This is a genomic window from Allobosea sp. GW822-FHT05A11 (assembly GCF_058800455.1).
In genome coordinates this window covers 1-221,379 of record NZ_JBXAMI010000004.1, presented here as the reverse complement: position 1 = coordinate 221,379, position 221,379 = coordinate 1, and the positions used below count along the sequence as shown (strand labels likewise).

Sequence of the window (221,379 nt, the reverse complement as noted above, 5' to 3'; positions counted from 1 at the left end):
CCGAGACCTTCGCCTCGGTCAGCGGCTTCTTCTCCAGTTGCAGGTTGAGGATCGCGCGCGAGAGCGCCGGCAGCATCGAGTTGGTGATGATGTTGTCGATCATGCGCCCGCCCGAATCCGGATCGTTGCACTGCCCGACGATGTGCTCGACCACCGCATCGTCATAGACGAAGGCCGCCTTGTGGTTCTCGCTGAGCCGCTTGCCGATGCGCCCGAGCTGGAGCCGCACGATCCCGGCCAGCATATCCGAGGACAGCGGATAATAGGGGATGGTGACGAGCCGCCCGATCAGTGCCGGTGGAAAGACCTTGAGCAGCGCCGGACGCAGGCTCACCGCCATCGCCTCCGGATCGGGCTTGGCCGCGCCGTTCGCCGACATGCTCATGATCTCGTCGGTGCCGACATTCGAGGTCAGGATGATCAGCGTGTTCTTGAAGTCGATGCGCCGGCCGGTGCCGTCCTCCATCTGGCCCTTGTCGAAGACCTGGAAGAACAGCTCGTGCACATCGGGATGCGCCTTCTCGACCTCGTCGAGCAGCACCACCGAATAGGGCTTGCGCCGCACGGCTTCCGTGAGGCGCCCGCCCTCGCCATAGCCGACATAGCCGGGAGGCGCCCCCTTGAGCGTCGAGACGGTATGCGCCTCCTGGAACTCGCTCATGTTGATGGTGATGACGTTCTGTTCGCCGCCATAGAGCGATTCCGCCAGAGCCAGCGCCGTCTCGGTCTTGCCGACGCCGGAGGGGCCACAGAGCATGAACACGCCGATCGGCTTGTTGGGATTGTCGAGCCTGGCGCGGTTGGTCTCGATGCGCTTGGCGATCATGCCGATGCCGTGGCCCTGCCCGACGACGCGCTTGTTCAGCGTCTCCGCGAGGTTGAGCACGGTCTCGATCTCGTCCTTGACCATCCGGCCGACCGGGATGCCGGTCCAGTCCGAGACGACCGAGGCCACCGACTGCTCGTCGACATGGGCATAGATCATCCGGTTGGCCGGATCGACCTCGCTCAACGCCGAGAATTTGGCATTGAGCGCGGCGCGCGATTCCGCCGGATCGACGGCTGGCTCGGGTGCGGGAGCTTCGGCTTCGGCCGGCGCAGGCGCGACATTCTCGTTCGCCTCCGGCTGGGCGGCATCGGTCGTCTGCGGCGCCGCCTTCTCGCGGAGCTTGGTCCATAGCGCCTTGATCTCCTTGACGATGGCGAGTTCGCCCGTCCAGGCCCCTTCCAGCCCCGTCAGCTTCTCCCCCTTCTCCGCCATCTCGGCCTCGATCTCACTGAGCCGCTTGGTGGCATCGGTGCCGAGATCGGCGTCTGCCGTCAGCGCCGCCTTCTCCTGCTCCAGCGAGGAGATCGCGACGCGCGCATCCTCGATCGCGGCCGGCGTTGCGTTCTGGCTGATGGCGACGCGGGCGCAGGCGGTATCGAGCAGGCTCACCGCCTTGTCGGGGAGCTGACGGGCCGGGATGTAGCGCGAGGAGAGCGAGACCGCCGCAACGATGGCCGCGTCCGAGATGCGGACCTTGTGGTGCTTTTCCATCGGGCCGATCAGCCCGCGCAGCATGGTGCAGCAGCGCGCCACATCGGGCTCGTCGACCTGCACCGGCTGGAAACGCCGGGTCAGCGCCGGATCCTTCTCGAAATACTGGCGATATTCCGACCATGTCGTCGCGGCGATCGTGCGCAGCGTGCCGCGCGCCAGCGCCGGCTTCAGCAGGTTCGCAGCATCGCCCGTGCCGGCCTGCCCACCGGCGCCGATCAGCGTATGCGCCTCGTCGATGAACAGGATCACCGGCGTCGGCGAGGACTGCACCTCGTCGATCACCGAGCGCAGGCGTTGCTCGAACTCGCCCTTCATCGAGGCGCCGGCCTGCATCAGGCCAATATCGAGCGCGCAGACGCGCACGCCCTTGAGCGGCGGCGGCACGTCGCCAGCCGCGACGCGCTGGGCGAAACCCTCGGCGATGGCGGTCTTGCCGACACCGGCCTCCCCGGTGAGGATCGGGTTGTTCTGGCGCCGGCGCATCAGCACGTCGATGACCTGCCGGATCTCGTCGTCGCGGCCGAGGATCGGGTCCATCGTGCCGGAGCGGGCCTTGACGGTGAGATCCTGCGAGAAGCGGTCGAGCGCGGTCGTGCCCTTCGCGCCCTCGGCCTGTTCGGCGCCAGGCGTTCCCGCCGCGCGCAGACCCGAGCCGTCCATCGGGCGGAGATTTTCTTCTTCGGAGCTTTCCCAGATCTTGCCGTAGCCTGCGGCCAGTTCCTCGACTGGAATCTTGGAGAATTCCTTGGAGAGCCCCGTCAGCACGCGGCGCAGCTCAGTCGATTTCAGCGCCGCGACCAAGAGATGGCCGGTCCTGATCTGCGTCTCCCCGAAGAACAGGGTGGCGTAATGCCAGCCACGGTCGAGGATATCGACGATGTGGTTGGCGATGCCCGGCATCTCCGTCTCGTTGCGGCGGAAGTCCTCGACCACACCGCCAAGCTCCATCAGAATCTTGGCACGGTCGAGCTTGTAATGGTCGGCGGTCAGCGTCAGGTCGTTCGACGTGCCCTGCAAGATCTGCAGCAGCCAATGCGCCAGTTCGACATTGCGGTTGCCCGCCCCCTTCGCCTGCCGGAGCGCCTGCAGGAAGGTATCGTAGCCGACCCGGTTGAGCTTGCCTGTGACGGCTTCGAGGCTGATATCGGCCATGATCGTCCCCTTCAATGTCCGGTGGCGGCAGTGCGGCTTCGTTTCAGGCGCAGGCTTTCGGCGGGATGGAAGCGGGCGTCGCGGCGCAAGGCGCCCTCCTCGACATCCCAGTTCGGTGCCATCCAGCTCGTCCAGCCGAGATGGCCGGACTGACCGAGCCGGACCGGCTTGACCTCGCCGACCGGCAAGGCGAGCTCGACATCCCATTCGAACTGCTCGCCAAGATGGAAGAACACCGCATCCGCCAGGGGCTCGCAGCGGTCGCCGTTCGGCAGGAAGCGCTCGAACTGTTGGAGATCGCGCGCGATGATCTTGACCCGGAACTTGTCCTCAACGCTGTAGACACTGCCGCCCAGCAGCGCGTCGCTGCCGAGTGAGCAATGCGAGCCGCCGAGCCGCGTCCGGTCGGCCGGGTCGAAGACCAGCCACATGCCCGTAAACTGCTCTATCTCGACTTGCGTCTTGAACAAGCCGGCCAGAAAGCGCCGCAGCCGCGAGGCTGATTTCGCCTGCGCGCCGATCAGCCCGGCATGGGCGAGCTTTTCGGCATCGGGCACGCTGTCGCGCTTGAGATAGGGCTTCGAGCCCATCCCGATCATACTGCCGATATAGGCGGCGAAGCGATCGAGATCGGGCCGGTCATGCTGGGCTATCGGGCGTGAATCGGCCCAGGCGCGGTAGAAGAGCTGCAGGAAGCGGTGGTTGAAGATGTCGAGGAAGCGCGGGAAGGCATCGTCGCGCACCAGCGTCCAGTGATAGCTTTCCTCGGTCGTCGCCAGCGGCAACGGCCCTTGCGGTCCGAGCAGGCCGAGGAACTTGACGAAGAGCCGCAGCCGCCCCTGCCCGTCGCGACCGGCCTCGGCCAGGCTCGATGCCGGGAAATCGAGATAGGGCTGCTCGCCCAGCGCGACATATTCGTCGCGCCGCGAGGCGACGTCGCCCACGCGCGGCCGGTCGGGAAAGCTGCGCTCCAGCCGGCGCATCACCGCGTAGAAATCGAAGCGCCAGGGTTCGGCCTCGAGCTGCGCCTGGTAGTTCGGCGCCTTTTCCAGCGGCGTGGCGGCGTCCTTGCTCACAGGATGCGCCTCGCACCGGCACGCGGCGGAAAGCGCATCACCTCGCCACGCTCGACGGTGCGGATCACCGTCTGGGTGAAATGGTTCATCGCCGCGTATTCCGCGAAGAAGCGGTCGAGCACCGCCCCGAGCAGGAAGACGCCGGAGCCCTCGAACGCCTTCTCGTCGAGCAGCACCGTGATCTCGAGCCCGCGTGCCGCACCGGTCCCCGCCCGCTGCGGGAAACGGCGCACGACGGCGCGGCTGTCGACGCTCTTGATGCCCCGGATGCGCCGCTCGGTGGCGCTGTCGGCGAGATCCGCGAAGAGCGAGAGCAGTTCGCGCAGCGCCTCGCCGTTCTCCCCGGCTCCGCGCTGGACGAGGCCGAGATGGTTCAGGCTGATCAGGTTGACCAGCCGCCAGGTCACGACCCCGGTGCTCGCGGTCTCCGAGCGCAGCTTGAGCTGGGAGACAACCGGTTCGCGCGGCGGCGTCGGCCCGGCGAGGCAGGCGATGTCGAGTGAGACATTGTCGATCAGGCGGAAATCGGCGCCACCCTGACCGGTCGGCAAATGCTCGGTCAGGTGCCGGTTGGAGCAGAGGGCCCGCACGCTGAGCTCGGCGACCGACGCCGTGTCGGACATGCCCGCCGGCTCGACCAGCGAGATGAACATCTCCGTGCCCGTATAGTCGGAGGCCTTGCCCTGCCGACGCTCGGCCGAGGAACGGCGCCGCGGCAGGCGGCGCTGCGTATAATGCAGCCCCTGCGTCGGCGAGACGCCCTCCGGCGAGGAATAGAGCGGGTGGACCGGCTGCTTCTCGCGCCCGCCGACATAATGGGCGTGGACAGAGAGGATGCTGTGCGGCTCGTAGTCGAGCGCGCGACTGCGGTCCGGCACGACATGGAACTCGTGCTGGTTCGTCCTGACCGGGATGCGATCCGTGGTCTTCTCGAACAGGTTGATCGCCGGTGCCGCATAGAGCGCGAACATCTCCTTGCGGACGGCACCCGGCAGCCGCGTATTGACCTCGTCGAAGACGAAGATCACGTCGACCGCCTTGGCCTGGAGCTTCGGCATGATGCGGCTGAGCCCCTCCAGCCGGAAGCCGAGGAACTTGCGCGGGAACCAGAACAATTCGCGCAGCAGGTCGAAGCCGCGGAAAATCCGGGTATCGGGCGGCAGCAGCGCCTCGTCCTCGTCGAAACCGATCTGTTCGAGCGGGCAGCCGTCGCCCGGCGTCACCACCGGATCACCGAACGCGTCGAGATGGCGGAAATGGATGCCGATGCAGTTCGAGAACAACTGCTCGTAAAGCGCGACGGCGTCACCCTCGGCCCCGAGCAGATGGAACGGCAGATCGCGGGTGCGGCAACCGGCGAACCAGCTCGCCGGATTCTTCAGCGCCTGCGCCGCAGAAGGCTCCTGCTCGGGGTCAGCCATGACCCGATGGTTCAGGGAGATGCGCAGGCCCGATAGCGCCCGCGGCCCGGTGCGCAGGCCCAGCGCCTGCAGCGGCCCCGGCGCCGGAATGTATTCGGCCCCCGTGATCTCGAAAGGCCAGAGCGTGACGTCACCACCCAGCCGGTAGCGGCAGGCGACCCTGCGCTCGCGCTCCAGATAGGTTGCGTCGATATAGGAGCCGCGCGCGATCCGCACGCCCTCGCGCAGGGCCGGATCGGAATAGGTCGGCACCACGCCGGCCAGCAGCGCCGAGGGCGTCGGCGCGAGATAGTTCGGCAGAAGCTGCTCGATCAGGTTGTTGGTGAACTCGGGAAACTCGTGCCGGAGCTTGAGCTGGACGCGGGCGGCGAGAAAGGCCGCGCCCTCCAGCAGGCCGCCGACCATCGGGTCCATGCGCTCGCCGGCGAGCCCGCCAAGTCGCTCGGCGATGCCCGGATACTCCTCCGCGAACTCCTTGCTGTGCTCCATGAAGAGCCGGAGTTCCTGGTTGTAGAGGTCGAGAAACTCCTGGTTCATCGTCATCGGCCCTTGATGGCGATCTTGCCGGTGTCGAGCTCGAGATCGGCGACGAACTGGACCGGAATATTGAGCGGTTCGCAATTCAGGTCGGCGCGCACGAGGAAGCGGATCTTGAGCTCGGCCGGGTCGAGGCTTTCGTCGCGCTCGACGGCGACCGACTTGCGGATCAGGCGCGGCTCGTAACTGACCAGCACATTGGCCAGATCTTCCCGGATGGCATCGACGCGATGCTCGTCGATCGACAGCCGCGTCATGTCCGGGAAGCCGTGGTTGAGCACCGAGCGGCGCACATGATCCAGCTCGGAGAGATCGAGGGACGAGCCCAGATTGATGGTGTTGACCAGCGCGTCGAGATCCAGCGCGATCTCGCGACGCAGCTTCTGTTCGGTGATCGCGGCTCGCGACGCGGCGCGGCGCGGGGCGATCACGCGTTCGCCGCCCTCGTCCCGAAGGTCGAGCGCGGTCCTTGCATCCTTTTCAAGATGCGCCTCCCGGAATGCGAACATCAAAGGCGGCCGCAGCCGCTTCTTCGAGATCGGATCTACCATGGCCTATCGCACCGTGGGCTCGGCCGGGCACCGGCTCCGGCATCGACCGAAGCCGGTGCCCTTCGGCTCACTTGGAGTGGGTCTTGATGTCCCAGGTCATGGTGCTCGGCGCCTCGAGCGAACCATCGGCCTTCTGCGCCTTGTACTCGTATTTGATCTTGGCGTAGTTCAGCGAGAACTGGTCGGTCGGGATGCTCGACCCGCCGGCGGCATCGCCGGACTGGTAGCTCGATACGATCAGATCCTCCAGCGTCAGCACATAGTAATCCTGCTGCGTCTCGCCCTGCTTGCGGACGAAGAGCACCGCCTTCTTGATGTGCTTGCCGCTGGCGCAGGACAGAGCCAGGTTCGTCGAGGCCTTGCCGACCGAGCAGGTGAAGTGGATGTCCTGGAAGCTCGCCTTGCCGGCGCCGCCGCCGGCGTTGGACGCATGCGAGCCCGCATTGCTGACGCCCCAGGAGAAGGAATCGACCTCGATCGTATCCTTGTGCTTGTTGTCCTTGCTTTCGCCCTTGATGCCGTCGATCTCGAGCAGGAAGTCGCTAGCCATTTTTACCTCCAGAGTAGGATTGCTGTGGGCTCGCGGATGCGGGCCCGCTGTGGACGCACTTCTCCTGTCGCGCCGCCCTCAAGCGGCCGGCGCGTCGAAGATTCTCGTTGTCGCCGTCACCTGGTATTCAGGTGACGGTCACTGCTTGGGAGCTGGCAGTCGCGAGACCAGGCTCAGACCGATATCCATGCCTTCGAGCTGGAAGTGCGGCCGCAGATAGAACTTGGCCGAGTAGTAGCCGGGGTTCTCCTCGTCCTCGAAAACGTCGATGCGCGCATCGGAGAGCGGGCGCCGCGCCTTCGTTTCTTCGCTGGAATTGACCGGATCGCCATCGACATAGTCGGTGATCCACTCCTGCAGCCAGCGGCGCAGCGGCTCCTTTTCCTTGTAGGAGCCGATCTTGTCGCGAACCATGCACTTCAGGTAGTGCGCGAAGCGCGAGACTGCGAACATGTAGGGCAGCCGCGACGACAGGTTGTCCGACGCGGTGGCCGCGACGCCGTCCGGCCCCGAATAGGCCTTCGGCTTGTAGAGCGACTGGGCGCCGATGAAGGCGGCCTTGTCGGTGTTCTTGCGATGGATCAGCGGGATCAGGCCGGATTTCGCCAGCTCCGCTTCGCGCCGGTCGCTGATCGCGATCTCGGTCGGGCATTTCAGGTCGATGCCGCCGTCATCCGTCGGGAAGGTATGGGTCGGCAGGTTCAGGACCTCGCCGCCCGACTGAACGCCGCGGATGCGCGTGCACCAGCCATATTCCTTGAACGCGCGGTTGACGTTGACCGCCATCGCATAGGCCGCGTTCATCCAGGCGTAGTTCTCGCCCTTGTGCCCGTCGGTATCCTCCTCGAAGGCGAACTCTTCGACCGGCTCGGACTTGGCGCCATACGGCACCCGGGACAGCACCCGCGGCAGGCACAGGCCCACATAACGGGAATCGGCCGCGTCGCGCAGGCCCTTCCAGGCCGCGTAGTCCGGCGTGTCGAAGACCTTGCTGAGATCACGCGGATTGGACAGCTCGGTCCAGGCATCCATGCCCATCAGGGTCGGCTCGGCCCCTGCGAAGAAGGGCGCATGCGCCGCCGCCGCCACTTTCGACAGATCGCGCAGGAGCTGGACGTCGGTCGGGACATGGCTGAAATGATAGTCGCCGACGAGGCACCCGAAGGGTTGGCCGCCGAGCTGGCCGAATTCCTGCTCGTAGACCTGCTTGAACAGCGGGCTCTGGTCCCAGCGCGCGCCGGGATAGGTCTTGAGATTGCGGTAGAGCTCGCCCTTCGAGACGTTCATCACCTTGATCTTCAACTGCGCGTCCGTCTCGGAGTTGAAGACGAGGTAGTTGAGGCCGCGCCAGGCGCTTTCGATCTTCTGGAACTCCGGTGCGTGCAGCACCGCGTTCATCTGCTCGGTCAGCTTGGCGTCGAGCCGGGCGATCATCTCCTCGATCGTGTCGATGACGTCGCCCTTGATCAGGGTCTGGTCCGCCAGCGCCTGGTTGACCAGGGTCGCGACCGCATTCTCGACTTCGGTCGCCGCACGCTCGGTCTTGGGCTTGAAACTCTGTTTCAGGATCACCGAGAAATCGTCGATCTCGCGCGTTTCGACTGCTGCCCCGCCGGGCTGTTGGGTTTGTGCTTCCGCTGCCATTGCCGCCTCGCTCGCTTAACCGCCTGCAGGCCCCCGATCCCACCTGATGCGGACGGGATCGCTTCACACCATCCGGAGCATCGCTCCTGTGAAAGAGCGGCTCCCGCTCCTTCGCGCAGCTCTCCGGGGGCTGAGCCCGCGCCCTGCCCTCAGTTCGCCGTCTTGTCTTCCGAAGGTTCGCCCTTGCCGAGCTGGTCCTTCAGCGCCGCCATCAGCTGGGGATCGGCCAGCAGCGCCTTGATCTGGTCGCTGGCGGCCATCTTGCCGTCCATGTAGCGCAGCAGGTTGGCGAGCTGCTCGCGCGCCTCCAGGAGCTTCGCCGTCGCCGGGATCTGCCGGGCGATGGCGGCCGGGCTGAAATCCTCGAACTTCGAGAACTTCAACGCCACCGAAAGCTTCTCGCTGCTGTCCTCCCCGAGCTTGTTGGACACGTTGAAGGACACGGCCGGCTCGATCGCGGCCATGCGCTGATCGAAATTATCCATGTCGAAGTCGAGGAACTTGCGCTGCGAGATCTCCGGCTTCTCGATCGCCGAGGCGTTGCCCGACAGATCGGCCATCACGCCCATGACGAAGGGCAGCTCGACCTTCTGCTCCGCATTGTAGGGGTCCTCGTAGGTGATATGCACCCGAGGCGGCCTGTTGCGGCGGATGAACTTCTGTCCAGAATCTCCGGCCATGTGACGTGCCCCTCTGCATTCGTGCCACGCCGACGTAACGTGACATCCTATCCGTTTTCGCCCGTCATCGATATAGTCTCGCGACTGTGACGGGAGGTTCAAGGCAATGACGAAAAACTTCCCTAGCTGTCAGCCTCCGGAACCGGCACGACATCTGGCAGGATGCTACCGAGAAGCGACATGAAATCATGCTGCGCCAGAGCACAGGCCTTGTCCATCAGGAGCGGCGTCGGGTGCGAGGGCTCGACCTGGCGGTAGAAGGCGGCGACCGCCTTCATCGCGCCGACCGCGTCCGCGCGGCTGCCGATCACGATCGCGGATGGCACCGGGTTCGGCGCGGCAACGGCCTCGGCCGCCTCCGTCACGCTCTCCCCGTCGCCACCTGCCTCGGAAACATCCTCACCGGCTTCGGCATCGCTGTCGTAGCCGTCCCCCGCTTCGTATTCGCTCTCCGTTTCGGTGCCGTCCGGCACCGGCAGGCGCTCCAGCGGCAACCGGAACCGGCGCTGGTCGCCGATCTCGAAGACCGCCTTGTCGACCTGGTCGGGGAACATGATCTGGATGACCTCGATCAACGACTTTCCGATCAGCTGCTGCGCCTGCCCGATCAGCAGGACGGCCGGGCTCGAAGGCTCGGTTCTGCGAAAGTAGCCGAGGCAGGCTCCCAGCGTATCCTCCACATGAAGGATGCTCGAAACGCTGCCAGGACCGAAGGTTGCGGTGTTTGCTGCCGACCCTTGCGGGCCGGCCGCCACGGGCTCCGGCCCCGACGCCTGATGGCCCGGGACACGCCGTACGACCGCGGCGTCGAGAAAGGCGGCGATCTGGTCCAGCAGCGTCGCCAGGCGCGGAAAGCCGAGGGGATGATCGACACCGACCTTCTCCAGCCAGATCGTCCGCAGGCGCGTGAGCGCGTCGCGCCCGGCATTCACCTGGCCGAGAATCGCGACGAGTTCGTCCGCTTCGACCTCGCCCAGCACCGCCTGGATCGTTCCGGCATCGGGATGCTGCTCGCCGTCGACGAGCTTCGTCTCGCCGCTCGCAACGAGCTGGCTGCGGAACATGAACGGTCCGATCCGCCGGCTGACGAAGAGCGGCGCGTGCTGCAGCGGCAGGACCACCGTCGCCAGCTCGTCGAGCCCCTGCAGGGCGACCTCGCGCATCACGAAATCGCCGTCCATCGCCCTGGGATGCACCTCTTCCCAGTAGCTGCCGAGGAGATCGGCCATGGCTGACAGGCTGGCGGTAAACCCCGGCACGTCGCGGTTGAGGATCGTGAGCTTGGCCGCGAGCACGAGGATCCTGAGGTCGCGCGAACGCTCCAGCAGCTTGCCGAGCTCGGCAAAGGCCGGCGGAAACTCGATGTTCGTCCGATCGAAGGCGACCTGCCGCCCGTCGTCGTCACGGCGGAAATACGAGACCGGCAGCGCGACCTCGAGCCGCGCCATGGCGTTCATGAAATCGGGATCGTCCTCGAGATCCGGCCCGCAGGGCTCGTCGGCCGAAACCGGTTTCGTCAGGTCGGCGAAATTCAGGCCCGCCATCGCTTTCCCCGCTCACAGGAGCGGCGGCCCCGTCACGGCCGGGATCGCCGCGGCCGTTCCGTATCGTGTTTTATTCGCCGCGCAGGCGGGTCTCGACCCGGCGGTTGTCGCCGGACAGGGGATCGGCCGCGATCGGCTTGCTCTGCCCGTAACCCTTGGCCACCAGCTTGGCGGCATTCACCCCGTGCCCGCCGAGATAACGGACGACGGCCTGCGCCCGGCGCTGCGACAGGTTGAGATTGTAGGAGGCACTGCCGGCGGCGTCGGTATGGCCCTCGACCATGAAGGTCCGCTGCGAGAGCTGCGGCGTCTTCAGCGCCTTGGCGAACTCGTCGAGATTGAGCTTGGCCTCGGGCTCCAGCTCGTCGGAATTGTATTTGAACTTCACGACGAGATCGAAGGCGCTGACCGGCTTGGCCGGCTCGACCACCTGCCCGGCCCTGGCGCATTCGGCTTCCGTGCCGACGCACAGCCCCCGCGAGATGCCGGGCTTGGGCGCGATGCCCGGCCCGAAATGCTTGACGATGTCATCGGCCTTGTAGGTCTGCGCCCCGGCCCCGTTCGCCATGGACAGAACCATAGCGCCGGTCAGAGCGACAAAGGCAGTGAAGCCGGGCTGCTTGCGCATGGGAACACTCCCGCTGAGTTTCGCCGTCTGGCAGATAAGGACTTAGGGATGGAAGGATGACTCCAGAAATCACCTACGTCAAGATAAAAATAAAAGCGCGAATCGAAAGGTTCAGTTGATGTCTTCTGCTCTTGGGCAAGATCAAAGAACTGCGTCTTTCTCAACGCCGACGGGAAAAGACGAATTTACACTTATCAAGTTCGAAGCCAGCGAGGCTTTGAGCGAATTGTTCACTTATAATATCGAAACAGTCAGCAAGACCGACAACGCTGACCTGCAAAGCATCATGAGCGAGAAATGCTCGATCAAATTCACGCTCAAGAACAAGAGCGAGCGTGTGCTGAACGGCACGCTGGTCGATGCGCAATGGCTCGGCAAGCAGGATGATCTCTACATCTACCGCTTCACGCTCAAGCCGTGGCTCTGGCTGCTCTCGCAGCGGGCGGATTGCCGGATCTTCAAGAACAAGACCGCCCTCGACATCATCAAGGAGATTTTCAAGAAGGAAGGCTCGGCGAGCTTCGACGACCGCACCAGCGAGACGCTCCAGCCGATCGACTACTGCGTCCAGTATCGCGAGACCGACCTCGATTTCGTGCTGCGGCTGATGGAGCAGTACGGCATCTACTACTATTTCAAGCACAGCGACGGCGACCACAAGCTGGTCCTCTGCGATTCCCGCTCCGCCCATGACCAGGTCCAGGCGGCGGCCGAGCCGAGCTTCCAGGGCGATGCTTCCGGCTACGCCTTCGTTCCGCAGGGCAGCCGCTTCCCGCGCAGCGCCGTCGAGCATCTGACGAGCTGGTCGACGATCCGCCGCCTGCGCACCGGCAAGTTCGAGCTCAAGGATTATGATTTCGAGAAATCCGAGTCCGATCTCACCGCCCGCGCCGAGGAAGGCTTCCCCAAGGCCAAGTCCTACGAGGCCTATGACTATCCGGCGGCCTACACCAAGCGTGACCAGGGCGAGCATTTCGCCCGCGTGATGGCGCAGGCCGAGCAGGCGCAGGACGAACGCCGCTATGCCGGCGGCGACGCTGCGAGCCTCTATCCCGGCGCGCTGATGAAGCTCTCCGACCATCCCACCGGCGCCGAGAACAGCGAATATGTCGTCGTCCGCGCGACCCATGCCTTCGGCATCCAGAGCTATCGCTCGTCGGGGGGCCGGGACGAGGCGCTCTATCACGGCTCCTACGAGCTCCAGAAAAGCGACAAGCGCTTCCGTGCGCCGATCGTGACGCCCCGCCCCACCGTCTACGGGCCGCACACCGCCAAGGTCGTCGGCGAGAAGAACAAGGGCGAGGAAGGCGATATCGACGTCGACGAATACGGCCGCATCTGGCTGCGCTTCCATTGGGACCGCGAGGATAGCTCGACCTCCTGCCGCACCCGCGTCGCGCAGATGTGGGCCGGCAAGGGCTGGGGCGGGCAGATCATCCCGCGCATCGGCCAGGAGGTGATCGTCGAATATATCGAGGGCAATCCGGACCTGCCGCTGGTCGTCGGTGCCGTCGTCAACGACCAGCACAAGCCGCCCTATGAACTGCCGGCAAACAAGACGCAGTCCGGCCTCAAGTCAGAATCGACCGATGGCGCCGGCTTTTCCGACACCTATAACGAGATCAAGTTCGAGGACCGCAAGGACAACGAGGTGCTCGAGATCAGGACCGAGAAGGACCACAAGATCACGGTCAACAACATCGAGACCCGCGATATCGGCGAGCGCTACGACGGCGGCGGCTATTCGCGCGAGACCACGCTCAAGAAGGGCGACGACAAGCTCGACGTCCAGAACGGCAAGCTCGACATCGAAGCGCTGACGGAGATCAATCTGAAGGTCGGCGGAAGCACGATCAAGATGACGCCCGGCAGCATCGAGATCAAATCGCCGACCATCACGATCCATAGCCAGGCGCTGACCGAGGTGAAGAGCGACGGCATGCTCGTCGTCAAGGCGCCGATGGTGAACATCAACTGATCGGAATACCGATAACGACAGAACGGCCGGAGCTTCCATGTCACGCCTGCGCTTCAGCACCGCCCGCGAAGTGTTCGAGACCTACCCGTCCGCCCACCAGGCCGTGACGATGGCACCGACCACCGAGCCACCGCTGGCTTTCCTCGGCCGCCTCGTCAGGGGGCCGGCGCCGATGGAGGCGGCCGGCTTCTGCGCCTTCCTGCTGCCGCGGCGCGAGACGGTGTGGTGGGCCGTGCAGGCCGTCCGTTCCATGCAGCCGCCCGGCACGCAGGACCCCGGCCTCGCGGCGGCCGAGGCCTGGGTGCGCGAGCCCGGCGACAAGACACGTTTCGAGGCATTGCGGCAGGCGCAAGCCGGCGACAGCGCAAGGCCGGGCACCTTCGCCGCCTGGGCGGCCGGCTATTCCGGCGGCAGCATGTCGGAAAGCCACCCTATCCCGACGCCGCCCGACCTGACGGCCAAGATGGCGCGGATCGCGGTGCTCAACGCGATCAACCGCCTGCCGGCGCGCGAGCGCGACGGTGCATTGCGCGCTTGCGTCGAAGCATGCATTCGTTTGGCTGAAGACGATGCCGGCAAGCGCTGATCTGCGGACGAGAGCATTTTCAAGCGAAGTGGACACCGGTTCGCGTGAAGAAAATGCGACAAACCAAAGACTTAGATCATCGGGCTGAGTATGATATTCGGCTCGATGATCTGAGGCCGTAACGGGACGTCCGCGATGGCGCTGACACTGACGATCGAGAACGAGACCTCGCTGCCCGATGGCGGCCCGCTCAGCGTGACCACGAGCGGCGGGCGCGGCCTCGATATCGGCCGCGACCAGCATCTCGACTGGGCCCTGCCCGATCCCTCGCGCGCCGTCTCCGGCCGCCATTGCGAGATCCGCTTCCGGGACGGCGGCTGGTGGCTGCGCGACATCTCGACCAACGGCACCTTCGTCAATGGCGGCGAGCATCGCGTCCAGTCGCCCTACCGGCTCCAGAACGGCGACCGGCTCGAGATCGGCCATTACCTGATCGCCGTCGTCATCGACGAGGAGGCCGGACAGGCCTCAGAGACGGCTGCCCCACCGCCACCTTATGCCGCGCAGCCGGACTCGCTCTGGGCACCGAGCGAGGAAGCCGCCCCGCCGATTCCGCGCCGCGACCTGATGCCGCCGAGCCATGCCAGGCCGGTCCATGCCGGTTTCATCGACTGGGCAACCGACATCCCGGCCCCGAGCGCCGAACGGTCAGCGCCGCCTCCGCAGGATTGGGCGCCGCCCGCCGCGCGGACCGACGATTTCGCCTGGGCGCCGCTCCAGCCGCCACCCGCACCGGCGCAGGAGCCCGTGGTGGCGATGCCGACCCCGCGCCGGCCTCCGGCAAGCAGCGCTGCGGACGCCAACCCCTGGGACGAGCCTACCGAGGATCCGGTTCCGCCCGAGACCCCGGCCGAGCCGCCTCCGGTGCCCGCCGTCACGCCTCCCCCCGCCCCGGCCTTCCCGGCCGAGCCCCCGACGCAGCCGGGCGCAGCTGCTCCGATCTCGATGGGCGAGTTCATGCAGCGCTTCGCGAAGGGTGCCGGCGTCTCGCCGCAGGCGCTGGCGACGCAGGACCCCGGCGCCTTCGCCGAGCAGCTCGGCGGCCTGATGCGTCTGATCGCCGAGGAGCTGAAGGGCCTGCTCGCCGCCCGTGCCGAGACCAAGCGCATCGCCCGCAGCACCAGCCAGACGATGATCCAGGCACAGGACAACAACCCGCTGAAATTCTCGCCGACGGTCGACGACGCCCTGCAACTGATCTTCGGCCAGCCGCGCAGCGGCTATCTCGATGCCAAGCGCGCCTTCGACGAGAGCTTTCGCGATCTCAAGGCCCACCAGATCAAGACCTATTCGGCCATGCAGCACGCGCTCAAGATGCTGGTCGAGGATCTCGATCCGCAGGCCATCAACGAGGCGACGGCGCAGGATGGCGGCCTTGGCGGCCTGATCGGTTCGCGCAAGGCGAAGATGTGGGAGGCCTATGTCGCCCGCTGGGACGCCAAGACCGCCCCTTACGAGAACGGCCTCGTCGACGCCTTCATGATCTATTTCGCCGAGTGCTACGACCGCGGCGGGAAGTGACGGGTCATAGGGCCGTCATGCTCGCCCTTGTGGCGAGCATCCACGTCTTGAACACGGCATTCGACCAGCGAAGACGTGGATGGTCGGGACAAGCCCGACCATGACGCAACCGGAGCGAGTTACCCCTTCGCCGCGACCGCGGTGATCTCGATGGCGTAGCCGGGCGAGGCCAGCTTCGCCTCGACGGTCGCGCGCGCCGGGGAATGCCCCTTCGCCACCCACTTGTCCCAGACCGCGTTCATCTCGCCGATCTTGCTGATATCGGTGAGGAAGATCTGGACGCTGAGAATGCGCTCCTTGCTGCTGCCGGCCTGCGCCAGCGTATCCTCCAGCAGAGCGAGAACCTCCTCGGTCTGCTCGGTCAGCGAAGCGCCCTCGGTCTTCTCGGCGACATGGCCGGCGAGGAAGACGATGCCGTTGAAGATGGCGGCGTCGCAGTAGCGGGCAGCCAGTCCGATGCGTTCGATGGTCATGGGCTTTGCATCCTGTCGCGGGAGAAATGGAGAAGCCCGCTTGGCCCGCCAGCCCTGCCCGGTCAAGCCGGCGGCAGCGCCAGGATCTCCCGAATGGCGCGCGGCTGGAGCTGGCGCGGCGCATCTTCCATCGCGACCTTGTAATAGCCGAGGATGCTGAGCTGCTCATAGGTCGCCCAGATCGAATCGTCCTCGAAGGCAGCCATCCGCTCCTCGAAATTCAGGATCATGCCGTATTCCATGCCGACACCGCGCTCGATCGGGGGCGGGGTCGGCTTGCTGCGCTTCTGCGCTTCGGCCGCAGCGAAGGCGGCGAGCGCGCCCGGCCGCCAGACCTGCTCATAGGCCGCGACGATATCGGCCACGGCCTCGCCCTTGCTCGTCAGCACCCGCCGGCAGGCATCGGCAAAGGCATCGGTCAGCCCGTTCGCCTCGGCAGCGGAATCGGCCTTGTTGTAGTCGGCCCGCAACGGCTCGACATAGCCGAACAGGTTCTCGAGCTGCCGCGCCGCCGGCCCTGCCAGGAACAGCCAGGGAAAGGCGCCGTCGATCGAGATCTGGCCGGGCAGGAGATGCGCCGCCTGCTCGCCATCATCGGCCCGGAAGAACTGGCGCACCGCCGCCGTGCAGCTCACGTTGGGCACCGGCAGGATCGGGCGCTTGCGCCGGGCGGGATCGCGGATCAGTGCCATGAAGCAAAGAGTTTCAGCGACGCGCCCGTTGCGGGCGAGCCCATGGTTCTTCGCCCGCCTCTGGTCGGAGGACAGACGCTGTACCATCTTGTGGCGAAAGCGCTCGTACCTGGCTTCCGCGCGATCTGGAACCGTCCGCCTGTTCTTCGCCATCGCACCCCGCAGCGAGAAAACGATTCCGCTTCAACGGCTTGCGCCGCCGCCTTGAATCAATCTGTTATCAGCCGCCGATGATCACCGTCGGCAGGCCCATCATGATCTTGTTGGGCGGCCCCAGCGCCTCGATGATCGTGTCGCCCAGCCGGCAGGCCGGCAGGTTGTTGATCAGCACGGTCTGCGAGCCGTCGATGACGACGCCGGGCCCATGCGTCGGCACCGGCAACGGACCGAGCGGCGTCAGGCAGATATGGATATCGGCGCCGCCTGCCGCGCCTGTGATCATCGAGCCCATGCTGGCGGCGGCCGTGTTCTTGGCGGTTTCCTCGGCGGCGATGGCGGCCGGCGCTCCCGGCGTGCCGGCGGCGGCGACGGTGGCGGCCTGAGCTGCCTGCAGCGCCGCATCGGAGGTCGCCTTGGCCCCCTGGATCGCGGCTGCGGCGGCGGCCGGAACGCCGCGCCAGGCCAGCATGCCGCCGATGATCACATTCGTGCTGCCCGGGCCGGGCTGGAGCATGCCCGGCAGCGGGTGCAGCACCGGATCCATGACGCGTGCGGCCGGTCCCTTGGGCATGCGGGCCTCCCCTGCTCGAACGGATTCGTACTTCCGAGCACTGCCGTGAAAATCGCTCCGCCGCATCCTTCAAGTCAATGACGGCGACACGCGCGCGACGCGCTAGCATTCGTTTGGTGACGCTTGGGTAGGACCCGTAGTAAGCTCGCCCAGCCTGCCTTCGAGTGAGCGAGACCGGAATGTCGTGGTACAGCAAGGTCGTCTGGTCGGAAGGACTGTTTCTCAGGCCGCACCACTTCCAGCAGAGCGACCGCTATCTCGAAAACCTGCTGGAAAGCCGCGTCAGAAACGTCACGCCCTATCCATGGGGCTTCTCGGTGCTGGAGATCGACCGCGACCTCGCCCAGCAGAGCCGCATCGGCCTGCGCCGCGCCGTCGGCGTGATGCCGGACGGCACGCCCTTCGCCCTGCCCGATAACAGCCCGCTGCCAGCCGCGATCGAGGTGCCGGAGAATGCCGCCGGCCAGATCGTCTGGCTCTCGCTGCCACTCGCCGCCGCCAATACGCGGGAGGTCGAGGACACGCTGAACGGCTCGGCCAGCCGCTATGTCCCCGCCAACGAGATGCTGATCGATTCGACCGCCTCGCTGCGGACGGAAGAAGAGATCGACGTCGCCCATCCGCGCCTGACGCTGGAGCTGCGCAAGACCTCGAAGGCCGGCTATGTCGGCCTCGCGCTCGGCCGCATCCTCGAAGTGCGCGACCGTGCCATCCTGTTCGACGAGAAATTCGCCCCGCCCGTGCTGGTCTGCTCGGCCTATCCGGTGATCGAGGGCTGGCTCGACCGCGTCATAGGCTGGATCGACAACAAGCTGGAGGAACTCGCCCGCTACGCCGCCGATCCCACGGCGGGCGGCGGCCTGCAGAGCGCCGATTACTTCGTGCTCCAGCTCCTCAACCGCAACATCCCCGTGCTCAAGCACATGCGCCGCTCGCGCTTCGTCCATCCCGAGCGGCTGTTCTCGACCTTCCTCGCGCTCGCCGGTGAGCTCGCCACCTTCACCACGGCCGAACGCCGCGCCCGCGACTACCCGGCTTACGACCATGACGACCTGGAGAACTGCTTCGCCCCCGTGGTGCGCGATATCCAGGACTTCCTCTCGGCCAATCTGGGCCGCCGGGCGATCCGGCTGGAGATCGTCGAGCGCGCGCAGAACGCCTTCATGTCGACGATCCGCGACCGCAGCCTCGTGCGCAACGCCACGCTGGTGCTGGAAGTGGCGGCGCGCCGCCCGCTGACCGAGATCCAGGCGCAGTTCCCGCAGCTCTTCAAGATCGGCCCCAATACCAAGATGAACGAGATCGTCCATGCCCATCTGCCGGGCATCAATCTCGTCCACTTGCCGACTCCGCCACCGCAGATCCGCGCGCTGACGGATCATGTCTATTTCTATCTCGACCGCACCTCGCCGCTCTGGCCGGAATTCTCGACGGCGAGTTCGATCGGCATGCATTTTTCCGGTGACTGGCCCGATCTCGAACTCGAGCTCTGGGCCGTTCTGGAGGGCAGGCGATGAGCGATCCGGGTTCGCCCTCAGATCCGTTCGGGCGCTCCGAGCGCACGATCATCAGGCCGAACCCCGGCGGGCGCCGCGCGTCCCTGCCATCCGCTCCCGCCGCACCGGCACCAGTCGCTCCGCAGGCGCCCCAGCCCTATCAGCCGCCGCAAGTGCCCTCGCCCGGCGTGCCCGGCACCGGCGACGAATGGATGTCGCAGCCGGCGCCGATCCCGCAGCGGCAGGCGCCTCCGCCTCCGGCCGGCGGCGGCCAGTCCCTGCCGCGCCGCGACCAGCTCCTGACGCCGAACGCCAATCCGCTGCTGCGTGCTGCCGGCCCGCTCCTGCTCCTGCTCGGGCGAATGCGCGCCAATCTCTCCAACGCGCCCTTCGCCCAGCTTCTCGGGCAGGTCGGCGAGTCCATCGAAGCCTTCGAGCACGAGGTCCGCGCCGCCGGCGTCTCGGCCGATACGGCGCAGACGGCGAAATACGTCATCGCCGCCACCGCCGACGACATCGTCCAGAACATCCCCGGCGACGACCGCCATGTCTGGACCCAGTACAGCATGCTCTCGCGCTTCTTCGGCGAGCGCATCGGCGGCGTCCGCTTTTTCGAGATGCTCGACAAGGCGAAGGCCGATCCGTCGGTCAATTACGACCTGCTGGAGCTGATGCATGCCTGTCTGGCGCTGGGCTTCCAGGGCATCCACCGTACCTCGTCCGGTGGCGCCAACAATCTCCAGACGATCCAGCGCAACCTGTTCGAGACCTTGCGCCGGGTTAAGCAACCCGATCCCGAGCTCTCGCCACGCTGGCGCGGACAGGCGATCGCGCAGGCGGTCGCAGGCTTCAAGGTGCCGATCTGGTCGGTGGCGGCGATTGCGGCAGTCGCCTTGCTCGGCGTCTATTTTGTCTTCCGCGCCCTGCTCGCCGGCAATGCCGAGGCGGCCTCGACCGCCCTGCTCTCGGTCCATCCCAAGGGCGAGATCGGCATCATGCGCAAGGTCTTCTCGGCCCCGCCGCCGCCCCCGCCGCCGGCGCAGCCGCCCAAGGTCTGCGCTGCCGTGCAGCCGCCGATCGTCTGTCTGGTGACGCCGAATGTCGTCATCGTCCGCCTCGTCGGCATTACCCTGTTCGAGCCTGGCCAGGCGGCCGTGCGCACGGAATTTCAGCCCCTGATCGAACGCATCGCGGCCGTGCTGGAGCAAGAGGGCGGTGCCATCAAGGTCGTCGGCCATAGCGACAACGTGCCGATCCGCACCGCCCGCTTCCCGTCGAACCTCGTCTTGTCGCAGGCTCGCGCCAAGGCGGTGGGCGACGTGCTCAAGACCAAACTCAGCAAGCCGGACCGGATCACCACCGAGGGCAAGGGCGCCGATGCCCCCATCGCACCCAACAACACCGCCGATGGACGCGCCCAGAACCGGCGCGTCGAGATCCTGATCCAGCGTCAGAACTAGGAGGGCGATCTTATGAACCTCGCCACCTGGCTCCGTATCGTCGCGATCCTCATCGGCGCGCTCGCGCTCGCCGCGCTTATCTGGTTCGGCGGCCCCTTCGTCGCTTTCGGCGAGGTCCGCCCGTTCGAGTCGATCTGGGTCCGCTTGCCCATCGCCGTGCTGCTCCTGCTCGGCGCGCTCGTCTGGATCGCCATCATCGTCATCCGCCGTCGCAAGGCGACCGCAGCGCTGACCGAGGCGCTGGAAAAGGAGGAGACGACCGGCGACGGCGCCGCCCTCTCCAATGCGATGAAGGATGCGCTGGCGACGCTGAAGAGCGCGCGCGGCAAGGGCGGCGACTATCTCTACGACCTGCCCTGGTACGTCATCATCGGCCCGCCCGGCGCCGGCAAGACCACGGCACTGGTCAATTCCGGCCTGAAGTTCCCGCTGGCGCGCGGCGCGACGCCGGCCGCCGTCGCCGGCTCCGGCGGCACCCGCTATTGCGACTGGTGGTTCGCCGAGGACGCGGTGCTGATCGACACCGCCGGCCGCTACACCACGCAGGACACCGACGCCAAGGCCGAGAAGTCGAGCTGGTTTTCCTTCCTCGACCTGCTCAAGACCAATCGCCCGCGCCAGCCGATCAACGGCGTTCTGGTCGCGATCAGCGTCGAGGACCTCCTGACCTCAAGCCCTGAGGAGATCGCCGCCCATGCCGATGCGATCCGCGCCCGCCTGCTCGAACTGCACGAGCGCCTGAAGGTCGATTTCCCGGTCTATGCCGTCTTCACCAAGGCCGACCTGATCGCCGGCTTCAACGAGTTCTTCGGCCAGTTGACCGAACCGCAGCGGCGCATGGTCTGGGGCCATACCTTCCAGACCGCCGACAAGACCCGCAACATGATCGGCGACGTGCCGCCGGAATATGACGCGCTGATCGAGCGCCTGAACGAGCGCCTGCCGGACCGGCTCCAGGACGAGCACAACCCGACCGCTCGCGCCCAGATCTTCGGCTTCCCGAGCCAGATGGCGACGCTGAAGCGCGGAATCGCCGATTTCCTGACCCGCGTCTTCGAACCGACGCGCTACCACGCCAATGCGACCTTGCGCGGCTTCTATTTCACCTCGGGCACGCAGGAAGGCACGCCGATCGACCAGTTGATCGGCGCGCTCTCGCGCAATTTCGGCTCGGACCATGCCGGCGCGGCCTCCTTCTCCGGCAAGGGCAAGAGCTATTTCCTGACCGAGCTCGTGCAAAAGGTCGTGATCGGCGAATCCGGCTGGGTCTCGACCGATCTCGGCGCTGCCCGCCGCACCACGGTCTTGCGCATCGCCGGCTTCGCCACAGTCGCACTCCTGTCGCTCGCCGCGCTCGGCCTGTGGTGGACGAGTTTTTCGCGCAACAGCGACCTGATCACCGCGACCAATTACGGCCTCTCGGACTATCGCAGCGCCGCCGCGCCGGTGTTGCAGGAGACCACGATCTCCGACCGCAATTTCAGCCGCGTCCTGCCGCTGCTGCACAAGCTGCGGAACATGCCGGCCGGCTATGCGACGAAGGCCGAACCGACGCCGACGCTGGCGACCTTCGGCTTAAGCCAGCGCGATCGCCTGCAGAACGCGACCGAGATCACCTATCAGCAGGCGCTGGAGCGCATGCTACGCTCGCGCATCATCTTCCGGCTGGAGGAGCAGCTCGAGGCCAACGCCAACAACCCCGGCTTCGTCTACGAGGCGCTGAAGGTCTACATGATGGTCGGCGGTCAGGCGAAGCTCGACCGCGAGCTCGTGACCTCCTGGATGCGGCTCGATTGGGCCGAGAACCTCTTCCCCGGCCCGGCCAACGCCAAGGGGCGCGAGGCACTGGAAGAACACCTCGCCGCCATGCTCAATCTCGACGAGGGCACGGACGAGCCGATCGTCAAGCTCAACCAGTCGTTGATCGAGCAGAGCCAGCGCACGCTGCGCCGCCTCAGCATCGCCGAACGTGCCTACGAGCTGCTGCGCACGCAATCCCGCAGCGAGAGCCAGAAGGACTGGGTCGTCTCGCAGCGCGGCGGCTCCGATGTGCGCCTCGTTTTCGAAGGCGTCACCGGGGAAGATCTCGACCAGATCCGCGTGCCCTATTTCTACACCTATGACGGCTTCCAGGACGCCTTCATCTCCCGGCTCGGCGATATCGGCGACCAGATCGAGCGGGAGCGCTGGGTGCTCGGCGAAAACCTCGACCAGCAGGCGATCACCGCCCAGTATGCCACGCTCTTCCCTGACCTGATGAAGCTCTACAGCCGCGACTATATCGCGAGCTGGCAGCGCATGCTGAAGCGCCTGAAATTGCGGCCGCTCAACGCCGACAAGCCGCGCTATGTCGCGCTCAGTGCCATCAGCGCCGCGACCTCGCCCTTCAAGCAGGTGCTGGAATCCCTGCGCGACGAGACGCAGCTCACCAAGGAGCGGCCCAACGCCAAGAAGGCAGTCGCCCAGGCCGCGGCGCAGGCCGCCGCCGATACGCTCGCGCGGCGCGCGAGCAATGCACTCAGCCGTCTCGGCGCCAATCTCCCGCTGGCGGCTCCGGGCGTCGATCGCATCTTGGCGGGTGGCGGGGCCGATAGCGCGCTCGGCGCCGATATCGAGAGCCAGTTCAAGCCCTTCCATGTCCTCGTCGATGGCGATCTCGGCCGCCGGCCGGTGGACCAGCTCCTCCAGACTTTCGCGGAGATCAACCAGAACCTCGCCACGGCCGCGACCAACCCGGCCCAGTCGGCAGCGGCCAATGCCGCGCTCGTGCCGCTGATCGCGACGCTACGCGCCAATTCCTCGCGCTATCCCGCCCCCTTCGACGGCATGGTGATACAGGCGGTCAACGATTTCGAGGGCGATGCCACCGGCGCGACCGTCGCCCTGCTGCGGCAGGCGCTGGCAGAGCAGGTCACCCGCGTCTGCACCGAGGTGATGAACAACCGCTATCCCTTCACCAAGGCGAGCACCCGCGACGTGCCGCTCGCCGATTTCGCCCGGCTCTTCGCGCCTGGCCAGATCATGGACAAGTTCTACAAGGAGCGGCTGGAGCCCTTCGTCGACACCTCGAAGCCGCAATGGAACTGGCGCGTCGACAGCCGCGTCGCCCGCGCGCTCTCGCCGACGACGCTGCGCGAGTTCCAGCGCGCCAGCGAGATCAAGGACGCCTTCTTCCCGACCGGCGGCAACCTGCCCTCCTTCCAGATGGTGGTGACGCCGACCGCGCTCTCGGCCGACGCCGCCAATGCCAAGCTGGAGATCAACGGCTTCACGGTGACGAGCCAGCAGGGCGTCAATACGCCGACCCCGGTGATGTGGCCGGGCGGCGGCGTCGGCAAGACGGCGGTGACGCTGACGCTTGGTGGAAGCAGCAACACTTCCGGCGGCATGTTCAGCGGCGGCTTCTTCTCCTCGGGCCAGCAGGGCAGCGGCGCGCAGGGTGGCGAGGCCAAGCTCTTCGAGAAGGAAGGCACCTGGTCCTTCTTCCGCCTGCTCGATGCCGGCTCGGTGCTGAAGCAGGGCGACAATGTCGGGTTCAACCTGAATGCCGGCGGCCGGCAGGTCGGCTATTCCTTCGGCGTCGGCTCGCTCAAGAATCCCTTGATCCTGCCGGCGCTGCGGGAAATCCGCTGCCCCTCGGGAATATGACGCCGTGCCCTGCGGCCTCTTCGGCAAGCTCCCGGCCAAGCGCGACTTCATCGCGCTGAACGCTCCCTCCGGCTTCCTCGGGACTTACGAGAAATGGCTGCAGGGCGGCCTGACCGCGAGCCGGCTCGAACTCGGCAATCGCTGGCAGGAGGCCTATCTCAACGCCCCGATCTGGCGCTTCTGGCTGGGCGGCGCCCATGGCGGGCAAAGCGTTGCCGGCGCCTTCATGCCTTCGGTCGACGGCGTCGGCCGCTATTTCCCGCTGACGGTCTTCGCGGCCGCCGGCCCGGGCGCCGCGATCCCGCCGCCGGAGCTCGACCCGCAGGACATTTGGTTCGAGGCGATCGAGGATTTCCTGCTGCAGGCGCTGGAACCGCAAGCGAGCTTTGAGGCCGTCGTGCAGCGCCTCTCCGCCCTGCCCGTCCCCAACGACCATCACCTTGCGCCACCACAGGACATGGTCCGCCTCGCCGACGGCACCATCGTCAGCGCGGCGATCGCCTCCGGCTTCCCGGAGCGGCTGGCGGCCTTGCGCGTCGAGGACCACGCGCGGTCCTATGCCCATGCCTGCTATCTCTGGACGGTGGGCGGCGCGAACTTCGAACCGCTGGCGCTGACCGGCCACGCCTTGCCCGATCCCTATCTCTTCGCCGGCCTGCTCACCGGCCGTTTCGACGGCCATCTCGCGCCCGAGCGCGCCGGACCATGAGGGCGATGCCATGAACGACGCCCAGCGCCGGAATCCGGATTTCGAGACCGGCTGCATCAGCCACACCGGCAAGGTCCGCAAGGCCAACGAGGACAATTTCATCCTGCGCCCGGAAATCGGCCTCTGGGCCGTCGCCGACGGCATGGGCGGGCACGAGAACGGCGCGCTCGCCAGCGCGACCGTGGTCGCGGCGCTGGAGGCGGTCGGTGCCGCCGGCTCGGCCCCCGACCTGCTCGCCATGCTCGAAGCCGGCATCCTCAAGGCCAATGACGAATTGCGCGAAGAGATCGGTCGCCGCGGCGCGACCATGGGCGCGACGCTGGTCTGCCTGCTGATCCATCAGCGCCATTTCGCCTGCCTCTGGTCCGGCGACAGCCGCATCTACCTCGTTCGCAGCGGCCGCATCGCGCAGATCTCGCGCGATCACACCGAGGTCCAGGACATGGTCGATCGCGGTCTCCTCACCAGCGACGAGGCGAAGCGCTCGCCGCGCCGACACATCATCACCCATGCGATCGGCGTCCACGACACGCCGGAACTCGACCTCGAAAACGGCGAGATCGCCGATGGCGACGTCTTCCTGCTCTGCTCGGATGGGCTGACCGAGCATGTTGCCGATGCGGAGATGCTGGCCGCCGTCGAGGCCGGCGGCGCACAGGAGGCCTGCGACGCCCTGCTGGCGCTGACGCTGGAGCGCGGCGCGCGCGACAACGTTACCGTCGTCATCGTGCGCTATCGACAGGGCGCGAGCGAAAGGACACGCTGGATGCCGAACCGGTCCGGGCGAGGAGGCAATACGCCATGAGCGACGACTCCGAGCGCACCGTCTTCGTGCCCCGCGCCAATGCCCGCATCGGCACGAAGCTCAACGGCATCTACGAGATCGAGAGCCTGATCGCGGTCGGCGGCATGGGCGAGGTCTACAAGGGCCGCGCCATCCAGACCGGCGACGCCGTCGCGATCAAGATGATCCGGCCCGACATGGCCCGCGACGACGCCGTGCTTGCCCTGTTCCGGCGCGAGGCGGCGGCCCTGCACAACCTCTATAACGAGGCCATCGTCCGCTACTACGTCTTCGCCATCGATCCGGTGAGCGAGACGCCCTATCTCGCGATGGAGTTCGTCGACGGCCAGCCGCTCTCCGAGCGCATCCAGCAGGGGCCGCTCAGCGTCGAGGAAGCCGATATCCTGCGCCAGCGCGTGGGGCCTGGCCTGCATGCCGCGCACCGGCTCGGCATCATCCATCGCGACATCTCGCCGGACAACATCATCCTGCCGGGCGGCGATCCCTCCCGCGCCAAGATCATCGATTTCGGCATCGCCCGCTCCAGCATCCTCGGCGAGGGCACGGTGATCGGCTCCGGCTTCGCCGGGAAATACAACTACGTCTCGCCGGAGCAGCTCGGCCTCTTTGGCGGCGAGGTCAGCGGCCGCTCGGACATGTATTCCTTCGCGCTGGTGCTGGCCCAGGCCTTGAGCGGCCGTGCCATCGACATGGGCGGCTCTCAGGTCGACATCATCGACAAACGCCGCCGCCTGCCCGATCTCTCGGGGGTCGATGCGCGCATCCGGCCTCTGCTTGCGCGCATGCTGGCGCCAGACCCGAAGGACCGCCCTGCCGACATGGCCGAGGTCGCAGCCTGGCAGGCGCCCGCGCCGGGCAGGAAGGCCGCTGCCAAGGCAGCGGCCGGCCATACGACTACGGACAAGCCCGGGCGCTCGCCCCTGCCACTCGTCGCCGGCATTGCGGCGCTCGCCCTGCTGGCGGGCGGCGGCTTCTATGCCTGGACGACGTTCGATGGCGGACAGGCGGCGCGGGTCGCGAACAACGATCCGCCGCCGCTTGCGGAGCAGCCTTCGACCAGCGCGCCGGCCCCGACAACGAACGCGCCGCCCGCCTTGACCGAAGTCCCCGCGGCACAGCCCCCTGCGACAAGCGCTCCACCCGCGCTCACCGAAGCGCCGGCGCAGCCATCCGCATCCGCGACGCCGAACCCCGCCGTCGAGATACCCCCTCCCGCGCCGCCCCCGGTGACGCAGCCTCCCGCGGCGCAAACGCCTCCGCCCCAAACGCCGCGGCCGCAGCGGCCTCCATCCGGCCCATCGGGATCGCAGGTCGCCGTCAATACCGAGCCGCCGCAACAGCAGGCGCCGGTGCGTCCGCCCGTAGCCGAGCCCGCCGTCAAGCCGCCCGTCGCCATCGAGATCAAGCAGCCGGAGTCGCCACCCGTTGCCGTGGTGGTCCCCCCGCCTCCCGCCAGCCAAAGCGTCGCGCCGCCGCAGGTCGCCGCCATGGCGCCCGAGCCGGAGCCACGCACCCCGGCCGAGCGGATCGAGCGCTATGTCCGCGACTATGATGGCGGCTCCTGCTTCTTCCTCTGGCCGCTCGAAATCGGAGACCGCAAGGCGACGCTGGAAGGCTTCGGCAGCAACTCGGCGCCCTTCGTCGCCTTCGACGGGGCCTTCAAGGCGGCGCAGGGCTTCGAGGCGCAAATCCACCTGCGGCCGATGACCGAGGCCCAGTGCCCGATGGTCGATTTCCTGCGCCGGCCCGGCATCGGCATCGACCGCAGCCCGAAAATCCAGATCGGCGCCTTCAACATGAAGAGCGGCGAGATCCTCAACGGCTCGGTCGAGGCCGGCGGCGGCCAGAACCTCGACGTCGTGCTGATCGGCGATGACGGGCTCGTCTACAACCTCTCCAACTTCGCGAAACGCGAGGGCGGCAAGGTGATCTTCAACCTCAAGCTCGAATCGACCGGCGGCTCGGCCCGCCCGCAGACCGTGCTCGCGCTGGTCACCAAGGAGGCCCTGCCGGCACTCTCCGGCCCCAATCCGTCTCCCGCGAGCGAATTCTTCGCCAACCTCAAGCTCGACCTCGCCCGCCAGACCGGCAAGCTCGGCCTGGGGATCAAGTATTTCCGGATCGAGTGAAGCGGCGATCGGCCTCTTCCCTTCTCCCGCAAGGGGAGAAGGGAAGTCCCTCAATCCTCCCGATAAAGCACGCCCCATTCGTCCTGCCAGATCCCGGCCTTGTCCTCGACCACGATCGGCGCCTGGATTTCGTTGGCGAGGCGGATCGCGGTGCGGAAGGCATCCTTCGCCGCCAGTTCATCGCTGACGAAATCATTGACCAGATGCCCGCCGGCGAGATCGGCCGGACAGAGCACATGCCCGAAGGCCTCCCCGCCGCGCTCCGACAGCCTGAGCGTGATCGCATCGGTCGGCGGTTCGTCGACTTGCTCGAAACGGTTGGCCGGCATGGGTTTTCTCCTTTCGCTGCTCTCGGAGAGCGGTGGCCGCGAGCGGGCACGCGCGCGGCGTCAACACGTCATTTCTTCGGTTGCGGCCGGGCGATGCCCCCGCCCCCGCCGGGCCTGACCGCGCTGTAGCGATCGAGCCTGATCTTGATCATGTCGTTGAACTTCTTGTGGACCTCGGAGACGGTGAGCACCTTCGTCTCGCCGCCAGAACCTGCATAGAAGATCGGCCGGTTCGCCTGTGCCGGCCGGGGCAGCAATTCGGCCGCCTTGACGCCGGGCTGCTCCTCCATCGTCTCGATGAAGGTCTGCGCCGCATCGGGACCGAGGAAGTGGATCAGGTAGATCTCGCCGCCGGTGAGATGGCGCCCGAGCGCCCGCTCCAGCCTGAGCGTGTCGCGCTTCAGCATCTCGGCCGCCAGCAGCGCCGAGATATAGGGCTCGCGCCGCATGTCGAGGATGCGCTGGCGCTGGGAACCATCGGTCACGACGAATTGCCGGCCGGACCTGCCGATCAGCTTCACGTCGGCGGCGAGCCCGTGCTTCGTCCCGAATTCGTAGATTACGCCAAGCCAGGTCTGCTCGATGAACTGGTAGAGCCCGGTCGCCGAGGAGGTCTGCGCCTTCACCGCCGTCGAGAACGAGGATTCCTTGTCGGCGACGGCCATCAGCAGGGTCGGGTCGGCGCCGACGACCTTGCTGGCGCGCACTATGGTGTCGACGAGATGGCGGCGGATCTTGATCGGCCCGAAGGTCAGCACCTGATCCGGGTCTCCGCTGGAGATCTGCGGCGGCGGCTGCGGCGCGCCGGTGGCTGAGACCGGCCCCGGCGGCGGCCCGCTCTGCATCTTCGGCGGCACCAGCAGGATGTTGGATGGCAATTGCAACTGGTTGACCGGAACCTGCTGCGTCGGCGCCTCCTCCTGCGGCTTGATCGCCGCCAGCGACGGATCGTTGTCGAGGGCGAACTGGGCCGCCTGCCGCGCACCCTCCAGATCCTGCTCGACCGAGGACAGGATTAGCGAGGGCCGGGCCGGCGCGTCCTTGAGCGCCGGAGCCTCGACGGCCGCGATCTCGATGCCCCGCTCCGGCTCCGGCCGCTCCTGCTGCTGAAGCCGGGCATAGGCAAGGCCGAGCACAGCCGCGGTCACGCAGGCAGCGCCGGCTGCCACGGCAGCGATCGCCTTGCGCCCGGAGGCCGCCTTCTTCGGCGACGTCGTGGGTGATCCGGCAGTGTCCGCAGGCTTCACGGACGGCGTTGGCGGAGCAGCAGCTTGCGCTTGAGCGGGAGACGGAGCTGGCACGGCGGCAACGGGCCGGGCCGGGGCCGATCGCGGAGGCTCCATGCTCCCCTTCCGCGCAGCAGCGGCAGCACCGGGAACCACGGCGGGCGATGGGGGTGCAGGGGGCGACGGCGTGGGGACCGCTTCCGGCTTCCCCGTCACCAGGCTCCGCAGCTTCTCCAGCCAACCCGCGTCGCCTCGCCCGGCGAGCGCAGCCAGATCGTCGACAAGGCGCTGCGCCGTTACCTGCGGCACGCTCGCCTCTCGCGCGATCGCGCTGACGGCAGCCTTGCCCGGTTGTTCCGACACCGCCTTCAGCGCGTAGAACCAGAGCTGGAGCGGCGTACGTCGGCTTTCCAGCGGCGTCCCGGCCGCCGGATGGATCATGTAGTTGCAATACTGGCAGGCGAAACCGCGCAATTTCGGGCGCGGCTCGAACTGTGCCGGCCGGCCGCAGGCGGGGCATTTCAGGCTCGTTCCGCCATGGCGCAGGCGCATCAGCGCGGCGAGGCAAGCCTCCTCCGGAAACAGCGCCTGGAATTGCCGGAAGCGCTCGCTCATTCCGCTGGCCTGCGCTCCATCGTCCCTGCCGCAAGGTTACCCCTCAGTGGGGCGCTTCACAATCGTCACGCCCGCAGCAGCCCGAGGCGCGCGACATCCTTCAGATGCATCGCCACCTCCTCCGCCGTCGCCCGCTCCGGCAGGCCTGGCACGGCCGCGCCGGCGGCACGGGTCTCGTCGAGGAAGGCGTTCATCGCGTCGAGCAGCATGCGCTGGTCACGCGAACCGTCGAGCAGGCTGACGAATTTGCGCACGACGACGCCGTCGAGCTGAACGGTCCGGTGGCGCAGGTCGGTGACCTCGGCCGAGCTCGAGGCCTGCCAGCGCGCGATCTCGCTGGCTGCGGGTTTCTCGCTGATTGCCGTCGTCAGCGGCGGCGCCTCCAACCTGATATCCAGCAATCCTGCTTTGAAGATCGCGATCAGGGCTTCGTCGAGCCGGGCGATCTCATGCGCGCGGTCTGGCCCGAGTTCGCCTGCAGCGTTGCGGCATGCGCGCTCCACCAGTTCGTCCCAGACGATGCTCGCCGGCCAGATCGTGCTCAGGATGGCGAGCGCGGCCTTGCCCACCGGCAGGTCGACGGCAAGTTGCACGCCTTCGTCGAAGCTGAAGCGCTGGACGCCCGGCTTCGTCTCCTTCTCGGCCGGGGGCGCCAGGCGCGCGTTGGCTGCGAGATGATAGGGCTTGAGCGATCCCGGCCGAACGCCGCGCCTGAGCGGGATATCCGCCCGGCACAGGAGCGTCTCGCGGAAGGCCCGTCCGATCAGCAGGTCGAGCGTCTGCTCGCGCAGCGCCATCTGCTCCAGCGGCATCCGGTCGAGCATCTGCTGGGCCGGCCCCTTGGCGGCACCGTAGAGGTTGGGGAACGAGGCCTCGGCCAGGAATTGCAGCCCGTGCCGCTCGGCCGACGACAGCACCTCATGCAACGCGAAGGCGCGTGCGCCGGGGTTGAGATCGTCGTGATAGAGGACGTTGTCGGGCAGCTCGTCGATCTGCTTCAGCCGCTGCCGCAGCGCCGCGCCGTGGAAGCTGTCCGGGTCGCTGGCCTCGGCAATCTCCTTCAGGGCGGCGCGGGCGACCCTGACCCGCTCACGCGGGTCCTCGATGTCCTTGACGGCAAACAGCATGACGTCGCGCGCGAGATCACGCAGACGGCAGCCGGGCAGCGCATTGTAGCTGACATAGGCGACGCCCTGCGGTGCCAGCAATTGCCCGAACAGGGCGATGATCCGTTCGCGCACGACATCCGGCACCCAGGAATAGACGCCATGGACGATGATGTAGTCGAAGGTCCCGATCTCCCCGGCCACCGCGAGGATGTCGCGCTGCTCGAAAGCAAGATTGGTGAGGCCCAGCTCCGACGCGTTGGCATGCGCCTGCCGGATCGAGTCGCCGCTGAGGTCGATGCCGAGAAAGTGGCTGCCGGGATATTGCGCGGCCATCGGGATGAGGTTGCCGCCACGCCCGCAGCCGAGTTCGAGCACGCGCATGGCCATCGGCAGCGCCGGGTCCATGCCATGGAAATGCGCGATGGTTGCCAATCGCGATGGGTGGGTCTGCGAGAAGGAGTGGCCGGGATAGGCCACGGCGTCATAGGGATTGATGGCTGGATCGCTGGTCATGGCCGCTCCCGCCGGGCTCCGTCCCCGTCATTCGAGCCCAAGCGTCGTCCCGGCGCCTCATTCATTTGAAGGAGCGCCACGCCTGACATTTGAGCCTCCAGCGCAGGTCCAACAAGGCCGCCGATACGCTGGCAATTAAGTCACACCGGCGCGATTATACATGAAGAATCGCTACGACTGACGCTGCTAACGCGAAGCAGATACTGATGAATCGGGCCCTCCCCTCACGTCCGAACCGTGTTTTTTCCGTGTCGATTTGATGTTGCTTGATCCCCCGGCTTTCTGGGAATCTCCATCATATGGCGGACGCCTGCTCGAATCGTGGGCGTCAGACAGGTCCAGCGAGTCGTTCTTCTCGCGCGCAGGGGAAGCAGCATGCGGATTCAAGCCCGGGCCTATGCGTATCTCGTCATCGCCCTCGCGGCGGTCTTCGTCACGTTCAGCCTCGGCGCCACACCCGCCTTTGCCCAGAAGCGCTTCGCCTTCGTGGTCGGCAATGGCGGCTATGCCAATGTCACCAAGCTGCCCAACGCGCTGAACGACGCCAACGCCACGCGCAGCATGCTGCAGGAAGCGGGCTTCGACATCACGCCGGCGCTCGATCTCTCGCTCGCCGGCCTGCGCAGCGCACTCGACGTCTTCGTCGACAAGGTGCGCCGCGGCGGTCCCGATGCGACGGCGCTGGTCTATTATGCCGGCCATGCCGTGCAGCTCGACGGCGCCAACTACATCCTGCCGACCGATATCCGCCCGCAGATCGGCACCAATATCGCTGAGCAATCCCTGTCGCTGAGCGACATCCTGCGCCGCCTCGATGGGGCTGGCGCCAAGTCCAAGATCGCGATCCTCGACGCCTGCCGCGACAATCCCTTTGCCGGCCGTCAGGTCGCCCGCGGCCTTGCCCTGCAGATCGTCGACGGCGCCAATGAAGGCATCAGCAACGAAGCCGGCCTCGCCCGCATCGATTCCGGCAGCGGCACCTTCGTCGCCTTCGCCACATCGCCCGGCTCCACCGCCGCGGACGGCACCGGTGCCAACAGCCCCTTCACCACCGCCTTCCTGCGCGAGGCCCGCGAGCCGGGTCTGGCCGTCGAGCAGATCTTCCGGCGCATCCGTCTCGCCGTCTACGATTCCACCAACGGCACCCAGATCCCCTGGGACACGTCTTCGCTGATCACGGAGTTCAGCTTCTTCCAGCGCCCCGCCGGCGCCCCTGCGGCGCAAGCAGCCACGGCCGGCAACGTACCCCTGACGGCACGCCCGACGCTGGCCTCGCTGCGCGGCATGTCGTCGGCCGACGCCGCCCGCACCGCGATCGCCTGGGACCGCAGCGACATCTACGGCAACGCGCTGGCGATCAATCCCGAAGATCAGAACGCACTGCGGCTGAATCGCATCCTCGCCCAGCGGACGGATGAGCGGGCCTGGGCCGAGGCCGTGCTCGCCGGCGATGCCGAATCCTTCAGGCTCTACGCCCGGCTCTACCCGGTGTCGGATCATACGGCTGCCGCCCTGCGGCTGGCGGCGACTGCGCCGAGCCGCAACCGCGTCCAGGTTGCACAGACCTGCCCGGTCTGCCCGGCCGTCCAGCAACCCCGCTCGCGCCGTGCCGACTATACGCCGCGCGGCGTCTCCCCCGCGCGGACGGGAATGCCGCGCCAGGCCCCCGTCACCCCGCCGCCGCCTCCGATGGCGCCGCAGGCGATGGCGCCCGACCTGCCCGCCCTGTTTCCGGAACGCCCACGCTGGACCGGCTTCTATGTCGGCGGCTCGCTCGGCGGCGGCCGGCAGAGTGACCGCACGACCGTAGCTGGCCCCTTCGGCAGCCCAACCTTCACGCCGACGACCACGACGACGACGAGCACCACCACGACCACCAACTCGACGCCTTTCCCAACGACAACGACCGTCGTGACAACCGCGACCGTGGCCGGCACCTCGGTCCTCGCCGCCAGCGCGATCAATGCCGCGGCCGTGCCGCGCAGCCTCTCGCCCGACGGCAGCGGCCTGGTCGGCGGCGCGCAGTTCGGCTTCAACTATCAGATCGGCGCGGTCGTCATCGGCGCCGAAACCGACCTGTCCGCGACGCGGCTCGGCGGCAGCCAGACGATTTCCGCCAATCCCGGCGGGACCCGCTTCACCACGCGCGCCGAGAACGAGGTCTTGATGCTGGGAACGGTCCGCGCCCGCGCCGGCTTCGTGCTCGGCGATTTCATGATCTATGGCAGCGGTGGCTATGCCTACGGCCTCGTCGACCAGAAGGGCTCGATCACGCCCGACAATCCGGCGACGACCTCCGGCGCCACGGCCTCCCGTTCCGGTATCGCCAGCGGCTGGGCGCTCGGCGGCGGCATCGAATATGCGATCATGCCGGGCATGACGCTCCGGCTCGACTACACGCATTACGATCTCGGCAACCAGAAGCTGACCTTGCAGGATTATACCGGGCTCGCCCCCACCCAGTATGCGACCATGCGTGCGCGTACCGCAGGCGATATCGTCAAGGCCGGCTTCAACTTCGGCTTCTGACGCCGACAACGACGCCGCGCCCCTTGACACTGACGGGTCCGATGGGGAATTTGGCGCCCGATGCGGGTGTAGCTCAATGGTAGAGCAGCAGCCTTCCAAGCTGAATACCCGGGTTCGATTCCCGGTACCCGCTCCATTCCCCTGCCATCCTGAATATCCGGGATCATTCCCGTCGGCATCGCGCCCGCCGGCCGGGCCGCTCAGGCCGGCGAGGAAGCTCCCATGGCGCTGCCTCAAGCGGACTACGGCGTATCGGAGGTGTCGCGTGCGCGGCTTCCCTGGTTGCGGTTGCGCGGCGAGCGCCTGAACAGGGTTGTATGAACGGCTTTCAGGATCGGCTGCGGTTTCCCCAGCAGATACCCTTGCGCTTCCGTGCAGCCCGCCCGGTCGACCGCATCGAGCTGATCTTGCGTCTCGATACCCTCTGCCGTGGTGGTCATGCCGAGTTCGGCCGCCAGCGCCGCGACGGCCGCGACGATGGCCGCGCTGTCGGAATGGGCGGTCATGTCGCGCACGAAGGAACGGTCGATCTTCACCTTGTCCAGCGGGAAGAGCCGCAGGTGGCTCAGGCTCGAATAGCCCGTGCCGAAATCGTCGAGCACGATTCGGACGCCGAGTTCCTTGAGACTCCTCAGCGTTCCGAGGTTGCGATTGTCATTGGCGAGCAGCGCAGTCTCGGTGATCTCGAGTTCGAGCCGCCTCGGGTCGAGCCCGGTCTCGGCGAGGATATCGCGCACGGTCGCCACCGCATCGCCGAAGATCAATTGCACCGGCGAGAGGTTGACGGCGATGCGAAGATCGCCCGGCAACTGGACCGCGTCCATGCAGGCCTGGCGAAGGACCCATTCTCCGAGATCGACGATCAGTCGCGTCTCCTCCGCCAGCGGCACGAACTCCGCCGGCCCGACCAGTCCCCGTTCCGGGTGGTGCCAGCGCAGCAACGCCTCGAAGCCGCAGAGCTTGCTGGATTTCAGATCGAAGATCGGCTGGTAGGACAGCTCGAACTGCCGCTCTTCGACGGCCTGGCGCAGATCCATTTCCAGGGCGAGACGGGCGCGCAACTGCTCGTCCATTTCCGCCGTGAACACGCAGCAGACCCCGCGTCCCCGGGCCTTGGCCTGGTAAAGCGCGAGGTCGGCCTGTTTCAGGAGCAGGTCCGCATCGAACCCCGGGCCCTCGGCAATGGCGATGCCGACACTCGCCGAGATGGAAATCGTCCGATCCTTGAGGACATAAGGCTCGCTGAGAACCTCGATGATGCGGGTCGCGAGCGCCACGGCCTGCTGCGGTTGCCCCGGATCGAGGCTGAGAACCGCGAACTCGTCTCCACCCAGGCGCGCGACGCATTCGGTATCCCGCACGCAGGTCTTCAGGCGCTCCGCGACCGAGAGGAGCAGCAGGTCGCCGACGGGATGCCCGAGCGTATCGTTGACGTCCTTGAAGCGATCGAGGTCGAGGAACAGCAGGGCCGCCACCGCGGAACCGCCCTCCTTCCGCAGCAGCGACTTCGTGATCTGGCTGCGGAAGGCGAAGCGATTCTGCAGGTTCGTCAGGTCGTCATGATGGGCCAGGAAGCGGATGCGATGTTCCTGCTCGACGAGAGCCGCGTTCTGCTGTCGTGCCTCTTCGGCCGCCTCGTTGGCCCGCGTGTTGGCGGCAGCCAGCTCCGCGAGCGCCCCCCTGAGTGCCGTGATATCGGTGCGGATGCCGACCGTCCCGCCATCCCTCATCCGCCTTTCCGTGATGAGCAGCCAGCGCCCGTCCGGCAGCAGGCGCTCGATCGAGCCACTGCCCTGGCGATGCCAGGTCGCGACATCCCTGACGAATTCCTCGATCTCGCCGGTCGCCTGAGGATATTGGCCGAGCTCGACCCCCTTGCGGATGATATCCTCGAAATGCGCACCGGCCGTCATGAAGGGCGCGCTCAGCGCATAGAGGTCGCGATAGCGCTGGTTGCACGTCACCAGCCGGTCGCCCTCGTCCCACATCACGAAGCCGTCGGACATGGCCTCGATCGCGTTGTCGAGGAGGACCGCCGCCCGCCCGCGCTCGGCATCCGCCCGTTCGCGCTGGTGGATGGCCAGCAGGATCGCTCCGGCAAAGGCCGACAGGAGCAGCGCCCCGATGACAGCCGCCGTGATCGTCCGGTCGCGATCCTGGCGCCAATCCGCGAGAGCCTCGGTGCTCTTCACGCTCAAGACGAGCCGGATATCGCCATAGAGCGAGCCTCTGACCACGTTCAGGGTCGCGGTTTCGCTGCCTCTCTCGCCGATCAGGAAAGCCTTGCCCTTCGCCAATCGCGTGGGCAAGGCGGGGACGCGGGGCTTGCCGATCAGCAATTCGTCATGCGGCAGCATCGCGACGATCTGGCCGTCGGCGCGTTCGAGCGAAATCCGCGTGTCGGAGCCGACACCGGCCTCCGCCAGGAGTTTCATCATCGTGTGCAGGGGCACCTCGGCAACCGGGACGACGCCGTGCCACGCGGGAATCCGGCGTGCGACGTAAAGCGACCAGTCCCCGGTGACGGCGTTTCGAATCGGGCCGATCAGGTTCGTCGGCGCGCGCGAGACCATGGCGACATCCAGCGGCAGGCTATGGCGTGCGCCGCTCGACCTGGCGGAAGCAATGATGCTGCCATCGGGCCCGACGAGCAGCAGGTCGCGAAACGCCATCGTCTGAAAATTGAGGCCCCGAAGCAGGCGGCTGGCGGGCTCCCTTTGGCCGGGGCCGATCTGAGCGACATCGAACAGGGTTGCAAAGCTCGCCAGCGCGCCATCGACCTGCAGGAGTTGCCGGTCGAGCGCATTCTCGGCGGCAACGGCCTGGCCTTCCAGCGATTGCTCGGCAGCCCGCCAGGCGGCCACCTCCCTCTGGCGAACCAGATTGGAGGCGCCGATCGCAGCCACCGTCAGGATGACGGCCGCCCCCGCTACCACCATGAGTTTAAGGCGCTTGATCATTGGTCCTCGTCGAGGGGCGGCGAGTTCACGGCGTCCGAGGCTCGATGGCGTGGAGCGGCTTGAGATAGGTGTTCCAGGCCGAGACGCAGTCCTGCCCGCAGCGCTCGAACCAGCGCGGCAGGACGACCTCGGCGAGGAGGCGCCGGCGCGTCGCGTCCGCCGGCTGGGCCGGCACGACGGTCATCGGCCGCCTCGGCTTGCCGGAGCAGGTTTCCGTCCCGGCATTACAGGCGAGACCGCGTTGCGTATCCGCTTCCGCCTGGGACCAGATCCGCTGCTCGAGCTGCGCCACGCCTTGCCGGATGGCGTCGCGCGCATCCGCGGGGAGACTTTCCAAATAGGTCGCGTTCGCTCCGAAGATCGAGACGCCCCAGTTGAGCGCGAGGGCGTGCGTCGCGACGGCGAAATCCGGCAGGCCTATCTCGTAGCCGCTCAACGTGCCCGTGATCACGCAATCGACGACCCCCTTGCGCAGGGCCGCCACGATTTCGGCAAAGGGCAGGATCACCGGCACGGCTCCCATCGACGCCATCAGCTCGGACTGCCCGACGGAGGAGGTGCGCACCCTCCGCCCGGCGAGATCGTCGAGCCCCTTGAAGGACCCGGTGCAGAACAGCACCTGCGCCGGATAGGCATAGATGCCGAGAAGCTCGATCTCGTAGCGCTCACGCAGGAGGCTGCGCAGATGCTCCCGGAACGCGGCGACCGTCCGGCGCAATGTCGCGACATCGGGGTTCAGCAGAGGCAGGTCGACGGCGCTCAGCTCCGGCTCGTCGCCCGCGACGGCACTCAGCTGGGCCGTACCGAACGAGACCACGCCGAGCCGCAGGAGCTGAAGCATCTCCTGGTTGCGCAAGCCCCCCGTATCGAGCGGCCGGATCGTCGCGGTGATGCGCCCCTTCGAGAGCGCATTGATCTCCGACTGCCAGAAGGGCTGCTCGATCTTGGTGTATTGGGTGAGACCGGCGAGCCCGCCGATGATCTGCAGCTTGATCGGCTCCTCGGGGCGCGTCTGTGCCAGGGCCGCGCAACCTGCAAAGGCGAGCGCCGCGGCAACAACTGCAATCATAGGCTGCACGCGCCGGAACGGGCGGCGGATGATGGCGTTGTCGCGGGCCCTGGCCATCTCCCCCCCGTGGTAGCGGTGTCCAATCGGATGATATTCAGCCGCGGCGGTTAACCGCGGTTAAACCGGAAGCCGACGCTTGCGCCGATGGCCCGATCTTTCCACCGCGTTCCGCACGCAAGGCGCGAAGCCCGCCATGTGCGGTTGATCGCGCGGTCGCAGCGCCGTTGTGCCTTCGGCCTTTCGGACATGGATCTGCAAGGCCGGTCTTGCCCGTGCCGCGGAAGCTTGTCGAAGCTGATCTTGAATACTCTTGCCGGAACGGCCGAACTATATTGCAGACGCGAGATAAAGCCTGAGCGGCCTGTAACAACGTCCGTGGAAGGTTTCGGCTGTTGCAGCGCAAGCGAAGCTTGCTATGCTTGCTGATCTACTGCTCCCGTCTCAGGTCGTATCGTCAGGCATCGAGGCTCCCCGTCGCGCGTGTCAGGTGGCAGCGCGCGAAGCAAGGAAGCCTGTCGGTCCGGATCCGGCGGTACAGGAAGGTCGGAAGCAGCCTTGGGAAGAGCGGAAGGGGTGGGGGATGGTGCGTCTGGCGACGGTGGCGGCTCTTTGGATTCTGGCCTGCCCGGCAGCAGCAACGAGCGAGGTGCTGCGCCAGGGCGAATTCCTGCAGGACTACATTACCTGCGAAGCCTGGATGAAGCGCGAAGCCGCGGATGCTGAAATGCACGGCCTGATCGGCCGCTGGGTGATCGACGCCCTGCGCCACGGCTCTCCATCGCGACTGTCGCGATATGGGGATGGCGAAGTGCTGGATGCCGTCGAACGCCAATGCCGGGCTCAGCCGGCCAAGACATTGACCGTCGCGACCTTCCTGGCCGGGCTTCGGCTGCCGGAGTAGCGCCGAGAGCATCGGCCCGAAAAAGTGGAACGCGGTTTTCGGAGAATGCCGATGCCAAATCAAAAGCCTGGAGCATCGGACTGAATACGGCATTCAGTCCGATGCTCTAATTCTTGGCCGAAGCAGCGACGATGCGCAGCTCCGACCGTTGGGATTACTGGAAGAGCTTCATCGCGTTGACCAGCGTCTGGGCTACGCCGCCCAGCAGCGGAATGCCCGCGATGCTCCAGGCCACGACGAGGCGAAGGGTGCTGGTCGGAGCGCTATCGTTACTCTGCATGATGATCTCCCCGGAACATTTTCGAGCGAAGCGGACGTCGGCTTCGCAGAATGAAATGCAGCAAGAACAACGGCTTGGGTCGTTTTCCGGATTCAGAATATCCAGAAATCGCCCTAGAAGCCCGATGGGTGGCCGCTACCTGCAACCAGGGCAGCGATGCCGGTGGCGCTGTGCTGCGGCCGAAGCGATGCCATGGCGTGCCGGAGCCAATAGCGAAGCCAGGCCAGCAGCAGGAGCCGCAATGGCGGCTCCCGAGGTGCTATGATGGGCATGGCTCCGCTCCTCACGCCTGTGCGGGCGCGGCCTGGGCACCGCCCGGCAGATCGAGACCACGGGACGGCTCGGCCTCGCTCACCATGTGATGGCGCTTATCGACCGCCCTGACGCAGAGATTGGCGATGAAGCCGATCACGAGCAGTCCCGCCATGATGTACATGGTGACGTTGTAAGCCTGCGCCTTGGGCACGCCATGCGCGAGATTGTATTCGCGGATGTAATTGATCAGCACCGGCCCGGCGATGCCCGCCGCCGACCATGCCGTCAGCAGGATGCCGTGGATGGCACCGACATAGCGGGTGCCGAACATATCGCGCAGATAGGCCGGCACGGTCGAGAAGCCGCCGCCATACATGCTGACGATGATCAGGAAGCAGATGACGAACAGCACGACATTGCCGCTGCCACCGGCATAGGGCACCGTGATGTAGAGGATGAACCCCAGCACCATGTAGCAGAAATAGGTGTTCTTGCGCCCGATATAGTCCGATAGCGAGGCCCAGCTGAAGCGCCCGCCCATGTTGAACAGGCTCATCAGCCCGACGAGGCCGGCAGCCGCGACCGGGGTGATCCGCCCGGGAAACATCTCCTGACTCATGGCGGAAGCCTGGCCGAGCACGCCGATCCCGGCGGTGGTGTTGACGAAGAGGACCGTCCAGATCAGCCAGAATTGCGGGGTCTTGATCGCCTGGTAGACGAAGACGTCGTTCTTGGTGATCAGCTTGCTCGCCGTCGCCGGCGGCACATAGCCTTCCGGCTTCCAGCCCGGCGCCGGCACCCGGACGGTCAGCGCACCGAACATCATGAACAGGAAATAGACGCAGCCCAGCGTGATGAAGCTCCAGAGCACGCCGACATCGCTCGCCGTCTGGCACTTGCTCATCAGCCAGACCGAGAGCGGCGAGGCGATCAGCGCACCGCCACCGAAGCCCATGATCGCCATGCCGGTGGCCATGCCGGGCCGATCGGGAAACCACTTCATCAATGTCGAGACCGGCGAGATATAGCCGATGCCGAGCGCGCAGCCGCCGATCACGCCGTAGCCGAGATAGATCAGCCAGAGATTGTGCAGCTTGACGCCGAGCGCGGAGATGAGGAAGCCGCTCGCCCAGCAGATCGCAGCGGTGAACATCGCCTTGCGCGGCCCGCCCTCCTCGACCCAGCGCCCGAAGACGGCCGCCGACACCCCGAGGAACACCATCGCGATCGAGAAGATCCAGCCGAGCTCGGTCAGCTTCCAGTCGTCCGGGGCTGATTGAGAGACGCCGATCAGGCGCGTCATCGGCAGGTTGAAGACGCTGAAGGCATAGGCCTGGCCGATGCACAGATGGACGCAGAGTGCCGCCGGCGGCACCAGCCAGCGGCTGTAACCGGGCTTGGCGATGGTTCGCTCGCGATCCAGGAAGGGGATCATCGATTTGGCGTATTCGTTTCGTCGGTCGATCGTCGTCATGCGTTTCCTCCTCCAGCCGGGTCGTTGCCCTGTTTTCGGCTTCGCGCTTTGGCGAGTTTCAGCCGGTTTTCGTCCGCTCGGTGGCGATCAGCGCGACGGCATCGCGAACCAGCGGGTCGAGCCCGCTGCCGCCGTCGTCGAAATGCGCGCAGATGGCGCTGCGCATGCGTGGGTCCCAGAATTTCCGGAGATGGGTCGCAACCGCCTCGGCCACTTCGGCCCGGGGCTGGCTCGCGAAGAAGCTGCCGATCTGGTTGGCCATGTGGATGAGCCGGTCGAGCTGCATCGCGCTCACTCCGCCGCCGGCGGCATGATCCGCCGGCTGTTGTCGGCGAAGGCGGAATAGCGCTCCTGCCAGTCCGAGCGTCCATTGGAAGGCGAGACCTGCACGGCCGTGCATTTGTATTCCGGGCAGTTGGTCGCCCAGTCCGAATAATCGGTGGTGACGACGTTGGCCTGCGTGTCCGGGTGGTGGAAGGTCGTATAGACGACGCCGGGCGCGACGCGCTCGGTCACCAGCGCCCGCAAGGCGGTCTCGCCGGAACGACTGGCCAGCCTGACCCAGGAGCCGTCGGCGATGCCGCGCTCCTCCGCGTCATGCGGATGGATCTCGAGCAGGTCTTCCTTGTGCCAGACGACATTCTCGGTGCGCCGCGTCTGCGCGCCGACATTGTATTGCGAGAGGATGCGCCCGGTCGTCAGCAGCAGCGGATAGCGCGGGCCGACGCGTTCGTCGGTCGCGAGATACTCGGTGATGACGAAATGGCCCTTGCCACGTACGAATTTGTCGATGTGCATCACCGGCGTGCCGGTCGGCGCCTGCTCGTTGCAGGGCCACTGGATCGAGCCGAGCTCGGCAAGACGCTCAAAGGAGACGCCGGCGAAGGTCGGCGTCAATCGCGCGATCTCGTCCATGATCTCGGAGGGATGGTCGTAATGCATCGGGTAGCCCAGCGCGTTGCTGAGCGCGGCGGTGATCTCCCAGTCGGCCAGACCGGATTTCGGCTCCATCACCTTGCGCACGAGCTGGATGCGCCGCTCGGCATTGATGAAGGTGCCGTCCTTCTCCAGGAAGGTGCTGCCGGGCAGGAAGACATGGGCGTAGTTCGCCGTCTCGTTCAGGAACAGGTCCTGCATGACGACGCATTCCATCGCCGACAGGCCCGCTGCGACATGGCGCGTGTCGGGGTCGGACTGCATGATGTCCTCGCCCTGGACGTAGAGCCCCATGAAGGAGCCATCCAGGGCCGCGTCGAGCATGTTGTTGATGCGCAGGCCCGGCTCCTTGTCGAGCCAGGTGCCCCACGCATCCTCGAACAGCCCGCGCACCGCATCGTTCGAGACATGGCGATAGCCCGAGAACTCGTGCGGGAAGGAGCCCATGTCGCAGGAGCCCTGGACGTTGTTCTGCCCGCGCATCGGGTTCACGCCGACGCCGGGCCGGCCGATATTGCCGGTGGCCATGGCGAGATTGGCGATCGCCATCACGGCGGTCGAGCCCTGGCTGTGCTCGGTGACGCCCAGCCCGTAATAGATGGCGCCATTGCCGCCGGTCGCGAACAGGCGCGCCGCGCCGCGGATATCGGCGGCCGCGACGCCGGTGACCTTCGACAGGGCCTCCGGGCTGTTGCGCTCCTCGGCGACGAAGGCGGCCCAGTCCTGGAAGGCGTCCCATTCGCAGCGCTCGCGCACGAAGGCCTCGTCGACCAGCCCCTCGGTGACGACGACATGGGCGAGCGCGGTCAGGATCGCGACATTGGTGCCGGGCAGAACCGGCAGATGGTAGGCCGCCTCGACATGGGGCGCGCGCACCAATTCGATTCGGCGCGGATCGATGACGATGAGCTTGGCGCCCTCGCGCAGGCGCTGCTTCATCCGCGAGCCGAAGACGGGATGCGCATCGGTCGGGTTGGCGCCCATCAGGAGCATCACGTCGGTCTGCTCGACGGAATCGAAATCCTGCGTGCCGGCCGAGGTGCCGAAGGTGGTGCTGAGCCCGTAGCCGGTCGGCGAATGACAGACGCGGGCGCAGGTATCGACATTGTTGTTGCCGAAGCCGGCGCGCACCAGCTTCTGGACCAGGAAGGTCTCCTCATCAGTGCAGCGCGACGAGGTCAGGCCGCCGATCGAGCCCGTGCCGTATTTGGCCTGGATGCGCTTGAACTCGCTCGCCGTATGGGCGATCGCCTCCTCCCAGGACACCTCGCGCCAGGGGTCGGTGATCTTCTCCCGGATCATCGGGTTGAGGATGCGTTCCTTGTGGTTGGCATAGCCCCAGGCGAAGCGGCCCTTGACGCAAGAGTGGCCGTGATTGGCCTTGCCGTCCTTGTAGGGGATCATGCGGACGACCTCGTCGCCGCGCATCTCGGCCTTGAACGAGCAGCCGACGCCGCAATAGGCGCAGGTCGTGACCGTCGACCATTCTGGCTTGCCCTTGGCGATGACCACCTTCTCGATCAGCGAGCCCGTCGGGCAGGCCTGTACGCAGGCACCGCAGGAGACGCAGTCCGACTCCAGGAAGGACTGGTCGGTGCCCGCCGCCATCACGGATTCGAAGCCGCGGCCGGTAATGGTCAGCGCGAAGGTGCCCTGCACATCCTCGCAGGCCCGCACGCAGCGCGAGCAGACGATGCATTTGGCGGGGTCGTAGCTGAAATAGGGATTGGATTCGTCGAGCCCGGTATCGCGGTGGCGGGCGCCGTCGAAGCCGTAGCGAACCTCCGTCAACCCGACCTCGGCGGCCTTGTCGAGCAGTTCGATATCGCCCTCACCGGCTAGGTCGAGCGCCGCGACCGGATGGTCGGAGACATAGAGCTCCATGATGCCCTTGCGCAAACGGTCGAGCCGCTCCGAGCGCGTATGCACCACCAACCCCTCGGCGACGGGGGTCGTACAGGAGGCCGGCGTGCCGTTGCGGCCCTCGATCTCGATCAGGCAGAGCCGGCAGGAGCCGAAGGCGTCGAGCATATCGGTCGCGCAGAGCTTGGGGATCTCGGTGCCGATCTCCATCGCCGCGCGCATGATCGAGGTGCCGGCCGGCACCGTCGCGCTGCGGCCGTCGATGGTGAGTGTGACCATGACCTCGGCCTTGGAAGCCGGCGTGCCATAGTCGGTTTCCTGGACGAGCTGCATGGCGACCTCCTTCACTCCGCCGCCTGGCGGCTGGGCGGCGTGACGCCGAAATCTTCCGGAAAATGGGTGAGCGCGCTCATCACCGGATAGGGCGTGAACCCGCCGAGCGCGCAGAGCGAACCGAGCTTCATGGTGTGGCAGAGGTCTTCGAGCACCGTCAGGTTGGCGGCGCGCTGCTCGCCGGCGATGACGCGGTCGATCACCTCGACGCCACGGGTCGAACCGACACGGCAGGGCGTGCATTTTCCGCAGGATTCGACCGCGCAGAACTCCATCGCGAAACGCGCCTGCCGGGCCATGTCGACGCTGTCGTCGAAGACGACGATGCCACCATGGCCGATCAGGCCGTCGCGCGCCGCGAAGGCCTCGTAGTCGAACGGCGTGTCGAACAGCTCTCGCGGGAAATAGGCGCCGAGTGGCCCGCCGACCTGCACGGCGCGCACCGGCCGGCCGCTCGCCGTGCCGCCGCCGATCTCGTCGACGAGTTCGCCGAGCGTGATGCCGAAGCCGACCTCGAACAGGCCGGGATGGCGGATATTGCCGGCGAGCTGGATCGGCATCGTGCCGCGCGAGCGACCCATGCCGAAATCGCGATAGAACGCCGCGCCCTTGTCGAGGATGATCGGCACGCTCGCGAGCGAGAGCACGTTGTTGATGGCGGTGGGGCAGCCGAAGAGCCCCTTATGTGCCGGCAGCGGCGGCTTGGCCCGAACGACACCGCGGCGCCCCTCAAGACTGTCGAGAAGAGCGGTCTCCTCGCCGCAAACATAGGCACCGGCGCCGACCCGGACCTCCATGTCGAAGCCATGGGACGAGCCGGCGATCGCCGCACCCAGCATGCCCTTCCGGCGCGCCTCGCTCAGCGCATGCTCCAGCGCGGCGATCGCGTGCGGATATTCCGAGCGGACATAGATGTAGCCATAGGTCGCGCCGACGGCGATGGCAGCGATCGTCATGCCCTCGATCAGGACGAAGGGATCGCCTTCCATGATCATGCGGTCGGCGAAGGTGCCGCTATCGCCTTCGTCGGCATTGCAGACGATGTATTTCCGCTCGCCCTGCGCCTTGGCGACGGTGTCCCATTTGATGCCGGTCGGAAATCCGGCGCCGCCGCGCCCGCGCAAGCCGGACTCCGTGACGGCCGCGACGGTCGCCGCCGGGCCGGCATCGAGCGCAGCGGCCAGCCCGCGATAGCCGCCATGGGCGATATAGTCCTCCAGGGAACGGGGATCGACGATGCCGCAGCGCGCGAAGGTCAGCCGGGTCTGCTTCGCGAAGAAGGGCAGCGCCTCCGTCAGGCCATGGCATAGCGGATGGCTCGTGCCGGCCAGGGTAGCATCGAGTACGCTGGCGGCGTCGCCCGGAGTGACCGGGCCATAGCCGATGCGGCCGTCGCGGGTGGCGTATTCGACCAGCGGCTCGAGCCAGTGAAGCCCGCGCGAGCCGGTACGGACGATGTCGATGGCGAGCCCGCGCGCATCGGCCACCGCCTGCAAAGCCTCCGCCACCCGATCGGCATCGACCGCGATGGCCGCCGCGTCGCAGGGAATGAAGAACCGCGGCGTCATTGTCCGGCCTCCGTCAGCAGCGAGGCGAGCTTGCCGTCGTCGAGCCGCCCGACGATCCGGCCGTCGAGCATCGCGGATGGGGCGACAGAGCAGAGTCCCAGGCAATAGACCGCTTCGAGCTGGACCTTGCCATCCGCGCTGGTGCCGCCGAAGCCGATGCCCAGCGCCTCCTGAACCTGTCGCGCCAGCCGCTCCGCGCCTTGGGACTGGCAGGCCTCGGCCCGGCACAGCTTCAGGCTATGGGCCGCAGGCGGTGCCTGCCGGAAATCCGGATAGAAGGTGATGACGCCATGGACTTCGGCGCGCCCGATATTCAGCGCATCCGCCACGAGGGCCGTGGCTGCCGGATGGATATAGCCGAACTCCTCCTGCAGCGCGTGCAGGATCGGCAGCAAGGCGCCCTCGCGGGATTTCCATTCCGAGATGATGCGGGCAGCGATATCGCCATCCCAGGCCAGATGCCGCTCCAATGCTTTTCCCCTGCGATCTCTACGATCTGCTTGAATCGCAGGCTCATGCAGGCAGATGGTTTTGACAAACGAATAATTATAAACTTACGTATCGGATTTATAGATTTAAAAGACGGCCGATATGGATACGGAACTGGCACGAACCTTTCTGACGGTGGTCTCGGCCGGCAATTTCAGCGGCGCGGCGGACCGGCTCCATGTCAGCCAGTCGACGGTGAGCACGCGGATCAACGTGCTGGAGGAGCAATTGCGCTGCCGGTTGTTCGTCCGCAACAAGGCCGGAACAACCTTGACGGCGGCCGGGCACCGCTTCCAACGCCATGCCGCGACGCTGGTCCAGACGGTGGTGCAAGCGCATCACGATATCGGGCTGCCCGAGGGCGCGGCCGGAACGCTGGCCGTCGGCGGCCGGATCGGCCTTTGGGAGGAGTTCCTGCTGCGCTGGCTACCGTCGATGCAGCGGGCCCGGCCCGACGTGTCGATCCGGATCGAGAGTGCGCTCGAGCCGGAGCTGATGCATGGGCTGATCGAGGGGCGCCTCGATATCGGCGTGATGTACACACCGCAGAGCCGCCCGGGTCTGAAGGTCGAGCATCTGTTCGACGACCGCCTGGTCATGATTGCGACGGATGCGCAATCCGCGCCCGAGCCGCAGTCCGGCTATGTCCTCGTCGACTGGGGCTCGGAATTCCAGGCGCGCCACAGCGCGAGCTTCCCCGATTTCGGCGGCGCGCTGCTCAGCGCCAATGTCGGCTGGCTGGGGCTGCAGCATATCCTGGAGCATGGCGGCTCCGGCTATTTTCCTGCACGCATCATCGCCCCGCATCTCGCGGCCGGAACGCTGCATCTCGTCGAGGATGCGCCTCATTTCATCATGCCGGCCTACGCGATCTCCCGCGCGGGCACGCAGGACGGGCCCCAGGCCGAAGCTCTCGCGATGATCAGGGAGATGGCGGGCACCCTGCTCTCGATCGGCTCGCCCTGAGCCGCCGAAGCAGGAGGCAGGCTGATCGCGGCGGAGCTTGGCTCGCCCGCCGCCTCAGAACGAGGGCAGCACGCCGCCGCCGAAGCTGTCGGAACGTCCGGCGAAGCCCGTCTGGCTATCGCGCGTATTGCCGGGCCCGCTCAGGCGTGCCGGAGCCGGGCCGGCATCGAGATAGCTGCGCTGCTGCGGCTGGAAGGTCATGCTTTGCACCACGGGGGGTTCCGAATAAGCGACCGGCTCGCTGGAGACGCAACCGCCGAGTGCCGCAAGGAGGGCCGTGGCCGGGGCAAGGTGGAGAAGACGCATCGTTCCCTCGTCGAGAAAGCGCAGGAGGACAGCGAAGACCGGCGGCTGCCGATGCGATTCACCCTGCTGAGCGGTCATTATCGGGATGGCGGCCGGAAATGTATAGCAAGGCTCCGGTCAGCCGACCCGCGCGCCGGACATAAGCCGGGCCGCAGGCTATCGGTCAGCGCCGCTCGCGGCGGCCCTGCGGCGGAACGAAATCAAGCTGCTCGTCCGCAACCGTGCCATCGGGCTGGACGACGGCTTGCCAGCAGCGGTTGCCGCAGCGGACGGAGAGGCGCCAGCGCCCCTCATCCTCCGCCTCGCCGCGCTCGACCCGGCTCGTCACCAGCCCGCGGCGCATCAGGTCTCGCAATTCCTCCGCCGACCAGCCGAAGCGCTTCGCCAAGCGCGCAGCATCGAGCACGAAGGAGCCGTCCGCATCCCGGACGAAGGGAAGCTCGGGCAAGGCTTCACCGGTGGTCATGACATGTCGCTCCGGCGCGTCGATCGTTCCGGCTCCTTCTGCACCGAAGGGCCGGCCGCATCCAGAGCGCCTTCGTCCTCATCGAGCAGGATCCGCTCGGCGGCGCCGTCGAGATCGTCATACTGGCCGCTACGCAACGACCACAGGAAGGCGGCGAGCGCCGCCCCGCCAAGCACCAGCGCCAACGGAACGAGGAAGACCAGGCTGCTCATTCGCCGGGTTCGCAGGCCGGGGCAAGCTTTCCGGCCTGCCGCGTATCGATCTCGGCACGAACCTGCGCCTTGCCCGCATCGAGGCGCAAGGCATTGGCCACGACGAGGATCGAGGACAGCGACATGGCGAGCGCCGCGATCAGCGGCGTGACGTAACCCGCGATGGCAACTGGCAGGGCCAGCGCGTTGTAGAGGATCGCCAGGGCGAAATTCTGCCTGATCAGCCGCCCTGCCGCCCGCGCGACGGCAATCGCCGTGGGAACCGCATCGAGCCCGTCATGCAGGAAGACGAAATCCGCGGCGTTGCGACCGATATCGGCGGCCGAAGCCGGCGCCATCGAGGCATGCGCGGCAGCCAGTGCGGGCGCATCGTTGAGGCCGTCACCGACCATCAGCACCTTGCGATCCTCGGCAGCCAGTGCGGCGAGACGCTCGACCTTCCCGGCCGGCAGCAGACCGGCTGAGACAGCATCGATACCGAGCCCGCCGGCGATCGGCTGCACCGCTACAGGTCTGTCGCCGGACAACAGCACGATGGAAAGGCCATCGGCCCGCAAGGCATCGACAGCGGCCCGCGCCTGCGGGCGCAAAGTCTCGGCAAAGGCGAAGCGGGCGACGAGCGCGCCGTCGCGGCTCAGCACCGTCCCGCTTTCCGGCTGACCGCCCGCTTCCGCCAGGGCCCATTCCGCACGCCCGAGGCGATAGCAATGCCCTTCCAGCTCGGCCTCGACGCCGAAGCCGGGATGCTCCCGGATGTCCGTCAGCGCCAAGCCTGCTTCCGGCGCTGCAGCCGCGATGGCGCGGGAGAGCGGGTGGCTCGAACGCCGGGCGATCCCCGCTGCGATGGCCAGATCCCTGGCCGGGATCGAGGCGGGATCGACCAGTTGCGGCTGGCCGTAGGTCAGCGTGCCCGTCTTGTCGAAGGCGACCGTGTCGATCTCGGCGATGCGCTCGATCGCCGAGCCGTCCTTGACCATGATCCCGGCCTCGAACAGGCGTCGCGAGGCCACGACCTGGACGATCGGCACGGCCAGCCCCAGCGCGCAGGGGCAGGTGATGATCAGCACGGCGATCGCGATGGTGATCGCGCGATGCCAGTCGCCGGTCGCCATCATCCAGCCGAGGAAGGCGATCAGCGCGGTCGCATGGACCACCGGCGAATAGAGCGCCGCCGCGCGATCAGCGATGCGGCGATAGCGGGCGCGCCCGCCCTCCGCGGCCTCCATCAACCGGACCATCTCGGCCAGGAAGGAGCTCTCGGCTTTGGCCGTGGCGAGGATCGTTAGCGGCCCCGAGAGATTGAGCGTCCCGGCCTGCACCGCCATGCCCGGCGACACGGATTGCGGAGCGCTCTCGCCAGTGGCGATGGCGCAATCGAGCTCGGAAGCGCCCTCCTCCACGATGCCGTCGACGGGCACGCGCTCGCCGACCGTGAGCGCGATCCGCATGCCCGGCGCCACCTCGGCCAGCGGCAGATAAGTCCGCCCGCCATCGGTATCGAGCACGGTCGCGCCGCGCGGCGCCAGCCGCATCAGCCCTCGCACGGCAGCGCGCGCCTTCTCGTGCATGAGATGGTCGAGCGTGCGGCCGATCAGCAGGAAGAAGATCAGCGAGGTCGCCGCGTCGAAATAGGCATGCGGCCCGTCATGGATCGTGTCGTAGAGGCTGAGAGCAAAGGCGAGACAGATGCCGATCGAGATCGGCACGTCCATGTTGGTGCGCCCGCGCCGCAGCATCGCCCAGGCCGAGGCGAAGAAGATGCGGCCGGAATAGAGCAGGCAGGGCAAGGCCAGCGCGCCCGAAATCCAGTGGAAGGCCTGCCGCGTCTCGGGCTCCGCCCCCGACCAGACCGAGACCGAGAGCAGCATGATGTTCATGGCGCAAAAGCCAGCGACCGCCAGCGACCGGATCAGCCGGTCGCGCTCGGGGTCCGTACCCTCCGCTTCGCTCTCGAAGAGATGGCCGGGATATCCGAGCCCGGCCAATGCCGTCAGCAGCTCCGGCGCCTCCTCGCCCCGCCATTGCACGGCGACGCGGCGGGTCGAGAGATTGACCCTGACCTGCGCGACGCCCGGCAATCGGGCAAGCCCGGTCTCGACCGCCCGGATGCAGGCGGCACAATGCAGGCCGGGCACCGAGAGGTCGCTCTGGCGCAGGCCATTGCCGAGATCGCGGCTGGCGAGGCGGATCTCCTGCCGCACCGCCGACGGATCGGGTGCGCCGTCCAGAGCCAGCGGCGGCGCGCAGCAGCTCACCTGAGCGCCCGATAGCTGTGCCAGGTCGCATGGCCGAGCAGCGGGAAGACCACGATCAGGCCGAGAAGCCCGGTCGCGATCGAGACAAGGAACAGGGCGAGCACGATGGCGCCCCAGGCGATCATCACCGGCAGGTTCCGCCAGACCATCGAGATGCTGGTGCCCATCGCGGTGAAGGCATCCACCCGCTCGTCCAGCAGCATCGGGATCGCGAAGGCGCTGATCGCGAAGGAGAAGGCCGCGAACAGCCCGCCGACCACGGTGCCGACCAGCAGCATCGCCCAGCCGATCGGCGTCCCGAACAGCATGGCCGCGACCTCGTGGAGGCCCGGGAATGGCCTGAGCCCGAAGAACAGCGCATAGATGATGACCGCCGCCCGCATCCAGACCAGCATCAGCAGCGAGAGGATCGCGCCCGTGTACCAGACCTGCCCGCCCGAAGCCGCCTTGACGAAGATCATCCGGGAGAGGCTGACCGGCTCGCCCTGCTCGATCGCGCGGCTTTTCTGGTAGAGCCCGATCGCCAAGAGCGGCCCCATCACCATGAAGCCCGCCAGTGCCGGGAACAGGATGTAGTCGAGCCCGAGCCGGAACAGCCCCCAGACGATCACGGCGGAGACCGCGAAGACCGCGAGCCCGTAGAGCAGGCTCGGCACCGGATTGCGCCAGAGATCGCGCCAGCCCGCGCCGAGCCAGGACAGAGCCGCGCCCGCCGGCAGATTACGCCGTCGCTGGGCGGAGAGAGGCAGCGGCATCTCCTGGCCGTTCCCGATCGCAGCCATGTGCTTCTCCTCCCTCAGCAGGACGGGCGCGCGGCGCGGAACCCGCCCGCCTCGCCCGCCGATTTTGCATGCGGCACGCAGTCCGGCTGCGAGCCTATGGCGACATAGACCAGATGGGCGTTGGCGAGGATCAGCCCGCCTGCCAGCACCCCGGCGAGCGCGAGCCAGAAGGCTTTCCGCCCACCGCGGCGCCGCCGTGTTTCGCCGTCTGCTGAAGCGCTCATCGCTTCGCCTCACCGAGCGTGCCGACATAGAGCGCCAGCAGCTTGATATCGGTCGGCGAGAGCCGGCCTTCCCAGCTCGGCATATGTCCCTGCCGCCCGCCATGGATGCTGTTCACGACCGATTGCAGGTCGCCACCATAGATCCAGTTGGCATCGGTGAGGTCCGGGGCGCCGAGATCATGCTGGCCCTTGGCGTTCTCGCCATGGCAGGCGACGCAGTTCGCCGCGAAGACCTCCTTGCCCGCCGGCACGCGCGCCTGCTCGGCCGCGTCGAGCTTCTGGCCCGAGAGCGAACGGACATAAGAGGCGACGGCCAGGACCTGCTCGCGCTGGAGAATGCCGTCGCGGCCGAAGGCCATCATCTGTCCGGTGCGCGTATCCTTCGCCGTGCCGTTGATGCCGACGCGGATCGTCTCGGCGATCGCCTCCGGGCTGCCGCCCCAGAGCCAGGAGCCGGCGGCGAGATTGGGGAAGCCCGGCCCGCCCTTCCCTTGCACGCCGTGACAGACCGCGCAGTTATCCTCGAAGAGAGTGCGCCCGGTATCGCGGACATGGCGCATCAGCGCGGGGTCGGCGGCGATATCGGCGAAGGAGGCCTTGTCGAGCTTCGCGGTCCAGCTCGCCCGCTCAGTGGCGGCATCGCGCACCTGCTCGGCCACGACCTGGCGCTGGTCCATGCCGAGCAAGCCCTTGGTATAGGTCACGCCCAGCGGCCAGGCCGGCATCAGCAGCCAGTAGCCGATCGAGAACAGGGTCGTGACGGCCAGGAAGAACAGCACCACGCGCGGAATCGGCGTGTCGAGTTCCTCGATGCCGTTCCACTCATGGCCCGTCGTGATTGTCCCCGTGGCGGGGTCGCGCCTCGCATCTGCCATCGCTCAGTCCCCCGGCCTGTCGTCCTTGTCGAAAATGCTCTTCTTGGCCCGATCGAAGCGCTTTCGGTTCGACGGCCACAACGCGTAGATCAGCACGCCGATCGCCATGGCCACGAGGTAGAACAGCCCCCAGCTCTTGGCGAAACCGACAAGCGTATGGTGATCGACATCCATCGTCTCACTTCTCCGCCGCGGCGGTCTGCTTCTGCGCAGCATCGGTCAGGCGGCCCAGCACCTGGAGATAGGCGACCACCGCATCCATCTCGGTCAGGCGCCCCGGCTCGCCGTCGAAGGCGCGCACGTTCGTCGCCTCGCCATAGCGTTCGCTGACGCCGCCCGCGTAGGCGCTGTCGGGGCTCGCCTGGCCATAGGCATCCGTGCCGGCATTGGCGATCTGCGCATCGGTATAGGGCACGCCGACCGCGCGCTGCGCCTTGAGATGCCGGCCGAGATCCTCGGTCTTCAATTCGTTGCGCATCAACCAGCCGTATTTCGGCATCACCGATTGCGGCACGACATCGCGCGGGTTGATCAGATGCGCGACATGCCAGGCGTCGGAATATTTGCCGCCGAGCCGGGCGATATCCGGCCCCGTGCGCTTGGAGCCCCAGAGCATCGGATGGTCGTATTTCGACTCGACCGCCAGGGAATACGGCCCGTAGCGCTCGACCTCGTCGCGCAGCGTCCGGATCATCTGGCTATGGCAGGCATAGCAGCCCTCGCGGATGTAGATGTTGCGCCCGGCCAGCTCGAGCGGCGTGTAGACGCGCATGTCCGGCGCCTTCTCGACGGTATCGCCGATAGTGAAGAGCGGTGCGATCTCGACGAAGCCGCCGATCGCGGAGACGCCGATGATGGCGAGGACGAAGCCGATCGCGCTGCGTTCGAGCTTGCGATGAAAGAACTCGCGCATCGGCTTACTCCCCCGCCTGAAGCGCAGCGCCCTGGAGCGCCGGCAGGTCGCTGTCGCCGGCGCCCGCCGCAGCCTGCGAACGGGACATCCGGATCGTCATCCAGACATTGTAGGAGGCCACGATCGCACCGATCAGGAACAGCAGCCCGCCGACGGTGCGCGCGATGTAATAGGGATGCATCGCGACCAGGCTGTCGATGAAGGAATAGGCTAGCGTGCCGCTGTCGTTATAGGTGCGCCACATCAGGCCCTGGATGATGCCCGAGTTCCACATCGCGAAGACGTAGATGACGGTCCCGGCCAGAGCGAGCCAGAAATGGACCTCGATCAGCTTGGGCGAATACATCCGCTCGACCTTCCACATCCACGGCACCAGCGCGTAGAGCGAGCCGAAGGTGATCATCGCCACCCAGCCGAGCGCGCCGGCATGAACATGGCCGACCGTCCAGTCGGTATAGTGCGAGAGCGAGTTGACCGCCCGGATCGCCATGAACGAGCCTTCGAAGGTCGAGAGCCCGTAGAACACCGCGGCGACCATCATGAAGCGCAGCGTCGCGTCGTCGCGCACCTTGCCCCAGGCGCCGTTGAGCGTCGCCAGCGCATTGCCGGCCGAGGCCCAGGACGGCACCAGCAGGACGACCGAGAAGGTCATGCCCAGCGTCTGCACCCATTGCGGCAGCGCCGTGTAGTGCAGGTGGTGCGAGCCCGCCCACATATACATGAAGGTGATGCCCCAGAAGCTGATGATCGACAGCCTGTAGGAGTAGATCGGCCGCCCTGCCCGCTTCGGCAGGTAGTAGTACATCATCCCGAGGAAGCCGGAGGTCAGGAAGAAGGCGACCGCGTTGTGGCCGTACCACCACTGCGTCATCGCATCCTGGACGCCGGAGAACAGCGAATAGCTCTTGGCCTCGCCGAAGGAGATCGGCACCGCCGGGTTGTTGACGATGTGCAGCACCGCCACGACCAGGATGAAGGCCATGTAGTACCAGTTGGCGACGTAGATATGCGGTTCCTTCCGCCGCTGCAGCGTGCGGATGTAGATCAGGAAATAGGTGACCCAGACGATGACCAGCCAGATATCGGCATACCATTCCGGCTCGGCATATTCCTTCGACTGGGTGATGCCCATCAGGTAGCCGGTAGCCGCCAGCACGCAGAACAGGTTGTAGCCGATCAGCACGAACCAGGGGCTGAACTGGTCCGGCAGGCGCGCCCGCGTGGTCCGCTGCAGGACGTGGAAGGAGGTCGCGATCAGCGCATTGCCGCCGAAGCCGAAGATCACGCCCGAGGTATGGACCGGCCGCAGGCGGCCGAAGCTCGCCCATCCCGCATCGAAGGTGAGATCCGGCCAGGCCAGGAGCGCCGCAACCCAGACGCCGAAGAACATGCCGGCCACGGCCCAGCCGAGCGAGAGCACGATCCCGACCCGCGTCGGATCGTCGTAATAGCGCGTCAGGCGCTCATCGGACGGCTCCGGCGCGAAATAGCTCGACATGACAAGGCCGATGCAGCCGAGCCCGAACAGCAGGATGATCGCGCCATGCACGGCGAACAGGTCGTCGCGGCCGGCGATCGCCATGGCAAACCCGCACAGCGCCAGAAGCGCCGAGATCGATATGGCGCGCTGCCGCTCCGCGACAGTGAGTGCCGCAATCATCGCTCACCTTCTCCATGACTGGCGCGGGCCGACGGCCCCGTGCCTTCGCGACGGATATCGCATAAAAGAATCATCTCAGATACCTGATTTGCCGATCTGGAGATCGGACATAATGCCCTAGGAAAAATTGACGCAGGGCACGCCGCGCGGTCGTCAGCGGAACGGAATCTCACCGTGTCTCGATCTCCGCGAGATAGGTGCGGACGGCGCGCTCCGGCCCATGCCAGGAGGCGCTGCCCTTGCCCTGCAGCTCCGGCGCGTCCTTCCACCCGGGCTCGATTCCGGTCATGTCCGGCAGCAGATGCGCGATGCCCTTGTGGCAGTCGATGCAGGTCTTCTCGCCGGTGGTCAGGAAGCGGCTGTGGATCTCGGCGGCGCGGCGGGTCTGCTTGGTGAAGTCCATCGCGACGGAGGAGTGGCAGTTGCGGCATTCCAGCGAGTCGTTCGCCTTCAACCGCGACCATTCGTGCTTGGCGAGTTCGAGGCGCATGTTGAGGAATTTCTCGCGCGTCGAGATCGTCCCGAAGATTTTGCCCCAGACCTCCTTCGAGGCCTGCATCTTGCGGGCGATCTTGTCGGTCCAGTTATGCGGGACATGGCAGTCCGGGCAGGTCGCGCGCACGCCAGAACGATTGGAGAAATGCACCGTCGACTGCAGCTCCTGATAGACGTTGTCGCGCATCTCGTGACAGGAGGTGCAGAATTTCTCGGTGTTGGTGACTTCCAGCGCCGTGTTGAAGCCGCCCCAGAAGAGCACGCCGCCGACGAAGCCGCCGAGCGTCAGCAGGCCGAGCGGCAGATAGGCGCTCGGCCTGCTGATGATGCGCCAGAAGCTGACGACGACGCCCCAGCACCAGAGAATGAAGGATTTGAGCCTGGCCATGATGCGCGCCTATGGCTTCCGGCCGATGTCTTTGGCGTCCTGGAACCGGTTCTGGACCAGGGGCGGGACATCGGTCTGCTGGACATGGCAGGCCGTGCAGAAATAGCGCCGTGGCGTCACGTCCGAGAGCACCTGCCCGTCGCGGTCCTGGAAATGAGTGACGCTGATCATCGGCGCGCCCGAGCCTTCCGTGAACTCGCGCTTGTGGCAGTCCATGCAGCGATTGGTGTTCAGGGTGAGCTGGTAGCCGTCGATCGCATGCGGGATCACCGGCGGCTGCTCCGGATAGTTGCGCATGCGCCGGACATCGTCGACGACCGGGCGGCCGAGCGCCGGCACGCGTTCGAGCGCCATCGGATCAGCGGTGCCGGTCAGCCGCGGCACGATCTTGATTGGCGCGCCCTCCTGCGAGACGGCGGCACCGAAGGCGAGGACGAGGCCGGCCGCGAGGGCCGCCCCGAGCAAGGTCCGCGAGCGCATCAGCCCGAGACCGGAACGATCTTGACCGCGCATTTCTTGAAATCCGTCTGCTTGGAGATGGGATCGGTGGCGTCGAGCGTCGTCTTGTTGATGAGCTGGCTGGCATCGAACCAGGGCACGAAGACCACGCCGGGCGGCATGCGGTTGCGCCCGCGCGTCTCGACGCGGGTGCGCATCTCGCCGCGGCGCGAGATCAGCCGGATCTCGGCGCCCTGGTTGAGCCCGCGCTTGCGGGCATCTTCCGGATGCATGAAGCAGCGAGCGCCGGGGAAGGCCTTGTAGAGTTCCGGCACCCGCATCGTCATCGAGCCGGAATGCCAGTGCTCCAGCACGCGGCCGGTGACCAGCCAGAGGTCGTAGTCGCCATCAGGCGATTCCGCCGGCGGCTCGTAGGGCACCGCAATGATCCGGGCCTTGCCGTCCTTGTTGCCGTAGAACTCGACGCCCTTGCCCGGCTTCACATAGGGGTCGAGCCCCTCGCGGTAGCGCCAGAGCGTCTCCTTGCCGTCGACCACCGGCCAGCGCAGGCCGCGGACCTGATGGTAGAGGTCATAGGGCCCGAGATCGTGGCCATGACCGCGGCCGAAGGCGGCATATTCCTCGAAAAGCCCCTTTTGCGCGTAGAAGCCGAAGGCCTTCGCCTCCCGGTTCTCGTAGCCCGGATCGATCTCGGAGACATCGAATTTGTCGACATTACCGTTGCGGTACAGCAAGTCGAAGAGCGTCTTGCCCTTGTAGTTCGGGTTGGCGTCGAGGATTTCAGCCGGCCAGACCTCGTCGGTGGTGAAGCGCTTCGAGAACTCCATCAATTGCCAGAGGTCCGAGCGCGCCTCGCCCGGTGCATTGACGAGCTGGTGCCAGACATGGGTGCGCCGCTCGGCATTGCCGTAGGCGCCCTCCTTCTCGACCCACATCGCCGCCGGCAGGATCAGGTCGGCGGCCATCGCCGTCACCGTCGGATAGGCATCGGAGACGACGATGAAATTGTCGGGGTTGCGATAGCCCGGATAGGCCTCGTTGCTGCTATTCGGCGAGGCCTGGAGGTTGTTATTGACCTGGATCCAGTAGAAATTGAGCTTGCCGTCCTTGAGCATCCGGTCCTGCTCAACGGCGTGGTAGCCGGGCTTTTCCGGGATGATCCCGTGCGGGACGCGCCAGATTTCCTCGGCATGCTTGCGGTGCTCGGGATTGGTCACCGTCATGTCGGCCGGCAGGCGATGGGCGAAAGTGCCGACCTCGCGCGCCGTGCCGCAGGCCGAGGGCTGGCCGGTCAGCGAGAACGGGCTGTTGCCCGGCTCCGAAATCTTCCCCGTCAGCAGATGCAGGTTGTAGACCATCTGGTTGGCCCAGACGCCGCGCACATGCTGGTTGAAGCCCATGGTCCAGAGCGACATGACCTTGCGTTTGGGGTCGGCATAGAGTTCGGCGAGCTGTTGCAGGAAGCCGGGCTCGACCCCGGTCAGCGCAGAGACCTTCTCCAGCGTGTAGTCCTTGACCGAGGCCGCGAAGGCCGCGAAGTCGATCGGCGTCGTCGCCGTGACATCCTCCGCCTTGCGTGCCTTGACCTCGCGCGGATCATCGGGGCGCAAGCCGTAGCCGATTTCGGTCGCGCCTTTGACGAAGGTGGTGTGCTTCTCGACGAAATCGGTGTTCACCCGCCCGGTCGAGATGATGTGGTTGGCGATGTAATTCAGGATCGCGAGGTCCGTGCCCGGCTTGAACACGATCGGGATATCGGCAAGGTCCGAGCTGCGGTGGGTATAGGTCGAGAGGACCGCGACCTTCACATGCGGCTGGCCGAGCCGGCGGTCCGTCACCCGCGTCCACAGGATCGGGTGCATCTCCGCCATGTTCGAGCCCCAGAGCACGAAGGCGTCGGCATGCTCGAAATCGTCGTAGCAGCCCATCGGCTCGTCCATGCCGAAGGTGCGCATGAAGGCATAGGCCGCCGAGGCCATGCAGTGGCGGGCGTTCGGGTCGAGATTGTTGGAGCGGAAGCCGGCCCGCATCAGCTTGGTCGCGGCATAGCCCTCGAAGATCGTCCACTGGCCGGAGCCGAACATGCCGAGCGCGGTCGGCCCCTTGGCCTTGAGCGTTTCCTTGGCCTTGGCGGCCATGGTGTCGAAGGCCTCCTCCCAGGACACCGGCGTGAACTCGCCGTCCTTGGCGTAGACGCCGTTCTTCTTGCGCAGCAGCGGCTGGGTCAGCCGGTCGTTGCCGTACATGATCTTGGAGAGGAAATAGCCCTTGATGCAGTTCAGGCCGCGATTGACCTCGGCCTTCATGTCGCCATGGGTGGCGATGACCTTGCCTTCCTTGACGCCGACCATGACGCCGCAGCCGGTGCCGCAGAAGCGGCACGGCGCCTTCGACCATTTGATCTGCAGGCTGCCGACGCCGCCCGCAACCGGCTGGGCCTCGGCGGGCACGCTCATATTGGCGGCGAGCGCGGCGACGCCAGCCGCCTGCGCCTTCAGCATCTCGCGACGGGACAGGGTCATGGGATCACTCCGGGGTCGTCGAGGGTTTCGAGGTCTTCGATCTGCTCGAACACCATGTTGGCCGAGAGCACGCCGTCGATCAGGCTGATGGCGGCCAGCCGGTCGCCGATCACGCCGGTGCTGGAGCCTTCCAGCACGATCACGATCTTGCCGTTCTCGACCCGATGGATCTCGGTCTCGGGAAGCTCTGCGATGCTGGCGAGCACGACCTCAACCTTGGCCGGCAGGGCCGAGACGACGGCGCTCGAAATGTGATGAAAGCGCTGACGGGGACGCTCAGGCATGAGCCGCCTCCATCGGACGCGCGCCGACCGCAATGGCCTGTGCCGGACAGGCCGCGATGCAGGCGCCGCAGCCATTGCAGCGATCGCTCGCGATCTCCGGCAGGGCTGGTCCGCCGAGCCGAGGGCGGAAGCGGATCGCGCTTTCCGGGCAGGCATCGCCGCAGCTCTGGCAGACGATGCCGCGCCTGGCGAAGCAATCGGCGCCGACCGCCGCAACGTGCTCGAAGGCCGGGAGCAGGCGATCGAAGACCGGCTCGGGGCAAGCTTCCGCACAGGCGCCGCAGAAGCTGCACTCGCTCTCGGCGAAGTTCAGGATCGGCCTGCCGCCGGCATCCAGCGCGATGATGTGCTGCGGACAGGCCGGCACGCAGACGCCGCAACCAGTGCAGGCCGCCGCGACCGAAGCCACGCGCGACCACGGCGGGCGCACGCCTTCAGACTGCGGCTGCGCGGAGCGGCCTGTCAGGAAACGTCGCCGCCCGAGATCGATGGCATTCTCGTCCATGCCCGCCTCCTCAACGCGGAGGCCCGGGCGGGCCGAGGACGATTTGCGACATCCAGACGAGGAAGCCGTAACCGCCGACGACGCCGACCGCTACGACCGGCCAGATCAGCACAGCCAGCGTCAGGAAGGCGAGGAGTTCGGCGCGACGTGTCGGCTTCTCGGGCGCGGCCTCCGGGCCGCCCGTCTTCGCGGTCTCGATCGTCATCTCCACCCCTTTCGGCCGGCCGCATATCGCACCGGCTCGTGTTGAGAGATTGACTAAAGAGAATATGGATTCCCGGGTGCTGTCCATGTCAAGGGCCACACTGCGCTGCCCTTTCGCAGCCGTCTTTGACATAACGCAAACAAGGTCCGCCGAATGCGACCTATCCGGTCCTGGTGGCCCGGATATTGCCCTTCTTACAACGCTCTCGAATGGGCATCGCCTTTCCCCTGCGGGCCACCGTGCCGCACTTGAACGCGGCCATCGATTGCAGTCTTATCCGGCGCCGCGCGCCGACGGATCGGGACATCGCGGGCGCCCCTGAACCCGTCCGAGGGAAAGGCTGTCACGTGGGAATGGACCGCAGCGTGCTGCGCAGCGTCCCGCTGTTCGCCGCGATGAGCGACGACCAGCTCGACCGCATGACGGCGCAGGCCAGCGCACGGCGGGTCCCGCAGGGCGAGGCCGTCTTCGAGCAGGGCGAGACAGCCAAAGCCTTCTACCTTCTGCTGCACGGCCGGCTGAAAGTGACGCAGGTCACGCGCGACGGCCAGCAGATCATCGTGCGCATCGTCCATCCCGGCGACCTGTTCGGCTTCACACGGGCATTGGGCCGCAGCGACTATCCGGGCACCGCGACGGCGGCGGTCGACAGCCTCGTCGCGAGCTGGCCAACCGAATCCTGGGACGTCTTCGTCGCCGACAACCCGCATCTGGCAATGAACGCGATCCGCACCATCGGCCAGCGCCTGGACGAGGCCCATACGCGCATCCGCGAGATGTCGACCGAGGAGGTCGAGCGGCGCGTGGCCCATGCCGTGCTGCGGCTGGTCGAGCAGGCCGGCAAGCCCGTCGAGGCCGGCCTGCGCGTCGACTTCCCGATTTCGCGGCGCGACATCGCCGAGATGACCGGCACGACGCTGCACACGGTCTCCCGCATCCTCAGCGCCTGGGAGGCGCAAGGGTTGGTCGAGGGCGGCCGCCAGAAGCTCGTCGTCTGCGACGCACCCGCCCTGAAACGCTTGGCGGAGAACGCCGGCTGATCAGGCCTCGTCCGGCAACCAGTCGTAGAGATGGATCAGCTTCGGATCGTCGGCATGCTCGATCAGCATCCGCCGGACGCGGTCTTGCCAGAGCGCGGCAAAACGCTCGAGCTCCGCCTCATCCGCCTCCCCGGCCACCGCCTGTGGCATCAATCCGCCCATCGCCGACGCATGCGGCACCGCACCCGTATCGATGTCGATCACAACCCCGGCCCCGGTATCGCGGCGGCGCAATGCCATCGTGCCTTCGATATCGGCACCGAAATGCAGCAGGTCGCGCCGGGAGAAGCGCTGCGCGGGTCCGATCCCGCCGAACCCGGTCTCAGGTGCAGCCCCGGTCAGCAGCGTCGCGACCGAGGCCAGGACGCCGGTCGTCCCCTGGTCGCGCTCGCCGCGCATGAAGACCTCGATGCCGCCGCGCTCCGGCATCTCGTCGTCATGGAGATAACCGAGCCCGTTGACCACCATCAGATAGGCACCGGCGACGGCCGGGCAGGAATGGCCGGCCAGCCGCACCGCATCCTCGTAGCCATATTCGAGGATGCCGCCTTCGCTGGTCCCGAGGAAGGCGGAGAGCGGGTCGCGGACCTTGAGGCGCGGCGCGTCGGCGAAGAAGGACGGGAAACTCATCGCGCTCCCTTCGAGCAAGGGGCTGCCGGCCTCGCGGCTTCGCCCCGGAATGATTTCATCGTGTGAAAGCAGCCGCGCGTCAGACCGGTTGCCGGCCAAGGCCGAGACCGAGGCGTTCCGGATCGGCCAGCAGGTCGGTCAGGGAATAGCGATCGAGCTCGCCGAGGAAGGCTTCCATCGCATCGCTCAGGATGCCGCGCCAGCGATCCCCGCGCAGGGCCGAGCGCCCCTCCGCCTCGCCAAAGCACTCGACGATCGCGAAGGCCGGCTCCGTCGCGCGGATCAGCATGCCCAGCGAAATCTCGGCCGGTGCGCGCGCCAGCATCAGGCCGCCGGCACGGCCGCGCACGCCCTTGAGGAAATCCTGCCGGACCAGGAGATTGGCGACCTTCATCAGATGGGTCCGCGAAATGTCATGGGCGGTCGCGGCCTCCTCGACGGTAACCAGCCGCTCCGGATGTGCCGCCGCGAAGACCAGCAGCCTCAGCGCATATTCGCTGAACTGGGTCAGGCGCATGGACGCTGTCCGCGGCAGCCGGGCCGGTTCTCGCCATGATCTGGAAGGAGCACCATCCGACAATCCTGTTCGCGGCGCGGTGAGCCCCCTCGCCCAGGGCGCCGGCATCCTGGAGCGCGACGCGGCGCATCTCCCGCGCCTCAATACGGCAATCCGCTTCCGCGCGCATCAGCAGATCCTTTACCTCTGCCATTTCAGGCCGGCCCTGCTGCGGGAGAAACCTTCGAACCGAGCCGCGCCCCGGTCAGGACCCGCCAGTAGCTCGCCGCGAATCCGAGGAAGGCCAGCGACCAGCACAGCCCGGCGATATGCAGCAGCGCGACCGGGCCATGCCCGAGCGCCGAGCAGATCCGCGCCACGCTACCGATGACGACCAGCGCGTAGCAGGCCTGCGTTGCCGCGGTCGCGACGAGCGGGCGCCCGGTATGCCCCAGGCTGGCCCGCGACATCACCGCGAGCGTCACGGTGCCGAAGGCGCCGGCCGTCCAGGCATGCAAACCGGCGCCGGGGCCGACCAGCCCGAAGCTCGCCGCTGCCGAGAGCGCAAAGCCCAGCGGCACGAAGGCGTAGCCGACATGCAGGATGACGAGCAGCGGATTGCGCCAGGTGCGATCGCCCGCCCAGCGCGCGAGCCTGACGGCGTGGAGCACGGCCGACAGTGCCAGCGCGATGCCGCTTGCAAGCGTATCCGGCAGAGCAACCCAGAGGCCGAGCGCGAGCGCGCTCGCCGCCAGCACCGCCTTGTCGTAACCGCCGAACGGGATCGGCAGGCGCCCTGCCCCGCGCGGCGCCAGCCAGTTGCGCGTGAAGCTCGGTACGATCCGCCCGGCGATCAGCCCGACCAGCATCAGCACGGTGGCGATAGCGAAGCGGCGGGCATAATCGGCCCCGCCCGTCAGCGCCGCTTCGAGGTGGAAGGCGAGATTGGCCGCGAGCAGCAGGCCGATCAGCACGACGACCTTGAGATTGCGCCAGTTGCGGCCGGCGACGACCTCGCGTGCAGCCGCACCAGCCAGCAGGATGAGGAACAGCGCATCGATCGCCATCGCGAAATGCCATCCGATCAACGCCGAAGTCGCGACCGCGACACGGCCGGCGATCCAGGCGAGAACCAGCACGAGCAGCGGCGCGCCCTGCACCGGCAATCGCCCGGTCCAGTTGGGAATGGCCGTCAGCAGGAAACCGCCGACCGCGGCCGCCTGATAGCCGAAGAGCATTTCATGGATATGCCAATCCACCGGCGCGAAAGCCGTGGGGATGGCGAGATGGCCGGTGACGAAGCCGAGCCAGACCAGGATCGTCAGCCCGGCCTGCAGCGCAGCCAGCAGGAAGAGCGGCCGGAAGCCGTAGGACAACAACGCAGGTCCGTCATAGGCCTTCAGCCTCGGAATGGGCGCCATGCTGGCTTCTCCTGGCGTGACCGGGCGCGGCGGATCGTTGCGCGCCCGCCCCCTTGGCGTCGCAACTTTAGCCGCTGGGCGGATCGCCAATTTGCGAAAACGCAAACTCAGGGTTGATCGCTAAAAGCACTGCGCCGGCGCCGGTCCTTCCGGCGCATGAGATCCCTTATGTTCCCTGCCCGGCGTGGTTCGGAACCGCATCGACGGCCTTCGACCGCTCCTCGATGGCGAGCACGGCGAAGGTCGCGAGCCAATGCTCGCCCATATAGTCGCCCGCGATATGCGGCAGCCCGGCTTCCAGATGCAGCCTTGCGGCGTTCGCTATGACCGGGCGCCGCACGTCCCATTCCGGCAGGGCTGCGGCCAGCGCGCTCCAACACCAGGCCCGGCTGAGATTGAGCCCGTCGAGATGCGCGATCTTGCCATCGGTCCGGTCGGTCACGGTCGCCGGCGTGAACAGGATCGCCGGCTCGCTCTGCGCGATGCGCGGCAGGAAGCGCTCGAACCAGGGCAGGAACTGTTCCGCCGGCAGCAGGCGGCGCATGCATTCCGCCTCGATCAGCGCCGAGGACTGGAAATCGTCGCCGCTCGGCTCGCCCCAGGCCGGGCAATCCGCGTCGGCGCCGTACCAGCGCAAGGCCGTCTCGCGCAGCAGGGTGAGGAAGGCGCCGTCCCCGGTCGCATCCGCGTAATCCGTCGCCATCCGCAGGCCGAAGGCGGTGTTGAAATGCGTGCCGACCCGCACGGGATAGGTCGCAATCGGCAGGAAGTTGCGGAAGCGCTGGGCGAAAGCCTCGGCGAGCGGCGCCAGCGCCCGGCCCCAGCGCCCGTCATCCAGCCCCCGCAACTCGGCCGCGAGCTTCAGCAGCCAGCCCCAGCCATAGGGCCGCTTGAAGCCGCGTGCCGTCGGCTGGGCGAGATAGGCGCATTCGATCGCGATCTTCTCCGGGACGAGCTGTTCGTCGAACAATGCGACGATCTCGGCAGCCGCTTCCATCTTCGGATGACGGCGCAGCAAGCGGGCCAGCATCCAGTAGCTGTGCACGCAGGAATGCCAGTCATAGCTGCCGTAGAACACCGGATGCAGCTCGCTCGGCGTCCGCGCGTCCTGCGGCCCGGCCAGCGTATGGTCCGGCTTGTTCGGATATTCGCGGCGGACATGGCCGAGCGCGATCCCGGCGAAGCGCTGCGCGATCTCTTCGGTGAGCGAGGGAGTGGTCATGGCGTGGCTTGTCTCCGATGTCGCGCAACCTACCAGCGATTCGGCCATCGCAAAGCGCCATGCGTCATCGAGGTGCAACCCCGCCATCTCCTCGCGTCGGGTTCCTTCATCGCTTCGGTCTGGTCTAACAAGGATGGCGCGCTCCACGCTGATGTCGATCGGCTCGGCAGCATCGCCAACCATTCGCCCGAGGGGAAAAAGCCGTGGACCTGCCTGCCAACGCCTTCAAGGCCGCGCTCAAGCGCGGCGAGCTTCAGATCGGATTGTGGAGCAGCCTGTGCAGCCCGATCGTGTCCGAGATCATCAGCCAGAGCGGCTTCGACTGGATTCTGGTCGATACCGAGCATTCCCCCAACGAGCCGCCCGACGTTCTCGCCCAGTTGCAGGCCCTGAAGGGTGGCACGGCGACCCCGATCGTCCGCCCGGCCTGGAATGACGCCGTGCTGCTCAAGCGCCTGCTCGATATCGGCGTGCAGGCCGTGCTCGTGCCCTTCGTCCAGAACGCCGAGGAGGCAGCCAGGGCCGTTGCAGCCTGCCGCTATCCGCCTGCCGGCATCCGCGGCATCACGGTCAGCGGCCGCGGCAGCCATTACGGGCGCGTGCAGAACTACCTGAAACGCGCCGATGGCGAGATCTGCGTGCTGGTGCAGGTTGAGACCGGCGAGGCGCTCAGCCAGATCGAGGCGATCGCCTCGGTCGATGGCGTCGACGGCGTCTTCATCGGCCCGGCCGATCTCTCGGCCTCGCTCGGCCATATCGGCAACCCCGGCCACCCGGAAGTCCAGGCCGCGATCCAGGATGCGGTGAAGCGCCTGACCGCGCTCGGCAAGCCGGCCGGCATTCTGACGCCGTCCGAGGCGGATGCGCGCCGCTATATCGAATGGGGCTATCGCTTCGTCGCCGTCGGCTCCGATCTCGGCCTGATGACCAAGCATGCCGACGCGCTGGCCAAGGCTTTCGCCCCGCAGCGCTGATCGGCGGAACCTGAAGCCGGGGCGCTCGCCCCGACCCTCACTCGATCTTCACGTTCGCCTTCTGCGCGACCTCGGCCCAGCGTTTGGTTTCGGAGGCGATATGGGCGGTGAACTGCTTCTGGCTCGATCCGACCGGATCAACGCCGAGCTTCTTGAGCTGTTCGATCACCGCCGGTTCCTTCATGATCGCCTGCGTCTCCGCCGAGAGCTTGGCGACGATCTCCTTCGGCACCGCCGACGGCGCGAAGAAGCCGTGCCATGAGCTGGCATCGTAGCCCGGAATGAACTCCGACAGCGCCGGCAGGTCCGGGGCGACCGCGAGCCGCTTTGGCGTCGCGGTCGCGAGCGCGCGGATCTTGCCCGCCTGCACATGCGGCCAGGCGATCGTGATGTTGTCGAAGGTGATCTGGATCTGGCCGGAGAGCAGATCCTGCGTCACCTGCCCGCTCGACCGATAGGGCACATGCACCATGTCGGTCCCGGTTGAGACCTTGAACAGCTCGGCCGCCATATGGGTCGAGGTGCCCGCTCCAGACGAACCGAAGGAGTACTTGCCGGGGTTCTTCTTCAGGAGCTCGATCAGCTCCGGCACGGTCTTGGCCGGCAGGTCGATATTGACCATCAGGATGTTCGGCACGCTCGCCACCTGCGAGATCGGCGCGAAATCCTTGATGTGGTCGAAGGGCAGCCGGGCATAGACGGCCGGGTTGATCGCATGGCTCGACACCGTGCCCATGGTCAGCGTGTAACCGTCGGCCGGAGCGCGCGCCACGGCGGCGACGCCGGTATTGCCGCCGGCGCCGGGCCGGTTCTCGACGATGAACTTGCCACCGAGCCGCTGGCCCAGCCGATCGGCCAGAATGCGCCCGAGCAGGTCGGTGGTGCCGCCGGCCGCGAAGGGCACGACGATGGTGACGACCTTGCTGCCGGGATACTCGCCCTGCGCGAAGGCGGGGCCTGCCGCGGCGAGACAGGCGGCGGCGATGACGGTCCTGCGTGTAATGCTCATCGGTTCGTTCCTCCCGTTGCGGCCAATCCGCTCGCACCTCGTGGCGGGCGCTTACCCCCAAGCGATAGCACAGGATTGCGAGTTTGAAATCTGAAATTTCAGATTGCCGTACACAGCGCTTTGTGCTGTCTTGATGGCTCATGGCGCAGGGCCGACCACCGCGACGAGGCGGTTTCGGCCGCGCGCCGCGGAAGAATCATGTTGCAGCCTGCCGTCGAACCTGTCGCTCCCGATCTGCTGCGCTCGCTGCGCGAGCATGTCCACGAGCGCCTGCGCCGCGCCATCGTCGCCGGGCGCTTCCGCAATGGCGAGCGGCTGAACGAACGCCATCTCGCCGAGATGCTCGGCGTCAGCACCACCCCGGTGAAGGACGCGATCCGCAAGCTTGAAAGCGAGGGGCTGGTCAGGACCGAGGCGCGGCGCGGCGTCTTCGTCGAATTCTCCCCCCGTCAGGCGCTGGAGATGGCGCTCGGCCGTGCCGCGCTCGAAAGCGTGATGGCCCATATCGCGGCGAACCATCTGACGAAGGTCGGCGCGGTCGAGCTCGGCAAGCTCATCGCCCAGATGGAGCAAGCGACCGAACATGGCGACCTCGAAGATCTCGTCGCGCTGAACGAGGCCTATCACCGCGCGATCCATCGCATCTCCGGCTGCACCTATCTGGAACGCCGGCTCGACGGCCAGCGCATGTACGACCATGCCCAGCGCATCGCCCTGCACTCTGAGCTGGATGAGCGCCGCCGCGGCTTCGAGGAACATCGGGACATCTACGAGGCGCTGCTGGCACGCGATCCCGCGCTCGCCGAGCTCAGGATGCGCCGTCACATCGTCCGCTCTGCGAAGGCTCATGTACGATTGGTCTTCGGCGCGGATGCGGAGGGACTGGACTATGACGAATGACAAGGTGCGCCGCGCGCTGCGCGGCATTTCCGGCGTCCATGTCACCGCCTGGAAGGCGGATGGCGAAGCCGACTGGGCGCTGACCGGCAGGATCGTCCGGCGCATCGCGGAAGCCGGCATTCACAACATCGTCTCGGCCGGCAATACCGGCGAATTCTATCCGATGACGACGGCCGAGGTGGAGCGCTCGCACGCCACCGCTGCCGAAGCCGCCGCCGGCAAGGCGCTGGTCACCGCCGGCATCGGCCGCTCGCTGCGCGAAGCCGTGGCAACCGGCAAGCTCGCGGCCCAAGCCGGCTGCGACGCCGCGATGGTGCATCACCCGCTCGATCCCTTCGCCGCGCCGCAATCCCAGGCCGACTACATCCTCGCCATCGCCGAGGCGCTGCCGATCCCGCTCGTCGCCTATATTCGCTCGGACGCGATCGGCGTGAAGGACCTGATCCGCGTCGCGACCCACGCCAACGTCGCCGGCGTGAAATTCGCAGCGAATAACATGATGCTGCTCGCCGATTGCGTGCGCGAGACGGAAGGCTCTTCCGCCAACTGGATCTGCGGCCTCGCCGAAGGCTGGGCCGCGCCCTTCCATGCGCTCGGCGCCCGTGGCTTTACCTCGGGCCTGATCAATGTCGCGCCGGAACGCTCGCTCGCCGTCTGGCGCGCTCTGGAAGCCGGCGATTACGACACCGCCCGTCGCGAGGTCGACGCCATCGCCGGCTTCGAGAAGCTGCGCACCAAATATGGCAACGGCGCCAATGTCACCGTGGTGAAGGAGGCGCTCGGCCTGCTCGGCACGGATGTCGGCCCGGTCCGCCTCCCCGGCCTGCCGGAGCTGAACGAAGCCGAGCGGGCGGAGCTGCGCAGCATCGTGTCGAGCTGGGGCGCAGTGAAAGCCGCAGCTGAGTGATAGGCCGTCATTCTCGGGCGAAGCATAGCGCAGCCCCGAGAATCTCATGACAAGATGACACTGGTTTCCGAGATGATCGGGTCAAGCCCGACCACCCCTCCGGCACCGGTTAGAACGACAAGAATTCGAGGAAACGCCGATGTCCGCCCGCCCCCGCAAGACGCCCGAGACCCTGCGCAGCTGGCGCTGGTTCGGGGCGAGCGACCTGCGCTCCTTCGGGCACCGCTCGCGGGCCTTGCAGATGGGGTTCGGCCATGAGGAGTTCATGGGCAAGCCGGTCATCGGCATCATCAATACCTGGTCCGAGATCAACCCGTGCCACACCCACCTGCGCGACCGCGCGGAGGCCGTGAAGCGCGCGGTCTGGGCGGCGGGCGGATTCCCGATCGAGATCCCGGTGATGTCGGTTTCCGAGCAATATCAGAAGCCTACGACCATGCTCTATCGCAACTTCCTGGCGATGGAGACCGAGGAATCGATCCGCTCTCACCCGCTCGACGGGGCCGTCCTGCTCGGCGGCTGCGACAAGTCCACGCCGGCCCTGATCATGGGCGCCTGCAGCGCGGGCCTGCCCTTCATCTTCGTGCCGGCCGGGCCGATGCTGCGCGGCAACTGGGCCGGCAAGGTGCTGGGCTCGGGCGCAGATGTCTGGAAATACTGGGCCGAGAAGGAAGCCGGCAATATCACCGACAGCGACTGGAAGGACATGGAAAGCGGCATCGCCCGCTCCTATGGCACCTGCATGGTGATGGGCACCGCCGCGACGATGATGAGTCATGCCGAGGTTTTGGGCCTCACCCTGCCCGGCGCCTCCGCCATCCCTGCTGCCGACGCGGCTCATCCCCGCATGGCCGCAGCTGCCGGAAAGCGCATCGTCGAGATGGTCTGGGAGGACCTGACGCCGGATCAGATTCTTACCCGCAAGAGCTTCGAGAATGCGCTGACGGTGCATATGGCCGTCGCCGGCTCGACCAATGCGATCATCCATCTCGTCGCCATGGCCGGCCGTGCCGGCGTGCCGCTGACGCCGGATGATTTCGACGCCTTCTCGCGCAATGTCCCCGTCGTCGCGAACCTGCGCCCCTCCGGCGACTTCCTGATGGAGGATTTCTTCTATGCCGGCGGCCTGCCCGCCCTGCTGAAGCAGCTCGAAAGCAAGCTCCACACCGATGCGATGACCGTGACCGGCAAGCCGATCGCCGAGACCATCGCACTCGCCAAGGTCTACGACGACAACGTCATCCGCCCGCTCGACAAGCCCGTATCGACCGCGAACGGCCTCGCCGTGCTCAAGGGCAACCTCGCGCCCGATGGCTGCGTCATCAAGCCCTCCGCCGCCGAGCCGCGGCTGCTCAAGCATTCCGGCCCGGCCCTCGTCTTCGAGCACTACGATGCGATGATGAAGGCCGTGAACGACGAGTCTCTCGACGTCACCGCCGACCATATCATGGTCCTCAAGAACTGCGGCCCGGTCGGCGGCCCCGGCATGCCGGAATGGGGCATGCTGCCGATCCCGAAGAAGCTCTTGAAACAGGGCGTGCGCGACATGCTCCGCATCTCGGATGCCCGCATGTCTGGCACCAGCTACGGCGCCTGCATCCTCCATGTCGCGCCGGAGGCCTATATCAAGGGTCCGCTCGCCGCGGTGCAGACCGGCGACATCATCAGCGTCGATGTCGAAGCCCGCAGCATCTCGGTCGATCTCACCGAGGCCGAGATCGCCGCCCGTCTCGCCGTCTGGACTCCGCCGGACCGCGATTATCCGCGCGGCTGGGGCAAGATGTCGGCGGCGCATATCCGCCAGGCCGACAAGGGCTGTGATTTCGATTATCTGGAGGGAACGGCGAAGGTGCCGGAGCCCGAGATCCACTGATGCAGGATATCCGCGACATCGAGCGCATCGCCGTCGTCGGCGCGGGGCTGATCGGCAGTTCCTGGGCCGCGCTCGCCATGGGCCACGGCCTGAACGTTTCAGCCTACGATCCCGCGCCCGGCGCGGAGGAGAAGTTTCGCCACACGGTCGAGCGGGCGCGCGAGCAGCTCGCCGCGCTCGGGCTGGCCAATACCGGCCAGTATCAGTTCACGAATGATCTCGATGAAGCTCTGCAAGGGGTTGATTTCGTTCAGGAGAACGGCCCCGAAAACGAATCCGCCAAACGCGCGCTACTCTCCCGTCTCGATGCGGAGCTGCCGCCTGAGATCATCATCGCCAGCAGCACCTCGGCCCTGCTGCGCAGCACGATCATCGCGGATTGCCGGAACAAGCGCCGGGTGATCGTCGCCCATCCCTTCAACCCGCCGCATCTCGTGCCGCTGGTCGAGATCGTCGGCGAGGATGAGGCGATCGTCGATCGCGCCGCCGCCTTCTATCGCAGCCTCGACCGGCGCCCGGTCGTCCTCCAGCGCGAGATGCCCGGCCATGTCGCCAACCGGCTGGCTTCCGCGCTCTATCGGGAGGCGGTTTACCTGGTCGAGCAGGGCGTCGCCAGCGTCGCCGAGATCGATGCCGCGCTCTGCAACGGCCCCGGCCTGCGCTGGGCCCTGATGGGGCCGCACATGACCTATCATCTCGGCGGCGGCGAAGGCGGCATCGCCGGCTATCTCGCCCATCTCGGGCCGAGCCAGGTCCGGCGCTGGCAATCCCTCGGGACGCCTTCCCTCGACGAAGACGTCCAGCAACGGATCATCGAGGGCGTGGCGGAGGAAGCCGCGGGTCGCACGATCGCGCAGCTCGAAGAGCGCCGCGACGAAGGGCTGCTGGCGCTGCTGCGCGCCCGCAAGCTCGTCAGCGAGTGACGCTCAGCCGAAGCGGCGTGGCCGCAGGCCGGCGTGGAACCAGCTGATCAGCGAATAGATGTCGTAGACCGGCAGCCCGGTCGCCGCCTGCACATCAGCCGCATAGGGCGGCATGTTCGTGCATTCCAGCACGATGGCGCCGATATCGGGGTGGCCGGCGACGAGATCGAGCGCCGCCTGCACCACGTCCTGCCGGGCGAGCGCGACATCCATGTCGTCCTTCTCGGCCTTGATCAGGACGCGGAAAAATTCGCGCCCATTCTCCGTGCCGGTGACGGGCGTGTCGAGCGGCACCCCCGCCGCCTCGAGATGCGCCGGCGTCAGCGTCGCCGCCGAGACCGTGACGATGCCGACGCGCTTGCCGGGTGGCAGCGTCGCCTGCACCCAGGGCACCTGCATCAGCGAGGATGTCGCGACCGGCACGCCGACAGCCGCCGCGAGCTCGCGCTGGAAGAGCGAGAGGAAGCCGCAATTGGTGGTGATCGCCTCGGCGCCGAGCCGGACGAGATCGCGCGCCGCCTCGATGAAATCGGGCAGCAGGCCGGCAGCGCCGTTGAGCACGACCTTCTCGGGGCTGGCACCGCCAACGACGCGGTACAGCACCGGGAAAGGCCAGGTCGTGCCGTTGCCCATGTCGCCGGGAATCCGCGGGAAGCGCGCCTCCAGCATCAGGATGCCCAACGGAACGCCATAGATCGCCTTGCCGCCCCGTGCGATCCGCCCCGCCACGGACGCTGTCGAAATCTCGGTCATCAAGCCTCCCATCTGCCGATGTGTCCGCAAGCTAGAGCATTTTCGGGCGAAGTGGGCACCGGTTCGCGTGTGGAAAATGCGACTGTATGAAAATTGGGAGCAATCCCGCGATTCTCAGGAAAAGCCGATGCGGGATCACAGACCCGGATGCCGGAAAAGCCCATGACGAAGAGAAAATTCATAAGGCCCGGCCAAAACTCTCGCCGCCGCCATTGCTTCGTCGTTTTTGCATTGTCATAAAACCGGCTTTCGCGCGCTTCTGCCGGCGCTGGTCCCGGTCTCGCCTGCCCGTCTCGCTGTTCGTCCGGAGCCCGGCCTTGATTCCTTCGCTTGAAAAGCTTCGCCGCCTTGCCGCGTTCGCGGGCTGGGCCGCGCTGCTGGCGATCCTGTTCTCGACGCTGTCGCCGCTGGGAGTGCGCCCGCATATTCCGATGCTGGGTGCGGATCTTGAGCGCTTCCTCGCCTTTTTTGCTGCCGGCGCGACCTTCGCCTTCGCCTATCCGCGGCAGCGCTGGCTCGTATTGGCGGGCATCGTCGCCCTCGCCATCGGCCTCGAATGGCTCCAGACGCTGGAAGAGACCCGCCACGGTCTGCCGCATGATGCGATCGTGAAGGTCGCCGGCGCAACGCTCGGCAGCATCCTCTCCGCCACCTTCGACACGATGGCGCAGCGCTTCCGCAAGCCTGCCTGATTCATCCTGGCACAACCTGTGCCGGCACGCTGTCGGCACAGGCTTCCTTGTCCCCAAAAAAAGCCCTCACCTGCGCCAAACTGGCCCGCATCGCCGCGGCATGCGCCTTGCCACTCTGCTCCCACCATGCTCCAGACCGGCACATCGTGCCGCGACGGAACATGCGCAAGCCGGGCGGGAGAGAGATGAGCGTCAATGATCTGAGCGATATGCCGCAGGCTCTGCCCGACAATTATGCGGGTCTCGGGCGGCTTTGGCTCGGCCCCCTGACGGCGGCCTGCGATGCGGCAGTTGTCGCCTCCCTCGTCTATGCGGTGTCCTTCGCCTATCACCTCGGCGCGACCGGCCTGCCGGGCGTCGACCGCTCCACGCGGGAGCTGGCGGCGATGCTCGCGACGCTGTTCGTCTTCGTCAATCTGATGCGCGGACGCTATCAGATCGCGAACTACCTCTCGGCACGGGGACAGATGGGCTCGGCCTTCGCCGTCTGGAACATCACCCTCGTCGCCTTCCTGGCCCTGCTGTTCCTCGCCAAGATCGCGGACCATTATTCACGCATCGTGATGGTCGCGACCTATCTCTGCGGCATCCCCGTCATTGCGCTGTCCCGCTCGGCCGTCGTCCGGCTGGTCGCCGCCGGCAGCCGGAGCGGACGGATCACCGCCGAGCGCGCTTTTCTCATCGGGCGGGAAGCGAACATCATGTCCTTCGTTTCACGGCACAAGCCCTGGCATATGGGCTTCGCAGTCACCGACGTCGCCTTTCTGAAATCGGGTGGCGAGGCCGCGCTCGCCGCCGATCTCACAGCCGCCGTCGCGAACTGCCGGATGACGCGACCGGACGCGGTCTTCATCGCGGTCCCCTGGTCCGAGCAGGAAGCCATCACGGCCTGCGTCGACGCCTTCATGAACCTGCCGGTCGCGATCCATCTCGCGCCCGAGCCGATCATGGAGCGCTTCGGCAATGCGCATGTCGTGCATACGGGCACGCTGTCGAGCCTGCGCTTGACGCGCCAGCCGCTCTCGACGGTGGAAGTCGCGGCCAAGCGCGCCTTCGACATCGTCGCCGCCTCCTGCGGCATCATCCTAACCTTGCCGCTGCTTCTCCTGATCGCGGTCCTGATCCGGCTCGATTCACCCGGCCCCGTGCTCTTCCGCCAGCGGCGCTACGGCTTCAATCAGCAGGCCTTCCGGATCTTCAAGTTCCGCACGATGACCACCACCGATGACGGCAAGGTCGTCGTTCAGGCCAAGCGCAACGATCCCCGGATCACGCGCCTCGGCCATCTGCTGCGACGCTACAACCTGGACGAGCTGCCGCAGTTCCTGAACGTCCTCGCCGGCGACATGTCGCTCGTCGGCCCGCGCCCCCACGCGCTGGCACATGATGTCGAATTCGAGCGCAAGATCGCCAACTATGCCCGCCGCCACAATGTCAGGCCGGGAATCACCGGCTGGGCACAGGTGAACGGCTTCCGCGGCGAGACCGATACCGACGCCAAGATGGCCGGGCGCGTCGCCTACGACCATTGGTATATCGACAACTGGTCGTTCTGGCTCGACATCCGGATCCTGTTCCGGACCGTTCTGAGCCGGAAGGCCTTCGCCAACGCCCGCTGAAGCATCGGCCTGAAACGTGGCATGCGGTTTTCGGAAGAAGCCGATGCAGGATCAACGGTCGGGATCATCGGGCCGCGACGGCAAGCGCGTGGCAGCCCGCCCCTGATCGGCGAACCGGAAGACTGCATCGGCACCCGGTCAGGCGAAATGGCGCCATACGGCGCGGCCGAGCCAGAAGCCCCAGCCGGCGAGAAACGCGATGACCAGCAGCGCCGCCCCGACGAGCAGGGAGCGGCCGATCACGATGCTCGCGATGCTTTCGGAATTGGCCGGTTCATTATCGTTCGCCGCTTGCGGCCGTCGGCCGAAGCCGGGGGCGTGAACAGGTGCGGGAAACCGTTGCACGCGTTCGGGTCGCATGACTCTCTCGTAAGGTTACGCAGGCGTTAAACCACGCATATATCAATGATCCAATTCGCAACAAAATAAAAGCACAAGATACGAGCGCTCCCCAACAGCCGCGCCAGTGACCGCAACTGTCGCTACCCGCCATATTGGGTGTCGGAGACCTGCTCCATCCAGTCGACGGCCTTGCCGTCCTGAACCTCCTGGATCGCGATATGCGTCATCGCCGTGGCCGGAGAGGCACCGTGCCAGTGCTTCTCCCCGGGCGGGAACCAGACCACGTCGCCGGGCCGGATTTCCATGATCGGCCCGCCCCAGCATTGCGCGCGGCCGAGACCGGCCGTGACGATCACCGTCTGGCCGAGGGGATGCGTATGCCAGGCTGTGCGGGCGCCCGGCTCGAAGGTGACGCTGGCGCCCTGGACGCGCTCGGCCGCATGCGCATTGCAGAGCGGATCGATCCGGACCGCTCCGGTGAACCAGTCCGAGGGCCCCTTCCCGGAAGGTCGGGAGCCTGCGCGCGTGATGTCCAATGAACTGCTCCTCGCTCCGATCCGGATTTTCGAGGAGCATGCCGCCGTCGCGACCGGGAATCCAGTGCGATGACGCCTCTGTCGCCGCCGCCCGCGTATCAAACAACCTTGCGAGCAGCCCGTGACGGCCCTGAGAAGCACGCCCAAAATCACCTCGGGATGGCACGCCTCGCTCCGCCCTTCCCGCATTCACGCACGGCATCGTTCAAATGAAGGAAGCCAGCGGGAGGTCCGGCCTGCATCCATCGGAGGATGGCAAGAGATCGCCCTTCATGGATCGCCTGGATCGCCGGCACGCTCCTGTCGGCCTTCGCTGCGATCGGCCTGCCCGCAGCGGCCCTGGCGAAACAGCTCGCCTTCGTCGTCGGCAACGACGCCTATCAGGAGATCTCGCCGCTGAGCGCCGGCGTCAACGACGCGCGGGCGATGAGCGCAGCCCTGAAGCGCGCCGGTTTCGAGATCGAACTGGTCGAGAACGGCACGCAGCGCCAGATCAGCCGCGCGCTGGCCGCCATCGAGGGGCGCATCGCCCCCGGCGACACCGTGCTCTTCCATTATTCCGGCCACGGCTTCGAGATCGACGGCCAGAACTGGCTGCTGCCGGTCGACGTGCCCGCTGCCCGCGAAGGTGAATCCGGGCTCGTCAAGGACGCCGCCTTCAACGCCGCCGAGATCATCGACCGCCTGCAGGCACGCGGCGCCGGCACCGTGGTCGCCATTCTCGATGCCTGCCGCAACAATCCCTTCGCCCGCCCCGGCACGCGCGCGCTCGTCGGCTCGCAGGGGCTCGCCCGCATGGATGCCTCGAACGGCGTCTTCATCATGTTCTCGGCCGGCTCCAAGCAGCAGGCGCTGGACAAGCTCTCGCCGAACGATCCGGCGGCGACCTCGATTTTCGTCCGCAGCTTCCTGCCCTTGGTCGAGCGCACCGACCTCACCTTGATCGACATCGCCAAGGAGACGCAGGCCAAGGTCCGCGATCTCGCCCGCAGCATCGGCCACGAGCAGATCCCGGCCTATTACGACGGCATCGTCGGCCGCGTGAACCTGACCGGCGCGCTGCCGGCCGCAAAGCCGGAGCTCCTCGCCCAATCCGATGCGCCCGCGCCTCGACAGCCCCGGCCCGGCGCCGCCGAGGACGTCTTCTGGCAATCGATCGAAGGCAGCATGCAGCCGGCCATGTTCGAGGCCTATCTCGCGCAGGTCCGCGGCAACACCTTCAGCGGCACCTACCGCAAACTCGCCGAACTGCGTCTTATCGCGCTGCGCGGCGGCGCCCCCTCCCCGCCGGCCCGCACCGAGATGGCGCCACCGAAGCCGCCTTCGGCCGCCTCGTCCCCGGCGCCATCCAGCGATCCCGATATCGCCGCCTGCGACCGCACTGCCGCCGACAGCCGCGACACCGAGAAACCGGCCGACATCCCAGGCGGGGAATTGAGCGCCGGCAACACCATCCAGGCCATCTCCGCCTGCGCGCGGGCAGCCGATGCGCAGACGCCGCCCCGGCGCGTCTTCTACCAGCTCGCTCGCGCCTATGAGGCGAACGGCAACCGCGTCGACGCCACTCGCTTCCTGCAGAAGGCAGCCGATCTCGGCCACCCGCTCGCCCTTTACACCTTGGCCGACAAGCTTCTCGCCGGTCAGGACAGGCCCCGCGACGCATCCCGCGCGCTCGCCCTGTTCTATCGCGCCGCCGATGCCGGCATCAGCAGCGCGGTCGTCCGCATCGGCCTGATCTATGCGAATGGGCAAGGCACCGGGCGCGACCATGCCAAGGCCGTCGCCTTCTACAATCTCGCGCTCAAGCTTCAGGAGCCGACGGTCTATCCGGAGCTGGCCGCCGCCTATCTCAACGGCCGGGGCGTCCTCAAGGATATCGGCAAGGCCTGCGAGTTGTTCAGGCAAGGTGCAGCGGCCGGAAACGCCGCCTCCATCGCCGGGGAGAAAGTCAATTGCGCCGGGCGATAGCGCCGCCGCTCGCCCGCAGACGAGACGCCGGCACGGAGCCGGCAAGCCGATGCCGAAGGAAGCAGCCATGTCGTCCGCACGTTCCCTCGCCCTGATCCTGACGGCCCTGGCAGGCGGCACGCTTCCCCTGGCCGCCGCCCCGGCGCCCTTGCGCATCGCGCAGGCGCAGCTCTCGGCCGAGGACATCTTCTGGCAGAGCATCCAGTCCAGCAGCGATCCCGCCATGTACCTGGCCTATCTCGACCAGGTCGGTGCTGGCCGCTTCACCGGCATCTACAAGGCCTTGGCCGAGATCAGGATCGCGAGCCTGAAGGGTGCTGTCCCCGTCCCGAAACCCGTCGACCAGGGGTCCGGTCGCGCCGTCGTCATCGGCAATGCCGATCCGACCGCCGGCTCCTCCGCCGAATTGGAGGCCTGCGACCGTGCCGCGGCCGCTGCGGCCGATCCCGAGAAGCCGGCGAGCGTCCCCGGCGTCACCTTCGCGGCGATCGATGCCGGGGCCGCCATCCGCGCCTGCCGCAAGGCGGTGGATACGGCCGGTGCGCCGCGACGCGCCTATTTCCAGCTCGGCCGCGCGATCCAGAAAAGCGGCAACACCGCCGATGCCGTCACCTATCTGCGCAAGGCGGTCGAACTCGGCCATGCCGGGGCGATGCACGATCTCGCCAGCATCCTGCGCCGCGGCGCCGCCGGGGTGAAGCGCGATTCCGGCCTCGCCATGGCGCTCTACGAGCGTGCTGCCGGGACCGGGCTCAACGAATCCCTGGTCCAGCTCGGTGCGATGTATGCGGAGGGCAGCGGCGTCCGGCGCGACTATGCGAAGGCGCGCGACTACTACCAGCGCGCTATCGCCGCGAAGACGCCGGGCGCCTACACCAACATGGGCGTGCTCTACGCCAACGGCCAGGGGGTGCCGCGCGACCGCACCAAGGCTTGTGAATACTGGCGCGAAGGCTCGACGCTGGGAGACGAAGTCGCCGCCAGGAATCTGAGGCGTTCCTGCCGCATGCGCTAGTAATAAAATTCAACGATCTCATCCACTTGGATGACTTATTTCGAACGGAGGAAGCGCAACATCTCCCCCTTCACAGGAGAGATTCCGCCATGCAACGCCGTGATTTTCTGATCGCCCTCGCCGGGCTTGTCGCCAGTGGTGCCACCGCAGCGCTGACAGCGCCTGCCGAAGCCGCGCCGTCGCGCCTGTCCCTCGACCAAGCCCTCGCGGCAGCCCCTGAAACCGACGCCGAATTCTCGCTGCTGGTGGGGCGCCTCACCCACCGTCGACGCGCCGGCGGATGGTGGCGCCATCGCGTCGCCGCCGCGCGCCGCTGGGGGCGCCGCGGACGGCCCGGCAGGCGCTGAGGCCCGTCGCGCCATGGTCGCGAAAGCCGTCGAAGCGTTGGAGCGCGTCCTCAAGGCACATGGCCCGGGCGTGCTCCAGTCGCTCGCCTTCGACCATTACGACAAGGAAACCCACAAGGAGGTTCGCAAGGGCCGCCTGCAGAAAGCCGGCCGCGGCGCGGCCGACGATGCCCATAATACGGGTCGGGCCCTCGACATCATCATCTACGCGTGGGAGCCGCCCAACTTCGAAAAATGGTCGAGCGAACGCGAGATCGGCTATCGGCTGGTCGATGCCTTCCTGCGCTGCCAGAAGGACATGGCCTGGAACCTCATGGTCTATGACCAGGGTGAATGGGATGCCGAGGGCATCTACAAGACCCGGTTTGCCAAGCCGACCGCCAAGCCCATGGACCGGATCGCCTTCGAGCACCTGACCCATATCCACATCCAGTGGCCGGCGAAGGGCGAGGCCAAGAACAATACGGACTGGGAAGCCATCCTCATCGCCGAATTGCACAACATCTGAAGCGCAGTCGCCCCGATGAGGGCGGCGTTGTTCCGGGCGATGCCCGCAACGACGCCGCCCTTTCGCGAGAACGTTATCGCTTCACCAACTCGACCCGGCGGTTCTGCGCCCGGCCGGCCTCGTCGGCGTTGGAGGCGATCGGCTGGTCCATGCCCTTGCCGACGGGGTTGAGGCGCGTCCGGTCGATGCCGTGGCGCATCGCGAGATCGGCGACCACCGCAAAGGCGCGCGCATCGGAGAGCTTGAGGTTGTAGGCCGCCCCGCCCTGCCCGTCGGTATGCCCGACGACATCGAGCCTGAGCTCCGGATGGCGCTTCAAAAGCGCCGCGATCTGCTGGAGCTGGGGCTGCGATTCCGGCTTGATCTCGGCCTTGTCGAAATCGAACAGGATTCCGTAGAGATTGATCCGGCCCTGGGCATCGAGGTTCCGGCTCATCTCGTCGGCCTCGACGACCTTGATCATGCCGGTATCCATCGTCGTGCTCTCGATGACGCGGGCGATCACCGCCCGCCCCCGGCTCTCGTCATCGGAGAAGGCGAGGCTGACATGCACCGTCCCAGTGGGCCGGTTCAGCCTGGCATAGAGATAGCGGCCATTGCCCTTGCCGAAGTAATTGCGGACGAGATCGCCGAGCTGGAGCTTGGGCATGTCGACCCGGCCATCGAGCGCGAGCCCGAGGAAAAGGCCGGGAAACGGCCCCTCGTTGAAGCAGCTTCCGCCTTCCGTCGAGCAGGTGAAGGCGATCTCGAAGCCCTTGGATTTCAGCGCGGCCTCATAGTTGCGCTGGGCTTCCAGGCTCGTCCGGCCTGCCGGCAGGATGTAGTAGAGCGTCGTGATCTTGCCTTCGATCAGCGCCCAGCCCGGTCCGTCCTGCGCCGTCGAGCCGCGTTCGTTGATCTTGCCGGTGATGATACGGGCCTCGTCATAGGCGTCGACCTTGTAGCCGACCTGCTTGGAATCGCCGTAGCGGCCGAGCAGCGGATGATCCTGCGCCGCCGCTGCAAGCGGCGCGAGCAGCAGCGTCAGCAGGAGCGTGAAGAGCTTTAGCGAACGGGGCATCGTCACACCTCTTTGGCTGTCACAGATGGTCGGCTGCGGAAACCGGCGCGCGGCTTGCGGCCTCCGCCTCGTAGAACGGCGGCAGGGTGCCGACGCCGGCCGCCCCGGCGAGCAAACCGCCCGGAAAGATCTGCACCGCGTTGCGGAGATTGCCGACGGCACTGTTGTAGAAGCGCCGGGCCGCGGCGATGTTGGCCTCGACCTCGGCATAGCTGCGCTGGGCCTCCATCATCGGCCCGGACGAGGTCAGCTCGGGATAGCTCTCCGCGACCGCGAACAGCCGGGTCATGTCGGCGCCGAGCGAGGCTTCCGCCTTGAACTTCTCGGCGATCCGCCCGAAATCGCGCTCGCCGATCTGCGGCAGCGCCTGCGTCCTGAGCGCCGTGATCTGGTCGAGCAGCGTCTTCTCGTGTTCGAGGAAGCGGCGGGCGATGGCGAGCACGTTCGGGATCAGGTCATGGCGCTGTTGGAGCTGCGCGTCGATGCCGCCCAGCGTCTCCGCGACCTTGTTCCGGCGCGTCACGATCGCCGCATACCAGACATAGAGGACGATGCCGGCGGCGAGCGCGAGCAGGATCAGGAACAGGGTCATGACGGGCTCCCGGCAGGGTGTGTGGGCGAAGGAGGAAGCACCTCGTGCGGCGCGCGCACGGCGACATGCATGTCGATCATCGTGTCCACGAGCGCGAAGACGCGGGCGAAATCGGCTTCGAGGCTGGCGAGTTGCTGTGCCGCGACATGGGTCTCGAGGCCGGGGGGCTCGAACAGTGCGCCGGGAATGATGGTCGGAAGCGCAAACACCATCCTGTCGCCGCTGACCAGGAAGAGCGGCGGCAGGAAGGATTGGCCGTCCGCCATCACGAGCAGCCGCTCCATCACCGCCGGCGTCAGGACGGCGCGGCCTTCGACCTGATCGCTCGACCATGTCGCGTAGACCTCCTCGAAGACCGGGTCTTCGAGGCGCAGCCGCTGAAGGCCATTGCCGGGCTGCTGGCCGTCCCGGTCGCGCAGGATCGTCGTGCCGCGAAACGGCGTGGAGACGCCGAGCTCGACATAGAGCCCCTGGAACAATGTCTGGTTGCTCTTGCCCGCCTTGCGGGTAACCGCGATCTCGCTGATCGTGATCGGGCGGCCGCGATAGCGCCCGGTAAAGCCGTCATCGGCATCGAGATCGTCATAGGCGGGCAGAAGGCCGAGCGCGACGGCACGGCTGAGATCGGGCTTCGCCCCGAGGTTGTGGACCAGCTCGCCATGGGCCGCGAGCAGGCGCGGGATCAGGCTTTCCTTGAAGGCCTTCCGGTAGCGGCCTCCCGGGACCCCGACCGCCCAGATCCACGCTCCGCCGCCGCCGATCACCAGGAAGATGACGAGGGCGACGAAAGGCGAGCCCTTCGAGGAGCCACTGCTTCCGATCATCAGCCAATACAGCAGCAGGGCCGCCGCAAGGCCGAGTGGGACGAAGAGCAGCGTCCGCCGCCGGGCTTCGATTGCGAGCTTGCCGCGCAAGGCCTCCAGCAGGGCGACTTCTGTCACGAGCGGCGAAGCAGCATCGGAGGAAACCAGTGCCGCGGCAGGTGCCGCCGGAGGCTTCTTGTAATAGCTGCGGAAGAGCGCCCAGGCTCCGAGGACGAACAGCGCCGGAACCAGCAGCGGCAGCGCCAGCGAGACCAGCGCCGCGAGCGCGATCAGCGGAAGTCCGAGGAGCGCCCAGCCGGAATCCGATCCGAGCCAGAAGATCAGGAAGGCGAGCAGTGCCAGGCAGACCGGCCCCGCGATCACGAAGAGCGCGATGCGTTCCATAATGCGCTTCGCCCTGCGCTGCTGGCGTTGCAACGCGACCGCCGAAGACGGCCAGCCCTCTTCGGGCTGCGTTGTGACAGGGCGATCGGGACGTTCCATCCAGGGCGTATCCGTGCGGTTCACCTCGCACGATCACGCCGGAAACCGTCAGGCTCCGCGTCCCTCGTTTGATGGACCAGGCGTCCCCTTCTGCCGGGGATGACGGTTGCCGGCCTCGACGACGCGCCGCCCGACGCCGGCAAGCGCGTCGACCGTATCGATGTCGCAGGTGGCATCGCCTCCGGTCGCTTCGCGGAGGCCATTCAGCAGAAATCGAAATCGCAGCCCTCGTCGGCCTGCAGGACGGTGGTCAGATAGAGATGGCGGTAGCCGCGCGACTCTTCGGAAAGATGCGCCGGCGGGTGCCATTGTGCCTTGCGGCGCGCGAGTTCGGCCTCGTCGACCAGCAACGCAATCGTCCGCGCGGGCACATCGAGCCGGATCAGGTCGCCATCGCGAACAAGCCCAAGCGGGCCACCCACGGCGGATTCCGGGGTGATATGCAGCACGATGGTGCCGAAGGCCGTGCCGCTCATGCGGGCATCCGAAATCCGGACCATGTCCTTGACGCCGGCCTGGGCCAGCTTCTTCGGGATCGGGATGTAGCCTGCCTCGGGCATGCCGGGCGCGCCTCTGGGGCCGGCATTGGTCAGCACGAGGACGTCGTCGGCCTTCACGTCGAGGTCCGGGTCATCCATGCGGCGGACCATGTCCTCGACCGAGGTGAAGACCACAGCCCGGCCCGTATGCGTCAGCAGCACCGGCGAAGCGGCAGAGTGCTTGATGACCGCACCGCCGGGCGCGAGATTGCCGCGCAGCACAGCCATGCCGCCGGTCGGCTTCACCGGACTCTGCGTCGTTCGAATGATGCTCTGGTTCGGCACCTCCTCGGCAGCGTCCGCTATTTCGCCGATGGTGCGGCCGTCGATGGTGGCGGCCGAGCGGTCAAGATGCTCGCCCAGCTCCTTCATCAGCTTCGGCACGCCACCGGCCCAGTGGAAATGCTCCATGTAATGGTCGCCGGAAGGCTTGAGATCGATCAGCACCGGCACCTTGCGGCCGATCGCGTCGAACTCCTCCAGGTCGATGCTCAGGCCGGCCCGGCGCGCAATCGCGGCGAGATGGACAAGCCCGTTGGTGGAGCCGCCGATTGCCTGCAGCACGGTCAGCGCATTGCGGAAAGCGGCCTCGGTCAAAAGTTCACTCGGCTTCGGCCCGCCCTTCGCGAGGCGCACCGCTTCGCGCCCGCTGGCCTCGGCGGCGCGGATCCGGTCGGCATGGGTGGCGGGGATGGTGCCGGTGCCGGGCAGCGCAATGCCGAGCGCCTCGACAAGGCAGCCCATCGTGCTGGCCGTGCCCATGACCATGCAGGTGCCCTGGGTCGGGGCAAGGCGCCCGCTCAGCACCTCGATCTCGGCTTCGTCGATCTGGCCGGCGCGGTGCTGCCCCCAGAGACGGCGGCAATCGGTGCAGGCGCCGAGCACCTCGCCCTTGTGATGGCCGACCAGCATGGGCCCGGTGATCAGCTGGATCGCCGGCACGTCGGCGCTGACGGCGCCCATGAGCTGCGCCGGAACGGTCTTGTCGCAGCCACCGATGAGCACGACGGAATCCACCGGCTGCGCGCGGATCATCTCCTCGGTGTCGATCGCCATCAGGTTGCGCAGGAACATCGAGGTCGGGTTGGCGAAGGATTCGTGGATGGAGATCGTCGGAAACTCCATCGGCAGCCCGCCGGCCAGCATGACGCCGCGTTTCACCGCTTCGATCAGGCGCGGCACGTTGCCATGGCAGGGGTTGAAATCGCTGAAGGTGTTGGTGATGCCGATGATCGGCCGGTCGAGCGCGTCATCGGAGAATCCGGCCGCCTTGATGAAGGCCTTGCGCAGGAACAGCGAGAAGCCCGGATCGCCATAGGTCGCGAGATTGCGACGCATGCCACGCGCAGCAGGGCCGGGAGGCGGCGTATCATCGTCGTGCTGGGTCATGCATCATCGGATGCATATCGTTGCCAAGATTGTCAACAATACTGTTGAAGAGATATAAGGTGACATGCCCGCGAGATTGCTCAAGCTCCAGACGACCGACCGCGTCCGCAGCATCACTGCGACGCTTGAAGAGGAGATCGTGCTCGGCTGGCTGATGCCCCGCGAGCGATTGGTCGAGGAAGACCTGGCCGAACGGCTGGAGGTGAAGCGCCATGTCGTGCGCGAGGCGCTGGCCGAGCTCGAAAGGATCGGGCTGGTGGAGCGCGTTCCCAACCGCGGCGCTGTCGTGAGGCTGCTGGACCCCGGGGACGTCCGCCAGATCTATTCGGTCAGGGTGGCTCTCGAAACGCTGGCCGCCGAGCAGATTCCCCTCCCCGCGCCTGCCGGCCTCGTCTCGCGGCTCGAGGACATCCAGGACACCCACAGCGCTGCGGTGGCCATCGGCGACGCCCGCTCTGCGTTTCGGGCGAACATGACGTTCCACGAGACATTGTTCGGAGCGTGCGGCAACGGGCATCTCGTCGAACTGATCCAGGCCATGGCCCAGAAAGTCCATGGGGTGCGCTCGATCACCGCTGGGAGCGACCAGCATCTCGCTCTCGCGCGCGACGAGCACCGAGCCATGATCGCGGCGATCGCCGCTGGCGACAGAGCACGGCTCGTCAGCCTGTGCCGCGACCATCTGAGCCCTTCACGCGACGCCTATATCGCCGCCGTGGAGAGGCGACCCGGCGGGCGCCCTTCCCGCGCTTGAATGCTCCCAAGTAAGCGTGATTCCGCATCACATTCGCCGACAGCATTGTCATCGAGCCGGGAAAATCAGGATCATCCGCAGAAGAGGCAGCTTCGCCGGCAACTTGCGAAGCCAGGCTGCTGGCCGGTTCGCAGTCTGATCGGAAATGGTGGGGGAAGCAGGACTCGAACCTGCGAAGGCATAGCCAGCGGATTTACAGTCCGCCCCCTTTGCCGCTCGGGACATTCCCCCGCCTGCGCCCTTGATCGGCTCTGTGAGCCCAGGGCCACCGATATGTCACTTTCGCGACGACCGGTAGGCGCGGCCGGACTTATGGTGACCGGGCCGCGCCCTGTCAACGGCAAAAAGGCCGATGGCGCGAATTCGTTGTGATGGGGCGCCGTGCCGAAGCGGGGCCGAGCCCGAAGGACTCGCAAGGGCAACCGCCCGATCGGAGCGGTGAGCGAAACCAACGCGCGCGAGATACGAAAAATCAGTCGACAACCGGTCAATTCCCGGCATGCCCATGATCGAGGATGAAGGCGACCCGCTCGGCAACACTCGCACGGGGCAGTTCGATCAGTTCATAGCCATAGCGGGGATAGGTCTCGGCCATGATCGCGTGGGTCCGCTCCGCCTCGGCGAAATCCTGCTTGCGTTCGGCGTCCTGCGCGAAGATGTCCCGCCAGGGCGGGGCGATGAACACGGTGCGGCGATAGCGCAGCTGCCACGCCGCCCGCTCGACATGGTCGGGAATCGGCAGGCCGCAGAGCGCCAGATACCCGGCGATATCGGGAACGCCACGGTCGAAGAACACGCTTTCCCGCCCCGCGAGCGCCTCGGCATGGCTGCGCAGGTCGGCTGCCAGCATCAGCTCGGCGAACAGGGCAGGATCGGCCCAGGGCAGTCCCCGGCCGCCGATTATTTGCTGGTCGCGGATAATCGCGCGCCCGGCCTCCGGCCGCACCGCGTGACCGCCCCCCGCCAGCGCTTCGATCAGGCTGGTCTTGCCCGAACCCGGCCCCCCGGTGATCGCGATCAGCCTGTCCGTCTCGCCTGGCATCATGGTTCCTGTCCTCGCGGATCTGTTGGCAAAAGGGTGGTTCGCGCTGGCCAAGCGCGCCGCGTCGTGGCACGGCAATCCGGCAATCACTGGAGAGAGCGATGGCTCCGCCGTTCCGCCCGAAACATGCCAGGCCCGCCGGAGGCAGACATGGCGCCCGCCGCCCCGACGGCCCGCCGCCGCACCGGCCGGGCGAGATCGACGAGGCCGTGCTCTACGGCGTGCATCCCGTCATCGAGGCGCTGAAGAATCCGCAGCGGCGCCACAGGCGCCTGCTCGCCACGGAGAATGGCCTGCGGCGCCTGCAGGAGCAAGTCGAGGTCCTGCCGCTCGAAGCCGAGATCGTGCGCCCCTCCGAGATCGACCGGCTGCTCACCCCCGACTCGGTGCACCAGGGCCTCTATCTCATCTGCGATCCCCTGCCCTCGCCCGATCTCGACAGCCTGCCGGACGATTGCGTCGTGCTGGCGCTCGACCAGATCACCGATCCGCACAATGTCGGCGCGATCCTGCGCTCTGCCGCGGCCTTCGCCGCCGCGGCCGTGATCGTCACGATCCGGCATTCCCCGGCCGCGACCGGCGTACTGGCGAAATCGGCCTCCGGCGCGCTGGAGCATGTGCCGCTGATCGCCGTGCGCAATCTCGGCGATGCGCTCGATACGCTCGGCAAGCGCGGCTTCCTGCGCATCGGCTTCGATTCGGATGGCGATGTCTCGTTGGACGACGTCACCCTGCGCCGCCCCCTGGTGATGGTGATGGGCGCCGAGGGCAAGGGCCTGCGCCAGCGCTCGCGCGAGCTCTGCGACCATGTCGCGCGGCTCGAAGTGCCCGGCACGATCACCAGCCTGAATGTCTCTAACGCGACGGCTATCGCGCTTTACGCGGCCAGCCGCCGCAAGTGATCGGCCTGTGCGGCGCGCCAGGCTGAAAAGGGCGCTAACCCGTCCTTTTCCGGCCTGCATCGGCTCCTCACCGATAGTCTTATAGACGAACGGTGCACGACCAAGTGCCTGATTGCCCCTGCGACAATCCGCGCGCAATCCTCTGAATCGAGCTGGAATGACGGGACTCACCGGCCTTCCGGCAGCGCGGCCATCGTCATTTTAGAACGCGAACCGCGCGGAATGGGGTTGCCGGCATGCCGGCTTCAGGGCTTCACCAGGGGAGACAAGCGCCATGAGCATGGCATCGCAAGCATCGGACTCGCGGGCAGCGCCCCGGCCGATGACCAAGGAGGAACGGAAGGTCATCATCGCCTCGTCGGCCGGCACGGTCTTCGAGTGGTATGACTTCTATCTGGCGGGTTCGCTCGCCGCCAACATTGCACAGACCTTCGTGCCCGGCGACAACGACACGGCGAAGTTCATCTTCGTGCTGTTCGGCTTCGCCGCGGGCTTCGCGGTCCGCCCCTTCGGCGCCCTGTTCTTCGGCCGCCTCGGCGACATGATCGGCCGCAAATACACCTTCCTGGTCACGATGACCGTGATGGGCATCTCCACCTTCGTCGTCGGCCTCCTGCCGAGCTTCCAGACGATCGGCTATCTCGCGCCCGCCGCCTTCATCGTCTGCCGCCTGCTGCAGGGCCTCGCGCTCGGCGGCGAATATGGCGGCGCCGCGACCTATGTCGCCGAGCACGCCCCGATGGGCCGGCGCGGCTTCTACACCTCGTGGATCCAGACGACCGCGACGGTCGGCCTCTTCCTGTCCCTGATCGTGATTCTCGCCCTGCGCCTCAGCATGTCGCCGGAAGCCTTCGCGGCCTGGGGCTGGCGCATTCCGTTCCTGCTCTCGATCATCCTGCTCGGCTTCTCGATCTGGATCCGTCTCCAGCTCTCCGAATCGCCGGCCTTCGTGAAGATGAAGGAAGAAGGCACCCATTCGAAGGCCCCGCTCTCGGAAGCCTTCGGCAACTGGCAGAATGCCAAGATCGGCCTCATCGCGCTGTTCGGTGGCACCGCCGGCCAGGCGGTCGTCTGGTACACCGGCCAGTTCTACGCGCTGTTCTTCCTGACCCAGACGATGAAGATCGACGGCACCACCGCCAACCTGCTGATCGCGCTCTCGCTGCTCGCCGGCACGCCGTTCTTCATCCTGTTCGGTTGGCTCTCCGACAAGATCGGCCGCAAGCCGATCCTGCTGGCCGGCTGCCTGATCGCCGCCCTGACCTATTTCCCGCTCTTCACGATGCTCGCGAAGACCGCGAATCCGAAGCTCATCACCGCGACGGAGACCGTCAAGCTGGTGCTCACCTCCGACCCAGCCCAGTGCGGCACGCTCTTCGACCCCGTCGGCGTGCGCACCTTCACCAAGCCCTGCGACGTCGTCCGCCGCACCCTGGCGACCAACTCGATCCACTACGATCTGGTCGCCGGCCCGGCAGGCTCGCCGCTCAAGGCCTCGATCAACGGTGCCGACGCCCCGGCGACGGCCGCCGAGCTCGTCACCGCCGCCCAGGCCGCCGGCTATCCCAAGGCCGGTGACCCGACCATCCTGAAGACGCCGACCATCGGTCAGGTCCTGACCGACAGCCGCGCTCTGCAGGCCGCGGGTATCCTGTTCATCCTCGTGGTGTTCGTGACCATGGTCTACGGCCCGATTGCCGCGCTGCTGGTCGAGCTCTTCCCGACCCGCATCCGCTACTCCGGCATGTCGCTGCCCTACCACATCGGCAACGGCTGGTTCGGCGGCTTCCTGCCTCCGACCGCCTTCGCCATCGTGGCGGCTAGCGGCAACATCTTCTCGGGCCTCTGGTATCCGATCATCGTGGCGCTCGGCACCTTCGTGATCGGCCTGCTCTTCCTGCCGGAGACCAAGGATCGCGACATCCTGAAGTGATCATCGCCTGACGGCGATCCGGGCCCCGCCTCCCAAGGCGGGGTCTTTTTCATGGGCACGGATACACAGGCTTGCCCTCGCGCCGCGCGGCTGGTAACCGCTGCTTCGGTCGACTTCGGGGCACATTTTTCCGAGGCGGCAGCTTCCGGCCACAGGGCCGAATGCGACGGCGCCGGCGTAGCACAGCGGTAGTGCAGCGGTTTTGTAAACCGAAGGTCGGGAGTTCGATCCTCTCCGCCGGCACCAGTCCAGACGATCATTCGCGCGGATACGCTCTTCGCCGATATGCCCGTGATGAACGCTCCGATGCGGCACCGCTTGCCGGATCGCGTTCGGCTCCGAGCTTACGGCGCGGGCTTCGTCGAGGGCATCGAGATGACCTTGCCGTCCGGCATGATGATGTCGCCGGGCTTCTGGCCGGCCGCGCATTCGCCGAGGCGTTTGGCCTCGACGACCAGCTTGCGCTCCACGGGAGCGGATTGACCGGGCATTCCGCTCAGCTTCGTCGTCCCTTCGGTCCGGACCGACGTCTCGAAATCGCCGGTGATGACGCTGCTGCCGGAGGCCTTGATCTGGCCGACCGCGCATTCCGTCTCGACGGCGTAGCCCGTTGCCGTCTTCGTCACCAGCATCTTCGAGCAGGCCCCGGCGGCAAGCCCGCCGACGATCGACTGGTCGGTTCCCGGCCCAACGCATTGCTTCGCGATCGTTTCGCCCTCGTTGCCGGTCGATTTCGTCTCCCACAGCCCGGGCTTGCGTTGCGGAATCTGCTGCTGTGCGAAGGCGGGCAGCGCAACGAGAAGACCGAGTGCGGCAATCAACACAGGTTTCATGGGACGCTTTCCGATCTGAAATGGGCGATGTCCAGACAAGACGGGCGCCAAGGCCAGAATGAGGCAGCGCCTCGCAGGGCCGGCGAGACGACCGGGAAAGCGGCCTTGACAGATCGGCTGCTCCGGGAACGTTTGGCAGGCCGGGCGGTTACCCATCCGGTCAAGCTCCGGGAGGCTTCGATGAAGGCCATTGTCCTCATGCTCGCCCTTCTCCTGAATGCCGGAATGGCGGCGGCGCAAACGCGCCCCTCGACGGTCTCGCGCCCCTGTGCGGCAAGCCAGCGCGATGTCCAGGTCAACGGCGCCATCGTGCTAGGGACCGGCGGCTACACCTATGATCGCTTCGTGCGCGATCGCAGCTTCTGCGAGTTCGACGAGGGCCTGGACCCTGCCTTCGTGCCGAGCCGGGACAGCCAGACCTGCTTCGTCGGCTATCGCTGCAAGAGCCAGTCGCGCTGGTTCAACGACTGACGCGCGCTTCCCGCCCGGAACCTCCCGCCTCCCGTGACGTTCCCTTGGGTGGGGCGAAACCCCGGTCTTGCAGGGAGGTTCGCATGCGTCGTCTTCTTCTCGTTACCGCGTCCATCGCGCCATTGCTCGTGGCCACCGGCCTGGCCGCGTCAGCCCAGCCGCATTTCGGCGGCGCCGGCTTCCGGCATGGCGGCGGAGGCTTTCATTCACGCGGCATCGGCATGAGGCCGCACGGTATGCGGCCGGCCTTCCCCGCCTATCGACAGAATGCCCGCTCCGGCTGGCATGGCGGCGGATGGGGCTGGCGCCGCGCCGGCCATTACCCCTATCGTGGATATCGCCGCGGCTACCCCTATTGGGGCGCCGCCTCGGGCCTGGCGGCGGCAGCCACGCTCGGCGCGATCGCAACTTATCCGTACGAGCCGACCTATCCGGTCTATCCGGCTTACGAGGCGATACCGGCGGCGGAGGGCGGCCAATGCAGCACGCCGGTCAAGATCTGCACGCTCTATGAACCGGCCCCGATCGGGATCGGGTGCTCCTGCCGCGTGCCGGGCGGCCGTGCCCGCGGAACGGTCGTCGGTCCCTGAGGTCGACCGGCCGGCATCGTCATTCCATGGCTGGCCGACAGGCGCGATGATGGGCTAGAAGTCACAGCTTGCGGCGCCGCCCTGCAGCGCGCCGATCTCATCGATCTTTGTACGGACCGGAATGGACGACCGGACTCAACTTCTCTCGCTCGCGGCCCGATGCGAAGCTTCCAGCAAGCCCGATCGCGAGCTCGATGCCGATATCTACGAGGCGCTGGGCTTCGTCGTGCGGCGCAAGCCGGCACGGCTGGTCAATCGCCGCACGCCGGCCGGCGGTATCTACCAGCATGGCTCCTTCTGGAAGACGCTCGGCACGGTTAGCGCCGATATCGACATCGCCGTGTCGCTGCTGCGGCAGAAGGCGCCGGGCTGGAACTGGAGCCTGCAATGCCTCGCAAGCGACGACAGCCTGGCCTTCCAGGCGCTCGTCGCCGATTGCTCGGGCCAGGGCGTCATGGGCTCGCTCGCGCTCTGTGCCGCCATGCTGCGCGCGCTCGCCCGGCGCGGACCGCCCGCGGCCGCCGCCTCCTCGGACCCGTGCCTCACGGAAACTTGACCTACCGACAAGCCCTTGCGGTTGAACGCAAGGCGGCCGCCGCTAGTCTGCCACTCACCCGAGGGGAGAGAACAGACCATGCAGGACACAGATTTCACGCGCCGTGCCGCTCTGGTCGGCACCGGTGCTTTCATTGCCGCTGCAACACTCGATCTGCCCGGGCCCGGCCCGGCCCAGGCACAAGGAACTCCCGTGAACCAGGCCCCCGGATTCTACCGCTACAAGATCGGTGACATCACCCTCACCGCGATCAATGACGGCTTCGGCAAGCGCCCGCTCGAAGGCTTCGTCCGCAATGCCGAGCTCGCCGATGTGAAAAAGGCGATGGAGCAGGCCTTCCTGCCGCAGGACGCGCTCAACATCACCTTCACCACCCTGGCGATCCAGCAGGGCGGCAAGCTCACCCTGATCGACACCGGCAACGGCGATTCGGGTGCGCCGACCTCCGGCACCTGGATGGCGAATTTCAAGGCGGCGGGGCTCGACCCGAAGGACGTCTCCAGCGTCGTGTTCAGCCATTTCCACGGCGACCACATCAACGGCTTCCGGCTGAAGGACGGCAAGGCCGTGTTCCCCAATGCCGAGGTGATGGTGCCGGCGGCCGAATGGGCCTTCTGGATGGACGACGCGAAGATGAATGCCGCGCCCGAGGGCATGAAGGGCGCCTTCGCCGGCGTGCGCCGCGTCTTCGGCCCGGTCGCCAAGGACGTGAAGCAGTTCGAGCCCGGCAAGGAGCTCCTGCCGGGTCTGACGCCGATCGCGGCGCCCGGTCATACGCCAGGTCACACCGTCTTCGCGCTGACCTCCGGCAACGGCAAGCTGATGATCATGTCGGACACGACCAATCATCCCGCCCTGTTCGTGCGCAACCCCGACTGGTCGGCCGTGTTCGACATGGACGGCCCGCAGGCGGCGGCGACGCGGCGCAAGCTGCTCGACATGGTCTCGACTGACCGGATGCAGGTCGCATTCTACCACGCGCCCTTCCCCGCGACCGGGCATATCGCCAAGGACGGCAACGGCTTCGAGATGGTGCCGGTGCAGTGGAGCACGGCGCTCTGAAGCCCCTCGCACTTGCCGCAGACACGAGGCCGGGCATCTCGCCCGGCCTTTTTCTTGGGCGGCCGGCCTCGCGGCCGGCTGCCGGGTCATGGTAAGCCTGCCGGGACACTGCCGAGGCTGCCGTTTCAGGATATGTGATGACCGAGCGATTCGGGGCGATCTCCTTCGTCGCCAGCGATACTCCCGAAGCGGAAGCGGCGCTGGCCCGGCTGGTCGAGCGCTACGGCAATGCCGACCCGGCCGATGCCGAGGTGATCGTCGCGCTGGGCGGCGACGGCCTGATGCTGCAGACGCTTCATCGCTTTCTCGGAACCGGCAAGCCGATCTACGGGATGAACCGGGGTTCGGTCGGCTTCCTGATGAACGAGTTCAAGGAGCGCGGCCTGCGCAAGCGGCTCGAGGCAGCGCAGCGCAGCGTCGTCCATCCACTCTCGATGCAGGCGGTGGATCAGCACGGCAAGACCGTGCAGGCCCGCGCGATCAACGAGGTCTCGCTGCTGCGGCGTTCCTATCAGGCCGCGAAGCTGCGGATCTCGGTCGATGGTCAGGTGCGCCTGACGGAACTGATCGCCGACGGCGTGCTGCTGGCGACACCGGCCGGCTCGACCGCCTACAACCTCTCGGCCAACGGCCCGATCCTGCCGCTGGATGCGCCGCTGCTCGCGCTGACGCCGATCTCGGCCTTCCGCCCCCGGCGCTGGCGCGGGGCGTTGCTGCCCGACCATGCCCGCGTCTCGATCGAAGTGCTGGAGGCCGAGAAGCGTCCGGTCAGCGCCGTCGCGGATCACACCCAGATCGACGAGGTCCGCTCGGTCGAAATCGAGATCGATCGCAATGTCGATCTCGTGATGATGCACGACCCCGGCCACAGCCTGGACGAGCGCATCCTGCGCGAGCAGTTCGGCTACTGAAGCAGTCCGGGCTCAGGCCGCGTCGCGCAGATCGCCTTCGGCGAGTTCGATCAGGAAGGACGGATCGGCCTCGACGAGCAACGCGAGCGCGGCATCGTCCGCGAGCGAATCCGCCAGGCCGCGCGCCTCCTCGCGAGCGGCCTCCGCATCCATGCGACGCAGCAGGCCCATCAATCCGTCGACCTCCGGCCCTTCCAGTCTTTCGCAGGCGATCAGGACCGCGCGCAAAAGGCTGCGGTCAATGCCGTTGCCGGCCGCACCGCGATCGAATCCGCGCGCGTTGAGGGCGAGGATGGCGGCCGCAAAGGCCGGTTCCAGCGAAGCCGGAAGCCCGGCCTTGCGGCAAAGCGCCTTCAGCCCGGCGCCGCGCTTGTCGCGCAACAGCGCCGCCACACGCTCTTCGGGCAAGCCGGACAGGGCGACGAAAGCAGCCTCGGCCAGGGCCGGCTCGCCGCTGAGCAGGGAGCGCAGCATCAGCCCGGACGTCAGCCGGCCGGTAACCCTGAGCACCTCGACGATCGCCGGCGCATCGCTGGCTTCGCCACCGGCAGCGAGCGCGACCGCGACCCGCTCGGTCGATTCGCGCGCCAACCGGGCGCTGCGCTCGGGCGTGAGCCAGCCGCAACCGGTCACAAAATTCGCCAGTGTGTCGGAGACCTTGGCGGCGATGGCCTGGCGCAAACCGCCCGGCAGATCGGCGCGTTCGAGCAGCGCCTCGCGCAGGGCGCCATTATCGCCATGCCGCTCGATCATGCGTTCGAGCGAGAAATCGGGGATCTCGGCCGTGCGGTTGCCGGCGAGCGTGACGAGCGCCTCTGCACAGCCGACTTCGGCGAGCGCGGCACAGACACCAAGCGGCAGGCAGCGGCGCATGGCGATGGCCTTCTGGGCGAGCGTATCGCCGATCGCAGCGGCATCGACGAGATCGGCCTCGGTCAGCACCGGCGAATGCGCCAGGACGAGCGCCGCGACATCACTCTGCTCGGCGATCAGGCTGAGCGCGAGATTGCGCGGCGTGCGCATCGAGGGCGCCATCTCCTCGGCGATCGCCCGCCGCACCAGCGGCGAGGGATCGTCGATCAGCGCCATCAGTGCCGTCTCGGCCTCGTGCCTGTCCTCGTCGGACATGCCGGAGCGCAGATAGGCCGCCGCGAGGCTGGCGGCACCGCTCGCGCGTGCCTCCGCCGGTGCGGTACGAGCCCAAAGCAGGAAGCGCCGAACGATCATGCTCCGCTCCGCTGAATCATGAAGGAAGACAGGTCGAGCGGCCCGCTTCGTCGTGTCGCCGCCGGCTGCGAGGCCGCCAAGGCGGGCTGGGTCAGGTCGGTCGGCCGCGAGGGCGGCAGCGGCGCGTTGACCGCCTTGGCCGTGGCGCCGACAGACGCTGCACCAGCAACGGGATTGGCATCCGACATCGTGGTTTCGCTCTGGCCGGAGCGCGGGAAATAGCGTTCGCCACCTTCGAGCGAGGCCATGCGCGTGCCGCCACGCGGCGGTGTCGTCCAGAGATTGGCGACGGCCTTCGAGACCGGATCGCGCGAGCCGCCGGTCGAGAACAACCCGACGAGGCCCCTGGCACGGCCTTCACGCAGCCCGGCAGCCACCTCGGCAACCGGGATATCGCCCTGCCCCGCCTGCGCGCTCGGCGTCACGTTGGCCGCGACCTGCGTGCTGGCATGGCTGGCGGCCAGCACCCCATAGACTTCCTGCACGCTGCGCGCACGGCCGGCCTTGTCGTAGAAGATGCCGCGATTGGCGGCGGCGGCGTCCGGGAAATCGCGCGCCGCAACGCGGCTGGGGTCGCTGGCCGCGGCGCGGATCAGGTCGGAGGCGCCGCGAGAACCCAGCACATGCGCCATGTAGAGCTCGCCGGCCTGCGGCTGTCGCCCAAGACTCGAGGCAAGCTGGTCGCGATTCTTCTGGGTCAGCGCGCCGGCCATCACGGCCGCGACCTGCGGATCGTTGCGCAATTGCAGGATCTTCTCGCGCGCCACCGGGTCGGAGACGCTGAGGCGCCCGCCGCTCTCGCTGATCGCGTCCGCATATTGCGAGAGGCCCTGCTTGGGGCCCTCCTGCTTGACCATGGCGAGCCAGGTCTGCTCGATGAACTGGAACAGCCCCGTGGCGCTCGATGTGCTCGCCTTGGCATTGGGCTCCAGCGAGGATTCGCGCTGCGCCGTCTTGAGCAGATAGTCGAAGCCCGCCCCCGTCCGCTCCGCGCCCTGGCGGATCGCGCTGACGACCGGGCTCGCTGGCTGCGTTTCGCGGCTCTGGCTTGACGGGGTGGTGAAGAGGAACATCGAGACCTTCGGCGGGCGGCCTTGCGCGCATTGCGAAGGCACGCCTCGAAATTGCCTCCATTATGGTAAGCGAAGCGTTAAGATGGACCTCATGCCGCTGGGGCAGCAGCGCTTTCCGCTTCCCTCCCCGCAGAGGTCCCTCTACGACTTCTCGTTCCGGCTCGGCAGCCGGCATTGCGAAGGCGGAGGCGTCGATGGCGGATGTGGTGCGTCACAAGCGTGGCGGGATCTATTTCGAGGATTTCCAGGTTGGTGCGGTCATCGAGCACGGCCTGACCCGAACCGTCACGCAGATGGACAACATGCTGTTCTCCAACATGACGCTGAACCCGCAACCCCTTCATATCGACGCGCATTTCTGCGCCACCGAAACCGAATGGGGCAAGCCGCTGATGAACTCGCTGTTCACGCTCGGCCTGATGATCGGCATCTCCGTCAACGACACCACGGTCGGCACCACGATCGGCAATCTCGGCATGACCGACGTCGTCTTCCCCGCCCCGCTCTTCGAGGGCGACACGATCAACTGCACCACCGAGATCGCGGCCAAGCGCGAGTCGCGCTCGCGTCCCGATGCCGGCATCGTCGAGTTCATTCACAAGGCCTACAAGCAGGACGGCACGCTGGTCGCCCAGTGCCGCCGACAGGCCTTCATGCGCAAGCGCCCCGCGCCTGCCACGGTCGCGGTCTGACCCGCATGCGCTCGCTCCTGTTCGTGCCGGGCGACAGCCCGAAGAAGCAGCAGAAGGGCCTGGAATGCGGCACTGATGCGCTGATCCTCGACCTCGAGGATTCCGTCGCGCTCGACGCCAAGCCGCAGGCGCGCGAGATCACCCGTGCCTTCCTCGAATCGACCCGTGCCCTGCCGAAACGCCCCCTGCTGATCGTCCGTATCAATGGCCTGGCGACCGGGATGAGCGATGCCGATCTCGACGCGATCATGCCGGGTGCGCCCGACGCGATCATGCTGCCCAAATCGGAGGGCGGCACCGATGTCGGCCACCTCGCCGCCAAGATCGCCGTGCGCGAGGCCGAGGCCGATCTGCCGGACGGCATGACGCGCATCCTCCCGATCGGCACCGAGACCGGCAAGGGCATCTTCGGGCTCGGCAGCTATGCCCGCTCCTCGCACCGCCTGATGGCCCTGACCTGGGGCGCGGAAGACCTCTCCGCCGATCTCGGCGCCGAGACCAACCGGCTGGAGGACGGCTCCTACGCCGATCCCTACCGCCTCGCCCGCGCGTTGACCCTGTTCGCGGCGACGGCAGCCCAGGTCGAGGCGATCGACACCGTCTTCACCAATTTCCGCGACGACGCCGCCTTCCGGGCCGAATGCCTGGCTGCGCGCCGCGACGGCTTCACCGGCAAGATGGCGATCCACCCGGCGCAGGTCGCACCGATCAACGAGATCTTCGCGCCTTCGCCGGCGGCGCTCGCCAAGGCGCGGCAGATCATCGCCCTGTTCGAGGCCAATCCCGGCGCCGGCGTCATCGGCCTCGATGGGGAAATGCTGGATCGTCCCCATCTGATCAGGGCAGAGCGGCTCGTCGCACGAGCTCGCAAACTGGCTGAATGAACCGCCGGAGGCGATTCGAATGACTCAGGTTTTCGAGATTTCAGGGATGCATTGCGGTGGCTGCGCGTCTCGCGTCCAGCGAGCCGCGACCGCGCTCGCTCCCGGCGCGACGGTCACGCTCGATCCGCCACGCCTCACGCTGCCAGAAGGCGCGAGCCTCGATGCCGAGGCGATCAACAAGGCGCTGGCGGAGTTCGGAGATTACCGCGCCAAGCCGCTGGCGGGTTGAAACGCCTCTACCCGCCTGCCGGACGCGTGATCGAGAACAGGCTCGTCACCTCGGCATAATCGGCATAGCCGCAGCGCGCGATCGGGTTGGCGCCCGCCGTGTCGAAGCGCCCGTCCTTGACGAAAGCATCGTCGATGAAGATGCCGACGACCTGCCCCAGCACCATCCAGCGCGGTACCGCCTGACCGTCGAGGTCGTGCAGTTGCTGGACCGAAAGCAGCTTGCATTCGAGCGCAGCCGGCGTGCCGGCGACGCGCGGTGGCTTGACGAAGCGCGACGGCGCCATGTCCAGCCCGGCATGAGCATATTCGCTCTCGCCGCGTGGCAAGGGGGCCGAAGTCAGGTTCATCGGCTGCGCCAGCGCCTTGGTCACCAGCGAGCAGGTGAACTCCCCGGTCTCCTCGACGAAGGCGACGGCATCCTTCTTGTTCTCCGAGGAGAACATCACGATGTTCGGCCGCGACGAGATCGCGTTGAAGAAGCTGTAGGGCGAGAGATTGACCTCGCCCTTGGCGTTCAGCGCCGTGATCCAGCCGATCGGCCGCGGCGCCACGATCGCCTTGAACGGATCGTGGGGCAGGCCGAGATCGTCCTTCGTCGCCGAATAGATCATCGCGTCAGGTCCCGTAATAGCTGACGATATCGGCCATCACCGGCCGGTCGCGATCGGTGATCGGCGCCGTCGGCGTGCCCAGATGGACGAAACCGGCCATGCGCTCGTCCTCGGCCAACCCGAAGGCGCTGAGCACCTGCCGGTCGAACGAGAACCAGTTGGTCAGCCACGACCCTGCATAGCCCATGGCATAGGCGGCGACGAGCATGTTCATGCAGACCGCGCCGGCCGAAAGCTCCTGCTCCCAGAGCGGGATCTTGGCATGCTCCCGCGCCCGCGAGACCACGCCGACGATGACGGGCGCATGGAGCAGGCGCTTGCGCTCGAACTCGACCTGATCCTCGCTCGCCTGCGGGTTCTTCTCGCGGAAGATGCGCGCGACGATTCCCGCCGCCTCTTCGCGGGCCGCGCCCTTGAAGACGATGAAGCGCCAGGGCGAGAGCTTGCCATGGTCGGGCACGCGCGCGGCGATGGCAAGCAACTCGTCGAGCTGGGAGCCGTCGGGGCCCGGCGCGGTGAGGAACTGCGGCGGCACGGAGCGACGCAGCTTGAGCAGAGAGAGCGTATCGGTCATGAAACATCCGGACAGTGGCTTTGGAATTGACCTATTCCTTCGCCATGATGAGGACAAGCGGAGCTGCTCATACATCGCCGCAGAGCCGCCGAGGACGAAAAGCATGCTTGAATTGGAGCATTTTCAGGCGAAGTGGGCACCGGTTCGCGTGAAGAGAATGCGACACGACAAAAATCCAAATGGTTTTGAAGCTGGCCGCCGCCTTGCGGGCGCCGTCTTCGCCGTGGCCGTCCTGCTTGCGCCCAATCTCGCCGGCGCCCAGGCTCCCGATCCCGGCCCCGGTGCAGACACCCCTGCCCCCGCCCCCATGCAAGGGCAGCCGGTCGCGCCGAACGGACTGGCGCGCCTCTCCGTCTCCGCCCAGTTCGCGGCCGACCGCAAGCCGATCCGCTCGGGGCTGAACTGGCGCGTCGTGAGCGAAAGCGTCGATGGTGCGTCGCCCCGGATCGTCGCACGCTCCTCCGAGCCGGAGCCCGCCTTTTCGCTGCCGCCCGGCAACTACACCGTTCATGCCGGTTACGGCTTCGCCAGCGGCACGAAGCGTGTCAGCCTCGGCCAGCAGGGACTGCGCGATCAGGTCCAGATCAGCGCCGGCGCGCTCTCGCTCGCGGGTTCGATCGGCGATGCCCCGATCCCGGGGACGCTGCTGTCCTTCTCGGTTTTCGTGCCCTTGCAGGGCAACTCGGAAGGTCGGCTGATCACGAACGGCGCCAAGGCCGGCGAGATCATCCGCCTGCCGGAGGGCACCTATCACGTCGTCTCGACCTACGGAGATTCCAACGCGATCCAGCGCGCCGATGTGAAGGTCGAGAACGGCAAGGTAACGGATGCGACGCTGCATCACCGCGCCGCCAAGGTCACGCTGAAGCTCGTCGCCAGTGCCGGCGGTGAAGCCTTCGCCGGCACTGCCTTCAGTGTGCTGACCCCGGGCGGCGACGTCATCCGCGAGGCAATCGGCGCCTTCCCGCAGGTCATTCTGGCGGAGGGCGATTATGTGCTGATCGCCCGACAGGAGGGGCAGGTCTATTCCCGCGACTTCAAGGTCGAGTCGGGCAGCGACCGCGATATCGAGGTTTTGGCGAAGTAGCCCGAGGCACCCGCCTCAGTTCGTCGGCTTTCCCTTGCCGGCCGTCTCGATCCTCACCGGCCCGATTCCGGCGACGATCCCGTCGGCCAGCCGCAGCGCCAAACAGCGGTAACCGGCATCGACCAGATGCAGCCCGTCCATGCCGACGAGTTCCTCCGGCGTGAACTGGCGCGAATTCGACCAGCCCTTCATCATCGCATAGCGGGGGAAGAGCGAGACCCCCTGATCCTGCGCCGTCTTCACCAGCACGGCGCGGTAATCGTCGTAATGCGGGTAGCGCCCCTCGCGCGGCAGCCAGGGCAGATCCATCAGGATCATCTCGATCCCGGCGGCGCGGGCCTTGCCCACGCCCTTGCGCAGGATCTTGGCGAGCTTCTCCTCGCCGATATCGCGGATCGCATCGTTGATGACGGTCTGCCAGATCACGATCGCCGGCTTCTCCTCGACGACGTCGGCCTGCATGCGCAGCAGCATGTCATAGGCCGACTGGCCGCCGACGCCCTTGTTGACGACCCTGACCTCCGCCCCGGGCAGGCGCCGGCGCAATTCCGCCTGGAGCACGGCCGGATAGCTCTTGTCGTCGGCGCTGGCACCGGAACCCGCAGTCGCCGAGGAGCCCAGCGCCACGACAGTCAGGCGGCCGGTTTCCTGAAGGGCCTTGCGCGCCGCGGGCAGGCGCGGCTGGAACAGGGTCTTGGCCGCTTCCGCACGGCAGCGGATATCGGGCGGCGGCGGCATCGGCGCCGCGCCCGCCGCGGAATTCAGTGCGAGGAGAAGGAAGGCCGCGCTGGCGGTGCGCCACGGGCCGGGGCCGTCTCGGCGCTTGCGCCGCGTTTCGTGATCGAACGGTACCACGACAGGAAAATCCCTAACCCTGTCAGAATTGTAGCGCCACCGGCGCATATCAGCAACTGAACGCCCAGATCGAAGGATGTTTCCGCCAGCAGGATCTGCCCGATGATCGAGAGCACGACACCCGCGCAGAAGACATGCAACGAATTCTGCCCGGCATTGGCGAGCATGCGGCCGGGCGCAGCCTTCGCCAGCGCCATCCCCGACGGCAGCCAGCGGATCGCCAGCCAGGCCAGCGCCCCGATATGCAGGATGCGCGTCCAGGCGAGATTGGTCTTGTCCGAGCCGAGCTGCACGGAATCGAACCAGTCGTTCAGGGCAGCGATACCGGTCGGATTGCCGCTGGAGGTCTTCACCACCCAGGCGAAAACGATGAAGGCGACCGCCGCGACGTCGAGCCACGGCAGGCGCGGCGCGCGGATGCCGAGTTGCGCCGCCCGGCCGATGACGATGCCAAGCGTGAAAATGACCTGCCAGGCGAAGGGATTGAAGAACCAGACGCCGGCATTGCCATTGGGCAGGTTGAGCTCGAAGGCGAGCGCCATCTGCCAGATCGCCAGCGAGCAGGCCAGCGTCAGCAGCGGGCTCAGCCGCGCCGCGTAGTAGATCACCGGGAACAGCACCAGCAGCACGATATAGAGCGGCAGGATATCGAGATAGGACGGCTGGTAGGTCAGCGTCAGCGCGCCGATCAGCGCCTCGACCGTGTCGCGGAAGAAGGGCTGGATGTTGATCGCCTCGATATAGAGCGGGTTCTGCGTCCGCGTCACCGCCGTGGCGACGACGCCGCAGACGATGATGAACACCGCGAGATGGGCGATGTAGAGCGTCCAGAGCCGCGCGCCGAGCTTCAGGCCTGCGACCGCGAAGCCGCGCTGCTCGATCAGCCCGCCATAGGCCAGCGTCGCCGAAACGCCGGCCAGCAGCACGAAGATATCGGCTGCGTCCGAGAAGCCGAAATTATGCGGCATATAGGCCGAGACCACGTTTCCCGGCATGTGGTTGATGAAGATGATCAGCAGGGAAAGCCCGCGGATCACGTCGATCCGCGCATCCCGCCCCGGCGCGGCCAGCACCGCGTCCACGGCCGGTCGGCCAAGAAGCAGGAAGCGCCTGAACGAAGTATGAGAGGACACGGGATGCAAGCCCTTCAGCGAGGCTGCCGTCAGCAGGCCGGAATTCAGGATCGAAACGCTGGCGGGCCGATGACTGTTCCCGGCTCGCCGCTCTCAAGATGAACGTTCGTTGTCGAACCTGTTCATCTGCCGTTCATATAACTCCTGAGGATTCGCGTCACGCGGCGTGTTGTCACAAGCGCGTGTGGCGGATCATGAGCGGCTTTGCGGCAGGGTTGAGACGGGGCGAGGACGACACGGCAATGTGATGCCGGGTGCCTCTCAGAGCCCGCTGAGGTTCAAGGAAAATATGCGGGTCATCCCGGGCTTGACCCGGGATCCATGCCGGAGCGCTTCCGGTTGAGGTTCAGGAATGGATCCCGGATCTCCGCTTCGCTCCGTCCGGGATGACTCGCTCTTTTAAGAGACCGCAGCGCCTTCATGCGAACGGCCAATGCGCCTCAGTATGGCGGCTCGGCGTAAACCGGCTTGCCATCGATCAACAGGCGCTTGATCGCGGCCTCGCCCGACGACGAGACGGCAGCCACGACCTCGATCCGGGCCTTGTCGGTGGTCTCGATCGCCTTGCCCTCGCCCTGCGGCACGAAATAGCTCTCGAGCCCATAGGCGATGCGCAGGCGGTTGCGCCGTCCGCTGCAATCGACATCACCGTTCGCATTGGTGGCGCAGGCCGAGGTCGCTGTGACACGCCCGGCGATCACCACCGTGCCGTCGCCGGCCTTCGGCCAATCCCGCGTGACGCCGATTGCCTTGGCAAAGCCCTGCTCGTCGCGGCCGAGGCTGACATAGACCCGCTCGCCACGCTCGAACTCGGCCTTGCCGGCGGCGTCGGTCTCCACCGTGCTGATCGGATAGGAGAGGATGACGTAATCGCCGCGGAAGAGGTCGCGCGGATCGACCGGTACGCTCCGCAGCCGGATTTCGGCACCGCCACGCAGGATGCGCGCCCGCTGTTCGACCAGCGCGAGCAGGACGAGCCCCAGCAGCAATGCGGTGGCCAGCGCGCGCCAGAGCAGCGGCACCTTGGCGACGAGGCTGTCGGCCGAAAGTGCGCGCATCAGGCAGCTTCCTTCTCAGGCGGGTTGAGGCGGGCGAAGAGCCGCCGCGCGCCGGAGGCGATCGCCAGCAGCGCCGCGCCCGCAACGAGGAAGAACAGCGACTGGTCGAGCAATGTCCCGATCGTCTGCCAGAGGAGGATCAGGATAGCGACGCCGAACAGCACCGAGCCGGCCAGCACCAATCGCCTGATGCCTCCGACCGACCCGGCCACCACCAGCGCCGTCGCGGTCAGCAGCACGAGGCTCGCGACGATGATCTTGCCGGCCATGGCGGTGACGATGCCGGTCCAGAACACGGCCGGCACCAGCAAGGCGAAGGCGAGGCCCGCCGCCAGCGGCCAGGCGAAACGCCGCTCCCGCGCGAAGCCGGCCAGACAGGCGACGACGGGAATGGCGACCGCATAGGCCAGGAAGACGAAGCGGAAGGCGTGTCCCGCCCGCGCCTCGTCGCGGTCGAGGATGCGGATCAGCTCCGTGTTCAGCACCAGCACCAGCCCGAGCAGCCCCCAGGGCAGGCAGGCAGTGAGCACCGAAGGCAGGCCCCGGTCGAGCGCCAGCGCCCCCAGCGCCACATAGAACACGGCGAGCGCCAGCCCATAGGCCAGCAGTCCGTAATCGAAGCGGTCGAACAGCCCATAGCCCGGCGCCATCGCAAGCCAGGCAGCGGCTGCGAGCACAACGAGGTGATGCACCAGCCGGTTATCGCGCGACAGCGAGAGCCACAGAGCCGGCAGATAGAGGATGAAGAAGCCAAGATGGGCGCCGCTGCGCGCCTCCTCCCAGCGCCCGCCGCTCCAGGCGCAGATCGCGATCAGCGCGATCGCCAGCGCGCCGTTCGAGCGCATCAGGACAGCGGCGATCAGGCCGCCGAGCGCCACCAGCAGGGCCCCGCCCGGCCAGTCCGCCGGCAGATGGTACATCTGGCCGACCAGTGCCAAGCCCGCGCCGAAGATCAGCACGCCGCAGGTCACGGCGGCATCGGCGCCGCGCGGGGATCCCTGCCGCTCCAGCCGGAACGCATAGGCGATGCAGATCGCGATGGCCGCGAGGATCATGCCAAGCTTGACGAGGCGCGGGATATCCTCCCAGCCCGCCGCGACGAACGCCGCGACGCTCGCCGCAATCAGCAGACCGCCGAGCAGGCCGATAACGGCAGGCAGGCGGATGCCGCCCTGCTCACGCGCGACCGAACGTCGGATCGCGCCGGCATTCTCGGCGCTGAGCCAGCCCTCAGTGACCCAGCGGGGAAGATCGGCTTCGAGCCGCTTGCGATAGGAGCCTGTCAGCATCGCCGGCAATCTGGCATGGCGAGGCCAGGATTCGCTAGGGGCGCGCAAACGCCTTTGTCATTCCGGGTTCGCGCTTACGCGCGCCCCGGAATGACAATCGTTGGGCGGCAAGTCGTCAGGCCACCTTCACGGCCTTCCGGCGCGCCAGATCCGGCGCCAGCGCCTCCTGGCCGAGCGCCGCAAGCGCCTCGTCGAGCGTCATCACCGTCTGCGCCTGGCTGCCGAGGCGGCGGACCGTCACGGTCTTCTCCTCGGCCTCGCGCTTGCCGACGGCGAGGATGACCGGGACCTTGGCCAGAGAATGCTCGCGCACCTTGTACGAGATCTTCTCGTTGCGCAGGTCGGCGCGCGCCCTGAGACCGGCGCCCATCAGGGCCATCGTCACATCCTCGGCATAGGCGTCCGCCTCGGAAGTGATCGGGCAGACGACGATCTGCTCGGGCGCCAGCCAGAGCGGGAAATGCCCGGCATGATGCTCGATCAGGATGCCGGTGAAGCGCTCCAGCGAGCCGCAGATGGCGCGATGGACCATGACCGGCTGCTTCTTCTCGCCATCGGCGCCGATATAGAAGGCACCGAAGCGCTCCGGCAGGTTGAAGTCGACCTGCGTCGTGCCGCATTGCCAGTCGCGACCGATGGCATCGCGCAGCACATACTCGAATTTCGGCCCGTAGAAGGCGCCCTCGCCCGGATTGATCTCGGTCTTGATCCGGTTGCCGGATTGCTGAGCGATCCGCTCCAACACCTTGGTCATGACGTCTTCGGCATGGTCCCAGACCGCGTCGGAGCCGACGCGCTTCTTGGGCCGCGTCGAGAGCTTGATGACGAGATCGTCAGTGAAGCCGAAATCCTCATAGACCGAAAGGATCAGGTCGTTGATCTTCAGGCATTCGGCCGCCAGCTGCTCTTCCGTGCAGAAGATATGCGCGTCGTCCTGCGTGAAGCCGCGCACGCGCATCAGCCCATGCAGCGCGCCGGACGGCTCGTAGCGATGGACATTGCCGAATTCGGCAAGCCGGATCGGCAGATCGCGATAGCTCTTCAGACCGTGCTTGAAGATCTGGACATGGCCGGGGCAGTTCATCGGCTTCAGTGCGAAAACGCGATGGTCGCGCTCGGCATCGGCCGGGTTCTCGAAGGCCGAGGCCGACTTCACCGCGAACATGTTGTCCTGGTACCAGCCCCAGTGGCCCGAGGTCTCCCAGAGCGACTTGTCGAGGATCTGCGGCGCATTCACCTCCTCATAGTCGGCGGCGAGGCGCCGGCGCATATAGGCGATGATCTCCTGGAACAGGCGCCAGCCCTTGGAGTGCCAGAACACGACGCCCGGCCCCTCCTCCTGGAAATGGAACAGGTCCATCTCCCGGCCGAGCTTGCGGTGGTCGCGCTTCTCCGCCTCCTCGAGCTGCTTGAGATAGGCGTCGAGCTCTTCCTGCTTCGCGAAGGCCGTGCCGTAGATGCGGGTCAGCATCGCGTTGTCGGAGTTGCCGCGCCAATAGGCGCCGGCCGTCTTCATCAGCTTGAAGGCATTGCCGACCTTGCCGACCGAGGTCATGTGCGGGCCGCGGCAGAGATCGATCCAGTCGCCCTGCGCGTACATCTTCAGCGTCTGGTCGGCGGGGATCGCATCGACCAGCTCGACCTTGTAGGCCTCGCCCTTCCCGGCGAAGAAATCCTTGGCCTTGTCGCGGCTCCAGACCTCCTTGGTGAAGGGTTTGTCGCGCGCGATGATCTCGCGCATCTTCTTCTCGATCGCTGGGAAGTCTTCAGGCGTGAAGGGCTCGTTGCGGGCGAAATCGTAGAAGAACCCGTTCTCGATCACCGGGCCGATCGTCACCTGCGTGCCCGGAAACAGCTCCTGCACCGCTTCCGCAAGGACGTGGGCGGTGTCGTGCCGGATCAGTTCGAGCGAACGCGGGTCTTCCCGGTTCAGGAATTCGATCTTCGCATCGGCGGTGATCGGGTCGGCGAGATCGACGACCGTGCCGTCGAGCGCCATCGCGACGGTGCGCTTCAGCAAAGAGGGGGAAATGCCCTTGGCGAGTTCGGCCCCGGTGATGCCGGAGGGGAATTCGCGCTTGGCGCCATCGGGAAATGTCAGGGAGATCGTCATCGATCGTGCTCCTGCTCACTCGGGGATACGGACCCCGTAAGTCAGACCGGCTGCGAATGTGAGGGTTACGTTCCGCCGCCCGCAGTCGGTTCGGCGTCGGAATCGAAAGCCGCCGGCACGTTTGTCCCGCGCCAGCGGCCATAGGACCATGGCCTATACCACCTCGCATCGGGCGGCAATGCCTCGCAGACGATGTCGACGCCGCTGGTGCCCCATGGGTTGCAGCGGCAGATCCGCGCGAAACCAACCCAGCCGCCGCGCCACAAGCCGAAGCGCAGGATCGCCTCGTCGGTATAGGCCGAGCAGCTCGGCCAGTGCCGGCAATGCCGCCCGACCAGCATCGAAAGGCTGAGCTGATAGCCACGAATCGCGATATGAGCGGCTTTCCGAGGCAAAAGCGCTGCCTTTCGCAAGCGCGAACATCTTTGCTTAACAAAAAGACGCTGAAATAGATCGTCTGCTTCGTTCCGTTCAGCCGTCACCAGAACCGCTTCCCTTGCTCGACACCGGACACATGATGCGCGCCGTTCGCTTTCGCCAAGCCCCCATTCGCAAAGCCTTGTTCGGTGCCGGACTGGCGCTCGGCCTCGGCCTCGCCGTGCCGGCTTCCGCCCAGCAGCGGCCTTACCTGCTCTGGCTCGACGGCGCCAAGCTCGACATCGCCCATATCATCGGCCTGCCGCCGGCGCAGAACAGCCCCGAGGGCAAGGCAGAGTTCGAACAGGTCCAGCAGATCGTGCTGAACCGCACGCCCGAGCGCGAGAAGGCCGCGATCGCGGACCAGCGTCAGGCCCTGGTGAACTTTCTGAACGGCATGGACACTGGCTATGTCGACAACACCCATCGCGAGGTGCGGCTGCTGTTCCGCGAGGCGCAGGTCGAGCTCGGTATCCTCCTGAAGAGCGTCAACCGCCTGACCAGCCGCCAGCGTCCCTTCCAGCTCTGGGCCAAGGTCCGGGTCAAGCCCTGCCCCGGTGCGCGGCCGGTCGGCACCTCCTTCCCGTCCGGCCATGCCGCGACCGCAGCCCTCTATGCCGAACTTCTCAAGGCGGCGATCCCCGAGCTGTCGGACAAACTGGAAGAACGGGTAAAGAGCTATGACGAGAGCCGCCTGATCTGCGGCTTCCACTATCCCAGCGATATCGTTGCCGGCGACAAGGTCGGCCGCGCCGTCGCCAAGGCCCTGCTGGCGGACCACGCCTTCAAGGCCCGCTTCGACGAGACCCTGCCGGAAATCCGTGTCGCCTTCGGCGTGAAGTGAAAAACGGCTAGGCCGCGGCCTCGCGCCGCTTCGCCTCGATCTGGTCGATCGCATCGACCACTGCGTCGAAGGTCAGCATCGTCGAGGCATGGCGCGCCTTGAAGTCGCGCACCGGCACGAGCACGGCGAGATCGGCCCATTTGCCCTCGGGCGGCTCGGCATTGTCCTTCAGGATGGCGCGCGCCTGCTCGCGCACCTCCCGCAATTCCGCCGCCGTCGACCCGACGACATGGCGCGCCATGATCGAGGACGAGGCCTGCCCCAGCGCGCAGGCCTTCACCTCATGGCCGAAACCGGTGACGACATCGCCCTCCATGGTGACATCGACTGTCACGGTCGAGCCGCATAGCTTCGAATGGGCGCGCGCCGTCGCATCGGGCGATGACAGGCGCTGCAGCAGGGGGATATTGGCGGCAAGCGAGAGGATGCGCTTGTTGTAGACGTCGTCCAGCATGGTTCGATCTCTCGCCGGTCTGGAATGACCGGCACCAGAACCCAATATAAGGTTGATCGCCGCAAAACGGGAGGGCATGGGAACCTCTTCCGCCGTGAGGCATCAAACTTGTCGCACCAGCCGAGCAGCCGCAGCCTTCAAGGGGCGGTTCGCAAGGCTCCATCGTCCCAACGGGAGGCACCACATGATCCCTGTGGTTAAGTCCTTGTCCGTCGAGGGGGCTATCAGCCCCTCCGCCGACAAGTTTCTGGTCCGCAAGCCGACACAGGAAGAGGCCGAGGCCGCTGTCCGCACGCTGTTGCTCTGGGCGGGCGACGATCCGTCGCGCGAGGGCCTGGCTGACACGCCGCGACGCGTCGCCAAGGCCTACAAGGAATTCTACAAGGGCTATGCCGAGGACCCGCGCCATATCCTCGACCGTGTCTTCGAGGAGGTCGAGGGCTATCGCGACATGATCCTCGTCCGCGACATCCCGTTCTATTCGCATTGCGAGCACCACATGGTGCCCTTCGTCGGCAAGGCGCATATCGGCTATTACCCGTCGAAGGGCGTGGTCGGCCTCTCGAAGCTCGCCCGCATCGTCGATGTCTATGCCCGCCGCCTGCAGACACAGGAGACGATGACCGCCCAGATCGCCGACGTGATCGAGGAGGTTCTGGAGCCGCGCGGCGTCGCCGTCCTCGTCGAGGCCGAGCATATGTGCATGTCGATGCGCGGCGTGCAGAAGCAGGGCTCCTCGACCATGACATCGCAATATCGCGGCATCTTCCGTGACGACACGTCCGAGCAGGTCCGCTTCTTCACCATGGTGAAATCACCGGGGCTGTAGCGGTCTCGGTTGTCCGCCATCTTGGACAAGCTGTCATGCTCGGGCTTGACCCGAGCATCTCAGGACTAGAAAGCGCCCTTTCCTGCAAGAGATTCCCCGGGTCTGCGCTTCGCTCCGCCCGAGAATGACCGCAGGGTCATGCTGCAGCACGATCTCCCGACGGAGCCGAGATGAGCCTTTTCCCCACCGCGCCCGACAAGCACGCCCTCGAGGAGGGCACGGTGCTGAGCCCCCGCTTCGACGCGAACGGCCTGGTGACGGTCGTCGCGACGGAGGCCGATAGCGGCGCGGTGCTGATGGTCGCCCATATGAATGCCGAGGCGCTCAAACGCTCGATCGAGACCGGCCAGGCCTGGTACTGGTCGCGCTCCCGCAAGGAACTCTGGCACAAGGGTGCGACTTCCGGCCAGATCCAGACCATCGTCGAGATGCGAGTCGATTGCGACCAGGACGCGCTCTGGATCAAGGTGAAGGTCGCCGGCGACGGCGGCTGTTGCCATACCGGGCGCTGCTCCTGCTTCTACCGGGTCCAGCCGCTGCGAAACGAAGCGGACAAGCCGCTGATCGTTTGCGACTGACCGGATTGAAGCCGGCGCACATCGTCGATGCCGCCGGCACGCCTTCACGGATCCGTCAAAGAGAGGCGATAATGGCCGGAGGCTGGCCGTTCATCTTTCGCTCATCGGCTTCTGCGACCCTCTCATTCCACGGAGGGACAAGCCCATGCGGTGGGATGGTGTCGCGCGGCGAGCCTTTGGTCTCGGCGGAGGTGGTGCCGCAATGAATGACATGCGCCCGGTCGAGGGCCAGCCGGCTCTGGTCCGGCCGAAGATCGGCCTTGCGCTCGGCGGTGGTGCGGCGCGCGGCTGGGCCCATATCGGCGCTCTCGAAGTGCTGATCGAGGCCGGCTTCGGCCCAGACGTTATCGCCGGGACGTCGATTGGCGCCGTGGTCGGAGGCTGCCTTGCCGCGGGCAAGCTGCCCGAACTCAGCGAATTCGCCACCAGCATGACCAAGCGCCGCATCGTCGGCCTGATGGATTTCCATATCGGCGGCGCCGGGCTGATCGCGGGGGGCCGCCTGAAGCGCCTGCTCGAACAGCATCTCGACGGTATCCGGATCGAGGAGCTGGATCGCCGTTTCGTCGCCGTCGCGACCGAGCTCGGCTTCGGCCACGAAATCTGGCTGACCCATGGCCCGCTGGTCGAGGCGCTGACGGCGTCCTACGCGCTGCCCGGCATCTTCGACCCGGTGAAGCTCGGCGGACGCTGGCTGATGGACGGCGCACTGGTCAACCCGGTCCCGGTCACGGCGGCGCGCGCGCTCGGCGCCGATGTCGTGATCTGCGTCAACCTCAACAGCGATCTCGCGGGCCGCGGCACGACCATCCAGGATCAGAGCTCCGACCCCGATCCGCTCGTGCCGGAGCTGCGGGTCGAGCCGGAGCCGCGCTGGTATGACGGGATCAGCGGCGCGGCCAAGCGCGTCCGCAACATCGTCGGCCGCCCGGCCGAGAACCGTCCCGGCCTCGCCGGCGTGATGATCGACGCCTTCAACATCACGCAGGACCGGATTTCGCGCTCGCGCCTGGCGGGCGATCCGCCGGACGTGATGATCGGCCCGAAGCTCGGCCGCATCGGCCTGTTCGATTTCCACCGCGCCGGCGAGACCATCGAGCTCGGCCGGCAGGCGGCACGGCGGGCCCTGGACGACATCGCGACCCTCGTTGCCGCGAACCATATCGCGCCGGAGAGCTGAAGCCCTCCGGCCGCGCAGCTGACATCAGGCCATGGCGATGTAGTCGCGCATCGCCTGGCTCTCGGCCTCGATCGCGGCGACCCGGTGCTTCACCACGTCGCCGATCGAGACGATGCCGGTGACGCGCCCGTTCTCGACCACCGGGACGTGGCGGAAGCGGCCGGTCGTCATGATCTCCATCAGCTCGTCGACGCTGGTCTGCGGCCGACAGGTCACGACCTTCGAGGTCATCGAGCGCGAGACCGCGCTCTCCAGCGCCGCGCCGCCCAACTCGCCGAGCGCCCGGATGATGTCGCGCTCGGACAGGATCCCCACCAGCGCGCCATCCGCCCCCATGACGATCACGGCACCGATGCGCTTCTCACTCAGCGTGCGGATCGCCTCGGACAGCGTCCGATGCGGCTGCATCGAGATGACATCATGTCCCTTGCCGCTCAGCAACTGCTCGACATTCATGGCTCATCCCTCCTCGCAGGCGCGCCGTTTCCGGCGCGCGGTTTCGCTGGAACTCCGCAAGCGCCGGCAAGACTCTCCATGCCGGCTGGCTCGGGAAGTGCTTCGCAATGAAGCGAGTGTGGGCGAAGACCATGACGCAGGCAAGATCGCGGGAAGCGGACCGGGGCCGCTCTTGTCAGCGCCGCTGCTGGCCCCGGTCGAGCAGCGGAAACAGCAGCAGCCCGACGACGAAGCCGCCGATATGGGCTTCCCAGGCGATGCTGGTCTCCTCGCCGAAAATCGGCACGAGCCCGGCGCCGAACAGGATATTCGTCACGAACCAGATCGCGATGAACAGCAGCGCGCGCGAGTTGCGCCAGAGCTGCCCGAGCGGTTCGGCCGGGATCGCCTTGACGACCGCGTCGTCGCCGAGCTCGCCGAAGCGCAAGCCCGGCGCGAAGACGAAGCGGACCGCTGCCGCCGTCGCCCCCGAAATGCCGGCGGAGGCACCGACCAGCGGCAGCACGTCGAGATCGCGTGACCACCAGTGCAGCAGCCCCCCGCCGATGGTCGCCAGCGCCACCAGGTTGAGGAAGCGGCCAGGTCCGAGTCGTCGCGCGACCGGGCTGCCGAAAGCCGCGAGCCAGACCGCATTGGAGACAAGGTGCAGCCAGGAGCCGTGCAGGAAGCCATAGGTCAGGACCGTCCAGAGGCGGACCCCGCCATCGGCGAGCAGGAGCCTGACGAGTTGCAGTCGCTCGACCACGTCCTGTCCTGCCGTGGACTGCGCCATCGCGCCGACGACGTCGTCGATCCGGCCCGGCGAAAGCCAGAGCGTCAATCGCGCCGGCACGAAGGCCAGCCAGGACATCAGCACGTAATCGTCATAATCCGACAAAAGCGAGCGGCCGGCCTGGATCAGGACCAGGACCGCCAGCAGCCAGACCACGACCGAAGGCAGGTTGAAGACGGGCTCGCGCCGCGGCGGGGAAGGATCGTGGGAAGCCATGCGACCGTCACACTTGCCGAAGCACCGGCGCGGCGCAAGCGGCCGGCGGCCCCGACTCAACGAAAAAGGGGAGCAGCTCGCGCCGTCCCCTTTTTCGCCGGCTGTGAGGCCGCCCGGTCGTGCCGGGCGGCTGGCTCACGCCCCCCTCCACCTCGTGCCGCGCATGCTGTCCGCACCCGCGAATTCCGGGGCAATTGATGCGCATTTTAACGATCATCCACAATCGCAACACTTGATTAACCCTAACGACCCTGCCGCCTCCCCCGACTCAGGCGGCGGTGGCAAGACGGCACGGCGAATGCGTCAGCGATCTTCCGAGGGACTGATTCGTCCTCCTTTCGAACGGATCCGCGTCATCTTCGGACGCGAGGCCGCTCCGGGGAGAGACAGACGGCAATATGGGCACAGGATGAAGAACGCGAGCACACGTCTGGTTTTCGAATATTGGGACGGGTTGCGCGGCGACCGGGCCGCGCCGGAGCGCGGCGAGATCGAGCCCGGGGCCTTGCGGCACGCCCTTGCCGACACCTTCGTGCTGGAGAACGAGCCGATCGGCCCGGTCTTCCGGCTCGCAGGGACGCGACTCTGCGCCCTGATCGGCCGGGAATTGCGCGGCCGGGCCTTCACCGCGCTCTGGGCCGATGTCGAGGCCCAGGGCGACATGCGCCGCCTCGTCCAGACCGTGATGGACGAGAGCGCAGGGGCGGTTGCCGGTCTCTCGGGCAAGTCGGCGACCGGCACCCCGATCTATCTCGAACTGCTGCTGCTGCCGTTGCGTTATCGGGGCCGCACCCATGCCCGCGTGCTGGGCGCGCTCTCGCCTGCCCTGTCGCCGGACTGGCTCGGCCTCGATACCATCGAATCGATGCGGATGATCTCGCTCAGGATGCTCTGGCCCGCGGCGGCCGCACGCCTACCCGCCACGCAGCGCCGTGCCGAACCGCCCCGTCTCGTGGTATTACCGGGCGGGCGGGCTTGATCTGAACGTTACGTTAACCCAACCCGCCTAGGATCACCCCGGAATCCAGGTCGGGAATTGATGTTGAGCGCCCTCAAAACGCCCCGTGCGGCTGCTTTCCCTGCTGAGCGCAGGCGGCATTTCCGCATGAAGGTCGTGCTGCTGGGGCGCTACATGCTGCCGAACCGCATGGAATATCCCTGCCAGTCGATCGACATTTCGCCTGGCGGCGTCCATCTCGCGGCGCCGGCCAAGGCCCGGCCCGGCGAACGCGTCATCGTCTATCTCGAGCATCTCGGCCGCATCGAAGGCACCTGCGTCCGCACCACGGCCGAAGGTTTCGCGATGACCATCACCGCGACCAGCCGCAAGCGCGAGAAATTCACGGCACAATTGACCTGGCTCGCCAATCGCGAAGAGCTCGGCCTGCCCGAGGATCGCCGCCACGAGCGCATCGTGCCGCGCAATCCGCGTTCGGTCCTGATGATGGATGACGGCACCGAGCATATCGTCCGCATCATCGACATCTCGCTCTCGGGCGCCGCCTTCTCCAGCGATCTCGACCTGCCGATCAACACGCCGGTTCGCCTCGGCACGACGCCGGCCCGCGTCGTGCGCCGCTTCGACGGCGGCTACGCCGCCGAATTCCGCTTCCCGCTCTCGGCCGATCTGCTCGACGAGAACCTGGAGCTCTGAAGCCCGCTTTGCGGGCCTCCTGCCCTTTCCGCATCACATTCAGGCACGCCGCTTCGCGTCGGCAGCCTTGAACAAGGCGGTCTGATCGGCTTTGGCCTTGCGGAAGGCCGGGCGATCGGTGATGCGGGCGACATACGCCTCCGTTGCCGGCCGGTCGCCGAAGGCGCGGAGCTTCTCGACCCGCAGCACATCCGCCATCAGCAGATCCGCGACGGTGAAGCGGCCGGCCGCGAGCCACTCGCGTTCGCCCAAGAGCGTTTCGAGTTGGCCGAGGCGCATGCCGAGCCATCCCGTCAGTTGATTGTCGGCGGCACCAGAGACCGTCAGGAACCACCAGGGCACGGCGACCATCTCGATCGAATTGAGCGCGGCCAGCGTCCATTGCAGCGTTTCCGCTTCCCCGATCGGATCGACCGGCATCAGCGTCTCGCTTTTCCGGGCCAGGTGCAGCAGGCCTGCCCCGCTCTCGAACAGCTTCACGTCGCCATCGTCCAAGAATGGAATCTGACCGAAGGGCTGACGCGCGAGATGGTTGGTCTCGCGACCGTCGAACGGGATGGTGCGAACGCCGTAGGCGAGACCGGCCTCCTCGCACGCCCATCTCAGCCTGAGGTCGCGGACGAAACCCCACACGCCCTCGGGCACCCAATCATAGGTCCAGATCGTCAGTGCAGTCATAGCGGCGAGCCTTTCGAACCTGAGTCGGTCGGGAACAATTCCTCATCGCAGGCTGGCGTTCCACTCGATCTCGCGGCCCTCTCCACGGCTACGCCCCGGATTCGGCGAACCACCCGACGCCCTCCGTGCCGCCTCAGCGCGGTAACGATTGAGTAGGTTAATCGACCCTTTCAGCACAACGAACAATTAACGGTTAACGACTGGTTATTCGATCGCATCGAATCATTACTTCCGATTTCGAACAAGGTTGATCCTGATTTTTACTTGGCTGCCGTGACGGCCGAATACATAAATTTGTACGTTTCCATTTCAGTTCGAATCCATCTGCCGCCGCGCATCGTCTCCCCGGGACAGAAAGGGGACGACATGCTCTCACTCCATCGCAATCTGATTGGTACCGCACTGGCCGCCATGGTCGTCATGACCGGCGCGACCTCGGCTCAGGCTCAGGGCTCGGCCGGCATCCCGGTGGCGAGCCTTCCGGCCGATGCTTCCGGCGACGCCCGTGCACCCTATGCCTGGACGGATTTCTGCAAGCGTATGCCGTCGGAATGCCGCGTCGACACCCGCGAGGCCGAGCGGATCGAAGTGAACTCCAAGCTCTGGAAGACGATCGTCGCCGTCAACAACACGATCAATCGCGAGATCGAGGCGATCACCGACGAGGATCATTGGGGCCTCGTCGACCGCTGGGACATCCCGACCGACGGCAAGGGCGATTGCGAGGACTACGTTCTGCTGAAGCGCAAGCGCCTGGCCGAAGCTGGTCTCCCCCGCCGCGCCATGCTGGTCACCGTGGTGATCGATGAGGAGAATGCAGGCCACGCCGTGCTGATGATCCGCACCGATCGCGGCGATTTCATCCTCGACAACAAGCGCAACGCCATCCTGCCCTGGAGCCAGACCGGTTACGTCTATGTCAAGCGCGAGTCCCAGTACCGCACGGGCTGGACCTCGCTCGGCGGCGCGCAGACCCCGACGGTCGCCTCGGTGCAGCGTTGAGGAAGACTGCCGCGGCCACAGGTCGGCTGCGGCGATAAGGACGGCGAGGCTCGGTCACGTCCCCACCCACCCGTCCCCAAGGGATCGGGTTTCGCCAAGGGCCGGCTTTCCACATCGGGAAGCCGGCCCGCTGCGTTTTTGGCTTCAATCCAGCCGTTGCAGGCCGGCCGCGAATTGCCGCCAGCGCTGTACATAGGCGCGCGCCGAGGCCGTGATCCCGTCCGCTGCCTTCTCGTCGAGCGTCCGTATCGCGCGGGCCGGCGAGCCGACGATCAGCGCGTTGTCGGGAAATTCCTTGCCCTCCGTCACCAGCGCATTGGCGCCGACGAGGCTGTTGCGGCCGATCCTGGCGCCGTTGAGTACCGTCGCTCCCATGCCGACCAGGCTGTTCTCGCCGATCGTGCAGCCATGCAGGATGGCGCGATGGCCGATCGTGCAGTTGGCGCCGACCGTCAGCGGAAAGCCCATATCGGTATGGAGCACGCAGCCTTCCTGGATATTGCTGCCCTCGCCGATGCTGATCCATTCATTATCGCCACGCAGCACCGCGCCGAACCAGATCCCAACCCCGGCCGCCAGCCTGACCCGGCCGATGACATGCGCATCGGGTGCGAGCCACCAGTCTCCGGCCTCGGCGGTTTCGGGGCTGGTTCCATCGAGCGCATAAAGGGGCATCGGCTTGTCCTGACGGTTCGAGCCCTCAGGATTGCAGGCCCGCGGCGCCCGTCGTCAAGCGCCGAGGAAATGCAGCAGGTCGAGCACGACCCGCCCCGAGGCCAGACTCCAGATCGCGGCGGTCATGCTCGCGAGCATCACGAAGGCGAACGGCTTCCCGTCCGACGGCCGGCTGTGCACGGTGTTGCGCAGGATCAGGAAGGGCGCGCAGAAGACCACCACCGGCACGCTGGCGACGGCAGCGAGCCCGCCCGCCTGCAGCAGCTTGAAATCCGCGCGCCGTGCCGTGAACAGCTCGAACGCGCTCGCCAGCAATCCGGCGAAGGCGAAGCCGAGGAACAGGGACTGGAGCGCCTCGACGGCGGAAGGCTGGATGGTCACGGACGCGAACTCTCGACCAGAGCGACGCCCGAGCCTGCCGCATGGCCTGCGACCTGTGAAGGACAGATTTAACCAATGGTTAACCGTACCGGCGCGGTCATGGTTTACGGCGCGTTAAGCCGTCGGTGATTCAGTGGTCGCGACGAAAGCATTTTCGAACGAAGTGGGCACCGGTTCGCGTGAGGAACCAAAGGTCCGCGACGACGAAAATGCGATAACGAGCCTAGCGCGCAAGGCACCGGGATGACCGCATCGCTGCCCTACCACCGGCCCGGCCACCAGGCCGCCCACCTGACCTCGATGGTGCGCATGCGCCTGCAGCGGCAGACTGCCCCGCTTCCGCGCGCGGATGGTGCACTGCTGAAGGCGGTGCTGCTGATCCTGACGGCGGGCGTGCTGGCGACGGCGCTGGCCGTCTACCTGACCCATCGCCGCGACGAACCGGGAGCCGTGCCGCAGCCGGCCCGCGTCGGCGATGTCGCCCTGATGATCCCGAAGGACCTCTCCGGGATCGATGATGACGGTGATACGAGCCGGCTCGTCGGCATGGTCCGGCTGCGCCTGGACTGGCCGAGCCTCGGCCCGGCCCAGCCGGAGAACCGCAAGCGGCTCCTCGTCACGCTGAGCCCGCCCGACCGGGTCAACGAGCCGGCGCGGCAGCTCGCCACCTATGCCCGCTTCCTGACACCGACCGTCTGGTCCAATCCCGGCGGCCTCGTGGTGCGCGGCTTCCGCAAGGGCTCGCCCTTCGAGAACGACGAATTCTACGTCTCCGTCCCCGATGGCAAGGGCTTCGCCGCGCGCTGCCCGATCGACACCGGCTCCGGGCTCGACGAGCCCTGCCGCATTACCTTCCAGCATCGCGGCATGGACGTGAACATCCGCTTTCCCCGCGCCATCATCGCCGACTGGGCCGTGATGCTGGGCGGCGTCCGGCGGACGCTCGACGGGCTGATCCGGTAGGATTGCACGTCATTCTCGGGCGAAGCGGGGCGCAGGCCCGAGAATTTCAGGTAGCAAGAGGCGCCGGAACCTCATGGTCACGAGGTGCTCGGGTCGAGCCCGAGCCTGACGGCCGTCGTCTCAGTCCTCGAGATCGACGTCCAGGATCGCCATGGTGAAGTTGAAGGAGCGGTCGCCATCCTCGTCGTCGACATGGATGATGCCGATGAACTCCTCGCCCAGATAAACCTCGGCCGAGTCGTTCTTCTTCATCCGGGCGCGTACGCTGATCGCATGGTTGTTGAAGGTGCGGCGCAGATAGCCTTCGAGCTTGGCGAGTTCGGTCTTGTCCACGGTCCTGGGTCCTTTCGAAATTGGCCGGGAGCGATGCCACGACAGGCCGGGAAGGGCAAGCGAAAGCAACCGCCGTGAACATGGCCGGCCAGCCTTTCCGGTGGTTGTCCGGCATCGGCGGAATCGTGCGATGCTCACACTCTTCCGGAACCGTGACGGACCTGAGATCATGAAGCCGTGGCTTGCTCCCGCCCTCGACTATGTCGCGACCTGGCTCGATTTCCAGCGCCGCCACCATGACCAGCCAGGCTGCGCGGTTGCGATCTCTGATGGCAGCGAAGTCGTTCTGGAGGCCGCCTTCGGCACCGCGAACCTCGCGACCGGCGAAGCTCTGACGCCGCGCCACGGCTTCCGCATCGCCTCGCATTCGAAGAGTTTCACCTCGGCCGGCATCCTGCGCCTCGTCGACGAAGGCCGCCTGCGGCTCGACGACGAGGTCGGCAGCCTGATCGACGGTTTGCATCCGGAGGTCGCCAAAGTCACGATCGGACAGGTTCTCTCCAACAGCGCCGGCCTGACCCGCGACGGCCCCGATGCCGGGCAGTTCCTCGACCGCAAGCCCTTTTGCAGCAAGGCGGAGCTGCTCGCCGACCTCGCGAAGCCGCCGGTTCTTCCGAGCTCGCAGCGCTTCAAATACTCGAACCACGGCTTCGCCCTGCTCGGCCTCGTCATCGAGGCCGTGACCGGCCAGAGCTACAACGAATGGATCACCGACGAAGTCGTCGCCAAGGTCGGTCTCACCGAAACCAAACCCGATATCGGGCTCTGGGGTCCGCGGCCGATGGCGAAGGGGCATAGCGGCAGGCACTTGCTCGGCCGGCGCGCGGTCATCCCGGCCGATAATCACTGCCATGCCATGGCGTCCGCCACCGGTTTCGTCGGCACCGTCGCCGACGTCGCGCGCTATTTCGCGCAGCTCTCGCCAAATGCCGAGCGCAGCATCCTCTCGGCCAAGAGCCGCCGCGAGATGACCCGCCGGCTCTGGCCGGACGACGAATCCAGCCTCGGCCGCCATTACGGGCTCGGCACGATTTCCGGCGGCGAGGGTGACTGGCGCTGGGTCGGCCATTCCGGCGGCTTCCAGGGCTTCATCACCCGCACCGCCATCCTCCCGAAGCAGGATCTGACGATCTCGGTCCTGACCAACGCCACCGACGGCCTCGCCCATCCCTGGCTCGATGGCGTCGTCCATATCCTCAAGACCTTCGCCGAGCGCGGCGCCCCCTCGGCCAAGACGCAGGACTGGACCGGCCGCTGGTGGACGCTCTGGGGTGCGACCGATCTCGTGCCCGTCGCCGACCGCGTTCTCTGCGCCGCTCCGGCTTTGCTGACGCCCTTCCTCGACGCAGCCGAGATCGCGGTCGAAACTCCCGATCAAGGTCGCATCGTCCACGCGTCGGGCTTCCACAGCCCTGGTGAGACCGTCACCCTGGAGCGGGACGGAGCAAACATTCGCTCGGTCAGGATGGCGGGATCACGCCTGCTCAGCGCGGACGCCATGCGCGCCGAGATGGAAGAGCGCTACGGCGGCGGAACGGGCGCATAATCCGTCCGCCACGCATTCGCCGCCTTCCGGTCGCAGCCTCCATCGCGAGGGCTGGCCGATGCGTGTTCTTGCCTCGATGATCGCTGCTGTCCTGGTTTCGGGAGCGACGGTCGCGCTCGCCCATCAGGCGCCGAGCGGCTGGGATTATCCGTTCTATTGCTGCCTCGATTCCGACTGCTCCCCGATCGAGGCGGAAGCCGTGCAGGAAGTCACCGGCGGCTTCGTCGTTACGATCGCGCCCGGCAAGCATCCGATGTGGTCGAGCGAGCGCAAGCAGCCGCTGCGGCTCGAAATCCCGCAGGACAAGGCCAAGCCATCGCCGGACGGCCGCTGGCATCTCTGCATCGATGATTCCGGCGAATTGCTCTGCTTCTTTGCGCCGGGCAACGATTCCTAGCGCATGAAATGCAGATTGCGGAACCGCCCGCGGAAGGCCGTGACGTCCTTCGCCACGGCTTCGGCCGGGCGCGAGCCGTTCAGCCCTTCCGCGATATAACCCGCCAGCTCTGGCATATCCGCCGCATTCATGCCGAAGCGGACGATCTCCGGCGTGCCGAGCCTGAGCCCGTTCACATCGCCCTCGACCGCGGGCAACGGCAGGCCGATGCCGCAGGAGAGGATGTTGACCATGCGCAGCTTCTTCGCCGCCGCCTGCCCGCCACCGTAAGCAGCAGCCTCGATCGCGAACTGATGCGAGGTCGTCATGCCCCGGTCGCGGGCGAAGACTGGCACCTGCCGCTCTGACAGCGCCTCGGCCAAAGCCTTGGCCGTCTTTGCCATCTCCTGCGCATAGGCGCGGCCATGCGCCTTCCAGTCGAGCAGCGAAACGGCGAGCGAAGCCGATTTCGCGGCATCGAAATTGGCGGTGAGGCCGGGATAGGCGATGGCGTCGAGTTTTTTGGCGATCTCGGCATCATTGGTCACGATCAGCCCCGAAGGCGGGCCGCCGAGGCTCTTATAGGTGCTCATCGTCATGAGATGGGCGCCCTCCTCCAGGGGCTGCTGCCAGCCATGGCCAGCGATCATGCCGGACATATGCGCCGCGTCGAACAGCACGATCGCGCCGATCTCGTCGGCGATGGCCCGAATCTCGCGGATCGGATGCGGGAACAGGTTGAGGCTGCCGCCGATCGAGATCAGCTTCGGACGCAGGCGCAATGCGTCGGCGCGGAGCTTCTCGACATCAACGGTGTAACGAACCGGATCGATCGGCGCGGGATGCGTGACGATGCCGTAGAGCCCGGCCGCGCCGGCGCCGTGATGGGTGACATGCCCGCCGATCTCGCCGGGCGGCGCGATGATGCAGTCGCCAGCCTTGGCCGCGATCATGAAGGCGTAGAGATTGGCGATGGCGCCGGAGGGCACGCGGATTTCGGCATATTTCGCGCCGAACACCTCGGCGGCGAGCTCGGCGGCGATGATCTCGATCTGCTCGATCGCCTCCAGCCCCATCTCGTATTTGTCGCCGGGATAGCCGAGCGAGGGCCGCGCGCCGATTCCCGCCGAGAGCAGCGCCTCGGCCTTCGGATTCATGACATTCGTCGCCGGGTTTAGGTTGACGCAGTCGCGCTCATGGATCGTCCGGTTCTCGGTCGCCAGCGCATCGATCCGCGCCGCGATCGCATCGAGCGGCTGGCTTGCCGTCTCGCCTGCAATCTTGAGCACGTAATCCTCGCTCGCTTGCGGAACCCAATCGCGCCTGCCCAGTGCCGTCATCTCGCCTGTCTCCCGAACCGCCCAATCCCGCAGTACCGCCATAACAGCGGTTTGCCGGCCCGCGCGCAAACGAGTATTCATCGCTCGCAGGCTGAGAAATTCTCAGCCTCGACCTGGAGTTTCACCTTGCCGGTCAAGCCGCCGCGCCCGCGCCTGCCTTCACTCAATGCCTTGCGGGCCTTCGAAGCCGCAGCGCGCCTGGAGAGCTTCGCCAAGGCGGCCGACGAGATCGGCGTCACGGCCGGCGCCGTCACCCAGCAGATCAGGCAGCTCGAAGCGGCATTGGGCTTCGCCGTCTTCCGCCGTCTGCCGCAGGGCGTCACCCTGACCGATGCGGCGCGCGAGGCCCTGCCCCGCCTGACGCGCGGCTTCGACATGCTGGGACAGGCGGTGCAGGCGCTGCGCGATGCCCAGCCGCACCGGCCGCTCACGATCGCCGCCCTGCCCTGCATCGCCCAGCTCTGGCTCTCGCCGCGCCTGCCGGCGCTCCAGGCCGCATTCCCGGCCCTGCAGATCTCGATTTCGGCGATGGAGGAACCGCCCGATCCGCAGCGCGATCCCTATGATCTCTCGCTGTTCTATCGGGAAAACGCGCCGGCCAGCGGTGGCCTTCAACTGGCGGGCGACGCGATCCTGCCGGTCTGCGCGCCCGCTCTCGCTGCAAAGCTCGCGGCACCAGCCGACCTTGTCACGCAGACACTGTTGCACGATGCAGTCTGGCGCAGCGACTGGGCGCGCTGGCTTTCCTTCGCCGTACCCGGCACGAAGATCGATCCGAGCCGTGGCCCGGCGTTCTCGCTCTACAGCTTAGCGCTGGATGCCTGCCTGTCGGGTTCAGGCATCCTGATGGGGCGGATGAGTCTCGTCGGCCCTCATCTCGCGTCGGGCAGGCTCGTCGCGCCCTTCCCGCAGGCCATGCCGACGGTCGATCGATTGACGCTCGCGGCGGCCACGGCTGCCGGCGCGCATCCGCGCCGGGCCGAGATCATGGACTGGCTCGCCGGCTCGGCCGGCTGAGCGCGTCAGATATAGGCGCCGCAATCGCCGGCGAACGTCTGGTTCATCGAGCGCGAGGGCTCGGCACAGCCCGCTTCCCCGACCACCTTGGCCGGTACGCCCGCCACGGTCTTGTTGCGCGGCACGGGCTGGAGCACAACCGAGCCGGCCGCGACGCGGCTGCATTGGCCGACCTCGATATTGCCGAGGATCTTGGCGCCGGCGCCGATCAGCACGCCCTTGCGGATCTTCGGATGGCGATCGCCGCCCTGCTTGCCGGTGCCGCCCAACGTGACGCCGTGCAGCATCGAGACGTCGTCCTCGATAACCGCGGTCTCGCCGACGACAAGCCCCGTAGCATGGTCGAGGAAGATGCCCTTGCCGATCCGCGCCGCCGGGTTGATGTCGGTCTGGAACACCTCGGAGGAACGCGCCTGCAGATAGAGCGCGAAATCGCGCCGATCCTGCTTCCAGAGCCAATGCGCCAGGCGGTGGCATTGCAGCGCATGGAAGCCCTTGAAGAACAGCACCGGTTCGAGCACTCGGTAGCAGGCCGGATCGCGGTCGAGCACGGCCATCACGTCGGCACGCATGCCGGCGCCGATCGTCTCGTCGCTGGCCATCGCCTCGGCGAAACCCTGCTCGATCAGGTCTGCGGTCACGGCGGGGTGGCCGAGCCGTGCCGCGACGCGATGGGCGACGGCGGCCTCGAAGCTCGGCTGGTTGAGGACAGACGCGACGATCAGCGTGCCGAGCGCCGGCTCGGCGGCGACGGCCGTTTCCGCTTCAGTGCACAAGCGGGTCCAGACGGGATCGACCCGGTCGAGTCCGGTGGCGAAGTCACGTGCTTCCACGGCGGAGCGCCCTGACGGCATAGTCATTCTCCGGAAATGCTGGTCGGCGGAAGGACAGCCTACCCAAAGCAGGCGTCCGCATCAAAAGCTCAGGCCGGACCGGTGTTGAATCGAAAAGCGAGACAGCGGAATCAGAATTTCAGGGAAGATCGACAACACATTGGCGTCGCCCGCTTTTCCGGTTTGCCTCTATTCATTCGTGGGATTCTCACAAACGCGCGAGGAAGTCGAGGACAGCCTGCTTGTGGCTCTTGTCGCCGACCGCGAGGTTATGGTCGCGCCCGATGATGTCGAAGGCCTCGGCGCCGGGAATGAGCTTCGCCAGTTCCGGACCGGAGCCGGACACATCGTCCTTTGTTCCCACGCTGATCAGCGTGGGCATCGAAATCTGGCCGACCTGCTCGGCGGTCAACGTCTGGCGCGAACCGCGGATGCAGGCCGCGAGCGCCTTGAGGTCGCTCCTGGTCTGCTCGGCGAAGGCGCGGAACATCCGCTGCATCGGGTCGGTCAGCCCATCGAGCGAAGGCGCCTCCATCGCATCGGCGATGCCGAGCGGCAGCCCGACGCCCTCGACCAGATGGATACCGAGCCCGCCGAGCAGCAATGCCTCCAGCCGTCGCGGATGCGCCAGCGCCAGATGCGCCGAGATCCGCGCGCCCATCGAATAGCCCATCACCGCCGCCCGCGGGATGTCGAGATGGTCCATCAATCGGCGCACATCCTCGGCCATGATCTGCGAGGAATAGGCGGCGGGATCGTAGAGCTTCTCGCTCTCGCCATGGCCGCGATCGTCGAGCGCGACGACGCGATAGCCGGCATGGGTCAGCGCCTTCGTCCACTGGGTATTGACCCAGTTGATGATGTGCGAGGAGGCGAAGCCATGGACGAGCACGACGGTGCGGTGCTTCGGCTCGTCGCTGGTCGGCGCCATGTCGATGAAGGCGATCTTCACGCCGTCGGAAGAAAAGCTCTGCATGCGGGTCTTGGGTCCAGCTCGGACGATCGGAACGGTGCTCTTTCCCTGCCACGGTCGAACCGGTTTGTGTACCCGCCATGGTGCGGCTTGCTTATGAGCGCCCGCCATGATGAACGATGAACATGACCCAGCCCGCCATTCGCGAATCGTCACGTCTTGCCATCGTCGACATCGCCCGCGGCCTCGCGCTGCTGGCCATGTTCGTCTATCATTTCGCCTATGATCTCTCGAGTTTTCGGCTGATCGAGACCGATATCGTCGCCGAGCCGGGTTGGCGGCTGTTCGCGCGCGGCATCGCCGGCACCTTCCTCGCCATCGTCGGCTTCAGCCTCGTCCTCGCGACGCGCAAGGGCTTCGACAGCACGGCTTATCTCAAGCGCCTCGCCATGGTCGCGGGCGCGGCCGCGCTGGTCACGCTCGGCACCTGGCGGTTCATGCCGGGAGAGTTCATCTTCTTCGGCATCCTGCATCATGTCGCGGTCGCGAGCCTGCTCGCCCTGCCCTTCCTGCGCCTGCCGACCATCGTCGTCGCGCTCGCTGCGGCAGTCGCCTTTGCGTTGCCTTCCTTCGTCGCCCATCCGCTGCTCGACCAGCCTTGGGCGGCCTGGATCGGCTTCTCCCGCGCGGAAATCCACACGGCCGATTTCGTGCCGGTCTTCCCCTGGTTCGGCTGCGTGTTGAGCGGCATCGTGCTGGCCCGCCTCATCCTGCCGCGCCTGGCCGGCACGGCGCTCGCTGGCTGGCGCCCCGGCAGCAAGGCGACCCGAATCGTCGCCTGGGGCGGGCGCCACAGCCTGCTGGTCTATCTCGTCCACCAGCCGCTCTTCATCGGCACGTTGATGCTGGCAACACAGGTCATCGCCCCGCCCTCGCCGGAAGAGCGTGCCTTCCGGACCGATTGCCAGCGCAGCTGCGCCGGCCCAAATGCCCCCGAGCAGGTCTGCCGGATGGTCTGCGCCTGCACCGTCGAAGGGCTCAAGCGCGAGAAGCTCTGGCAGAAGGCGCTCGACAACCTGCTCTCGCCGCAGGAAAGCACCCGGATGACCGAACTCGCCCAGGGTTGCCTTCGCGACGGGCGCTGATGCGAAACAGCGCACTGGCGCCCGGCGGGCTCACGCGATAGGTTGCGCCGCAATTCCAGCCTTTCGAAGAGCGACGACCATGGCCGCGACCGGCATCCCGCATTTCCACAACGACCCCGGCGTCCCCGTCATCCAGGTCGGCGCGCATGAGTTCATGTGCATCGGCGCCAAGCCGCCCTTCGACCATCCGCATGTCTTCCTCGACATGGGCGCGGACCACGAGATCGTCTGCCCCTATTGCTCGACCCTGTTCAAATACGAGCCGTCGCTGAAGGACGCCGCCTGCATCCCGCCGGAATGCGCCTATACGGAATCGGCCAAGGCCGCCTGAGGCTGAAAACACTCCACCGGTGGCGCGGGTACTGAGGGGCATCCGCGCCTCGTCTTCCAGCTCTTTCATCGAAGGCGTCCGATCCCCGTGTCCGCTCCTCATTTCGTCATCGCCGGCGCCGGCATCGGCGGCCTGACCATGGCCCTGTCGCTGGCACGGCGCGGCATCGCAGCGACCGTCGTCGAGAAGCGCACCGGTTTCGGCGAGACCGGGGCCGGCCTGCAGGTCACCTCCAATTCCGGCCGCGTGCTCGATGCGCTCGACCTCGCCCTGCCGCTGAAGCGCATCAGCGTAACCTCGCACGGGCTGATGATCCGGCGCTGGGCCGATGGCTCGCAGGTGCTGGAGATGCCCTCCAGCCCCGAGCGCATGCCGACGCCGTTCCGCATGATGAAGCGCAACGACCTCCATACCGTGCTGCTCGACGCCGCCCGCGCCATGCCGAATATCCGCCTGATGGTCGGCCGCAGCGTGGACGAGGTCAGCCAGGCTGCCGACGGCGTCACGGTCGGCCTCACGGCGCGCGACGGAATCGGCGGGACGCTCTCGGCCCTTGGGCTGATCGGCGCCGACGGCCTGTGGTCGCGCGTGCGCGATCTCACCGGCGACGCCTCGCCGCCGGTCTTCACCGGTTACGAAGCCTGGCGCGCCGTCGTGCCGGCCCGTGCTGGCGACAAGCCGCGCGTGACACTGCATATCGGCTCCGGCCGCCACGCAGTGCATTACCCCGTTGCCGCGGGCCGGGAGATCAACCTCGTCGTCGTCCGACAGGCGAAGGAAGCCCGCGAGGGCTGGTCCCGCGAAGGCGACCGCACCATCGTAACCGATCATCTCGCCGGCGCATCCCAGGCCTTACGCGATCTCACCGGCGCCGCGGAAGGCTGGCAGGTCTGGTCGCTGTTCGATCGCAAGCCGGCCGCCATGGCCAAGGGCCGGATCGCGCTGATCGGCGATGCCGCCCACCCGATCCTACCCTTCCTTGCGCAGGGAGCGTCGCTCGCCATCGAGGATGCCGCCGTGCTCGCCCGCCTGCTCGCCGAGACGCTCAGTCGCGATGGCGCGCCGGGAGTGCCCGCAGCCTTCGCGGCCTATGCCAAGACCCGCGCCCAGCGTGTCGCTCGTGTGCAGGAGGAAAGCCGGGGCAATGGCCGCAATTACCATATGGGCTGGCCGCTCAGCATTGCCCGCGATTTCGCGCTGAAACGGCTTGGGCCGAACGGCCTGCGCAACCGCTATGGTTGGCTCTACGATTGGCAAGACACGGCCTGACCTCGTCAAAGCCGCAATCGCTTCCTATCTCTGTGCCGAGGGAAGGAACAGACATCCTATGATCCGCGTCAATCTCTACGAGCAGCTCAACGGCCGCGCCCGCGCCATACCGCGCTGGCAGGCCTGGCTCGCCATGGCGGCAAGCCTGATCGTCGGCGTCGCGCTTTTCGTGCTGGCCGCGAGCCTCGCGCTCATCCTGATTCCGGTCGTGCTGGTCGTCGGCGCGATCGCGGTCTGGCGTCTCAAGGCCAAGCTGAAGGCGGCCGGCATCGACCCCGCCAATCCGTTCGCCAACCAGCCGCGCCAGCCGGACCGGGTCGAGGTCATCGACGCCGAATACCGCATCATCGAGCCGGACGAGCCGCGCCGCTGAGCCTCAGAAGCCGCCCTTCAGGACGATGCCGGCGACGGCGCAGATCGCCAGGACCGGCATCATCCCGAGCTTGAAGCGCAGCAATGCGATGGCAGCGCCGGCCGCCAGCAAGGCCGCACGCCAGTCCAGCGAGGTCAGGACCGGCACCTCCGGGCTCATGCCGAGGAAGGACAGGCTGGAGACCTCGCGGAAGAGGACGTGCAGCCCGAACCAGAGCGCGAGATTGGCGATGACGCCGACCACGGCCGCGGTGATCGCCCCGAGCGCAGCCGAGATCGCCCGGTTGCCGCGCAGAGCCTCGACATAGGGCGCGCCCAGGAAGATCCAGAGAAAGCAGGGCGCGAAGGTCACCCAGACCGTCAGCAGCGCCCCAAGCCCGCCGGCGACGAGCGGCGGCAGGCTGCCCGGCGCCCGGAACGCGGCGAGGAAGCCGACGAATTCGAGCACGAGGATGAGCGGCCCCGGCGTCGTCTCGGCGAGGCCGAGCCCGTCCAGCATTTCGCCGGGCGCGAGCCAGCCGAAACCGTCGACCGCCGCCTGCGCGACATAGGCCAGCGCCGCATAGGCGCCGCCGAAGGTCACCACCGCCATCGCGCTGAAGAAGCTGCCGACCTGCGTCCAGACGCTGGCGGAGCCGGCGACCAGCCAGAACAGCGCCACCGGCCCGAGCCAGAGCGGCAGCCAGACGGCGAGCACGCGGGCAGCCCGCCCGGCCGAGGGCCTGATATGGTCGAGCTCTCCGCGCGCAAGCAGAGCGTCGAGCAAGCCCTCGCCCGCGGCATCTGCCGCGCCGCCGGCACCGCCCTTGCCGAACCAGCCGGGCCGAATGCGATTACCCAGCCAGCCCGCGAGCCCCGCGAGCAGGACGATGAGCGGGAACGGCAATTTGAACAGGAAAATGCCGGCGAAAGCTGCAACGGCGATGCCGACCATCGCGCCGGTCTTCAGCGCCCGGCGGCTGATTCTCAGTCCCGCCTCGATGACGATGGCAAGCACCGCCGCCTTCACGCCGAAGAAGACCCCGTCGACCAGCGGGACATGCCTCCAGGTGACATAGAGGATGCTGAGACCCAGCATCACCAGCGCGCCGGGCAGGATGAACAGGAGGCCTGCGATCAGGCCGCCGATCGTCCGATGCATCAGCCAGCCGATATAGACGGCGAGCTGCTGCGCCTCGGGTCCGGGCAGAAGCATGCAGTAGTTCAGCGCATGCAGGAAGCGCTCTTCGCCGATCCAGCGTCGCTCCTCCACCAGCTCCCGGTGCATCAGCGCGATCTGGCCGGCCGGCCCGCCGAAGGACAGCAGACCGATCTTCGCCCAGATGCGGGTCGCCTCGCCAAGCGTCGGCAAACGCGCCGCATTTTGCACTGCCATCTCAGCATCCGTTTCCGCGACGCTCATCGCTGCGCCTCCCCGGCCGGCTTCGGCACTGGCCAGTTATGGGTTTCCTCACCCGCATCACGGCACCAGCGATAGAAGGCATCGTAGAGCAGCATGCCGGCCTCGAGCTGTTCGAGATCGTGCTTGTACATGCGCGACAGCCCAAGCGAGGCCGCAAGCAGGCCGGCCGCCTGCGGCTCGGCCTCCAGCGTCGCCGTATCGGCCGCCCGCACGATCCGCGCCAATCGGTCGAGCGCGGGCGACGCCAGCCGGAATTCCGCGATCATCGTATCGAAGGTGCAAAGCGGCCCGCGATGGCTCCAGAACACGCCGTCGATATCGAAAGGCGTGGCGCCGAAGCGATCGGCCACCGCCTCGACCTCGGAGGCCGCAACGAAGAGGAACACGGCGCGCCGGTCTATGAAGCGGCGGATCAGCCAGGGACAGGCAATGCGGTCGACTTTCGGCCGCGCCCGCGTCACCCAGACGCTGCCGCCGGATACCCCTGGCGAAGGCAAACGTTCCGGCGAAAAGGTCAACCCACCAGCCTGTCGCCAGGCCTGATGACCGCCTTCAAGAGTTTCCGCGGTGATGCCGAGATGCCGCAGCCAGGCGGCGGCACCTTCGCTGAGCTTGAGGCCGCGATGGCAGACGACCACCACACGCCGCTGCCCGGCGAATTCAGCGCCCCATTCGGAAACGGCGCGATAGTCGCGGCGAACCGAACCCGGCAGGAAGACGGGATCGGCGGCGACATCCTCATCGATGCGGACATCGATGATGGCCGGCGCATCGGGAAGGCCGACCAGCCGTGACAGCTGGGCGACCGTGATCTGTTCGTTGGAAGACATGGCTTGCGTCCATCCTGAGCGAGGAAGTTGGACGCGAACATTGGGCCGAAGCCTCACGGGGTCGTCGCGATGCACCCCTTGGCGACGACTAGACCACGTGGGCTCCGCCGGCGTCAACGCCGGCGGCCGTCTCACTCGATCCGGGAGACCAGGATCTTGTCGATGCGGCGGCCGTCGAGATCGACGACCTCGAAGCGCCAATGCCCCTTGTCGAAGCTCTCGCCGACATTCGGCAGATGGTTCATCTCGGCCAGGATGAAGCCCGCAACCGTCTGGAAATCGGCATCGCGCGGGATCGGGATACCGAGTTCATGCGAGAACTCGTCGACCTGCATCCAGCCGGCGACGAGATAGGAACCGTCGGCGCGCGTCACGATCGCCGGCTCGTCCTCTTCCTCCTCCTGGAAGGCGCCGATGATCGCCTCGAGCACGTCGCCGGGGGTGATGATGCCCTCGAAATGGCCGTACTCGTCGAAGACCAGCGCCATATGCACGCGACTTGCGCGAATCTCGCGCAGCACATGCAGCGAGTCCGCCGTGTCCATCACGATCGGAGCTTCCTGGACCAGCGCGCGCAGATCGCCTCTGTCGCCGGCCTGAAGGAATTCGATCAGGTCCTTGACCACGACCACGCCGACGATCGAATCCGCCTCGCCATCCTGCACGGGCAGGCGCGAGCGGCGCGTCGCGCGCAATTGCTCGCGGATTTCCTCGGCGCTGTCTTCGAGGTCGATGACCTCGACCTCGCGGCGCGGCGTCATCAAGGCGCGAGCCGAACGGTCGGCGAGGCGCATCACGCCTGCAATCATTTCGCGCTCGTCGCGCTCGAGCACGCCGGCGGTCTCCGCCTCGGCAATGATGGTGCGGACCTCCTCCTCGGTGACCCTCTCTTCCGACTCGCCCTTCTGGCCGAGCAGGCGCAGGACGGCCTTGCCGGAGACGTCGAGCAGGAACACCAGCGGCGCACCGACCTTGGAGAGCAGCGACATCGCCGGTGCGACCCGCGCCGCGACCCGCTCGGGATCGCGCAGCGCGATCTGCTTCGGCACGAGCTCGCCGAGGATCAGCGAGAGATAGGTGATGGCGACGACGACAAGACCGACGCCGAGCGTGTCGGAAACTGATGGCGAGAAGCCATGCGTGCCCAGCCATTCCGACAGGCGCGCGCCAAGCGTGGCGCCGGAGAACGCGCCCGAGAGCACGCCGACGAGCGTGATGCCGATCTGGACTGTGGAGAGAAAGCGGCCGGGGTCTTCTGCCAGGCGCATCGCGGTGGCGGCGCCCTTATTGCCCTGATCGCTGAGAACCTTGAGGCGCGCCGTGCGTGACGAAACTACGGCGAGTTCCGACATGGCGAGGAGACCATTGACGATCGTCAGCGCCACGACGATCAGGATTTCGGTTAACAAAACCAGCCTGCTTGCTGCGAAGCCACGACATCTGGCGGCTCGCTTCCTGCCCCCTTATAGCGGATCATCGCCCCAACGCGATGGGCCGGATGAAAGATTCGTGAGCGGATGATGAGCAGGCCGAGTTTCTGGCAGCCGACCGCCGATACACAGCTCGGCGCCGATCCCCGCCTGCGGGCGCCTTCCGCCCAGCGCAATCGCGATGCGATCCTCGCCGTCCTGCACGACGTGCTGCCGCAATCCGGGCGTGTGCTGGAAATCGCCTCCGGCTCCGGCGAGCATGCCGTGCATTTCGCCCGCGCCCTGCCCGACCTGACCTTCCAGCCGAGCGATCCTTCTCCGGATGCGGTGGCGAGCATCGCGGCCTGGACCCGGGAATCCGGCCTCGGCAACATCCTCCCGCCGGTCGTCGTCGATGCGACAGCGCTGCATTGGCCCGTCGAATCCGCTGATGCGATCCTCTGCATCAACATGATCCACATCGCGCCCTGGGCCGCGGCGGAGGGGCTTTTCCGGCAGGCGGGGCGCCTCTTGAAGCAGGGCCAGCCGCTCTATCTCTACGGCCCCTATCGCCGGCCGGGCCGGCCGCTCGAACCGGGCAACGCCGCCTTCGACGAAAGCCTGCGCAGCCGCGATCCGGCCTGGGGTCTGCGCGATAGTGATGCGGTCGCGGCGCTTGGCGCGGCAAACGGCTTCGGCGCGCCCGAGATCGTCGAGATGCCCGCGAACAATCTGAGCGTGATCTTCAGGAAGAGCTGACTGCCGATGGCGCGATCGCGCAAACCGGAATCACGGTGGTGCGGACGGCGGGACTCGAACCCGCAAGCCTTTGAAGGCGCAAGATTTTAAGTCTCGTGCGTCTACCAGTTTCGCCACGTCCGCAGCGGGCACAGCGATAACGGGCAGCGTCAGCCGGCGCAAGCCTTGGCGATCGCGCTCCGGCCGTGCAGCGCTCAATGCGGGCGGGCGGGCTTGTACCACTCGACCCCGTCGGGATCGACATAGAGCCCCGGCTTGACGTCAGACCCGATGGTCTTCTCTTCCATCGGGACGCGCACCGTGTCGTCACGGTCGCCGCGCTTGACGTAGGGAGCGGCGCCCTGGCCGGAATGGCCATGCGCACCGCGCCCGACGCTGCTGGCCTGGCCGATGATACCGCGCCGGCCCGCGACCTTGTCCTGCAATTCCGTCACCGAGCGCCCGGCAAAGGCGACCTTGGCCGTGCCCTCGACCACCGGCAGGGCGCGGCGCGCGGCGCCCTCGCCCGTCACGCGAACGCCGATGAAGCGCGGCACATAGCTCGCCCCGCCCTTGCCGAAGGATTCCCAGCCGCCGGCCGAGACCATCTGGGCGCCGCAGCGCTTGTGGTTGCGCTCGCAGGCTGCGCGCGAGCCATAACGCGGCGCCGCCTGCTCGAATTCGGCGCGGGCATTGCGATAGGCGAACTCGCACTGCTCCGCCGTCAGCTTGCCGGCCTCGATGCACTCATCGCGGCGCATATAGAGCGCGGTCTGCGCCTGGGCCGCGAGATCGGACGGCCCCGCGAGCGACAGGGCGGGAGCAAGAGTGGCGACGCGCAGCAGCGCGAGGGCGGAACCCGGAATCATCATCCAGCGTAATAGAATTACAATTGTGGCCATAAGGTAGCGAGGCCGCCTCACAGCAGCGCCCGCCGTGACGCTGCGAGCTCCCGCGTCGAGCCGTAGTCGATCTTGCCGTTGCCGAGCACGGGAATCGCCTGCGTCACCAGGATCGCGCGCGGTACCCACAGTTCCGGAAAACCTTGCTGCTTCGCAGCTTCCTGCAGAGCCGCCCGGTCGGCATTCGGCGTCTCGGTGACGAGAACGAGCTGCTCGCCCTTGCGTGCATCCGGCAGCGCGACGACGACATGGTTCTGGTCCGGCCAGATCTTGGCGATCATGGTCTCGACCGCCGCGAGCGAGACCATCTCGCCGCCGAGCTTGGCGAAGCGCTTGGCCCGGCCGCGGATCGCGACGAAACCGTCCTCGATCACGACGATGTCGCCGGTATCGTGCCAGCCACCTTCCGGCGGGATGATGCGGCCGGGCTGCTCGGGATCGAGATAGCCGGCCATGACGTTCGGCCCGCGCACGGTCAGACGTCCGCCCTCATGGATACCCTCCACCGGCTCCAGCTTGGCTTCGATGCCCGGCAGGAGCTTGCCGACGGTGCCCTCCCGCATCGCTGCCGGCGTATTGACGGCCAGCACCGGCGAGCATTCGGTGCAGCCATAGCCCTCGAGGATGGTGGTGCCGTAGGGCTCCCACATCCGCTTGGTCTCGGCCTTCACGCGCTCGGCGCCGGCCACGACATAGCGCACGCTGCCGAGATCGCCCTTTTCCGCAGCACGGGCGTAACCCTGGAGGAATGTGTCGGTCGCGAGCAGGAAGGTTGCCTTCATGTCGCCGATCAGCTTCGGGATCTGCTTGTAGTGCAGCGGGCTCGGATAGAGCACGACCTTCATGCCGTGCAGCAGCGGCACCATCAGCCCGGCCGTCAAACCGAAGGAGTGGAAGGCCGGCAGCGGATTCATGAACACGTCCCGCTCGGAGATCGCGCCTGCGGCGTGGGCAAAGACCTGCCTTGCGTTCGAGACGATATTGGCATGGCTCAATGCCACGCCCTTCGGCTTGCCCTCGGTGCCGGAGGTGAACAGGACAACCGCGATATCATCGGGCTGCGCTTCATGGGCGCGATGGACGAGCCCCGGCGCCAGGCTCTGCAAGGCACCGAGCGCCTTGTCGAGACTGGTGATCTCCTTGCGGATATCTTCGAGATAGACGACCCGGCGCCCCTCGCCCAAAGCCGCGATCTCGTCGTCGAGCTTGCCCTGGTCGACGAAGCGGCGCGAGGTGACGATCGTCTTGAGCTCAGCCAGTTCGGCAGCCGCGCGCAGGTTGCGGACGCCGGCCGTGAAGTTCAGCAGCGCCGGCACCCGGCCATAGGCGAAGAGCGAGAACAGCGTCACTGCCATGCCCTGCATGTTCGGCAAGAGCACACCGACATGCTCCTTCGGCGCCGTCAGCGCCGCAAGCTTGCGCCCCAGCACCAGCGCGCCGAGCACGAGCCGGCCATAGGTGATCGGCTGGCGCTCGGGGTCCTCCAGCGCGATGCGGCCCTTGCCATGGCGGGCGATGGTCTGAAGCAGGGCGCGGAAGATCGTGATCCGCGCGCCCGCAGCCTCGAAGCTGGTGGCGGCCATGCCTGGCGCGTCTCCCCGTCGGCGTTTCGTCTGTCGGTCAAACTAGTGGGATCGACCCAGGTTTCAAAGCCGGTCCAATTCGACATGACGTCATGCCGAGGCGACGCAGTGGATCACACGATATTTTACCCGGATCATATTGCCAGGAGTAATTCACCCGGATAATAAGCTCGCAATCAAGGAGCCTCAGGGTTGGAATCCATGCCCCACACTGCCTTTCACGACGCCACCCGCATCGCCGGTGGCCCGCTGGCCGCCATCGCGCTCGCGGTGAAAGCCGCCTTCACCGCCGATCCAACCGCCGCGATCCTCGTCTTCGACGATGCGACCGGAAAGGTGGTCGATCTCGACCTGCGCGGCAGCGATGCCGAGATCGCGGCGCGCTATGCCCCTCGAACAGACGAAGCAACCGATACACCGCGCGGCAGAGGACGTCCGAAGCTTGGTGTCGTCGCTCGCGAGGTGACCTTGCTGCCGCGTCATTGGGACTGGCTCGCTTTGCAACCGGGCGGTGCCTCGCAGGCACTCCGGCGGCTCGTCGACGATGCCCGGAAGAGCGATGGCGGACGCAGCCAGGCACGAGCGGCACAAGAACGCGCCTACGCTTTCATCGCGACGATGGCGGGCGATCGCGAAGGTTTCGAGGAAGCCTCGCGTGCCCTCTTCGCCGGAGATGGCGAGCGCTTCGCCGAGCACAGCCGAAGCTGGCCCGCCGATATCCTGGCCTATGCACGGGAGTTGCTTGCTGGCTTTGCCCTTCCGGAGCCGAAGCTGTGACCGCCTACCTCGCTCCGAGCTGGGAAGCCGGCCGCGATCTCTTCCGCCGCAACATCGTCGGCGAGGTCGTGATGCTCAATCTCCTGCGCTTTCGCGATATCGCCGACTATGCGGCCACGCCCGAGCTGGCACCGGCGGAAGCGATCAGCGGAGCAGAAGCCTTCCACCGCTACATCAGCCATACCTTGCCCTATCTCGAAGCAAGCGGCGGTTCGTTGCTCTTCATCGGCGAAGGCGGGCCCTTCTTCATCGGCCCGGAAGCGGAGCGCTGGGACCGCGCGATGCTGATAAGGCAGTCCTCCGTGGAGAACTTCATCGCCTTCGCCAGCCATGAGGGCTATCTCGCCGGCTATGGACACCGCCTGGCCGCCATCGCGGATTCCCGCTTGCTGCCGCTGGTCGGGATGGCGCGGCCTGCGGCAACCGGTGCTGCTGCATAGACGCAACGCCGGGGCGGGCTGCGCCCGGCGCATTGCTGCAACCTGCGCCGACAGGCATAGCCGCCGCATCGCATGTTTCCGCAAGGCCCTTCCATTCATGACCTCCCGCGCACAATGGCTCGGCATTCTCTGCGGCCTGCTGACCGCATTGATCTGGGGCGTCCAGTCCGTCGTCTCGAGACATGCCATGCTGATCGACCTGACCCCGGCCGATGTCACGATCCTGCGCTTCGTCTCTGCCGCCGCCGTGCTGCTGCCCTGGTCGCTCCGGCATATGCGGCCGTTCCCGGTCGGCTCGCTCGGCTGGCCGCGGGCCTGGGTGATGGCGCTGCTGATCGGCCCGCTCTACAGCCTGATCCTCGTCGGCGGGGCCTCCTTCGCCCCGGCGCTGCACTCGTCGATCATCTCGCCCGGGCTGATCCCGGTCTTCACCGCGCTGCTGATCTTCCTCGTCACCGGCGAGCGGGCCGGGCGGATGCGGCTCGCCGGCCTCGGCATCATCGTGCTGGGCATCGGCATCTTCTCGCGCGATGCGCTCGCGATGGCGCCATCCCGGCCCGACGCCTGGATCGGCGACCTGCTTTTCGTGCTGATCGCCTTCCTATGGTCGATCTTCGGCCTGCTCGCCCGCCGCTGGGGCGCTAGCTCGCTGGAGATCACCGCGGCCTCATGCATCCTCTCGGTGCCGCTGCTGGTGATCGTGGCGCTGGCGCTGCCGATCCATATGGCACGCGTGCCCTTCTCCGAGCTCGTGCTGCAGGCGCTCTACCAGGGGGTTCTGGTCGGCGTCGTCGCGCTCTATCTCTATGCCCGCTCCGTCGCGACGCTGGGCGCAGCCAAGGCGACATTGTTCCTGCCGCTGGTGCCGGTGGCGACGGCGGCCGCCAGCGCTCTGCTGCTGGCCGAGACGCCCTCGCCTACCGAATTGGCCGGCATGGCGATCGTCGTCTCGGCATGCTGATCGCGTTCCGCTCGCCCTCGACGGGCTGAGGCGAATACGCGGCGTCTCAGCCCTTATGCCCTTTGGCGATCGGCTCGACATAGGTCAGAGCCATGTCCCACGGGAAATAGATCCAGGTGTCCTGGCTGACCTCGGTGACGAAGGTGTCGACCGTCGGCACGCCGGCCGGCTTGGCATAGACCGTGGCGAAATGCGCATTCGGCAGCATCTCGCGCACCACACGGGCGGTCTTGCCGGTATCAGTGAGGTCGTCGACCACCAGCACGCCCTTGCCCGTGCCGTCGCCGATCGCCTTGATGTTCGGGGCGATGTCCTTGAGCACCTTGAGCTCGGACTGGTTCTTGTAGTCGTGATAGCTCGCGACGCAGACGGTCTCGATCACCCGCAGGCCGAGCTCGCGGCAGATGATCGCCGCCGGCACCAGGCCGCCGCGGGTGATGCAGACCATCGCCTCGAAGGGCCCCTTCTCGGCAAGGCGCCACGCGAGAGCGCGGGCATCGCGATGGAACTGATCCCAGGAAACCGGGAAAGCCTTGTTCGAGGACGGTTCGGCCATGGACAGCGCTCCGGACTTGGCCCGACGCGAAAGGCGCGGGTTTCCGACCGAAAAGCCTATCGGCGCGCGCCTGACAAGAGGCACGCGCCGAACATCCCCAACCGAACGTCATTCGGTCCTGTCAGAATTCCGTCCAGCCATCCGCTCCGCCGCCGGATGCGACGCGCCGGCCGCGCGGAGCTGCCGGCACCACCACGCGCGGTGCCGGTGGGGCCGAATGAACCAGCTGCGGCGCAGCCCTGTGCCGGTCGCCGCCGAGCTGGAAGGCCGAGACCATCGTGCTCAGCGCCGCGGTTTCCTGCTGGAGATCGCGGGCGACCTTGGCGCTCTGCTCGGCAAGGAGCGAATTCTGCTGCGTGATCTCGTCCATATGCGCGACGGTGCGGGCCATCTCGTCGATGCCGTTGGCCTGCTCGGTCGTCGCCTGCGAGATCTCGCTGACCGTCGAAGCCACCTTGGAGGCAGCGCCGACGATCTCGCCCAGCGTCGTTCCGGCATCCTTGACCAGGCCGACACCAGCTTGAATCTGCTGCGTAGAATTCGCGATCAACGCCTTGACGCCATTGGCGGATTCGCTGCAGCGGGCAGCGAGTGCCCGCACCTCGGTTGCGACCACGGCGAAACCACGCCCGGCATCGCCGGCCCGCGCCGCCTCGACCGCGGCGTTCAGCGCCAGCAGGTTAGTCTGAAAGGCGATCTCGTCGATCATCGAGATGATCTCTGAAATTCCGGACGAAGCCTGTTCGATCCGCCCCATCGCCGCGACTGCCTCGGTGACGATGGCGCCGCCGCGCGCCGCAACCGCGCTCGCCTCGTTGCCGAGCTGGACCGCCATCCGCGAATTGCCGGCGCTGTGCTTCACCGACGCGGCAAGCTCCTCCGTCGTCGCCGCGGTTTCCTGCAGGCTCGATGCGTTGGCCTCGGTCCGCTCCGCCAGTTGCTGGCTGTCGGCGGTGATCTTGAGGGACGCACCGTCGATACGGGCCGAGATGTCGCTGACCGTGCCGACCACCTCAGCCAGCGTATCGAGCAGGTCGTTGACGCCGGCGCAGAGCGTGGCGACCTCCCCGGTCTTGCCGTCGAGCGGCACACGACCCGTCAGGTCCTTGCCCTTGGCCCGGTCGATCACCGCGCTCGTCTCCTTCACCGCCGCTTCGAGCTGCTTGCCCTTGAAGGTCGCGGTGATGTCGGAGGCGAATTTGACGACCTTATAGGGACGCCCCTGCGCATCCAGGATGGGGTTATAGCTCGCCTGGATCCAGATCTCCTTGCCGCCCTTGCCGATGCGCCGGTACTGGCCGGCATCGTATTCGCCCTTGCCGAGACGCTCCCAGAAGGCGCGATAGGCCGGCGTCTCGCGCTCCGCCGGGTCGACGAACAGGCGGTGATGCTGGCCGACGATCTCGGCCAGCGAATAGCCGAGCACGCTGAGGAAATTCTCGTTTGCCGTCAAAATCTTGCCGGCGAGATCGAATTCGATCACGGCTTGCGCCTTGTCGATGGCAGCGCGCTGCCCTTCGAGATCGGCGAGGCGGTTCTTCTGCTCGGTCACGTCGAAGGCGTATTTGATCACACCGACCGGCTTGCCGCCCGCCCCCAGGATCGGGGTGTAGCTCGCCTGGATCCAAATCTCCTTGCCGCCCTTGCCGAGCCGCAGGTACTGCCCGCGTGAGAACTCGCCGCGGCCGAGATCGGCCCAGAACTGCTTGTAAGCTGGGCTGCCCTTCTCCTCGGGCGTCACGAAGATGCTGTGATGCTGCCCCTTCACCTCCGCCAGCGTGTAACCGACCGCCGACAGGAAGTTGTCGTTGGCATCCAGGATCTTGCCGTCGAGATCGAACTCGATCCGTGCCTGCGAGCGGTTGATGGCGTCCAGCTGTCCCGCAGCATGCCGGTTCGCGAAAAGGCCGGAAAAGAGCGGCATCCATATCCCCCTTCGGCGCGGCCCGCGGATCAGGCGTCCTTGTGGCCAGCGTCGTCGTGAAAGCCCCTATCGGATACCTACAGCGCCCGGGCGCGGCAGGCGGCCGAATGCTTTCCGACCACCCACCAAGTATCACTCAAATTAATTTATGAATGATTGATGACTAGAATATATCTCAACTTGAAGTAGAAAATCTATCTATTAAAAGCACTTCATACATATAGCAGACATAATAAGGCTGCACGAAGATTAGATCACGATTTATAAAAACACAAACGCTCCGTAAAGTTGTATAAAAACCGCAAAAGTTGTAGAATAAACTTTCTTCAGAGTGATCTCTGCTTCTCGACAGCGACCATCGCTTTCACCGCAGCCATTGCTGCAAGCAGTTTCTCTGCGTCGCGCGATCTCACGACGATATTCGTGTCCGGTCCGGTTTCAGACCAGAACGGATAGGAGCCGATCGAAACCTCCGGATGGGCCCTGGCGACCTCGGCAAGCGGCCCGCCGATATCCCCCTCGCGCAGCCCGGCCCGGACCGTGTCGGACAGCATTTTCGCCCCCGTCTGCAAGGTCGGCCCGATGACGTCGAGCATCGCCTGCATGATCGCGGGCACGCCGGCCATGACGTAGACGTTGCCGATGTTGAAGCCAGGCGCCTTGGAGATCGCATTCGCAACCAGTTCGGCCCCGGCGGGGATACGCGCCATCCGCATGCGGGCTTCGTTCAGTTCCTCCGGCGAGAAGCGTTCGGAGAGCATCGCAACGGCGCGGGGGTCATGGTCGATCGTGACGCCGAAGGCGGCCGCGACGGCATCCGCCGTGATATCGTCATGGGTCGGCCCGATCCCGCCGGTGGTGAAGACATAAGTGTAGCGGCCGCGTAGCGCATTGACCGCCGCGACGATCTCTTCGGACACATCGGGCACGACGCGGACTTCACGCAGGTCGACGCCGATATTGGTGAGATACTCGGCAATGTAGCCGATATTCTTGTCCTTCGTCCGTCCAGACAGAATCTCGTCGCCGATCACCAGGATCGCGGCCGTGACGATGGTGGCGGAACTGGATTCATTCACGGACATGGCGTCGGCGCTCCTAGCTTGCGCACAAGAGCTAGGCTTTCCCCGCGAAGTGCTCAAGCTCCGCCGCGGGCGCGCCCGTCATGCTTTAGCCGCGCGCTCAGGCCGGCTTGCGCTCGAACACCAGGTTGAGCCGTGTCTGGGCGACGAGCCTGTAGCCGCTGCGCCCGAGCAAGCCGGCAAGATCGGTCTGCCAGCGCTGGCGCGAATCCTCGATGATGATGAAGCCCGGCCAGAGCGCTTGCGGCGCGTCGCGCAGGAAAGGTTCGAGAATCAGGTCCTCGGCGCCCTCGACATCGAGCTTGACCGCGTCGATGCGCTCATAGCCCTCGCCCTCGACCAGCGAGAGCAGCGTCATCGCCGGCACCTTGACCGAAGTCCCGGCACTCGAATTGAGGATGCGGACGCTCGATTCCCCGCGATTGGTCGGATCGATGAACAGGGTCAGTTCACCCGGCTTGTCGGCGAGCGCGCAAGCCACCGCCTTGACCGTCCCGAACGGGTTCTGCGCGATGTTGAAGGCAAGGCGGGCGAAGATCTCGGGCTGTGGCTCGACCGCCAGGATGCGCGCGCCCCGCCCGGCCCGCGCCGCGACGAAGAGCGAGTAGGCGCCGATATTCGCGCCGATATCGATGAAGGTGAAGCCGTCGCGCAGCCGCGAGACCAGCAGCTCCCGCTCGATCGCGTCGAAATATTGCGGCGTGAACAGCACCCGCTTCTCGCAGACATTCCCGTCCGGATAGAGGCGCATCTTCGCCCCCAGCGACTCGATGTCGACAGGCGCACCGTCGAGCGAGCGCAGGCCGAGGCGCCGGAGCGCATAGGCCACCTTGCGCCCGAGGAAGCTGTCGGAGGCTGCCCGCGTCCGGGCGATGATGCGGGCGAGATAGGCTTTCGGAGCGAAGGTGCCGAAAGGCCGCTCTTCCGCCGGGTTCTGTTCGATGATGGTCATTGCGCCCGCCTGATACACCTCGCCGCGCCCGCGCGCCAGTCCGCCAGTCACCCGCCTCTCGCGCTCGACCGGCTTGCGTGCGCCATTAAACGCAATAGATATGGGGCAAGGAGTTTTCCGCGCGCAATGACCTTCGAAGACACCATCGGCCGCTCGCGTTCGCGCGAGCCCGCCATCAAGATTCACGGCCCCGAGGCCTTCGCGGCCATGCACAAGGCCGGCCGGCTGACCGCCGCGGGGCTCGACATGCTCGGCTCCCATGTCAAGCCCGGCGTCACCACGCAGCGCCTTGACGAGCTCGCCTTCCAGTTCGCCATGGACAACGGCGCCTATCCGGCGACGCTGTTCTATCGCGGCTACACCAAGTCGATCTGCACCTCGATCAACCATGTCGTCTGCCACGGCATTCCCGACGACAAGCCGCTGCGCGAAGGCGACATCCTCAACATCGACTACACGCTGATCGTCGACGGCTGGCACGGCGATTCGAGCCGCATGTACGGCGTCGGCGAGATCTCGCGGAAGGCCGAGCGCCTGGTCGAGATCACCTATGAGAGCCTGCAGCGCGGCATCAAGGCCGTGCGCGCCGGCGCCACCACCGGCGATATCGGCTTCGCCATCCAGCGTTATGCGGAAGGCGAGCGCTGCTCGGTGGTGCGCGATTTCTGCGGCCACGGCATCGGCCAGCTCTTCCACGACGCGCCGAACATCCTGCACTATGGCAGCCCCGGCGAGGGCGTGCTGCTCAAGCCTGGCATGGTCTTCACCATCGAGCCCATGATCAATCTCGGCAAGCCGGGGGTGAAGGTGCTCTCCGACGGCTGGACCGCCGTGACCCGCGACCGTTCGCTCTCGGCCCAGTTCGAGCATCAGATCGGCGTCACCGAGCAGGGCTGCGAGATCTTCACGCTCTCGCCCGGCGGCCTCGACAACCCGCTCGTTGCAAAATGAGCGTCGGCATCGGCAAGGGTGCAGGTAAGGGACCGCGCAAGGCGCCCTCGCCGGCCAGCCCTTCCGACGCCGGCACGCCGCACTATCGCGGCCATCGCGAACGCCTGCGCACGCGTTTCGAGGAATCCGGCGCGGAAACCCTGCCGGATTACGAGTTGCTGGAGCTTCTGCTTTTCCGCTCGATCCCGCAGCGTGACGTCAAGCCGCTCGCCAAGGAACTGATCCAGCGCTTCGGCTCCTTCGCGGAAGTGCTCGGCGCCCCAGCCTCACGCCTGACCGAGGTGAAAGGCGTCGGCGAAGGCGTCGCGCTCGACCTCAAGATCGTCGAAGCCGCCCTGAAACGCATGGCCAAGGGCGCCGTCGGCAAGCGGCCGGTGCTTTCCTCCTGGTCCTCGGTGCTGGACTATTGCCGGATGGCGATGGCCTTCGCCGAGCGCGAGCAGTTCCGCATCCTCTTCCTCGACAAGAAGAACACCCTGATCGCCGACGAGGTGCAGCAGACCGGCACGGTCGACCATACGCCGGTCTATCCGCGCGAGGTGATGCGCCGCGCGCTGGAGCTGTCGGCCTCCGCGATCATCCTGGTCCACAACCATCCGTCAGGCGATCCCACCCCATCCGGCGCCGACATGCGGATGACGCGCGAGCTGGTCGATATCGCCAAGCCCCTGGGCATCGCCATCCACGACCACATCATCGTCGGCCGCGACGGCCATGCCAGCTTCCGCAGCCTCGGACTGATCTGATGACGAAACTGGCGGTCAAGCGCGTCTACGATCCCCCGGCACCCGGTGACGGCAGGCGTATCCTGGTCGACCGACTCTGGCCGCGCGGCGTCTCGAAGGACCGGATCGATCTCTGGCTCAAGGATCTCGCGCCCAGCGACGCGCTGCGCCACGAATTCCACGGCCATCCCGACCACTGGGACGAGTTCTGTATCGCCTATGCGACCGAGCTTGGCAGCCCGCCGGCCCAGGCCGCTCTCGCGACCCTGGCAGCCGAACGGAAGCAGGGCCCGGTCGTCCTGCTCTATGCGGCGAAGGACGAGAACCGGAACAATGCGGTTGCCCTGCGCCTCTGGCTGGACGCCCGCCCGAATTCGGTCCAAGAATAGCGCAGGCATGGCCGCCCGGCGCGGCGCGACGAAGGTACAGCCGCTTCATGCGGGCTGGCTCAGCTTTGCCAAGATCAACTAAAGCAAACTGTACCTGATCAATACTGCCCATGAAAAAGGCAGATCAGATGAATTACGTGGCTATTCTCCCTCTTCCCGAACGGCCGCGAATGCGCATAGGCTGGCCTTAACGGGGAAGAGGGCTGCATGGTCGCATTCGATGAAATGAGCGGTTCGGGAGCCGAGCTGAGGCCCGCCTACGAGGCCCTGGATCGCTGGCTGAAGGAAGCGCCGCCCGAGATGCTGGCGCTCAGGCGCAGCCAGGCGGAACTGTTCTTCCGCCGCATCGGCATCACCTTCGCGGTCTATGGCGACGAGGAATCGACCGAGCGCCTGATCCCCTTCGACATCATCCCGCGCGTCTTGACCAAGCCGGAATGGACCAAGCTGGAAGCCGGCCTGCGCCAGCGCGTTACCGCCCTCAACATGTTCCTGGCCGATGTCTACGGCCCCAAGGAATGCCTGAAGGCCGGCATCATCCCGCCCGATCTGGTCTATCGCAACGCCTGCTATCAGCTCGAAATGGTCGATTTCAAGGTGCCGCACGGCATCTACTGCCACATCGCCGGCATCGACGTGGTGCGCGTCGACGCCGACACCTTCTATGTTCTTGAAGACAATGCCCGCACGCCCTCCGGCGTCTCCTACATGATGGAGAACCGCGAGGTGATGCTCAGGCTCTTCCCGGAGCTGTTCTCGACCCACCGCGTCGCGCCGGTCGACAACTATCCGGACCAGCTGCTGGCGACCCTGCGCTCGGTCGCGCCGCGCAGCGCCTCGTCGGATCCGACGATCTGCCTGCTGACGCCCGGCCAGTACAATTCGGCCTTCTACGAACACTCCTTCCTCGCCGACAAGCTCGGCGTCGAGCTGGTCGAGGGCTCGGACCTGCTGGTCAAGGACGACGTCGTCTATATGCGCACGACCCAGGGGCCGAAGCGCGTCGACGTGATCTACCGGCGCATCGATGACGACTTCATCGATCCGCTCGCCTTCCGCAGCGATTCCGTGCTGGGCGTGCCCGGCATCATCGGCGCCTACAAGGCCGGCAATGTCACGCTGGCGAACGCGGTCGGCACCGGCGTCGCCGACGACAAGGCGGTCTACAGCTACATGCCGGAGATCGTGAAGTTCTTCACCGGCGAGGAGCCGATCCTGAAGAACGTCCCGACCTTCCGCTGCCGCGAGCCCGAGGCCAATGCCTATGTGCTCGACAATCTCGACAAGCTCGTCGTCAAGGAGGTCAACGGCTCGGGCGGCTACGGCATGCTCGTGGGCCCGCACGCCAACAAGGCCCAGATCGAGACCTTCCGGCGCAAGCTCAAGGCCCAGCCCGAGGGCTTCATCGCCCAGCCGACGCTGGCACTCTCGACCTGCCCGACCTTCGTCGCCTCCGGCGTCGCACCGCGCCATGTCGACCTGCGCCCCTATGTGCTCTCCGGCGCGAACGGCATCTCCTGCGTGCCGGGCGGCCTGACCCGCGTCGCGCTCAAGGAAGGCTCGCTCGTCGTCAATTCCAGCCAGGGCGGCGGCACCAAGGACACCTGGGTGCTCGACGCATGAGCATCCCCGCCGCACCCTCGCCAGCCCTCCTCCCGAAACAGCCTGCCATCCCGCGGAAAGGCACACGCTGACCATGCTTTCGCGTACCGCAGACAGCCTCTACTGGGTTTCCCGATATGTCGAACGGGCCGAATATCTCGCCCGCATCCTAGACGCCACGACGCGCCTGACCAACCTGCCGACGACCTATGGCGGTGCCGGCACGGAATGGCAGAGCGCGGTCCTCACCGCCGGCTGCGAGGAGGACTTCGCCAAGGCCTATGGCGAAGCGAATGAACGCAATGTCTGCGATTTCCTGACCTTCAACCCCGACAATCCGTCCTCGATCCGCAATTGCCTCGCCCAGGCCCGCTCGAACGCGCGGGGCGTACGCACGGCGCTAACCTCGGAGATGTGGGACGCGCTGAACGGCGCCTGGCTGGAATTGCAGCGCTTCGAGAAGAAGCGCATGGATCGCGAGGAGTTCGCCCGCTTTCTCGACTGGGTGAAGAACGTCTCGCTGGTCTTCGACGGCTCGGCCTATCGGACCATGCTGCGCGACGACGGCTACTGGTTCTCGCGCCTCGGTGTCTATCTCGAACGCGCCGACAACACCGCCCGTATCCTGGACGTGAAATACCATGTGCTGCTGCCAGCCGACGAGCAGGTCGGCGGCTCGCTCGACTATTTCCAGTGGACCACGGTGCTGCGCGAGGTCTCGGCGCTGACCGCCTATCACTGGGTCTATCGCGAGGCGGTGAAGCCGATCCTCGTCGCCGATCTCCTGGTGCTGAACCGCCGCATGCCGCGCTCGCTCGCAGCCTGCTACGAGAACATCTCGCGCTTCCTCGATGCGCTCGGCGATGCCTATGGCCGCCAGGGGCCGGCGCAACGCCAGGCGCGCAAAACCCTTGGCAGCCTCAGCAACACAAGGATCGACGACGTCTTCGAGCACGGCCTGCACGAGTTCATCGAGGAGTTCATCACCGAGAACAACCGCCTCGGCAACACCATCTTCGAGCAGTATCTGCAATGAAGTGCTCGCCTGCGCTCTCGGCGCGACTGCCATAAACCCTGCCCCGGACTGAAGCATGCGGATCAGGATTTCCCATACGATCGGCTACGAATATGCCGAGCCGGCGCGCCACATCACGCAAATCCTGCGGCTGACGCCGCGCGACCATGACGGCCAGCATGTCATGTCCTGGCGCATCGAGCCGAATGTCGACGGCCGGCTGCGTGCCTCGCAGGATGCCCATGGCAATATCGTGCACTCATTCTACGCCGACGGGCCGATTTCCTCGCTTGCCATCCGCATCGACGGACTGATCGAGACGATCGACCTCGCCGGCGTGGTCCGTGGCGGGCTGGAGCGCGTGCCTTGCGAGGTCTATTGCCGCGACACGCTCCTCACCGGGCAGGACGAGGCGCTGCGCAGCTTCGCCGATGCGGTCACCGCCGGCGCCGGCACGCCGCTTTCCCAGATGCATGCCTTGATGAATGCCGTCGGCGACCGCATGGATTGCGTCGAGGCCAGCGGCCGCAGCGGAGTCGGCGCGGCCGCAGCCTTTGCAGCACGCGAAGCGATCGCGCAGGACATCGCCCATGTCTTCATGGCCTGCGCCCGGCATCTCGGCCTGCCCGCCCGCTATGTCTCGGGCTATGTCGCGCAGTCCGACAGCCTGCCGCATGGCAACGGCGCCCATGCCTGGGCCGAGGTTCATCTCGAGGACTATGGCTGGATCGGTTTCGACTGTGCCAATGGGCTCTGCCCGATCGACACGCATGTGCGTGTTGCGATAGGGCTCGACTACGCGGATGCCGCACCGGTTCGGGGCTCGCGCCAGGGCGGCGAAGGCGAGAACCTCAGCGTCCTCGTCAGCGCCCGCGAGACTGAGGGTCGCTTCGCCAACCAGTAGCGCCCCTTCCAGCGCACTCCGCCAGGAAGACTGGGCCAAAAAGCAGGGATCGAACCCGTGACCTATTGCGCCGGAATCCTCGTGCAGGATGGCCTCGTCATGATCGCCGACACCCGCACCAATGCCGGGCTCGACGACATCTCGACCTTCCGCAAGCTCCATGTCTTCAACTGGCCGGGCGACCGCAATTTCGGCCTGATGACGGCCGGCAATCTCTCGATCACGCAATCGGTGGTGAGCTTCCTGCATGAGGGACTGCTCAATCCCGAGAGCGGCGAACTCGACACATTGCAGAACGCGAGCTCGATGTTCAGGGCGGCCCAGCTCGTCGGCCGCTGCATCCGCCATGTCCGCGACATCGACGGGCCCGCGCTGGAGGAGGCTGGCGTCAAATTCGAAATCGGCATGCTGTTCGGCGGCCAGATCAAGGGGCAGCCGATGCGCCTCTTCATGGTCTACAGCGCCGGCAACTTCATAGAGTGCGGCATCGATTCCCCATTCCTGCAGATCGGCGAGCATAAATACGGCAAGCCGATCCTCGACCGTGCCGTCACCTACAAGACCCATCTCTACGATGCCTTGAAAGTCGGGCTGATCTCGATGGATTCGACCATGCGCTCGAATCTCGGCGTTGGCCTGCCGATCGATCTCGTCGTCATCAGGCGCGACGCCGATGATTTCGAGCTCAACCGGCGGATCGAGGCGGGAGAGCCGTATTTCCACGATCTGCGCGAACGCTGGTCGGCGGCACTGCGGGCCGCGCATATGGCGATACCGCGGCCACCTTACGCGCCACCCGGAGCTTGAGCGCTTGAAAACCCGTGTGCAGGCAACGGGATGTCAATAATTCAAGCCTTAAGTCACAGCATCAGGACCCTTTTCCGGACGCGTAATGCCCGCATTCACTGCCGCGAAGATGACGAATGCGGGCTCCTCCGCTCGCATGTTCGCGAGCACCGTGGTGACGCTGGGCTGCGCCTTCCTGCTGCTGATGGCTGCCGGAATCGGCGTCGTCGTCGCGATCACCCGCGAGGCCAATCGCCTCGAGGCCCAGCGCCAGGGCGAGCGCATCGAGGCCGCCGTCAACGCCCAGATCAAGCTGAACGAACTGAGGCTGGAGCGGCTCGTCGCTGCCGGCGACCTGCCTGAAGCCCTGCAGCAGCCCGGCTCGCCGGCCATGCTCAAGGCCGCGCTCAAGCGTCTGGGCAATCAGCTGATGGATTTCGACGGCGCCTATATCGGCGGAACCGGCGGAACCGTGCTGGCCTGGGTCGAGAACCCGACCACGATGGATCATGCGGATCACGAGCGCCCGCATCATATCGATGCGTTGCAGCGAGGCGCGAAGAGCTCCTTCGTCGCCACCGTCATCGGCGACGAGGTCACGCCCCAGTTCGGCGCGGCCCGTTCGACCATCACCACGGATGGCGACGAGACACTGCTCCTGACGGTGATTGACCTGTCGCGCATCGCCTCCTTCAGCTCCGAAGGCGGCGCGATCCCGCTGTCCTTCGTCGCCTACCGGCACCTGTCCAGCGCCCTGCTCTCGGACCTGGCCGAGCGCAATCGGGTGACCGACATCCAGCTCGTGACCACGCCGCCTGCCGACCCGCTGTCGAATCTGAGCCTGCGCACCGCCGACGGCAAGATCGGCGCCTGGCTGACTTGGTCCCCGGCCCGTCCCGGCGATGTCATGCTGCGCCGCTTCCTCTGGGCGCTGATTGCGGTTGCCCTGTTGTTTTCCGCGATCTTCATCTTCGTCGTCCAGCGCCTGCGTGCCTCGGCCGAGCAGATCGAGCTGCGCGAGCGCCAGATCCAGCGCCTCGCCGGCCAGGATGAGCTATCCCTTCTTCCGAACCGCCGCAGCTTCGACCTGACGCTCGATCAGACCCTGGCTCATATCCAGCACGATGACGGCCCAAGCCTCGCAATGCTGCTGATCGATCTCGACCGCTTCAAGGCCGTCAACGACACCTATGGCCATACCGCCGGCGACGAACTCATCCGTCAGGTCGCGGTTCGCCTATCCGGCGCGGTCCAGGTCGGCGACACCGTCGCGCGCCTCGGCGGCGACGAATTCGGCATCATCCAGACCCATTCCGCGACACCGGCCGGCTGCGCCGCGCTCGGCGAGCGTATCCTCGCCAGCCTCAGCGAGCCGTTCACCATCACCGGCGCCGAAGTCACCATCGGCTCCTCGATCGGCATCGCCATGGCCCCGCGCGACGGCACCAGCCGCGAAGCCCTGCTCAAGCTCGCCGATACCGCGCTCTACGAAGCCAAGAACAGCGGCCGCAACCGCTATGCCTTCTTCGAATCGCAAATGAACCGCTCGATGCAATTGAAGCGCATGGTCGAGGACGACCTGCGCCATGCCATCGACAACGACCAGCTCACGCTGCACTACCAGCCGCAGGTCTCCGTCGACGGATCGACCATCGTTGGCGTCGAGGCGCTGGTGCGCTGGCAGCACCCGGCCCATGGCATGATCCCGCCTTCGGATTTCATCGCGATCGCCGAGGAACGCGGCCTGATCGTGCCACTGAGCGAATGGGTGCTGCGCCGCGCCTGCACCGAGGCCAGGCGCTGGAAGGGCATCCGCCTTGCGGTCAACGTCTCGCCGATCCAGTTCCGCCACAAGGATTTCGTCGCCAACGTCATCCGCACCATCGCGGAGACGGATTTCGAACCGGCCCAGCTCGAGCTCGAACTGACCGAAGGCGTGCTGATCGAGGATGCCGACGCCGCCGAAGCCGCGATGATGGACATCCGCGCCCATGGCGTCGGCCTCGCGCTCGACGATTTCGGCACCGGCTATTCGAGCCTGATCTATCTGCGGCGCTTCGCCTTCGACAAGATCAAGATCGACCGCACCTTCCTAGAATACATGGAATCGACCGGCGAATCGGCGATCCTCGTCCATTCGATGGCTCATCTCGGGCGGGCGCTCGGCCTGCGCGTCTGCGCCGAGGGCGTCGAGACCGCCGAGCAGCATCGCTTCCTGCAGGCGATCGGCTGCCACGAACTGCAGGGCTTCCTCTTCTCCAAGGCCGTGCCCGCAACCGAGATCGACCGCCTGCTCGGCCTGGACAATCCCTTCGCCGAAATCCTCGCCGCCGCCTGACACCACGAGCCGGGCGCGCGGCGGACCTCAGAAGAACAGCTCGTGGATGCCGCTGAAGATCGCGTAGGCGAAGCCTGCGCTGAGCAGCAGGCCGACAGCACCGACTACCGCACCGATGATGATCAAGACCCCGTCCCGCTCGACGAGACCGAGCCCGACGAGGCAGACGGCAAGCCCGAGCGGGATCTGGCCGATGAAGGGCGCGGCCACGATCAGCCCGAGCGCCAGGATCAGGATCACGAGGCCCAGCACCGGAATGGCATAAGCCCCTCCCAGCATCGTCAGGCGCGGCCGCGAGAAACGTTCAAGCCAGGTCAGGGCAGGCAGCGCCCGCGCCACAGCCCGGCTGAGTTCAGGCTTGCCGATGCTGCGCTTGAGCAGCGCTTGCGGTAGCCACGGCATCCGCCGCCCCGTCAGCATCTGCACGGCGACGAAGGCGAGTACCAGGCCGCAGACCAGCGGGATCGGCGGCGGCATCGGCAGGCAGTTCGGCAGGCCGAGCAGCACGACGAGCAGGGCATAGGCCCGGTCCTGCAACGCAGCGACGATCGTGCCGACGGCGATGCGCTCCCCGGGCAGACCCGCCAGCGCCGTCAGAAGTCCGGATGTACGCAAGGGAGATGACAAGGGAGCAGGCCGTACCGAAGCGGAAGCGCCCGCCTAGCACGGCCGGACACCCGCCAACAAGCGAGCCGGACGCAGGTTTTCAATGCCCCTGGCACGGGGCCGGGAGGCCGGCGAAGCGCTTAGTGCAGGGTGAACACACCGTTTACGTTGCGGATTTCCGCCGGCTTGATCAGACGCGAATGCGCCACGGTTACGGAATGGAGCGGCCCTTCCAGTTCTCTCTTCCAGAACGTCAGGAAGTCCTGCAGGACGGGGAAGCGCGGTGCCAGGTCGTACTGCTGCCAGATATAGGTTTGCAGGACGCTGAGATGATCCGGCATCCGGTAGAGGATGGTTGCCGTGGTCAGGCCATAGCCTTCGAGTTGCCGCATGAAATCGGTCGAAACCATCGCCACCTCCCTCCATTACGGACTGAAAGCTTTGCCGGGTAGATCGAGCCTGCTCCCGCCTGGTTAACAAAGGCTTGCCAGCCTACTGCCAAACTGGTGCAATCCTGAGGCAGGCTGCCGAGCATGGCAGCGTGCGCGACAGCGGGCGTGGGGGCTTGCGTGGCGTACCGGGTGGGCAGGGCCGGACTGGCCGGGCTGGCGATGACCTTCGCCGCCACCCCTGTCTCTGCGGCCAGCGTCGATGAAGACGAGCCCGAGCGGTCGCCGCTCTCGATGGTCATCTTCGGTTCGATGGAAGCCGGGCCGACCAAAACCTTTCTTTCGGTCGGGATGAAGCGTGCCATCGCCGGTGGCCTCTCTGAGAGCGGCTTCCGTCTCTTCGTCAAGGCCGGCGGCGCGCAGGAGCAGACCCACCGCCAACGGCCGCACGGCGTGACCTACAAGAGCGAAACACAGGCCCTGCTGGGCTATGAATGGCGTGTCGGTGACAGCTTTCTCGCGCTCTATGCCGGCTCGGATATCGAAAGCGAACAGCGGATCGAAGCCTTCGGCCCGTCCTTCACCGGCACCCACTACGGTGCCCGGCTGCAGGCTGATCTCTGGATCGTTCCCGCGCCCGGAATGGTCGTGCAGGCCAACGCCTACGCGTCATCCCTGAACGGGCGCCTCTGGGCGCGTCTCGCGCCGGGCTGGCAGGTCCCGGCCGGATTCTATCTCGGCCCGGAATTCGAAGCCTATCGCGAACGCGATTATCGCAAGCTCCGGCTGGGCCTGCATCTCACCGGGCTGCGCTTCCTCGGGCTGGAATGGCGCCTCTCGGGCGGCCTGCAGAAGACCAGCGACCGGCCCTCCGCCTATTACGGCACGCTCGGACTGCACTGGCAGCGTTGAGAGGCGGTCAGCTCCGCAGCGCCCGCAAGGCCTCCGGCGTATCGACATCGATGGCGATGGCGGGGTCCTCGAAGGCCACGTCGATGACGCGCTCCCCGGCTTCGTCGAGCAGCCGCCGTGCGCCACGATCACCGCTCAGCAGCGAGACCGCGGGAAAGATCGCGCGTGCGAGCAGCACAGGATTGCCACGCTGGCCGAACAGGGTCGGCACGGCCGCAAGCGCCTCGGGCTGCGCGCGATGCGCTTCGACCAGGCGCTCGATCACCGCAGGCGTGACATTCGGCATGTCGCCAAGCGAGATCACTGCGGCCGGGACCTCTGGCGGCAATGCCGCAACACCGGCCTTGAGCGAGCTGGCGAGGCCGGAGACGTAGTCGGAATTATGCACGAGCTGCACCGGCAGGTCCGACAGAACAGCCTCCACCTCGGCGCGCTGGTGGCCGGTCACGACGATGACCGGGCTTAAGCCTGCCTCGATCTGCGCTTCGACGGCATGGCGCAGGATCGGCTTGCCGCGCAGGGGTTGCAGCAGCTTGTTCTCCGCGCCCATCCGCGTCGATTGCCCCGCCGCCAGCACGATCCCCGCCAGCGGACCGCGCTCGGGAGAACCCGGAGCGCGCGGCTGCGGCCGCGAGACGATCTCCATCAGCAGGCCACCGACCCCCATCTTCTGGACATCGCGACGCCCGACGGGGACACCGGCCAGATAGCGCTGCAGCACCCAGTCGAAGCTGTTCTCCTTGGGCGAGCGGGCGCAGCCCGGCGCGCCGATCACCGGCTTGCCGGCGATGCGGCCGAGCATCAGCAGGTTGCCGGGATCGACCGGCATGCCGAGATGCTCGACCTCGCCGCCGGCCTCCACCAGCGCCTGCGGGATCACGTCGCGCCGGTCGGTGATGGCCGACGCGCCGAAGACAACGATGATGTCCGCCGCTCCCGCCGCCTGCTCGGCGATGGCCGCGGCCAGAGGCTCGGCCTCATGGGGCACGCGCTGGTCGGCGGCCAGCATCGCCTCGGCCGGTTCCAGCCGATCGCGCATGATGCGCAAGGTCTTGTCGACGACGCTCGGCTTCAGCCCCGGCAGCAGGGTCGAGATCACCGCGACGCTGGACGGACGGTAGGCCGCGACCGAGACTGGCGGCGTGTTGCCGAGTGCGTCGAGCGCCTGCTCAACCAGAGTCTGCGGAACCGCATAGGGAATGATCTTCACGGTGGCGACGAGCTCGCCCGCCACGACCGCCTTCAGTGCCGGCAGGGTCGCGACCGTGATCGCCTCGTCCACCGCATTGAAGGCGTCGATCGCAGCAATGTCGACACGCAGCACCCCCGCCTGCGTCGCGAACATGTTGACCCGCCCGGTGAAGGGCGACTCGGCCACGATCGCATCTCCGACCATCCGCTCGGCCAGCCGTTCCGCCGCAGCATTCTCGTCGATATCGCCGGGCTCCAGACGGACGGCAACGATCTCGGTGATGCCGGCCGCCGCGAGCTTCGCGGCCAGTTCCGCCGTGACGGTCGCGCCCTTCTTCACGATGGTCCCATCCGCGCGGATCGTATGCGCCGCGATGCAGCCGACGGCGTCCGCGATGGCGACCGGTCCAAATTTCATCGCGTGATCCTCAGGCCGGCTTGCGGCGCGGGCCGCGCAAAGTCGCGACGATCTCGGCGAGGATTGCGAGCGCGATCTCCGCTGGCGAGACCGCGCCGATATCGAGCCCGATCGGCGCATGGATACGGTCCGTCGCGGCGGTATCGAAGCCCGCCTCCGTCAATCGCTCGAGCCGCCTGCCATGCGTCTTCCGGCTGCCGAGCGCGCCGACATAGAAGCAATCGGAACGCAAAGCCGCGAAAAGCCCGGGATCGTCGATCTTCGGATCATGCGTCAGCGCGACGAAAGCGGTGTAGGCGTCCAGCCCGATCCGCGGAAGCGCCTCCTCCGGCCACTCGGCCAGCAGTGTCACCTCGGGGAAACGCTCAGGCGTGGCAAAGGCGCTGCGCGGATCGATGACCACGAGATCGAGATCGAGCGCCCGGGCCATAGGCGCCATCGCCTGCGAGATATGGACGGCACCCGTCACGACCACGCGCGGATGCGGCGCCTGCACGGTCAGGAAATAGGACGTCCCATCCGCCTCGACCATGCCGCTCTTGCCGGAGCGCAGTTGCCGCTCCAGCAGCTCCGCCAGCGGGTCACCAGCGATCGCGGCTTGCTTCACCAGTCTCTGCGTGCCGCCGGCGAGATCGCTGACCAGCACGGCCGCGCGGCGCGCCTGGCGCTCTTCATTGAGCGCGGCGAGGGTCGAAAGCTCCACGGCTCAGCCCCTGTCCGTCGCGAGCTTCAGGCCGAGCGCGATCATCAGCGAACCACCGATCCAGCGCCCGAAGGCGAAGCTCGCCTTGGTCTTCTTCATCGCGCCGACCACGAGCGAGGCGCCGAAGACGGTGACGAGATCGGCCGAGGAGAAGGCGAAGTTCACGACCATCCCGAGGATCAGGAACTGCGCCCAGACCGGCAGCGACGCCGAAGGGTCGACGAACTGCGGCAGCAGCGCGATGAAGAACAGCGCAACCTTCGGATTCAGGATCTCGACGATGAAGGAATCGAGCAGCGCCCGCTTCACCGTCTTGGGCGGCGCGACCGGCTGATCGGGGGAGCCCATGCGCGAGCGGATCATGCCGATGCCGATCCAGATCAGGTAGAGCGCACCGGCGATCTTCACGGCCATGTAGAGCTCCGGCACATGCTTGAACACGGCCGAAAGCCCGAAAGCCGCTGCGAAGACATGCAGGTAACAGCCGAGATGAATACCGAGCATCGCCATCAGGCCGGCCTTGCGGCCATGGCTGATCGTCTGGGCGGCCGTGTAGAGCAGCGCCGGCCCCGGAAAATAGGCGACGAGGATCGTCACCGTCGCGAAGGCGACAAGGGTTTCCCAGGAGGCCATCTCAGTTCACCTTCTCGACATAGACCTTGATGCGCCCACCGCAGGACAAGCCCACCTGCCAGGCCGTCTCGTCGGCGACGCCGAATTCCAGCATGCGCGCCTTGCCGTCGGCGATCACATCGGCGGCTTCCGCCACCACGGCGCCCTCGACGCAGCCGCCCGAGACCGAGCCGAGGAAATTCCCCTCCCCGTCGATGACGAGATGCGAGCCGACCGGGCGCGGCGCCGACCCCCAGGTCTCGACCACGGTCGCGATGGCGACGCCACGGCCGCCGCGCGCCCAATCCTCGGCAGCGCGCAGGATATCGGTTTCGGTGCTGATCATGATGTCACCTTACGCCTGAATCTGGCCCTTGAGATCATGCCTCAACCGGCTTTCTTCAACCACAGGCGTGGATCGCTCTCCCGCCCTGCATCCAGCGAAAGCGCGGCGCAAAGATCGGCCATCGCCGCGAGATTGTGGATTGGCCGGAACGAGTCGACATGGGGCAGCATAGCCCGGATGCCGCTTGCCCGTGCCGCAAAGGCATCATAACGCAGGAGCGGGTTCAACCAGACCAGTTGCCGGCAGGAGCGGTGCAACCGGTCCATCTCGAAACCCAGGCTGTCATCGAGATGCCGCTCCAGCCCGTCGGTGAAGAGCAGCACGATCGCCCCGCCGGCCAGCACCCGCCGCGACCAGACCCGGTTGAAATCATGCAGGGCCGTCGCGATGCGCGTGCCGCCTTCCCAGTCCGGCGCGGCCTTGCCGGCGAGCGCCAGCGCGTCGTCAGGGTCGCGTGCCCTGAGCATCCGCGTGACATTGGTCAATCGCGTGCCGAAGACGAAGGAATGCACGCGGCGACGCCTTTCGGTCAGCGTATGTAGGAAATGCAGGAAGATGCGCGAATACTCGGCCATCGAGCCGGAGATATCGACCAGCGCCACCACCGGTGGATGGACCTCGCGCCTCTCGCGGAAGGCGAGATCGATCGACGCCCCGCCACCGCGCAGCGACTGCCGAAAGGTCCGGCGCGGATCGATGCGCGCCCCGCGATGCGCCGGCCGGAAGCGGCGCGTCACGATGCTGTCGTCGGGCAGCCTGAGCTCCGCGATGAGCTGCTTGGCGCGCGCGATCTCGGCGGCGCTCATCTGGGCGAAATCGCGCGATTTCAGCATCTCGCGATCGGAGACGGTGAGCCGCGCCGTCAGTTCGGTCAGCTCCTTCGGTGGCTCGTCCTCGCGCGGCTGCGGCGCGAAGGCCTCCGCGACCCGCAGCGCCCCGGCTTCGGCCTTCTCCGGCTGGCTGTCGGCGCGGGGCGAGACCGGCGACATTTGCGCCATGATCTTCTCGATCAGGTTTCGCCGCCGCCAGAACAGCCGGAAGGCCTGATCGTAGACAGGGCTATCCTCGTGCCTCTTCACGAGGATCGCATGCAGCGCCCAATAGACATCGTCCCGCCCGCCAAGCGCCCCGTCGCCCAAAGCCGCGATCGCCTCGACGACGGCGCCCGGCCCGACCGGCAGCCCCGCCACGCGCAAGGCACGGGCGAAATAGGCGACGTTCTCGGCAAGCTTGCCGCTCACGTCCCCTGCGTCTCCGTCATGAACACCTTCTGGACGATCTGCCAGCGGCTCTCGATCTTCAGCAGCGAGAGCAGGTCGGTGAAATAGCGCGGCGGCATCTGGCACTTCACCTTGACCAGCGCCAGCGTCGGCCCGACAAGGTCGATCGTCAGGATATGATCGTCGCGCTGCATGCCCGCCGCCTGCGGCGCCGGCCGATTGCGCACCGCGTCGAGCCAGGCGTCGCGCTGGACGATCTGGATCGCGCCGTCGTCGCGCGCCGTGGTCAGAGCGCTGGTCGGATGGAAGACATGGGCGAGCTTCTCGGCATCGCCCTCATAGAGCCCGTCGAGATAGGTCCGGACCGTCGCCTCGACGGCCTTGATATCGGCGTTCATGACATCACCCTCTCGTTTCCCGGCGCAGGAAAGCTAGCGCCCCGCCTCCGCCTTGGCCCGATCCAGAAGCTCCTTCACCTGCGAGCCCTGCATCGCCTGGATATCGTCCTGATACTTCAGCAGCGCGCCCAGCGTATCCGAAACGATGGCCGGATCGAGCGCGACGGCATCGAGCTCGACCAGCGCCGTCGCCCAGTCCAGCGTCTCGGCGACGCCCGGCGCCTTGAACAGCTCTTCCTTACGGATCGCCTGCACGAAGGCGATGAGCTGCTTCGAGAGTTTGGCCGGAGCATCCGGCACCTTCGCCTTGAGGATCGCCAGCTCGCGCACGGCATCGGGGTAGCCGACCCAGTGATAGAGGCAGCGGCGCTTCAGCGCATCGTGGATCTCGCGGGTGCGGTTCGAGGTCAGGATCACGATCGGCGGTTCGGCTGCGCGGATCGTGCCGAGCTCAGGGATCGTTACCTGCGCGTCGGCCAAGACCTCGAGCAGGAAGGCCTCGAAGGCCTCATCCGTGCGGTCGAGCTCGTCGATCAGCAGGATCGGCGCCCCGCCCTCCTGCGGCTCCAACGCCTGCAAGAGTGGCCGCTTCACCAGATATTTCTCGGAGAAGATGTCGCCTTCCAGCCGCTCGCGATCACCGGCCGCGCCGCCGGCCTCCGCCAGCCGGATCGCCATCATCTGCCCGGCATAGTTCCACTCGTAGACGGCGGAGGCGAGATCGAGCCCTTCATAGCATTGCAGCCGGATCAGCCGGCGGCCGAGGCCGGCGGCCAGAACCTTGGCGATCTCGGTCTTGCCGGTGCCGGCCTCGCCTTCCAGCAGCAGCGGCCGCTTCATCCGGAGCGCCAGGAACAGCACGGTCGCGAGCGCGCGGTCGGCGACATAGCCTTGGCCCTGCAGCAGCGCGAGCGTGGCATCGATGGAGGAAGGCAAAGGGCTGGACATAAGCACTCACGTCATTCCAGGGCGACCGCAGAGCGGTCGAGCCCGGAACCCATAACCGCCGACGGAGCCAATGACGAGCACCGGCAGCGGTTATGGATCCCGGGCTCTTCGCTTCGCTCGCCCCGGGATGACACCCGTGGCGAGCCCAACCGCAAGCTCCTACTTCCCCGTCGCCTGCGCCACGGCCTGCTTGGCCATCACGCCGATCAGATGGGCGCGGTATTCGGCATCGGCATGGATGTCGCCATTGATGCCCTTGGCAGTATGCTTCAGCCCGTCCAGCGATTTCGGCGCGAAGCGCGCCTTGAGCGCAGCCTCCGCTTCCGGCCAGCGGAAGACGCCGCCCTCGCCCGCGCCCGTCACCGTGACGCGAATCTCGCTGCCGCGCTTGGCGACGAAGACGCCGACCATGGCATAGCGCGAGGCCGGGTTGCGGAACTTGGCATAGCCCGCCTTCGAGACCAGCGGGAACGAGACCTTGGTGATGATCTCGCCCTCGTCCAAGGCGGTCTCGTAGAGCCCGGTGAAGAACTCCTCCGCCGTCAGCTTGCGCTTGTTGGTGACGACGGTGGCGCCGAGCGCCAGCAGGGCCGCCGGATAATCCGCCGCCGGATCGTTATTGGCGACCGAGCCGCCGATCGTGCCGCGATGGCGCACATGCGGGTCGCCGATGCTGCCGGCGAGGAAGGCGAGCGCGGGCAGCGCCTCCTGAACCTCGGCCGAGGAAGCCACTTCGGCATGGGTCGTCATCGCGCCGATGACGATGTTGCGGCCCTTGCGATTGATGCCCTTGAGATCTGGACAGGCGCCGAGGTCGACCAGCGCGGTCGGCGAGGCCAGGCGCTGCTTCATCGTCGGCAGCAGGGTATGGCCGCCGGCGAGGAGCTTGGAGTCCTCCTTCTTGGCGAGCAGCGTCGCCGCCTGCCGGGCACTGGTGGGCTTGTGATAGGTGAAAGCGTACATCGACTTGTCCTTTCAGCTCACTCGGCCGCCTGGCGGCTGATCGACTTCTGTGCCGCGCGCCACACCGCCTGCGGCGTGGCCGGCATCGCGATGTCCTCATGGCCGAGCGCGTCGGTGATAGCGTTGATCACGGCGGGCGGCGAGGCGATGGCCCCGGCCTCGCCGCAGCCCTTGATGCCGAGCGGGTTCGACGGGCACGGCGTCACGGTCATGCCAACATCGAAGGATGGCAGGTCGTCGGCGCGCGGCATGGTGTAGTCCATGAAGCTCGCGGTCACGAGCTGGCCGTCGGCATTGTAGCGCGCGCCTTCCAGCAGCGCCTGGCCGACACCCTGCGCGATCCCGCCATGGACCTGCCCTTCGACGATCATTGGGTTGATGACATTGCCGAAATCGTCGACGGCGGCCCAGCGCTCGATCTTGGTCACGCCGGTCTCGGGATCGATCTCGACCTCGCAGATATGGACGCCGGCCGGGAAGGTGAAGTTGGTCGGGTCGTAGAACGCCCCCTCCTTCAGCCCCGGCTCCAGCTCCTGCCCGTTGAACTTGTGCGCCACATAGGCCTGCAGCGCGCAGGAGCCAAAATCGAGCTTGCGGTCAGTGCCCTTCACCGCGAAATGCCCGTCCGCGAAATCGATATCGGCCTCGTCGGCCTCCAGCACATGGGCAGCGACCTTCTTGCCCTTGGCGATCACCTTGTCGAGGGCCTTGAAGATCGCGGACATGCCGACCGCGCCGGAGCGCGAGCCATAGGTGCCCATGCCCATCTGCACCTTGTCGGTATCGCCATGGATGATCGAGACATTGTCGATGGGGATGCCGAGCCGGTCGCTGACGAGCTGCGCGAAGGTCGTCTCATGGCCCTGGCCATGGCTGTGCGAGCCGGTGAGCACCTCGACCGTGCCGACCGGATTGACCCGGACCTCGGCCGATTCCCACAAACCCACGCCGGCACCGAGCGACCCCACCGCCGCCGAGGGCGCGATGCCGCAGGCCTCGATATAGGAGGAGAAGCCGATGCCGCGCAGCTTGCCGGCCCGTGCCGAGTCGCGCTTGCGCTTGCCCAGCCCCTTGTAGTCGATCATCTCCAGCGCCTTCTTCAGCGAGGCGCTGTAATTACCGGTGTCGTACATCATGATGACCGGCGTCTGGTGCGGGAACTTCTTGATGTAGTTCTGCATCCGGAACTTGGCCGGGTCCTTGCCGAGCTGGCGCGCGGTGACCTCGATCAACCGCTCGACCACGAAGGTCGCCTCCGGCCGCCCGGCGCCGCGATAGGCATCGACGGGGGCGGTGTTGGTGTAGACCGCATCGACCTCGCAATAGATCGCCGGGATGTCGTATTGGCCCGACAGCAGAGGCGCGTAGAGATAGGTCGGCACCGAGGAGGAGAAGGTCGAGAGATAGGCGCCGAGATTGGCGGTGGTGTGCACCTTCATGCCGAGGATCTTGCCCTCCGCATCGGTCGCCAGCTCCGCATGGGTGACGTGGTCGCGACCATGCGCATCGGAGAGGAAGGCCTCCGTCCGATCCGCCGTCCATTTCACCGGCCGCCCGACCTTCTTCGCCGCCCAGACACAGACCGTCTCCTCGGCATAGATGAAGATCTTCGAGCCGAAGCCGCCACCGACATCCGGCGCGATCACACGCAGCTTGTTCTCCGGCGCGATGCCGATGAAGGCGGAGAGCACCAGCCGCGCCACATGCGGGTTCTGGCTGGTGGTGTAGAGCGTGAAGATGCCGTCGCCGGCATCGTAGTCGCCGACAGCCGCGCGCGGCTCCATCGCGTTCGGCACGAGGCGGTTGTTGACGAGATCGATCTTCGTGACGTGCCTGGCGGCCTTGAAAGCCTTCTCGGTCGCGTCCTTGTCGCCGAGATGCCAGTTGAACACGCTGTTGTCCGGCGCCTCGTCATGGACCACGGTCTTGGCGCCGATCGCCTTGGCGGTGTCGACCACCGCCGGCAGCTCCTGGTAAACGACCGCGATGGCCTCGGCCGCGTCGCGCGCCTGCGCCAGGGTCTCGGCCACCACCACGGCGACATGGTCGCCGACATAGCGCACCTTGCCCTGGGCCAGCGCGGGATGCGGGCCGGCGCGCATCGGCGAACCGTCCTTGTTGTGGATCATCCAGCCGCAGATCAGCCCGCCGATCTTGTCGGTGGCGAGGTCGTCCCCGGTGAAGATGCCGAGCACGCCGGGCATGCCGGCGGCGGCCTTGGTGTCGATCGACTTGATCTTGGCGTGCGCATGCGGCGAGCGCAGGAAATAGGCATGGGCCTGGCCCGGCCGGTTGACGTCGTCGGTGTAGCGGCCCTGGCCGGTGATGAAACGGTGATCTTCCTTGCGGCGGACTGCGGCGCCGATTCCGGTGGCGGACATGGTGTTCCCTCCTCGCACGGCGCCTCTCGCGGGCGCCTCACTGCATGGAACGCATGAAGGATGAAGAGCCCGCACCAAGAGGCGCGGGCAGCGGCCTCATTCGGCGGCCTGGCGGGCCGGCGCAGCGCCCTTGCCCATGGCCTCGGCCCCGGCGGCGATTGCCTTGACGATGTTGTGATAGCCGGTGCAGCGGCAGATATTGCCGTCGAGATCCTCGCGGATCGTCTTCTCGTCGAGCTGATGGCCGCGGCGGTCCACCATGTCGACGGCGGACATGATCATGCCCGGCGTGCAGAAGCCGCATTGCAGGCCGTGATGCTCGCGGAACGCCTCCTGCATCGGATGCAGCGTGTCGCCGGAAGCGAGCCCCTCGATCGTCGTCACGGAGGCGCCGTCCACGGAGACGGCAAGCGTGGTGCAGGATTTCACCGCCTTGCCGTCGAGATGCACGAGGCAGGCGCCGCACTGGCTGGTATCGCAGCCGACATGGGTTCCGGTGAGCCGCAGATTCTCTCGCAGGAACTGCACCAGAAGGGTGCGCGGGTCGATGTTGGCGGTGACGGCTTTGCCGTTCACCGTCAGCGAAACAGTGGCCATGAGCATATCTCCTGTGACCCGTCTCCGACGCCGGTCCATCCCCTCCCCGGGACTGGACCGTGCTGAAGCCTAAGGAGCAACCGGCCTCATCAGGCAGGCCTTCCTTGGAACAGCTCAAAAATGAATGTGGACCCGCGTTTTTCCGGGGTCAAGCCGGAGACACCAGGACAAGCTAGGCTAATTTGCACCGTTTTGCGGGCGTTTCGTCGCGTTTGGCTGGAACGTGGCCAAAAATTTGCAAAACCGCGCGGCCGCCCTCGCATTGCCAAAATTTTAACCGAGCCCGTTCACAGTGATGTGGCAGCGGAGCGCTGTTTGCCGGCTGCACGGGAGCCGTTCTTGACGTCGATTTCCGAACAGGTCGAGCGACGCCTGCGCTCGACGGGCTACGGTGAGCAGAAGCGCGCCGCGTTGCGCGGTTATCGCAAGCATGTCGATCTCGTCATCGAACAGATCGTCGCCAATGCCTTCGCTTACGGTCGCCAGATCCATCCCGATCTGAAAGACAACATCAGCCCGTTGACCGAGAGCATCTACGAAGTCACGGAGCAGCACTTCCGACTGATCTTCGAAGGTGATTTCGACGACCGCTACTACGAGTCGATGGAGCGCGTGTGCACGCTGGAGCGCGCGATCAAGGTCGGCACCCGATCGCGCGTATCGATTGCTGGCGCTCTTTTTCGGGCGATCGCGACGAAGCCGCGCCTGACCACACTGCTGTCGCCCAGCCGTTTCGCAAGCGACATGGAGATCATCGAGAACCTCTTGGTGATGGATATCAATACCGCGATCACGATCAATCAGCAGATCGAGGAAGGTGATGCCCGCCGGCGCACCTCCACCCTCGACGAGGCGGCGGTCAAGCTCAGGACCCGAATCGGCCATCTCGACGACACCATCAGCGACGCCGTCGAGCAATTCGTGGCGACCGCCGACCAGACCGGACAGACCACCAGCTTCATCAAAGACACCGTCGGAAAAGTGGCCAGCGCCTCGGTGGTCGTGCGCGAGAAATCGCTGCAGACGGCCGCCGCGACCGAGGAGATGTCGGCCAATATCGCCGATATCGGCCAGCGCGCCCGGCAAAGCCTGTCGATCACCCATCAGGCCGTGCTCGACGCCGGCCAGATGAACGAGGCCGTCGTTCGGCTGCGGGAGGCCACCGGCAATATCGGCAAGGTCGTCGGGATGATCGCCGACATCGCCGCACAGACCAATCTGCTGGCGCTCAACGCCACGATCGAGGCCGCCCGCGCCGGCGAGGCCGGTCGCGGCTTCGCCGTCGTCGCCGCCGAGGTGAAGTCGCTGGCGACCCAGACCGCGAGCGCGACGCAGGACATCGCCGGCCAGATCGCCGAACTCGCGGCGAGCGCCGAGGCCTGCGGGACGCACGCTGCCGCCATCGCCGCCACGGTCGATGCCATCCGTCTCGATTCCGAGGCGATCTCGGAAGCCGTCACCCAGCAGAGCAAGGTCACCGCCACGATCGCGCATGACGCCGCGCTGGTTGCCGACAGCTCGGACGAGGCGATCGAAAGCGCCAATGCCGTCAATGGCAGCCTCGACATGACGCAGACGGCGTTGGAGCAGGCCAACGCCGCCGCGGCCAATATCGCGCTTCAGGTCGGGGCGGCCGAGGCCGCCGTCACCCAGGCACTCGCCACGTTGCGCGAAGCGTCCTGAGAGCGCTCAGCCCTCGCTCACCGCCTTGGCGAAATTGGCGAAGAACTCGTCGGCGAGCTTCTTCGAGACCGAATCGATCAGGCGCGAGCCGAGCTGCATCAGCTTGCCGCCGACCTGGGCCTCGACCTCGTAACGCAACAGGGTCTGGCCGCCCTCGGCGTCGCTCAGATGGACCCGCGCCCCGCCCTTTGCGAAGCCGGCAATGCCACCCTCGCCTTCGCCGGAGATGCGATAGCCGTTCGGCGGATCGAGCTCGCTGAGCTCGACCTTGCCCTTGAAGGTCGCCTTCACCGGCCCGAGCTTGACCTTCACGATGGCCGAGAGATGGGTGGCGTCGTCCATGGTCAATTGCTCGCAGCCGGGAATGCAGGCCTTGAGCACCTCGGGATCGTTCAGCTTGGCCCAGACCACGTCCTTGGCGGCCGGCAGGGTCGCCTCGCCGTTCATCGTCATCGCCATGGCACATCTCCCGAGCAGCACGACCGCAGCGCGGGCGATTGCGGCCGGCGCGGTTCGAAGGTTATCCAGTTCCCTATCCATGGTCGCAAAGCCCCCGCCTGCACAAGAGGCGCCCGGCCTGGAAAGCGGCAGGCCGCGGGAGAACCGATGCTGGAACTCACCACCGACGAACGCATGATCGCCGGCGGCTCTGCCGGTGCAGGGGCGGCCATGGCGATGCGGATCGTGGCCGAAGCCGCCCGCCTGATGGGCGCGCCGCGCCTGATCCCGATCGCCTCCGCCCATATCGACGGGGCGCTCTACCATGGCGATTCCGGCACGCTTTTCGCGGAGAAACTGGTTTCAGGCGGTGCCAGAGTCGGCGTGCGCGCCAGCCTCAATGTCGGCTCGCTCGCCCCGGCCGGTTGCGCCGCGATCCGTCTGCCTCCGCATGAGCGGGACATGGCCCGGCGGATGATGCGGGCCTATGAGGCGATGGGCTGCGAGCCGAGCTGGACCTGCGCGCCCTATCAGGCCGGTCATCGCCCGGCGCAGGGCAGCGACGTCGCCTGGGGCGAATCCAATGCCGTGGTGTTCTGCAACTCGGTGCTCGGCGCTCGAACCAACCGCTATGGCGACTTCCTCGACATCGCCTGCGCGATCAGCGGCCGTGCCCCGGATTACGGCCTGCACCGCCCGGAGAACCGGGTCGCGACTCTGCTGATCGATGTCGGCGGCCTTTCCCACGAATTACGTTCGTCAGACGTGTTCTATCCCGTGCTCGGCACGATCCTCGGCCGCCGCGCCGGCAGCGACGTCGCCGTGATCGACGGCCTGCAGGGCTGCACGACAGAGGACCGCCTCAAGGCGCTCGGTGCGGCCGCCGCCTCGGCGGGCGGCGTCGGATTGTTTCATGTCGCGGGTGTCACGCCCGAAGCTCCGGACGCCGCGACCGCGCTGGGCGGCATCGCTCCGCGCGAGACGAGCGCCCTGACGCCTGCCGACATCGCGACCGCCCTCGCCCGCCTCTCGACAGCCGGGCCGACGGAGCGCATCGATGCCGTCGCGATCGGCTCGCCGCATCTCTCGCTGGCAGAGATCGACACGCTCGAACGCCTCATGGCCGGGCGCAAGCTGACAGTGCCGCTCTATGCCAATACCGGCCGACACGTCGTCGGCCCGCTCGAAGAGCAGGGCCGGCGTGGCGCGCTGGAAGCAGCGGGCGTGATCTTCGTCGTCGATACCTGCGTCGTCGTCACCCCGATCCTGCCGGAGCTGGAGGGCGCCGTGCTGATGACCAATTCCGGGAAATTCGCCCATTACGCGCCGGGCAATACCGGCTACGCCGTGACCTATGGCTCGCTCTCCGAATGCGTCGAGAGCGCGGTCGCCGGCCGGCTCGTCAGGGAAGCCCGCGCATGGCGTTGAAAGCGGAGATCCTCCTGCCCGGCGACGCCGTCACTGGCGGCTGCCTTGCCCTGACCGCCCCGATCAGCTTCTGGGGCGGCGTCGATCCTGCGAGCGGCGCGATCATCGATGCCCGCCATCCCGAACGTGGCCAGAATATCGCCGGCCGCATCCTCGCCCTGCCCGGCACGATCGGCTCGTCCTCGGCCTCCGCCGTGCTGCTGGAGCTGGTCCATGCCGGCAAGGCACCGGCCGCCCTGCTGATGGATGCGCCGGACGCCATCCTCCTGCTCGGCCTCGTCGTCGCCCGCGAGATGGGCTGGCCGACGCCGCCGGCCTTCCGCCTGCCGGCCGCCGATCAAGGACCGCTCGCCGACCGCAGGATCACGATCTCGGCAGAGGGTCTGATCACCATCGCTTGACGCTGGAGTTTGGCCTCTACACCGCGCTGAAACGGCGGTGCCGATAGATCAGCCCCGCCCCGTGCCCGGCGCCGTCGAGGCCAGCAACCTCCCCGATGACGATGCGATGGCTGGCGGCGTCATGCGTCGCGACCAACCGGCAGTCGAAGGCAGAGATCGCGTCGAGCAGGACAGGCGCCCCGGTGACGAGCCGGCCCCAGCGGGCCGTGTCGAAGCGTGCCTCGCCCTCGATGCCGCGCCGGCTGGCGAAGATTTCCGCGAGATCGACGAGCTTTTCCGGCAAGGTGTTGACGCAGAACACCCCGCTCGCCTCGATCGCCGCCAGCGTGCGGCTGCCGCGGGCGATGCAGACCAGCACCGTCGGCGGCGAATCGGAGACGGAGGCAACGGCCGTCGCCGTCAGCCCGATGCGCCCGCTCGGCCCGTCGGTGGTCACGACATGCACGGCGCTCGCGACTCGCGCCATGGCATCGCGGAACGCATGGGCGTCCGGATGGTCCAGAGGCGGCAGGGGGTGAACGGTCTTCGTCATCGGCTCGATCGGTTCGATGTCCCGGATCCGGCGGAACAGCAGTCCATGTAGAGACTGGAGGTCGCCGGCGCCAGCCAGGGCGAAGCCGGCGGCTTACTCCAATACGCCACCGGATATAGCACCCTTCCGTTAACGGGCCGGGCGCCACAAGCGGCCGCACCGCTGCAACTTGATATCGCGATGGCGATCCATCAGGCTGGGGCGATGTCGGCTGCCAGCGGCCGGGCCGGAGCCTGATCGGGACTGTGGCCGTCGGCGTTCCGCCCATGGAGATCCCGATGGCCTTTACCTGCACGATTCCCGCCACGCCGACTGTCCAGCAGGACGACGAGACGATCAGGATCACCCGCTGGGATTTCGAGCCCGGCGCCGTGACCGGCTGGCACGAGCATGGCTGGCCCTATTTCGTCATCATGCTGACCGCCGGAACGCTGCGTATCCATAACGGAACGGATGTCTCCGACGTGCCGCTGGCGCAGGGCCAAGCCTATATGCGCCCGGCCGGCATCCGCCACGACGTCATGAACGGCTCTGACCATCCGATCGCCTTCGTCGAGATCGAGGTGAAGCAGCCCGGCGCCCTCAAGGAACTCTCGCTGCCGTGACGGCAGCCACCCGATGACCGGCCTCGGAAGCACTGCCCAGCCCACGGCTTCGCAGCGCCCTCCCATGCATTTTTCCGATCCAACAATCGACTTTTCGTATTCGTCTTTTGGATAACCTGCCCTCAGGCGCATGGCAGACCATCACCCCCGCGATGGCAGGAAATGCGATCGGAGCGAGTTTTCACAGCCTGCAACGCAATCATCATGCGTATAACACCCGCTGCTCCGCAGAGAATTCTGCACATTTTCAGGGCAGGTCGTTCGTAATTGCTTTTGACAGAAATTTGGCGCGGAGCGATTGTCCCCGGCACGAGCCGTTGGTAGCTCTGCACGGCAATCGCATCCCGCATGCGCCGGCGTCATGCCGGTGACGAGAACGGGAGCTGGTTCGAGGGGTCGGCGTTTTTCAATGGAAGTCTTCCTGCAGCAGCTCATCAACGGGCTGACACTGGGATCGATCTACGGTCTCATCGCCATCGGGTATACGATGGTCTTCGGCATCATCGGCATGGTGAACTTCGCCCACGGCGATATTTTCATGCTCTCCGCCTTCATCGCGCTGATCTTCTTCATGCTGATCACGGCGGTGGTCGGCACCGGCGCCGGCATGGTCATGCTGGCGCTGGTCGTGGTGCTCGGCCTGGCGATGTTCGTCACCTCGCTGTGGAACTGGACGATCGAGCGCGTGGCCTACCGGCCCTTGCGCGGCTCTTTCCGCCTGGCGCCGCTGATCTCGGCGATCGGCATGTCGATCTTCCTGATGAACTTCGTGCAGGTCGTGCAGGGCCCGCGCAACAAATCGATCCCGCCGCTGCTCAACAAGTCGATCACGCTGATCGAGAGCGCGACCTATTCGGTCCAGATCTCCTACAAGCAGATTGTCATCATCCTGACGACGGCGGTACTGCTCGCGGCCTTCTGGTACATCGTGCAGAAGACGCCGCTCGGCCGCGCCCAGCGCGCCTGCGAGCAGGATCGCAAGATGGCGGCGCTGCTCGGCATCGACGTCGACCGCACGATCTCGATCACCTTCGTCATGGGCGCGGCGCTCGCGGCGGTGGCCGGTGTGATGTATCTCGTGCTCTACGGTGTCGTGAACTTCGCCGACGGCTTCGTGCCCGGCGTGAAGGCCTTCACGGCGGCGGTGCTCGGCGGCATCGGTTCCTTGCCTGGCGCGGTGATCGGCGGATTGCTGATCGGCCTGATCGAGGTGATGTGGTCGGCCTATTTCACCATCGACTACAAGGACGTCGCCGCCTTCGCCATCCTGGCGATCGTGCTGGTCTTCATGCCCTCCGGCCTGCTCGGGCGCCCGGAAGTCGAGAAGGTCTGAGACCATGGCGAACAATTCGACCGCAAACCCGGCCGCTCCCGGCCGCGACCTGAAGGCGGCCTTCAAGGAGGCCGGCTTCGCCGCCTTCGTGACGCTCGGCCTCTGCATCCCGATCATCGCCTGGGGCACGCGCCAGAACATGGACAACGTCCTTGTTCTGGATCCGCGCTGGGATGCCGTCGCCTGGGCGGTGGGCATCGTCTTCATCGGCCGCTTCCTGGTCGCGCTGCGCAAGCAGGGCCGGCAGGAGGGCAAGGCCACGCTGCGCATCCTGCCGCACGGCACCATCGCCTTCTTCCAGCGCCACTCCCGCGTCTTCTCGCTGTTCGGGCTCGGCTTCCTCGCCACCTTCCCGGCGATCGCGATCGGGCTCGCCGGCTGGGGCGGCGCGCTGAAATGGATCGACAATTTCGGCGTCCAGATCCTGATCTACGTCATGCTCGGCTGGGGCCTGAACATCGTCGTAGGCCTCGCCGGCCTGCTCGATCTCGGCTATGTCGCCTTCTATGCCGTCGGCGCCTATTCCTACGCGCTGCTGGCCAAGAATTTCGGCCTGTCCTTCTGGCTCCTGCTGCCGCTTGCCGGCATCCTCGCCGCCTTCTGGGGCATGCTGCTCGGCTTCCCCGTCCTGCGCCTGCGCGGCGACTATCTCGCCATCGTGACACTGGCCTTCGGCGAGATCATCCGCCTCGTCCTGATCAACTGGACCGAGTTCTCGAACGGCTATGCCGGCATTTCCGGCATTCCACGCCCCACCTTCTTCGGCATCCCCTTCACGGCGGCGGACGATGGTTTCGCCGCCGTTTTCGGTCTGGAGTTCACGCCGCTCTACCGAACGATCTTCCTCTACTACCTGATCCTGTGCCTGGCGCTGCTGACCGCCTTCGTCACGCTGCGCCTGCGGCGGCTGCCGGTCGGGCGCGCCTGGGAGGCCCTGCGCGAGGACGAGATCGCCTGCCGCTCGCTCGGCATCAACACCACCAACACCAAGCTCACCGCCTTCTCGATCGGCGCCATGTTCGGCGGCTTCGCCGGCGCCTTCTTCTCGGCGCGGCAGGGCTTCATCTCGCCTGAATCCTTCGTCTTCATGGAATCGGCGGTCATCCTCGCCATCGTCGTGCTCGGCGGCATGGGCTCGCTCTGGGGCTGCGCCATCGCGGCGATCGCGATGATCGGCGGTACCGAGCTCCTGCGCGAGCTCGAATGGATGAAGCAGATCTTCGGCAACGACTTCGACCCGACGAAGTACCGCATGCTGATCTTCGGCTTCGCCATGGTGGTGATCATGATCTGGAAGCCGCGCGGCCTGATCTCGACCCGCGAGCCCACCGCCTTCCTCAAGGAGAAGAAGGCGATCTCCGCCGATATGGTGCAGGAGGGACACGGCTGATGGCCATGATCGCTCCCCAGACGACGCCGCAGGGCCGCGCCCTGCTCGAGATCGAGCAGGTCACCATGCGCTTCGGCGGCCTCACCGCCGTCAACGCCCTCTCCTTCCAGGCCCACAAGGGCGAGATCACCGCGTTGATCGGCCCTAATGGTGCCGGCAAGACCACCTGCTTCAACTGCATCACCGGCTTCTACAAGCCGACGCAGGGCATGGTCTCGCTCAACCATGACGACGGCACGAGCTACCTGCTCGAGCGCATGCCGGACTTCCGCATCTCCTGGAAGGCCAAGGTCGCCCGCACCTTTCAGAACATCCGCCTGTTCGGCGGCATGACGGTGCTGGAGAACCTGCTCGTCGCCCAGCACAACCCGCTGATGCTGGCCTCAGGCTTCACCTTCCTCGGCGTGCTCGGCATCGGCGGCTACAAGGCCAGCGAGAAGCGGGCGATCGAAAAGGCCAAGTTCTGGCTCGACAAGATCAACCTGACCCACCGCGCCGACGACCCCGCCGCCGACCTGCCTTATGGCGACCAGCGCCGGCTGGAGATCGCGCGGGCCATGTGCACCGACCCGGTCCTGCTCTGCCTCGACGAGCCGGCCGCGGGCCTCAACCCGCGCGAAAGCCTCGACCTCAACAATCTCCTGCTCTCGATCCGCAAGGACCTGGGCACGGCGCTGCTGCTGATCGAGCACGACATGTCGGTCGTCATGGAAATCTCGGACCACGTCGTGGTTCTCGACTACGGCACCAAGATCGCCGACGGCACGCCGGCCGAAGTACAGGCCGATCCCAAAGTCATCGCCGCCTATCTCGGCGTCGACGACGAGGAGGTCGAAGAGGTCGAAGCGGAGGTCGGCATCTCGTGACTGCAGCCCAGCCTGAAACTCAGCCTCCCGCCCAGCCCCTTCTGGCCGTCCGTGGCGTCAAGACCTATTACGGCAAGATCATCGCGCTGAAGGGCGTCGATATCGACGTCAACCCCGGCGAGATCGTCACCATGATCGGCGCCAACGGCGCCGGCAAATCGACGCTGATGATGACGATCTTCGGCAATCCGCAGGCCCGCGAAGGCTCGGTCACCTATGAGGGCCGCGACATCACGCGGATGCCGAGCCACGAGATCGCGAGGCTGGGGATCGCTCAATCCCCGGAAGGGCGACGCATCTTCCCGCGCATGACGGTATTCGAGAACCTGCAGATGGGCGCCGCCGTCCGCAATTTCGAGAACTTCGACGAGGATCTCGAAAAGATCTGCGTGCTCTTCCCGCGCATCAAGGAGCGCCTGCAGCAGCGCGGCGGCACGCTCTCGGGCGGCGAGCAGCAGATGGTCGCGATCGCGCGCGCCCTGATGGCGCGCCCCAAGCTCCTGCTGCTGGACGAACCCTCGCTCGGTCTTGCGCCGCTGATCGTGAAGCAGATCTTCGAGGCGATCCGCGAACTCAACCGGACGCAAGGGCTCACCGTCTTCCTGGTCGAGCAGAACGCCTTCCACGCGCTGAAGCTCGCCCATCGCGGCTATGTGATGGTCAACGGCGTCGTCACGATGAGCGGCACCGGCAAGGAACTGCTCGCCAATCCGCAGGTGCGCGCCGCCTATCTCGAAGGCGGCCGGCACTGAGATGAGACGGCGGAGGACCACCTCTCCTCCGCTGCAACTTTTTGATGAGAGACGGCTGCACGCCACCCATGTCATCGCTGTGGTGATGTCAGCCGCTTCCAAAGCCGCCTGAAGCCGGGAGCACGAGATGCAGGGCATCCTCTACGAAGAACCGACGATCTGGCTCTTCCTGCTGGTGACCGTCGTCATGGGCGGCTGGCTTGCCTGGATGGCGGGCCGCGCCATCGCGCTGACATGGCGGCCGAACTGGCAGCTCGTCGTCTACATGCTGGTGCTGGGCCTGTTCGTGCGCTTCATCCATTTCGCGCTGTTCGAGGCGACGCTGCTGACCGTCCACTACTACGTCGTCGACACGATCGTGCTTGTCGCCTTCGGCTATGCCGGCTGGCGCTACACCCGCGCCAAGCAGATGACGCGGCAATATCACTGGCTGTTCGAGCCCGCCGGCCCCTTCGGCTGGAAGCCCCGCGCAGGCGCCGTGATTCGGCCCGAACTGCTCTAGGAACTTTGCGAGCTTGTCGCGTGACAGACCATCGGAAAAGCGCAAGACTGCGGCTCACGATGGCCAGAACGCGCCGAGACGGGCGGCCCGTCCAGCCCGTTGATCAATCAATACAGGGGAGTTGCATCACATGAAGAAACTGCTGTTGGGCGGCATTGCACTCGGCGCGGTCCTCGCCTTCTCCGGCATGGCCAACGCGCAGATCAAGCTCGGCGTCGGCGGTCCGATCACCGGCCCGAATGCTGCATTCGGCGCGCAGCTCAAGAACGGCGCCGAGCAGGCCGCCGAGGACATCAACGCCGCCGGCGGCGTCCTCGGCCAGAAGATCGCGGTCAGCGTCGGCGACGACGTCTCCGATCCGAAGCAGGGCGTCTCGGTCGCCAACAAGTTCGTCGGCGACGGCGTGAAATGGGTGGTCGGCCACTTCAACTCCGGCGTCACCATGCCGGCGTCCGAAGTCTATGCCGAGAACGGCATCCTGATGATCTCGCCTTCGGCCACCAACCCGAAGATCACCGAGCGCGGCCTGTGGAACACCTTCCGTGTCTGCGGTCGTGACGACCAGCAGGGCGGCGTTGCGTCGGCCTATCTGCTGAAGAACTTCAAGGACAAGAAGATCGCCGTCGTCCACGACAAGACAACCTATGGCCAGGGCCTCGCCGACGAGACCAAGAAGGGCCTCAACGCCGGCGGCGTCAAGGAAGTGCTCTACGAAGGCATCAATGCCGGCGAGAAGGATTTCTCGGCCCTCGTCTCGAAGATCAAGGCCTCCGGCGCCGACTACCTCTACTGGGGCGGCCTGCACACCGAGGGCGGCCTGATCGTGCGCCAGATGCGCGACCAGGGCCTCAAGACGATCCTCGTCTCCGGTGACGGCATCACCACCGACGAGTTCGCCACGATCGGCGGCCCCGGCGTCGAAGGCACGCTGATGACCTTCCCGCCGGACCCGCAGAAGCGCCCGGAGGCGGCCGCTGTCATCAAGAAGTTCGCGTCCAAGAACTTCAAGCCGGAAGCCTACACGCTCTACAGCTACGCTGCGGTCCAGATCATGGCGGAAGGCGCCAAGCGCGCGAACTCGGTCGATCCGAAGAAGATCGCCGCCGCGCTGCATGGCGGCCAGCCGGTCAAGACGGTGATCGGCGATATCGGCTTCGACAAGAAGGGCGACATCACCCGTCCGGACTACACCGTCTACACCTGGAAGAAGCAGGCCGACGGCAAGATCACCTATGTCGAGAATTGATCTCGGCGGCTGATCCGGCCTCCTGAACGAAAGAGCCCGCCCCGGATCGTCCGGAGCGGGCTTTTCGTTGGCGAACCCGCCATGGCGGGAACCGGTCCGCCGGCTGTTGTCCCGGCGGGTAACCGCGATGACGGCGAAATCGCAGGCCGGCTACTGATTCACTTTCTGCGAAACCACGCTCAAGCTCTTGAGAAACCCTGCGAAACGCAGAAGCCCGTCCGGCCAGGGACCGTGCCCGGATTCGCTGTTGAGATGGCCGCTATCGCCAGCCTCGACGAATTCCGAGCCCCAGGCTTCGGCCAGCGCCCGCGCCTCGTCCGGCGTGCAATAGGGATCGGTCGCGCTGGCGATCAGCACCGAGGGGAACGGCAGCTTCTCGCGGCGATGCGCGATGAAATCCGGTCCCATGCCGGGCACCGCGCCCTTGGCCTTCTCGGAGGCCGGCGCGACCAGGAAGGCGCCGGCAACCTCGCCGGGATGGAGATGCTCGGCGGCGAAGGCGATCGCACTGCAGCCGGCCGAATGCCCGACCAGCACCACGGGCCGCGTCGCGCTGCGCACCGCCTTCACGATCTCATCGGCCCAGACATGGCGAGAGGGCTTGTACCAGTCCGCCTGCTCGACGCGGCGCGCCGTCTTGAGGCGGGTTTCCCAGCGGCTCTGCCAATGGTCGGGCCCGGAGCCCGACCAGCCGGGAACGATGAGGATATCGACGTCGGAGGATTTCATGATGGATCAGTAGAGCTGTCTTCCCGTGCGCGCTGCAGTGTGAAACGCTGCTGCGCAGACACGGGACCGTCTCACGAAGAAGCGCCTTTCCGTCATGCGGTCCCGCATCTGCGCAGCAGCACTTGCGTGCTGCGGCGCGTGCGGGATGACGAACCGGTCATCAAAGTAAGTTGGCCCATCAATCGCTTCAAGCTTCCCCGAATACCCGGCGGAAGATCGTGTCGACATGCTTGAAGTGATAGCCCTCGTCGAACATCGCCTTGAGCTCGGAGGCCGAGAGCTTTTCGGCGACTTCCTTGTCGGCCATCAGGTTGGTCAGGAAGTCCTCGCCGTGCTCCCAGGTCCGCATCGCGTTGCGCTGGACCAGGGAATAGCTCTCCTCGCGGCTGGCGCCGGCTTGCGTCAGGGCCAGCAGCACGCGCTGCGAATTGTGCAGCCCGCCGAGCCTGTCGAGGTTCTTGCGCATGTTCTGCGGGTAGACCAGCAGCTTGTCGACGACGCCGGTGAGCCGCGCCAGCGCGAAATCGAGCGTCACGGTCGCATCGGGGCCGATCATGCGCTCGACGCTAGAATGCGAGATGTCGCGCTCGTGCCAGAGCGCCACGTTCTCGAGCGCCGGCGTGACCATGCCGCGCACGAGGCGGGCAAGCCCGGTCAGGTTCTCGGTGAGCACCGGATTGCGCTTATGCGGCATCGCCGAGGAGCCCTTCTGGCCCGGCGAGAAAAACTCTTCTGCCTCGTAGACTTCGGTGCGCTGCAGATGCCGGATCTCGATCGCCAGGCGCTCCACGCTGGAGGCGACGACGCCCAGCGTCGCGAAATACATCGCGTGCCGGTCGCGCGGGATCACCTGGGTCGAGACCGGCTCGACGGCGAGCCCCATCTTCTCGGCGACATAGGCTTCGACCTGCGGGTCGATATTGGCGAAGGTGCCGACGGCGCCCGAAATCGCGCAGGTCGCGATCTCGGCGCGGGCCGCAATGAGGCGGGCGCGGCAGCGATCGAACTCGGCATAGGCCTGCGCCAGCTTCAGTCCGAAGGTCACCGGCTCGGCATGGATGCCGTGCGAGCGGCCGATGGTCGGGGTCAGCTTGTGCTCGAAGGCGCGGCGGCGGATCGCGGCGAGCAGCGCGTCGACATCGGCGATCAGGATATCGGTGGCGCGCGCGAGCTGGACCGAGAGCGTCGTGTCGAGAATGTCCGACGAGGTCATGCCCTGGTGAACGAAGCGCGCCTCCGGCCCGACGATCTCGGCCAGATGCGTCAGGAAGGCGATGACGTCATGCTTGGTGACGCGCTCGATCTCGTCGATGCGCGCAACGTCGAAGACGGCATCCTTGGCCTTGGCCCAGATCGTCGCGGCCGCTTCCTTCGGCACGACGCCGAGTTCCGCGAGCTTGTCGGTCGCATGCGCCTCGATCTCGAACCAGATGCGGAAGCGGGTCTGCGGCTCCCAGATGGCGACCATCTCGGGGCGGGAATAGCGCGGGATCATCTCTGGCCTTCCACTGATGATGTCAGCGTTTCAGATCTTCAAACCCACGACCCGCGCGCAGCCTCGGCCGCCTTGCGGATCGCTTCGATATTGCCGGCATAGGCCGAAGGCCCACCCTTGAACACGGCCGAGCCGGCGACCAGCGCATCGGCGCCAGCCTTGACGACCAGCGGCGCGGTCTCGGGCGTCACCCCGCCATCGATCTCGAGTGCGATCGGCCGGTCGCCGATCAGCGCCTTCACCTGCGCGACCTTCTCGACCACCGAGCGGATGAAGCTCTGCCCGCCGAAGCCGGGATTGACGGTCATCAACAGGATGAGATCGACATCTTGGATTAGCGCCTCCACGGCGCTCGCCGGCGTGCCGGGGTTCAGCACGATGCCAGCTTGTTTCCCCTGCGCCTTGATCGCCTGGATCGTACGGTGCGGATGCGGACCCGCCTCGACATGGAAAGAGATCAGGTCGGCGCCGGCCTTGGCGAAGGCTTCGACATAGGGGTCGACGGGCGCGATCATCAGATGCACGTCGAAGAACTTCTTGCTGTGCGGGCGGATCGCCTTCAGCACATCCGGGCCGAAGGTGATGTTCGGCACGAAATGCCCGTCCATCACGTCGCAGTGGATCCAGTCGGCACCGGCGGCGTCGATCGCGCGCACCTCCTCGCCGAGCTTGGCGAAATCGGCCGAGAGGATCGAGGGGGCGATGCGGATGGGGCTGGTCATGGCCGGGGGTTTAACGCCCCAAGCCGCCTGCCGCAATCAGGCGGAGCGCAGTTTCACCGGAAAGGACAGCCTGCGATCCGCTTCCACCATCTCGGCGACAACTTGCGCGAAAGCCGGACGCAGCTTCAAGCGCGCATACCACTCGGCCAGCCCGGGATAGCCATCGAGCGACGGCCCGCCGAGGCGGCGGATGAAGAGCACGCACATGAACAGGGCGATATCGGCCACGCAAAGCCGGCCACCGAAGAACGGACGCCCCGCCAGCTTCTGCTCCAGCACGTCGTAATGGCGCAGCAGCCCGTCCTCGGCGATCAGCGCGTCGGCCTCCTGCGCGATGCGGCGGTCGCGATCCGGCGCGGGCGGCTCGGTGCGATGCATCAGCGGCTTCAGGGCCTGGAACAGGATCTCGTCGCCATAGAGCTCGTCGAGCCGGCAACGCGCCCGCTCGACGGGTGAATCCGGCATCAGCTTCGGCTCGGGATAGGCCTCGTCGAGATATTCGTTGATCACCGTGGAATCGTAGAGCACGAGCCCGCAATCGGTCATCACCGGCACCTGCCGCTTCGGGTTGAGCGCCAAGACCTCGGGATGCCGGGGATCGTAGCCGGTCGTCTGGTTGAACGGCACCACGACGCGCTGGAAGGCGAGGCCCTTCTCGGTCAGCGCGATCTCGACCTTGCGTGAGAACAGGCTCAGCGGCCCGGAATAGAGGGTGATCATGGCGCGGCTCTCCTGCGACGGGGAAAGCCTCGCAAGCCCCTGCGTCAGCGCCCGTCAGCAGCCTCCCGGCGCCGGATACGGGCCGCGATGCCGCCGAGCAGCCAGGGCAGCAGGTAGATCGGGAACTGTGCCAGAGCGAAATAGAGGAAGGTCTTCGGCGAGACGCCCGCCCCCAGCGCTGCGACGAGCAGGCCCATGTTCCGCTGCCCGGCGCCGTAACCGATCATGAAGCGCTCGGAGGCTGGCAGCCGCCGCAGAATAATCCAGCTAGAGATCAGGCCCGCGGCCGAAACCGCGAAGACGCAACCGAGCACGAACAGCACGAGCCTGGGATCGTCGAGCGCAGCGTTGGTCACGCCGTCCATCGCGGCGATGGCGAAGATGAAATACATCAGCACGCCGAAGCCATCGAGATTGGCCTTCATCGCCTTGACGCGCGCCAGCCCAAGCCACATCCGGATCGCGGCAGCCACCGCCATGCCGCCGCCGATGAAGATCAGCAGGCGCAGCGTCAGCGCCCAGCGATCGAGAGGGACCGCCCCCCCGGCGAGCAGTTCGACCATGATCGGCGCGACGATCGGGCTCACGATCGTAGTCAGGATGACGCTGGCGATGATCAGCGACGGCTCGAAGCCGTAGAGGATCGCGACCGCCGGCGAGGACATGATCGGCGGCGCCGCGCCCATGATGGCGAGCCCGAGCACGATGCCGGGATCGAGGTTCTCGCGCCCGACCAGCAGGAGCGCCCCGCCGATCAACAGTACCGGCCCGGCGATCAGCCAGAGGCAGCTCGCAGCGAGTTTGGCCGGGCGCCGGAGCAACCCGAGCGTCACGCTCATGTCGAGCCGCATGAACACGACCGTGGTGAAGCAGAAGATCGTGATCGGCAGCGCCGGCCGCGCCATCGCCGAGAATTGCGGCAGTGCCAGGCCCAGGAAGATCGAGAGCGCGAAGCCTTGCGTGCCGTGACGGCCAAGCCACGCGAGCGCGGCAGCGAGGAAGGCGGCAGGGTGCATCGGTTGGGCTCTGGAATCACGCGCGAGACAGACGCACACTGGCTGAAGGTGCGCCCAGCGTCACCTGCGGGGAAGGCAGCCCGGTCCTGCGCCGGCACAAAATTGCGCACTGGACAGCCAGAAACAAGACATCACGGACCGATGGCAAAAACAGACGCAGAAATTGCGAAAGATTGCGCTGTTTCGCGCAAAATCCGGTCGTGACGCTGACAAGCCCGTGCAAACCGCTATCCTTGCGGGAAAAGGGGTTGGCAGGAGCAGGTCATGAAGGTGGATACGATCGTTCTCGGCGCCGGTGTCGTCGGCATTTCGGTCGCGCTTCATCTCCAGAAGGCCGGGCGCGCCACCTTGCTGGTCGACCGTCGCGCTCCGGGCGAGGAAACCAGCTACGGCAATGCCGGCCTGATCCAGCGCGAGGGCGTCTACCCCTACGGCTTCCCGCATGATTTCGGCGCGCTCATCCGCTACGCGATGAACAACACCATCGACGCGCATTACCATTGGAGCGCGATCCCGAAGCTCGCCCCGTTCCTGTTCTCCTACTGGATGCATTCGCGCGCCTCGCAGCACGAGGCGATCGCCCATAAATACGCGACGCTGATCGAGCACTGCGTCACCGAGCATGACGCCCTCGCGCAGGAGGCCGGCGCCACCAACCTGCTGCGCCGCGACGGCTGGATGAAGGTGTTCCGCACCGAGAAGGAACGCGACACCCGCCTCGCCGAGGCAGCCCGCTGGAACCGCGAATTCGGCCTGAACTATCGCGCGCTCGACATGGCGACCCTGAAGGCCGAGGAACCGCATCTCGACCATGGCAGCCTGATCGGCGGCCTGCACTGGACCGACCCGACGACCGTCGTCGACCCGCTTGGCCTGTCGAAGGCCTATGTCGCGCTGTTCGAGAAGCTCGGCGGTAGGCTCGCCATCGGCGATGCCGGCACGCTCCAGCAGAACGGCGCCGGCTGGACCGTCACTCTCGCCGACGGCACCACGGCCGAGGCCAAGGATGTCGTCGTCGCGCTCGGCCCCTGGGCCGATGTGCTCAGCAACAAGCTCGGCTACCGCCTGCCGCTCGCGGTCAAGCGCGGCTACCACATGCATTACAAGCCGCAGGGCAACGCCGTGCTCAACCATCCGGTGCTCGATACCGAGCGCGGCTATTTCCTCGCCCCGATGCTGCAGGGCGTGCGCCTGACCACCGGTGCCGAATTCGCCGACCGCGATGCGCCGAAGACGCCGGTGCAGCTCGCCCGCGCCGAACCGATCGCCAAGGCCCTGTTCCCGCTCGGTGAGCGTCTCGATGCCGAGCCCTGGCTCGGCCGCCGCCCCTGCACGCCGGACATGATGCCGATCATCGGCCCGGCGCCGAAGCACAAGGGCCTGTGGTTCTCCTTCGGCCACGCCCATCACGGCCTGACGCTGGCTGCCGTCACCGGCCGCATGATCGCGGAAATGGTGACGGGCCAGAAGGTTTTCGTGGACCCGGCTCCGTTTGCGCCGGCGCGGTTCGCCTGAGGCGCACATCCGCTGAAGAGCACTGTCATCCCGTGCGCGCCGCAGCGTGCAACGCTGCTGCGCAGACACGGGACCGCATGACGAGAAGGCGCCCTCTCGTCGCACGATCCCGCATCTGCGCAGCAGCACTACGTGCCGCAGCGCGTGCGGGATGACACCCGGCATCAGCGCCTCGTCGTCATGGCGCCCCTGCGTCCTGCCCCCTCGCCGTCCGCCGCACTCCCTGCCACGATCCGGCTCCCGATTCCCGACCGAGACCTTGCCATGGCCCTCGCCAAACCGCCCGTCCAGGACAATGCCTACGCCGCCGCGCTCGCCCTGCTCGACCGCGTCCCGCTGATCGACGGCCATAACGACCTGCCCTACGTCATCCGCAAGGATGGCAAGGCGAAGGGCGACGTCGCCACCTACGGCCTCGACAAGGTCCATGCCGAGGGCGACACCGACATCCCGCGCATGCAGGCCGGCAAGATGGCGGCGCAGTTCTTCGCGGCCTATGTCCCGCCGAAGCAGCCCAATCCCGCCGGCTTCGCGCTCGCCCAGATCGCGCTGATGCGCGGCATCCTCAAGCGCCACGCCGACGCCTTCCGTCCGGGCCTCTCCGCCGCGGATGTCGAGGCCGCCAAGGCCGAGGGGCGCATCGCCCTGTTCATGACCATCGAGAACGGCTCGGCGGTCGATGGCGAACTCGATGCGCTCGACGCCTATTACGATCTCGGCGTGCGCCTGATGACGCTCTGCCACAACGACACCACCGACTGGTGCGATTCCGCCACCGACGCCCCGCGCCATAACGGCCTCACCGGTTTCGGCAAGGATGTTCTGCGGCGGATGAACAAGCTCGGCATGGTGATTGACCTCGCCCATGTCGCGCCGAAGGTGATGCATGACGCGCTCGACGTTTCCAGCGCCCCGCTGGTCTGGTCGCATTCGAACGCCTTCACGCTCTGCGACCACCCGCGCAACGTCCCCGACGACGTGCTCGACCGCGTCGCCGGCAATGGCGGCGTGGTGATGGCGACCTTCGTGCCGGATTTCATCAGCCAGGCTTCCCGCGACTGGCACCGCCCGGCCAAGGACCAGTACGGCAAGAGCCCCGAAGGCGTGGACCATGACAAGGTCGAGGCCGAGATCGCCGCCAAGTCCGGCCCGCGCCCGAAGGCGACGCTGCCGGAGTATTGCGACCATGTCGAATACCTCGCCAAGCGCATCGGCCACGACCATGTCGGCATCGGCTCGGACTTCTTCGGCTGGGTCAATCCGGACGGGCTCGAGGACACCACGACCTTCCCGTCGGTGATCGCGGAGCTGATCCGTCGCGGCTGGTCGGAGGAGAACCTCACCAAGCTCGCCAGCGGCAACATGCTGCGCGTGCTGCGCGCGGTCGAGCAAGCTGCGGCCTGAGGGCTCCCAATAGCGTCATGGTCGGGCTTCTCCCGACCATCCACGTCTTGGCTTGCCGGGCGTGGGTTCAAGACGTGGATGCTCGCCACAAGGGCGAGCATGACGTATGAACTTGCCCATCGCGCCCAATCATCCAGGGCGCGATGCAAGCCTCATCGCAAAGACAAGACCTGATTTCCATGACCGGTTCCGGCACCGACCGCACCCGCCCGGCCGTCCAGGCCCCCGCCCCCGTTGTCATCCTGGTCGAGCCGCAGCTCGCCGAGAATATCGGCATGTGCGCGCGCGCCATGGCGAATTTCGGCCTCTCCGAAATGCGCCTTGTCGCCCCGCGCGACGGCTGGCCGAGCGGCGGCGGCCTCAAGAAGGGGGCGACCGCAGCCGCCTCCGGAGCCACCCATATCCTGGAGAATGCCCGGCTCTTCGACAGCGCAGCGGAAGCCATCGCCGACCTCAACCATGTGCTGGCGACGACAGCCCGCGAGCGCGGCCAGATGAAGCGCGTGCTGACCCCGGCGGAGGCGATGCCGGAGGTCGCCGACCGTATCGGCTCCGGCGAGCGCGTCGGCATCCTGTTCGGGCGCGAGCGCATCGGCCTGACCAACGAGGAAATCAGCCTCGCCGATGCGATCCTGACCTTCCCGGTCAATCCCGCCTTCGCCTCGCTGAACCTCGCCCAGGCCGTGCTGCTCAACGGCTATGAATGGTTCAAGACGACCCATGGCGAGCCGCCCTTCCGCGAGAACAACCCCTCGCCGCCGGCCAAGCGCGAGATGATCCTGTCAATGTTCGATTATCTCGAAGCCGAGCTCGATCTCTGCGGCTTCTTCCCGCCCGGCAAGAAACCGGTGATGACCGCCAACCTGCGCGATGTCCTGCACCGGCTCGACATGACCGAGCAGGAAGCCCGGACGCTGCGTGGCGTCTTCAAGTCGCTGGTCGAGGGGCCGAAGAAGGCACGTCTCCTGGCAAGGCAGGCCGGAGAGGCCGAAGAATAAAAAAAGCCGGCCCCGAAGGGCCGGCTGGTCTGGTCGGGGGGTCTCGAAACGCCCGGTCAGAATTGGTACTTCAGCGTCGCCTTCACGGTACGGCCAGGCTCGCTGTAATAGTCGCGGGCCTGGGCCAGAACGCCCGTCGGCACCGTCACGGCATCCCAATATTTCCTGTCGAAGATATTGTAGACGCCGACCTGCAATTCAAGGTCTGCGATCTGCGGCATCGGCCGCCACCAGGCCATGGCGTTGAAGATCGCATAGCCCGGCGCCTGGAAGCCCTGCGTCGAGCCCGTCGTGGCGACGCTCTTGCGGGCACCGGCCAGCTTGGTCGACACCTCGCCGCCCCAGCTCTCGTTGCCATAGGCGATGGCGAGGATGCCCTGCACCGGCGGGATCGAGTTGAGGCCGATGCCGGTGATCTTGTTCTTGCCATCGGTATAGGCGAAGGAGCCGCGCACCAGCCAGTTCGGCGCGAAGGCGTATTGCATGTTCGCCTCGACACCGGAAATCCCGACGCGCGCCACGTTCTGCGGGCCCTGGATGCCGCCCTGCGGATAGAGCCCGCCCGGAGGCGCGATCTGCACCGTCTCGATGAAGTTGCGGTAGTTCGTGTGGAAGAAGGTCACCGAACCGCCGAACGCCTTGTCGCCGAAGCGGAAGCCGACATCGATGCCGTTGCTGGTTTCCGGGCGCAGGTCAGGGTTGCCCCTGCGCAGATAGGTGCCGACCGCGCCGAAATTCGCATAGAGCTCGCTTGCGGTCGGAGCCCGGAAGCCCTTCGACCACTGTGCGAACAGGGTGACGTCCTTCAGATAGGGCGCGTTCTTGATGATGTCGTATTCCAGCCGGACGCGCGGCGACCAGGCGTCGTCGCTGGATGCGGCCGGCATTCCCGCATAGGACGAGCTCCCGAGATAGGACGCCGTCGCCTTCGGCTTTTCCTCATACCGATCGAAGCGGACGCCCGGCGTCAGGCGCAGCGTGTCGTTGAGGAAGCCGAACTGATGATGCGCGTAGAACGCCACCATATTGCCCTCGACGCGCGGCGTGTCGGACTGGTTGGTATGCAGGTTGTTGCAGGCCGAGAAAGGCGCATAGGGCGGGCGGCAACCATCCAGCCCGGCTGAGTACTGGTCGAGCGTCGATGCGCGCAGTTCGGTGCCGAGCGTCAGCTTGTGCGAGACCGGGCCGGTGATGAAGCTCTTGATCAGGTGGCCGTTGAAGCCGAAGGACTTTTCCTCGACCTCGTTGTTGCGGGCAAAGGGACCGACGACGCTGGTGTAGCGATAGGCGTTGAGGATCGAGTTCCGCTTCACGCCCTGCCAGTAGAGATTGGCGTGCGCCTCGTCGATGAAGCCGCCGGGCTGCTTGTAGTCATAGGTCAGCGAAACGCGCTTGCGCTCCACGTCCTCCTGGGTCTGGTGCGCACCGGGACGATAGTTTCCGGTGAGCGAGACCGCGTTGGTCCGCGTCTGGATCTTCTCGTCGCGCTTGAAGATCTCGCCGGTCAGCCCGAAGCGATGCACCTCGTTCACATACTGATGCAGCTTGGCGAGGAAGCTGTACTGATTGAAATCGGCCGGGTTCGGCTCGGTGCGAGCAGCGCCGATCGTCGGATTCGAGCCGCGGTTATCGACCTCGTGCCCTCTCCGGAAGCCACCCTGCAACAGCGCCCAGGTATTGTGGAAACGGCCGGCCACCGCGCCGCTGCCGAACCAGGCCTTGTCGGTCGTGTCGAACCCGGTCTTCGCGAGACCGCCGACCGTCTTGCCCGGGCGGATCAGGTCTTCCGGATCGAGCGTGCGCACCGCCAGGGCGCCGCCGAGCGAGCCCGAGCCGAGCGTGCTGCTGCCGCTGCCGCCGCGCAGCAGGTCGAGCGTCGACAGCGAGTCGAAATCGAAGGCCGTGCCGATGCTGCGGTCGATGCGGGTGTCCTGGATGAAGGGCTGACGGATGCCGTCGACCGTGGTCAGCACGCGCGCGCCGTCCAGGCCACGGATGTTCACCGAGCCGTTCACCCGGTTGAAGGAGATGCCGGCCTCGAGCCGCTGCGACAGATCTGCGATGCTCTGGATCTGCTGGCGGTCAAGCTCCTCGCGCGTCGTGCGCGTCGTCGTCGGGCCGCCCAGCAGTGCGCCACCCGGCTGCCCCTCGCCCTGGACGTTGATCTGGTCGAGCACGACGGGCGTGTCCGCATTCTGCGCCACGGGGGCGGTGCGGGCCCGGCTCTGCTGCTGCGCGATGGCGGGCGATGCCAGCAGAACCACCATCAAGCTGCCGAGCGCGACCCCTTCGCGCAATGTACCGGAATGCATCCCCATGGCCTTGACCCGTCCTTCTGAACGCTGCGGGTCAAAGCCGCCGCGCCCCAATAGTTTTAAATTAATACAAACAAGGTCTTATCTGCCCCGATAAGACAATATTCGGATATTGAGCGACTCGATGACTGTCAATTGCCTGCCACACGAAGGACATCTTCCGATGCAGGAAGAACACAATAGTAGAATTCATCTAAACAATAATATTTGATCGCATCGTTCTAAGCTGAAGCCTGCAGCCGAGGCCCACCGGCTCCCGATCTCGTGATCGCATCCTGCCCCTCGCCCGCCAGCTTCCCGTTGCAATGCAGCGGCAGGGCTCCAACATGCGGAGCATCAAGGGACGTCACAGATGCTCGACCGCCGGACGATGTTGACGGGAACAGGCGCCTTGGCCGCGAGCTTCGCCATGGCCGGCCGGGCGGCAGCCGCGTCTGATACCGACGTCGTCGTGATCGGCGCCGGCGCGGCCGGCATCGCCGCGGCGCAGGCCCTGCGCGGCGCCGGGCGCCAGGCCGTCGTACTCGAAGCGCGGGACCGCGTCGGAGGGCGCGCCTTCACCGATGCCTCGCTCGGTCCGGCCTATGATGCGGGCGCGATGTTCATCCACTGGGCCGAGCGCAACCCCTGGGTCCAGATCGCCCGCGATCTCGGCATCGCCACCCCTGCCGAATCCTGGGGCAGCGGCTTCAAGGTCTTCGCCGACGGCCGACCGATGGCCGATTCCGACCGCAATCGCCGCCGGAGCGCATTCGGCCAGATCGACCGCCGGCTGGAAACGGTCGATCTCACGCAACGCGACATGTCGATCGCCGAGCTCCTGGGAGATCTCGGCCCTGAGCTCGCGCCCGTCGCGGCATCCGGCCTGCTGCTTTCCATCGGCGAGGAATCGAGCCGCATCTCCGCGCGCGACTATCAGCGCCTGTGGTCGGGGGATGATCTCGTCGTCCCCTCCGGCTACGGCAATCTCGTCGCGCGCTCGGCTACCGGGCTGGACATCCGCCTGAACGAGCAGGTCGAGACGGTCCGCTGGGACGGACCGGGCGTCACCGTCACCACGCGTTCGGGCACGCTGCGGGCCAATGCCTGCATCGTCACGGTCCCGGTCGGCGTGCTGAAGGCCGGGACGATCCGCTTCATCCCGGAGCTGCCGGCCGCGACGCGCGACGCCCTTGCCGGCCTTCATATGGGCGCGCTGACCAAGATTGCGCTGAAGGTCGAGGGCGACCGTTTCGGCATCGCGCCCGGCGCGAGCTTCCTCGAAGCGGCCGCGCCCGAACGCCTGATGAATCTCGACATGTTCCCCGGCGGGCAGGACATCGTCATCGGCTATTGCGGCGGCGACTATGCCCGCAAGCTCTCGGAGGCCGGCACCGACGAGGCCCGCGCCCATCTCGTCGACCTGCTGGCGAGGATGGTCGGTTCGGACTTCCGGAAGGCGGTGAAGGCGGTCTCCTTCCCGGCCTGGTGGACTGATCCCTTCGCCCGCGGCTCCTATTCGATCTGCGATCCCGGCCACGAGGCGGCGCGCGACGCCCTCGCCCAGCCGATCGGCAACCGCCTCTTCATCGCCGGCGAGGCGACGGCCGGAGGCGGCGCCATGACGGTCGGCGGCGCGACGCTCGCCGGTCGCGCTGCGGCAGCGGCGCTGACGCGCCTGAAGGCTTGACGGGTATCAGGCCGCGCTCGGCCGAAGCGCCAGTTCCCAGTTCTGACCGACGAGATCCTGCCCGAAGGAGTGGTGCTTCTCCTCCGCCACCAGCCTGAAGCCTTCGCCGACATAGATGCCGCGCGCCGCATGCAGGATGTCGTTGGTCCAGAGCACCATGCGCCCGTAGCCGGCAGCGCGCGCGAAACCGATGGCCTCGCGGACCAGACGCTTGCCGAGCCCGAGCCCATGTGCCCGCTTCTCGACGATCACGAGCCTGAGCTTGGCCGTCGCCTCGTCCTCCTGCACGACGAAGGCGGAACCGACGGGCTGGCCATCGAGCTCGGCGATGAAGCAGCGCTCGCGGTCGGGCTTGAACTCGCGCAGGAACTTCGCGGCGATTTCCGCTACAAGCGCCTCGAAACTCAGATCCCAATCGTAGTCCTCGGCATAGAGCCGGCCATGCGCGCCGACGACCCACCCCATGTCGCCGGCCCGATGCTCACGGATAACCGGCGCGGAACGATCACGAACATCGCCGGTGAGAAGCCGCTCGGTATCGCCGAGCGCATCGACAAGCCTCGCCTGCTCGAGCGGTGCCAGCCGCCCCAGGATCGCCCCCGCCTGCGCGCTCGAAGCCTCGTCGAGCGGCTGGAAGGCCGCCCTGCCCTTCGCCGTCAGGCGCAGGCGCCAGGCCCGGCCATCGGCTACCGAGCGGCTGCGTTCGAGCCAGCCCTGCCCGGCAAAGCGCTTGAGGATGCGTGAGAGATAGGCCGGATCGAGATCGAGCGACTTGGCCATCTCGGCCGCCTGCCAGTCGTCGCGCTGCGCCAGCTCGTAAAGCACGCGCGCCTCGGCGAGCGCGAGGCCCGAGCCGTGCAGGCTCCCGCCGAGCGCCCCGACCCAGCGGGTATGGAAGCGGTTGAAGCGGCGGATCGCGGCGACGGCGGTCTCGGTGGTTTCCATGGCGCACCTCCAGCTAGAGCATTTCCGGCGAGCACCCGTTCGCCTCCAAAGCTCCATCTTTTTGTTTCGACGCAGTTCCGGGCGCAAAACCGCTGCGCACTTTTGCTGAACTCCTCCAGATGCCAACCGATTTAGTGGACATAGTCAACTAAATTCGAGACAGCCGCTGAACCCGTCGTTGACCGTCCCTTAACCGGTCTCTGGCGGAGTCGCGCTTTGGCGTTTGCGGCACTCTCAATGCAAGTCGATCTCCTCGCCGGCGCGGGCCACCGCCCCTTCGCGATCCCCCGGCCCCGGCCCACCATCCTCGTCTTCGATTCCGGCCTCGGCGGCCTCACCGTGCTCGCGCGCACCACCCAGGCCTGCCCCGGCGCCCATATCGTCTACGCCGCCGACGATGCCGGCTTTCCCTATGGCCGGCTGGGCGAGGGCGAACTCGTCACCCGCGTGCTCGCCGTGATGGAGCGCCTCATTGCGCGCTTCCATCCCGATCTCGTGGTCATCGCCTGCAACACGGCCTCGACGCTGGTGCTCCCGGCGCTCAGGGCACGCTTCGCCATCCCCTTCGTCGGAACCGTCCCCGCGATCAAGCCGGCCGCAGCCGCGACCCGCAGCGGCATGATCTCGGTGCTGGCCACGCCCGGCACCGTGGCGCGCGACTACACCCGCGAGCTGATCGAGACCTATGCGGCCAGCCACCGCGTCACGCTCGTCGGCGCAACGCGGCTCGCCGGCCTTGCCGAGCAGGCGCTGAAGGGCGAGGCCGTCGACGACGCGATCCTTGCTGCCGAGATCGCCCCTTGCTTCATCGAGGAGGATGGCCGCCGCACCGATGTCGTCACCCTGTCCTGCACGCATTATCCCCTGCTGCTGGAGCGGATGAAGCGGCTCGCGCCCTGGTCGGTCGAGTGGATCGACCCGGCGCCGGCGATCGCGCGCCGTGTCGCCGACCTCCTGTCCGGCGCCCGCGAGCCCGATCCGGCCTGCCACGACGCGACCGCGGTCTTCACCAATGGTTCCGGCCTGACCGGCCCCTTGCGGATCGCCTTGGCCGGCTATGGCCTGGCACAGGTCGTCGTCGAGCCCATGCCCCTGGCGAACTGAGGGAACCAGCCCGACCCCGAAGCGTTTAGGGTTCCGGCGACCATCGCAGAAGGAGCCAGCCTCATGAGAAAGCTGCTATTGCTGTCGGCGCTTGCCGCCAGCCTCGCCTTCGCCGGCGTCGGCACAAGCACGGAAGCGCAGGCGAAGCCCCATGGCTGGCGCGGAGGCCATGGGCATCACGGCTTCTACGGCCACGGGCCACGCCGCCACCATGGCTGGAATCGCGGCCATCACTATGGCTGGTACAAGCACCGTCCGCGGCGCCACCATTATTATTATCGACCCTATGGCTACTGGCGCTGATTGCGGCTTTCCGCGGTCGCGGAATTGACTCGAAGCCGGCTTTCCGTCATACGCCCTCTCGTCGCGCGGCTCCTCACGGGGCCGCGTGGCTTTTTCCGCACCCGTGATCCGCTCTTCTTCGGAAGCTGGATCTGTCGCCCCGCAAGGGGACAGGAGGGCGCGGTCCTCAACTCGCGAACCTGAGAGGACACGCGACATGTCGAAGCGCCATGAGGCGAAGTACAAGATTGACCGCCGCCTCGGTCAGAACATCTGGGGCCGCCCGAAGTCCCCGGTCAACCGTCGAGAATACGGCCCCGGCCAGCACGGCCAGCGCCGCAAGGGCAAGCCGTCCGACTTCGGCACGCAGCTGCGCGCCAAGCAGAAGCTGAAGGGTTATTACGGCTCGATCTCCGAGAAGCAGTTCCGCCGCTACTACGCCGAGGCGATCCGCCTGAAGGGCGACTCGGGCGAGAACCTCGTCGGCCTGCTCGAGCGTCGTCTCGACGCGGTGATCTACCGCGCCAAGTTCGTCCCGACCGTCTTCGCGGCCCGCCAGTTCGTCAACCACGGCCACATCACCGTGAACGGCAAGCGCGTCAACATCGCCTCCTATCAGGTGAAGCCGGGCGACGTGATCGCGGTCAAGGATTCGTCGAAGCAGCTCGCCATCGTCATCGAGTCGGCCGCGCTGGCCGAGCGTGACGTGCCCGATTACATCGACGCCGACCACACCAAGTTCTCGGCCACCTATACCCGCACCCCGACCCTGTCGGACGTGCCCTACGCGGTGCAGATGGAGCCGAACCTGGTCATCGAGTTCTACTCGCGCTGATCGGCGACAACGCCCTTGGCCTTTCGGGGCGCAGACGACATTCAGGGGACGGCCTTCGGGCCGTCCCCTTTTTCGTTCTGGCGATACGCCGGTTTGGCGGCATGATGCGCCCACCGATCGCGACCGGGAGAATGGCATGAGGGTTTTGAAGGCGACGTTCGGCGCTTTGGCGACCGCCGCGTTCCTGCTCTCGACGGCGGTGGGATGGAACGTGGCGCTATCATCAGGCGCGTCGGCCGAAGTCCGCTTCGGACGCAATGTCCGCGTCGGCGGGCACGACTTTTCCAATCAAAGCTTCAATCGTAAGCGGCGCGCGGAGATCTATCTCTATGATCGCGCCCCGGCCCGTTCAGGCTGCGTCTGGCGCTCGGATGGCCGTGGCGGCAAGGTGAAGACCTGTCACCTGCGCCAGATCAGGTAGAATGCGCCGCGCGCGGCTGGGCGACGAAAAGCGGTTTCGGCCGGGAATGGAACCAGGCGTGCAACAGCTCAGAGATGCGAGCCGACTTCGTTGCGGAAGAAATAGCAGCCCACTCCCACGCAGCCGATCAGGATCGACAGCGCATAAGGCCCGAACAGGCAGACGATGAAGACCGAGCCGATGAAGGCCCGCATCGCCCAACATGACCATGTCTGCTTCATGGCTCACCTCTCGCATCGCAATCACTGACAAAGCGTAAACGGCGAGGCGTGAATCCAACCTGAATGGATATGGTAAATGCCTGAATTCCTTTTGAATTCCGTATGTTAGGGATTTTGACGAAAGCAGGGCGGAAAGCGCTCTTGCCCATATCTCCCAGCCGTACGGTAGCGTAGCGTCATCTCCCCGGAGAGGAGATTCGCATGAAAAGACTTCTGCTGACCGCGTTCGCAGTGTGCTGCATGGCCGGCGCCGCCCAGGCGCAAAGCTGCAACCTTCAGGCCACGGACAAGAAGCTGGCCGGGGCGGCGAAGACGAGCTTCCTGACCAAATGCGAGAAGGATGCGGGCGCCGCCTGCGACAAGCAGGCCGCCGACAGGAAGCTGGCCGGCGCCGCCAAGAACAGCTTCACCAAGAAATGCGTCTCGGACGCGGTCGGTGGCTGAGACCGGGCGCCCACGAGCGAGACGCGAAGAGCCGCGCCCAAGACAGGGGGCGGCTCTTTTCAGTCATGGACCTGTTGGAAATGGGCCGGCGTCAGCGCTCAGTCGTCGTTCCGGTCGTCGCGATCCCGCCAGTGCCTGCGTCCATCGCGGTCACCACGATCGCCGCGCTCCCAGCGGTCGCCACGGTCGTTGTCATGCCAGCCTCCACGCCAGCCGCGCATCTCGCGGAAGCGCTCGCGCCCTTCCGCCATGGCCTCGCGCACCGAGCGGCGCAGCACCGTCTTCTGCTCGTCGCTGAGCGTCGTCCAGAGCGGGCGCACGGCATCGGCCAGTTCCTTGGAGCGGGCTGCACGCTCGCCCTGCCGATTGGCGGTGGCGTCGAGGCGCTCCATCAGATCGGCATGGCGCAGCGCCTCGCGCCGCTCGCGCATCGCTTGCCCGCGCTCGCCGCGCTCGGCGGTGCGCTGCTTGATCAGCCCCTCGACCTTGTCGAACAGAGCTGCCTGCTCCGGGCTGAGCTTGAGATCGGCGCGCACCTTGGACAAGCGCTCTTCCATCCGCTCCTTGGCTCGCTCGGCCCGGCGCTCGCGCCATTCGTCGCGGCGCTGTTCGCGGCTTTCGCTGCGTTCCTGCTTCTGGTCGCTGCCGCCCGCGGGCGGAACCGGCTGCGGCTGCGCCAGCGCGAAGCTGCCGGCAAGCATCGCGATCGACGATGCGGCGATGAGGGCAATGGGTTTCACGGGCAATCTCCTTGAAACAGTCCAGTCGAAGCGTCGCGCAGCGGGTCTCGAAGCCGATTGGCGATAGCGTGAACCTGATCCTGCCGGCCTGACCCGGCAATGGCCAGCGGATGAAAAGATCGTAATGTAGCGACAACGCCTTCGGCGCGATTCGGTTCGCCATCGGGTTTTCAATGCAAAATCTCATCACCGATGTCCGCGGCCTGCTCGTCGGCCATGCGCATGACGTTGCAGCAGGGACGGGCGTCACCGCCGCGATCTTCGAGCGCCCGACCATCGCCTCCGCCGCCGTGCTCGGCGGCGCGCCCGGCACCCGCGATACCGCGCTGCTCGATCCGGAGATGACCGTCGAGCATGTCGACGCCATCGTTCTCTCCGGCGGCTCGGCCTGGGGGCTCGGGGCCGCCGATGGCGTGATGCGCTGGCTGGCGAAGGAGGGGCGCGGCTTTCCGGTCGGCGCCTTCCGCGTGCCGATCGTCCCGCAGGCCATCCTGTTCGACCTGATGAATGGCGGAGACAAGCCTTGGGCCCGCGGCGAAGGCGAAACGCCCTATGCCCGGCTCGGGGCCGAGGCTGCCGCCGCAGCGTCCGCCAGATTCGCGCTCGGAACCGCCGGTGCCGGCTACGGCGCGACCACCGCCAATCTCAAGGGCGGTCTCGGCTCGGCGAGCGCGCGGGCCGCGACAGGGCAGATCGTCGGCGCACTGGTTGCGGTGAACGCCGTCGGCACGGCCACGATCGGCGACGGCCCCCACTTCTGGGCAGCGCCCTATGAGCGCGATGGTGAGTTCGGCGGCATCGGTTGGCCTGCCGCGATCACGTCTGACGACACCGCTTTGCGCTTCAAGGGCGGCACCGGCCAGAACACCACGATCGCGCTGGTCGCGACCGACGCCGTCCTGACCAAGCCGCAGGCCCGGCGCCTCGCGCTCGCCGCGCATGATGGCCTCGCCCGTGCCTTGCGCCCTGCCCATGCCCCGTTGGACGGCGACATCGTCTTCGCCGCCGCAACGGGTTACAGCGGCGCACCCTCGGACGCTTTCGCGATGACGGAGCTCTGCGCCACGGCCGCCGATGTGCTGGCTCGCGCCGCGGCGCGCGGCGTCCACGCGGCAACGGCCCTGCCCTTCGCCGGCGCCAGGCCTGCCTGGCGGGATCGTTTCGGGCATTGAGCCGACCCCGAAAACATGCCGCAACGTAATGGAGTAATTTACCAAGCATAAAGCCGACCTCCGTAATCTGCCCGCCTAGGTTTCCGTTTTATGATCGGACAACCGGGGGGACCCTATGCGCGAGATCGGCTTCGGCCTGGTCTGCGGTGTCGCTATGGCGATCGCCGCGCTCCTGATTGCGGCCTGGCCGGTGCCGGGACGACCGATCGCCGCCTTTTTCCCCGCTGGAACCGCATCGGCCGATATCGCGCAAGCCGTCACCGAGGCCAGCGGCAGCCTCCTGCAGATCGATACCGCCGCCGCCGTCGCCTTCACGATGGGCGAGCGCGACGGCTTCGTCTCATCCCTCTACGGAGCCGGAGCCTGGCTCGTCATCGACGCCGCCTTTGCCCGGCTTTGCACCGGAAGCGCCACAGGGAGCAGCCGATGAACGCCGTCACGCGCTTTCGGGAGCGCTTCTCCCGTTTCCTGATCGCGATCCTCTGGGCGAATGCCGCCGTACTGGCGGTCGGAACGCCCGCCTTCTCGCCGCTGCACGGCCCTGCGATCACGCTGGCAGGCATCGCGCTGGCCGCTCTCGGAACGATGATCTGGCGCATAGACCGCACCGGCTGGATGACCCGCGAGGTTTCCAGCATCGTGACCATGGGCCAGGTCATGCTGCTGGTCTATGCCTTCGCCGGGCATCCCTATCAGTCCGACATGCACATGTATTTCTTCGCCATGCTGGCTGTGCTCGCCGGCTGGCTCGACTGGCGCATCTTCATCCCGGCGACTCTCGCCATCGTCCTGCATCACCTCGCTTTCAGCCTGCTGCAACCCAGCGGCGTCTTCCTCGGCGGCAACCAGATCGACCGCGTCCTGCTGCATGGCGCGATCGTCGCCGTGCAGTCGGTCGCGCTGAGCTGGGTGGTCTGGTCGCTGCGCCAGTCGCTCGAAGTCTCGGAGCGCGAACGCCACGAGGCCGATGTCGCCCGCGCCGCGGCGGACGAGGCCAGGCGCAATCTCGCCGAAACCACGGAGAGGAGCGCACTGGTTCGCCGCCAGGTCCTGCACGCCGTGGCCGACGATTTCGAACGCGAGATCGCCGGCATCGCCCGCGACGTCATCGCCTCCGTGCAATCCCTGCGCATCGCATCGCAGCAGATGAAGGCCGGCGCCCTCGAAGTCTCCGAACGCTCCAGCGCCGCCTCGCAGTCCTCGCGCCAGACCTCGTCCAATGTCGTCGCCGTCACGCAGGGCACGGCGGAACTGGCGCATTCATTCGCCGAGGTCGACCGCCAGGTCGCGGAAACCACCCGCGTCGTCGGCGAGACCACGCGGCAGGCCCGCGCCGTGCTCGACACGGTCGGTGAATTGTCGCGCAAGGCCGGCCAGGTCGGCGATATCACCGACGCGATCTCGACCATTGCCAAGCACACCAACCTGCTGGCGCTCAACGCCTCGATCGAGGCTGCCCGTCTCGGCCGCTCCGGCGGCGGCTTCACTGTCGTCGCCCAGGAGATCAAGTCGCTCGCCAATCAGACCTGGCGCGCAACGGAAGAGATCCAGAGCCAGATCGGCGCGATCCGCGATTCCAGCACCGAGGCGATCGACGCGATCGACGCGATGAACGCGACGGTCGGCTCGCTCAACCAGATTTCCGGCAATGTCGCGACCGTGGTCGAGCAGCAGAATGCCGCGGCTGCGGGCATCGCCCAGATCATCCGGCGCGCCGCCGACGAGACCGTCTTCGCCGCCGGCCATATCGACATCGTCAGCCGCATCGCCGCCGAAACCGACGAGGCTGCGGGCCATGTCGCCGAATCCGCCGACAAGCTTTCGCTCCAGTCCGTGCATCTCGACAGCGAGGTCGCCCAGTTCCTCGGCCGCATCCGTGCCGCCTGAGCTACCGTTTCCTGCCGAGCGCGAATGCGCTATGGCGGGGCCATGTCCACCGACGATTTCCTCGCCCGTTTCGGCTCCCCCGGCGCCAGCCAGCCGGACCCCGTCGCCGCTGCCCAGCAGGCCATGCGCAATCCCCTGCCCGCCTGCTTCTACAAAGAGGCCGGCGTGCTGGAGCGCGACGGCCTCTTCCATGTCGCTCTCGACGGCAAGACGGCGCGGACCCCGGCCCGCAAGCCGCTTGCCGTCGGCTCACGCCCGGTCGCCGAAGCGCTTGCCGCCGAATGGCAGGCCCAAAGCGAACGGATCGATCCCGCGCGGATGCCGCTGACCCGGCTCGTCAACTCGGCACTCGACGGCGTCGAGGACCAGCAGGAGGCCGTGCGCGCCGAAATCGTCCGCTATGCCGGCTCCGACGCGCTCTGCTACCGCGCCGGCGAGCCCGAGGCGCTCGTCGAACGGCAAAATCTGGTCTGGCAGCCGATCCTTGGCGATATCGAAGCTCTGATCGGCGCCCGCTTCCTGCTGGCCGAGGGCATCGTCTTCGCCGAGCAGCCGGAGGAGACGCTCGCCGCCGTCACCCGGCATGTCGAGAAGATCGCCGCCCCGCTGGCGCTCGCCGGCGCCCATAACGTCATGACCCTGACCGGCTCGGCCATCCTGATGCTCGCACTGGCGAACGGGCTGATCGATCCGGACGCGGTCTGGGATGCCGCTCATCTCGACGAAGACTACCAGATCGGGATTTGGGGACAGGACGAGGAAGCGGCCGAGCGCCGCGTCATCCGCCGCCGTGAATTCGACGCTGCGGTGCTCCTGCTGCTGAAGGGGTAGGCGGCGACGACGGCTGATCGCACCAGCCTCGCCGCGATGGCCCAGCCTCGCATCGTTCCGCATGATTGCGGTTCCGGCTTGCGCAAACGTCGTCATGGACTCATCCGCTTTCGCCGCTTAAGCCGGCTTTGAGACGCGTTTTGCCCGCCGGGAGCCTGCCGCCATGAAGGATATTCTCGAACAGCTCGAATCCCGGCGCGAGGGCGCCCGCAAGGGTGGCGGCGAGCGCCGCATCGAGGCGCAGCACAAGCGCGGCAAGCTCACCGCCCGCGAGCGCATCGAGCTCCTGCTCGACAAGGACTCCTTCGAGGAGTTCGACATGTTCGTGCAGCACCGCGCCGTCGATTTCGGCATGGACAAGGCCGAGAAGATCCCCGGCGACGGCGTCGTCACCGGCTGGGGTACGGTCAATGGCCGCACCGTCTTCGTCTTCTCCAAGGATTTCACCGTCTTCGGCGGCTCGCTCTCTGAGACCCATGCCCAGAAGATCATCAAGATCCAGGACATGGCGCTGAAGATGCGTGCGCCGATCGTCGGCCTGTTCGATGCCGGCGGCGCCCGCATCCAGGAGGGCGTGGCGGCGCTCGGCGGCTATGGCGAGGTCTTCAAGCGGAACGTGCAGGCTTCCGGCGTCATCCCGCAGATCTCGGTGATCATGGGCCCCTGCGCCGGCGGTGACGTCTATTCGCCGGCGATGACCGATTTCATCTTCATGGTCCGCGACACCTCCTACATGTTTGTCACCGGCCCGGAGGTGGTGAAGACCGTCACCAACGAGACCGTGACCTCGGAGGAGCTCGGCGGCGCCAAGGTCCATACCTCCAAGTCCTCGGTCGCCGACGGCTCCTTCGAGAACGATGTCGAGGCGCTGCTGCAGGTGCGCCGCCTGCTCGACTTCCTCCCCGCCAACAACACCGCCGGCGTACCGGAATGGCCGTCATTCGACGTGCCCGACCGTGTCGACATGAGCCTCGACACGCTCGTACCCGACAACCCGAACAAGCCCTACGACATCAAGGAGCTGATCCTGAAGACGGTCGACGAGGGCGACTTCTTTGAGATTCAGCAAGCTTACGCCGGCAATATCGTTACCGGTTTCGGCCGCATCGAGGGCCGCACCGTCGGCATCGTCGCGAACCAGCCGATGGTGCTGGCCGGCGTGCTCGATTCCGACGCCTCGCGCAAGGCGGCGCGCTTCGTGCGCTATTGCGACGCCTTCGAGATCCCGATCGTCTCGCTCGTCGACGTTCCCGGCTTCCTGCCCGGCACCGCGCAGGAATATGGCGGCCTGATCAAGCACGGCGCCAAGCTGCTCTTCGCCTATAGCGAATGCACCGTACCGCTGGTCACGATCATCACGCGAAAAGCCTTCGGCGGCGCCTATGACGTGATGGCCTCCAAGCATATCGGCGCCGACGTGAACTATGCCTGGCCGACGGCGCAGATCGCGGTGATGGGCGCCAAGGGCGCGGTCGAGATCATCTTCCGCGGCGGCGATGCCGAGACCATCGCGCGCCAGACCAAGGAATACGAGGACCGCTTCATGTCGCCCTTCGTCGCGGCCGAGCGCGGCTATATCGACGAAGTCATCATGCCGCATTCGACGCGACGCCGCATCGCGCGGGCCCTCGCGATGCTCAGGACCAAGAACGTCGAGCGGCCCTGGCGGAAGCACGACAACATTCCGCTCTGACATCGCAACGCGCGTCATGCTCGGGCTTGCCCCGAGCATCTCAGGCCGCGTGAGGCTCCAGCCGCACCGTCTCGTCATGAAATCCTCGGGTCAGCGCTTCGCTCCGCCCGAGAATGACGGCCTGACCTGCTAATCCAGCGTGCTCCGGAACCGCATCAGCGCGAGCCCCGCATAGACCGGCACGAACAGGCTGAGATAGAGCACCTCGTCGCCGATATCGCTCAAGCCTGCGCCCTTCAGCATGATCGCGCGGATGATCCGCAGGAAATGCGTCAGTGGGAAGAGTTCTCCCAGCGCCTGCGCCCAGCCCGGCATGCCGGCGAAGGGGAACATGAAGCCCGACAGCATCAGCGAGGGCAGGAAGAAGAAGAAGGTCAGCTGCATCGCCTGGAGCTGCGTGCGCGCCACCGTCGAGATCGTGTAGCCAAGCAGCACCAGTGCCAGCACGAAGACCAGCACGCAGGTGAGCAGCAGCCCAAGCCCGCCGAGGAAGGGCACGGCGAAGAGCAGCTTGGCCGCGCCCAGCACGATCACCACCTGCACCGCGCCGATGGCGAGATAGGGCAGCACCTTGCCGAGCATGATCTCGCCGGCCGTCGCCGGCATGGCGAGCAGGTTCTCCATGGTGCCGCGCTCGATCTCGCGGGTCAGCGCCATCGCCGTCATCATCACCATGGTCATCTGCAGGATGACGCCGAGCAGGCCCGGCACGATGTTGTACTGGGTGATGTTCTCCGGGTTGTAGCGCCGGTGCACCACGAAGGAGAGGCTGTCGCCACTGGCCCCAGCCGGATCGGTGACCGGCTCGCGCCCCTGCGCCCGCAGCAGGGCCCGGCTCGCGATCGTGCCAAGCGCCGAGACAGCCCCGCTCGCCGCTGCGGGGTCGGTTGCATCGGCCTCGACCAGGATGCGCGGCTCGTCCGCCCGCTCGACGCGGGTGCCGAAATCGCTGGGAATGGTGACGAGGAAGGAGATTTCGCCCTTCGCCATCAGGCTCTCGGCCTCGGCCGCGCTCTGCGGCCGCTCGCCGAAGCGATAATAGTTCGAGACCTCCAGCGCCGAGACCACGGCGCGGGTATATTGGTCCTGCCCGAGCGCCAGGACCGCCGCCGGCAGGCCCCGCGGGTCGTTGTTGATCGCATAGCCGAAGAGCAGGAGCTGGACGATCGGCACCGCCAGCATCATGGCGAAGGTGATGCGGTCGCGCCGCATCTGCACGAACTCCTTCGCCAGGATCGCGCCGAGCCGGCGTGGGGAAAACAGCGCAATCATGCCGCCCGCTCCTGCGCGCCGGTCATGAACTTGATGAAGACGTCCTCGAGGCTGGTCTCGCCGGGCTCGACCTTGATGCCGGCCTCGCGCTTCAGGGGTTCGAGCGCCGCCTCCAGCTTGCTCCGATCGGTGCCGACGACATGCAGCGTCGCGCCGAAGGGAGCGACCTGCTCGACGCCCTCGGTCGCCTCCAGCGCCCGGATCTGGGCGGGCTTCAGTGCGCCATGGACGACGAAGGTGACGAGGCCCGAACCGCGAACGACCTCCTCGACGGTCCCCGTGGCCAGCATCCGGCCATAAGCGATGTAGCCGATGCGGTGGCAGCGCTCGGCTTCGTCCATGTAATGGGTCGAGACCAGCACCGTCAGCCCGTCGCCGGCCAGCCGATGGATCTCGTCCCAGAACTCGCGCCGCGCCTTGGGATCGACGCCCGCGGTCGGCTCGTCGAGCAGCAGGAGCTTGGGCTGGTGCATGATGCAGGCGGCGAGCGCCAGACGCTGTTTCCAGCCACCCGAAAGCGTGCCGGCGAGCTGGTCCTTTCGCGAGGTGAGGCCCAACCCGTCCAGCGTCTTGGCCACGGCCTCATCGACCGGATCGAGCTCGTAGAGCCGGGCGACGAAGGTCAGGTTCTCGGCGATCGTCAGGTCTTCGTAGAAGGAGAAGCGCTGCGTCATATAGCCGACCTGGCGCTTGATCGCGGCGCTTTGCGTACGGACGTCGAGCCCGAGCACAGTGCCCTCCCCGGCATCGGGCCTGAGCAAGCCGCAGATCATCCGGATCGTCGTCGTCTTGCCCGAGCCGTTGGGCCCGAGGAAGCCGACGATCTCGCCCGTCGCGACCGCGAGATCGACATCGTCGACCACGGTGCGCTTGCCGAAGCGCTTCGTCATCCCCCGCACATCGATGGCGAGCGCGGCACTCACCGCTGCGCCCTGAGCGTGACGTCGACGATCTGGCCGGGTTGAAGCGCCGATTGCGGCCCGCCATCCGGCCGTGCCTCGACCAGATAGACCAGCTTCTGGCGCGTCTGCGCCGAATAGATCACCGGCGGCGTGAATTCGGGCTCCGGCGAGACATAAGTCACGGTGGCGGTCAGGCCGGGCGCACAGCCATCGCAGCGGACATCGAGCTTCATGCCGGTCGTCACGCCTGAGATTCTGATCTCCGGCACATAGAGCATCAGCTTGGCGGCGCCGTCCGGCAGCATCAGGAGCGCCGGCGCGCTCGGCCCGGCGAGTTCGCCGACCCGGCGCAGGACGTCGCTGATCCGCCCGGCCGCGGGCGCGACGAGCTGGCGCTGCGACAGCTTCCACTGCGCCTGTGCCAGAGCGGATTTCGCCTGCTCGACCTGATTCTCGCTGGCCTTGATCTCGTCGGGCCTTGCCGCCAGCCGCGCCACGCCAAGATTGGCACCGATCTCGCGGACCCGCGCGCCGGCGACGTCGCGCGCCGTCACCGCCTGGTCGAGATCGGCCTGGGTGGAGACGCCCCGGCGGAACAGGTCCTGCCGCCGGTCGAGCGCCCGGTCGGCTTCGCGCTCCTGCGCCTTGGCGGAGGCGAGGCTCGCCTCGATCACCGCAATCTCTTCCGGCCGCTTGCCGCTCTTCAGATTGTCGAGCTGCGCCCGCGCCTGCACCAGCCGCGCCTCGGCCTCGGCAACGGCATTCTCGGCATCGGTCCGTTCGAGCCCCGCCACGGCCTGGCCGGCCTCGACGCGGTCGCCCCGGCGGACATCGATGCGCTCGATCCGGGCCGTATCGATCGGCCCGAGCCGGACATATTCGCCCTCGACATAGCCGGCGATGCGGACCGTATCGCCGCCGCAGGCGGAAAAGCTCGCGGCGATCAGCCCGAAGGAACAGAGGAAGCCGAGGATCATGACCTGTTCTCCCGCATGCTGGCGATACTGGCGCGGAGATTGGCGCGGATGACGCCGGCGATCGCCTCGCTCTCAGCCGTGTTGATCGCGCTCCAGCCCATGCGCCGCATCACGGCCGGCCGCGCCAGCCGGAAGTAAAGCACCTGCCCGATCGTCGCGAAGACCGCGAGCTTGGTTGCCTCCGCCTCCGGCTCCATCCCGGTCGCCGCCGCCCAGAGCCGGCAGAGATGGCCATGGACCGGCCCGACCAGCCCCTCGTAGAGCGTCTCGAAGGCCGGGGTCGGCTCCATCATCTCACGCAGGACGAAGCGGGCGATCGTCTCGCTTTCCTGCGCCTGCGTCGCGAAGGCCGTGACACGCCCGACGATGCCGAACAGCAGCTCGGCTGCCGCCTCCGGCGCGAGCCTGTCGAGGGGCGGCATCGCCGCAGCGGCGCCGAAGACCCGCTGCTTCATCGTCGCGACGATCGCCTCGGCACAGGCCTGCCGCAAACCGTCCTTGCCACCGAAATGATAGGCGATGCCGGCGCTGTTGACCCTGGCCGCCTGGGCGATCTGGCGGATCGAGCTCGCCTCGAATCCATGCCGCCCGAACAGGTCGAGCCCGGCCCGGATCAGCGCCTCGCGTGTCCCGGCATCGCTCTCGGAAATAGCTTTCATATCGCATCCATATCATCGCCCGCTATTTCAATCAATCGATTGATTGAAATAGCGAGGACAGGCGCCCGCCGCCTATGCCTTCTTCCGCCCTCCTGCGCCGCACCAGCGCCGACATGACTCGTCGTCCATAATGGTCTAAGGCGGCACCCATCCTGTGATCCGCTCCCCGCCCGATGCTTTTCAACTCCTTCGTCTTCCTGCTTGCCTTCCTGCCGCTGGCGCTCGCCCTCCACTGGGCGGCGGAACGCTTTGCGCCGCGCTGGCGCCTGCCGGTGCTGGTGGCGCTGTCCTTCGCCTTCTACGGCTATTGGGACTGGCGCTTCCTGCCGCTGCTCGTGCTCTCGATCGGGCTGAACTGGCTGATCGCCGAGGCCTTCCAGAAGACGAAGTCCGGCGCGCTGATCACGCTTGCGATCGTCCTGAACCTCGCTGTCCTCGCGGTGTTCAAGTACTTCAACTTCTTCGCCGATCTCGCTGGAATGATTCCCGGATTGCCGGCGCCGAAATTCGACATCGCGCTGCCGCTCGGCATTTCCTTCTTCACCTTCCACCACATCATGTACCTGACGGATCTGCGGCGCGGGCAGGCGCCGCGCTACGATCTCGTCCGCTACGCGCTCTACATCGCCTTCTTCCCACAGGTGCTCGCCGGCCCCCTGGTGCGCTGGCGCGAGATCATGCACCAGCTCGACGAGCGGCCCTATCAGCGCCCGGACGCGGCCGAGCGGATCGCGCGCGGCCTGCTGCTGCTCACCGCCGGCCTCGCCAAGAAGGTGCTGATCGGCGACCCCCTCGCCGAATACGCCAACCCGGTCTTCGCGGCCGCGGCGGCCGGCAAGGTCATCAGCCTGATGGAAGCCTGGCAGGCGACGCTCGCCTTCACCTTCCAGATCTATTTCGACTTCTCCGGCTATACCGACATGGCGCTGGGCCTCGCCCTGCTCTTCGGCATCGTGCTGCCGCAGAATTTCGAGGCGCCGTATCGCTCGCTCTCGATCCAGGATTTCTGGCGCCGCTGGCACATGACTCTGTCGCGCTTCCTGCGGGACTATCTCTACATCCCGCTCGGCGGCTCGCGCAGCGGCCTGCCGACGCAGATCTGGGCGCTCTTCGCCACCATGGCGCTGGGCGGCCTCTGGCACGGCGCCGGCCTCACCTTCGTCGCCTGGGGCGTGGCGCATGGGCTGGCATTGATCGTCGCGCTGTTCTGGCGTCGCGCCGGCCTGCCGATGCCGGCGGCGCTCGGCTGGGTCCTGACCTTCCTGTTCGTGATGCTCTGCTGGGTGCTGTTCCGGGCGACGAATTTCGAGGCCGCGCTCGCGATCTACAAGGGCCTGTTCGGGCTCGGCCCCGTCGGCACCGGCTTCAAATGGCGGGCTTTGCTGCCGGCAGCCGCCTTCGCCATCATCGGCCCCACCGCCTGGAACCTCGTCCATAAATTGCCGCCGGCCCGCTGGCTCGCGATCCTCGCCGGGCTCCTGTTCGTCATCATCCTGCTGAAGATCGGCGAAGACGCCAATTATGAGTTCATCTACTTCCAGTTCTGAGCAGGCCGCTCGGGCGGCGAAGTGGACGGGCTTCACCGGCGCCTTCCTCAGCGCAGCGGTGCTGATCGCGGTCGCCTTCCTGACGGCCGCCTTCCTGATCGATCCCTATGATTCCGGCCGCTCGCCGCTGAAGCTCGGGGAAGGCGTGCGCCCGCAGGGCCCGCGCACGGCGCTGGCGAGCCGCGGGCGCGACCCGCGCTTCACCGGCGCCATCTTCGGCAACTCGCATATCCAGCTGATCTCGCCGGAGGAGCTGCATGCGAAGACCGGTATCCCCTTCGTCTCGCTGATCGCGCCGGCGACACAGCCCAGGGAGACCTTCGCGACGATCGACTGGTTCCTGCGCCACCACCGCACGGCGCCGCCGCAGGCGATCGTGGTCGGCATCGACAATTACTGGTGCACCGCGAACCCGGCTCTGCCCAACGAGAAGCCCTTCCCGTTCTGGCTGTTGAGCCGCAGCCTGCCCGACTATCTCGGCGGGCTGATGCGCTTCGACCTGCTGGAGGAACTGCCCCGCCGAATCGGCTATCTGACGTCGGTCAAGGCCGAGCGCGCACGCCCGGACGGCTACTGGGACTACGAATCGGGCTACGGCGTGCAGGGTTACGGAACCAATCCGGAGATCATCGCCCGGTTGCAGAAGCCGATCGAGGCCGGCGGCGGCAATGTCGACGGCCCCTTCCCGGCCGCGACGGGTCTGGAAGAGCTGATGAAGGCGGCCCCGGCCGAGACCGCGCTGATTCTCCTGCGCCCGCCGGTCTATGTCACCGCCCTGTCGAAGCCCGGCACGCGCGATGCCGCGGCCGATGCGGCCTGCCGCAAGGCCTTCGCCGACCTGGCGGCCCGCCGCCCGCGCACGGCGCTGGTCGATTGGCGGGTCGACAGGCCTGAATTACGCGATCCGAAGCTGTTCTTCGACCATAGTCATTACCGGCAACCGATCGCCAGATTGGTCGAAGCCGACATCGCCGACGCGATCCGCAAGCTGAATTGACGCAAATCCGGCCATTTTCATCGAAAATGGGCGCCGGATCGCGCGTTTTCACGAAGCCGTTGAAGTCCTGTCGGAAGCGATTGTTCCAGTTGAAACGGATCGCTATAAGGGCGCCAAATCGGCTCCCCTTCCGCGGCACAGCCGATGGGTGCGTGAGCCGACAACTGAGAGAGCGCCCATGTCGAAGCAGATCATCCTCGAGGCGGATTACAAGCCGAGCGATGACGAGCCGTTCATGAACGACCGTCAACGCGAGTATTTCCGCGGCAAGCTCCTCGCCTGGAAGGACGAGATCCTGCGGGAAGCCAGGGAAACCCTGCTGACCTTGCAGAAAGAGAGCGAGAATCACCCGGACATCGCCGACCGGGCCTCCTCCGAAACAGACCGCGCCATCGAGCTGCGCGCCCGCGACCGGCAGCGCAAGCTGATCGCCAAGATCGACGCGGCCATCGCCCGGATCGATGACGCGACCTACGGCTATTGCGAGGAGACCGGCGAGCCGATCTCGCTGAAGCGTCTGGAAGCCCGCCCGATCGCGACGCTTTCGCTGGAGGCGCAGGAGCGCCACGAGCGCAACGAGCGCGTCTTCCGCGACGATTGAGCCGCGACAGGCTTGCCCGACTTGTCCAGGAGGCCCCGCGTCGACAGGCGCGGGGCCTTTTGCGTGAAGCCCCCTATGTCGACGGCCCGTTTCCGTCGGGAAGCGGCCTGCCCTAACCTCGCGGCGACAACCGCCAATCGAGGAGGACGCGCAGCATGGACCGTTTCACAGGCGGATGCCGGTGCGGCAATCTGCGGATCGTGGCGTCGGGGCGCCCTTACCGGGTCGGCATTTGCCACTGCCTCGACTGCCGCAAGCATCACGGCGCCCTTTTTCACGCCTCCGCGATCTTCCCCCAGGAGGCGGTGGCGATCGAGGGCGAAGCGCGCGACTATGACGGGCGGTTCTTCTGCCCGCGCTGCGGCTCACCGGTCTTCGGGCGCTCCGGCGACGAGACCGAGGTGAACCTCGGATCGCTCGACGCCCCGGACCAGCTGATGCCGACCTACGAGCTCTGGACCATCCGCCGCGAAGCCTGGCTGCCGCCCTTCCCGACAAGCAAGCGTTACGAGCGCGACCGGGATTCGGCGAGACGTTTCGAGGAATAAACCTCAGAGGCGGCCTCATGCACCCGTCAAGTGGCTGAACAGGATCGAACACCCCAAGCCGACCAGAGCCACCCCCCCGATGCGCTCGGCCCACCGTCCGAATTTGGCGCCGATCAGATTGCCCGCCATCATGCCACCTGTTGACATCAGGAAGGTGGCGAATCCGATCGCGAGCGCGACGACGACGATATTCACGTCCAGGAACGCAAGCGAGACGCCGACCGCCATCGCATCGATGCTGGTGCCGATCGCGGTCGCCATCAAGGCCCAGGGCGAATGGCCCTGCCCGGCCTCCGCGCGTTCCTCGGCCGGTTTCAGAGAGTGCAGGATCATCCGCCCGCCGACGATCCCGAGCAGGGTGAAGGCGATCCAGTGATCGACGGCAGCGACATACTGGCTGGCGGCGAAACCGGCCGCCCAGCCAATAAGCGGAGTGATCGCCTCGACGATGCCGAAGACGGCACCGGTCCGAAGTGCATCGAGAAAACGCGGGCGCGTGGAAGCGGCGCCCCGGCCAATAGATGCCAGGAAGGCGTCGACGGACATGCCCACGGCGAGCACGGCAACGGAAACGGGTGACATGACGATCTCTTGCGCGGGCTTGAGGATCGGACGGATATCGAAACCATGCCCGCATGGCCGCCGTCACGGTCTCGCTTGGCCGGAACGCTCCGGCTGATCGCACCACGCGGTCCTCGCCGCGAGCCTGTTGATGCGACCGCGCTCCGACAAGGACGCCGCTACTCCCCGATGGCAGGCATGTAATCTCCTGTCCTCAAGAAGTCAATAACGCAATTATTTCAATAATTTATCAATAAGAAGCACTTGCAATAAGGCATCTCAAGGCTGCGTCGGGCCGGCGCATCGCCTTTTCGACCGAGGAAAGGAAAGCCCCGCGTCGGGAGGACGCGGGGCTTCTGGCCGCCGACCTTTGTAAAGCTTGGGGAGCGTGGCAGGCAGCCGGGAGGGTGGCGGCTCGGGAGAGACCGCCGACCGGCCGGCGCGGAGACAAGGGGGAGCGTTCCGCGCCGTCCGGGATTTCGGTGGGAAGGGTCGAAAGATCAGAAGGGCAGCAGGATATCCATCACCTGCTGGCCGTAGCGCGGCTGCTGGACATCGGTGATCTGGCCGCGGCCGCCATAGGCGATGCGGGCCTGGGCAATCTTGGTTGAATCGATGGTGTTGTCGGACTCGATGTCCTCCGGCCGGATCACGCCGGCGACGATCAGTTCGCGCACCTCGAAATTGACGCGGATCTCCTGCTTGCCCTCGATCACCAGGTTGCCATTGGGCAGGTTCTGGGTGACGACCGCCGCGACATTGGTCGCCAGCGTCTCGGAGCGGTTGACCGAGCCCGCGCCCTCGCTGGAACCGTCGGATTCCAGCTTGAGCAGGGAGGAGGCCTTGGCGCCGTTGGGCAGGAAGGCATCGAGCTTGTTCTCGAAGCCGAAGGCGTTCTCGGCGCCGAGATCCTCGCCGTTCTTGCGGCTGCGCTTGGTCGTGTTGTTGAGCTGGGCCTTGTCGGTGACCTTGACCTTGACGGTGACGAGGTCGCCGACCCTGCGGGCGCGCTGATCCTTGAAGAAGGCGCGCGAGCCGGTGCGCCAGAGCGAGTTCGGCGCATAGGAGGCGTGCGACACCTCCGGCATCGGCATCTGCACCGGCTTGTAGCCCTTGGCGGCGGTCGGGTCCTCGACCGGCGACAGCGTCGGCGCCTGGCCGACATTGGCGAGGCGGTCGCCGATGCCGCAGGCGCCGAGCGAGGCGGTCAGCAGCAGGAGCCCGGTGAACTTGGCGAAGCGGTTGGCGGACATGGCGGTTTCCACGGAACTTTACTGAGCGCTGGCGACGCGGCCGGCGGCGGAAGGCTGGACGGAAACCCGCCCGGGACCGCTCACCTTGCCCTGCAGCACGCGCTTGGACTGGGGATTGGTGATGGAGATGACATCGCCCATCGCGCCGGCCTCGTTGGCCCGGCCGCGCAGGGTAAGCAGCAGGCCCGGCGTCTCGTAGACGATGGTGACGAGATCGCCCTTGCCGACGATCTCCTCGCGCTGGACGTCGCTTGCGCGCAGCGGCACGCCGGCGAGCAGGGCGCGGCGTGCGACCTTGTCGATGGCAGCGCGGATATCGCCGATGACCTCGCCGCCCTGCCCCTCGCGCTGGCGGCGCTCGATGACGACATCGTCCTTGCCGAGCGTCTCGCCACGGGCGATCAAGCGCCTGGGCACCACGACTTCCATGGTCTCGACGAGCTGGCCGGAGATGCGCAGCGGCTTCAGCCGCATCGCCGTGCTGCCGGGCACCGCGAGCCGGGCCTGCAGGCGTCGCGAGCGGGCATCGAAGGAGAGCTCGACCACGGCGACGTCGCCCGTCAGCTCGGGCTCGACGGCGATGCTCGGTGCCCCGCCATCGATCGCCAGGGCGAAGATGCGGGCATCGACGCCGAAGCGCTCCTGCAGTCCGGTCTTCACGGCGGCTTCGAGGTCCATAGCGGTGATGCGACGAGCCGAGCGCGTCACCACCACCTGCGCAAAACCCTGGCTCCGGAACTCGCCGGCATCGTGAACGATGCCGGCCGCGCGGGCGGCCTCGACGATGCGGGCGACCTGGATCGTGCCGGTCTCGCCCAGCGCCGGCGCCCGGAAGGCCGCCGTCGCAGCAGCCTCGCCGGAGAGGCCGGGAATGAGATCGCCGAAAGTGACGAGATCGCGCCCGAGATTGATCTCGGAGCGCAATTGCAGCCTGGACGGCAGCGCTGCGACCGCAGGAGCCGCAACGGCGGAGGCGACCGCGACCGGGGCGGGCTGAGCCTGCTGCGGCGCGGCCAGAGCGGCGCTGCCGGAGAGAGCCAGGGCGATCAGGGAGAGGCGGATCATGATGCGCGCTCCCTTAGCCGCGGAACATCTGCGTCGTCGCCGACATCATCTGGTCGGCGGCGGTGATGACCTTGGAATTCATCTCGTAGGCGCGCTGCGCGGCGATCAGCGAGGATAGCTCGGTGACCGCCTGAACGTTGCCTTCCTCGAGGTAGTTCTGCTGCAGCGTGCCGAAGCCCTCGCCGCCGCCGAAGCCGTCGATCGGCTGGCCCGAGGCCGCGGTCTCGATATAGAGATTGTCGCCGATCGACTCGAGGCCGACCTTGTTGACGAAGCGCACCAGCTGGATCTGGCCGAGCTGCTGCGGGGCAGTCTGCCCCGGCACCATCGCCTCCACAATGCCCTGCGCGTTGATGCTGACGCTGGAGGCGTTGTTCGGCACGGTGATGCCGGGCTCGACCTGGTAGCCGTCGCGGGTGACGAGCTGGCCCTGCGCGTCGAGATCGAAGGAACCGTCGCGGCTATAGGTGGTGCGGCCATCGGGCATGCGGATGCGGAAGAAGCCCTCGCCGCGGATGGCGACGTCGTAGGGCTTCTCCGTCGGGCTGATATTGCCCTGCGTCATGACGCGGCCGGTCGAGACCGTCTTGACGCCGGAACCGATGAAGGTGCCGGCCGGAGCTTGGGTGTTCTGGTCGGAGGTGGCCGAGCCGGCGCGCCGGAAATTCTCGTAGAGCAGGTCCTGGAAATGAACCTGCTGGCGCTTGTAGCCGGTGGTCCGGACGTTGGCGATGTTGTTGGAGATGACCTGGACGTTCATCTCCTGGGCCATCATGCCGGTCGCGGCTGTCTGCATGGCGCGCATGGTGCTCGCTCCCTATCAGGCCTGCTGGTCCGCCAGGCGCGAGATCGCCCGGCTGCGCAGCTCATCGGATTTGCTCATCATGTTGGCGACGTTCTGGTAGTTGCGCTGCACCTCCATCAGGCGGGTCAATTCGACCACGGCCTTGACGTTGGAGCGCTCGATCGCACCCGGCTCCAGCCGCGCCTCGACGCCGGCCGCCTGCGGCGGCGTGGCCGAGGAGAACAGGTTGGTGCCTTCGCTCGCCAGCGCCGCCGGATCGGCGAAGCGCACCTGCCGCAGCTTGCCGCGCGTGCCCTGGTCGCTGCTGACGGTGCCGTCGGCGGCGATGCGCATGGAATGTTCGCTGGAGCCGAAGACGATCGGCCCGGCCTCGCCCATCACCGGCAGGCCGGTCTGGGTGACGAGCCGGCCCTGCCGGTCGAGGCTCAGGGAGCCGGCGCGGGTATAGCGTTCGCCGTTCGGCGTCTGCACGACAAGATAGTTGTCGCCCTTCAGAGCGACGTCGAGCGGATTGCCGGTGAGCTCCACCATGCCCTGCGACAGGTCGAGCGGCGTGCCCTTGTCGATGACATAGGACAGCGGCCGGTCGGCCGGCTTGAAGGCATCGGCCTTCGCGACAGGCATGAGGAATTCGGTGAAGCGCGCGCTGCGCGCCTTGAATCCATTGGTGCCGACATTCGCCACGTTGTTGGCGATGACGTCCAGCTCGCGCGCCAGAGCCACCTGACGCGACAGGCCGATGAGAAGCGCGTTCTCCACGGCTTATCTCCCGATCATGTCCCGCGGCAACCTCGACGCTCCCCAGCGCAGTCGCCACGGCCCAGTACCGGCAAGCGGCGTGCCAACATGGTTAATCCAGGCAAGATATTGATATCATTGAATACAGAGCGGATGACACCTCCCGTCACGGCCCGGCACATGCTGCTGAAGCGGCAAGAACAGCCCGGCAAATTCTGCCGCCCTTAACGACGCGTTAACCGTAACGGATGAAGGTGACCGAACGGGCGGCAGAACGCGGCCCGGCTGCCGGGGCGCGTGACGAGATGGCGAAGAAAGCCAAGACGGAAGAGGAAGGCGCCTCCGGTGATGAGGCGCCGAAGAGCAGGAAGAAGCTCTTCATGATCATCGGCGTCGTGCTGCTGGCGGCGGCCGGCGGTGGCGGCTGGTTCTTCCTGAAGAAGCCCTCGCCCGAACAGATCGCAGCCGCCGAAGCCGCGGCGAAGGCCAAGAATCCCATCGCCTTCCTGGACATGAAGGACATGATGATCGGCATGTCCAATGGCGGTCAGCAGGACCGCCAGCCGATCATGAAGATCAAGGTCGTGCTGGAGATCGCCGATGCGAAGGCGGCCGACCAGGTCAAGCCGCTGCTGCCGCGCGTCGAGGACGCCTTCCAGGTCTTCATGCGCGAATTGCGTCCGTCCGATCTCGAAGGCTCAGCCGGCATGTACCGCCTCAAGGAAGAGCTTCTGCGTCGCGTCAACCTGACCGTCTATCCGGCCAAGGTCGACGCCGTGCTGTTCAAGGAACTGCTGGTCCAGTGAGCCGCAACCGGCTGACCGCACCGAGATGACGGCGGAATGATGAGCACCGAACGCGACACCTCCGTACCGAGCGACGAGCCGCTGACCCCGGAAGGGATGGCGGCCGGCTGGACCGCCATGCCCGACATGGTGGAGGACGACGGCGAACAGGAAGGCGGTACGGACCGCCTGATGTCGCAGGACGAAATCGACACGATGCTCGGTTTCTCCAGTGGCGACGAGAAGGACGGCCGCAACGGCATCCAGGCGATCGTCGATTCCGGCTCGGTCGCCTATGAGCGCCTGCCGATGCTCGAGATCATCTTCGAGCGTCTGGTGCGCCTGCTCTCGACCAGCCTGCGCAACTTCTTCACGGACAATGTCGAGGTCACGCTGGAAAGCATCCGCTCGGTGCGCTTCGGCGACTATGTCAACTCGATCTCGCAACCGGCGCTGCTCTCGGTGTTCAAGGCCGAGGAATGGGACAATTTCGGCCTGATCACCATCGAGTCGTCGCTGATCTACTCGGTCCTCGACGCGATGTTCGGCGGCAAGCGCGGCCAGCCGGCACCGCGCATCGACGGCCGCCCCTTCACCTCGATCGAAATCCGCATGATCCGTCGCGTCATCGAACTGGTGCTGGGCGATGCCGAGGCCGCCTTCAAGCCGCTCTCGCCGGTGCGCTTCAACGTCGACCGCGTCGAATCCAATCCGCGCTTCGTCTCGATCTCCCGCCCGGCCAATGCCGCGATCCGCGTCGAGCTCAAGTTCGACATGGAAGGCCGCGGCGGCGCGCTGCACATCGTCCTGCCCTACGCCACGATCGAGCCGATCCGCGAATTGCTGCTCGAAAGCTTCATGGGCGAGAAGCTGGGCCGCGATCCGACCTGGGAGAACCATCTCGCGACCGAGGTCTGGCAGGCCGATGTCGACGTCACCTGCGTGCTGCACGAGACCCGGATGCCGCTCAAGCGCGTCATGAAGCTCGAAATCGGCGATACCCTGATGTTCGACGCCCGCCCAGATGCCACCGTCTCGCTGCGCTGCGGCGATTTCATCGTCACCGAAGGCCGGATCGGCCGGGTCGACGGCAAGATCGCCGTCCAGGTCGTCAGCCCCTTGCGCCGCTCCAAGACCACCATCGCCGCTTTCGACAGTCTCGCCAGCCATCTCGGCGCCACGACCTGAAGAGGACACATGACGATCAATCTCATCGCCGACGTGCTTGTCGCCAGCCTCCTCGTCGCCACCATCGTCACCTGCTTCATCCTGACCAGGCGCATCGAGCGCCTGAAGGCGGACGAGGCCGGCATGCGCCAGACCGTCGGCGCACTGATCACCGCGACGGACAATGCCGAGCGCGCCATCGCCGGCCTCAAGTCGACGCTGGGCGATTGCGACCGGACGCTGGAAGAGCGCCTGCGCACGGCCGAGCGCTACGCCGCCGATCTCGCCGCCCAGGTCGAAGCCGGCCAGGCGGTGATGGAGCGCATCGGCCAGATCGTCAGCGCCGCGACCCTCGTCGGCGCCAAGGAGGTTCCGGTCGAGGCGCCCGCCGCTCCCGCACCGGTCTCCCGCCTTGAGAGCGCGGCCCAGTCCGCCGCCGCCATCCGCGCCCGCGCCGCCCGCCGCCTCGAGGAACAGGCTGCGTGATCGAACGGCCCCGCCTCCTGCCGGCAGTGATTCTCGGCGCCATGGGTCTCCTGGCGCTGAAGCTGCTTGCCTGGACGGCGGAGCCCGCCCCCGGCCACATTCCGGCCGATCTGCCGCTCATGGCACAAGCCCCCACGGTCAAGGACGGGGCCATGAACGATCCCAAGATCTGGGGTCTCGCCAAGATCATCGCGCGGGCCCATGCGCCCGACGTCTTCGATCCCGAGACGACCGGCTCCGTGCCTGCTCCCGATTCGAAGAAGGAGCAGGAGAAGAAGGAAGCCGAGGCCAAGGCCGAAGCCGCACGCGCCGCCAATCCCAACAACAAGGCCAGCATCATGAACGGCTCGGTCCAGCCGGTATCGCCGGCCGAGAAGGCTCTCCTGGAGCGCCTCGGCGAACGGCGCGAGGAGCTGGAAGGCCGGATGCGCGAGCTCGAGATGCGCGAGCGCCTGCTGAACTCCGCCGAGAAGAAGCTCGACGGACGCGTCGGCGACCTCAAGGTCCTCGAAGAGAAGGCCGGCGGCCCGGCCGGCAAGCCCGCCGTCGAGGAAGCCAAGGCGATCAAAAACCTTGTCATCATGTACGAGGCGATGAAGCCGAAGGACGCCGCGCGCGTCTTCGACCGCCTCGGCCTCGACGTGCTCGTACCGGTGGTCCAGCAGATGAACCCGCGCAAGATGTCGGAGGTGATGGCGGCGATGTCGCCCGACCGCGCCGAGAAGCTGACCGTCGCGCTCGCGACGGGCGCGCGCGGCGCCGGCATCGAGCGCGTGGCGAACGAAGCCCCCCTGCCCGGCAACGAACTCCCGGCGATCACGCCTGCGCCGCAGCGCTGAAAACGGCCTGTCCGCGCCCGTTCCGTTAAGACGCCATTATGGTTGACGCGCTAGCGTGCCGGAGGGCTGCCACATCTCAGGGCGTGGTGAGGCCCAGTGTCGCGTTGGGTCGAGTATCACGGTTTGCGTCTGTCGCGCTCCCTCGCCTTCGGTATCGGGCTGGCCGCTCTCGCGCTCGCCGCCGGCCTGGATACGCGTGCCCTTGCGGCCGGCGCGAAACTGCGCGGCGAAGCCATGCCGGCGGGCTTCGGCCGCCTGTCTCTCACCTTCGACGAGCCGATCCAGACCCGCATCCGCGTCTCCAGCGGCGTGCTGATCGTCGCCTTCGGCGGCCAGGTCCAGGTCGATGCCGCACGCATCGCCCGCGAATTGCCCAATTACATCTCCATTGCCCGCGTCGACCCCGACGGGCGCGGCATGCGCTTCGCGCTGACGCAAGCCTATAAGGCCAATCTGATCGAGGCGGGCGACAAGGCCTTCATCGATCTGCTGCCGCAGACCTGGACCGGCGTCTTGCCCGGCCCGCCGCCGGAAGCCATTGCCGAGCTCACCGAGCGCCTGCGCCTCGCCGAGGCCCGCGCCAGGGAAGCCGCACGCCAGCCGGTCGCGCCTCCGGCGGTGCTGACGATGCGCGTGGCGAGCCTCCCGACGCTGGAGCGCCTGATCTTCAAGACCCCGGCCGAGACGAAGCTCACCAGCGACCTGTCGGATGGAACGCTGAAGCTGGTCTTCGACCGGCCGATGAATGTCGAGGCCGGTGCCATCCGCAGCGCCCTGCCGGCCGATATCGGCTTCGCCGGACTGGATGCCGGCAAGGAGGCGCTGAGCCTGGCCCTGACCCTGCCCAAGGACTGGCAGGCCCGCAGCTTCAGCGACGAGACCGGGCTGGTGGTCGACCTGCTCCGGCCGGTAAAGCAGGAAGCGCTGTCGCTCGCCGATCTGAGCAAGCCGTCTCCCCAACCGGCCCCGGCCCCGGGCACAACGCCGGCAGCAGCGGAGCCCCCCGCCAAGCCCGCGGCAACCGCGCCCATGGTCAAGCCGACGGAGCCAGTCACCCAAGTCGCCGTCGCAACTCCTGCCGCTCCCGAGGTGCCGCCGGGCCCGGTCGCGATCACGGTCGAGGGCAAGCGCCTCGACTTCCGCTTCACCCGGCCGACCGGCGCGGCGGCCTTCCTCGATGCCGGCGTGATGACGCTGGTCTTCGACACCCGCGACACCATCGACCCCGCCAAGCTCGCCGGGCTGATGCCCAAGCTGATCGAAGACAGCACGGTGACCCGCGAGGGCAAGGTCACGCTGGTCAGGCTCAAGCTTGCCGGCCAGCCGCTGGCCCGCGTCTTCGACAACGGCCCGGCCTGGTCGCTCGACCTCGGCGAGGATGCGGGCCGACCCGCCGCTCCGGTCGAGCCGCAGCGCAGCATGGACGATCGCGGCCAGACCATCGTCGCCGTGCCGCTCGCCGGCCTGACCGGCATTCACTGGCTCGAATCGGGCCCGGCCGGCCTGCCCGTCGCCGTCGCCACCGCGACAGGCCCGACAAGGCTGACACCCAAACCCTATCAGTTCGTCGAATTCGGCCTGCTTCAGACCGCGCAGGGATTGGCGATCCAGCCGCATGCCGATGATGTCGCCGTCCGCGCCGGCACCGAGCAGGTCCGGGTCGGCCGCAATGGCGGGCTCAACGTCTCCCTCGATATCGGCGAGCCCAGCGGGAAGGCCGAGGAGACGGCTGGGAAACAGGACGCCGCGCCGCTGCTCGACGGCGATGCCTGGACCAAGCTGCGCATCGGCAACCCGCGCGACCGCGCCCGTGCGCTGCTGCTCGACGTCACCGATGCCTCGCGCAGCCGCAAATCCGAAGCCCGGCTGGCGCTCGCCCGCTTCTATGCCGCCAACGGCCTGATGCCCGAGGCTGCCGGCCCGCTGAATACCCTCCTGGCCGACGATGCCTCCATGCGCGGCAACCGCGAGGCGCTCTTCCTCAAGGGCGTCATCGCAGCCGGGATGCACCGGGACCAGCAGGCATTGGCCGCCTTCGACGCCGGCCCGATCAAAGACGATGCCGAGACGGGACTTTGGCGGGCGCTGATCGAGCAGCGCCTGAACCGCAACGCCCAGGCCCTGGTCGGCTTCCGCCGCGCCGAAGCCGTGCTCGACCACTACCCGGCCGACCTCCAGGGCGAGTTCCGCGAGGCGATGGCCCGCGCTGCTCTGACCCAGCAGGATATCGGCGTCGCCGAGCGTCAGATCCAGGCGCTGGCCGACATGCCGCGCGGCAGCTTCGACCAGGAGCATCTCGCCCTGCTGCAGGCGCGGCTCGACGATGTCGGCGGCCGCCCGGAAGCGGCGATGAACGGCTACAAGCCGCTCTTCGAGGCGAAGAGCCGCCCGATCGCGGCGGAAGCGCAATTGCGCGCGGTCAAGCTCGCGGACACCGAGAAGCGCACCGACATCAAGCCCGAGGAAGCCATCGCCCGGCTGGAGACGGTCTCCGTCATCTGGCGCGGCGGCCGGCTGGAGATCGAGGCCCTGGCCGAGCTCGGCCGGCTCTATGCCGACCAGCAGCGCTGGCGCGACGCCTTCATGGTCGCGCGCCGCGCCAACGAGAACTTCACCGATGATCCGCTGACGCGGCGCATGCATGATGAGACCGCCCAGCGCTTCGCCGAATTGTTCAGCGGCAGCGGGCTCGGCAAGCTGCCGCGCATCGAGGCGCTCGCCCTGTTCTACGATTTCAAGGAATTCCTGCCGATCGGCCGGCGCGGCGACGAGATCACCCGCCTGCTCGCCGATCGCCTCGTCGAGCTCGACCTGCTCGACCAGGCCTCGGAGATCCTGAAGTACCAGATGGACCGGCGTCTCACCGGCGCGGCGCGTTCCACGGTCGCGGCCCGGCTTGCCATGATCGACCTGATGAACGGCAAGCCGGCCGATGCGATCCGCGCGCTCAACACCACCCGGCTCGTCGAACTGCCCGCCGACGTCAAGCGCGCGCGCCTGCTGCTTGAGGCCAAGGCGCTCTCCGATCTCTCGCGCACCGACCAGGCGCTCGAGATGCTGGAAGCCGAGCGCGGCCCCGAGATCGACAGGCTGCGCGCCGACATCTACTGGACCGGGCGCCGCTGGCGCGAGGCGGGCGAGGCTTATGAGCGCCTGCTCGACGAAAGCTGGCGCGGCGGCGACGCGCTCGGCGACGGCGAGCGCGCCGACGTGATGCGGGCCGGCGTCTCCTATGTGATGGCGAGCGAGAGCCTGTCGCTCGACCGGCTTCGCAGCAAGTTCGCCCCGAAGATGGCCCGCGGCGCCGATGCAAGGACCTTCGCCTTCGTCACCGGGGCCGACCGGACGCGCGCCTCCGACATCCGCGAGATGGCGCGCGCCACCGCCAATGCCGACACGCTTTCGGAATTCTTGAAGGCCTATCGCGAGCGCTACCCGGCCTACTCCGCCGCGATGCGCAAGCCACAGCCGCCCGCAGCCGACAAGCTGCCCTCGCCCGCCGACGGCGCGGCGGCCGAGCCGGCGGCACCGTCGCGGAGCTGAGGCGGCCGCCTAACCCGGCCCGGAATTCGTGTCCTCGCCGCGCGCCCGGGCGCGCAGGACGAATTGCAGGTTGCGGATATAGACGAAGACGCCGAAGCCCTGGCCGAGGATGAAGACGGGGTCGCGCCGATAGAGCGCATACATCAGCAGCAGCAGGCCGCCGCCGATCGAGAACCACCAGAAGGTCATCGGCACGACCGAGCGCTGGGCCTTCTCGCTCGCCCACCACTGCACCACGAAGCGCATGGTGAAGAGCCCCTGCGCGACCACGCCGAGCAGGACCCACCAGTCGACATTGTTGACGAACACATCGTGGAAATAGCGGCCGATGGTCTGCTGCAGATCAATCAGCATCACATCGTCTCCGAGACGATCTGCGGCACGCGCTTGCGCCGGCGGATCAGCCACCACACGCCGGCCAGGTCGAGGATTCCGACCCAGAGCCGGTCGAAGAAACCGTAATTCGAGACGCCGGTCAGCCGCGGCCGGTCCCGCACGTCGACATGCAGGACCTTGTGCCCCTCGCGTGCCATCAGCGCCGGCATGAAGCGGTGCAGCGCATCGAAATACGGCAAGGCGAGATAGGCCTCGCGCCGGAAGCATTTCAGCCCGCAGCCGGTGTCGCGCGTATCGTCCTTCAGCACCCGCACGCGCACGCCGTTGGCGACCTTCGACTGCCAGCGCTTGAAGCCGGTATCCTTGCGCCCGACGCGCTGCCCCTGCACCATCCCGGCCTGGAGGCCGGCCTTCTGCAAGGCCTCGACCATCTCCGGCAGGAAGGCCGGGTCGTTCTGGCCGTCGCCATCGAGCGTCGCGACGATCGCCGAGCGGGCATGGCGCACGCCGCTGCGCACCGCCGCGCTCTGGCCGCAGGACTGGGCATGGGTGACGACGCGCAGCCAGGGCCGCGTCGCGGCGAGCTCGGCCAGCGCCGCAGCCGTCCCGTCGGTCGAGCCGTCATTGACATAGACGACCTCGAAGGCGCCGATCGCCGCGCAGGCCTTCTCGATATCGGCGACGAGCGGCGCGATGTTGCCGACTTCGTTGCGCACCGGCACGACGACGCTGAGCAGCGGATGGGAAGAGGTTTCGGTCAAAGGGGCATCATCCGGAAAAACGGCCCGCAAACTGCGTCAGCGCGGCGAATAGGGCAAGAGCTTCGAGAGCAAGGGTGCCTCAACCGGGCGAACGGGCGAACACGGCGATCTCCAGTCTGCGCCCCCCATTGAGGTTGAACCCGTTGATCGTGGTCACCAGCCGCGGCTTCGCCGGCTGGCTCGCCAGGGCCGCCTTGAAATCGTCGGCGAAGCGGCTTTCGACGAAGGCGACGCGGCAGCCGGGCTGATTCAGGAAGGCCGCCGCGTCCGCGCCGCTTGCAGCCATCGCGAGCTTCGTGCCGGTCAGGAAAACGAGGCTCGGCTCGCGATAGCCCAGCGTTACCACGGCCGGATCGGCGCAGCCGGCAGCCTTGAGCGTCTCCGCCAGACGCGGCGACAGCTTCAGCGAGCGCAGGCTCTCGATGGCGAAGGGATAGACCGCGATCGTCAGCAGCAGGCTCGCGAGCACGCAGCGCCAGAGCGCGCCTTCGAAATCGAGCCGCCGGAAGGCCGCGACGACGCTGCCGGCGCAGAGCAGGACGAGCGCGAAGAACGGCAATGCCAGCCACGGCACCGCCCGGTCGAGCGTCCAGTTGCCGAACAGGATCGTCGCCATCAGCGCCAGCGGCACGATCACGACGAGGCAGGCGGTCAGCACGGCGCCGCGTCGATGGCGGTCGATTCCCCCGTTCAGCACGGCCAGCAGCAGCAGCGCGGTGATCGCCGGATAGAGCGGCAGCACGTAATGCGGCAGCTTGGTCGGCACCGCCTCGAAGACCAGCCAGGACGGCACGATCCAGGCGATCAGGAACAGGATCTGTGGCTCCTTGCGCCTGACCCAGGCGAAGGGCACCGCCATCGCCGCGAAGGCTGCCGCCGGCCAATAGGTCGCGAAGAAGAACAGCAGGTAGAGCCCGGGCGGCCCCCAATGCTTCTCCTGCCCCTCGGCGACCTTGCCGAGCATGTCCTGCCCGACACTCTCGGCGAAGAAGCTGCCGCCGGTCTTGACCATGATGGCGACGAACCAGGGCAAGGCGACGACGAGGCAAAGCAGCAGGCCAGGGCCGAAGCGCAGCGGCTTCAGCCAGCGGAAGGAACGCTGGCTCGCGCTGAGAACGAGAATGGCGAGGCCCCAGACCATCGGCACGATCGGCCCCTTGATCAGCAGGCCGAGCGCGGTCGCGCCCCAGAACACCAGCCAGTTGCGCCGGTCCGGCACGAAGGCGAGCGAGCGCGTCCAGTCGAGCCAGGTCCGCGCCAGCGCGCCCATCGTCGCGACGGCGCAGGCCGCCAGCAGCGCATCCGTCTTGGCGATCCGCGCCTCGACGCCGAGCAGTACCGCAGCCGCCATCAAGGCGCCGCCGAGCAGGGCGAGTGGCGGCGAAAGGAAGGCCAGCAGCGCCCAATAGGTCAGCAGCACCGTTGCGGTCGCGCCGATCAGCGAGGGAATGCGATAGAGCCAGATCTGCGTGCGCGCCTCGGGGATGCCGACGGCCTCGCCCGCCCGCACCGCCGCGCTCTGCAGCCAGTAGATCCCGACCGGCTTCTTGTGGCGGGCTTCGTCCTGAAAGCGGATATCGACGAAATCGCCGGTTTCGAGCATCTGCTTGCTCGCCTGCGCGAAGCGCGGTTCGTCACGATCGAGCGGCTGGAGCGTGCTGAAGCCCGGCAGGAAGGCGGCGAGCGACAGGAGCAAGAGGAAGATGCAGGCGCGCAGATGGCTGCCGGAGGCCGCATCCCTGACCCGGTCGATCGCTGGCGTGAGCGAAAACATCATCCATCCCCGCGGCCGCCCGGCCGCACCTGTCCTGAAAGTCGATTCCCGCCCGATGGCGGGCCTTTCGGGCGCGATCAAGGCGAGGCCGCGCGGGTTTACGCTGCCAGGGAAGGGTCGGCAAGCACGGCGGGGCAGCAATGCCGACGCAGGCCGTCAATCGTCGGACGCGTCTTCGCCGATTCGAATTGCCTGAATCATCCGCGGCGACAAGGTCATGGCCTGACTCGTTGCCGGCGCCACCGGCGCTGTAAGGGCCGACAGATCGACGGGCAGTTCGCACGCCGCCTTCGGAGCGACCCCATACGAGGAGCCGAGCGGGGCCAGGCTCACCGTCTTGACGAAACCGGGCTCCGCGAGGGCCGGGGACGAAAGAGCCACCGCGAGGGCGGTGATGGCGACGAACCGCAACATGGCTGTACTCCGCATCGGCCCCCGCTCCTATAACCGGGGTGAAGGTCGCCTGTTCCGTCGGATGGAAGCGAGGGAACTGGACGACGCAGGAGAACAATTCCGTTCAGCCTGCGTTATGCTTCCGCGTGCTTCAGTCGTTGAAGCAAAAGGAGAATGCCATGCATCGCGGTGTAACCTCTGCCCTCCTGGGGATCGGCCTAGCTGCAATCGTGGCCTCGGCTCAAGCAGGCGAAGCCTTACCCTCTGGTGTCGCGCAGCGCCTCGACGACGCACCCGTCGAATTCTCGATGACGGCTGCGAAACGCGAACGTCTGATGATCATTCAGCAGAACACGGCCCGGCAGCGGCATTACCGCGGTGGCGGCTATGGCCGCGGCGGTGGAGGCTATGGCTATGGTCGCGGCGGGTACAACCGAGGCTATGGCAACGGCCCGCGCTATGGGGGTGGGGTGCGGCTTCAGCCGCCGGCGTCGTCCTTTGGCTGCGGCGGCGTCCCTTGCCGCCGGTGGTAGGCACACAGGTTGATCACGATCCCGGGATAGTTGCCCGGGCCATGCTCGCCAGCGACCGGAATTGTCGCGGCGAGCCGCTGGCACGCGAGCGCCGAACGGCGCTCCTCGTCGCAGCGCATGAAATGGTTCACCAGCGGCTTCCAGTCCGGATCGATGCAGAGCTGCGACTCGTTCCGGAATCAGGTCAAGCGACTCCGCGCGGACTGCAGCGGCGAGGCCGCGATCAGGGTGGGATCGTCAGCACCTGCCCCGGCTTGATGAGGTTCGGATTGTTGCCGATGACCGCCCTGTTTGCGGCGTAGATCACCGACCATTTCGACTGCGTCCCATAATATTTCTGGGAGATCATACTGAGGTTTTCGCCTCGCTGTACCGTGTGCGTCCTCGATACCGGACCTGGCAAAGGCGGCGGGCTGGGCGGCGGCCGCGGGCCTGGCGGCGGCGTGGGCGCAGGGCCGGGAGGCGGCACCGGCTTGGGGAAGTCCGGCGGCGGCTTGAAGCTGTAGTTCCGGTCCACGAAGAACCCGCGGATCTGATAGTCGGTTGCGTTCAATGCGCTGATCGTGAAGCGCTTCGTTGTCGGATGCGCGTAGATGAAGGTTGTGGTGTTCTCGTTATTGGGGTCGTAGAGCTTGAGGATCGGCCCGCCCGGCGATGGCGAGCTTTGGCAGGCGCTGACCAAGACATGGTGGCCAGTGAATGCGCCGAGCTTGATCAGGAAAAGAGGAACCGGCCGGTTGGCGGCGATCGAGCGACGGATCAAATCGTATTCGCTGGCGACGCTGTCGACATACAACTGATGGAACATGAAAAAGATCGTGCTGCGCATCAGGCGGGGCACCGTGTACGCATGGGCGCTTACCTGGCGCGAATAGATATGCGCGTTGAGCGGCGTACGAACCGGCGGAGGATCGGAATCCTTCGGGATGGGTTTCCGGGCGTAATGATGATCGAGCGCGCTGTAGACCATCCCGCCGCACAGATTCTCTCCGTGCGGCCCGCCGGGATGCAGCTCCCATTTTATGTCGCTGTTGCTGAAATGATAACCTTGGATCGCCGGCATGAAGGTCGTTTGAAGCATCGCTTTTCGCCTTCCCCGAACCGCACATCCTCTTCTGCGAAACCCGGATGTCGACATGCACGGGTGGCAGTGGTTCTGTGTCGTCTCGCCAAACAGGATAGGAACCGCTAACGGCGTCGGGCATCCTTCAAACTGACGACACGGCGAGACTCTGCCGGCGGCGGAGACGCGCTCGCTGTCAGCCGGCGCGGTCTTCGAATGGGAGGATCAGCAGTCCGAAGAAGCCAGCAGATGAGCGCTACCCGGCGCTACCCCGACCTGGCATGTCGGTAGCAATCCCAGATGCCAGAACGCGCAAGCATCTGGGACTTCTGAATAAAATGGCGAGCCCGGCTGGATTCGAACCAGCGACCAGCAGCTTAGAAGGCCGCTGAAAAATGGCTTTTCTCAAGCGCCGTTCTCACATGTTCGCGTAAATCCCCCTCATTGCAATCGTTGGGGAATTTCGAGGTGTCAGAACGCCGCCCTGCCCCGTTCTCTGCCCACCCAGGCCCCTCGCCATGGGTGAGCGGTACGCACCTGAGCTTGGTCAGGCAATGTTCGGGCAGCCGTGGCAGCACCACTGCGTGCCGGCGCTGATGAGCGCAGCCCTCGATGCGATCGGCTACGAGATCGAGCGCGTCGTCGGCAACGTCCAGCAGAAGCAGTTCACGTCGCCCCGCTCCAATTCCGCGACGGCTTTCCGCTGCGCCGGCATCGGCGGGTGGAGCTACGCTGCGCGTCTTGCAGGGTGGCCTGACGACAAGCCCCTCTGGACCGGAAGCTGCCCCTGCCAGCCCTTCAGTGTCGCCGGCAAGCAGGAAGGCCAAACAGACGAGCGCCATCTCTGGCCCGTCCTCTTCGGTCTCATCCGAGCCTGCAAGCCTCCCGTCGTCATGGGAGAGCAGGTTGCGGCAGCGGTTGGAAAGGATTGGCTCGACGGAGTGTATTCTGACCTGGAAGCCATCGGCTACGCCTGCGGGGCGTCCGTTGTCCCGGCTTGTGCCGTCGATGCGCCCCATCGGAGAGACCGACTGTGGTTTGTGGCCGACAGCGACGGCGGTCAATCGCGATCGATCCGACGCGACGCTGGAGAAGTGCGCGGCCTTTCGGAAGAGCAACGCGAACCAGAACAGCGTGCCGCTCTATCTGACCGAGGCGGTGAGATTCGGCGCCACGATGTGGCCGACGCCGTCGGCTCGCGATTGGCGCAGCGAGAGCGCGTCAGCCGAGTTTCACGCGCGATGGGCGGCGAACCCCAAGGGCAAGACGCTGCCGATGACGATAGCGCTCCAGTCCACGCCGACCAGCCTCGCGCCAGCGCGGAACGGTCAGAACGAGGCCGGCAATTCAGCGGGGCTGGTTTCGATACGTGGTCACGCTCTGGCTGGCTCTCCGGAGCAGACGGAAAAGCCCGGCGCGTTGAACCCGGCATTCGTCTGCTGGCTCATGGGGTTCCCGCCCGAGTGGGAAAGCTGCGCGCCTACGGCAATGCCATCGTCCCGCAAGTCGCGGCGGAAGTGATCGGTGCCTTCCTCGATGTCGAAGGGAGGGCCGCATGACCGATCACTCTGAGGTTCGGTGCGAGGGCTGCGGCTCAGCATGGACCGATGTTGATCTGGCGCGAGAGCGCGCGGCAAATCCGCGCCTTCTGTCGTGCTGCCCCGAACGCAAACCGCTGACGATCGATCAGTGGAGATCCCGCGCGGAGGCTCAGTCCCTCTCCTTGTCGGAGGCGAGGGAAAAAGCAGACAAATTCGAGCGGAAGTGGCTTGAAGCTGTCGGTTTTGCGGCTCGCTTTGACCTGGAGAACGCCCGGCTGAAAGGCGCTCTTCGGCCGATGGCGGATGTCGCCAGCGATATTCCAGTCGACTGGGACGACAATCATCAGTGCGTGACAGCCTGCGGGCATTTCCGCCGCGCTCAATCGGCTCTGGAGAACGGCCCTGCCGGTCTCGCGGATGCCACAAATGGTCCTGCCTCGTCCGACCTCTCCTCACTGCGGAAAGGGGCGGAGGTCGCGCTGTACGAGTTAGGCAACTGCCTACGAGGCCACTTCCGAGGCGAGTTTACCGACGATGACGAGGCGTGGCGCGTCTTGTCCGACCAGTTCAATAGCGCGTTCCCTTCGCGCGAAGGTCGGTCTGTCGAAATGCGCAAGACGATTCGTGACGGCAAGACCGAAGGCGGCAACGAGACGGAGCGTGATCGTCAGCTTCGGGAGTCCGTCGAACGCGCTCTCGCGGAGGATCGCGCCGCCCTCGTTTCTGGCAGCCGGGAGGAGCGGCCGTGAGACGTTGGATCGCATCAATCCTTGCCCCTGAGTTGGCACGCGGTGCTCAGGAGGCTGAGTTCCTTCGGCATCGTCTCTCGGAAGCTGAGCAATGGCTCGGCAGCCGTCAGCCAGAAGCGGCCTCGCTGGCTTCTTTCATCCTCGAACGTGACCACTGGTTTTGGTCTCGCGAGGGAGAGCGGCGGCGCTTCGCTTGGACGCCTCCGAAGTGGGTTTGCACGGTCGGCGCCTACCGCGAGTGGCTCGGTAGCCATCCCTTCAACAAGGACACCCGCCCATGACCGACCCCACTCCCCAGACCACCCCCACGCGCGATGAGGCGGTGCTGCCGTGCCCGTTCTGCGGCAACGCCGGTAAGATGATCGAGTGCATGCCGATGTGGGAGCCGGGCGGCTATCCTCCGAATGGGCGCCGCATCGTTTGCTCGGCTGACGGCTGCTACGGCGTCGGGAAGCCTTTCTGTGGCGACGGCATGGAAGCCAACGCAACCGCTTCATGGAACCGTCGCGCCTCCGCCCCAGCCCCTGCGGGCGGCGAGGTGGATGCGGTGAAGGCGCTCGAATGGCGAGCCGATCAGCACGACATGCACTATGCCGACCCCGACATGCGGTTCACCGGCTATATCATCGCGCGAACGGGGCAGCAGGTCACATGGCGGCCGTCCGAGAGCGACGACTGGCGCGAGGCCGCAAACCTCGACGACGCCAAAGCCCAAGCACAAGCCGATTTCGCATTCCGCCTGGGCTCATTCCTCTCCCCGGCCGCGACGCCCGTGTCTGAGGCTGAGCCGGTGGCGTGGGTAAGCGTGGATGATCTGGAAGCGCTGTCTCGCATGAAAGATACCGCATGGGCGGTCAAGATCGCATCGCTTCGGCACAGCCCGGCGAAAGGATGCGTGCCCGTTTTCCTCGCCAAGCCCGCCTCCTCGCCTGCGAGCGTGGATGTGCGGGAGGCGGCCGAACGCGCATGGAACTCCATCGCCGATTCATTCAATCAATGGTCAGAACTCGGCCACGACGAGACGGACGATTTGGTCAGGTTCGCAGCAGCCCTCTCCAAGCCCGCCTCTTCGCCTGCGGGCGGGGACGTGGATCTAGCCGAGGCCATCGGAACGAGCGAGTTCATGGACCCGCCGGACGGTGGTGATGTGCCGCTCGTCGAGCA

General features: G+C 66.7%; 220 protein-coding genes, 5 tRNA genes and 1 riboswitch (1 of these 226 only partly in view). Of the genes, 103 read left to right on the top strand and 122 right to left on the bottom strand.

Annotated elements, in window-relative coordinates:
• The 9 genes from tssH to AC1RLU_RS14860 all read right to left on the bottom strand — a co-directional run.
• On the bottom strand, nt 1-2,695 hold the 5' portion of the coding sequence (gene tssH, locus AC1RLU_RS14900; RefSeq protein WP_492796473.1) for a type VI secretion system ATPase TssH. 35 nt of this gene lie to the left of the window's left edge; 2,695 of the gene's 2,730 nt are visible here — the first part of the coding sequence; it begins with the start codon at nt 2,693-2,695; the stop codon falls past the left edge of the window.
• Nucleotides 2,696-2,706: 11 nt separating this feature from the next.
• On the bottom strand, nt 2,707-3,678 hold the full coding sequence (gene tssG, locus AC1RLU_RS14895; protein ID WP_492796949.1) for a type VI secretion system baseplate subunit TssG: 972 nt from the start codon (nt 3,676-3,678) through the stop codon (nt 2,707-2,709).
• 89 nt (nt 3,679-3,767) lie between these two features.
• Nucleotides 3,768-5,729, bottom strand: a complete 1,962-nt coding sequence (tssF, locus tag AC1RLU_RS14890; protein ID WP_492796471.1) for a type VI secretion system baseplate subunit TssF — start codon at nt 5,727-5,729, stop codon at nt 3,768-3,770.
• Nucleotides 5,730-5,731: 2 nt separating this feature from the next.
• Nucleotides 5,732-6,238, bottom strand: coding sequence for a type VI secretion system baseplate subunit TssE (locus tag AC1RLU_RS14885; protein WP_492796469.1), 507 nt, complete (start codon nt 6,236-6,238; stop codon nt 5,732-5,734).
• Between the two features lie 109 nt (nt 6,239-6,347).
• Nucleotides 6,348-6,830, bottom strand: a complete 483-nt coding sequence (locus AC1RLU_RS14880; protein WP_492796467.1) for an Hcp family type VI secretion system effector — start codon at nt 6,828-6,830, stop codon at nt 6,348-6,350.
• Between the two features lie 138 nt (nt 6,831-6,968).
• Nucleotides 6,969-8,474: a type VI secretion system contractile sheath large subunit gene (tssC, locus tag AC1RLU_RS14875; protein WP_492796465.1), complete on the bottom strand. Its 1,506-nt coding sequence runs from the start codon at nt 8,472-8,474 to the stop codon at nt 6,969-6,971.
• A gap of 149 nt (nt 8,475-8,623) precedes the next feature.
• Nucleotides 8,624-9,154, bottom strand: a complete 531-nt coding sequence (tssB, locus tag AC1RLU_RS14870) for a type VI secretion system contractile sheath small subunit (protein WP_082617389.1) — start codon at nt 9,152-9,154, stop codon at nt 8,624-8,626.
• 122 nt (nt 9,155-9,276) lie between these two features.
• On the bottom strand, nt 9,277-10,698 hold the full coding sequence (locus AC1RLU_RS14865; RefSeq protein ID WP_492796463.1) for a type VI secretion system protein TssA: 1,422 nt from the start codon (nt 10,696-10,698) through the stop codon (nt 9,277-9,279).
• A gap of 70 nt (nt 10,699-10,768) precedes the next feature.
• Entirely contained in the window at nt 10,769-11,326 is a 558-nt protein-coding gene (locus AC1RLU_RS14860) for an OmpA family protein (RefSeq protein ID WP_091861329.1), read from the bottom strand.
• A 118-nt stretch (nt 11,327-11,444) separates the two neighbouring features.
• Here AC1RLU_RS14860 and AC1RLU_RS14855 point away from each other — a divergent pair, with 118 nt between their 5' ends.
• The 3 genes from AC1RLU_RS14855 (at nt 11,445) to tagH (ending at nt 15,411) form a co-directional block, all read left to right on the top strand.
• Complete coding sequence (locus AC1RLU_RS14855) at nt 11,445-13,304, top strand: type VI secretion system Vgr family protein (protein WP_492796461.1); 1,860 nt, start codon at nt 11,445-11,447, stop codon at nt 13,302-13,304.
• A 37-nt stretch (nt 13,305-13,341) separates the two neighbouring features.
• Entirely contained in the window at nt 13,342-13,890 is a 549-nt protein-coding gene (locus AC1RLU_RS14850) for a DUF6931 family protein (protein WP_091861336.1), read from the top strand.
• Nucleotides 13,891-14,025: 135 nt separating this feature from the next.
• Complete coding sequence (gene tagH, locus AC1RLU_RS14845) at nt 14,026-15,411, top strand: type VI secretion system-associated FHA domain protein TagH (RefSeq protein ID WP_492796459.1); 1,386 nt, start codon at nt 14,026-14,028, stop codon at nt 15,409-15,411.
• A 119-nt stretch (nt 15,412-15,530) separates the two neighbouring features.
• On the opposite strand, the gene AC1RLU_RS14840 is transcribed toward tagH, so the two are convergent.
• From AC1RLU_RS14840 to AC1RLU_RS14830, 3 genes are all read right to left on the bottom strand, one after another.
• The gene (locus tag AC1RLU_RS14840; RefSeq protein WP_113587628.1) at nt 15,531-15,884 is read right to left on the bottom strand and encodes a RidA family protein; all 354 of its coding nucleotides are present in this window, start codon (nt 15,882-15,884) and stop codon (nt 15,531-15,533) included.
• A 62-nt stretch (nt 15,885-15,946) separates the two neighbouring features.
• A complete protein-coding gene (locus tag AC1RLU_RS14835) occupies nt 15,947-16,663 on the bottom strand; it encodes a hypothetical protein (RefSeq protein WP_492796457.1) in 717 nt (238 codons plus the stop codon).
• 133 nt (nt 16,664-16,796) lie between these two features.
• Nucleotides 16,797-17,306: a PAAR domain-containing protein gene (locus AC1RLU_RS14830; RefSeq protein ID WP_492796455.1), complete on the bottom strand. Its 510-nt coding sequence runs from the start codon at nt 17,304-17,306 to the stop codon at nt 16,797-16,799.
• A gap of 179 nt (nt 17,307-17,485) precedes the next feature.
• Between AC1RLU_RS14830 and tssK the strand changes: the two genes are divergently transcribed.
• From tssK to AC1RLU_RS14800, 6 genes are read left to right on the top strand one after another with little or no spacing between them, the layout of a single operon-like run.
• Entirely contained in the window at nt 17,486-18,823 is a 1,338-nt protein-coding gene (gene tssK, locus AC1RLU_RS14825) for a type VI secretion system baseplate subunit TssK (RefSeq protein ID WP_492796453.1), read from the top strand.
• Nucleotides 18,820-20,262, top strand: a complete 1,443-nt coding sequence (tssL, locus tag AC1RLU_RS14820) for a type VI secretion system protein TssL, long form (protein WP_492796452.1) — start codon at nt 18,820-18,822, stop codon at nt 20,260-20,262. The genes tssK and tssL overlap by 4 nt, the downstream gene beginning before the upstream one ends.
• 12 nt (nt 20,263-20,274) lie before the next feature.
• The gene (gene tssM, locus AC1RLU_RS14815) at nt 20,275-23,910 is read left to right on the top strand and encodes a type VI secretion system membrane subunit TssM (RefSeq protein ID WP_492796450.1); all 3,636 of its coding nucleotides are present in this window, start codon (nt 20,275-20,277) and stop codon (nt 23,908-23,910) included.
• Between the two features lie 4 nt (nt 23,911-23,914).
• Complete coding sequence (gene tagF, locus AC1RLU_RS14810; protein WP_492796448.1) at nt 23,915-24,619, top strand: type VI secretion system-associated protein TagF; 705 nt, start codon at nt 23,915-23,917, stop codon at nt 24,617-24,619.
• Nucleotides 24,620-24,629: 10 nt separating this feature from the next.
• Nucleotides 24,630-25,424, top strand: a complete 795-nt coding sequence (locus AC1RLU_RS14805) for a PP2C family protein-serine/threonine phosphatase (RefSeq protein ID WP_492796446.1) — start codon at nt 24,630-24,632, stop codon at nt 25,422-25,424.
• Complete coding sequence (locus AC1RLU_RS14800; protein WP_492796445.1) at nt 25,421-27,553, top strand: serine/threonine protein kinase; 2,133 nt, start codon at nt 25,421-25,423, stop codon at nt 27,551-27,553. The genes AC1RLU_RS14805 and AC1RLU_RS14800 overlap by 4 nt, the downstream gene beginning before the upstream one ends.
• Before the next feature lie 50 nt (nt 27,554-27,603).
• Here AC1RLU_RS14800 and AC1RLU_RS14795 read toward each other — a convergent pair whose 3' ends face one another.
• The 3 genes from AC1RLU_RS14795 to AC1RLU_RS14785 form a co-directional block, all read right to left on the bottom strand.
• Nucleotides 27,604-27,882 carry a hypothetical protein gene (locus AC1RLU_RS14795; protein WP_061967191.1) on the bottom strand — a complete coding sequence of 93 codons (279 nt, stop codon included), beginning with the start codon at nt 27,880-27,882 and terminating at the stop codon, nt 27,604-27,606.
• Between the two features lie 68 nt (nt 27,883-27,950).
• Nucleotides 27,951-29,723 (bottom strand): transglycosylase SLT domain-containing protein, encoded by a 1,773-nt coding sequence (locus tag AC1RLU_RS14790; protein ID WP_492796444.1) that lies wholly within the window; start codon nt 29,721-29,723, stop codon nt 27,951-27,953.
• Between the two features lie 65 nt (nt 29,724-29,788).
• Nucleotides 29,789-31,345, bottom strand: coding sequence for a methyltransferase regulatory domain-containing protein (locus tag AC1RLU_RS14785; RefSeq protein WP_492796443.1), 1,557 nt, complete (start codon nt 31,343-31,345; stop codon nt 29,789-29,791).
• A gap of 375 nt (nt 31,346-31,720) precedes the next feature.
• Between AC1RLU_RS14785 and AC1RLU_RS14780 the strand changes: the two genes are divergently transcribed.
• The gene (locus AC1RLU_RS14780) at nt 31,721-33,874 is read left to right on the top strand and encodes a caspase family protein (RefSeq protein ID WP_492796441.1); all 2,154 of its coding nucleotides are present in this window, start codon (nt 31,721-31,723) and stop codon (nt 33,872-33,874) included.
• Nucleotides 33,875-33,936: 62 nt separating this feature from the next.
• Nucleotides 33,937-34,010: transfer RNA gene (locus AC1RLU_RS14775), tRNA-Gly, on the top strand.
• 106 nt (nt 34,011-34,116) lie between these two features.
• On the opposite strand, the gene AC1RLU_RS14770 is transcribed toward AC1RLU_RS14775, so the two are convergent.
• Both AC1RLU_RS14770 and AC1RLU_RS14765 read right to left on the bottom strand, forming a co-directional pair.
• A complete protein-coding gene (locus AC1RLU_RS14770) occupies nt 34,117-36,834 on the bottom strand; it encodes a bifunctional diguanylate cyclase/phosphodiesterase (RefSeq protein ID WP_492796440.1) in 2,718 nt (905 codons plus the stop codon).
• A gap of 25 nt (nt 36,835-36,859) precedes the next feature.
• Nucleotides 36,860-37,960: a TRAP transporter substrate-binding protein gene (locus AC1RLU_RS14765; protein WP_492796438.1), complete on the bottom strand. Its 1,101-nt coding sequence runs from the start codon at nt 37,958-37,960 to the stop codon at nt 36,860-36,862.
• 523 nt (nt 37,961-38,483) lie between these two features.
• Between AC1RLU_RS14765 and AC1RLU_RS14760 the strand changes: the two genes are divergently transcribed.
• Nucleotides 38,484-38,804 carry a hypothetical protein gene (locus AC1RLU_RS14760; protein ID WP_492796436.1) on the top strand — a complete coding sequence of 107 codons (321 nt, stop codon included), beginning with the start codon at nt 38,484-38,486 and terminating at the stop codon, nt 38,802-38,804.
• Nucleotides 38,805-38,958: 154 nt separating this feature from the next.
• Here the strand turns inward: AC1RLU_RS14760 and AC1RLU_RS14755 are convergent, their stop codons facing one another.
• From AC1RLU_RS14755 to AC1RLU_RS14730, 6 genes are all read right to left on the bottom strand, one after another.
• Nucleotides 38,959-39,084: an MFS transporter small subunit gene (locus AC1RLU_RS14755; RefSeq protein ID WP_274532868.1), complete on the bottom strand. Its 126-nt coding sequence runs from the start codon at nt 39,082-39,084 to the stop codon at nt 38,959-38,961.
• Nucleotides 39,085-39,367: 283 nt separating this feature from the next.
• The gene (locus tag AC1RLU_RS14750) at nt 39,368-40,813 is read right to left on the bottom strand and encodes an L-lactate MFS transporter (RefSeq protein ID WP_492796434.1); all 1,446 of its coding nucleotides are present in this window, start codon (nt 40,811-40,813) and stop codon (nt 39,368-39,370) included.
• 58 nt (nt 40,814-40,871) lie between these two features.
• Entirely contained in the window at nt 40,872-41,099 is a 228-nt protein-coding gene (locus AC1RLU_RS14745; protein ID WP_061967178.1) for a formate dehydrogenase subunit delta, read from the bottom strand.
• 5 nt (nt 41,100-41,104) lie between these two features.
• Nucleotides 41,105-43,945 carry a formate dehydrogenase subunit alpha gene (gene fdhF / locus AC1RLU_RS14740; protein WP_492796432.1) on the bottom strand — a complete coding sequence of 947 codons (2,841 nt, stop codon included), beginning with the start codon at nt 43,943-43,945 and terminating at the stop codon, nt 41,105-41,107.
• Nucleotides 43,946-43,956: 11 nt separating this feature from the next.
• Entirely contained in the window at nt 43,957-45,513 is a 1,557-nt protein-coding gene (locus tag AC1RLU_RS14735; RefSeq protein WP_492796431.1) for a formate dehydrogenase beta subunit, read from the bottom strand.
• Complete coding sequence (locus tag AC1RLU_RS14730) at nt 45,510-45,983, bottom strand: formate dehydrogenase subunit gamma (protein ID WP_492796429.1); 474 nt, start codon at nt 45,981-45,983, stop codon at nt 45,510-45,512. Before AC1RLU_RS14730 ends, AC1RLU_RS14735 begins: the two co-directional genes overlap by 4 nt.
• 121 nt (nt 45,984-46,104) lie before the next feature.
• On the opposite strand from AC1RLU_RS14730, the gene AC1RLU_RS14725 reads away from it, so the two are divergent.
• Nucleotides 46,105-46,968 carry a LysR family transcriptional regulator gene (locus tag AC1RLU_RS14725; protein WP_061967170.1) on the top strand — a complete coding sequence of 288 codons (864 nt, stop codon included), beginning with the start codon at nt 46,105-46,107 and terminating at the stop codon, nt 46,966-46,968.
• A 54-nt stretch (nt 46,969-47,022) separates the two neighbouring features.
• Here AC1RLU_RS14725 and AC1RLU_RS14720 read toward each other — a convergent pair whose 3' ends face one another.
• The 16 genes from AC1RLU_RS14720 to napE all read right to left on the bottom strand — a co-directional run bounded on the left by AC1RLU_RS14720 (nt 47,023) and on the right by napE (nt 59,519).
• Entirely contained in the window at nt 47,023-47,274 is a 252-nt protein-coding gene (locus AC1RLU_RS14720; protein WP_162260089.1) for a hypothetical protein, read from the bottom strand.
• Nucleotides 47,275-47,437: 163 nt separating this feature from the next.
• Entirely contained in the window at nt 47,438-47,740 is a 303-nt protein-coding gene (locus tag AC1RLU_RS14715) for a DUF6522 family protein (protein ID WP_142112013.1), read from the bottom strand.
• A complete protein-coding gene (gene ccoS, locus AC1RLU_RS14710; RefSeq protein ID WP_061967166.1) occupies nt 47,737-47,952 on the bottom strand; it encodes a cbb3-type cytochrome oxidase assembly protein CcoS in 216 nt (71 codons plus the stop codon). Before ccoS ends, AC1RLU_RS14715 begins: the two co-directional genes overlap by 4 nt.
• A complete protein-coding gene (locus tag AC1RLU_RS14705; RefSeq protein WP_492796426.1) occupies nt 47,949-50,207 on the bottom strand; it encodes a heavy metal translocating P-type ATPase in 2,259 nt (752 codons plus the stop codon). Before AC1RLU_RS14705 ends, ccoS begins: the two co-directional genes overlap by 4 nt.
• The gene (locus AC1RLU_RS14700; RefSeq protein ID WP_492796424.1) at nt 50,204-50,989 is read right to left on the bottom strand and encodes a DUF2189 domain-containing protein; all 786 of its coding nucleotides are present in this window, start codon (nt 50,987-50,989) and stop codon (nt 50,204-50,206) included. The genes AC1RLU_RS14705 and AC1RLU_RS14700 overlap by 4 nt, the downstream gene beginning before the upstream one ends.
• Nucleotides 50,990-51,003: 14 nt before the next feature.
• Nucleotides 51,004-51,213: a hypothetical protein gene (locus AC1RLU_RS14695; RefSeq protein WP_492796422.1), complete on the bottom strand. Its 210-nt coding sequence runs from the start codon at nt 51,211-51,213 to the stop codon at nt 51,004-51,006.
• A complete protein-coding gene (ccoP, locus tag AC1RLU_RS14690) occupies nt 51,210-52,088 on the bottom strand; it encodes a cytochrome-c oxidase, cbb3-type subunit III (RefSeq protein ID WP_492796420.1) in 879 nt (292 codons plus the stop codon). The genes AC1RLU_RS14695 and ccoP overlap by 4 nt, the downstream gene beginning before the upstream one ends.
• A gap of 3 nt (nt 52,089-52,091) precedes the next feature.
• Nucleotides 52,092-52,262 carry a cbb3-type cytochrome c oxidase subunit 3 gene (locus AC1RLU_RS14685; protein ID WP_061967157.1) on the bottom strand — a complete coding sequence of 57 codons (171 nt, stop codon included), beginning with the start codon at nt 52,260-52,262 and terminating at the stop codon, nt 52,092-52,094.
• A gap of 4 nt (nt 52,263-52,266) precedes the next feature.
• On the bottom strand, nt 52,267-53,001 hold the full coding sequence (gene ccoO, locus AC1RLU_RS14680) for a cytochrome-c oxidase, cbb3-type subunit II (protein WP_492796418.1): 735 nt from the start codon (nt 52,999-53,001) through the stop codon (nt 52,267-52,269).
• Nucleotides 53,002-53,005: 4 nt separating this feature from the next.
• A complete protein-coding gene (gene ccoN, locus AC1RLU_RS14675; protein WP_492796417.1) occupies nt 53,006-54,661 on the bottom strand; it encodes a cytochrome-c oxidase, cbb3-type subunit I in 1,656 nt (551 codons plus the stop codon).
• 169 nt (nt 54,662-54,830) lie between these two features.
• Nucleotides 54,831-55,544: a NapC/NirT family cytochrome c gene (locus tag AC1RLU_RS14670; protein ID WP_061967153.1), complete on the bottom strand. Its 714-nt coding sequence runs from the start codon at nt 55,542-55,544 to the stop codon at nt 54,831-54,833.
• A 9-nt stretch (nt 55,545-55,553) separates the two neighbouring features.
• Nucleotides 55,554-56,057 carry a nitrate reductase cytochrome c-type subunit gene (locus tag AC1RLU_RS14665; RefSeq protein WP_492796416.1) on the bottom strand — a complete coding sequence of 168 codons (504 nt, stop codon included), beginning with the start codon at nt 56,055-56,057 and terminating at the stop codon, nt 55,554-55,556.
• Complete coding sequence (napA, locus tag AC1RLU_RS14660) at nt 56,024-58,525, bottom strand: periplasmic nitrate reductase subunit alpha (protein WP_492796414.1); 2,502 nt, start codon at nt 58,523-58,525, stop codon at nt 56,024-56,026. Before napA ends, AC1RLU_RS14665 begins: the two co-directional genes overlap by 34 nt.
• A complete protein-coding gene (locus AC1RLU_RS14655; RefSeq protein WP_113587778.1) occupies nt 58,522-58,809 on the bottom strand; it encodes a chaperone NapD in 288 nt (95 codons plus the stop codon). Before AC1RLU_RS14655 ends, napA begins: the two co-directional genes overlap by 4 nt.
• Nucleotides 58,802-59,314: a ferredoxin-type protein NapF gene (napF, locus tag AC1RLU_RS14650; RefSeq protein ID WP_492796413.1), complete on the bottom strand. Its 513-nt coding sequence runs from the start codon at nt 59,312-59,314 to the stop codon at nt 58,802-58,804. Before napF ends, AC1RLU_RS14655 begins: the two co-directional genes overlap by 8 nt.
• 10 nt (nt 59,315-59,324) lie before the next feature.
• Nucleotides 59,325-59,519 (bottom strand): periplasmic nitrate reductase, NapE protein, encoded by a 195-nt coding sequence (gene napE / locus AC1RLU_RS14645; RefSeq protein WP_061967144.1) that lies wholly within the window; start codon nt 59,517-59,519, stop codon nt 59,325-59,327.
• 347 nt (nt 59,520-59,866) lie between these two features.
• Between napE and AC1RLU_RS14640 the strand changes: the two genes are divergently transcribed.
• The gene (locus AC1RLU_RS14640; RefSeq protein ID WP_492796411.1) at nt 59,867-60,559 is read left to right on the top strand and encodes a Crp/Fnr family transcriptional regulator; all 693 of its coding nucleotides are present in this window, start codon (nt 59,867-59,869) and stop codon (nt 60,557-60,559) included.
• Here the strand turns inward: AC1RLU_RS14640 and AC1RLU_RS14635 are convergent, their stop codons facing one another.
• The 4 genes from AC1RLU_RS14635 to AC1RLU_RS14620 all read right to left on the bottom strand — a co-directional run bounded on the left by AC1RLU_RS14635 (nt 60,560) and on the right by AC1RLU_RS14620 (nt 64,328).
• A complete protein-coding gene (locus AC1RLU_RS14635) occupies nt 60,560-61,189 on the bottom strand; it encodes a hypothetical protein (RefSeq protein WP_492796409.1) in 630 nt (209 codons plus the stop codon).
• Nucleotides 61,190-61,268: 79 nt separating this feature from the next.
• Complete coding sequence (locus AC1RLU_RS14630; protein ID WP_454033571.1) at nt 61,269-61,706, bottom strand: RrF2 family transcriptional regulator; 438 nt, start codon at nt 61,704-61,706, stop codon at nt 61,269-61,271.
• Between the two features lie 194 nt (nt 61,707-61,900).
• Nucleotides 61,901-63,106, bottom strand: coding sequence for an NnrS family protein (locus tag AC1RLU_RS14625; RefSeq protein ID WP_492796407.1), 1,206 nt, complete (start codon nt 63,104-63,106; stop codon nt 61,901-61,903).
• Nucleotides 63,107-63,272: 166 nt separating this feature from the next.
• The gene (locus tag AC1RLU_RS14620) at nt 63,273-64,328 is read right to left on the bottom strand and encodes a DUF2891 domain-containing protein (RefSeq protein WP_492796405.1); all 1,056 of its coding nucleotides are present in this window, start codon (nt 64,326-64,328) and stop codon (nt 63,273-63,275) included.
• A gap of 203 nt (nt 64,329-64,531) precedes the next feature.
• On the opposite strand from AC1RLU_RS14620, the gene AC1RLU_RS14615 reads away from it, so the two are divergent.
• Nucleotides 64,532-65,302 carry an HpcH/HpaI aldolase family protein gene (locus tag AC1RLU_RS14615; protein WP_142112032.1) on the top strand — a complete coding sequence of 257 codons (771 nt, stop codon included), beginning with the start codon at nt 64,532-64,534 and terminating at the stop codon, nt 65,300-65,302.
• A 37-nt stretch (nt 65,303-65,339) separates the two neighbouring features.
• Here the strand turns inward: AC1RLU_RS14615 and AC1RLU_RS14610 are convergent, their stop codons facing one another.
• A complete protein-coding gene (locus tag AC1RLU_RS14610; RefSeq protein WP_492796404.1) occupies nt 65,340-66,311 on the bottom strand; it encodes a Bug family tripartite tricarboxylate transporter substrate binding protein in 972 nt (323 codons plus the stop codon).
• A gap of 198 nt (nt 66,312-66,509) precedes the next feature.
• On the opposite strand from AC1RLU_RS14610, the gene AC1RLU_RS14605 reads away from it, so the two are divergent.
• The 4 genes from AC1RLU_RS14605 to AC1RLU_RS14590 all read left to right on the top strand — a co-directional run bounded on the left by AC1RLU_RS14605 (nt 66,510) and on the right by AC1RLU_RS14590 (nt 70,914).
• Nucleotides 66,510-67,211, top strand: coding sequence for a GntR family transcriptional regulator (locus AC1RLU_RS14605; RefSeq protein ID WP_492796403.1), 702 nt, complete (start codon nt 66,510-66,512; stop codon nt 67,209-67,211).
• Nucleotides 67,201-68,118, top strand: a complete 918-nt coding sequence (locus tag AC1RLU_RS14600) for a dihydrodipicolinate synthase family protein (RefSeq protein ID WP_492796402.1) — start codon at nt 67,201-67,203, stop codon at nt 68,116-68,118. Before AC1RLU_RS14605 ends, AC1RLU_RS14600 begins: the two co-directional genes overlap by 11 nt.
• 139 nt (nt 68,119-68,257) lie before the next feature.
• Nucleotides 68,258-69,991, top strand: a complete 1,734-nt coding sequence (gene araD / locus AC1RLU_RS14595) for an L-arabinonate dehydratase (protein ID WP_492796401.1) — start codon at nt 68,258-68,260, stop codon at nt 69,989-69,991.
• The gene (locus tag AC1RLU_RS14590; RefSeq protein WP_492796400.1) at nt 69,991-70,914 is read left to right on the top strand and encodes a 3-hydroxyacyl-CoA dehydrogenase NAD-binding domain-containing protein; all 924 of its coding nucleotides are present in this window, start codon (nt 69,991-69,993) and stop codon (nt 70,912-70,914) included. The genes araD and AC1RLU_RS14590 overlap by 1 nt, the downstream gene beginning before the upstream one ends.
• A gap of 3 nt (nt 70,915-70,917) precedes the next feature.
• Here AC1RLU_RS14590 and AC1RLU_RS14585 read toward each other — a convergent pair whose 3' ends face one another.
• Nucleotides 70,918-71,667 carry an aspartate/glutamate racemase family protein gene (locus AC1RLU_RS14585; protein WP_492796399.1) on the bottom strand — a complete coding sequence of 250 codons (750 nt, stop codon included), beginning with the start codon at nt 71,665-71,667 and terminating at the stop codon, nt 70,918-70,920.
• Nucleotides 71,668-71,984: 317 nt separating this feature from the next.
• On the opposite strand from AC1RLU_RS14585, the gene AC1RLU_RS14580 reads away from it, so the two are divergent.
• Entirely contained in the window at nt 71,985-72,359 is a 375-nt protein-coding gene (locus AC1RLU_RS14580) for a VanZ family protein (RefSeq protein ID WP_492796398.1), read from the top strand.
• Nucleotides 72,360-72,544: 185 nt separating this feature from the next.
• Nucleotides 72,545-73,978 carry an undecaprenyl-phosphate glucose phosphotransferase gene (locus AC1RLU_RS14575; RefSeq protein ID WP_170843354.1) on the top strand — a complete coding sequence of 478 codons (1,434 nt, stop codon included), beginning with the start codon at nt 72,545-72,547 and terminating at the stop codon, nt 73,976-73,978.
• Nucleotides 73,979-74,460: 482 nt separating this feature from the next.
• Here the strand turns inward: AC1RLU_RS14575 and AC1RLU_RS14570 are convergent, their stop codons facing one another.
• The gene (locus AC1RLU_RS14570) at nt 74,461-74,856 is read right to left on the bottom strand and encodes a (R)-mandelonitrile lyase (protein ID WP_061967120.1); all 396 of its coding nucleotides are present in this window, start codon (nt 74,854-74,856) and stop codon (nt 74,461-74,463) included.
• A gap of 252 nt (nt 74,857-75,108) precedes the next feature.
• Between AC1RLU_RS14570 and AC1RLU_RS14565 the strand changes: the two genes are divergently transcribed.
• The 4 genes from AC1RLU_RS14565 to AC1RLU_RS14550 all read left to right on the top strand — a co-directional run bounded on the left by AC1RLU_RS14565 (nt 75,109) and on the right by AC1RLU_RS14550 (nt 78,694).
• Nucleotides 75,109-76,824 (top strand): caspase family protein, encoded by a 1,716-nt coding sequence (locus AC1RLU_RS14565; protein WP_492796397.1) that lies wholly within the window; start codon nt 75,109-75,111, stop codon nt 76,822-76,824.
• Between the two features lie 67 nt (nt 76,825-76,891).
• Nucleotides 76,892-77,839, top strand: a complete 948-nt coding sequence (locus AC1RLU_RS14560; protein WP_492796396.1) for a tetratricopeptide repeat protein — start codon at nt 76,892-76,894, stop codon at nt 77,837-77,839.
• Between the two features lie 89 nt (nt 77,840-77,928).
• Nucleotides 77,929-78,186 carry a hypothetical protein gene (locus tag AC1RLU_RS14555; RefSeq protein ID WP_091856629.1) on the top strand — a complete coding sequence of 86 codons (258 nt, stop codon included), beginning with the start codon at nt 77,929-77,931 and terminating at the stop codon, nt 78,184-78,186.
• A 13-nt stretch (nt 78,187-78,199) separates the two neighbouring features.
• Nucleotides 78,200-78,694: a hypothetical protein gene (locus AC1RLU_RS14550; RefSeq protein ID WP_113587118.1), complete on the top strand. Its 495-nt coding sequence runs from the start codon at nt 78,200-78,202 to the stop codon at nt 78,692-78,694.
• 73 nt (nt 78,695-78,767) lie between these two features.
• Here the strand turns inward: AC1RLU_RS14550 and AC1RLU_RS14545 are convergent, their stop codons facing one another.
• The 4 genes from AC1RLU_RS14545 to AC1RLU_RS14530 form a co-directional block, all read right to left on the bottom strand.
• Complete coding sequence (locus tag AC1RLU_RS14545) at nt 78,768-79,754, bottom strand: OmpA family protein (protein WP_492796395.1); 987 nt, start codon at nt 79,752-79,754, stop codon at nt 78,768-78,770.
• Between the two features lie 19 nt (nt 79,755-79,773).
• Entirely contained in the window at nt 79,774-80,346 is a 573-nt protein-coding gene (locus tag AC1RLU_RS14540) for a LemA family protein (RefSeq protein ID WP_091856627.1), read from the bottom strand.
• Entirely contained in the window at nt 80,343-81,653 is a 1,311-nt protein-coding gene (locus AC1RLU_RS14535) for a DUF3137 domain-containing protein (RefSeq protein WP_492796394.1), read from the bottom strand. Before AC1RLU_RS14535 ends, AC1RLU_RS14540 begins: the two co-directional genes overlap by 4 nt.
• Before the next feature lie 203 nt (nt 81,654-81,856).
• Entirely contained in the window at nt 81,857-83,530 is a 1,674-nt protein-coding gene (locus tag AC1RLU_RS14530) for an IlvD/Edd family dehydratase (protein ID WP_492796948.1), read from the bottom strand.
• 115 nt (nt 83,531-83,645) lie between these two features.
• On the opposite strand from AC1RLU_RS14530, the gene AC1RLU_RS14525 reads away from it, so the two are divergent.
• The gene (locus AC1RLU_RS14525; protein ID WP_492796393.1) at nt 83,646-84,335 is read left to right on the top strand and encodes a GntR family transcriptional regulator; all 690 of its coding nucleotides are present in this window, start codon (nt 83,646-83,648) and stop codon (nt 84,333-84,335) included.
• A 146-nt stretch (nt 84,336-84,481) separates the two neighbouring features.
• On the opposite strand, the gene AC1RLU_RS14520 is transcribed toward AC1RLU_RS14525, so the two are convergent.
• Nucleotides 84,482-84,566 (bottom strand) — tRNA-Tyr (locus AC1RLU_RS14520).
• Nucleotides 84,567-84,822: 256 nt separating this feature from the next.
• The gene (locus AC1RLU_RS14515) at nt 84,823-85,377 is read right to left on the bottom strand and encodes an AAA family ATPase (RefSeq protein WP_492796946.1); all 555 of its coding nucleotides are present in this window, start codon (nt 85,375-85,377) and stop codon (nt 84,823-84,825) included.
• Between the two features lie 101 nt (nt 85,378-85,478).
• Here AC1RLU_RS14515 and AC1RLU_RS14510 point away from each other — a divergent pair, with 101 nt between their 5' ends.
• The 3 genes from AC1RLU_RS14510 (at nt 85,479) to AC1RLU_RS14500 (ending at nt 88,458) form a co-directional block, all read left to right on the top strand.
• The gene (locus AC1RLU_RS14510) at nt 85,479-86,279 is read left to right on the top strand and encodes a TrmH family RNA methyltransferase (RefSeq protein WP_492796392.1); all 801 of its coding nucleotides are present in this window, start codon (nt 85,479-85,481) and stop codon (nt 86,277-86,279) included.
• Nucleotides 86,280-86,553: 274 nt separating this feature from the next.
• A complete protein-coding gene (locus AC1RLU_RS14505; protein WP_492796391.1) occupies nt 86,554-88,212 on the top strand; it encodes an MFS transporter in 1,659 nt (552 codons plus the stop codon).
• 171 nt (nt 88,213-88,383) lie between these two features.
• A tRNA-Thr gene (locus AC1RLU_RS14500) sits at nt 88,384-88,458 on the top strand.
• Between the two features lie 98 nt (nt 88,459-88,556).
• On the opposite strand, the gene AC1RLU_RS14495 is transcribed toward AC1RLU_RS14500, so the two are convergent.
• Complete coding sequence (locus AC1RLU_RS14495) at nt 88,557-89,045, bottom strand: DUF3617 domain-containing protein (protein ID WP_492796390.1); 489 nt, start codon at nt 89,043-89,045, stop codon at nt 88,557-88,559.
• 180 nt (nt 89,046-89,225) lie between these two features.
• Between AC1RLU_RS14495 and AC1RLU_RS14490 the strand changes: the two genes are divergently transcribed.
• From AC1RLU_RS14490 to AC1RLU_RS14470, 5 genes are all read left to right on the top strand, one after another.
• Entirely contained in the window at nt 89,226-89,516 is a 291-nt protein-coding gene (locus AC1RLU_RS14490; RefSeq protein ID WP_061967099.1) for a hypothetical protein, read from the top strand.
• 83 nt (nt 89,517-89,599) lie between these two features.
• The gene (locus AC1RLU_RS14485; RefSeq protein ID WP_492796389.1) at nt 89,600-90,106 is read left to right on the top strand and encodes a hypothetical protein; all 507 of its coding nucleotides are present in this window, start codon (nt 89,600-89,602) and stop codon (nt 90,104-90,106) included.
• 121 nt (nt 90,107-90,227) lie between these two features.
• Nucleotides 90,228-90,662 (top strand): hypothetical protein, encoded by a 435-nt coding sequence (locus AC1RLU_RS14480; RefSeq protein ID WP_492796387.1) that lies wholly within the window; start codon nt 90,228-90,230, stop codon nt 90,660-90,662.
• Nucleotides 90,663-90,740: 78 nt separating this feature from the next.
• Entirely contained in the window at nt 90,741-91,724 is a 984-nt protein-coding gene (locus AC1RLU_RS14475; protein ID WP_492796385.1) for an MBL fold metallo-hydrolase, read from the top strand.
• 137 nt (nt 91,725-91,861) lie between these two features.
• Nucleotides 91,862-92,635 (top strand): NAD kinase, encoded by a 774-nt coding sequence (locus AC1RLU_RS14470; protein WP_061967091.1) that lies wholly within the window; start codon nt 91,862-91,864, stop codon nt 92,633-92,635.
• A 12-nt stretch (nt 92,636-92,647) separates the two neighbouring features.
• Here AC1RLU_RS14470 and AC1RLU_RS14465 read toward each other — a convergent pair whose 3' ends face one another.
• Both AC1RLU_RS14465 and AC1RLU_RS14460 read right to left on the bottom strand, forming a co-directional pair.
• Nucleotides 92,648-93,862 carry a DUF2336 domain-containing protein gene (locus AC1RLU_RS14465; protein WP_091856619.1) on the bottom strand — a complete coding sequence of 405 codons (1,215 nt, stop codon included), beginning with the start codon at nt 93,860-93,862 and terminating at the stop codon, nt 92,648-92,650.
• Nucleotides 93,859-94,935: a lysozyme family protein gene (locus AC1RLU_RS14460; protein ID WP_492796383.1), complete on the bottom strand. Its 1,077-nt coding sequence runs from the start codon at nt 94,933-94,935 to the stop codon at nt 93,859-93,861. Before AC1RLU_RS14460 ends, AC1RLU_RS14465 begins: the two co-directional genes overlap by 4 nt.
• 194 nt (nt 94,936-95,129) lie before the next feature.
• On the opposite strand from AC1RLU_RS14460, the gene AC1RLU_RS14455 reads away from it, so the two are divergent.
• Genes AC1RLU_RS14455 through AC1RLU_RS14445 form a run of 3 tightly spaced genes read left to right on the top strand, consistent with a single transcriptional unit; the run spans nt 95,130 to nt 96,740 of the window.
• Nucleotides 95,130-95,627, top strand: coding sequence for a MaoC family dehydratase (locus AC1RLU_RS14455; protein ID WP_492796381.1), 498 nt, complete (start codon nt 95,130-95,132; stop codon nt 95,625-95,627).
• A gap of 5 nt (nt 95,628-95,632) precedes the next feature.
• Nucleotides 95,633-96,511, top strand: a complete 879-nt coding sequence (locus tag AC1RLU_RS14450) for an HpcH/HpaI aldolase/citrate lyase family protein (RefSeq protein ID WP_061967081.1) — start codon at nt 95,633-95,635, stop codon at nt 96,509-96,511.
• A 19-nt stretch (nt 96,512-96,530) separates the two neighbouring features.
• On the top strand, nt 96,531-96,740 hold the full coding sequence (locus AC1RLU_RS14445) for a heavy-metal-associated domain-containing protein (protein WP_492796379.1): 210 nt from the start codon (nt 96,531-96,533) through the stop codon (nt 96,738-96,740).
• Between the two features lie 7 nt (nt 96,741-96,747).
• On the opposite strand, the gene AC1RLU_RS14440 is transcribed toward AC1RLU_RS14445, so the two are convergent.
• Both AC1RLU_RS14440 and AC1RLU_RS14435 read right to left on the bottom strand, forming a co-directional pair.
• Entirely contained in the window at nt 96,748-97,353 is a 606-nt protein-coding gene (locus AC1RLU_RS14440; protein WP_492796377.1) for a flavin reductase family protein, read from the bottom strand.
• A 4-nt stretch (nt 97,354-97,357) separates the two neighbouring features.
• Complete coding sequence (locus AC1RLU_RS14435) at nt 97,358-97,927, bottom strand: nitroreductase family protein (RefSeq protein ID WP_061967076.1); 570 nt, start codon at nt 97,925-97,927, stop codon at nt 97,358-97,360.
• Between the two features lie 157 nt (nt 97,928-98,084).
• On the opposite strand from AC1RLU_RS14435, the gene AC1RLU_RS14430 reads away from it, so the two are divergent.
• Nucleotides 98,085-99,014 (top strand): RgsD C-terminal domain-containing protein, encoded by a 930-nt coding sequence (locus tag AC1RLU_RS14430; RefSeq protein ID WP_091856616.1) that lies wholly within the window; start codon nt 98,085-98,087, stop codon nt 99,012-99,014.
• A 15-nt stretch (nt 99,015-99,029) separates the two neighbouring features.
• Here the strand turns inward: AC1RLU_RS14430 and AC1RLU_RS14425 are convergent, their stop codons facing one another.
• The 6 genes from AC1RLU_RS14425 to yidD all read right to left on the bottom strand — a co-directional run bounded on the left by AC1RLU_RS14425 (nt 99,030) and on the right by yidD (nt 105,857).
• Nucleotides 99,030-99,752: an SGNH/GDSL hydrolase family protein gene (locus AC1RLU_RS14425; RefSeq protein WP_162766518.1), complete on the bottom strand. Its 723-nt coding sequence runs from the start codon at nt 99,750-99,752 to the stop codon at nt 99,030-99,032.
• A 23-nt stretch (nt 99,753-99,775) separates the two neighbouring features.
• On the bottom strand, nt 99,776-101,002 hold the full coding sequence (locus AC1RLU_RS14420; protein WP_492796376.1) for an OpgC family protein: 1,227 nt from the start codon (nt 101,000-101,002) through the stop codon (nt 99,776-99,778).
• 440 nt (nt 101,003-101,442) lie between these two features.
• Nucleotides 101,443-102,060 carry a GDYXXLXY domain-containing protein gene (locus AC1RLU_RS14415; protein WP_492796374.1) on the bottom strand — a complete coding sequence of 206 codons (618 nt, stop codon included), beginning with the start codon at nt 102,058-102,060 and terminating at the stop codon, nt 101,443-101,445.
• Complete coding sequence (locus tag AC1RLU_RS14410) at nt 102,060-103,349, bottom strand: DUF2157 domain-containing protein (protein WP_492796372.1); 1,290 nt, start codon at nt 103,347-103,349, stop codon at nt 102,060-102,062. Before AC1RLU_RS14410 ends, AC1RLU_RS14415 begins: the two co-directional genes overlap by 1 nt.
• 115 nt (nt 103,350-103,464) lie before the next feature.
• Nucleotides 103,465-105,462, bottom strand: coding sequence for a threonine--tRNA ligase (gene thrS / locus AC1RLU_RS14405; protein ID WP_492796371.1), 1,998 nt, complete (start codon nt 105,460-105,462; stop codon nt 103,465-103,467).
• A 65-nt stretch (nt 105,463-105,527) separates the two neighbouring features.
• A complete protein-coding gene (yidD, locus tag AC1RLU_RS14400; protein ID WP_091856612.1) occupies nt 105,528-105,857 on the bottom strand; it encodes a membrane protein insertion efficiency factor YidD in 330 nt (109 codons plus the stop codon).
• A gap of 119 nt (nt 105,858-105,976) precedes the next feature.
• On the opposite strand from yidD, the gene AC1RLU_RS14395 reads away from it, so the two are divergent.
• Nucleotides 105,977-106,723 (top strand): phosphatase PAP2 family protein, encoded by a 747-nt coding sequence (locus AC1RLU_RS14395; protein ID WP_492796369.1) that lies wholly within the window; start codon nt 105,977-105,979, stop codon nt 106,721-106,723.
• 7 nt (nt 106,724-106,730) lie between these two features.
• Here AC1RLU_RS14395 and AC1RLU_RS14390 read toward each other — a convergent pair whose 3' ends face one another.
• Entirely contained in the window at nt 106,731-107,177 is a 447-nt protein-coding gene (locus AC1RLU_RS14390; RefSeq protein ID WP_492796368.1) for an iron-sulfur cluster assembly scaffold protein, read from the bottom strand.
• A gap of 184 nt (nt 107,178-107,361) precedes the next feature.
• On the opposite strand from AC1RLU_RS14390, the gene folE reads away from it, so the two are divergent.
• The 3 genes from folE to AC1RLU_RS14375 all read left to right on the top strand — a co-directional run bounded on the left by folE (nt 107,362) and on the right by AC1RLU_RS14375 (nt 109,764).
• Entirely contained in the window at nt 107,362-108,006 is a 645-nt protein-coding gene (gene folE / locus AC1RLU_RS14385; RefSeq protein ID WP_492796366.1) for a GTP cyclohydrolase I FolE, read from the top strand.
• Nucleotides 108,007-108,176: 170 nt separating this feature from the next.
• Nucleotides 108,177-108,584, top strand: coding sequence for a phosphoribosyl-AMP cyclohydrolase (hisI, locus tag AC1RLU_RS14380; protein WP_492796365.1), 408 nt, complete (start codon nt 108,177-108,179; stop codon nt 108,582-108,584).
• Between the two features lie 202 nt (nt 108,585-108,786).
• Nucleotides 108,787-109,764 carry a patatin-like phospholipase family protein gene (locus tag AC1RLU_RS14375; RefSeq protein WP_248309128.1) on the top strand — a complete coding sequence of 326 codons (978 nt, stop codon included), beginning with the start codon at nt 108,787-108,789 and terminating at the stop codon, nt 109,762-109,764.
• Nucleotides 109,765-109,788: 24 nt separating this feature from the next.
• On the opposite strand, the gene AC1RLU_RS14370 is transcribed toward AC1RLU_RS14375, so the two are convergent.
• A complete protein-coding gene (locus tag AC1RLU_RS14370) occupies nt 109,789-110,220 on the bottom strand; it encodes a CBS domain-containing protein (RefSeq protein WP_061967056.1) in 432 nt (143 codons plus the stop codon).
• 175 nt (nt 110,221-110,395) lie between these two features.
• The gene (locus tag AC1RLU_RS14365) at nt 110,396-111,208 is read right to left on the bottom strand and encodes a rhomboid family intramembrane serine protease (RefSeq protein WP_492796364.1); all 813 of its coding nucleotides are present in this window, start codon (nt 111,206-111,208) and stop codon (nt 110,396-110,398) included.
• A 409-nt stretch (nt 111,209-111,617) separates the two neighbouring features.
• Here AC1RLU_RS14365 and AC1RLU_RS14360 point away from each other — a divergent pair, with 409 nt between their 5' ends.
• Nucleotides 111,618-112,187 carry a PAS domain-containing protein gene (locus AC1RLU_RS14360; protein ID WP_492796362.1) on the top strand — a complete coding sequence of 190 codons (570 nt, stop codon included), beginning with the start codon at nt 111,618-111,620 and terminating at the stop codon, nt 112,185-112,187.
• Nucleotides 112,188-112,247: 60 nt separating this feature from the next.
• Complete coding sequence (locus tag AC1RLU_RS14355) at nt 112,248-112,862, top strand: PilZ domain-containing protein (RefSeq protein ID WP_061967052.1); 615 nt, start codon at nt 112,248-112,250, stop codon at nt 112,860-112,862.
• A 39-nt stretch (nt 112,863-112,901) separates the two neighbouring features.
• On the opposite strand, the gene AC1RLU_RS14350 is transcribed toward AC1RLU_RS14355, so the two are convergent.
• Nucleotides 112,902-113,540, bottom strand: a complete 639-nt coding sequence (locus AC1RLU_RS14350; RefSeq protein ID WP_492796360.1) for a glutathione S-transferase family protein — start codon at nt 113,538-113,540, stop codon at nt 112,902-112,904.
• A 366-nt stretch (nt 113,541-113,906) separates the two neighbouring features.
• Here AC1RLU_RS14350 and AC1RLU_RS14345 point away from each other — a divergent pair, with 366 nt between their 5' ends.
• On the top strand, nt 113,907-114,542 hold the full coding sequence (locus tag AC1RLU_RS14345; RefSeq protein WP_091856605.1) for a transglutaminase-like cysteine peptidase: 636 nt from the start codon (nt 113,907-113,909) through the stop codon (nt 114,540-114,542).
• Between the two features lie 144 nt (nt 114,543-114,686).
• Here AC1RLU_RS14345 and AC1RLU_RS14340 read toward each other — a convergent pair whose 3' ends face one another.
• Nucleotides 114,687-115,217 carry a gamma carbonic anhydrase family protein gene (locus tag AC1RLU_RS14340; RefSeq protein WP_492796358.1) on the bottom strand — a complete coding sequence of 177 codons (531 nt, stop codon included), beginning with the start codon at nt 115,215-115,217 and terminating at the stop codon, nt 114,687-114,689.
• Nucleotides 115,218-115,271: 54 nt separating this feature from the next.
• Nucleotides 115,272-115,598 carry a DUF6949 family protein gene (locus AC1RLU_RS14335; protein WP_061967045.1) on the bottom strand — a complete coding sequence of 109 codons (327 nt, stop codon included), beginning with the start codon at nt 115,596-115,598 and terminating at the stop codon, nt 115,272-115,274.
• A gap of 243 nt (nt 115,599-115,841) precedes the next feature.
• On the opposite strand from AC1RLU_RS14335, the gene AC1RLU_RS14330 reads away from it, so the two are divergent.
• Entirely contained in the window at nt 115,842-116,561 is a 720-nt protein-coding gene (locus AC1RLU_RS14330) for a hypothetical protein (protein ID WP_061967043.1), read from the top strand.
• 120 nt (nt 116,562-116,681) lie between these two features.
• Here the strand turns inward: AC1RLU_RS14330 and AC1RLU_RS14325 are convergent, their stop codons facing one another.
• A complete protein-coding gene (locus AC1RLU_RS14325) occupies nt 116,682-116,894 on the bottom strand; it encodes a DUF3126 family protein (protein WP_061967041.1) in 213 nt (70 codons plus the stop codon).
• Nucleotides 116,895-117,024: 130 nt separating this feature from the next.
• On the opposite strand from AC1RLU_RS14325, the gene AC1RLU_RS14320 reads away from it, so the two are divergent.
• Nucleotides 117,025-118,440 (top strand): serine hydrolase domain-containing protein, encoded by a 1,416-nt coding sequence (locus tag AC1RLU_RS14320; RefSeq protein ID WP_492796355.1) that lies wholly within the window; start codon nt 117,025-117,027, stop codon nt 118,438-118,440.
• Between the two features lie 58 nt (nt 118,441-118,498).
• Nucleotides 118,499-118,837, top strand: a complete 339-nt coding sequence (locus AC1RLU_RS14315) for a hypothetical protein (protein WP_061967040.1) — start codon at nt 118,499-118,501, stop codon at nt 118,835-118,837.
• Here the strand turns inward: AC1RLU_RS14315 and glyA are convergent.
• Nucleotides 118,834-120,156 carry a serine hydroxymethyltransferase gene (gene glyA, locus AC1RLU_RS14310; RefSeq protein WP_492796353.1) on the bottom strand — a complete coding sequence of 441 codons (1,323 nt, stop codon included), beginning with the start codon at nt 120,154-120,156 and terminating at the stop codon, nt 118,834-118,836. The two genes, AC1RLU_RS14315 and glyA, sit on opposite strands and share 4 nt — an antisense overlap.
• Before the next feature lie 126 nt (nt 120,157-120,282).
• On the opposite strand from glyA, the gene AC1RLU_RS14305 reads away from it, so the two are divergent.
• A complete protein-coding gene (locus AC1RLU_RS14305; protein WP_492796352.1) occupies nt 120,283-121,173 on the top strand; it encodes a LysR substrate-binding domain-containing protein in 891 nt (296 codons plus the stop codon).
• 5 nt (nt 121,174-121,178) lie between these two features.
• Here AC1RLU_RS14305 and cysE read toward each other — a convergent pair whose 3' ends face one another.
• Entirely contained in the window at nt 121,179-122,027 is an 849-nt protein-coding gene (gene cysE, locus AC1RLU_RS14300; RefSeq protein WP_492796350.1) for a serine O-acetyltransferase, read from the bottom strand.
• Nucleotides 122,028-122,214: 187 nt separating this feature from the next.
• Entirely contained in the window at nt 122,215-122,982 is a 768-nt protein-coding gene (locus AC1RLU_RS14295) for an alpha/beta fold hydrolase (RefSeq protein ID WP_492796349.1), read from the bottom strand.
• Between the two features lie 122 nt (nt 122,983-123,104).
• Here AC1RLU_RS14295 and AC1RLU_RS14290 point away from each other — a divergent pair, with 122 nt between their 5' ends.
• The 4 genes from AC1RLU_RS14290 (at nt 123,105) to AC1RLU_RS14275 (ending at nt 126,037) form a co-directional block, all read left to right on the top strand.
• Nucleotides 123,105-124,064, top strand: a complete 960-nt coding sequence (locus AC1RLU_RS14290; protein ID WP_492796348.1) for an acetyltransferase domain-containing protein — start codon at nt 123,105-123,107, stop codon at nt 124,062-124,064.
• A gap of 79 nt (nt 124,065-124,143) precedes the next feature.
• The gene (locus AC1RLU_RS14285; protein WP_492796346.1) at nt 124,144-124,395 is read left to right on the top strand and encodes a zinc-finger domain-containing protein; all 252 of its coding nucleotides are present in this window, start codon (nt 124,144-124,146) and stop codon (nt 124,393-124,395) included.
• 87 nt (nt 124,396-124,482) lie between these two features.
• Entirely contained in the window at nt 124,483-125,664 is a 1,182-nt protein-coding gene (locus AC1RLU_RS14280) for an FAD-dependent monooxygenase (protein WP_492796344.1), read from the top strand.
• Between the two features lie 58 nt (nt 125,665-125,722).
• Entirely contained in the window at nt 125,723-126,037 is a 315-nt protein-coding gene (locus AC1RLU_RS14275; RefSeq protein WP_492796342.1) for a hypothetical protein, read from the top strand.
• Between the two features lie 3 nt (nt 126,038-126,040).
• Here AC1RLU_RS14275 and chrA read toward each other — a convergent pair whose 3' ends face one another.
• From chrA to AC1RLU_RS14260, 3 genes are all read right to left on the bottom strand, one after another.
• Nucleotides 126,041-127,438, bottom strand: coding sequence for a chromate efflux transporter (gene chrA, locus AC1RLU_RS14270; protein WP_492796340.1), 1,398 nt, complete (start codon nt 127,436-127,438; stop codon nt 126,041-126,043).
• Nucleotides 127,435-128,268, bottom strand: a complete 834-nt coding sequence (locus AC1RLU_RS14265; protein WP_091856593.1) for a chromate resistance protein ChrB domain-containing protein — start codon at nt 128,266-128,268, stop codon at nt 127,435-127,437. Before AC1RLU_RS14265 ends, chrA begins: the two co-directional genes overlap by 4 nt.
• A gap of 131 nt (nt 128,269-128,399) precedes the next feature.
• Nucleotides 128,400-129,662, bottom strand: coding sequence for a hemolysin family protein (locus AC1RLU_RS14260; RefSeq protein WP_210244405.1), 1,263 nt, complete (start codon nt 129,660-129,662; stop codon nt 128,400-128,402).
• A 126-nt stretch (nt 129,663-129,788) separates the two neighbouring features.
• Here AC1RLU_RS14260 and AC1RLU_RS14255 point away from each other — a divergent pair, with 126 nt between their 5' ends.
• Nucleotides 129,789-130,436, top strand: a complete 648-nt coding sequence (locus tag AC1RLU_RS14255) for a DUF938 domain-containing protein (protein ID WP_492796338.1) — start codon at nt 129,789-129,791, stop codon at nt 130,434-130,436.
• A gap of 36 nt (nt 130,437-130,472) precedes the next feature.
• Here AC1RLU_RS14255 and AC1RLU_RS14250 read toward each other — a convergent pair.
• The 3 genes from AC1RLU_RS14250 to AC1RLU_RS14240 form a co-directional block, all read right to left on the bottom strand.
• Nucleotides 130,473-130,559 (bottom strand) — tRNA-Leu (locus AC1RLU_RS14250).
• Between the two features lie 71 nt (nt 130,560-130,630).
• Nucleotides 130,631-131,284, bottom strand: a complete 654-nt coding sequence (locus AC1RLU_RS14245; protein ID WP_492796337.1) for a DUF1190 domain-containing protein — start codon at nt 131,282-131,284, stop codon at nt 130,631-130,633.
• 50 nt (nt 131,285-131,334) lie between these two features.
• Complete coding sequence (locus tag AC1RLU_RS14240) at nt 131,335-132,900, bottom strand: AMP-binding protein (protein WP_492796335.1); 1,566 nt, start codon at nt 132,898-132,900, stop codon at nt 131,335-131,337.
• Nucleotides 132,901-133,101: 201 nt separating this feature from the next.
• Here AC1RLU_RS14240 and AC1RLU_RS14235 point away from each other — a divergent pair, with 201 nt between their 5' ends.
• The 3 genes from AC1RLU_RS14235 (at nt 133,102) to AC1RLU_RS14225 (ending at nt 135,078) form a co-directional block, all read left to right on the top strand.
• Complete coding sequence (locus AC1RLU_RS14235; RefSeq protein WP_492796333.1) at nt 133,102-133,677, top strand: DUF2239 family protein; 576 nt, start codon at nt 133,102-133,104, stop codon at nt 133,675-133,677.
• On the top strand, nt 133,674-134,117 hold the full coding sequence (locus tag AC1RLU_RS14230) for a DUF1330 domain-containing protein (RefSeq protein ID WP_492796332.1): 444 nt from the start codon (nt 133,674-133,676) through the stop codon (nt 134,115-134,117). The genes AC1RLU_RS14235 and AC1RLU_RS14230 overlap by 4 nt, the downstream gene beginning before the upstream one ends.
• Nucleotides 134,118-134,214: 97 nt before the next feature.
• Nucleotides 134,215-135,078, top strand: a complete 864-nt coding sequence (locus tag AC1RLU_RS14225; protein ID WP_492796330.1) for a DMT family transporter — start codon at nt 134,215-134,217, stop codon at nt 135,076-135,078.
• Between the two features lie 46 nt (nt 135,079-135,124).
• On the opposite strand, the gene gpt is transcribed toward AC1RLU_RS14225, so the two are convergent.
• The 4 genes from gpt to AC1RLU_RS14205 form a co-directional block, all read right to left on the bottom strand.
• Nucleotides 135,125-135,634: a xanthine phosphoribosyltransferase gene (gpt, locus tag AC1RLU_RS14220; RefSeq protein ID WP_061967013.1), complete on the bottom strand. Its 510-nt coding sequence runs from the start codon at nt 135,632-135,634 to the stop codon at nt 135,125-135,127.
• 121 nt (nt 135,635-135,755) lie between these two features.
• Nucleotides 135,756-137,558, bottom strand: coding sequence for a methyl-accepting chemotaxis protein (locus AC1RLU_RS14215; protein WP_492796328.1), 1,803 nt, complete (start codon nt 137,556-137,558; stop codon nt 135,756-135,758).
• Nucleotides 137,559-137,884: 326 nt separating this feature from the next.
• Entirely contained in the window at nt 137,885-138,643 is a 759-nt protein-coding gene (locus tag AC1RLU_RS14210; RefSeq protein WP_492796326.1) for a competence/damage-inducible protein A, read from the bottom strand.
• A 97-nt stretch (nt 138,644-138,740) separates the two neighbouring features.
• On the bottom strand, nt 138,741-139,592 hold the full coding sequence (locus AC1RLU_RS14205; RefSeq protein WP_492796325.1) for an FkbM family methyltransferase: 852 nt from the start codon (nt 139,590-139,592) through the stop codon (nt 138,741-138,743).
• 126 nt (nt 139,593-139,718) lie between these two features.
• Between AC1RLU_RS14205 and map the strand changes: the two genes are divergently transcribed.
• From map to AC1RLU_RS14165, 8 genes are all read left to right on the top strand, one after another.
• A complete protein-coding gene (gene map, locus AC1RLU_RS14200) occupies nt 139,719-140,543 on the top strand; it encodes a type I methionyl aminopeptidase (RefSeq protein ID WP_492796323.1) in 825 nt (274 codons plus the stop codon).
• A complete protein-coding gene (gene radC, locus AC1RLU_RS14195) occupies nt 140,540-141,289 on the top strand; it encodes a RadC family protein (RefSeq protein WP_492796322.1) in 750 nt (249 codons plus the stop codon). Before map ends, radC begins: the two co-directional genes overlap by 4 nt.
• On the top strand, nt 141,289-141,657 hold the full coding sequence (locus AC1RLU_RS14190; RefSeq protein ID WP_142112156.1) for a DUF488 domain-containing protein: 369 nt from the start codon (nt 141,289-141,291) through the stop codon (nt 141,655-141,657). Before radC ends, AC1RLU_RS14190 begins: the two co-directional genes overlap by 1 nt.
• 207 nt (nt 141,658-141,864) lie before the next feature.
• The gene (locus AC1RLU_RS14185; RefSeq protein WP_061966985.1) at nt 141,865-143,280 is read left to right on the top strand and encodes a circularly permuted type 2 ATP-grasp protein; all 1,416 of its coding nucleotides are present in this window, start codon (nt 141,865-141,867) and stop codon (nt 143,278-143,280) included.
• A 73-nt stretch (nt 143,281-143,353) separates the two neighbouring features.
• Nucleotides 143,354-144,295, top strand: coding sequence for an alpha-E domain-containing protein (locus tag AC1RLU_RS14180; protein WP_492796320.1), 942 nt, complete (start codon nt 143,354-143,356; stop codon nt 144,293-144,295).
• A gap of 55 nt (nt 144,296-144,350) precedes the next feature.
• Nucleotides 144,351-145,178, top strand: a complete 828-nt coding sequence (locus AC1RLU_RS14175; RefSeq protein ID WP_492796319.1) for a transglutaminase family protein — start codon at nt 144,351-144,353, stop codon at nt 145,176-145,178.
• Between the two features lie 57 nt (nt 145,179-145,235).
• Nucleotides 145,236-145,985 (top strand): proteasome-type protease, encoded by a 750-nt coding sequence (locus AC1RLU_RS14170; RefSeq protein WP_492796317.1) that lies wholly within the window; start codon nt 145,236-145,238, stop codon nt 145,983-145,985.
• Between the two features lie 85 nt (nt 145,986-146,070).
• Nucleotides 146,071-148,302, top strand: a complete 2,232-nt coding sequence (locus tag AC1RLU_RS14165) for a putative bifunctional diguanylate cyclase/phosphodiesterase (RefSeq protein ID WP_492796315.1) — start codon at nt 146,071-146,073, stop codon at nt 148,300-148,302.
• A 27-nt stretch (nt 148,303-148,329) separates the two neighbouring features.
• Here AC1RLU_RS14165 and AC1RLU_RS14160 read toward each other — a convergent pair whose 3' ends face one another.
• The gene (locus tag AC1RLU_RS14160; RefSeq protein WP_061966980.1) at nt 148,330-148,929 is read right to left on the bottom strand and encodes an exopolysaccharide biosynthesis protein; all 600 of its coding nucleotides are present in this window, start codon (nt 148,927-148,929) and stop codon (nt 148,330-148,332) included.
• 119 nt (nt 148,930-149,048) lie between these two features.
• Complete coding sequence (locus AC1RLU_RS14155) at nt 149,049-149,318, bottom strand: usg protein (protein ID WP_091856580.1); 270 nt, start codon at nt 149,316-149,318, stop codon at nt 149,049-149,051.
• Nucleotides 149,319-149,477: 159 nt separating this feature from the next.
• On the opposite strand from AC1RLU_RS14155, the gene bcsS reads away from it, so the two are divergent.
• Nucleotides 149,478-150,209, top strand: a complete 732-nt coding sequence (gene bcsS, locus AC1RLU_RS14150) for a cellulose biosynthesis protein BcsS (RefSeq protein ID WP_492796312.1) — start codon at nt 149,478-149,480, stop codon at nt 150,207-150,209.
• Nucleotides 150,210-150,216: 7 nt separating this feature from the next.
• Here the strand turns inward: bcsS and AC1RLU_RS14145 are convergent, their stop codons facing one another.
• The 10 genes from AC1RLU_RS14145 to AC1RLU_RS14100 all read right to left on the bottom strand — a co-directional run bounded on the left by AC1RLU_RS14145 (nt 150,217) and on the right by AC1RLU_RS14100 (nt 159,986).
• A complete protein-coding gene (locus AC1RLU_RS14145; protein ID WP_492796310.1) occupies nt 150,217-151,818 on the bottom strand; it encodes an NTP transferase domain-containing protein in 1,602 nt (533 codons plus the stop codon).
• A gap of 10 nt (nt 151,819-151,828) precedes the next feature.
• On the bottom strand, nt 151,829-152,521 hold the full coding sequence (locus AC1RLU_RS14140) for an XdhC family protein (RefSeq protein WP_492796308.1): 693 nt from the start codon (nt 152,519-152,521) through the stop codon (nt 151,829-151,831).
• A gap of 3 nt (nt 152,522-152,524) precedes the next feature.
• Nucleotides 152,525-153,154, bottom strand: a complete 630-nt coding sequence (locus tag AC1RLU_RS14135; protein ID WP_061966975.1) for a LysE family translocator — start codon at nt 153,152-153,154, stop codon at nt 152,525-152,527.
• Nucleotide 153,155: 1 nt separating this feature from the next.
• Nucleotides 153,156-153,479 carry an XdhC family protein gene (locus tag AC1RLU_RS14130; protein ID WP_047574650.1) on the bottom strand — a complete coding sequence of 108 codons (324 nt, stop codon included), beginning with the start codon at nt 153,477-153,479 and terminating at the stop codon, nt 153,156-153,158.
• Nucleotides 153,480-153,520: 41 nt separating this feature from the next.
• Nucleotides 153,521-154,720, bottom strand: a complete 1,200-nt coding sequence (locus tag AC1RLU_RS14125; protein WP_492796306.1) for a vWA domain-containing protein — start codon at nt 154,718-154,720, stop codon at nt 153,521-153,523.
• Complete coding sequence (locus AC1RLU_RS14120; protein ID WP_091856574.1) at nt 154,717-155,097, bottom strand: nuclear transport factor 2 family protein; 381 nt, start codon at nt 155,095-155,097, stop codon at nt 154,717-154,719. The genes AC1RLU_RS14125 and AC1RLU_RS14120 overlap by 4 nt, the downstream gene beginning before the upstream one ends.
• Nucleotides 155,098-155,130: 33 nt before the next feature.
• On the bottom strand, nt 155,131-156,045 hold the full coding sequence (locus tag AC1RLU_RS14115; RefSeq protein ID WP_492796304.1) for an AAA family ATPase: 915 nt from the start codon (nt 156,043-156,045) through the stop codon (nt 155,131-155,133).
• Between the two features lie 159 nt (nt 156,046-156,204).
• Complete coding sequence (locus AC1RLU_RS14110; RefSeq protein ID WP_061966971.1) at nt 156,205-157,008, bottom strand: FAD binding domain-containing protein; 804 nt, start codon at nt 157,006-157,008, stop codon at nt 156,205-156,207.
• 17 nt (nt 157,009-157,025) lie between these two features.
• The gene (locus AC1RLU_RS14105) at nt 157,026-159,389 is read right to left on the bottom strand and encodes a xanthine dehydrogenase family protein molybdopterin-binding subunit (protein ID WP_492796302.1); all 2,364 of its coding nucleotides are present in this window, start codon (nt 159,387-159,389) and stop codon (nt 157,026-157,028) included.
• Between the two features lie 96 nt (nt 159,390-159,485).
• Complete coding sequence (locus AC1RLU_RS14100; protein WP_492796301.1) at nt 159,486-159,986, bottom strand: (2Fe-2S)-binding protein; 501 nt, start codon at nt 159,984-159,986, stop codon at nt 159,486-159,488.
• Between the two features lie 120 nt (nt 159,987-160,106).
• On the opposite strand from AC1RLU_RS14100, the gene AC1RLU_RS14095 reads away from it, so the two are divergent.
• Nucleotides 160,107-161,669, top strand: coding sequence for a methyl-accepting chemotaxis protein (locus tag AC1RLU_RS14095; protein ID WP_492796300.1), 1,563 nt, complete (start codon nt 160,107-160,109; stop codon nt 161,667-161,669).
• A gap of 6 nt (nt 161,670-161,675) precedes the next feature.
• Here the strand turns inward: AC1RLU_RS14095 and AC1RLU_RS14090 are convergent, their stop codons facing one another.
• Complete coding sequence (locus tag AC1RLU_RS14090; RefSeq protein WP_091856569.1) at nt 161,676-162,128, bottom strand: SRPBCC family protein; 453 nt, start codon at nt 162,126-162,128, stop codon at nt 161,676-161,678.
• A 147-nt stretch (nt 162,129-162,275) separates the two neighbouring features.
• On the opposite strand from AC1RLU_RS14090, the gene AC1RLU_RS14085 reads away from it, so the two are divergent.
• The gene (locus tag AC1RLU_RS14085; RefSeq protein ID WP_492796298.1) at nt 162,276-163,535 is read left to right on the top strand and encodes an aconitase X; all 1,260 of its coding nucleotides are present in this window, start codon (nt 162,276-162,278) and stop codon (nt 163,533-163,535) included.
• Nucleotides 163,526-163,936 (top strand): aconitase X swivel domain-containing protein, encoded by a 411-nt coding sequence (locus AC1RLU_RS14080; RefSeq protein ID WP_492796297.1) that lies wholly within the window; start codon nt 163,526-163,528, stop codon nt 163,934-163,936. The genes AC1RLU_RS14085 and AC1RLU_RS14080 overlap by 10 nt, the downstream gene beginning before the upstream one ends.
• Before the next feature lie 16 nt (nt 163,937-163,952).
• Here the strand turns inward: AC1RLU_RS14080 and AC1RLU_RS14075 are convergent, their stop codons facing one another.
• The gene (locus tag AC1RLU_RS14075) at nt 163,953-164,468 is read right to left on the bottom strand and encodes a flavin reductase (protein ID WP_492796295.1); all 516 of its coding nucleotides are present in this window, start codon (nt 164,466-164,468) and stop codon (nt 163,953-163,955) included.
• A 278-nt stretch (nt 164,469-164,746) separates the two neighbouring features.
• On the opposite strand from AC1RLU_RS14075, the gene AC1RLU_RS14070 reads away from it, so the two are divergent.
• The 7 genes from AC1RLU_RS14070 (at nt 164,747) to AC1RLU_RS14040 (ending at nt 171,162) form a co-directional block, all read left to right on the top strand.
• Nucleotides 164,747-165,073 (top strand): cupin domain-containing protein, encoded by a 327-nt coding sequence (locus AC1RLU_RS14070; protein WP_492796294.1) that lies wholly within the window; start codon nt 164,747-164,749, stop codon nt 165,071-165,073.
• Nucleotides 165,074-165,482: 409 nt separating this feature from the next.
• Entirely contained in the window at nt 165,483-166,406 is a 924-nt protein-coding gene (locus AC1RLU_RS14065; protein ID WP_492796292.1) for an ABC transporter permease subunit, read from the top strand.
• A 4-nt stretch (nt 166,407-166,410) separates the two neighbouring features.
• Nucleotides 166,411-167,796, top strand: coding sequence for a high-affinity branched-chain amino acid ABC transporter permease LivM (gene livM, locus AC1RLU_RS14060; RefSeq protein WP_492796290.1), 1,386 nt, complete (start codon nt 166,411-166,413; stop codon nt 167,794-167,796).
• A gap of 5 nt (nt 167,797-167,801) precedes the next feature.
• Nucleotides 167,802-168,662, top strand: a complete 861-nt coding sequence (locus AC1RLU_RS14055; RefSeq protein WP_091856683.1) for an ABC transporter ATP-binding protein — start codon at nt 167,802-167,804, stop codon at nt 168,660-168,662.
• Complete coding sequence (locus AC1RLU_RS14050) at nt 168,659-169,414, top strand: ABC transporter ATP-binding protein (RefSeq protein ID WP_492796288.1); 756 nt, start codon at nt 168,659-168,661, stop codon at nt 169,412-169,414. Before AC1RLU_RS14055 ends, AC1RLU_RS14050 begins: the two co-directional genes overlap by 4 nt.
• Nucleotides 169,415-169,541: 127 nt before the next feature.
• Nucleotides 169,542-169,916 carry a DUF6867 family protein gene (locus tag AC1RLU_RS14045; RefSeq protein WP_061966962.1) on the top strand — a complete coding sequence of 125 codons (375 nt, stop codon included), beginning with the start codon at nt 169,542-169,544 and terminating at the stop codon, nt 169,914-169,916.
• Between the two features lie 130 nt (nt 169,917-170,046).
• A complete protein-coding gene (locus tag AC1RLU_RS14040; RefSeq protein WP_061966961.1) occupies nt 170,047-171,162 on the top strand; it encodes a branched-chain amino acid ABC transporter substrate-binding protein in 1,116 nt (371 codons plus the stop codon).
• 150 nt (nt 171,163-171,312) lie between these two features.
• Here the strand turns inward: AC1RLU_RS14040 and AC1RLU_RS14035 are convergent, their stop codons facing one another.
• The 5 genes from AC1RLU_RS14035 to AC1RLU_RS14015 all read right to left on the bottom strand — a co-directional run bounded on the left by AC1RLU_RS14035 (nt 171,313) and on the right by AC1RLU_RS14015 (nt 175,844).
• On the bottom strand, nt 171,313-171,891 hold the full coding sequence (locus tag AC1RLU_RS14035; protein WP_492796287.1) for an RBBP9/YdeN family alpha/beta hydrolase: 579 nt from the start codon (nt 171,889-171,891) through the stop codon (nt 171,313-171,315).
• Nucleotides 171,892-172,078: 187 nt separating this feature from the next.
• On the bottom strand, nt 172,079-173,386 hold the full coding sequence (gene purB / locus AC1RLU_RS14030; protein ID WP_492796285.1) for an adenylosuccinate lyase: 1,308 nt from the start codon (nt 173,384-173,386) through the stop codon (nt 172,079-172,081).
• Nucleotides 173,387-173,424: 38 nt separating this feature from the next.
• Nucleotides 173,425-174,108, bottom strand: coding sequence for a ribulose-phosphate 3-epimerase (gene rpe / locus AC1RLU_RS14025; RefSeq protein WP_492796283.1), 684 nt, complete (start codon nt 174,106-174,108; stop codon nt 173,425-173,427).
• A gap of 36 nt (nt 174,109-174,144) precedes the next feature.
• Nucleotides 174,145-174,828 (bottom strand): glutathione S-transferase family protein, encoded by a 684-nt coding sequence (locus tag AC1RLU_RS14020; RefSeq protein WP_492796282.1) that lies wholly within the window; start codon nt 174,826-174,828, stop codon nt 174,145-174,147.
• Nucleotides 174,829-174,872: 44 nt separating this feature from the next.
• Nucleotides 174,873-175,844, bottom strand: coding sequence for a hypothetical protein (locus AC1RLU_RS14015; RefSeq protein WP_492796281.1), 972 nt, complete (start codon nt 175,842-175,844; stop codon nt 174,873-174,875).
• A gap of 264 nt (nt 175,845-176,108) precedes the next feature.
• On the opposite strand from AC1RLU_RS14015, the gene AC1RLU_RS14010 reads away from it, so the two are divergent.
• From AC1RLU_RS14010 to AC1RLU_RS14000, 3 genes are all read left to right on the top strand, one after another.
• A complete protein-coding gene (locus tag AC1RLU_RS14010; protein WP_091856562.1) occupies nt 176,109-177,359 on the top strand; it encodes an NAD(P)/FAD-dependent oxidoreductase in 1,251 nt (416 codons plus the stop codon).
• Between the two features lie 264 nt (nt 177,360-177,623).
• Nucleotides 177,624-178,763: a dipeptidase gene (locus AC1RLU_RS14005; protein ID WP_492796279.1), complete on the top strand. Its 1,140-nt coding sequence runs from the start codon at nt 177,624-177,626 to the stop codon at nt 178,761-178,763.
• Between the two features lie 179 nt (nt 178,764-178,942).
• Nucleotides 178,943-179,761, top strand: a complete 819-nt coding sequence (locus AC1RLU_RS14000) for an RNA methyltransferase (protein WP_492796278.1) — start codon at nt 178,943-178,945, stop codon at nt 179,759-179,761.
• A 56-nt stretch (nt 179,762-179,817) separates the two neighbouring features.
• On the opposite strand, the gene AC1RLU_RS13995 is transcribed toward AC1RLU_RS14000, so the two are convergent.
• The gene (locus AC1RLU_RS13995) at nt 179,818-182,079 is read right to left on the bottom strand and encodes a TonB-dependent hemoglobin/transferrin/lactoferrin family receptor (protein ID WP_492796276.1); all 2,262 of its coding nucleotides are present in this window, start codon (nt 182,077-182,079) and stop codon (nt 179,818-179,820) included.
• Between the two features lie 349 nt (nt 182,080-182,428).
• Here AC1RLU_RS13995 and AC1RLU_RS13990 point away from each other — a divergent pair, with 349 nt between their 5' ends.
• Nucleotides 182,429-183,745, top strand: a complete 1,317-nt coding sequence (locus tag AC1RLU_RS13990; protein ID WP_492796274.1) for a flavin monoamine oxidase family protein — start codon at nt 182,429-182,431, stop codon at nt 183,743-183,745.
• A gap of 6 nt (nt 183,746-183,751) precedes the next feature.
• Here AC1RLU_RS13990 and AC1RLU_RS13985 read toward each other — a convergent pair whose 3' ends face one another.
• The gene (locus tag AC1RLU_RS13985; protein ID WP_492796273.1) at nt 183,752-184,690 is read right to left on the bottom strand and encodes a bifunctional helix-turn-helix transcriptional regulator/GNAT family N-acetyltransferase; all 939 of its coding nucleotides are present in this window, start codon (nt 184,688-184,690) and stop codon (nt 183,752-183,754) included.
• Nucleotides 184,691-184,927: 237 nt separating this feature from the next.
• Between AC1RLU_RS13985 and murI the strand changes: the two genes are divergently transcribed.
• From murI to AC1RLU_RS13965, 4 genes are all read left to right on the top strand, one after another.
• Nucleotides 184,928-185,794, top strand: coding sequence for a glutamate racemase (gene murI, locus AC1RLU_RS13980; RefSeq protein ID WP_061966949.1), 867 nt, complete (start codon nt 184,928-184,930; stop codon nt 185,792-185,794).
• A gap of 63 nt (nt 185,795-185,857) precedes the next feature.
• The gene (locus tag AC1RLU_RS13975) at nt 185,858-186,097 is read left to right on the top strand and encodes a hypothetical protein (RefSeq protein WP_082617368.1); all 240 of its coding nucleotides are present in this window, start codon (nt 185,858-185,860) and stop codon (nt 186,095-186,097) included.
• A 196-nt stretch (nt 186,098-186,293) separates the two neighbouring features.
• Nucleotides 186,294-186,911, top strand: coding sequence for a 30S ribosomal protein S4 (gene rpsD, locus AC1RLU_RS13970; RefSeq protein ID WP_061966947.1), 618 nt, complete (start codon nt 186,294-186,296; stop codon nt 186,909-186,911).
• A gap of 136 nt (nt 186,912-187,047) precedes the next feature.
• Entirely contained in the window at nt 187,048-187,332 is a 285-nt protein-coding gene (locus AC1RLU_RS13965) for a hypothetical protein (RefSeq protein WP_492796270.1), read from the top strand.
• Nucleotides 187,333-187,400: 68 nt separating this feature from the next.
• Here AC1RLU_RS13965 and AC1RLU_RS13960 read toward each other — a convergent pair whose 3' ends face one another.
• Nucleotides 187,401-187,553: a hypothetical protein gene (locus AC1RLU_RS13960; RefSeq protein ID WP_156407051.1), complete on the bottom strand. Its 153-nt coding sequence runs from the start codon at nt 187,551-187,553 to the stop codon at nt 187,401-187,403.
• Nucleotides 187,554-187,754: 201 nt separating this feature from the next.
• Between AC1RLU_RS13960 and AC1RLU_RS13955 the strand changes: the two genes are divergently transcribed.
• Nucleotides 187,755-187,997: a hypothetical protein gene (locus AC1RLU_RS13955; protein WP_061966933.1), complete on the top strand. Its 243-nt coding sequence runs from the start codon at nt 187,755-187,757 to the stop codon at nt 187,995-187,997.
• Nucleotides 187,998-188,095: 98 nt separating this feature from the next.
• Here the strand turns inward: AC1RLU_RS13955 and AC1RLU_RS13950 are convergent, their stop codons facing one another.
• Complete coding sequence (locus AC1RLU_RS13950) at nt 188,096-188,737, bottom strand: Spy/CpxP family protein refolding chaperone (protein ID WP_492796269.1); 642 nt, start codon at nt 188,735-188,737, stop codon at nt 188,096-188,098.
• A gap of 173 nt (nt 188,738-188,910) precedes the next feature.
• Here AC1RLU_RS13950 and AC1RLU_RS13945 point away from each other — a divergent pair, with 173 nt between their 5' ends.
• From AC1RLU_RS13945 to AC1RLU_RS13925, 5 genes are all read left to right on the top strand, one after another.
• On the top strand, nt 188,911-189,909 hold the full coding sequence (locus AC1RLU_RS13945; protein ID WP_492796268.1) for a P1 family peptidase: 999 nt from the start codon (nt 188,911-188,913) through the stop codon (nt 189,907-189,909).
• A gap of 154 nt (nt 189,910-190,063) precedes the next feature.
• Nucleotides 190,064-190,339 carry a hypothetical protein gene (locus AC1RLU_RS13940; RefSeq protein WP_492796267.1) on the top strand — a complete coding sequence of 92 codons (276 nt, stop codon included), beginning with the start codon at nt 190,064-190,066 and terminating at the stop codon, nt 190,337-190,339.
• The gene (locus AC1RLU_RS13935; RefSeq protein ID WP_492796266.1) at nt 190,336-191,796 is read left to right on the top strand and encodes a methyl-accepting chemotaxis protein; all 1,461 of its coding nucleotides are present in this window, start codon (nt 190,336-190,338) and stop codon (nt 191,794-191,796) included. Before AC1RLU_RS13940 ends, AC1RLU_RS13935 begins: the two co-directional genes overlap by 4 nt.
• Nucleotides 191,797-191,838: 42 nt before the next feature.
• Nucleotides 191,839-192,627, top strand: coding sequence for an ATP12 family chaperone protein (locus AC1RLU_RS13930; protein ID WP_492796264.1), 789 nt, complete (start codon nt 191,839-191,841; stop codon nt 192,625-192,627).
• A 163-nt stretch (nt 192,628-192,790) separates the two neighbouring features.
• Entirely contained in the window at nt 192,791-194,320 is a 1,530-nt protein-coding gene (locus AC1RLU_RS13925) for an acyl-CoA carboxylase subunit beta (RefSeq protein WP_492796262.1), read from the top strand.
• A gap of 129 nt (nt 194,321-194,449) precedes the next feature.
• Here the strand turns inward: AC1RLU_RS13925 and AC1RLU_RS13920 are convergent, their stop codons facing one another.
• The 4 genes from AC1RLU_RS13920 to AC1RLU_RS13905 are packed head-to-tail and all read right to left on the bottom strand — an operon-like array spanning nt 194,450 to nt 198,130.
• The gene (locus tag AC1RLU_RS13920; protein ID WP_061966927.1) at nt 194,450-195,592 is read right to left on the bottom strand and encodes an ABC transporter permease; all 1,143 of its coding nucleotides are present in this window, start codon (nt 195,590-195,592) and stop codon (nt 194,450-194,452) included.
• The gene (locus AC1RLU_RS13915; protein WP_492796944.1) at nt 195,589-196,482 is read right to left on the bottom strand and encodes an ABC transporter ATP-binding protein; all 894 of its coding nucleotides are present in this window, start codon (nt 196,480-196,482) and stop codon (nt 195,589-195,591) included. Before AC1RLU_RS13915 ends, AC1RLU_RS13920 begins: the two co-directional genes overlap by 4 nt.
• Before the next feature lie 29 nt (nt 196,483-196,511).
• Nucleotides 196,512-197,471, bottom strand: coding sequence for an HlyD family secretion protein (locus tag AC1RLU_RS13910; protein WP_091856550.1), 960 nt, complete (start codon nt 197,469-197,471; stop codon nt 196,512-196,514).
• A complete protein-coding gene (locus tag AC1RLU_RS13905; RefSeq protein WP_492796261.1) occupies nt 197,468-198,130 on the bottom strand; it encodes a CerR family C-terminal domain-containing protein in 663 nt (220 codons plus the stop codon). Before AC1RLU_RS13905 ends, AC1RLU_RS13910 begins: the two co-directional genes overlap by 4 nt.
• 173 nt (nt 198,131-198,303) lie before the next feature.
• Here AC1RLU_RS13905 and AC1RLU_RS13900 point away from each other — a divergent pair, with 173 nt between their 5' ends.
• The 4 genes from AC1RLU_RS13900 to AC1RLU_RS13885 all read left to right on the top strand — a co-directional run bounded on the left by AC1RLU_RS13900 (nt 198,304) and on the right by AC1RLU_RS13885 (nt 201,823).
• On the top strand, nt 198,304-199,677 hold the full coding sequence (locus AC1RLU_RS13900) for an MBOAT family O-acyltransferase (RefSeq protein WP_061966924.1): 1,374 nt from the start codon (nt 198,304-198,306) through the stop codon (nt 199,675-199,677).
• On the top strand, nt 199,652-200,674 hold the full coding sequence (locus AC1RLU_RS13895; protein ID WP_492796259.1) for a hypothetical protein: 1,023 nt from the start codon (nt 199,652-199,654) through the stop codon (nt 200,672-200,674). Before AC1RLU_RS13900 ends, AC1RLU_RS13895 begins: the two co-directional genes overlap by 26 nt.
• A gap of 178 nt (nt 200,675-200,852) precedes the next feature.
• Nucleotides 200,853-201,275, top strand: a complete 423-nt coding sequence (dksA, locus tag AC1RLU_RS13890) for an RNA polymerase-binding protein DksA (RefSeq protein ID WP_061966923.1) — start codon at nt 200,853-200,855, stop codon at nt 201,273-201,275.
• 155 nt (nt 201,276-201,430) lie between these two features.
• Nucleotides 201,431-201,823, top strand: a complete 393-nt coding sequence (locus AC1RLU_RS13885; protein WP_492796257.1) for a GFA family protein — start codon at nt 201,431-201,433, stop codon at nt 201,821-201,823.
• A gap of 15 nt (nt 201,824-201,838) precedes the next feature.
• On the opposite strand, the gene AC1RLU_RS13880 is transcribed toward AC1RLU_RS13885, so the two are convergent.
• The 5 genes from AC1RLU_RS13880 to flgF form a co-directional block, all read right to left on the bottom strand.
• Nucleotides 201,839-202,405, bottom strand: a complete 567-nt coding sequence (locus AC1RLU_RS13880) for a manganese efflux pump MntP (RefSeq protein WP_492796256.1) — start codon at nt 202,403-202,405, stop codon at nt 201,839-201,841.
• Between the two features lie 21 nt (nt 202,406-202,426).
• A riboswitch (yybP-ykoY riboswitch) is annotated at nt 202,427-202,584 on the bottom strand.
• 300 nt (nt 202,585-202,884) lie between these two features.
• Nucleotides 202,885-203,637, bottom strand: a complete 753-nt coding sequence (flgH, locus tag AC1RLU_RS13875) for a flagellar basal body L-ring protein FlgH (protein WP_061966921.1) — start codon at nt 203,635-203,637, stop codon at nt 202,885-202,887.
• Between the two features lie 18 nt (nt 203,638-203,655).
• A complete protein-coding gene (gene flgA, locus AC1RLU_RS13870; RefSeq protein ID WP_492796254.1) occupies nt 203,656-204,702 on the bottom strand; it encodes a flagellar basal body P-ring formation chaperone FlgA in 1,047 nt (348 codons plus the stop codon).
• Between the two features lie 13 nt (nt 204,703-204,715).
• Nucleotides 204,716-205,507: a flagellar basal-body rod protein FlgG gene (gene flgG, locus AC1RLU_RS13865; RefSeq protein WP_061966919.1), complete on the bottom strand. Its 792-nt coding sequence runs from the start codon at nt 205,505-205,507 to the stop codon at nt 204,716-204,718.
• A gap of 15 nt (nt 205,508-205,522) precedes the next feature.
• Nucleotides 205,523-206,266 (bottom strand): flagellar basal-body rod protein FlgF, encoded by a 744-nt coding sequence (gene flgF / locus AC1RLU_RS13860; protein WP_492796252.1) that lies wholly within the window; start codon nt 206,264-206,266, stop codon nt 205,523-205,525.
• A 233-nt stretch (nt 206,267-206,499) separates the two neighbouring features.
• Between flgF and fliL the strand changes: the two genes are divergently transcribed.
• The 5 genes from fliL (at nt 206,500) to AC1RLU_RS13835 (ending at nt 213,065) form a co-directional block, all read left to right on the top strand.
• Nucleotides 206,500-207,051: a flagellar basal body-associated protein FliL gene (gene fliL, locus AC1RLU_RS13855; protein WP_244511940.1), complete on the top strand. Its 552-nt coding sequence runs from the start codon at nt 206,500-206,502 to the stop codon at nt 207,049-207,051.
• Between the two features lie 36 nt (nt 207,052-207,087).
• The gene (fliM, locus tag AC1RLU_RS13850) at nt 207,088-208,218 is read left to right on the top strand and encodes a flagellar motor switch protein FliM (protein ID WP_492796249.1); all 1,131 of its coding nucleotides are present in this window, start codon (nt 207,088-207,090) and stop codon (nt 208,216-208,218) included.
• Between the two features lie 9 nt (nt 208,219-208,227).
• Complete coding sequence (locus tag AC1RLU_RS13845) at nt 208,228-208,683, top strand: DUF6468 domain-containing protein (RefSeq protein ID WP_061966915.1); 456 nt, start codon at nt 208,228-208,230, stop codon at nt 208,681-208,683.
• Nucleotides 208,680-209,522, top strand: coding sequence for a MotE family protein (locus AC1RLU_RS13840; protein ID WP_492796246.1), 843 nt, complete (start codon nt 208,680-208,682; stop codon nt 209,520-209,522). Before AC1RLU_RS13845 ends, AC1RLU_RS13840 begins: the two co-directional genes overlap by 4 nt.
• 96 nt (nt 209,523-209,618) lie before the next feature.
• Entirely contained in the window at nt 209,619-213,065 is a 3,447-nt protein-coding gene (locus tag AC1RLU_RS13835) for a tetratricopeptide repeat protein (RefSeq protein WP_492796244.1), read from the top strand.
• A gap of 9 nt (nt 213,066-213,074) precedes the next feature.
• Here the strand turns inward: AC1RLU_RS13835 and AC1RLU_RS13830 are convergent, their stop codons facing one another.
• From AC1RLU_RS13830 to AC1RLU_RS13810, 5 genes are all read right to left on the bottom strand, one after another.
• Nucleotides 213,075-213,419: a lipid-A-disaccharide synthase N-terminal domain-containing protein gene (locus tag AC1RLU_RS13830; RefSeq protein ID WP_091856542.1), complete on the bottom strand. Its 345-nt coding sequence runs from the start codon at nt 213,417-213,419 to the stop codon at nt 213,075-213,077.
• The gene (locus AC1RLU_RS13825; RefSeq protein ID WP_492796242.1) at nt 213,419-214,162 is read right to left on the bottom strand and encodes a glycosyltransferase family 2 protein; all 744 of its coding nucleotides are present in this window, start codon (nt 214,160-214,162) and stop codon (nt 213,419-213,421) included. Before AC1RLU_RS13825 ends, AC1RLU_RS13830 begins: the two co-directional genes overlap by 1 nt.
• Before the next feature lie 79 nt (nt 214,163-214,241).
• Complete coding sequence (locus AC1RLU_RS13820; protein WP_492796240.1) at nt 214,242-215,939, bottom strand: ArnT family glycosyltransferase; 1,698 nt, start codon at nt 215,937-215,939, stop codon at nt 214,242-214,244.
• Between the two features lie 153 nt (nt 215,940-216,092).
• Nucleotides 216,093-216,350, bottom strand: a complete 258-nt coding sequence (locus tag AC1RLU_RS13815; protein WP_492796239.1) for a hypothetical protein — start codon at nt 216,348-216,350, stop codon at nt 216,093-216,095.
• A 457-nt stretch (nt 216,351-216,807) separates the two neighbouring features.
• On the bottom strand, nt 216,808-216,993 hold the full coding sequence (locus AC1RLU_RS13810) for a hypothetical protein (protein ID WP_492796237.1): 186 nt from the start codon (nt 216,991-216,993) through the stop codon (nt 216,808-216,810).
• On the opposite strand from AC1RLU_RS13810, the gene AC1RLU_RS13805 reads away from it, so the two are divergent.
• Nucleotides 216,980-217,120, top strand: coding sequence for a neutral zinc metallopeptidase (locus AC1RLU_RS13805; protein ID WP_142112243.1), 141 nt, complete (start codon nt 216,980-216,982; stop codon nt 217,118-217,120). The genes AC1RLU_RS13810 and AC1RLU_RS13805 overlap by 14 nt on opposite strands.
• Here AC1RLU_RS13805 and AC1RLU_RS13800 read toward each other — a convergent pair.
• Together AC1RLU_RS13800 and AC1RLU_RS13795 are read right to left on the bottom strand one after the other, a co-directional pair.
• Nucleotides 217,086-217,943, bottom strand: coding sequence for a LysM peptidoglycan-binding domain-containing protein (locus tag AC1RLU_RS13800; RefSeq protein WP_492796235.1), 858 nt, complete (start codon nt 217,941-217,943; stop codon nt 217,086-217,088). The two genes, AC1RLU_RS13805 and AC1RLU_RS13800, sit on opposite strands and share 35 nt — an antisense overlap.
• A gap of 321 nt (nt 217,944-218,264) precedes the next feature.
• Nucleotides 218,265-218,339: transfer RNA gene (locus AC1RLU_RS13795), tRNA-Arg, on the bottom strand.
• A gap of 104 nt (nt 218,340-218,443) precedes the next feature.
• On the opposite strand from AC1RLU_RS13795, the gene AC1RLU_RS13790 reads away from it, so the two are divergent.
• The 3 genes from AC1RLU_RS13790 to AC1RLU_RS13780 form a co-directional block, all read left to right on the top strand.
• The gene (locus AC1RLU_RS13790; RefSeq protein WP_492796233.1) at nt 218,444-219,484 is read left to right on the top strand and encodes a DNA cytosine methyltransferase; all 1,041 of its coding nucleotides are present in this window, start codon (nt 218,444-218,446) and stop codon (nt 219,482-219,484) included.
• Complete coding sequence (locus AC1RLU_RS13785) at nt 219,481-220,215, top strand: hypothetical protein (RefSeq protein ID WP_492796232.1); 735 nt, start codon at nt 219,481-219,483, stop codon at nt 220,213-220,215. The genes AC1RLU_RS13790 and AC1RLU_RS13785 overlap by 4 nt, the downstream gene beginning before the upstream one ends.
• A gap of 277 nt (nt 220,216-220,492) precedes the next feature.
• Nucleotides 220,493-221,379, top strand: an 887-nt coding sequence (locus AC1RLU_RS13780) for a hypothetical protein (RefSeq protein WP_492796230.1), incomplete at its 3' end; no start/stop codon positions are given.

What these genes read in the sequence shown, in the direction of transcription:
- AC1RLU_RS14450 (WP_061967081.1), top strand. Translation starts at nt 95,633, where the DNA reads ATGCGCTCGCTCCTGTTCGTGCCGGGCGACAGCCCGAAGAAGCAGCAG.
- AC1RLU_RS14115 (WP_492796304.1), bottom strand. Translation starts at nt 156,045, where the DNA reads ATGTCCAGCCCTTTGCCTTCCTCCATCGATGCCACGCTCGCGCTGCTG.
- dksA (WP_061966923.1), top strand. Translation starts at nt 200,853, where the DNA reads ATGTCGAAGCAGATCATCCTCGAGGCGGATTACAAGCCGAGCGATGAC.
- AC1RLU_RS13785 (WP_492796232.1), top strand. Translation starts at nt 219,481, where the DNA reads ATGACCGATCACTCTGAGGTTCGGTGCGAGGGCTGCGGCTCAGCATGG.
- AC1RLU_RS14555 (WP_091856629.1), top strand. Translation starts at nt 77,929, where the DNA reads ATGCAACGCCGTGATTTTCTGATCGCCCTCGCCGGGCTTGTCGCCAGT.
- AC1RLU_RS14855 (WP_492796461.1), top strand. Translation starts at nt 11,445, where the DNA reads ATGTCTTCTGCTCTTGGGCAAGATCAAAGAACTGCGTCTTTCTCAACG.
- AC1RLU_RS14795 (WP_061967191.1), bottom strand. Translation starts at nt 27,882, where the DNA reads ATGCCGGCCAACCGTTTCGAGCAAGTCGACGAACCGCCGACCGATGCG.
- AC1RLU_RS14040 (WP_061966961.1), top strand. Translation starts at nt 170,047, where the DNA reads ATGAAGAAACTGCTGTTGGGCGGCATTGCACTCGGCGCGGTCCTCGCC.
- AC1RLU_RS14225 (WP_492796330.1), top strand. Translation starts at nt 134,215, where the DNA reads ATGACCTCCCGCGCACAATGGCTCGGCATTCTCTGCGGCCTGCTGACC.
- AC1RLU_RS14165 (WP_492796315.1), top strand. Translation starts at nt 146,071, where the DNA reads ATGCCCGCATTCACTGCCGCGAAGATGACGAATGCGGGCTCCTCCGCT.
- AC1RLU_RS14145 (WP_492796310.1), bottom strand. Translation starts at nt 151,818, where the DNA reads ATGAAATTTGGACCGGTCGCCATCGCGGACGCCGTCGGCTGCATCGCG.
- AC1RLU_RS14210 (WP_492796326.1), bottom strand. Translation starts at nt 138,643, where the DNA reads ATGTCCGTGAATGAATCCAGTTCCGCCACCATCGTCACGGCCGCGATC.
- AC1RLU_RS14435 (WP_061967076.1), bottom strand. Translation starts at nt 97,927, where the DNA reads ATGACCGATACGCTCTCTCTGCTCAAGCTGCGTCGCTCCGTGCCGCCG.
- AC1RLU_RS14295 (WP_492796349.1), bottom strand. Translation starts at nt 122,982, where the DNA reads ATGCAGAGCTTTTCTTCCGACGGCGTGAAGATCGCCTTCATCGACATG.
- AC1RLU_RS13985 (WP_492796273.1), bottom strand. Translation starts at nt 184,690, where the DNA reads ATGGAAACCACCGAGACCGCCGTCGCCGCGATCCGCCGCTTCAACCGC.
- AC1RLU_RS14245 (WP_492796337.1), bottom strand. Translation starts at nt 131,284, where the DNA reads ATGATTCCGGGTTCCGCCCTCGCGCTGCTGCGCGTCGCCACTCTTGCT.
- AC1RLU_RS14155 (WP_091856580.1), bottom strand. Translation starts at nt 149,318, where the DNA reads ATGGTTTCGACCGATTTCATGCGGCAACTCGAAGGCTATGGCCTGACC.
- AC1RLU_RS14480 (WP_492796387.1), top strand. Translation starts at nt 90,228, where the DNA reads ATGGACGACCGGACTCAACTTCTCTCGCTCGCGGCCCGATGCGAAGCT.
- radC (WP_492796322.1), top strand. Translation starts at nt 140,540, where the DNA reads ATGAGCGTCGGCATCGGCAAGGGTGCAGGTAAGGGACCGCGCAAGGCG.
- AC1RLU_RS14685 (WP_061967157.1), bottom strand. Translation starts at nt 52,262, where the DNA reads ATGGATGTCGATCACCATACGCTTGTCGGTTTCGCCAAGAGCTGGGGG.
- AC1RLU_RS14600 (WP_492796402.1), top strand. Translation starts at nt 67,201, where the DNA reads ATGACGAATGACAAGGTGCGCCGCGCGCTGCGCGGCATTTCCGGCGTC.
- AC1RLU_RS14780 (WP_492796441.1), top strand. Translation starts at nt 31,721, where the DNA reads ATGCGGATTCAAGCCCGGGCCTATGCGTATCTCGTCATCGCCCTCGCG.
- AC1RLU_RS14440 (WP_492796377.1), bottom strand. Translation starts at nt 97,353, where the DNA reads ATGATCTATTCGGCGACGAAGGACGATCTCGGCCTGCCCCACGATCCG.
- AC1RLU_RS14055 (WP_091856683.1), top strand. Translation starts at nt 167,802, where the DNA reads ATGATCGCTCCCCAGACGACGCCGCAGGGCCGCGCCCTGCTCGAGATC.
- AC1RLU_RS14000 (WP_492796278.1), top strand. Translation starts at nt 178,943, where the DNA reads ATGACCGGTTCCGGCACCGACCGCACCCGCCCGGCCGTCCAGGCCCCC.
- ccoS (WP_061967166.1), bottom strand. Translation starts at nt 47,952, where the DNA reads ATGAGCAGCCTGGTCTTCCTCGTTCCGTTGGCGCTGGTGCTTGGCGGG.
- livM (WP_492796290.1), top strand. Translation starts at nt 166,411, where the DNA reads ATGGCGAACAATTCGACCGCAAACCCGGCCGCTCCCGGCCGCGACCTG.
- AC1RLU_RS14700 (WP_492796424.1), bottom strand. Translation starts at nt 50,989, where the DNA reads ATGGCTGCGATCGGGAACGGCCAGGAGATGCCGCTGCCTCTCTCCGCC.
- AC1RLU_RS14635 (WP_492796409.1), bottom strand. Translation starts at nt 61,189, where the DNA reads ATGAGTTTCCCGTCCTTCTTCGCCGACGCGCCGCGCCTCAAGGTCCGC.
- fdhF (WP_492796432.1), bottom strand. Translation starts at nt 43,945, where the DNA reads ATGCAGCTCGTCCAGGAAACCGACTATGGCACGCCGGCTTCCAAGGCC.
- AC1RLU_RS13940 (WP_492796267.1), top strand. Translation starts at nt 190,064, where the DNA reads ATGGCGATCGCCGCGCTCCTGATTGCGGCCTGGCCGGTGCCGGGACGA.
- AC1RLU_RS13805 (WP_142112243.1), top strand. Translation starts at nt 216,980, where the DNA reads ATGAAATGGTTCACCAGCGGCTTCCAGTCCGGATCGATGCAGAGCTGC.
- AC1RLU_RS14530 (WP_492796948.1), bottom strand. Translation starts at nt 83,530, where the DNA reads ATGCGTCGCAATCTCGCGACCTATGGCGATCCGGGCTTCTCGCTGTTC.
- AC1RLU_RS14120 (WP_091856574.1), bottom strand. Translation starts at nt 155,097, where the DNA reads ATGAACGCCGATATCAAGGCCGTCGAGGCGACGGTCCGGACCTATCTC.
- AC1RLU_RS13800 (WP_492796235.1), bottom strand. Translation starts at nt 217,943, where the DNA reads ATGCTTCAAACGACCTTCATGCCGGCGATCCAAGGTTATCATTTCAGC.
- AC1RLU_RS14315 (WP_061967040.1), top strand. Translation starts at nt 118,499, where the DNA reads ATGCGTGTTCTTGCCTCGATGATCGCTGCTGTCCTGGTTTCGGGAGCG.
- AC1RLU_RS14715 (WP_142112013.1), bottom strand. Translation starts at nt 47,740, where the DNA reads ATGACCACCGGTGAAGCCTTGCCCGAGCTTCCCTTCGTCCGGGATGCG.
- napE (WP_061967144.1), bottom strand. Translation starts at nt 59,519, where the DNA reads ATGACGATCGAGACCGCGAAGACGGGCGGCCCGGAGGCCGCGCCCGAG.
- AC1RLU_RS14665 (WP_492796416.1), bottom strand. Translation starts at nt 56,057, where the DNA reads ATGCGCGGTCAAGATCGTTCCGGTCTCGGGCTGATGCGCTCGCGGACC.
- AC1RLU_RS14035 (WP_492796287.1), bottom strand. Translation starts at nt 171,891, where the DNA reads ATGAAATCCTCCGACGTCGATATCCTCATCGTTCCCGGCTGGTCGGGC.
- AC1RLU_RS14005 (WP_492796279.1), top strand. Translation starts at nt 177,624, where the DNA reads ATGGCCCTCGCCAAACCGCCCGTCCAGGACAATGCCTACGCCGCCGCG.
- cysE (WP_492796350.1), bottom strand. Translation starts at nt 122,027, where the DNA reads ATGCCGTCAGGGCGCTCCGCCGTGGAAGCACGTGACTTCGCCACCGGA.
- AC1RLU_RS14045 (WP_061966962.1), top strand. Translation starts at nt 169,542, where the DNA reads ATGCAGGGCATCCTCTACGAAGAACCGACGATCTGGCTCTTCCTGCTG.
- AC1RLU_RS14185 (WP_061966985.1), top strand. Translation starts at nt 141,865, where the DNA reads ATGGTCGCATTCGATGAAATGAGCGGTTCGGGAGCCGAGCTGAGGCCC.
- AC1RLU_RS13920 (WP_061966927.1), bottom strand. Translation starts at nt 195,592, where the DNA reads ATGATTGCGCTGTTTTCCCCACGCCGGCTCGGCGCGATCCTGGCGAAG.
- AC1RLU_RS14670 (WP_061967153.1), bottom strand. Translation starts at nt 55,544, where the DNA reads ATGGCCAGGCTCAAATCCTTCATTCTCTGGTGCTGGGGCGTCGTCGTC.
- AC1RLU_RS14320 (WP_492796355.1), top strand. Translation starts at nt 117,025, where the DNA reads ATGCTCACACTCTTCCGGAACCGTGACGGACCTGAGATCATGAAGCCG.
- AC1RLU_RS14515 (WP_492796946.1), bottom strand. Translation starts at nt 85,377, where the DNA reads ATGCCAGGCGAGACGGACAGGCTGATCGCGATCACCGGGGGGCCGGGT.
- AC1RLU_RS14735 (WP_492796431.1), bottom strand. Translation starts at nt 45,513, where the DNA reads ATGACGCCGCGGTTCTTCATTCCCTGCGACGCGGCGGCCATCGCGGTC.
- AC1RLU_RS14390 (WP_492796368.1), bottom strand. Translation starts at nt 107,177, where the DNA reads ATGCTGGACGACGTCTACAACAAGCGCATCCTCTCGCTTGCCGCCAAT.
- AC1RLU_RS14275 (WP_492796342.1), top strand. Translation starts at nt 125,723, where the DNA reads ATGATCCGCGTCAATCTCTACGAGCAGCTCAACGGCCGCGCCCGCGCC.
- AC1RLU_RS14350 (WP_492796360.1), bottom strand. Translation starts at nt 113,540, where the DNA reads ATGACTGCACTGACGATCTGGACCTATGATTGGGTGCCCGAGGGCGTG.
- tssB (WP_082617389.1), bottom strand. Translation starts at nt 9,154, where the DNA reads ATGGCCGGAGATTCTGGACAGAAGTTCATCCGCCGCAACAGGCCGCCT.
- AC1RLU_RS14080 (WP_492796297.1), top strand. Translation starts at nt 163,526, where the DNA reads ATGGCGTTGAAAGCGGAGATCCTCCTGCCCGGCGACGCCGTCACTGGC.
- chrA (WP_492796340.1), bottom strand. Translation starts at nt 127,438, where the DNA reads ATGAGCGTCGCGGAAACGGATGCTGAGATGGCAGTGCAAAATGCGGCG.
- AC1RLU_RS14285 (WP_492796346.1), top strand. Translation starts at nt 124,144, where the DNA reads ATGGCCGCGACCGGCATCCCGCATTTCCACAACGACCCCGGCGTCCCC.
- AC1RLU_RS14495 (WP_492796390.1), bottom strand. Translation starts at nt 89,045, where the DNA reads ATGAAACCTGTGTTGATTGCCGCACTCGGTCTTCTCGTTGCGCTGCCC.
- map (WP_492796323.1), top strand. Translation starts at nt 139,719, where the DNA reads ATGACCTTCGAAGACACCATCGGCCGCTCGCGTTCGCGCGAGCCCGCC.
- tssK (WP_492796453.1), top strand. Translation starts at nt 17,486, where the DNA reads ATGTCGTGGTACAGCAAGGTCGTCTGGTCGGAAGGACTGTTTCTCAGG.
- AC1RLU_RS14850 (WP_091861336.1), top strand. Translation starts at nt 13,342, where the DNA reads ATGTCACGCCTGCGCTTCAGCACCGCCCGCGAAGTGTTCGAGACCTAC.
- AC1RLU_RS14505 (WP_492796391.1), top strand. Translation starts at nt 86,554, where the DNA reads ATGAGCATGGCATCGCAAGCATCGGACTCGCGGGCAGCGCCCCGGCCG.
- rpe (WP_492796283.1), bottom strand. Translation starts at nt 174,108, where the DNA reads ATGACCAGCCCCATCCGCATCGCCCCCTCGATCCTCTCGGCCGATTTC.
- ccoN (WP_492796417.1), bottom strand. Translation starts at nt 54,661, where the DNA reads ATGATTGCGGCACTCACTGTCGCGGAGCGGCAGCGCGCCATATCGATC.
- ccoP (WP_492796420.1), bottom strand. Translation starts at nt 52,088, where the DNA reads ATGGCAGATGCGAGGCGCGACCCCGCCACGGGGACAATCACGACGGGC.
- AC1RLU_RS13815 (WP_492796239.1), bottom strand. Translation starts at nt 216,350, where the DNA reads ATGTTGCGGTTCGTCGCCATCACCGCCCTCGCGGTGGCTCTTTCGTCC.
- ccoO (WP_492796418.1), bottom strand. Translation starts at nt 53,001, where the DNA reads ATGCGCGAGTTCTTTCATCGCAAGCTCGAACGCAGCGCGATCGGCTTC.
- AC1RLU_RS14805 (WP_492796446.1), top strand. Translation starts at nt 24,630, where the DNA reads ATGAACGACGCCCAGCGCCGGAATCCGGATTTCGAGACCGGCTGCATC.
- AC1RLU_RS14695 (WP_492796422.1), bottom strand. Translation starts at nt 51,213, where the DNA reads ATGAGCGCTTCAGCAGACGGCGAAACACGGCGGCGCCGCGGTGGGCGG.
- AC1RLU_RS14460 (WP_492796383.1), bottom strand. Translation starts at nt 94,935, where the DNA reads ATGTTCCTCTTCACCACCCCGTCAAGCCAGAGCCGCGAAACGCAGCCA.
- AC1RLU_RS14535 (WP_492796394.1), bottom strand. Translation starts at nt 81,653, where the DNA reads ATGGAACGTCCCGATCGCCCTGTCACAACGCAGCCCGAAGAGGGCTGG.
- AC1RLU_RS14770 (WP_492796440.1), bottom strand. Translation starts at nt 36,834, where the DNA reads ATGATCAAGCGCCTTAAACTCATGGTGGTAGCGGGGGCGGCCGTCATC.
- AC1RLU_RS14760 (WP_492796436.1), top strand. Translation starts at nt 38,484, where the DNA reads ATGGTGCGTCTGGCGACGGTGGCGGCTCTTTGGATTCTGGCCTGCCCG.
- AC1RLU_RS14630 (WP_454033571.1), bottom strand. Translation starts at nt 61,706, where the DNA reads ATGCGCCTGACCCAGTTCAGCGAATATGCGCTGAGGCTGCTGGTCTTC.
- napA (WP_492796414.1), bottom strand. Translation starts at nt 58,525, where the DNA reads ATGACCCTGTCCCGTCGCGAGATGCTGAAGGCGCAGGCGGCTGGCGTC.
- AC1RLU_RS14180 (WP_492796320.1), top strand. Translation starts at nt 143,354, where the DNA reads ATGCTTTCGCGTACCGCAGACAGCCTCTACTGGGTTTCCCGATATGTC.
- AC1RLU_RS14015 (WP_492796281.1), bottom strand. Translation starts at nt 175,844, where the DNA reads ATGCACCCTGCCGCCTTCCTCGCTGCCGCGCTCGCGTGGCTTGGCCGT.
- murI (WP_061966949.1), top strand. Translation starts at nt 184,928, where the DNA reads ATGCAAGTCGATCTCCTCGCCGGCGCGGGCCACCGCCCCTTCGCGATC.
- AC1RLU_RS14725 (WP_061967170.1), top strand. Translation starts at nt 46,105, where the DNA reads ATGGATACGGAACTGGCACGAACCTTTCTGACGGTGGTCTCGGCCGGC.
- AC1RLU_RS14720 (WP_162260089.1), bottom strand. Translation starts at nt 47,274, where the DNA reads ATGCGTCTTCTCCACCTTGCCCCGGCCACGGCCCTCCTTGCGGCACTC.
- AC1RLU_RS13910 (WP_091856550.1), bottom strand. Translation starts at nt 197,471, where the DNA reads ATGATCCTCGGCTTCCTCTGTTCCTTCGGGCTGATCGCCGCGAGCTTT.
- AC1RLU_RS13935 (WP_492796266.1), top strand. Translation starts at nt 190,336, where the DNA reads ATGAACGCCGTCACGCGCTTTCGGGAGCGCTTCTCCCGTTTCCTGATC.
- AC1RLU_RS14360 (WP_492796362.1), top strand. Translation starts at nt 111,618, where the DNA reads ATGAAGAACGCGAGCACACGTCTGGTTTTCGAATATTGGGACGGGTTG.
- AC1RLU_RS14510 (WP_492796392.1), top strand. Translation starts at nt 85,479, where the DNA reads ATGGCTCCGCCGTTCCGCCCGAAACATGCCAGGCCCGCCGGAGGCAGA.
- glyA (WP_492796353.1), bottom strand. Translation starts at nt 120,156, where the DNA reads ATGACGGCACTGGGCAGGCGCGATTGGGTTCCGCAAGCGAGCGAGGAT.
- AC1RLU_RS14490 (WP_061967099.1), top strand. Translation starts at nt 89,226, where the DNA reads ATGAAGGCCATTGTCCTCATGCTCGCCCTTCTCCTGAATGCCGGAATG.
- AC1RLU_RS14395 (WP_492796369.1), top strand. Translation starts at nt 105,977, where the DNA reads ATGATGCGCGCCGTTCGCTTTCGCCAAGCCCCCATTCGCAAAGCCTTG.
- thrS (WP_492796371.1), bottom strand. Translation starts at nt 105,462, where the DNA reads ATGACGATCTCCCTGACATTTCCCGATGGCGCCAAGCGCGAATTCCCC.
- fliM (WP_492796249.1), top strand. Translation starts at nt 207,088, where the DNA reads ATGATGAGCACCGAACGCGACACCTCCGTACCGAGCGACGAGCCGCTG.
- AC1RLU_RS14370 (WP_061967056.1), bottom strand. Translation starts at nt 110,220, where the DNA reads ATGAATGTCGAGCAGTTGCTGAGCGGCAAGGGACATGATGTCATCTCG.
- AC1RLU_RS13845 (WP_061966915.1), top strand. Translation starts at nt 208,228, where the DNA reads ATGACGATCAATCTCATCGCCGACGTGCTTGTCGCCAGCCTCCTCGTC.
- flgH (WP_061966921.1), bottom strand. Translation starts at nt 203,637, where the DNA reads ATGTCCGCCAACCGCTTCGCCAAGTTCACCGGGCTCCTGCTGCTGACC.
- AC1RLU_RS14765 (WP_492796438.1), bottom strand. Translation starts at nt 37,960, where the DNA reads ATGGCCAGGGCCCGCGACAACGCCATCATCCGCCGCCCGTTCCGGCGC.
- AC1RLU_RS14415 (WP_492796374.1), bottom strand. Translation starts at nt 102,060, where the DNA reads ATGCGCGCACTTTCGGCCGACAGCCTCGTCGCCAAGGTGCCGCTGCTC.
- AC1RLU_RS14590 (WP_492796400.1), top strand. Translation starts at nt 69,991, where the DNA reads ATGCAGGATATCCGCGACATCGAGCGCATCGCCGTCGTCGGCGCGGGG.
- AC1RLU_RS14525 (WP_492796393.1), top strand. Translation starts at nt 83,646, where the DNA reads ATGCCCGCGAGATTGCTCAAGCTCCAGACGACCGACCGCGTCCGCAGC.
- AC1RLU_RS14625 (WP_492796407.1), bottom strand. Translation starts at nt 63,106, where the DNA reads ATGGCGCCCATTCCGAGGCTGAAGGCCTATGACGGACCTGCGTTGTTG.
- AC1RLU_RS14800 (WP_492796445.1), top strand. Translation starts at nt 25,421, where the DNA reads ATGAGCGACGACTCCGAGCGCACCGTCTTCGTGCCCCGCGCCAATGCC.
- AC1RLU_RS13945 (WP_492796268.1), top strand. Translation starts at nt 188,911, where the DNA reads ATGCAAAATCTCATCACCGATGTCCGCGGCCTGCTCGTCGGCCATGCG.
- AC1RLU_RS14100 (WP_492796301.1), bottom strand. Translation starts at nt 159,986, where the DNA reads ATGGCCACTGTTTCGCTGACGGTGAACGGCAAAGCCGTCACCGCCAAC.
- AC1RLU_RS14135 (WP_061966975.1), bottom strand. Translation starts at nt 153,154, where the DNA reads ATGGCCTCCTGGGAAACCCTTGTCGCCTTCGCGACGGTGACGATCCTC.
- AC1RLU_RS14755 (WP_274532868.1), bottom strand. Translation starts at nt 39,084, where the DNA reads ATGCAGAGTAACGATAGCGCTCCGACCAGCACCCTTCGCCTCGTCGTG.
- AC1RLU_RS13990 (WP_492796274.1), top strand. Translation starts at nt 182,429, where the DNA reads ATGCTCGACCGCCGGACGATGTTGACGGGAACAGGCGCCTTGGCCGCG.
- tssG (WP_492796949.1), bottom strand. Translation starts at nt 3,678, where the DNA reads ATGCGCCGGCTGGAGCGCAGCTTTCCCGACCGGCCGCGCGTGGGCGAC.
- AC1RLU_RS14205 (WP_492796325.1), bottom strand. Translation starts at nt 139,592, where the DNA reads ATGACCATCATCGAACAGAACCCGGCGGAAGAGCGGCCTTTCGGCACC.
- AC1RLU_RS14830 (WP_492796455.1), bottom strand. Translation starts at nt 17,306, where the DNA reads ATGCCCAAGGGACCGGCCGCACGCGTCATGGATCCGGTGCTGCACCCG.
- gpt (WP_061967013.1), bottom strand. Translation starts at nt 135,634, where the DNA reads ATGGCCGAACCGTCCTCGAACAAGGCTTTCCCGGTTTCCTGGGATCAG.
- AC1RLU_RS14095 (WP_492796300.1), top strand. Translation starts at nt 160,107, where the DNA reads ATGAATGTGGACCCGCGTTTTTCCGGGGTCAAGCCGGAGACACCAGGA.
- AC1RLU_RS14410 (WP_492796372.1), bottom strand. Translation starts at nt 103,349, where the DNA reads ATGCTGACAGGCTCCTATCGCAAGCGGCTCGAAGCCGATCTTCCCCGC.
- AC1RLU_RS14610 (WP_492796404.1), bottom strand. Translation starts at nt 66,311, where the DNA reads ATGAGCATTACACGCAGGACCGTCATCGCCGCCGCCTGTCTCGCCGCG.
- AC1RLU_RS13975 (WP_082617368.1), top strand. Translation starts at nt 185,858, where the DNA reads ATGAGAAAGCTGCTATTGCTGTCGGCGCTTGCCGCCAGCCTCGCCTTC.
- AC1RLU_RS14175 (WP_492796319.1), top strand. Translation starts at nt 144,351, where the DNA reads ATGCGGATCAGGATTTCCCATACGATCGGCTACGAATATGCCGAGCCG.
- AC1RLU_RS13905 (WP_492796261.1), bottom strand. Translation starts at nt 198,130, where the DNA reads ATGAAAGCTATTTCCGAGAGCGATGCCGGGACACGCGAGGCGCTGATC.
- AC1RLU_RS14065 (WP_492796292.1), top strand. Translation starts at nt 165,483, where the DNA reads ATGGAAGTCTTCCTGCAGCAGCTCATCAACGGGCTGACACTGGGATCG.
- tagH (WP_492796459.1), top strand. Translation starts at nt 14,026, where the DNA reads ATGGCGCTGACACTGACGATCGAGAACGAGACCTCGCTGCCCGATGGC.
- AC1RLU_RS14835 (WP_492796457.1), bottom strand. Translation starts at nt 16,663, where the DNA reads ATGGTACAGCGTCTGTCCTCCGACCAGAGGCGGGCGAAGAACCATGGG.
- AC1RLU_RS14430 (WP_091856616.1), top strand. Translation starts at nt 98,085, where the DNA reads ATGCGACACGACAAAAATCCAAATGGTTTTGAAGCTGGCCGCCGCCTT.
- AC1RLU_RS14075 (WP_492796295.1), bottom strand. Translation starts at nt 164,468, where the DNA reads ATGACGAAGACCGTTCACCCCCTGCCGCCTCTGGACCATCCGGACGCC.
- AC1RLU_RS14885 (WP_492796469.1), bottom strand. Translation starts at nt 6,238, where the DNA reads ATGTTCGCATTCCGGGAGGCGCATCTTGAAAAGGATGCAAGGACCGCG.
- AC1RLU_RS14575 (WP_170843354.1), top strand. Translation starts at nt 72,545, where the DNA reads ATGAGCGTCAATGATCTGAGCGATATGCCGCAGGCTCTGCCCGACAAT.
- AC1RLU_RS13915 (WP_492796944.1), bottom strand. Translation starts at nt 196,482, where the DNA reads ATGACGAAGCGCTTCGGCAAGCGCACCGTGGTCGACGATGTCGATCTC.
- AC1RLU_RS14470 (WP_061967091.1), top strand. Translation starts at nt 91,862, where the DNA reads ATGACCGAGCGATTCGGGGCGATCTCCTTCGTCGCCAGCGATACTCCC.
- AC1RLU_RS14340 (WP_492796358.1), bottom strand. Translation starts at nt 115,217, where the DNA reads ATGCCCCTTTATGCGCTCGATGGAACCAGCCCCGAAACCGCCGAGGCC.
- AC1RLU_RS13820 (WP_492796240.1), bottom strand. Translation starts at nt 215,939, where the DNA reads ATGATGTTTTCGCTCACGCCAGCGATCGACCGGGTCAGGGATGCGGCC.
- AC1RLU_RS14860 (WP_091861329.1), bottom strand. Translation starts at nt 11,326, where the DNA reads ATGCGCAAGCAGCCCGGCTTCACTGCCTTTGTCGCTCTGACCGGCGCT.
- AC1RLU_RS13925 (WP_492796262.1), top strand. Translation starts at nt 192,791, where the DNA reads ATGAAGGATATTCTCGAACAGCTCGAATCCCGGCGCGAGGGCGCCCGC.
- araD (WP_492796401.1), top strand. Translation starts at nt 68,258, where the DNA reads ATGTCCGCCCGCCCCCGCAAGACGCCCGAGACCCTGCGCAGCTGGCGC.
- AC1RLU_RS13880 (WP_492796256.1), bottom strand. Translation starts at nt 202,405, where the DNA reads ATGTCACCCGTTTCCGTTGCCGTGCTCGCCGTGGGCATGTCCGTCGAC.
- AC1RLU_RS14290 (WP_492796348.1), top strand. Translation starts at nt 123,105, where the DNA reads ATGACCCAGCCCGCCATTCGCGAATCGTCACGTCTTGCCATCGTCGAC.
- AC1RLU_RS14130 (WP_047574650.1), bottom strand. Translation starts at nt 153,479, where the DNA reads ATGATCAGCACCGAAACCGATATCCTGCGCGCTGCCGAGGATTGGGCG.
- hisI (WP_492796365.1), top strand. Translation starts at nt 108,177, where the DNA reads ATGAGCCTTTTCCCCACCGCGCCCGACAAGCACGCCCTCGAGGAGGGC.
- AC1RLU_RS14485 (WP_492796389.1), top strand. Translation starts at nt 89,600, where the DNA reads ATGCGTCGTCTTCTTCTCGTTACCGCGTCCATCGCGCCATTGCTCGTG.
- AC1RLU_RS14565 (WP_492796397.1), top strand. Translation starts at nt 75,109, where the DNA reads ATGGCAAGAGATCGCCCTTCATGGATCGCCTGGATCGCCGGCACGCTC.
- AC1RLU_RS14345 (WP_091856605.1), top strand. Translation starts at nt 113,907, where the DNA reads ATGCTCTCACTCCATCGCAATCTGATTGGTACCGCACTGGCCGCCATG.
- AC1RLU_RS14750 (WP_492796434.1), bottom strand. Translation starts at nt 40,813, where the DNA reads ATGACGACGATCGACCGACGAAACGAATACGCCAAATCGATGATCCCC.
- AC1RLU_RS14585 (WP_492796399.1), bottom strand. Translation starts at nt 71,667, where the DNA reads ATGACCGAGATTTCGACAGCGTCCGTGGCGGGGCGGATCGCACGGGGC.
- tssC (WP_492796465.1), bottom strand. Translation starts at nt 8,474, where the DNA reads ATGGCAGCGGAAGCACAAACCCAACAGCCCGGCGGGGCAGCAGTCGAA.
- AC1RLU_RS14365 (WP_492796364.1), bottom strand. Translation starts at nt 111,208, where the DNA reads ATGGCTTCCCACGATCCTTCCCCGCCGCGGCGCGAGCCCGTCTTCAAC.
- AC1RLU_RS14865 (WP_492796463.1), bottom strand. Translation starts at nt 10,698, where the DNA reads ATGGCGGGCCTGAATTTCGCCGACCTGACGAAACCGGTTTCGGCCGAC.
- AC1RLU_RS13830 (WP_091856542.1), bottom strand. Translation starts at nt 213,419, where the DNA reads ATGCTGATTGATCTGCAGCAGACCATCGGCCGCTATTTCCACGATGTG.
- tssM (WP_492796450.1), top strand. Translation starts at nt 20,275, where the DNA reads ATGAACCTCGCCACCTGGCTCCGTATCGTCGCGATCCTCATCGGCGCG.
- AC1RLU_RS14785 (WP_492796443.1), bottom strand. Translation starts at nt 31,345, where the DNA reads ATGACCAGCGATCCAGCCATCAATCCCTATGACGCCGTGGCCTATCCC.
- AC1RLU_RS14790 (WP_492796444.1), bottom strand. Translation starts at nt 29,723, where the DNA reads ATGAGCGAGCGCTTCCGGCAATTCCAGGCGCTGTTTCCGGAGGAGGCT.
- AC1RLU_RS14070 (WP_492796294.1), top strand. Translation starts at nt 164,747, where the DNA reads ATGGCCTTTACCTGCACGATTCCCGCCACGCCGACTGTCCAGCAGGAC.
- AC1RLU_RS14235 (WP_492796333.1), top strand. Translation starts at nt 133,102, where the DNA reads ATGCCCCACACTGCCTTTCACGACGCCACCCGCATCGCCGGTGGCCCG.
- AC1RLU_RS14620 (WP_492796405.1), bottom strand. Translation starts at nt 64,328, where the DNA reads ATGACCACTCCCTCGCTCACCGAAGAGATCGCGCAGCGCTTCGCCGGG.
- AC1RLU_RS14550 (WP_113587118.1), top strand. Translation starts at nt 78,200, where the DNA reads ATGGTCGCGAAAGCCGTCGAAGCGTTGGAGCGCGTCCTCAAGGCACAT.
- AC1RLU_RS14445 (WP_492796379.1), top strand. Translation starts at nt 96,531, where the DNA reads ATGACTCAGGTTTTCGAGATTTCAGGGATGCATTGCGGTGGCTGCGCG.
- AC1RLU_RS14330 (WP_061967043.1), top strand. Translation starts at nt 115,842, where the DNA reads ATGACCGCATCGCTGCCCTACCACCGGCCCGGCCACCAGGCCGCCCAC.
- purB (WP_492796285.1), bottom strand. Translation starts at nt 173,386, where the DNA reads ATGATCCCGCGCTATTCCCGCCCCGAGATGGTCGCCATCTGGGAGCCG.
- AC1RLU_RS13895 (WP_492796259.1), top strand. Translation starts at nt 199,652, where the DNA reads ATGAGTTCATCTACTTCCAGTTCTGAGCAGGCCGCTCGGGCGGCGAAG.
- tssF (WP_492796471.1), bottom strand. Translation starts at nt 5,729, where the DNA reads ATGAACCAGGAGTTTCTCGACCTCTACAACCAGGAACTCCGGCTCTTC.
- AC1RLU_RS13995 (WP_492796276.1), bottom strand. Translation starts at nt 182,079, where the DNA reads ATGGGGATGCATTCCGGTACATTGCGCGAAGGGGTCGCGCTCGGCAGC.
- AC1RLU_RS14880 (WP_492796467.1), bottom strand. Translation starts at nt 6,830, where the DNA reads ATGGCTAGCGACTTCCTGCTCGAGATCGACGGCATCAAGGGCGAAAGC.
- rpsD (WP_061966947.1), top strand. Translation starts at nt 186,294, where the DNA reads ATGTCGAAGCGCCATGAGGCGAAGTACAAGATTGACCGCCGCCTCGGT.
- AC1RLU_RS13955 (WP_061966933.1), top strand. Translation starts at nt 187,755, where the DNA reads ATGAAAAGACTTCTGCTGACCGCGTTCGCAGTGTGCTGCATGGCCGGC.
- AC1RLU_RS14090 (WP_091856569.1), bottom strand. Translation starts at nt 162,128, where the DNA reads ATGGCGATGACGATGAACGGCGAGGCGACCCTGCCGGCCGCCAAGGAC.
- AC1RLU_RS14255 (WP_492796338.1), top strand. Translation starts at nt 129,789, where the DNA reads ATGAGCAGGCCGAGTTTCTGGCAGCCGACCGCCGATACACAGCTCGGC.
- folE (WP_492796366.1), top strand. Translation starts at nt 107,362, where the DNA reads ATGATCCCTGTGGTTAAGTCCTTGTCCGTCGAGGGGGCTATCAGCCCC.
- AC1RLU_RS14375 (WP_248309128.1), top strand. Translation starts at nt 108,787, where the DNA reads ATGAATGACATGCGCCCGGTCGAGGGCCAGCCGGCTCTGGTCCGGCCG.
- napF (WP_492796413.1), bottom strand. Translation starts at nt 59,314, where the DNA reads ATGGACGAGAATGCCATCGATCTCGGGCGGCGACGTTTCCTGACAGGC.
- AC1RLU_RS14455 (WP_492796381.1), top strand. Translation starts at nt 95,130, where the DNA reads ATGGCGGATGTGGTGCGTCACAAGCGTGGCGGGATCTATTTCGAGGAT.
- AC1RLU_RS14265 (WP_091856593.1), bottom strand. Translation starts at nt 128,268, where the DNA reads ATGTCTTCCAACGAACAGATCACGGTCGCCCAGCTGTCACGGCTGGTC.
- AC1RLU_RS13930 (WP_492796264.1), top strand. Translation starts at nt 191,839, where the DNA reads ATGTCCACCGACGATTTCCTCGCCCGTTTCGGCTCCCCCGGCGCCAGC.
- AC1RLU_RS14240 (WP_492796335.1), bottom strand. Translation starts at nt 132,900, where the DNA reads ATGGCCGCCACCAGCTTCGAGGCTGCGGGCGCGCGGATCACGATCTTC.
- AC1RLU_RS14605 (WP_492796403.1), top strand. Translation starts at nt 66,510, where the DNA reads ATGTTGCAGCCTGCCGTCGAACCTGTCGCTCCCGATCTGCTGCGCTCG.
- AC1RLU_RS14465 (WP_091856619.1), bottom strand. Translation starts at nt 93,862, where the DNA reads ATGATCGTTCGGCGCTTCCTGCTTTGGGCTCGTACCGCACCGGCGGAG.
- AC1RLU_RS14745 (WP_061967178.1), bottom strand. Translation starts at nt 41,099, where the DNA reads ATGCAGCTCGACCGGCTCATCCACATGGCCAACCAGATCGGCAGCTTC.
- AC1RLU_RS14110 (WP_061966971.1), bottom strand. Translation starts at nt 157,008, where the DNA reads ATGTACGCTTTCACCTATCACAAGCCCACCAGTGCCCGGCAGGCGGCG.
- AC1RLU_RS14560 (WP_492796396.1), top strand. Translation starts at nt 76,892, where the DNA reads ATGTCGTCCGCACGTTCCCTCGCCCTGATCCTGACGGCCCTGGCAGGC.
- AC1RLU_RS14355 (WP_061967052.1), top strand. Translation starts at nt 112,248, where the DNA reads ATGTTGAGCGCCCTCAAAACGCCCCGTGCGGCTGCTTTCCCTGCTGAG.
- tssL (WP_492796452.1), top strand. Translation starts at nt 18,820, where the DNA reads ATGAGCGATCCGGGTTCGCCCTCAGATCCGTTCGGGCGCTCCGAGCGC.
- AC1RLU_RS14105 (WP_492796302.1), bottom strand. Translation starts at nt 159,389, where the DNA reads ATGTCCGCCACCGGAATCGGCGCCGCAGTCCGCCGCAAGGAAGATCAC.
- AC1RLU_RS14425 (WP_162766518.1), bottom strand. Translation starts at nt 99,752, where the DNA reads ATGCCGCCGCCGCCCGATATCCGCTGCCGTGCGGAAGCGGCCAAGACC.
- AC1RLU_RS14085 (WP_492796298.1), top strand. Translation starts at nt 162,276, where the DNA reads ATGCTGGAACTCACCACCGACGAACGCATGATCGCCGGCGGCTCTGCC.
- AC1RLU_RS14655 (WP_113587778.1), bottom strand. Translation starts at nt 58,809, where the DNA reads ATGCCTGAGCGTCCCCGTCAGCGCTTTCATCACATTTCGAGCGCCGTC.
- AC1RLU_RS14545 (WP_492796395.1), bottom strand. Translation starts at nt 79,754, where the DNA reads ATGCCCCGTTCGCTAAAGCTCTTCACGCTCCTGCTGACGCTGCTGCTC.
- AC1RLU_RS14215 (WP_492796328.1), bottom strand. Translation starts at nt 137,558, where the DNA reads ATGCCGCTCTTTTCCGGCCTTTTCGCGAACCGGCATGCTGCGGGACAG.
- AC1RLU_RS13965 (WP_492796270.1), top strand. Translation starts at nt 187,048, where the DNA reads ATGAGGGTTTTGAAGGCGACGTTCGGCGCTTTGGCGACCGCCGCGTTC.
- AC1RLU_RS14840 (WP_113587628.1), bottom strand. Translation starts at nt 15,884, where the DNA reads ATGACCATCGAACGCATCGGACTGGCTGCCCGCTACTGCGACGCCGCC.
- flgG (WP_061966919.1), bottom strand. Translation starts at nt 205,507, where the DNA reads ATGCGCGCCATGCAGACAGCCGCGACCGGCATGATGGCCCAGGAGATG.
- AC1RLU_RS13790 (WP_492796233.1), top strand. Translation starts at nt 218,444, where the DNA reads ATGGGTGAGCGGTACGCACCTGAGCTTGGTCAGGCAATGTTCGGGCAG.
- AC1RLU_RS14020 (WP_492796282.1), bottom strand. Translation starts at nt 174,828, where the DNA reads ATGATCACCCTCTATTCCGGGCCGCTGAGCCTGTTCTCACGCAAGGTC.
- AC1RLU_RS13960 (WP_156407051.1), bottom strand. Translation starts at nt 187,553, where the DNA reads ATGAAGCAGACATGGTCATGTTGGGCGATGCGGGCCTTCATCGGCTCG.
- AC1RLU_RS13900 (WP_061966924.1), top strand. Translation starts at nt 198,304, where the DNA reads ATGCTTTTCAACTCCTTCGTCTTCCTGCTTGCCTTCCTGCCGCTGGCG.
- flgA (WP_492796254.1), bottom strand. Translation starts at nt 204,702, where the DNA reads ATGATCCGCCTCTCCCTGATCGCCCTGGCTCTCTCCGGCAGCGCCGCT.
- AC1RLU_RS13885 (WP_492796257.1), top strand. Translation starts at nt 201,431, where the DNA reads ATGGACCGTTTCACAGGCGGATGCCGGTGCGGCAATCTGCGGATCGTG.
- AC1RLU_RS14190 (WP_142112156.1), top strand. Translation starts at nt 141,289, where the DNA reads ATGACGAAACTGGCGGTCAAGCGCGTCTACGATCCCCCGGCACCCGGT.
- AC1RLU_RS14540 (WP_091856627.1), bottom strand. Translation starts at nt 80,346, where the DNA reads ATGACCCTGTTCCTGATCCTGCTCGCGCTCGCCGCCGGCATCGTCCTC.
- AC1RLU_RS14475 (WP_492796385.1), top strand. Translation starts at nt 90,741, where the DNA reads ATGCAGGACACAGATTTCACGCGCCGTGCCGCTCTGGTCGGCACCGGT.
- AC1RLU_RS14010 (WP_091856562.1), top strand. Translation starts at nt 176,109, where the DNA reads ATGAAGGTGGATACGATCGTTCTCGGCGCCGGTGTCGTCGGCATTTCG.